The following is a 227407-nucleotide window of genomic DNA, read 5'->3' on the forward strand; positions in this document are numbered from 1 at the left end:
GGGCGTCGTGCGGCTGCCCGCAGGGTGCGAGTTCGACGCGGGGGATCGGGGCGTCGGGGGAGGGGCGGGTGAAACAGTCACCCGGTCTCACGGTGCAGGCGTTCGCGTATCCCTCGGGCGGTAGTTCACAGCCTCCGCCTTCGTTGGTCGCGACGGAGTTGGTCGCGACAGGGTTGTTCGCAACGGGGTTGCCGGCGACGTGGACGACACCGGCGGCCCAGAGGCCACCCCAGACGAGGGACGCGACCAAGCCGACGATCGCGAGCCACACCGCCGGCGGCTTGCGGCCCAGGCGGTTCTGGTGGAGGCCGCCGGTCGCCTGATGGTGGTCATCGCCCCAGCTCACGGCACCCCCTGTGACGCGCGGCTCCGGGCCGCGTTCGGGCCGGCCGAACCCAGGGTATTGCCGGGCACGCGATCCGCAAGGACACGAACTTGACCGGAGCGGCCTCCCGATCCGCACCTGCGGCGTCTACGATGCTCTCGTGCCGAATCTGCGGATCAGTGAGGCGGCTGCCCTGCTGGGGGTCAGCGACGACACCGTGCGGCGGTGGGTCGAGCAGGGGCGGTTGCCCGCCGTGCGGCTGGACAGCGGGCGCAAGGGGATCGACGGGCGGGAGCTGGCGGAGTTCGCCCAGCGGCTGACCGAGACGGCCGAGCCCGGTGCGACCGTCGCCGCGTCGGCCCGCAACCGGATGAAGGGCATCGTCACGAGGGTCGTCAAGGACGTGGTGATGGCCCAGGTCGAGATGCAGGCGGGGCCGTTCCGGATCGTGTCGCTGATGAGTCGGGAAGCCGCCGACGAACTCGGTCTGGAGGTGGGCAGCGTCGCGGTCGCCTCGATCAAGTCCACGCACGTCGTCGTCGAGATCCCGGAGGGCTGATGCTCCGCACCGCGTGCGCGCTCGCCGTCGTCGCCGCGTCCCTCGCGGGCTGCGGGGGTGCGGACTCGCCGTCGGGGGTTTCCGGTGACGTCACGGTGTTCGCGGCGGCCTCGCTCACCGAGACGTTCACCAGGCTGGGCAAGGAGTTCGAGACCGCGAACCCCGGTGTGCGGGTGAGGTTCAACTTCGCGGGCAGCTCGGCGCTGGCGCAGCAGATCAACCAGGGCGCGCCCGCGGACGTGTTCGCCTCCGCCGCGCCGGCCAACATGACACAGGTCGGCGACGCGGGCGGGATCACCGGCACACCGGTGGTGTTCGCGCGGAACAAGCTCCGGATCGCCGTGCCGGCCGGCAATCCGGGCAGGGTGTCCGGGCTCGCCGATTTCGGCGTGGCGGAGGCCAGGATCGCGTTGTGCGCGGAGCAGGTCCCGTGCGGCGCGGCGGCGAGGAAGGCGTTCGAGGCGGCCGGGGTGACGCCGCGGGCGGACACCCTTGAGCAGGACGTCAAGGCCGTGCTGACCAAGGTGCGGCTCGGTGAAGTCGACGCCGCGCTGGTGTACCAGACGGACGTGCGGGCCGCCGGGGACGAGGTGGAGGGGATCTCGTTCCCCGAGGCGGACAAGACGGTCAACGACTACCCGATCGCGCCGCTGGCGAAGGCGCCGAACGCGGTCGGAGCCCAGGCTTTCGTGGACTACGTGCGGTCCGACCGGGGCCGCGCGGCGCTCGCCGAAGCCGGATTCGACAGCCCGTGACGCCGCGTCGAGCCCGAGGACTGCCGCCCTCGACGCCGCGGCGGATTCGGGGACGGCTGCCGGTCGTTCTCGTGCTGCCCGCCGTGCTGGGGTTGGTGTTCCTGCTGGTCCCGTTGGCGGGGCTGCTGATCCGCGCGCCGTGGGCCACGGTGCCCGGCAAGCTGTTCAGCGCCGAGGTGGGGGAGGCGCTGCGGCTGTCGCTGGTGTGCGCGAGTCTGGCCACGGTCGTGTGCCTGGTGCTCGGGGTGCCGCTGGCGTGGCTGCTGGCCCGCAGCGACCTGCCGGGACGGGGCTTCCTGCGGGCGCTGGTGACGGTGCCGCTGGTGCTGCCTCCGGTCGTGGGCGGCGTGGCGTTGCTCTTGGTGTTGGGCAGACGGGGGTTGGTCGGGCAGTATCTCGACGCGTGGTTCGGGGTGGCGTTGCCGTTCAGCACGGCCGGGGTGGTCGTGGCGGAGGCGTTCGTGGCGATGCCGTTCCTGGTGATCTCGGTGGAAGGCGCGTTGCGGGCCGCCGATCCCCGGTACGAGGAGGCCGCCGCGACGCTCGGCGCGTCGCGCTGGCTGGCGTTCCGCCGGGTCACGCTGCCGTCCGTGCTGCCGGGAGTGGTGGCGGGCGCGGTGCTGTGCTGGGCGCGTGCGCTGGGCGAGTTCGGCGCGACCATCACGTTCGCGGGCAACTTCCCCGGCGAGACGACGACCATGCCGCTCGCCGTCTACCTGGCGCTGGAGACCGAGCCGGACGCGGCGATCGTGCTGAGCATCGTGCTGCTGCTGGTGTCGGTCGGCGTGCTGGCCGGGTTGCGCGACCGGTGGATCGGCGGGCCGGCGTGACGGTGCGCGCCGACCTCCGCGTCACCCGCGACCGGTTCTCGCTCGAACTCGACCTGGCCGTCGCGCCCGGCGAGGTGGTCGCCCTGCTCGGACCGAACGGCGCGGGCAAGACCACGGCGCTCCGGGCGCTCGCCGGACTGCTGCCGCTCACCGCCGGGCACATCCGGCTCGACGGCGAGCCGTGGGACGAGCCGCCGAACGTCTTCGTGCCCGCCGAACACCGTCCGATCGGCGTGGTGTTCCAGGACTACCTGCTGTTCGGGCACCTGTCCGCGCTGGAGAACGTCGCCTTCGGCCCGCGCGCCCGGGGCGTCCACCGCGCCGCCGCCCGCGCGCTGGCCCGGGACTGGCTGGACCGCGTCGGCCTGGCCGAGCACGCCCAGGCCAAGCCGCGTGCGCTGTCCGGAGGCCAGGCGCAACGCGTGGCGCTCGCCCGCGCGCTGGCCACCGGTCCGCGCCTGCTGCTCCTGGACGAGCCGCTGGCCGCGCTGGACGCGAGCACCCGGCTGACCGTGCGCGCCGAACTGGGCCGCCACCTCGCCGAGTTCCCCGGCCACACGCTGCTGGTGACCCACGATCCGTTGGACGCCATGGTGCTGGCCGACCGGCTCGTCATCGTGGAGGACGGCCGCGCGGTGCAGGAAGGACCGCCCGCCGAAGTCGCCCGCCGCCCGCGCACGGACTACGTGGCCAACCTGGTCGGCCTCAACCTGTACCGGGGCACCGCCGACGGCACCGCCGTCACGCTGGCCGACGGCGGCGTGCTCACCGTCGCGGAGCCCGCCGCCGGCGCGGTGCACGTGGCGTTCCCGCCGAGCGCCGTCAGCCTCCACCCCGAGCCGCCCGCCGGCAGCCCCCGCAACACCTGGCAGGTCACCGTGACGGACATCGAGCAGCACGCCCACACCACCCGGCTCCGGCTCGGCGGCACACCGACCGTGCTGGCCGACATCACCACGGCGACGCTGGCGGACCTGCGGGTGCGGCCCGGCGACACGCTGTGGGCGGCGCTCAAGGCCACCGAGATCAGGACGTACCCGGCATGAGCACGGCACTGATAGTGGCGCACGAGGTCTTCGGCCCGAACGAGCACATCCACCGGATGGCCGAGGCCGTGCGCCGTCCGGAGTGGACGGTCTCCACGCCGAACTTCCTGCCGCACGACGAGATCTACCCGCTGGAGCAGGAAGCCCTGGCCTACCGGCGGTTCACCGAGGAACTCGGCGTGGTCGCGCTGGCCGAGGCGCTGGCCGGGCACGCCGCGAGCCTCCGCGCGGACCACCAGCGCGTGCTGTGCCTCGGGTTCAGCGTGGGCGCGACCGCGGCGTGGCTGGCCGGCGAGGCGTTCGACGCGATCGTCTGCGTGTACGGCTCCCGCATCCGCGACTACGCGAGCCACAAGCCGAAGTGCCCGTGCCTGGCCGTCTTCGCCGAACACGAGCCCGACTTCACCCCTCGGGAGCTGGTCCGGCGACTTGCCGGCCCGACCGTGGCGGTCGAGCTGTACGACGCCGAGCACGGCTTCTGCGACGAGGACAGCCCACGTCACCACGCGGCGCACAGCGCGGCCGTGGTGCGCAGCGCCCGGCGGTTCTTCCACTCCGATTGACGGGTGATCACGCATAGTGCCGCCTGATAGACTCTCCGCTCGTGTGGGTCATTTTCGATTTCTCCGACGGCGTGGTCCGGCGCGTCGTGGCGGAGTGTCGGCCGGCGGCTGATCACTAGCCCCTGTTCCGCGCGCCCCGAGGAGAACCGCGGTGTCGATCCTGCTATACAACACGCTCACCAAACGCACTGAACCGTTCCAGCCGATGACGTCCGGAACAGTCCGGATGTTCGTCTGCGGCCCCACCGTCTACGACCTCAGCCACCTCGGTCATGCGAAGACCTACACCCAATTCGACTTCATCGCGCGATTCCTCCGGAAAAGCGGCTACCGGGTCACGTACGCGCAGAACATCACCGACGTGGACGACAAGATCATCCGCCGGGCCGAGGAGCTGGGCGTCGCGCCGCGCGAGCTGTCCGCGCGGTACGAGGCCCGGTACCTGGAGGACATGGCCGCGCTGCGCAACACGTCGGTCGACACCTACGAGCGCGCGCACGACCACATAGACGACATCGTGGCCCAGGTGCGGGCGCTCATCGACCGGGGCCACGCCTACCGGCTGGACGACGGCTGGTATTTCGACCTCGCCACCTTCCCGGCCTACGGGAAGCTGTCCGGCCGCACCCACGTGGAAGCCGAGGACTCGATCGCGCGGATCGACGAGAACGCGCAGAAGCGCAACGCCGGTGATTTCGCGCTGTGGAAGGCGCGCAAACCGGGCGAACCGTACTGGGACACGCCGCTCGGCCCCGGCCGGCCCGGCTGGCACATCGAGGACACGGCCATCACGGAGGCCATTTTCGGCCCGCAGTACGACCTGCACGGCGGCGCGGTCGACCTGATCTTCCCGCACCACGAGGCGGAGATCGCGCAGCAGGAGGCGGCGTCCGGCAAGGTGCCGCTGGTGCGGCACTGGCTGCACACCGGGCTGCTCCGGGTGGACGGCGCGAAAATGGCCAAGAGCACCGGCAACTTCCTCACCATCCGGCAGGCGCTGGACCTGGCCGACTTCCGGACGCTGCGCTACGCGTTCCTCAGCCAGCACTACCGCTCCTCCATGGAGTTCAACGACACCACGCTGGGCAACGCCCGCGCCGCCCGGCGGCGGGTGGAGAACTTCGCCCGGCTGGTCGACCCGACGCACACCGAGAGCCCCGCCGCCCGCGCTCTCGCCGAGCGGACGCGCGGGCTGTTCTTCGAGCGCCTGTCGAACGACCTCGACACGCCGGGGGCCCTCGCCGCGCTGTTCGAGCACATCCGCGAGCAGAACCGCGGCGGCGAGCCGCCCGGCCCGTCCGCGCTGGCCCTGCTGCGCGAGGTGGACGAGCTGTTCGACGCGTTCGACCTGGAGCGGCCCGCCGGCGACGACGCCTACATCGAGGCGGAGCTGGCCCGGCGGCGGGAGCTGCGGGCGGCGCGGCGGTTCGCGGAGGCGGACAAGATCCGGGACGGCCTGCGGGCGCGGGGCATCCTCATCGAGGACACCCCGGACACCACCCGCTGGTGGCCCGAGAAGCTGTGACGGATTCACCGCCGACACCATGGTGAATTCGCGGGTTCCGGGTGTTTTCACCGGGTCGGGTGAAGAGGTGATGGATTCCGCCGGAGAATCGTCTCAAGATCATTGTGCTAGCGTCGCGAGGTACGGACAAAACGGCCGCCGACTATTCGGAAAGGCATGAGGTGTGAAGCGTCTCCTCCCCCTGCTCGGTGCCACCATGGCCATCGTGGCCACCGCCGGCACCGCGAGTGCCCACAGCCCTGACAGCCCGGTCGGTACCGACGGGCACGGTCATGGCAGCGGCGGCGTCGTGGTGACCGTCGGGCGGTTCGCCCCGCCCGACACCGCCACCAACGCGTTCACCTATGACACGGCGCTCATCGCGCCGGGCTCGAAGGTCATGGTGGTGGGCACGCCGAAGCGGCATTCGACCAAGGTGCAGCTAAGCGTGTACGGGCTGGTGCCCAACCGCACGTACGGCTCGCACGCCCACCAGAAGCCCTGTGGTCAGTTGCCGGCCGACTCCGGCGCGCACCACCAGCACGTGGTCGACCCGAACCAACCGTCGGTCGACCCGAAGTACGCCAACCCGACCAACGAGATCTGGCTCGACTTCACCACCGACGACCGCGGCCGGGCCACGGTGACCACCGTCGTGCCGTGGCGGTTCGAGGACCGGCGCGCGGGCTCGGTCGTGATCCACGCCCAGAAGACCGAGACGGAGCCCGGCAAGGCGGGCACCGCCGGCCCGCGGCTCGGCTGCGCGACGGTGAAGTTCTAGGGCTCTCCGACTCCCCGCGGTGGGCGGGACACCCAGACCCCGTCCACCGCGCAGGATCGGATCCCGGCCGCCGACGCACGTAAGCTGGGGCAATGCGCACACGGCCGACGCTGAGCTGGACCGCCACCGGTGCGCCGCTCCCGAGCACGTCGAGCCTGGACGAGGTCGTGCGGGTGGTCGCCGAACGGGACGTCGTGGTGCTCAGCGGCGCGGGGCTGTCCACGGAGTCGGGCATCCCGGACTACCGGGGCGAGGCGGGCAGCCTGCGCCGGCACACGCCGATGACGTACGACGAGTTCGTGGGCAGCCCGGCGGGCCGCCGGCGGTACTGGGCGCGCAGCCACCTGGGGTGGCGCACCATCGCCCGCGCCGACCCGAACGCGGGCCACCGCGCCGTGGCCGCGTTGCGCGCCCAGGGCTTCGTCGCCGGAGTGATCACCCAGAACGTGGACGGCCTGCACCACGCGGCGGGCACGGCGGACGCCGTCGAGCTGCACGGCAACCTGGACCGGGTGTTGTGCCTGGGCTGCCGCAAGCTGAGCCCGCGCGAGGACCTGGACCGCAGGCTGCGCGCGGCGAACCCGGATTTCGCGGCCACCGCCACCCGCGTCAACCCGGACGGCGACGCCGATCTCGCGGACGAGGACGTGCGCGGCTTCCGGGTCGTGGCCTGCCCGGAGTGCGGCGGCGTGCTCAAGCCGGACGTGGTGTTCTTCGGCGAGAACGTGCCCCGCCCCCGGGTGGAGGAGTGCTACCGCCTGGTCGACCGGTCCCGGGCGATGCTGGTCCTGGGCTCCTCGCTGACCGTCATGTCGGGCCTGCGGTTCGTCCGGCACGCGGCGAAGTCGGGCAAGCCGGTGGTCATCGTGAACCAGGGTGAGACCAGGGGCGACGCCCACGCGACCGCTCGCGTCCACCTGCCGCTGGGTCGGGCGCTCACCGACGTGTGCAGGATCTTGAGGCAACCTGTCGAGCCGTGACGAGCTGTTCCGGCTACTGTCCACAGTGGACTGATCTGGTGGGAAGGCAGTGTTCGCGGCGGGGTTCGTTCACCCTGATGTCGCAGCATGTGGTTGCGTTGTAACGGGTATTCAAGGCGCACACCCGTAGCGGCCCCGCCACCGGGGCGGAGCCCCTCTCCCGCAAGGAGGTCGTGATGGCACATGTCCGGAACTTGATCGACATCTGCAGCGGCGACGAATTCGACCAGCCCGTCCCGTTCGGTCTGGTGTACCCGATGCGCACCGCGGACGGCGACGCGCCGCCGAGCCAGCGGGGTCGCACCTGGGAGCACCTCGCCGCGTCCGGCCGCGAACTGGTCCCGGTGCGGTAGTCAGCGTCCGCGCACCAGTGGCAGGTAGACGTCGTCGACGATCTCGACCAGCACGCCGTCGGGCACGTTCGGTCTGCCGTTGGTCAGGAACTCGTTGCGCAGCAAGGCGACCGCGACCGTGGCGACGCGGGGGTGCAGCGCCTCCGGTCGCGCTTCGCCCCGCGCCACGGCCCGTCCCAGCACGGTCAGCCACATCGCACTGCCCGCGTCGCCCACCTCGTCGCGGACCTGTGCGAGCAGTTCCGGGACGCCGATGCCGCCCATCAGCTCGCGCAGGATCGCGCCGTGCGGCGACGCCCAGTGCCGGTTGGCGCGGCGCAGCAGCTCCAAGGCGTCGCCGCGCAGTTCCCCGGTGTCGGGCAGCGCCGCCACGGTGGCCACCACGTGCTTGTACGCGGCGATGCCGAGCGCGGCCCGGTTGGGCCAGCGGCGGTAGATCGCGTTCTTGTTGGTGCCGGCCCGTTTCGCGACCCGGTCCATGGTCATTCCCGCGTACCCGGACTCGGTGAGTTCCGCGACGGCCGCGTCCAGGATCGCGCCCTCCAGTGCGGCACCGCGCCGCCGGGTCTCCGTCATCCTCACCTCCTGGTACGACGCGTACCTTAACACTTCCTTGCTGCGCCGTGATAACTTCGCCGTTAGGGTACTTCCTGTACCGTAACTGGAGGGTGGAGACATGCGTGGCAACGGCATCAGCTACGACACCGGCTACCGCAACGAGTTCGGGGTGAGCACCCACGAGCCGTGGGATCCGGAGGTCGTGGCACGGGATCTGCGGGTCATCCGCGACGACCTGCACTGCACGGCGGTCCGCGTGACCGGAGGCGATCCGGACAAGCTGGAGACGGCCGCCCGGCTCGCCGCGGACCTCGGTCTGGAGGTCTGGTTCTCGCCGTTCACGGGCGAACTGACCACCGCGGATCTGCTGGTGCTCCTCGCCGACTGCGCGGAACGGGCCGAACGGCTGCGGCTCGCCGGCGCGGACGTCGTGCTGGTCACCGGGGCCGAGCTGAGCCTGTTCACGGTCGGCTTCCTGCCGGGCTCCAACGGCCACGAGCGGACCGAAGCGCTGCTCAAGACTCCCCGCGAGCAGTTGGGACCGCTGCTGGCGCAGGTTCCCGCGAAGATCAACGACTTCCTGGCCGACGCCGTTCGGCTCGGCCACTTACCGGGGCGCCGCGGCGCAGGGCGCGCGCAGCGCGTTGATCGTCCAGTACGAGAACGGCCACCCGGTCCGGCTGGACGGCGAGTACGCGCGGGACGAGCAGGAGCAGGCCGATTGCCTGCGCGAGTTGTTGGAAATCTTCGAAACCGAGGGTGTGGACACGGCGTTCGCCTACACGTACGCCAACTTCCACCTGCGCGGTGACCTCGACGTCGCGAGCTACGGCGTCGTGAAGGTCACCGAGGACGGGACACGGGAGCGTAAGGCGGCGTTCGCGGTGCTGGCAGAGCACTACCGGTGAAGCGACTGCTCCGGGGTGTGGGCGGGACCGGTGCGGAACCGGTCCCGCCCACGGCGTCAGCGGACCGGCGTGCAGGTCGGCGCGACCGGTTCGTTCGACCCGGTGTCCACGAAGCCGTCGCTGATCCACTTGCCGTCCTGGAGCCGGTTCCACAGGTCGGTCCGGCCCCACACGCCGTCCACGGCCTCACCGCGCGCGGTGCACGAGATGGACACCACCGCGCCGTCCGCGACCGTGCCCACGGAGTCGTAGCCCAGGCCCGGTCCGGAACGCAGGTTCACGGTGCTGTTCGACCCGGCGTCGACGGTGCCGGTGGGCAGGGTCGTGCCGCCACCGCCGTAGTTGGTGACCCGACCGCCGACGTTCACGCGGGCGGAACCGCGCTGCGCGTAGCCGCGGTAGGCCTGCGCGCCCTCGTAGAAGGTCCAGCCGCCGATGGTCATGCCGTTGACGCTGATGTGGGTGTTGCCGCGCAGCAACGAGAAGTGCACGTGCGCGCCCGTGCTGGAACCGCCGCACGGCAGCTCGTTGCCGATGTGCCCGAGGTACGTGCCGGTGCCCACGGCACTGCCGTCGGCCAGCGTCGTCAGGTCGTACATGTGGTAGTACGTGGTGCTGTACCCGTTGTCGTGCACCACCTTCACCAGCGCGCTGCGGCCCACGATGCAGCTTTTGTAGACGCGGCCGGGCCCGGCGGACAGCACCCGGCCGTCGCCGCCGTTGAAGTCGATCGAGCTGAACGGCCGGCTGTTGCCGCTGTTGCCGTGCGGCCCGCCGCCCATCGACCAGGCCACGCCCTGCGGCCACGGCAGGCCGAGCCCGGTGTCGGCGAGCACCTGTGCCTGGTTGCCGTGGTGGCGGGCGAAGGTCTGCTTCTCGCCGTCGCCGAGCACGGCGGTCGGCGCCCGTGCGGCGAGTTCGGCGAACCCGGCGGTGCCGTCGAGTTCGACCCGCCAGGCGTGCCGGTCGCGGCGAGCGAGGAACAGGGCCATCAGCGGCGAGCCGTGCTCCTGGCCGTAGGCCATCGGCACGGTCGTGCTGCCGAACACCCACGACCCGGCCGTGCGGGTCGGCTCGACCAGCGGCTCACGCAGGGACTGCGTGCCCCACTGCTCTTTCAGGGCCGCGCCGTGCTGCTGGAGCACGGTCGCGCGCACGACGTCGGCGAGGTCGCGTTCGGTGGGTCCGGCGGCGGCGGTCGACGGCACGACCAGCACCGCGACACCGGCGGCGATCGCCGCGAACAGCGCGGCGAACCGCCGCGCGAACTGCGGGTGGGACATGTGCCCTCCAGGGAAATCGGCACACGGGCAGGGGAGTGGCAGCGGTTGCAGGAGGCTGCCGCGCCGATGACATACCGGCGGTCCGACGCGGTCAAGACGGCTTTCCCGCGGCGCGGCCCGACTGTGGAACCGGAGCCCAAAACTGTGGAGGACTACCCACGATCGTCGGGCAGACCGGGCGAAAACCGGCTTCTAAACTGTTTTCTTCCACAGACGGGGGGTCCGCGGTGACCGGCAGACCGACCGACGCCGGACACGAGGTCGACGTGCTGCTCCGCACGGGCCCGTTCCCGGAAGCCCTGCGGGCGGCCATCGAGCGCAGCGGCCTCACCCTGGAACGCCTGCGCGACCGGCTGGACCGCCGGGGCATCCACGTGAGCCTGTCCACGCTGAGCTACTGGCGACTGGGCCGCAGCCGCCCGGAACGCGCCGCCTCGCTGCGCGCCGTGCAGGCCATCGAAACCATCCTGGGTCTGCCCCGCCACTCGCTGGAAGCACTGCTCGGCCCACCCCGCCCACGCGGCCGGTGGGTGGCCACTCAACAGCAGAGCAGGCGGTACGGCGGGATGCTCCAGCCCGCGCAGTCGCTGGCGGAGACGGTGGAGGCGCTCGTCGGCCCGTCCGACGGCAAGCTGCGGCTGTGGTCGCAGGACGACGCGGCGACCGTGGACGCGAACGGCCTGATCCGCCAGGTCCACACCAGACAGGTGCTGCGCGCGGTGGACGGCCACCCCGACCGGCACATCGCGGTGTACTGCGGCGACCCGGGCACCGCACCGGACGCGCTCACCGCCGAAGCCGTGCGGAACTGCCGCCTGGGCCGCGTCCGCCGACACCCCCGTGCCCCGGTCATCGCGGCGGAACTGATGCTCGACCAGACCCTGCGAGCCGGTCAGACCCACCTGCTGGAGTACCGCTTCACCATCGCCGAGGGCTCGCCGGGACTCGACTACCGCCGCGCTTTCCGTTACCCGGTGGGCACCTACGTGCTCAGCGTGAGCTTCACCGAGCCGAAGCTGCCGGTGCGCTGCTTCGGCCTGTCCCAGCCCGGCGTCGACGCGGCGCTCACCCAGGACGACGAGCTGCCCCTCACCCCGGGCCGCCTGGTCCACCTGATGGCGAGGGACGTCCAACCCGGCGTGCTCGGCATCGGCTGGGAGTGGTCCTAGGACAGCTCGGCCGCCCGCCTTGCCAGGTAACGGCGTTCGGCGTCGGTCGGCGCGAGTTCGGCCGCCTCCCGGTACGCCGCCACCGCCTCGGCGGTCCGGTCCAGCCGGCGCAGCAGGTGGGCCCGGGTGGCGGGCAGCAGGTGGTGGCCGGCCAGCGCGCCCGCCAGCCGGTCGACCAAGGCCAGACCGGCGGCCGGGCCGTCCGCCATGGCGACCGCCACCGCGCGGTTCAGCTCGACCACCGGCGACGGCACCAGCTTCGCCAACCGCCCGTACAGCAACGCGATCTGCGGCCAGTCCGTCGACTCCCCGGCGGTCGCGTGGCACGCCGCGATGGCCGCCTGCACCTGGTACGGACCGGGCCGTCCCCGGCGCAGCGCGGAGTCCAGCAGCGCCACGCCCTCCGCGATCCGCTCGGCGTCCCACCGCGTCCGGTCCTGGTCGGACAGTGCCACCAGGTCGCCCGCCGCGTCGGTGCGGGCTTCCCGGCGCGAGTCGTGCAGCAGCATCAACGCCAGCAGCCCCACGGCTTCCGGCTCGTCCGGCATCAGCTCCACCAGGGTCCGGGCCAGCCGGATCGCCTCCGCGCACAGCCGCCGCCGCACCGGTTCCGCGCCCGCCGTGGCCGAGTAGCCCTCGTTGAACAGCAGGTACAGCACGCCCAGTACGGACCCGGTGCGTTCCGGCAGCAGGTGTGCGGGCGGCACCCGGTACGGGATGCGCGCGTGCTGGATCTTTCGCCTGGCCCGGACCAGGCGCTTGGCCATCGTCGGCTCCGCCACCAGGAACGCCCGCGCGATCTCGGCCGTGGTCAGGCCCGCCACGGTGCGCAGGGTCAGCGCGACCCGCGCCTCCGGGGTGAGCGCCGGGTGGCAGCACGTGAAGATCAGCCGCAGCAGGTCGTCGCCGATGCCACCGTCGTCCCGCTCCTCCTCGTCGCCGGACAACTCCGCCGCCTCCCGCAGTTTCGTCGCCTCCACCGCCGAGCGGCGCAACCGGTCCAGCGCACGCCTGCGGGCCACTGTGGTGAGCCACCCGCCGGGGCGGTGCGGGACGCCTTCGCGCGGCCAGGTCTCCAACGCCTGCGCGAAAGCGTCCATCACGCACTCCTCGGCGAGGTCCCAGTCGCCGGTCATCCGGATCAGCGTCGCCACGATCCGGGCGCGCTCCGCGCGGAAGACCTCCGCGATCCCGTCCAGGACGACCACCGCCTCACTCGTCCCAGAACGGCCGGATCTCCACCGCGCCGTACCGGGCGACCGGGTGCCGTGACGCGACCAGGATCGCCTCGTCCAGGTCGGCGCACTCGACCACGTCGTACCCGACGATGTGCTCCTTGGTCTCGGCGAACGGCCCGTCGGACAGCAGCACCTCGTCACCGCGTGTCCGGACGGTGGTGGCGTCGCGCCGGGACCGCAACTGCGACCCGTCCAGCCGCCTGCCTTCGACCTCCTCCAGCCACTGCTCGATGGTCGGTTCGCCCCCGGTGACCTCCAGGCTCGGGTCGGCGCAGATCAACAGCATGTACTTCATCGTCACTCCCGTCGTCGGTGGCATTCCACCACTACGTCGAACGCGACCGCCCGGAAAGGACACCCACCGCCGGTATTGATCCTCACGTCGCGTGAGGTTTTAGAGTCGGCGTATGACCGGGTCCGAGCACGTGAAGCAGCCACGCTGGAGCGTCGGCGCTCTGGCGAAGGTCACCGGTCTCACCGTGCGCACCCTGCACCACTACGACGAGTTGGGTCTGTTGACGCCGAGCGAGCGGACCCACTCGGGACACCGCCGCTACACCGAGCCGGACCTCCGGCGGCTCTACCAGATCCGCCTGCTGCGGCAGTTGGGCATGTCGCTGGACGAGATCGGCGAAGTGCTCGCCGACCCGTCGCACGGCCCGCTGCGCGAGGTGCTCACCGGTCACCTGGCGCGGCTGGACGAGCAGGTGTGGCGGCTGGACGCGCTGCGCCGCCAGACCAGGGGCCTGCTCGACCAGTTGGCCGGCCCGCCCCGGCAGGACTCGGGCCGCCTGCTCGGCTGCACCGGGATCTTCGACGACCACCTGACCAGGGAGCAGCGTGACTTCCTGGCCGGCCAAGCCGACGGCCTCGGCGAACCCGGATGGAAGGACCTGGAGGCGGAATGGCCGCAGGTGCTCGCCGGGATCGTCGCGCACTACCGGGCGAACACCCCGGTGGACGACCCGGACGTGCGGGAACTCGGCCGCCGCCTGGCCCGCGTCGGACGTGACTTCGCCGGCGGCGACCCCGCGATCATCCGGTCGATGAGCGCGTTCTTCCGCGAACACGGCCACGGCGTGCTCCGGGATGTGCTGCCCGATCAGCCGTTGTCCGACTTGGGCGACGACCTGTGGGACTACGTGAGCCGGGTGCACTCGGCCGCGCGATGAGCAGGTGACCGGCGGACAGGGGGTGCCCGCCGGTCACCGTTGAAATGCCGACCACGGATCGTGGTCGCAACCCCGATGTCGACGGGCAGAGGCTGCCCCGGCTTGGTCGGGTCGTTCTTTGATCGGCATCTGCGGTGAGTCGTGGGCGTGGCTTTGGGCGCGGCTTGTGAAGACCCTGGGGACGGTTGCGGGCGGCGGGTTGCGTCTGCGGCCGTCCCCGGCGGCTTCCAGGTTTTCCGGCGATGTGGTCCTGTTTCGTAGTGTTCCCGGCTGTGTCCAAGACCTGCGTGGCTTGGCCGGCGGTGGCGTTGTGGTCGCTCTTCTGCCGTCAAGCTGCGTAGAAACCGAAAGCCAGCACGGGGGACCAGCCTTCTTGGCACTCGCTGTGACGAACTGGTGTACGACCTCGGTCTGATGGATCTTCACCCCTCGGATGGACGGTGACGAGCCGTTGGTCCGATGTGGTGAACACCTGCCGAAGGGTGGACTGGTCGCATCGCAACTGATGTGACAGGAAGCCGATGACCAGCCTGCTCGACCTTTCGCTGATCGGCGGACCCGTCCCGGTGGCGGCCACGGTGGCGGGTTTCGTCGCGCTGGTGTGCCTCGGGGTCGGAGTCCGTTCCTTTCGCGTGGTCGTGATCGCCCTGTTGGCCTGTGTGGCGCTCGGGGGCGGCGTGGGGCTGGTCGTGAACCTGGTCTGGCGGCCGTTTCCGGAGCCGTTGCCGACAGTGGTGCCGGTGGGCTTGGGCGCGGTGGCGCTCGGGGTGGTGCTGGCGGGGGTCCGGTGGCGGGGTTCGCGGTGGCGGGCGCGTGTGTTGAGCGTGTTCGCCGTGGTCGCGGTGCTGGTCAGCGGGTTGTCCGGGGTGAACGGGTACTACGGCCAGTACCCGAACGTGCGGGCCGCGCTGGGGCCGTTGGTGGCGGATGTCGTGCCTCTGGACGAGGCGGCCGGGCCCGTGGCCGGCGAAGTGCCGGTGCCGGACGGCAAAGTGCTGGCCGAGGTGTGGCGACCGCCCGTCGGTCTGCCGGCGAAGGGCACTGTCTCCGAGACGCAGATCCCGTCGAGCACCGACTACCGGCCCCGCAAGGGCTGGGTGTACCTGCCGCCCGCCTACGCCGTGACGCCCCGTCCCCGCCTGCCGGTCCTGGTGCTGCTGGCCGGGCAACCGGGCACTCCTCGGGACTGGCTCGACGCCGGGCAGCTCGCGGACCGCCTGGACGAGTTCGCCGCGCGGCACCGGGGGCTCGCGCCGATCGTCGTCATGCCGGACCAACTGGGTTCGCTGATGGCCAACCCGGTGTGCCTGGACACCAAGAACGGCAAGGTCGAGACGTACCTCGCGCGGGACGTGCCCCGCTGGGTCGGGCAGCGGCTCCAGGTCGACCTGCGGCGGTCGGCGTGGACCATCGCGGGCTTCTCGCAGGGTGGCACGTGCGCCTTGCAGTTGGCTGTGCGCGCGCCCGGTGTGTACGGGGGGTTCATCGACATCTCGGGGCAGGGCGAGCCGACCCTGGGTTCCCGCGCGGACACCGTGCGGGAGTTGTTCGGCGGTGACGTCGGGGCGTTCCGCCGGGTCAACCCGCTGGACATCCTGGCGACCACCCGTTTCCCGGCCACGGCGGGCGTCGTCGTCGCGGGTCGGCAGGATTCGCACTACCGCACTGAGGACAGGAAGGTGTTCGAGGCGTGCCAACGGGCGGGGATGGACGTGCGCTGGGTCGAGTTGCCCGGTGGGCACGACTGGAACGTGTGGCGGCCGGGGCTGTACGACTCGCTGCCGTGGCTCGCCGAGCGGACCGGCTTGGTGCGGTGATCCGCCGTGCGCCCGCCACCGTCGGCGCGGTCCTGGCGTTGTGGACCCTCGGCGCGGCCACCGGGAGCCTGTGGTCCGGACCGTCCGACGAGTTGCTGGACACCGTCGGGTTCGGGGTGTCCTCACCGCTGTGGACGGCGGTCACCTCGGGGCTGTGGTGCGCCAACCTCGCCGGGTACTTGGCGACGACGGTGTTGCTGCTGCTGTTCGGGCCGGTCGCGGAACGGGAGTTCGGGGCTGTCCGCGCGTTCGCGCTCGTCGTGGTGTCGCAGGTGCTCGGGGTGTTCGCCGGCGTCGGTCTGGTGCAGGTGGGTGCGGACTGGAGTTGGCTGTCCTACTTGAACTACGACCTCGCGGTCGGCCCGTCGCCGGGGATCGTGGGGCTGGCGTTGGCGTTGAGCTTCAAGCTGTCGCCGCTGTGGCGTCGACGGGTCCGGCTGCTCGTCGTGCTCGGGCTGCTGGTGCTGGCGCTGTACTCCGGCTACCTGGAGGACGTGCTCCGGCTGTGCGGCGGGATCGTCGGGCTGGTGGTCGGTCTGGTCGCGGTGCGCGGCCGTCCCGCGCCCACGCCGCCGTCGCGCGAGGAGACCCGTGTGCTGGTGGCGCTGCTGCTCGCGGCGTCCGCATTGGGGCCTGTGGTGGTGCTGTTGTCGCCTTACGCGGACGGGCCGCTGTCGTGGTTCGCGGACGTGCTCGCGGTGCCGCAGCCCGACTCCGCGGTGGTCACCACGTACTGCACGGACCCGGACCTCGTGGACCTGTGCCGCGCGTTGGAGACGCAGGCCGTGTACGACCGGCTGCCCGCGTTGCTGATGTCCGTCATGCCCGCGCTGTTGTTGCTGGTGCTGGCCGAGGGGCTGCGACGCGGGCGACGGTTCGCGTGGTGGGCCGCGTTGGTGCTCAACGTGGCGATGACCGGACTCATCGGCTGGTACGTGTGGGACGCGGTGGTGCTCGACCCCTCCGTGACGCCGGGCGTGCTGGTCGAGTACAGCATCCCGTTCCTGCTGCCGCTGGGGATCGTGGTCGTGCTGCTGACCACCCGGAGCCATTTCCCGCTGGCCACGCCGGTGCGCCGGTTCTGGACGGTGACCGTCGGCGGGTTCGTCGGGCTGGGCGCGCTGTACGTGCTCGGGGGTTGGCTGGCGCGCGACCAGTTCGTGCCGCGACCGGGGCTGGTCGACCTGGTGACCGACCTGCCCACCCGGTTCCTGCCGCCCGGCTACCTGGGGCTGACGCCACTGCCGTTCCGGCCGGACGACCTGGTCGCGGCGGTGCTGTTCGAGTACACGGGCATGGTGTTCTGGCTGGTGGTGCTGTACGCGCTGCTCCGTGCGACGTGGAGCGCCCGGGACGTGGAGGACGCGGACGCCGCTTCGCGGGCGCGTGAGCTGATGGTCCGGCACGGCGGGACGTCGATGTCCTACATGACCACCTGGCGCGGCAACCGGTACTGGTTCACCCCCGACGGCCGGGCTGTCGTCGCCTACCGGGTGGTGGCGACGATCGCGCTGACCGTCGGCGATCCGATCGGGCCGCCGGACGCGTGCCGGGACGCCGTGCGCGGGTTCGCGGAGTTCTGCGCGCACGAAGGCTGGACGCCGTGCCTCTACAGCATCAGCGAGGGTCTGCGCGACGAGGTGGCCCCGTTGGGCTGGCACGCGGTGCAGGTCGCGGAGGACACCGTGATCCCGTTGGCGGACCTGCGGTTCACCGGTAAGAAGTGGCAGGACGTGCGCACGGCGTTGAACAAGGCGGCCAAGCAAGGGGTCACGGCCGAATGGTGGCGGTACGCGGACGCGCCGCCCGCGCTGACCGACCAGATCCGGTCCATCTCGGCGGAATGGGTGGCGGACAAGGGTCTGCCGGAGATGGGGTTCACGCTGGGCGGGTTGGCGGAGCTGTCCGGCGAGGGCGTGCGGTGCCTGATCGCGGTGGACGCCGACCGGACCGTGCACGGGGTGACAAGCTGGCTGCCGGTGTACGTGGACGGTCGGATCGTGGGGTGGACGCTGGACTTCATGCGTCGGCGGGGGAGCGCGTTCGCGGGGTCGATGGAGTTCCTGATCGCGTCGGCGGCCATGACGTTGAAGGAGGAGGGCGCGGGCTTCCTGAGCCTGTCCGGCGCGCCGCTGGCCAGACTCGACCGCGGCGGGCGGCCGTGCGGGTTGCAGCGGGTCCTGGACTTCATGGGGCAGGCGCTGGAGCCCGTGTACGGCTTCCGCTCGCTGTTCGCGTTCAAGGCGAAGTTCCAGCCGGTGTACCGCCCGATGTTCATGGCCTACCCCGATCCCGCCGCGTTGCCGAGGATCGCGAACGCGGTCGGGCGCGCGTACCTGCCGGGGATGAACCTGCGGCAGGGCATGCGGCTGGCCCGGATGCTCGCGGCCGGACGGTGGTCCCGCTGACTCAGGCGTTGCCGGTGGCGAGCCGCTGGAGCCAGTCCCGGAGCAGCGCTGCCTCGGTCGGCGTCAGTGGGTGGGGCTGGCGGTTCAACGCCGTGTCCAGCGCGAGCGCGCGAGCGGTCAGCGAGGCGTCCAGCCGGGGCTGTTCGTCGTTGGTGATCGCGGCCAACACCATCTCGCGGGTGCGCGCCGACAGCTCCGGGTCGCCTTGCTTCGACGGATCGCCGATGAGGCTCAGGGTCACGCCGGTGCCCGCGGCGTGCACGATGCTCGCCGCCGTCTCGACGGGCACCCGCAACCGCCCGGCCTCGGCCACCCGCTCCAGCATGCCCAGCAGGATCCGGTGGGCGTCCTCGGCCGCGGCCGGCCGCCGTCCGGGCTGCGGCACGCCGTACATCAGGACGTAGAACGCGGGGTGGGACACCCCGAACTCGACATGGCTGTCCCAGCCGCGCCGCAGGTCGTCCACCGGGTCGTCACTGGGCGGCAGGGTCCGCTTGGTGCCGAGATACCGCTCGAACCCGTGCGCGGCGACCGCGTCGAGCAGGCCCTGCTTGTCCCCGAACAGCCGGTAGAGCGCCGGCGCCTGCACCCCGGCCGCCGCAGCGACCGCGCGGGTGGAGACGGCCTCGATCCCACCGTCGGCCAGCAACTCGGCGGCGGCGGCGATGATCCGCTCCCGCGTGGTGCCGGTCTTCACCTCGGTCATGAATCAATGTTAACACGATCGTGGGTAGCATCGATATCAAACCAGTGCTAACGTGATCACATTATCACCGCTACCAACCACTGAGGAGCATTCCATGCCCACGTCGACCACCCCTCTCCCCACCCACCGCCTGGGCGCCACCGGTCCGGAGGTCTCGGCCCTCGGCCTGGGCCTCATGGGCATGTCCGACGTGTACGGCCCGGCCGACGAGGCGGAAGGCATCGCCACCGTCCACGCCGCCCTGGAGGCCGGCGTCACCTTGCTGGACACCGGCGACTTCTACGGCATGGGCCACAACGAACTGCTGCTCCGCGAAGCCCTCAAGAGCCGCACCCGCGACAACGCGGTGATCAGCGTCAAATTCGGCGCTCTACGAGACCCGGACGGAGGCTGGTCGGGCCACGACAACAGTCCGGCGGCGGTGAAGAACTTCGTCGCCTACAGCCTGCGCAGGCTGGGCACAGACCACATCGACATCTACCGCCCGGCCCGCCTGGACCCGAAGGTGCCCATCGAGGACACCGTAGGGGCCATCGCGGACCTGGTGCGGGCAGGCCACGTCCGCCACATCGGCCTGTCCGAGGTGGGCGCGGAAACCTTGCGCAGGGCGCAAGCGGTCCACCCCATCGTCGACCTCCAGATCGAGTACTCCCTGATCTCCCGAGGGATCGAGGAGGAAATCCTGCCCACCGCCCGCGAACTGGGCGTCGGCATCACGGCCTACGGCGTCCTCTCCCGAGGCCTGATCTCCGGCCACTGGCACCCGAACCGCCAACTGACAGGCCAGGACTTCCGCACCAGAAGCCCACGTTTCCAGGGCGACAACCTGCACCGGAACCTGTCCCTGGTGGAAGCCCTCCGAGCAGTGGCGGAAGCCAAGAACGCCACCGTCGCCCAAACAGCCATCGCCTGGGTCGCGGCCCAGGGAACCGACATCGTCCCCCTGATAGGCGCGCGCACCCGCACCCGCCTGACAGAAGCCCTGGGAGCCACCACCTTGGTCCTGACCCCGACCGACCTGGCCGCCATCGAGATCGCGATCCCGCCCGGCGCAGCCTCAGGCGCCCGCTACGCCACACCGCTGATGGACGACCTGGACAGCGAACGCCAGTAGCCGTGGGCCATGACCTCGGCGACCGTTGGTGGAGGTTGCAGCACGGGGACACGTCTCCCGGCGGCAGGGTCAGCATTACGGCCAACCGTTCGCCGAGACGGTCGTCTCCCGCCAGCAAGCTTCCACGCGGGCCAACAACAGTCGCGCCACTCCGGCGGGGTGACCGGCCCCTATCGACCCTGCGGCCCCACATCAGGCCGTGGGTCGCCAACCAAGTCCTTCTCGATCCCTTCGCACGCAGCCAACAACGGCGGCACGATCTCGCGGCGGATCCGGTCCAGACCGGTGCGGCTGGCGTGCGTGGAGACGTTGACCGCCGCGATCACCCGTCCCGCGCGGTCGCGGATGGGGGCGGCCACTGAGCGCAGGCCCTCCTCCAACTCCTGGTCCACGAGGGCCCAGCCCTGGATGCGAACCTCGTCCAACTCGGCGCGCAGCCGTTCCGGAGACGTGATGGTGTGCGACGTCAACGGTTCCAGCCGCACCGTGTCCAGGTATCTGTCCAACTCGGCGGCCGGCAGACCGGCGAGCAGCACGTGCCCCATCGATGTCGCATAAGCCGGGAAGCGCGTACCGACGGTGATCGACACAGCCATGATCCGCGACACCGCGAACCGGGCCACGTAAACCACATCCGAGCCGTCCAACACCGATGCGGAGGTCGACTCACGCACCTCACCGGACAGGCGTTCCAAGTGCGGCTGGGCCACGTCCGGCAAAGACATGCTGGACAGGAACGCGTATCCGAGTTCCAACACGCGAGCGGTCAGTGAGAAGTACTTGCCGTCGGTACGCACGTACCCCAGGTCGGCGAGGGTGAGCAGGAACCGGCGCGCACCCGCCCGCGTGAGGCCGGTGGACTTGGCCACGTCCGTCAGCGTCAACGCCGGCGTGGCGGCGGTGAACGCGCGGATCACCGCCAGACCGCGTTCCAGCGACTGCACGTAATGGGCGCCGCGCTCGGGTGATTCGTCCTGCTCGACCATGGTGGCGCTCACTTTATCCGGCAACCACGAGAACCCTTGAGGTGATGCACGTTCCTCCTGACTGGTCCTGACCGAATCGCTGGGCGTGTCGGTAGCAGAGGATGCAGCCGGCGGCAGATCATGCCCGCACGTTGATCACTTCGTCAGGACCGCACTAAACCTCCAACACCACAGCCAAACCCTGACCGACCCCGATGCACAACGCGGCCAGTCCCCAGCCGCCGCCGCGCCGCTGCAACTCGTGGGCCAACTGGAGGATCACCCGTCCACCGGACGCGCCGAGCGGGTGGCCCAGGGCGATCGCGCCGCCGTTGACGTTGACGATCTCCGGATCGAGTTCCGGCCACTCCGCCAGGCACGCCAGCGACTGCGCGGCGAACGCCTCGTTCAGCTCTACCGCTGCCAGGTCCGACCAGCCGATGCCGGCCCGCCGCAAGGCGGTCTCGGCGGCCTGCACCGGGCCGATGCCGAACACCTGCGGGTCGACGCCGGCCGCGCCACGTCCGGCGATCCGGGCCAGCGGCGCTGTGCCGAGCCGGTCGGCGGCTGCCCGGTCGCCGATCAGCAGGGCTGCCGCGCCGTCGTTGAGCGGCGACGCGTTGCCGGCGGTGACCGTCCCCTGTGGACGGAACGCGGGCTTCAGCGAGGCGAGCTTGTCGAGGCTGGTGTCGGCGCGGATACCCTCGTCCCGCACCAGGTCGACGCCGGGCGGCGGGACGACGTGGTTGTCGTAAAAGCCGTTGTCCCACGCCTTGGCGGCGAGCTGGTGGCTGCGCAGGGCGAACGCGTCCTGCTGTTCGCGGGTGACGCCGTGGCGTTCGGCGAGGATCTCGGTGGCTTCGCCGAGCGACACGGTCCACTCCGCCGGCATGTCCGGGTTGGTCATCCGCCAGCCCAGCGTGGTGGAGTGCAGCGTCTCGTGTCCGGCCGGGAAACCCTTGCCGGGCTTGAGCATCACCCACGGGGCTCGGCTCATCGACTCGACGCCGCCCGCGACCACCAGCGAGGCGTCGCCGACCGCGATGGTGCGGGACGCCTGCATCACCGCGTCCATCCCGGACCCGCACAGGCGGTTCACCGTGGTGCCCGGGACCGACGTCGGCCAGCCCGCGAGCAGCGCCGCCATCCTCGCGACGTTGCGGTTGTCCTCGCCCGCCTGGTTGGCGTCGCCGAGGACCACCTCGTCCACGGTCGCCGGGTCCAGGTCCGAGCGCTCCGCCAAGGTCCGCACGATGTGCGCGGCCAGGTTGTCCGGTCGCACGCCGGACAGCGCGCCGCCGTAGCGGCCGAACGGGGTGCGCACGCCGTCGAGCACGAACACGTCGGTCACTTCGAGGCCTCCTTGAGCGCCCGCAACGCGGACAGCTCCTCGGCGGTGGGCGGGGGAGTGCGGCCGAGCGTGGGCGCGATCTTGAGGTCCCAGCCGGTGGCGGCGCGGACCTGGTCGACCTCGACGCCCTCGTGCAGGTCGGTGAGCACCAGTTCGGCGGTGTCGGGGTCCGGTCGGAACACGCCGAGGTCGGTGATCACGAGAGTCGGGCCCGCTCCGCGCAGGCCCAGCCGCTCGCGGTCGCCCTTGCCCGCGCCGTGCCCGAACGAGGTGACGAAGTCGACCCGCTCGACGAAGCTGCGGCTGCTCTGCCGCACCACGACGTACACCTCGCCGCACGACGCGGCGATCTCCGGCGCACCACCCGCGCCGGGCAGCCGGACCTTCGGGTGGTGGTAGTCGCCGCCGATCACCGTCGTGTTGATGTTGCCGAACCGGTCGAGCTGGGCCGCGCCGAGGAAGCCGACGTCGATCCGGCCGGGTTGCAGCCAGTAGTTGAAGACCTCGGGGACGCTGATCACCGCGTCGGCGGTCTCGGCCAGGATGCCGTCGCCGATGGACGCGGGCAGCCGGTCCGGTTTGGACCCGAGCGTGCCCGACTCGTAGACCAGCACCAGGTCGGGCGCGTGCGTGCGGCGGGCGAGGTTGGCGGCGGTGGACGGCAGGCCGATGCCCACGAACACCCGCTGCCTGCCGGACAGCGCGCGGGCGGCGGCGATCGCCATCATCTCGTCGGAGGTGTACGTCATGCCGGCACCCCTTCCCGGACCTGGCGCAGCCAGTTCGCGAACTCCTCGCGGTCCCGGCCGATCGGATCCCACGCGGCGTAGTAGGCGTTGTCCCGTTCCGAATACCCCTGGGCGTACGACGGGTGGGCGCCGCCCGGCACCTCGGCGACCTTCGTGACCGCCCACGTCGGCAGCACGATCGCGCCCGGCACGGGCGTCAGCTCGTCCACGACCTCCTCCACGGTGACCAGGCTCCGCCGCGCCGCGAGCACCGCTTCCTTCTGCACGCCGAGGAGTCCCCACAACTGGACGTTGCCGTCCCGGTCGGCGCGCTGGGCGTGGATGACCGTCACGTCCGGATTGATCGCGGGCACGGCGGTCAGCTCCTCCCCGGTGAACGGGCAGGTGATCGTTTTGATGGTGGCCGTGACGGACGGCAGGTCGGTGCCGACGTACCCGCGCAGCACCGCGAACGGCAGCCCGGACGCGCCCGCGACGTACCGGTTGGCCATCCCGGCGTGGCTGTGCTCCTCGATCTCCAACGGCACCGGCCACGAGTTCTGCACCGCGTCCCGGAACCGGTGCAGCGACCCGACACCGGGGTTGCCACCCCAGGAGAACACCAGCTTCCGCGCACATCCCGCGCCGATGAGCTGGTCGTACACGATGTCGGGCGTCATCCGCACCAACGTCAGGTCGCGCCGGCCCTGCCGGATGATCTCGTGCCCGGCCGCCGTCGGTATGAGGTGCGTGAAGCCTTCGAGCGCCACCACGTCCCCGTCGGCGATCAACTCGCCGACCGCGTCCGCCAACGTTCCGATCTCCGCCACTGGGCACCCTCACATGTTCGTATACCGAACAGAAGTTCTACATACGAACATACGAGGGCACGCTTCGCCGGTCAAGGCGAGCCGGGTCTTCGCCGAGGGGGGCCAGGCCCTTCACGTGAAAGCTACCGACCAGTAGATTGTGGCCGTGGACAAGCCGGATGCGAGCGGCAGCATCGACGTCGCTGCCCCCGTCGAACGGGTGTACAGCTTGGTCAGCGACCTGGCGGGGATGGCGGGCGTGGCCCGGGAGTACGCGGGCGGACGCTGGCTGGGCACGGCCGACGGGCCGAGCGTGGGCGCGCGCTTCCGCGGTTCGAACCGGCGCGGCGCACGGTTCTGGACCACCATCGCCACAGTGACGGACGCCGAGCCGGGTCGGTTCGCGTTCGAGGTCAAGTCCCTGGGCTTGCCGGTGTCACGCTGGCAGTACGACATCGTGCCCAGCGCGGACGGGTGCCGCGTCACGGAGAGCACGTGGGACCGCCGACCGGCCTGGTTCCGCCCTTTGACCGTGCTGGCGACGGGCGTCCGTGATCGCGGCACCCAGAACCAGCGCAACATCGAAGCCACCCTGGCCAGGCTCAAGCGCACCGCCGAACACGCCTGACAACCACACGAGAACCGACTCCCCGCGCGCAGGCCCGACGCCGGCCATGCGGATCTGCGCCCAGACCCGACGCAGGCCAAGCGCGATCTGCGTGCAGGTCAAGCGCGATCTGCGTGCAGGCCAAGCGGGACCTGCGTGCAGGCCAAGCGGGACCTGCGTGCAGGCCCGACGCAGGCGTGCGAATGTGCGCGCAGACCCGACGCGGCCTACGTGCGCTTGAGGCGACGCCGCAGCTCCGCGACCAGCTCCTCGTCACTGAGCGCCGCCGGATCCGGCCGGGTGTGGCGGAGTTGCGCCTCCTCCGCGGTCAGCAGTTCGGCGGCCACCAGCACCTCCAGCGGGCTCACTTCGAACAGGGTCGCGATGGCCCGTGCGGTCTCGATGCTGATGGACTTACCGCGTCGCCAGTCCGTGAAGCGGCTGCGGTGGACGCCGGTCGCGCGGGCCAGGTCACCGGTGGTCAGGCCGCGGTTCTCCAGATTGGTCTCGATGTAGGTCCACAGGGGCGACGGTGCGTTCTGGTCTGCGCTCACCCGTGCCATGGTAGTTGCGCGCACGCAACGCCCGTCACGCGCGTGTCCTGAACGGCGATCCTGCGGGTGTCCGGTGCGGCGAATCGCCAGGTCTAGTGACGGTGGGTGTAGTCCGGTTGGTCCGGGTCACCGGGGTGTTCAAAACCGGGGGCCGGGCGGAGCAGGTGCGCTCGGCGGTGGTCCAGCCAGCGGCTGAATTCGCGGAGGCGCGTGCCGTGGGCCGCGCGGGACAGGCGTCCCACGTCGGCGGGGCGGTCCGCGATCTCCTCCACCACCGCGATGTGCCACTGGTCGTCAGCCATGACCGGGCCTACCTGTCGGCCCGGCCGGGCGGTCCTCAAGTGGGTCGCCAACGTGGCCGGCAGGTCGTCCAGGGTCGTCCAGCCGATGGGGGTCAGGGCCGGTGGCGGTGTGGCGGTGGGTGCGCTGCCGAGGCTGACGCGCCACCAGCGGCGGGTGGAGTGGGGCGTGGGGTCGGCTGGGGGAGCGGATGTCACGGCCTCGAACACCGCTGCCACCTCGGGGCAGGACTGCCACGCTGCCGCGTTGATCGACCCCAACTGGACGGCCGCTACGGGGTCCAGGGTGGCGGGCCGGAGCGCGGGGGCCGTCGCCTCTCGGCGGCACAGTTCCTCGGTGAACAGCACGTGGGCCGTCCACCGGATCAATTGGCGGTTCTCACCGGTACCCGGTCTGGGCAGGGCTCCCGGCCTGGTGCGGAGCAACGCCAGGCGGGCGTCCAGCAGAGCACGGGGTACCGGTGCCCCGTCGATCCAGCCGATGACGGTCGCCTCGCGTTGCGCGGTCGCGGCTTCGAGCTTGGACAGGCCGGTCATGAGCGCACCTCGACCGGGATCGCCCGGGTGTACTGCACGCGGCCGAACCACATCAGTTTGACCATCGCCCACCAGTGACCCGGCTGGGTGTCGGGTGGCACGTCCACCTCGAACGTGACCGTGGTCGTGGCACCGGCGGGCGCGGTGAAGCCCCGGGCGTATGGGCCGATGAAGTGCCAAGTGCCCCATGGGCTCACGGGCATCGCCTCGCCGTCGACGGGCGACGACGTGTCGTTCACCAGCGTCACGGTCAACGTCGTCCGGTCGCCCGGACGGACGGCGAGGCGTTCGTCCACCGCCGTTATCCGCAACCCCAGAGCACGGCCGGTGTCGGCGGTGGTGCCGTGGATCTGTTTGCCGTGGTCGACCTCCGGGCCGGGTGGCGGCGGCAAAATCCCGTCCAGGGCACTGCCGGGCACCAACACCGTGACCACGTCCTCCACCAGGTCCTCGCCGACGCCGGCTTGCACCCGGACGAAGTAGAGACCCGGCTCCGTTCCACCGGGCAACGCGATCGAGACCGGGAACGTCGTGTGCCCACCGGCCGCCAGGGTGATCGGCCGCACGACCGGTTCCACCGCCCAACCCGCGGGGGCTTCCACGCGCAGCGTCGTGGTGAACTCCGACGCCAGTTGACTGGCCACGGTGACATCGGTGGTCGACGGCGAACCGGCGGCGGTCAGCACGGTCGGGTCCGCCGTGACGCTGACCGGAAAGAAGCCCATCGGCGCGGGGCCTCGGTTGTGCAGCCAGTACCGCGAATACACCGGTTGCGCGGGCTCGGCGGTCCGACCCAGCGCGGCACCCTCGGCAGGCCGGCCCGGCGCAGTGGCACCGTCGGTGGTCCGGTCTGACGCAGGGACAGCCACCACGGTCGCGATCTGCGCACCGTCCAGCGGCACGACCAGCCTCCCGTTGACCGCCACCGACGACCGAAGCTCCTGCTCCAGCAGGTCGGCCGTGTGCCCCGACTCCCACCCGAAGAAGGACGACACCGTCGCGGTCACCGGACGGCCGGTCGTTTCCACCAGGCGCACGGTCACACCCCTCGGCCCGGACGGAGCGCCCACGGCGCTCGGGTTCCCCGCCGGCTTCACGGTCTGCACCTGCACCTGACGCTCCGGCGACACGGCGAGCAACGCGTGTCGCGCGGGCAGGTCGCCGGTATGGGCCTCCACCACCCGTCCGTGCAGCGGCGCGGAGAACCCGTGCCCCCGCGCGACCAGATCCGTCGCCCGCCCATCACCCGCCCCGCTGACCAGCGCGTAGTCGAAGTCGTGCGTCCAGTGCTGCAACTGGAACGCCGACCCGTCCGGCGCGCGGCGCACCGGCGGGTCCAGCCAGACGCCGGACGGCCAGCCCGTGCACGACCGCATCAGCGACAGGTGCAGCGCCCCGGTCGGGTCGACGGCGAAACCGGGAATGCCAAAGCTCAGCAAGCCGACGGTGTGCGCGTCGAGCAGCCGGGTCGGGCCGACGTCCACCGCCGTCACCTCGGCGTCACCGGAGCCGATTTCGGCGGCGAAGGCCGCGATTTCGGCGGCCAGGTCCTCGGCGTCCCGCGCGTCGATCACCACCACCGGCAAGGCCCGCACGTCACGCAGGTCGGCGTTGGGTTCCCACGCCTCCTCCACCGCGACCCGACCGGGCACGAACAGCCTGGCCGCACCACGGGCGTCCACCTGGCGCGCCAACTCGTCCCGCCCGCCCCGGGCCAGCACCTCCGCCGCGAACGGGTTGCGGTCCGGGCCGCCGAGCACGATCCGCACGTCCGGCAGGTTCGAGTCGACGTTCAGCTTGCCGTACCGGGCGCCCTCCGCGGTCGACGTGGTGGCCGTGACGCCCACCCGGGCCAGCGCGACGACCAGCGAGCGGGCGAGCGGCGCGGCGTCGGCCGGCGCCGGCACGACGACCTCGGCGACGGCGATCGCCGCCCGGCCCAGGTCCGCACCGGACGCCGAACGCAGCCGCAGCGCCGCCGTGGAGCTGAGTGCGAAGAACGTGTTGGCCGGGTTGTCCAGCGTCCACGGCGCGACCGCCGTGTCGGAGTCGGGCAGCGCGAACCCGCGGGCGATCACCGCCCCGCCGACCTCGCACACCGGACGCGCGCCCGGCACGTCCACCGGGAACTTGACCCGCAGCAGCTCGTCCGAGCCGGTGAAGTCGAGCACGCGGGTCCGCAGGTCGAGCCGGTCCACGCCGTGCCACAGCGTCACGTGCTGTTCGTACCGGACGTCGCCGACCCGGCCGGTGACGACGAGCCGGCGGCCGGCGGGGCTGTGCTCGACCAGGACCTCGGCCGCGCCGCCCGCCGACGACCGCACCGCGCCGGTGGGCAGCAGGTGCCACGGCCCCTCGCCGAACTCCGGGTGCTGCGGGTACTCCTCGTACAGCCGCAGCTCGTTGCCGACCTCGCCCGCCCGCACCAGCTCACGACCCGACCCGACCTCGCGGATGCTGCGCAGACCGCCACCGCGCGCGGGATCTGCCTCCACCGCGAAGTGCTCGTTGGCGATGGACACGCCGGTGCCGGCGACCCAACCCGCCAACGGCCCGTCGGTCGTCAGCCGCCACGTCCGCCATCCCGTCCCGGGGACGTCGACCGCCACGAAGGCGACCACGATCGAACGATCGCCCGACGCCTCCACGACGAATGGCACCTCAGCCCCGGTGTCGTCGGTCAACCGCAGACCGGGCGCACGGGGAACCGAAATCCGCACCGCGTCGGTGCGCGCGAACGCGAGCGTGTTCACCACGGTCACCGCGCGCCCGACGCCGGACGTGTCGACCCGGCCGAGGATCGCGGCGAGTGCGCGGTCCCGGACGTCCACCGCCAGGTCGTGCGCCTCGCGCCAGCCGGACACCAGGTCGATGTACACCTGGTCGGACTCCGAGCCGGTGATGGCGTCGTGGTGCGCGCCGTACGCGAGCTGCCGCCACACCTTGTCCAGCGCCGCCTCCGGGTACCCGCCGAGTCCCAGCAGGGACGCGAACGTCGCCAGCCGCTCGGCGTCGGTGGCCGCGACTTCGGCGGCCCGTTGCGCCTGTTTGGTGTCGATGTAGGAGACGTCCTTGCCGGTGTACACGGGGTTCATGTCGCGTGTCTGCGGGCTCGGCGCCACACCTTGGGCGTCCAACTCGCGGTGCACAGCCGAGAAGAAGTCGCGCGGCGTGCCGCAGACGAACTTCGGCCACACGTAACGCGCGTTCCACGAACGGTGGATCAGCGTGACCCACTTGTTCGGCGGTGTGTAGTCGGTGCCCACGGGCAGCAGCGTGTTCCTCGTCGCCGCGGCCGGTTTCAGGGCCTGGAACAGCTCGTAGACCTTCCGCGACGCCTCGTCCAGCGTCGCCGACGAGTCCATCCACCAGCCCGCCGAGTAGTGGTTCGGCATGTAGTGCGTGATCACGCCGCGCCCGGACGGCGACAGCCACTCGAACTCCGCCGGGAACTGCATGTCGCGCGCGTCGCCGCCCGCCTCGTCGAACCTGGTCAGCAGCGGACCCCACTGGTGGTACGGGCCGCGTGCCCACGACGAGCTGGTCAGGCCGGCCTCGGCGACCAGGCCCGGGAACTGCGGGTCGTGCCCGAAAACGTCGAGCTGCCAAGCCGTCCGCGGGTCCGCGCCCATGATGGAGCGCTGGTAGCCGACGCCGTAGACGAGGTTGCGGATGGTCGTCTCGGAGCCGGTGAGGTTGGTGTTGGGCTCGTTGTACGTGCCGCCCATCACCTCCACCCGTCCGGCGGCGATCAGGTCGCGCAGCACCTGCCGGTATTCGGGGTGCACGTCCCAGAACGGCTTGAGGTAGTCGACCTCGGCGAGCACGAAGGCGTAGTCGGGGTCGGACAGGGCCATGTCCAGGTGCGCGCGCACCAGGTTGAAGCCGTTGTGCTCCCACACCGGCCGCGTGGTCCCGTCGTTGCCCTGCAGCTCCCAGGTCTGGGTGTAGGCGGCCTGCGTGTTCCACCACACCGGGTCGTAGTGGAAGTGCGAGACCAGGAACATCCGCCAGCCCGGCTCGGCAACCGTCACCAGACCATCCACAGTGGACTCGTCAGCCGAGGCGACCACCGGGATCTCCGTGCCCTCAGGCGACGCGGTGGTGACGGGCACCTCGACCACCACCTCGCCGGCACCCCCGTCGGCGATGGCCGAGCCGGAGAGCCCCGGTCCGGCCACTGCCACCGGCAGTGCCGCGGACCCCGTGCCCCGGTCGATGGTCACGCGGACCACTTGGCGAGGCTCGTCCTCGGTGCCGACGAACAGGTCGGTCGAGACGACCGACAGGATTCGCGCAGTCATCGGACTCCCCCCTTACAGGCGCACAAAGCGGCCGAGCCCGTCCAACAGTCGATCGACTTCTAGTTCGGTGGAGTAAGGGGCCAACCCGACACGCAGACCACCCGAGTCACCGAGACCGAGCCAACGCGAGGTCTCCAAGGCGTAGAACGACCCCGCAGGCGCATTGACATCCAGCGTCTCCAGAAACCGATACGCATCCACCGGATCGCGGTCGGCGAACGTGACCAGCAGGGTAGGCGTGCGCAACTTCGCACGGGACCGCACGCTGACACCGGGCAGCCCGAGAAGCCCGGCCTCCATCCGCACCCGCAGCCGGTCCTCGTGCTCGACCACGGCCTCCAGCGAAGAGACGATCCGAGCCCGCCGGTCCGAGCCGCGAGGTGCGATGCCCGCGATGAAGTCGACCGTCGCCGTGCACCCGGCCAGCAACTCGTAGGGCAAGGTGCCCAGCTCGAACCGCTCGGGAACGGCGTCACTCGCCGGCAGCAGCTTGTCCGGGCGCAGTTCGGCCAGCACACCAGGGTGTGCGGCGAGGACACCGCAGTGCGGCCCGAAGAACTTGTACGGCGAGCACACGAAGAAGTCCGAGCCGAACGCCGCGACGTCGACCGGGTGGTGCGCGGCTAGGTGGACGCCGTCGACGAAGAACAGCGCACCGCGTTCGTGCACGAGCGCGGCGATGTCGGCCAGCGCGGGCCGGGTGCCGATGAGGTTGGACGCGCCCGTCACCGCTACCAGCCGGGTGCGGTCGGACAGCGCCGCCGCCACGTCGTCCGGCGTCAGCTCACCGGTCCCGGGATCGAACCCGACCCACCGGACCACCGCACCCACGGCGTCGGCGGCCTGGATCCAGGGTCGCACGTTGGCGTCGTGGTCGAGCCGGGTGACCACGACCTCGTCACCGGGCTGCCAGGTCTTGGCGAGCGTGCGGGCGAAGTCGTAGGTGAGCTGGGTCATGCTGCGGCCGAACACGATGCCGTCCGGGTCGGCGGCCAGCAGGTCGGCCATGGCCCGGCGGGCGTCGGCGACGATGCGGTCGGCGGCGCGCTCGGCCGCGGTGACCCGGCCCCGGTTCGCCAGTGACGAGGTGAGGGTGCGCCGGACGGCGTCGGCGACCACGGCCGGGACCTGGGAGCCGCCGGGACCGTCGAAGCGGGCGGTGGGGCCGAGGGACGGGAAGCAGGCGCGGAGGGCGTCGACGTCGTAGCTCATGGCTCCCACTGTGGCAGGCGGCCATGGTCCGGGCGATGGCCAAGACGCGCACCCGGCGTTCTGCCGGGTGGCGCGTCAAGGCGGGCGACCGGAGGGGAGGCATGGGAAGCACGGTCCCCTCGGGCGCCAGGGCGGGAGCAGGTCCCCGAATACCCGCTCCTGGGTTGTGTCACGCCGACCGGCTCGGCGTCTGCCCGATACTCTGCCACCGGCACGAGGGCGGTTCGCAGAGTCGGAGGTCCCGACCTGACCAGGACCCGTGTCGGCCGCCCAGGAGTACCCCTACCCCCTATAGGTGTAACCCAGGTCTCACGATGTTGACACCGTGATACCCCCTAGGGGTATAAATGCGGTGGCTGAAGGGAGCGGGGCATGCGGGGTTACAGCACCGACAAGGACGGCTACCTGGCGCGGCTGCGTCGCGTCGAGGGGCAGGTCCGCGGCTTGCAGCGGATGGTCGAGAACGACGAGTACTGCATCGACGTGCTCACCCAGATCGCGGCGGCCACCAAGGCGCTCCAGGCGGTCTCGCTCGGCCTGCTCGACGAGCACCTCAAGCACTGCGTGGCCGACGCGCTGGCGCAGGGCGGCGAGGGCGCCGACGAGAAAGTGCGCGAGGCGAGCGAGGCGATCGCCCGCCTGGTGCGGTCCTGACCGAACGAAGAGGAGTCAAGCGATGGCCGAGTCCACCTACACCGTCACCGGCATGACCTGCGGCCACTGCGCCGCTTCGGTGACCGGCGAGGTCACCAAGATCGCGGGCGTCACCGACGTGGCCGTCGACCTGCCGACCGGTGCGGTGACGGTCACCAGTGCCGAGCCGGTCGCCGAGGCGGACGTGCGCGCGGCGGTCGAGGAAGCGGGCTACGCGCTCGCTGGCTGAGCCAGACCCACCGGAGCCCGCCCCGCGCGGGGCGGGCTCCCCAGTCCGAGGACTACCACCATGAACACAGCAGCGAAGCTCTCCGCCTACGGTGTGGCGCTCGTCCTGGTCGCGGGAGCGGCCTGGGCGATCGGCAGCGCTGTCGGTCCCCTTTCCGCCGACTCCGCCGAGCGCGGTCGCGGCGGGACGCATGGCGCGGAGGACGCCGGCCACGGGGACGACCACAGCGGCACCGTCGCGGGGGCCGCGCAGGACCAGCCCGCCGGGTTGGCGTCGTCCAGGGGCGGCTACACCCTCACGCCCACCGACCCGACGCTGACCGCGGGAACCCCGTTCACCTTCCGCATCCTCGACCGCGAGGGCCATCCCGTCACCGCGTTCGACGTCGAGCACGACAAGCGGATGCACCTCATCGTCGTCCGCCGCGACACCGCCGACTTCCGGCACGTGCACCCCGAGATGGCCGCCGACGGCACGTGGTCCGTGCCGCTGGACGTGGCCGAAGCCGGGTCGTACCGGGTGTTCGCCGACTTCAAGCCGGCCGGTGGCGCGGCGACCACGCTCGGCGCGGACGTGTCCGTCGCGGGCCTGTTCGAACCGCGCGCGTACACCCCGTCACGGGTCGCCGAGGTGGCCGGCTACCAGGTCCGCCTCGACGGGGAACTGGTGCCGGGCAAGGCTTCCCCGGTGAAGCTGACCGTGCGCAAGGACGGCACGCCGGTCACCGACCTCCAGCCCTACCTCGCGGCCTACGGGCACCTGGTGGCGTTGCGCCAGAGCGACCTCGCCTACCTGCACGTCCACCCCGAGGGCGCGCCCGGTGACGGGAAGACCGCGCCGGGCCCGGAGATCTCGTTCGTCGCCGAGGTGCCCACCGCCGGCCGCTACCGGCTGTTCCTGGACTTCCAGCACGCGGGCGTGGTGCGCACCGCCGAGTTCACCGTGGAGGCGGGTCATGGCCACTGACCTCGAACTGTCGATCACCGGCATGACGTGCGCCTCGTGCGCGGCCCGGATCGAGCGGAAGCTGAACAAGCTCGACGGCGTGACCGCGACGGTCAACTACGCCACCGAGAAGGCCAAGGTGAGCTTCCCGGACGGACTGGACCCGCGGGCGCTGGTCGAGCAGGTGGAGGCCGCCGGGTACGCCGCGACGCTGCCGGCCGCCAAGTCCGAGCGGGTCGAAGCGCCGGCCGAGGAAGACCCGACCGCGTCGCTGCGGCAGCGGCTGATCGTGTCGGCGGTGCTCGCGGTGCCGGTGGTCGCCCTGGCGATGGTGCCCGCGCTTCAGTTCACCTACTGGCAGTGGATCTCGCTGACGCTGGCGGCTCCGGTGCTGGTGTGGGGCGCGCTGCCGTTCCACCGGGCGGCGTGGACGAACCTGAGGCACGGCGCGGCGACCATGGACACGCTGATCTCGATGGGCACGCTCGCCGCGTTCGCCTGGTCGCTGTACGCGCTGCTGTTCGGCACCGCCGGGACGCCCGGCATGACGCACCCGTTCGAGCTGACCATCGCGAAGACGGACGGCGCGGGCTCGATCTACCTGGAGGTCGCGGCCGGGGTGACGACGTTCATCCTGGCGGGCCGGTACTTCGAGGCACGCTCGAAGCGGCGGGCCGGCGCGGCGCTGCGGGCGCTGCTGGAGCTGGGCGCGAAGGACGTCGCCGTGCTGCGCGACGGCCGGGAGGTCCGGATCCCGATCGACGCGCTGTCGGTCGGCGACCGGTTCGTGGTGCGGCCGGGTGAGAAGGTCGCGAGTGACGGCGTCGTGGAAGAGGGCAGCTCGGCGGTCGACGCGAGCATGCTGACCGGTGAGTCCGTGCCGGTCGAAGTCGGCCCCGGGGACGCGGTCGTGGGCGCGACGGTCAACGCCGGCGGACGGCTGGTGGTGCGGGCCACGCGGGTCGGCGCGGACACCCAGCTCGCGCAGATGGCGAAGCTGGTGGAGGACGCGCAGAACGGCAAGGCGCAGGTGCAGCGGCTGGCCGACCGGGTGTCGGCGGTGTTCGTGCCAATCGTGATCGCGCTGGCCGTGGGCACGCTCGCGTTCTGGCTGGGCACCGGCGGCGGGGTCGCGGCGGCGTTCACGGCGGGTGTCGCGGTGCTGATCATCGCCTGCCCGTGCGCGCTGGGCCTGGCCACGCCGACCGCGTTGCTGGTCGGCACCGGGCGGGGCGCCCAGCTCGGCATCCTGATCAAGGGGCCGGAGGTGCTGGAGTCGACGCGTCGCGTGGACACGGTGGTGCTGGACAAGACCGGCACGGTCACCACGGGCCGGATGACCCTGCTCGCCGTGCACACCGCGGCCGACACCTCCGACGAGGAGGTGCTGCGGCTGGCCGGAGCGCTGGAGAACGCCTCGGAGCACCCGATCGCGCAGGCCGTAGCGACCGGCGCGGTGGACCGGGTGGGCGAGCTGCCGCCGGTGGAGGGGTTCCAGAACGTGGAGGGCCTGGGCGTGCAGGGCGTGGTCGACGGCCACGCGGTCATCGTCGGCCGGGAACGCCTGCTCGCCGAGTGGAGCGTGCACCTGGACGAGGGCTTGGCGCGGGCCAAGCGGGAGGCCGAGCGGCAGGGCCGCACCGCCGTGCTGGTCGCCTTGGACGGCGCGGCGCGGGCGGTCCTGGTGGTCGCCGACGCGGTGAAGCCGACCTCGGCCGAGGCCGTCCGGCGGCTGCGTGACCTGGGGCTGACCCCGGTGCTGCTGACCGGCGACAACGAGGCCGCCGCCGGCGCGGTCGCGGCCGAGGTGGGCATCGACGAGGTGATCGCCGAAGTCCTGCCGAAGGACAAGGTCGACGTGGTGGCCCGGTTGCAGGCCGAGGGCAGGGTCGTCGCGATGGTCGGCGACGGCGTGAACGACGCGGCGGCGCTGGCCAAGGCCGACCTCGGGCTGGCCATGGGCACCGGGACCGACGCGGCGATCGAGGCGAGCGACCTGACGCTGGTCCGGGGCGACCTGCTGGCGGCGGTGGACGCGATCCGGCTGTCGCGGCGGACGCTGGCCACCATCAAGGGCAACCTGTTCTGGGCGTTCGCCTACAACGTGGCCGCCCTGCCGCTCGCGGCGGCGGGACTGCTCAACCCGATGATCGCGGGCGCGGCGATGGCGTTCTCGTCGGTGTTCGTGGTGACCAACAGCCTGCGGCTGCGCGGGTTCCGGGGCACCACGCCCGCCACCCGGCCGGTCACCACGGCGGCCCCGCGCCCGGCACCGGCACCGGTCGCCTGATCGCGCCGATCGCCTGACCGAACCGGTCGCCTGACCGCGCCGATCGCCCGATCGAACTGGCCGCCTGACCGAACTGGCCGCCTGACCGAACCGGTCGCCCGACCGTCCACAGTGGCCCGGAGTCCGCTCCGGGCCACTGTGCTGGTCCGACCGGACCGACGCTGACGACTGCCGCAGGTTCGGCGCGGTGGTCCTCGCTCAGCTCGGCAGCAGCGCGACGATGGCCGGTCCGAAGGCGGCGCCCAGCAGGTAGCACAGCGTGAACAGCCCGATCGCCGCAGGTCGGTGGGTCGCCGGCACGGCGGTCGTCGCGCGCACCGCGAACACGCCCTGGCCCGACGACGCGGCGATCGACGCCGCGCCCTGGGCGACCAGCAACGCGGCCGGGTCGGCGGTGAGCGCCGCGACGACCGCGCCGGCGACGCCGAGGCCGACCAGCACGGCGGCGACGACCCCGTGCCGGGCCTTCGCGGTGCCCGCCACGACGAACCAGGACAGCGCCCCGCCGAGCAGCAGCGGCCAGAGCATCGCGAACCCGATCTCGGCGGACGTCCACCCGGACAGCCGCCGCGGCAGGACGTACATCAGCCCGAAGTTGACCACCGCCAGGGCGAACGCGAGCCCGGCGGCGGCCAGGAACCGGGGCGACCGCGCCACGGCCGCGGGCAGGAACCCGTCCGGCCGCACCCGCACGTGCCGGACCAGCAGCAACACCCCGACCAGGGCCGCCGGCGCGGCCACCCACGGCTGGTGCGGCACGAACACCAGCGCGGTGACCGTCCCGCCGAGGAGCACACCGCCGAGCAGGTCGACCGCGCCGGACGCGGGCCGTCGTCCCGCGTGCCGGAGCACGGCGGGCACGGCCAGCGCACCCACCGCGGGCAGAACAAGTGTCGCCCGCCACGACGCCAGGTCGGCGACCAGCGATCCGACCAGGGGCGCGGTCGAGCCGACCACCGCGAGCGACGCCGTGACCAGTCCCATCCGCCGGGCCGAGTCGGCGAGGCTCATCGCGACGGCGGTGAAGCCGGCCGCGCCCAACGCCTGGAGCACGACGCCGAGCACGACACCCGCCGGCACCGGCATCGCGGTGGTGAGCACCGCGCCGGCCGACACCAGCGCGGCGCAGCCGATCAGCGTGCGGCGCACCCCGTGGCGGCCGAGGAGCCCGGCCGTCAGGGGTGTGCCGACCGCGATGCCCCAGCCGAACGCCGTCACGACCCAGGTCACCGCCCCGGACGACACGCCGAGGTCGCGGGCCGCGTCGTCGAGGACGAGGGCGGGTCCGGCGATGCCGAACGACAGCGGACCGGCGAGCAGGGCGAGCACGGGCGCGGCGACCCGGTCACGCGTGGCGGCGGGCGGTGGGCGCATCGGTACTCCAGCTTCGGCGGACGGCGACCAGCCGACAGTATGGTCAGATTAGGTGACAGTCAATCGTGGTGACTAACTGAGGACGCGACCGAGGAAGCCCCGGATGTAGCCGGTGATCGTGTCCAGCGAGTCCTCCAGCGCGAAGTGCCCGGTGTCGAGCAGGTGGATCTCGGCGTCGGGCAGGTCGCGCCGGAACGCGAGCGCGCCGTCCGGGCCGAAGATCTCGTCGTGCCGGCCCCAGACCACCAGCAGCGGCACCTGCGAGTCGCGGAAGTACTGCTGGAACGCGGGGTAGGCGTGGAGGTTGTTCCGGTAGTCGCGGAACAGGGCGAGCTGCACCTCGGCGTTGCCGGGGCGGTCGAGCAGGTGCTGGTCGTGGGTCCACGTGGCCGGGCTGATCCGGCTGGGGTCCTTGACGCCGTGGGTGTACTGCCAGCGCGTGGCGTCCGCGGTGAGCAGTGCGCGCACGGCGGGCTCGGTGTCCGGGCCGGGGTCGGTGGCGTAGGCGAACAGCGGCTCCCAGAACGGCGTGAAGCCCTCGGTGTAGGCGTTGCCGGACTGGGTGATGATCGCCGTGACGCGGTCCGGGTGGCGGGACGCCATCTTGAGGCCGATCGGTGCGCCGTAGTCCTGGATGTAGAGCGCGTGTCGGTGGATGCCGAGCTGGTCGAGCAGGGCGAGCGTGATGTCGGTGAGCCGGTCGAAGGTGTAGTCGAACTCGTCCGCGGCCGGCGCGGCGCTGTGGCCGAAGCCGATGTGGTCGGGCGCGATGACGTGGTAGCGGTCGGCCAGTGCCGGGATCAGCTCGCGGAACATGTGCGAGCTGGTGGGGAAGCCGTGCAGCAGCACCAGGTTCGGCGCGTCGGGGTGGCCTGCCTCGCGGTAGAAGACGTGCCGGCCGTCGATCTCGGCGTGGCGGTGGTGGGTCATCGTCGCTCCTCGCTTCTAACTGCTCTGGCGGACTTGAAAGGTTAGGTCGGAAGGCAACCACGGGCGTGTTAACCTGTCAAGCAACCGAGAAGGGTTAGATGTGATGGTGGGAGCGGACGACGCCGTGGCTGCCGCGCTGCGTGCGCGGGGCTGGCCGGAGCGCCCGCTGGTGGACCAGTCGCTGGCCCTGGACCTGCTCAACACCCGCTGGGTGGCCGGTGCCACCAGGTACGACCTGCTGGACCACGACGACCTCACGGCGGCGTGGCTGGTGGACCGCGAACTCGACCGGGAACCTTTGCCGCGCAAGCAACTCCGCGAGGCGCGGGAGGCGTTGGCCGCGGTGGTCGCCGACCCCTCGGACCACGCGCCGCTCAACGCCCTGCTCGACCACGGTCGGCTGCGGCTGTCCGTCGACGGGCACGGCCCGGTCGAGCGCCAGGATGTCGCCGATCCGCTCTGGCGCGCGGCCTGGGCGTGTCTGCGGGACTACCTCCGGCTGCGGGCCGAGACACCCGACCGGCTGCGCAAGTGCGCCAACCCGGACTGCGTCCTGCACTTCCAGGACACCTCGCGCACCGGCCGCCGCCAGTGGTGCTCGATGACGGTGTGCGGCAACCGCCTCAAGGCGCGCCGCCACCACGACCGGAGCCGTTCGCGCGCCTGACAGTTGCGCGCCGGGCCGTCATCGCCGGAACGCGGCCCGATAGGCGTGGGGGCTGGTGCCGACCACGCGCTTGAAGCGGTCGCGGAAGGCGGTGGGGGAGCCGAACCCGACCTGGCTCGCGATCCGTTCGACCGGGTGCGAGGTGGCTTCCAGCAGGTGTTGCGCCCGGCGGACGCGGGCGCGCAGCAGCCACTGCCGCGGCGTGGTGCCGGTCTGCTCGCGGAACCGGCGGTTGAGCGTGCGGGTGCTCATGCCCGCCCGGGCGGCGATGTCCTCCAGCGTGAGGTCGCGCTCGGCGTTGTCGTCCAGCCAGCGCAGCACGGGTTCCAGCGCGGAGCCGCTGGGCGTGGGCGGCTGGTCGTGCACGATGAACTGGGCTTGGCCGCCTTCGCGTTCGAGCGGCATGACGGACAGCCGCGCGGCGTGGGCGGCGGCGGCCGAGCCGTGGTCGCGGCGGATCAGGTGCAGGCACAGGTCCAGCCCCGCCGCCGCGCCCGCGCTGGTGAGCAGCAGGCCGTTGTCCACGTAGAGGACGTCCGGATCGACGTCGATCTCGGGGTGCCGTGCGGCGAGCGCGGGCGCGGCGGCCCAGTGGGTGGTCGCCCGGAGCCCGTCGAGCAGCCCGGTGGCGGCGAGGACGAACGCGCCGGAGCAGATCGAGGCGATCCGCGCGCCCCGGGCGGCGGCACGTCGGAGGGCGGCGAGCACGTCCCCCGGGATGGGCGCGGTGGCGTCGGCGCAGCCCGGCAGGATGATCGTGTCGGCGTCGGCCAGCCCCTCCAGCCCGCACTCGGGGGAGAGCGTGAACGCGCCGGCGTCGACCGTGGGCGTGGTCCCGCAGACCACGACCCGGTAGGCGGGGCCGTCGGGCAGGCGGGTGCGGGTGAACACCTCGATGGGCGTGGCCAGGTCGAACGGGATGACCTGGTCCAGGGCGAGGACGGCCACGGTGTGCATGACGACACGGTAGGCGTGGAGGCCTTGGCGAGAACCCGTCGGGATGTGGCATTCCAGCCAATTCCGGCCGTTGCTCGCCTCGGCGGACCTGGTCGAGGGCCGCCCGGGGCCTCGATTCGGAGCACGGGCGCGGTGCCGATCGAGGCCCGGGCGGTCCCGGCACGACTACCTGGCCAGCAGGTCCCGCAGCGCCTTCACCACGTCGGCCGGCGCCTCCTCGGCCATGAAGTGACCGCACGTCACGGTGTTGTGCACCAGGTCGTCCGTCCACGCCCGCCACAAACCCGCGGCGTCGAAGCCGAGCGCCGAGCCCCAGTCCTGTTGCAGCACGGTCACCGGCATCCGCAGCCGGTTGCCCGCACTGCGGTCCGCCTCGTCGTGCGCCACGTCCACGGACGCCGAAGCCCGGTAGTCGGCCACGATCGAGGGGACCGCCGCGCGGGACGCGGCCAGGTAGGCGGCGCGGATGTCGGCCGGGATGGCGTCCGGGTCGCGGGTCCAGGTGTCCAGGAAGTGGCCGAAGAACGCGTCCGGCGCGGCGCCGATCAGCTTTTCCGGCAGGTCGGGGGCCTGCGCCATCAGGTACAGGTGGAAGCCCACGGCCGCCGAACGGCCGCGCATGACGTCCCACATGTCCAACGTCGGCAACACGTCCAGGGACGCCAGGTGGGTGATCTTGTCCGGGTGGTCCAAGCCGGCCCTGATCGCGACCAGCGCACCCCGGTCGTGGCCGGCCAGGGCGAAGCGGTCGAAGCCGAACGCGCGGGCGACGGCCACCGTGTCCGCCGCCATGGTGCGCTTGTCGTAGGGGCCGTCGGCGGGCTTGTCGCTGTCGCCGTAGCCGCGCAGGTCGGGGCAGATCACGGTGTGGTCGGCGGCCAGGTCGGCGGCCACGTGCCGCCACATCAGGTGCGTCTGCGGGAAGCCGTGCAGCAGCACGACCGGGCTGCCGGAGCCGCCGACGGCGACGTTCAGCCGCACCCCCTCGGCCACGGTGACGCGTTGGTAGTCGAATCCGGTGATGGTCACTGGTGCTCCTTTCGAGTGCTGTGCCGACGAGCCTGCCGACGCCCGATCAGCAACCGGTCAGCGTTCGCTGAGACCGGCGGTGACCTGGGCGTTAGGCTGAAGGAGTGACGGTGGTCTTCGGGGTGCTCGGTCCGCTGGTGGCCGAGGGCGATCGTGGGCCGATCGATCTCAAGGGGCCCCGGCACCGGGCCGTGCTGGCGCGGCTGCTGGTCGCCAAGGGGCGGGTCGTGCCGGTGTCCTGGCTGGTCGACGACCTCTGGGAGGTGCCGCCGGACGGCGCGGTCGGCGCGATCCAGAGCTTCGTGTTCACGCTGCGCCGCGCCCTGGAACCCGACCGGCCGCCCCGGACGCCGTCCAAGCTGCTGGTCACGGCCGCGCCGGGGTACGCGTTGCACGCCGGGCACGCGGTGGACGCCGTGCGGTTCGAGTCGGCCGTCGACGCTGCCCGTGACCTGCTCGCGGCGGGTGACGCCGAGGTCGCGCTGACGACCCTCGACCTCGCGCTGGGGGAGTGGCGGGGACCGGCGTACTCGGAGTTCGCCGACGAGCGCTGGGCGCGGGGCGAGGTCGCCCGACTGGACGAGCTGCGCCTGCTGGCCGTGGAACGCCGGGCGGAGGCGGTGCTGGCGCTCGACCGGCCCGCCGAGGCCGCGGCCGACCTGGAAGCCCACGTCTCGGGTCTGCCGTGGCGGGAGAACGCCTGGCGACTGCTCGCCCTCGCCCTCTACCGGTCGGGACGGCAGGCCGACGCGCTGTCGGCCCTGCGCCGCGCGCGGCGGGCGCTGGCCGACGAGCTGGGCGTCGACCCCGGTCCGGAGCTGCGCCACCTGGAGGCCGACATCCTCGACCAGGCCCCGCACCTGTCGGGCCGCGAGCCGGCGCGGACGCCCGTGCCGCAGGTCGTGGCGGACCGCCCGTTCGTCGGTCGGGCGGCGGAGGTGGCCAAGCTGGCGGACGCGGCGGCGGACGTCGTCCGGCGCGGACGGCTGGGACTGGCGCTGGTCTCCGGCGACGCCGGGGCGGGCAAGACCTCGCTGGCGGAGGTCGTGGCGCGGCGGCTGGCCGAGCAGGGCTGGACCACGCTGTGGAGCCGCAACCAGGAGCACGACGGCGTCCGGTTGCTGCCCGACGCCGTGCCGGACGATCCCGCGCCGTCCGGGCGGCGGCGGGCGGTGGCCGCCCGGCTTTCCGCCATGGCCGGTGACGGCCCGGTGCTGCTGGTGGTCGACGACCTGCACTGGGCGGGTGACGAGACGTTGACCCTGCTGGCGTCCCTCGTCGCCGACCCGATCGCCGCGCCGGTCCTGGTCGTCGGCACGTACCGGGCGACGGAGATCTCCGCCGGGCTGGGCGAGGCGCTGGCCCGCTTCGCCCGCGCCGAACCGAGCCGGGTCTACCTCGGCGGCCTGGACGGGCCGGCCGTGGCGCGGCTGGTCCGCGCGACCGCGTACCGGGACGTGGACGACACCACCGCGCGGGTGATCCACCGGCGCAGCGGCGGAAACCCGTTCTACGTGCGGGAGCTGGCGCGGCTGCTGGACGACGAAGGCGTCGGGGCGCTGTCCGGCGTCCCCGAGGGCGTCCGGGACGTCATCCGCCGCCGCGTCGCGAAGCTGCCCGAGCCGGCCCGGCTGATCCTGCGCCGGGCCGCCGTCATCGGCCGCGAAGTCGACCTCGACCTGCTGATCGCGCTGTCCGGCGACGAGGACGCGGTGCTGGACGCGGTGGAATCCGCCCAACTGATGGGCTTCGTGACCGAACGCGGCCCGGACGAGGTGCGGTTCGCGCACGACCTCGTGCGGGACACCCTGTACGCCGACATTCCCCACGCGCGCCGGTCACGGTGGCACGCCGCCGTCGCGGAAGCGCTCGAACGCGCCAGACCCGACGACGTGGACGCGCTCGCGCACCACTTCCTGCGCGCGGAAAGCCGTGCGACGGCCGCCCGTGCCGCCTACTACGCCCGTGCGGCGGCCGAACGCGCCGAACAGCGGTTCGCCCCGCACGAGGCGGCGCGGCTGTGGCGGGACGCGATCACCGCCCACGACCGTTCGGGATCGGACGACGTGCGGACCCGGCTCCGTTCCGTCATGGGCATGGTGCGTGCGCTGGCCGTCACGGGCGAACTCGCCGCCGCCCGCCGTCACCGCGCCGAAGCCCTGACCGCCGCCGAGGAGCTGGGCGACCCCGAGCTGACCGCGGCGGTGATCGGGTCGTTCGACGTGCCCGCGATCTGGACCGGCAACGACGACCAGCGGATGTCCGACCACCTGGTGGAGGTCACCGAACGCACGCTGGCCGCGCTCGGCCCCGACCACCTCGCCGCACGGAGCCGACTGCTGGGCACGCTGGCGCTGGAGATGCGCGGCACCGCGGGCGAACGGGGTCGGGCAGCGGCACGGGAGGCGGAGGCGATCGCGCGCCGGCTGGACGACCCGGCGCTGCTGGCGTTCGCCCTCAACGGCCGGTTCATGCAGTCCTTCGAACGCGCGGGCCTCGCGCCGCGGCGCGCCGCCATTGGGCGGGACCTGCTGGCCGTGGCCACCCGGCACCGGCTGGTGGTGTTCGAGGTGCTCGCCCACCTGATCCTCGTCCAGGCGCATTCCGCCCTGGCCGAGTTCGCCGTCGCCGACGAGCATGCCGCGATCGTCGACCGCGTCGCCGAACGCCACGAACTGCCGCTGGTCGGCGTGTTCACCGAGTGGTACGCCGCGCTGCGGCCGGCCGTGGCCGGCCGGGACGCCGAGGCGCGTGCCGCCTACCGCACCGCCGCCGCCCGGCTCGGCGGCGCCGGGATGCCCGGTCTGGAGGCGGGCATCCTGCCGTTCGCCCTGCTGTGCCTGGACATCCAGGCCGGCGGCGTTCCCGGCGAGGACGACTGGGGCCCGTACCGGCCCTGGGCGGACGCGCTGCGCCTGCTCGCCGCCGGGCGGCACGGCGAGGCCCGTGCCGCCGTGCGGGAATCGCCGCGAGACCTGTTGTACGAAGCCAGGACGTGCCTCACCGCGACCGTCGCCATCGGGGTGGCCGACCACGACCTGATGCGGGAGGTCTACGACGACCTGCTGCCGGCGTCCGGCGAACTGGCCGGCGCGGGCAGCGGCCTGCTCACCCTCGGACCCGTCGCGCGGTACCTCGGCGACCTCGCCGCCGCGCTGGGCCGTCCGGCTGACGCCGAACGCCACCACCGGCAGGCGCGTGCCCTCACGGCGAAATCCGCCGCGCTCCGGTAAGCCCATTCACGAAATCGCGAGGGCCGTCGAGCCCCCGCGATCCGCTATCGGAAAAGATCGTTCAGGCGGGGTTGTAGGTCAGGCAGTTCGCGGCGTGGTCGCCGGTGCCCGGTCCGACCCGCACGTCGGACGCCGTGCATTCGAGTTCGGAGTTGTACCGGCAGTCGGTGCGCGAGCACGCGCCCACCTGTGCGATTACCTTGGGCAGGCCGCCCTTGCGAGCCAAGGGGATGAAGGTGCCGCAGTCAGCGGCCCCGTTGGCGCCGCTGACGGTGATCGCGAACGCGTGGCAGCCGTCGTGGTTGTAACCACAGCCGGTCACGGTGCACTCACTGACGGCGGGCATTTCCGTGGTGGTCATAGCCGCTCTCCTCGATCGGCGGGTTCGGGCGTTTCAAAGATTGCCACCGGTATTCCATGGTCGCAACACGAGCGCATTTAGGTAAGGCTAACCACGCTCAATTGGGAAATGGGTGTCGGGCGTTATCCCGGGAGGGTTTCCGGCCGGTGCGGGCGGTCGGCGGGCGCGACACACCGCCCGGCGCTCGCCGACGAGGTGGCGGTTGGCCGGCATCGTAGGCGGGTACACACGTTCGAAGGTCGCTGGATCGGGTCTTTCGGGTACTCGACGTGCGCGGTGGGGGAGTGGAGCAGTGGTGGAGGAGCGCACCATCGCGGGCCGGTACCGGCTCACGGCCCGGATCGGCGCGGGTGGCATGGGCGTGGTCTGGCGCGCCGAGGACAACCGGCTGCGGCGGATCGTTGCCGTCAAGGAGTTGTTGACCCGCAACGGTTTCGACGCCGACTCCGCCCGGCGCGCGGTGCGCGAGGGCCGGATCGCCGCCCGGCTCCAGCACGCGAACGTCATCGCGCTCTACGACGTGGTGGAGGACGAGGGCCGGCCGTGGCTGGTGATGGAGTACCTGCCGTCGCGCAGCCTGGCGTCCATCCTCGCCGATCAGGGCACGCTGCCGGTCGACGAGGTCCGGCGGATCGGCAGACAGCTCGCGGCGGGCCTGGCGTCCGCGCACGAAGCCGGTGTCGTGCACCGGGACGTCAAGCCGGGCAACGTGCTCGTCACCGAGTTCGGCACGGTGAAGGTCACCGACTTCGGCACGTCGCGGGTGGCGGGGGAGGGCACGCTCACCGGGTCCGGACTGCTTGTCGGGACACCGGCGTACCTCGCGCCGGAGGTCGCGCGGGGCGGGGAGATGGGCTTTCCGGCCGACGTGTTCGGGGTCGGCGCGACGCTGTACACGGCGCTGGAGGGCACGCCCCCGTTCGGGCTGGACGGTAACCCGATCGTGTTGCTGCACCGGGCGGCGGAGGGCAAGTACGCGCCGCCGGAGAACGCGGGCTCGCTGGCACCCGTGCTGACCCGCCTGCTCGACCCGGACCCGGACACCCGGCCGAGCATGGCGGAAGCCGTCCGGATGCTGACCGAGGACTCCGCCGACCCGCCCACGGTGCTCGCCTCGGCCCTGCCGGTCGCCGCCGCGACCCGTATCGTCGCCCCGCCGGTCGACCCGCCGGCTCCGGCCGATCCCCGGGCCCCGGCGGATTCCTCGGCTTCCGCGGATGCCCCGGCTTCGGCGGATGCCTCGGCCCCGGCCGATGTCCCGGCCCCAGCGGATGCACCGCCGCCAGTGGATGCCTCGGCTCCGACCGATGCTCCGACCCGGGTCGACGCCCCGCCTGTCGAGGCCCCGGTCGCCCCTGCGCCTGTCCAAGGCTCCGCCGGCCCGCAAGCCCCCACGGTGCCCGCCGCGACCCCGCCGGCTCCCACGGTGCCCGCCGCCACCCCGCTGCCGCGCACCCCGCCCGCCGGCAGCCCGCCGGTCCACCTGCCGCCCGACGAGCCGACCTCGGACTCACCCGAGAAGAAGCGCCGGCCGGCGTTGATCGCGGTCGGTGTCGTGGCGTTGCTGGCCGTGGCACTGGTGCTCCTGCTCAACCGGGACAACGGCCAGTCGCCGGGCGGCCAGGCGTCCGACACCGGCACACCTTCGGACACCGCGACCGTCGAGCCGACCGGCGAGGTCACGCCGACCGAGCCGCCGCGGACCGAACCGCCGCGGACCACCACCGAGCAGCAGCCGACGACTTCCGCCGCCCAGCCCACCACGCCGTCCGCCGCGCCCCAGCCGGTGGGCCCGGGTCAAGCGCTGAGGGACTACTACGCCCTGCTGCCGGGCAACACCGAGGCCGGCTTCGCCCGGCTCACCGACCGGTTCAAGTCCGGCCGCGGCCTGACGCCGGCGGGGTACCGGCAGTTCTGGAGCAACAAGGCCGCGCAGCTTTCGGACATCCAGGAGAACGGCAACCAGGTGACCGCGACGGTGACCTACGTCCGTGCCGACGACGGCTCCACCATCGAGCAGGAGCGGAACGTCTACACGCTGGTCCAGGCCGGCGACGGCTGGGCGATCGACGCCCAGCAGAAGGTGGGCTGACCCTTGTCCGGCGAGCAGCGGGCCGACCGCGGCACGGGTCGAGGCGCCCCCGGCGTGCGGACGGCGTCCGGGTCGACCATCCTCGGCCACATGTTCGGAGACAGCGGCCTGCTCTCGCCCGGCTGGGCGGACACCGACGTGGACACCCTGCTGGACGACCGCGCGTGGCTCACCGCGATGATCAGCGTGGAGGCGGCGCTGGCCCGCGCCCAGGCGGACATCGGCATGGTCCCGCCCGAGGTGGCGGAGGCGATCGCCGCCGTCGACCCGGACCGGTTCGACTGGGCGGGGCTGGTGGCCGGGGTGCGGGCGACCGGCAACCCGACCGTAGGCTTCGTCGGCCAGTTGACGGCGCTGGTGGCGTCGGACGACCCGCGGGCCGCCGAGTACGTGCACCGGGGCAGCACCAGTCAGGACATCCTCGACACCGCCACCATGCTGATCTGCCGGACCGTGCTGGACCGGGTGCGCGACGACCTGCTGCGGGTCGCGTCCGCGCTGGCCGGCTTGGCCGAGACGCACCGCGACACGCTGATGGCCGGTCGCACGTTGACCCAGCACGCGGTGCCGATGACGTTCGGCCTCAAGGCGGCGGGCTGGCTGAACGCGGTGCTCGACTGCCTGGACCGCCTGCGCGGACACGTCCTGCCGGTGTCGCTGGGCGGGGCGGCGGGCACCTTGGCCGCGTACCAGGAGTTCACCGACGACGCCCTGGACCTCGTCGCGCCCTTCGCGGCCGGACTGGGCCTGGCCGCTCCGCCGCTGCCCTGGCACGGCTTCCGCGCGCCGATCGCCGAGACCGGCGGCCTGCTGGCCCTGGTCACCGGCACCCTCGGCAAACTGGCGTCGGACGTGGAAGTCCTGTCCCGCACGGAGATCGGCGAACTGACCGAGCCGTCCGCACCGGGCCGCGGCGGGTCCTCGGCGATGCCCCAGAAGCGCAACCCGGTCTACACAGCGGCGATCCTGACCGCGGCCCGGCAGGTCCCCGCGCTGGTCTCCGTGCTGCACCAGTCCATGGTGGTGCCCGACGAACGCTCCGCCGGCGGCTGGCACGCCGAGTGGCAACCGCTGCGCGAGTGCCTGCGGCTGGCTGCCGGCGCGGCCCGCAACGCGGCCGACCTGACCGAAGGCCTGACCGTCCGCCCGGACCGGATGCTGGCCAACCTGAACCTGACCGGCGGCGCGATCGTGTCGGAACGCCTGACCGCCGTCCTCACCCCGTTGCTGGGCAAGGCGGAGGCGAAGAAGATCCTGACCGAAGCCACCCGGACGACCGCCGACCAACCCGCCCGACTGCCCGAGGTGTTGGCCGACCTGCTGTCCGATGACGTGGAACGCTGGCGTGCCCTCTGCGACCCGGCCGGCTACCTCGGCGCGTCCCGTGCGCTGACCGACCGGGCTCTCGCCAGGTACCGCTCCGCAGGGCAGCACCGTGGTGACTGATCGCGGCGACCGGATCGTGGCCGTGCTGGAGGGCGCGTTCTCGGCACTGATGTCGGCCGACCCCGTCGCGTTCCGGCACAAGTTCCGCAAGATGGCGGCCGAGCCGTTCGCGTTCTACCGGGGCAGCGCGTGCCTGTTCTACGCGGACATGGCCGAGGAGCCCGATCGGTGGGCCGACGACCGGACCGGTCGGGTGTGGATACAGGGGGACCTGCACGCGGAGAACTTCGGCACCTACATGGACGCCAAGGGCATGTTGGTGTTCGACGTCAACGACTTCGACGAGGCCTACCTCGGGGCGTTCACCTGGGACGTGCGGCGGTTCGCGGCCAGCATGGCGTTGTTGGGCTGGCGCAAGGCGCTGCCCGACCACACCATCGCCGACCTGGTGCGCACCTACGTGGCCGCCTACGTCCGCCAGGTGCGGTCGTTCGCGGAACGGCCCGGTGACGAGTTGTTCGGGCTGAGGCTGGACAGCACGGAAGGCGTGGTGCGCCAAGTCCTCCTTCGCGCCCGGCTGGCCACGCGGGTCGGGCTGCTGGACGAGAAGACCGTGGTCGTGGACTACGAGCGCCGGTTCCGCCGGGACCGGCCGGGCACGCGGGAGTTGGGCGCGGCGGAGCGGGCGGTGGCCGAGCGGGCGTTCGAGGTCTACCTGGACACCATTCCCAGTGGGAAGCGGGCGACCAGCAGTCTGAGCTACGCGGTCAAGGATGTCGTGGGGCGCAGCGGTTTCGGTATCGGGTCGGCCGGGTTGTCCGCGTACAACGTGCTGGTGGAGGGCCGTACCCAGGCGTTGGAGAACGACGTCGTGCTGTCCATGAAGCAGGCGAACGTGGCCGCGCCCAGCCGGATCGTGCACGACGACCGCATCCGGGACTACTTCACCGACCACGGGCACCGCACGGCCGTGTCCCAGCGCGCGTTGCAGGCCCACGCCGACCCGTGGCTCGGGCACACCCGGATCGACGGCGTCGGGTACGTGGTGGCCGAACTGTCCCCGTACGAGACGGACATGGACTGGACGGACCTGACCGAACCCGCGGACATGCTGCCGGTGCTGGAGTACCTGGGCCGGGCGACGGCGAAGATGCACTGCGTGTCCGACTCGGACTCCGAGCAGACCCTGGTCGACTTCCAGAGCGAAGAGGCGATCGCCGCCGTGATCGGCCACCGGGAGGCGGAGTTCGCCGACGACATGGTGGACTTCGCCCTGCGCTACGCCGACCGCACCCGCGCCGACCACCGCCTGTTCGTCGAAGCCTTCCGCGACGGCCGGATCAGCGGAGTCGAGTCGACCGCGCAGGATGCCGGCTGATCACCCACCGGGCCGGGGCGGCTACAGCTTGGTCACCTTGCCGCCGACCTCCATGACCCCCGGCAGCACGCGCGGGCACTCGTCCAGCGCCGCGTCGTAGCCCAGTTGGCGGCCGGTGGCGAGGTCGAGCACCGCGAACTGGCCGTTGGCGATGAGGTAGATCCGGCCGGCCTGGGTTCCGCAGTAGTAGTTGTAGGCGGCGACGTTCCACACCTCGGCCCCGGTGTCCAGCTTCCTGCCGGTCATCGCCGGCCAGCCGTGCACCAGCGTGCCGGTCGGCACGTCCCCCACCAGCGGCTTGTCGAGTCGCGCCTGTTCCCAGCGGACCGCCTGGCCCGGCAGGTCGCGCAGCGCCGTCCCGGTCGGGGAACCGTGCACCACGGCCTTCCCGTCCGACGTCACCAGCACGAACCCCGCTTCGACGGACCCGGCGAGCTGCGGGTCCGCCACCCGGCCGTCGACGGCGCCGTCGGCGGGATCGACCAGGTCCATGAACTCGGGGCTGCCGTAGACGGTGGTCGACGGCGGGCCGGGCACGCCGATGTGGTTGCCCACCACGACCCGGCCTGGCTGGGGGCGCATCCGGCCGGTCGTGAGGTCCACCGCGAACGGGTCGTCGTTCGGGAAGAACGCGATCCACGCGAAGCGGCCGTCGGCGGTGAGGGCCTTGGGCGGGATCTCGCCACCGCACGCGGTGTAGGACTCGTCCGCGGTCTGCCCGGCGGGTGACTTCGTCCGGGGCTCGGTGCGCCACACCTCCCGCCCGGTCCGCGCGTCGCGGGCCACCAGAGTGCGGCTGTCGACCGTCGGCGCCGTGCCCTTGGCCGCCGTGACCGACTGCTCGAACGACACCACCAGGTCGCGTTCTCCCTTGACCACGGTGTACTTGCAGCGCAGCGACGCCTGCCGCGACGACGGCAGCGCCACCTGCCCGACCACCTCGCCCGTGGCGATGTCGATGGTGGTCAACGCGCCGTCGTACCCGGTGCCGCGGTCCGACACGACGACGACCCGGCCGTTCGACTCGACCAGGACGTCGTCCTTCCCGGCGTACAGCGCCGCACCGGACGGCACGGCCGGCCTGGTGGTCGTGACCGTGCTCGCCGTCGTCGTCGTGGCCGTGGTGGACCGGTCGGCCACGTTCGCCGGGGCCTCGTCGTCCGGCGTCACGAGGAACGCGGCCACCACCGCGACGACCACCACACCGACCGCGGCCAAGCCGATCCGGCCGTTCCTGGTGCGGTGGATGTGCTGGATCCTGTCGCCGATGTGGCCCGCGTGGACGACGTCCCGCCCGGCCTGGTTGATGGTCGCCCGACCGGTGACCGTCCCGCTGATGTGCGCGCTCTGCCGGATCACCGGCAGCGGCGCGGTCACCGCCTCCTCGAACCGCACCCGTTCGACCACCACGACCAGCGCGGCGGCGAAGTCGTTGTCCCGCAAGGCGTCCTGGAGGGCGGCTCGGAGCGGGTCGAGGTCGGCGGGGTCGGTCCGCAGCCGCTCCAACGCCTGCGCCGTCGACCCGTTCGAGGCCAGCAGGCGGTCGAGCGCCTCGGCCGCGCTGCCCGAGGGCGGCGGACCCGCCGACAGCTTGCGTGCGCACTCGACCGCCGATTCGACCGGACCGGGACCGACCGTCATCGAGCACGCCCTCCGTCGAGCGACTGTTCCGTCGCTCTATCGGCCTACCCGGTCAGGTGTTACGCCCCGTGGCCCTGTCCGGGTAGGCGACACCGCTGGTCAGCTCACGAGCTGCTCGATCTTCGAGATCTGCAATGCCGGCCACTTCCGGACCATGTCGCGCTCTTCCGTCTCGCTGACCTGGTCACTGCCGTCCCAGACGGTGGAGGCCACGACCACCGTGCCGACCCGGACCGCCATGGACGTGGCACCGGGCACTTCGAAGGACAGGCTCGCGTCGCCCAACCCGGGCGAGCCCTCCTTGAGGTTCGGGATGCCCGCATCGTTGATGCGGTCACGGGTGTCGGTCACGAGCCCGTTCCAGGCGGCTTCAGCCGCTTCCTCGTCGTCGTAGGCCAGGACGTTGGACAGCACCCGGAAGAACACGTTCTCCGACAGTTCGAGCACGACCATGCCCACCCCGTGCACGTGCTCGCAGGCCCAGCCGTCGCCTTCCGCACGCCACTTCCGGCACTGCTCGTCCAAGGCGGCGCCGGTCAGCACGGACCGCCCGTCCTTGTTGGAGGACGGCACCGACAGGGAACCGGTGAGCCCGTCGTGCGCGACGAACCCGGGCAGGTCGCGCACGGTCGGCAGCGCCGCATCGACATCCGCGGCGTCCAGGGTCGGGGCGGGCCACAGCAGCCAGGCGCCGAGACCGCCCAGTGCCAGCACCACCACCACTACACCGACCAGGGCGCGGCGGCCCATCTTCCGGAACATGGCGGTCACCGTAGGGGCGCGGTGCCGGGACCGGTCCCCGACTCCACCGGGGGTGCAGCCGGTCCACGACCTCGCCACCGCGCAGAGTGCGGCACAGTCGGCCGCGTCAGCACGGCGGCCGGTAGGCGACGCCGGGGAAGTACACCGACCAGTCGGACGCCGGGATGCGCTCGCCGCCCATCTCGCACACCCACGCGGCGGCCTGCTCGATGGTGATCCGGTCCGGCGGCGAGTCCGGCAGCCGCCACAGGGCCACCGTGTCGTCGTCGCTCGCGGTCGCCAGCGTGTGGCCGGTGACGGCGACCGACACGATCGGCTCGGTGTGCCCCTCCAGGCGGGCGGTCTGCTTGGGCGCGAAGGGGTCGGACACGTCCCACAGCCGGGCGGTCTGGTCCGACGCGGCGGTCGCGAGCAGGCGGCCGTCCGAGGTGAACGCCGCCCCGCGCACGATCCCGTCGTGTGCGGTGAGGGCGGTCGACCGGAGGGTGGCCATGTCCCACAGCCGTGCCGTGCGGTCCTCGCCGGTCGTCACCAGGAAGCGGTGGTCCGGGCTGAACGCCAGCCACACGGCGGGCGCGGTGTGGCCGGTGAGCCGGGTCGGCGGGCCCGGTCGGCGCGGGTCGCCGATGTCCCACAGCCCCAGCTTGCCGTCCCGGCTCACGGTGGCGAGCCGCCGCCCGTCCGCGCTGAACGCCACCGACACCACGATGCCCTCGTGACCGCGCAACGTCGCCAGCGCCACCGGCGCGCGTGGATCGGTGACGTCCCAGAGCCGCGCCGTCCCGTCGGAGCCCGCCGTGGCGACCATGCGGTCGTCCGGGCTGAACGCGGCCGTGTTGACGTGGTCGGTGTGCCCGGTGAGGACGGCGAGCGGCACCGGGTGCCTGCGGTCCGCGACGTCCCACAGCCGGGCGGTGTCGTCCCAGCTCGCGGTGGCGACCAGGGGACGGGTGGGGCTGAACGCGACGGTGTTGACGTTGTCGCGGTGACCGGCGAGCGTGGCCGACTCGCGGACGCGGCCGGGATCGGTGGCGTCCCACAGCTTCGCCGTGTGGTCGTGGCTCGCGGTCGCCATGGTGCGGCCGTCCGGGCTGAAGACCACCGAGTTCACGTTGTCCGTGTGGCCGCGCACGCGGTGGGCGTAGGGCAGCGGGAACGAGCCCAGCAGGCCGTCGCGGGCTTCGGCGGTGGGCGACAGCCGGTAGGCGGCCAGGGCGACCTGCACGGCGAGGGCGGGGTCGGTGCGGCGCAGCACGGCGGCTTTGCCCGCGGCGACCCGCGACAGCGCGGCGTCCCGCCGGCGGGCCGCGTCCTGCTGCGCGTTCACCGCGTAGGCGGTCACCGTCACGGCGAACACCAGCAGGACGCTGAGCAGCGCGACGAGGCGTCGCAGCCGGCGGGACCGACGGCGGTCGAGGTCGTGCTCCGCCGCCTGCGCGGCCAGACCGGCGCGCACGAACTCGCGTTCCCGGGCGGTCAGCGCGGAGTCGTGCCGAGCGGCCCAGTCGCGAGCCCTGGCCAGCCGCAGGCCGCGGTACAGGGCGCCCGAGTCGCGGTCCAGCGCGTGCCACGCCTCCGCCGCCTCGGTGAGCCGGCGGTGCAGCCGCAGCCCTTCCCGGTCGTCCGACAGCCAGTCCCGCAGCCGGGGCCAGGCCCGGATCAGCGCCTCGTGCGCGATCTCCACGGTGTTGTCGCCCAGCGACACCAGCCGGGCCGCCGCCAGCCGGTCGAGCACCTCGTCGGTGTCGGCGTCCAGCTCGGTCCGGGCGATCCGGCGCTTGGTGTCCTCGGTGCCCTCGCCGGGCGCGATGAGCCGCAGGAGGAGGTTCTTCGCCGGCTCCCGGCCGGACTCGGTGAGGCCGGTGTAGACCGCTTCCGCCGTTTGCGCGAGCGCGCCGTCGATCCCGCCGGCCGCCTGGAACCCCGCCAGGGTCAAGGTGTTGCCCCGTCGACGCAGCCAGGTCTCCAGCAGGGCGTGGGACAGCAGCGGCAGCACGCCCGCGCCGTCGGTCCGCGCGACCAGTTCGGTGACCAGCGCGCTCTCCACGATGAGGCCGGACTTGGCGGCCGGCCCGGTGATCGCCAGCCGCCGCTGCGCCGGGGTCATCGGCCCGACCGCGACCTGGCCGTCCCGCAACGCCTCGACCAGGCCCGGGTGGTCCGCGCAGTGCCCGTAGAAGTCGGCCCGCACGCCGATCAGGACCCGGCTCAAGCTGTGCTCGTCCTGCGCGACGGCGAGCAGCGCGTCGAGGAACCGGGCGCGCTCGTCGTCGGCGCAGAGCGTGAACACCTCCTCGAACTGGTCGACCACCAGCACGAACCCGTCGTCCGCCGCCGCGTGCCGGATCAGCCGGAGCAGCCCGCGGCGGTCGGCGACGAGTTCGGCGTGCAGCCGGCTCGCGCTGTCGCCCAGCAGGTGGGCCAGCCCGATCGCGCACTCCTCCAGGGGACGCGCGCCGGGCGTGATCAGCAGGGCCTGGTCGAGCCGGGGCAGCACGCCCGCCCGCAGCACGGACGACTTGCCCGACCCGGACGCGCCGAACAGCCCGACGAGCCGCTGCCGCGCCAGCCGCCGCAGCACGTCGTCGACCAACTCCTCCCGCCCGAAGAACAGCTCCGCGTCCTCCCGCTGGAACGCGGCCAGCCCGACGTACGGCGAGGCGTCCCGCTCCGCGTCCGGGACGGGCTCGGCGAGTTCGTCGGCCACCTCCTGCCAGCGTTCCCGCCACGGCTCCTCCTCGCCGTCGCAGGCCCGGACGTAGGCGAGCGTGACGGCGAGGCTCGGCAGCTTCCGGCCCGCGGCGGCCTGGGACAGCGTCGCCTCCGAGTAGTGCGCCCGCGCGCTCAGCTCGCGGTACGTCGGTCTGCCCGCCTTGTCGCGCACCAACCTCAGATCACGCGCGAACCGCAATAACGCGGTGTCCCCCTCATCGAGTGGACGTTCACCCCGTGGCATCCGCATCCCCCCATGCGTCGACGTTTGTTCAGCCTTCGTTGTTCGTCCCCCGACCGCCGACACCAAAGAACCCGCCACCGGTACGGATGGACCCGGACGCCGCCGAATCGCGGGGCGCCCGGGTTCGAAACTATCGAGGAGGACGTGATGTCGTTGTCCGTCAAGAAAGTTTCCCTGGCAGTTGGACTCAGCGCGCTCGCGCTGGGTGGCACGGTGACCTCCGCCGCCGCCCAGCCGGTGCCGACCGGGGAGTTCCAGGCCCTGGCCTGCATCCAGCCGGTGGGCCCGGCGCACGTGCACGGCCGGACCATCCGGTTGTGGCGGTGCGACGCGCCGGGAGGCGGCTACCACTGGCACGGCCAGTTGATCGGGGGCCAGCAGCACGACGCGGTGTGGCTCAGGAGCGCGGCGGGCACGGTCACGTTCACCACCTACGTGCCCGCGGGCGCGTCTTCGGTGGACACGCCGGACGTCGGCCCGCACGGTGGCCCGTGGAGCGCCTGCGGCAAGGCTTTCGACCTTCCGCAGGAAGCCTGCACCGGAGCCAACTGATCCCCTGTCGGGGGGAGGACGCCCGGCGTCCTCCCCTCCTGGAAGGGCTCTTCCCAGCGCCGTAGGCGGTGTCAGCGGCGCGCCCTTGGCGTGGCCGGTGCTCCCGAGGCCACCGGCCACGCCACCCGCCGCGCGAAGTGTGCCCACACCGTGACGACCACCAGCACCGCGACCGAGCCGCCGACGAGCATGACGGTCGACGGGGAGGTGCGGTCCACGACCACGCCGCCGGCCAGCGCCCCGATGCCGATGGTCGCCTGGAACGACGCGGTGAACAGCACCGACGCCGCCTCGGGCGCGTCCGGCGAGGACTTGGCGAACCAGGTCTGCGAGCACATCGGCACAGCTCCGTAGGCCATGCCCCAGACGATGAGCAGCACCACTGCGCCGACGACCCCTCCACCGAGGACGGGCAGCAGCAAGGTCGCGCCGGCGAGCAGGGCGGCGCTCACGCCGAACACCGCCCGGGGATGGCGCGCGACCCGGGCCCCGGCGAGGAAATTGCCGGCGACGCCCGCGGCGCCGTAGACCAGGAGCAGGATCGTGACCATGCCGGAGCCCGCGTGGGTGACCTGCTCCAGGAACGGCGTCACGTAGGTGTACGTGCCGAAGTGGGCCAGCACGACCAGGAACGTCACCAGCAGGCCCACCCGGGTGTTCGTGCTCCGCAGGATGCCGCGGAGCACGTCGAGCCCGGTGGCGCGGACAGCGGGCAGGGGCGGCAGCACCGCCAGGAGCGCGACGAGCACACCGCCGCTCGACACCGCGAGGACGACGAACGCCGCCCGCCACCCGGCGAGGTCACCGATGAACGTGCCCGCCGGAACGCCCAGCACGGAGCCCAGCGGCACGGCGGAGAAGATCACCGCCGTGGCCCGTGCCGCGGACCCTGGCGACACCAGCCGCTCGGCCAGACCCGCGCCGATCGACCAGAACCCGCCGATGGTGACACCCACCAGCACGCGGGAGACCAGCACGACCCAGAAGTCCGGCGCGATCGCCGCCAGGACGTTCGCCACCGTCAGCAGGAGCATGAACACGCACAACATCAACCGGCGGTCGACGCGCGCGGTGGCGACCGTGACCACCGGAGCGGCGAGCGCGGCGACGAATCCGGGCACGGTCATCATCAGGCCCGCCGTCCCGTCCGAGACGGCGAAGTCGGACCCGATGGACGTCAGCAGCCCGATCGGCAGGATCTCGGTGGTGACGATGGAGAAGATGCCCATCATGACGGCGGTGACGGCGGCGGACATGCCTCCACTTCATCAGCCGCGCCGGGAAAGGTCTGGCAGGTTCGAGACAGGAACGTGCGCCGCCGGACGAGCACCAGGAGCGGCAGGCACACCAGGACGGCCGCGGCCCACGGCAACGTGAGGGCGTCGACGTGGAGGAGCAGGCCGCCGGACAGCGCGCCCAGCGCGACCGCCCCGTTCCACGAGGCGATGGTCAGCGACTGGGCGGCGTCCGCGGTGGGGCCCGCGATGAGCGCGGTGGCCGACTGGAAAGCCGTCGGCGCGCCGCCGAAAGCCAGCCCCCACAAGCCGGACGCGACCAGCACCAGGACCGGATTCCCCTGACTGGCGAAGAAGAGCACGATGCCTGCCCCGGTCAAGCCCGAGCAGAGGCCGAGCACGGCACGTGGCCGCCGGTCCAGGGCGGCGCCGACCGCGAGCAGCCCCGGCACCGTGGCGGCCCCGAACACGAGCAGCGCCGTGCCGAGCAGGTCCGCCTGCCCGAACCGCGCGAGCACGGGACCGACGTAGGTGTACATCACGTTGTGGCCCAAGGAGAACGTGAGCACGATCAAGAGCATCGCCGCCATGCCGGGCAGCCCGAAGGCCGTCAGCGGACGGGTCGGCCGGGTCGGACCCGCGGTCTCACCGGGGAATCCGGGCACCACCAGGACGATCCACACCGCCAGTGGCACCGTGGTCAACGCCATGGCAGCGAACGCCCAGCGCCAGTCCGCGAACTCGCCGAGCGCCGTGCCCGCCGGGACGCCGAGGGCGAAGCCGATCGGCGTGCCGGACATCGCCACGGCGAGCGCGCGGCCGGTCATGGCCGGTGGCGCGAGGCGCATCGCGTAACCCGCGACCAGGGACCACATCACGCCGGTGAGCGCGCCCGACGCGATGCGGGCCACCAGGATCAGCGGGTACCACGAGGACACCGCGATGACCAGGTTGGCCACCAGGAACCCGGCGATCAGCGCGAGCAGCAGCGTCTTGCGCGGCACGCGGAGAGTCGCGGTGGTCAGCGGGATCGCGGTCAGGGCGGTGGTGATCGCGTACACCGTGACCAACTGCCCGGTGGTGGACGGGGACACGCCGAGGTCCGCCGACATGCCCAGCAGCAGACCCGCCGGCAGCACCTCGGTGAGGCAGCCGAGGAACACCGTGGTGGTCAGCGCGAGCAGCGCCCCCACCGGCAGCGTTGTGTTGTCGTGCACGGGAAGGACGATCCGGGTGCGGGACTCCGGACGGTACTCCCGGCTGCGGATGCCGCGGTGTTATCCGACCGGCGCACGGGCGCTGGTTCGACCGGCCCGTCGATTTCGTGGCTCCGGTGACACAGGCGCGCGATAACCCGGCGGCATCACCGGATGGCAGTGCCGCCCGGCCGGCAGCCGATCGGACGATGGCGGCGCGCGCCCCTTCGCGGAGCCCGCGACGATCCGACCCTGCCCGCAGAGAGGCTTCACCCATGCGTGTCCGGATTCGACCGGTTGCCTTGGTACCCATAGTGCTGGCCGCCACCCTGAGCGGCCACCCGGCCGCCGCGGACCCCTCCACCGTCGGCGGCGACGGGTACGTCCACGTCGCTCCCAACGGCGTCGTGCTCGGCGTCGATCCCTACTACCCGAAGGACGGCAACGGCGGGTACGACGTCGAGGACTACACGCTCGCACTCGACTACGACCCCTACTACCTCGCGCTGCACGGGAAGGCGACCGTCAAAGCCGTCACCACGCAGCAACTGAGCCGGTTCAACCTGGACTTGCGCGGCTTCACGGTGCGGTCGGTGACGGTCGACGGCAAGCCCGCCGCGTTCGCCAGGGCGGGCGAGCACGAACTCGTCATCACCCCCGCCTCGACGCTGGCCCGGGGCGCGGGCTTCACCGTGGAAGTCGCCTACGCGGGCCGCCCCCGGCCGCTCGACACGGCCCGCGGCCGGACCGGGTGGCAGGCGACGGCGGGCGGTCCGGCGGTCGCCGCCGGGATGCCGCACTCGGCGATGACCTGGTTCCCCGTCAACGGCACCGAGGCGGACAAGGCGACCCTGCACGTCGCGGCGACCGTCCCGCTCGGCTGGTCGGTCGTGGGCAACGGCATCCCCGAGTCCGACGTGCCCTGCGGCGGGCGGCACACCGTGACGTGGGCCGAGGAGACGCCCACGGCCCCGAACTCCGCGATGCTCGGCATCGGGCGCTGGCAGGTCGACACCCGGGCGTTGCCCGGCGGTGTGACAGTGGTGAACGCCTACGCGCCCGGCGCTTCCGGGAAGCGGGAACTCGGCGACCGGCTGCCCGAGGTGCTGACGTTCCTCTCCGGTGTGCTCGGCGACTACCCGCAGTCGGCGGCCGGCGGGCTGTTCCTCGACACGCGCCCGGGCTATACGCACCCCGCGCAGACCAGGCCGGTGTACGGCTCGGCCGCCGGCATCGCCGATCTGGTCTATGCCAGTGCGTTCCAGTGGTGGGGCGACAGCGTCAGCATCAAGATGTGGCGGGACGTCCTGCTGCCCGAGTCGTTCGCGCGTTACGCGGTGTGGCTGTGGGACGAGGCGAAGGGCGGCGCGAGCCTCGACGAGCGCTACCGCGCGATGGTGGCGCGGGCCGACGCCGGGTTCTGGTCGCGCAAGCTCACCGATCCGGGCCGGAACGCCGAGTTCGCCCCCACCGCGAAGGCCGTGCTCATGGTGCACGCGCTGCGCCGGACACTGGGCGACGACGTGTTCCTCCAGGTGCTGTCCGGGTTCCCGATGATCAACCCGCAGGGCAACCAGAACTGGCACGACTTCGAGCTGTACGTCGCGGCGGTGGCGCAGCTCGACCTGACCGAGTTCTACCACGCCTGGCTGGACGGCACGACCATACCGTCCGACGAGTTCCTGTACCCGGGAACCCTCAGCCCGTGACAGGGAGGAGGAGGTCCCCGCCGAGTGGTCTCCCGGCGGGGACCTCCGTCCTAAGAGGACAGATACCTCCGGTACACGGACGAGCGCCGGGCTTCGGCCCAGTAGGCGTCGACCACGGCGGCGAGCAGCTCGTCCGTCCGCTCCGCCACGAACGTCTCCCGATGCCACGCCAGGATGTGCCTGCGGCGCAACAGGTCTCCGCGCAACGCCCGCACGGCGATGCCCGCGTGCTCGTCGCACGCGGGCTGGACGAGCCCGACCGCGCCCGTCCGCACCACCAACTGCGCCACCGTCTGGGAGCTGACCAGGTGGGTGATGACGGGGACGAAGCCGTGCCGGGCACAGGTCTCGGCGAACAGCTCGTTGAACGCCGCCGACGAGGAGTCGTTCGCCACCACGACCCAGCCCTCGTCCTTGAGGTCCGCCAGGTCCACCGTCCCGCGCGCCGCCAGCGGGTGCTGTTCCGGCAGCAGCACGAAGGTCGGCTCGACCACCACCACGGCGGTGTCGACGTCGCGCGGCACCGGCAGCTCGTGCCCCGGGTAGTCCTTGACCGTGGCCAGTTCCACCCGGCGCTCGTCCACCAGCGACAGCAGCCGGTCGCTCGCGTCGTTCACCAACGACACCTCGCGGACCTCCGGCCACAGCGCCGTCACGACCGCCGACAGGTGCGGCACGACGGCGCTGCACACCGCGCCCACCCGCATCCTGGCGGGCGGGCGGCCCCGGTCGGAGCACTGGTCGATGTCCTCCAGCAGCTTGTCCAGTTGCGGCAGCACGGCGGTGGTGCGGCGCAGCAGCAGCTCGCCCATCGGGGTCGGCAGCACGGTGCCCTCGCGGCGTTCGAACAGCCGGTAGCCCAGCAGTTGCTCCAGCCGTTTGAGCTGCGCGCTGACCGCGGGCTGGGTGATGCCGAGGACGGCCGCCGCCCGCGACAGGCTCTCGGTGTCCGCGATCGCCCGCACCACCCGGAGGTGGTGCACGTCCAGTCGCATGACGCGCCCCCTGTCTGGTCAGCCGGCGGCGCGGGAGGCCGTCGGCGCGGACGCGGGGCGGTTGGTCCGGATGCCGAGGAGAACGTACAACGCGAACGCGGCCAGGATCGAGTTGACGGTGGGAATCCCGAACGGCACCGAGATGCCGACCGCCGCGCCCGCCACCCAGCACCACAGCGCGGAGGGCACCCAGTTCGGCGCGGTGGCGGGCAGTTCGCCGACCGCGCGCGAGGCGTCCAGGTCGGCCCGCCAGCGGCGGACCACGAAGTACTCCGCGATCACCACGCCCGCGACCGGCGGCGTGACGATCCCGATCCAGGTCAGGAAGGTGGTGAAGTGGTCCAGGATGCCCACGGCGGACAGCAGCGAGCCGAGCCCGCCGAGCAGGAGCGTCGCGGTGGTGCGGTCGAGGCGGCGGGAGAACAGCACCTCGACCGTGTTCACCAGGCCGAGCGTGGACGAGTACAGGTTCCAGTCGTTGATCTTCACGATCGCGGTGACCATTATCAGCGTGCCGAGGACGCCGGACGACGAGGTGATGATGCCGACCACGTCCGCGCTCCTCGCCGCGTGCGCGAGCAGCACGCCCACCAGCCCGATCAGGTACTGGCCGAGGGTGATGCCGACCAGGGTCTGCTTCACCACGTCCGCCGCGCCGCGGTTGAACCGGGTCATGTCCGGCGTCATCACCGCGCCCATGATGAACGCGCCCGCGACCAGCGTCGTGCCCTGGGCGAGCGACATCGGCGGGCCGGGCGGCGGGTCGGACACCAGCGAGGCCAGCGAGTGGTCGCCGAGCGCGCCGGCGATCGAGAACCCGGCCAGCGCGAGGAACGCGGGCACGGTCAGGTAGGCGGTCCAGGCCATGGCGTGGAAGCCGAACAGCACGATGGCGGTCACCAGCGCGCCGCCGCCCAGCGCCCAGACCCACACCGGGGGCCCGCCGACCAGCGCGTGCAGGCCCTGCGCGAACACGTCGTTCTGCACGCCGAACCAGCCCGCGAGGCTCAGCGTCATCAGCAGCCCCACCAGGGCCGAACCCCGGCGGCCGAAACCGGCCCAGCGGGCCAGCACGGACGTGGACAGCCCTTCCCTGGTCCCGGCGATGCCCATCAGGATCGTGATGCCCTCCAGCAGCACCGAGCCGACCGTGATGGCCAGCACGGCGTCCCAGAACGTCATGCCGAAGCCGAGCACCGCGCCGAGCAGGAACTGGTGGAACGACGACACCTGCCCGAATCGTTGCAGAGCCACCGAAACCCACGAGTAGCGCCGGTCCGGCGGGACGCGGCGCAGCGAGAAGTCGTCGTGCTCGGACATGGTCACTCCGCTCGCTCGGGGACCGCGTGCTCCAGCACGACGAAGCCCTGTTCGGGGTGCGGGCGCCAGGACAGCTCGCCGCCGTACAGGTGTGCCAGGAACGGCACCCGCTGGTGGTAGGCGAACACCGAGCTGCCGACGCCCGCGACCTCCACGGTGCTGACGAACATCGGCAGCTCGGCCAGGAAGTACCGGACGGCGCTGCGCAACTGGTCGCCGGTGGGGCTCTCGCCCTCGGGCAGCCGCCGGTCCAGCACCCAGCCGGTCGCGCCCAGGCACTGCCGGGCGAACTCGGGGTCGGCCGCGAACCGCTGGTGCGCCTGGGACAGCAGCCGCAGGTACGCGCGGTTGCCGTCCAGCGCGGACGAGTCGAGGATCAGCTCGTCCGGGTTCGGCGCGCGGACCTGCTCCAGCGCGCGCAGGATCTTGTTCCGCGTGTAGTTCCCCTGGCGCTGCGCCTTGCGCGCGGCGCGGCCGGGGTCGTAGCCCAGTGCTTCCAGGGTGAACGCGGACGGGCCGTCCGGCACGAAGAAGTGGAACCGGTGGAAGCCGGCCGACGCCCAGCGGGCCAGGTCGGCGATCCGCTCGATGGTGAAGTGGCTGTTGAACGGGCTGATGCCGAGGCAGACGTGCTCGGCCCGGGACAGGGGACCGGCGCACTGCTCGGTGAGGGGGAGTGGTCGTAACACCGTGACTCCATGGTCGGGACGCGCGCAGCCGAGGCAGGGGTGTGCTGACGCGTGATCGACTATGGGCACCGGGCAGGTGGAATCGGTATTGCCGCTGACGGATGCCACGGGGTTATGCGGCGTCCCGTGACCGGTCGGGAACGGCGGTGGCGGCTAATGTCCGGACATAGGTCACCCGGATGGCGGTGTCCGGTGCGGAGCGGCCGGAGGTAGACGAAGTCATGGAGCTTCAGGTTCGGCACCTGCGGGTGATCTGCGAGATCGCCGCGGCGGGCAGCCTCAACCGCGCCGCCGGCAGTCTGGGGCTCGGCCAGCCCGCGCTCAGCCACCAGTTGCGCCGGATCGAGCAGCTCGTCGGCGGCCCGCTGTTCGACCGCGACCAGAACGGCGTGCGACCGACCGCGCTGGGGACGCTGGTGTTGCGGCGTGCCAAGGCGATCGTGTCCACGTTCGACGAGCTGGAGCGCGACTTCCACCGGCAGGAGGAGCACGCGGCGGACTCGTGCCGGATCGGCTGGAACGACAGCGCGCTCGCCGCGCCCCTGCTCGACGCCCTGCGGCAGGTGCGCCCCGACGTGCCGGTGTGCACCCGCGCCGACGCCTCCCGCACCAGGCTGCTGGCGCAGGTCGCGAACCGTTGCGTGGACCTGGCCCTGGTGATGATCTGCGGCCCGCGCCGCCTCCCGCTGCCACCGACCGTGCGGGCGCTCAAGCTGGTGTGCGAGCCGTCGTTCGTCGCCGTGGCGGAGGGCCATCCGCTGGCGGGGCGGGACGAGATCGCGCTGGCGGACCTCGCCGACGAGAACTGGATCGTGTCGAGCTGCGGGGACGGCTGTCGCGTGGTGTTCCGGGAGATGTGCCTGGCGCACGGGTTCGACCCGAGGATCACGCACGACGCGGACGTCGACACGGCACGGGAGTGCCTGGTGGCCGGCGGTTACGGCGTAGGCCTGGTGCAGCCGACCCGTCCCGCGCGGCCGGGCCTGATCATCCGGCCGCTGGTGGGCGCGCCGATGTCCGTGCGGCACGTGCTGGCCTGGCGCGAGGACGGCCCGTTCGCGGACCTCGCGGCCGAGCTGGGCGCGCTCGCGGTGAATGCGTACCGGCGGTTGGCGGAGCAGAGTCCTGACTACCGGACCTGGTTGCGGCACAACGACACCTCACCGGCACGTCCGTGACAGGCGGCCGGCGCCAGGGCTCAACGCGCCGATAACGGCCCGGCATGGTGAGGCGGCACTAGCAGGCCCGGTCGCGTCCGACCGACGATGACTCCACCGCCGCCGCGATCACGCTGGAGCGCGACGTTCCGAGAGGATCGCCATGCTGCCGTTGATCACCCGTGAAGAACTGCACGCCGCCATCGGCGAGGGCTCGGTCGTCGTCGTGGACACCATGCCGGTCGCCTACTACGAGAAGGAACACCTGCCCAACGCGCGGAACATCCCCGGCTTCCCGTACGAGGAAGCCGCCGCCTTCACCGACCGGCTCGCGCCCACCGTGCTGCCGGACAAGACCGCCGCGATCGTCGTCTACTGCGCCAACACCCCCTGCCGCAACAGCGAGTTCGTCGGCCGCCGGCTCGTGGAACTCGGCTACCCGAACGTGCGCAAGTACCGCGAAGGCATCGAGGACTGGGTCGCGGGCGGGCTGCCCACCAGTTCCGCGGTGTGACGAGTCGTCCCGGCGCGCCTGTCCGGGAGCAACGAGAAAATCCCTGCACAGTAAGGAGTTCTGTCGTGTCCACACGCATACGGCTGCTGAGCGCCCTGCTCGGCACGCTGGCGCTGCTGGTCGGCTTCGCCGGCCCGGCCCAGGCGGTCCCGGCGACCATCCAGGCCGAGCACGTCGTCACCGTCACGTCCGCGAACTACGCCCAGATCATGGAGCAGTCGCGGGAGAAGCTGGTGATCCTGGACTTCGGCGCCACCTGGTGCCCGCCGTGCCAGCGGATGAAGCCGGTGATCGAGCGGCTGGCCGGCGAGTACGGCGGCCGGTTCCTGCTGGGCGAGGTCGACGTCGACCGGAGTCGCGACCTGTCCTCCCGGTACAGCATCCGGTACCTCCCGACGCTGGTCCCGGTCCGCGACACGGCGGAGCTGCCGAACTCCCGGCTCATCGGCTACCCCGGTGAGGCGAAGCTCAGGGCGTGGATCGACGCCCAGCTCGCGAAGGGCTGAGAAACCGGTGTGGGCGCGGGAACTCCGCGCCCACCCGTCAACCCCCCGCTTCGCGCCGGATCAGGTGCCGGACTTCCAGTCGTCGTGGTAGTCGCGGAACACGGTGTGCAGGTGGTGGCCGATCTTCAGATAGTCCAGGTCGTCCAGGTTGGCCAGGGACACCCGGACCGACCACTTCGGGCCGTCGAACCCGCCGCCGTTGAGCAGCACCACCGACGCCTGCTCGGCCAGCCGGAACAGCGGGTCGATCGGGGCGTAGGTCTGCTCCAGGTAACGGGCGAACTCGGCGCCGTACACGCGTTCCGCCTCGGCCAGCAGGTCCAGTTCCACGTAGTAGCAGGCGCGCATCGGGTCCTCGGCGATCTTCATGCCCGCGCCTTCGATCAGCAGCTCCAGCCGGGTGCGGACGATGCGCTGCACGCGGGCCTTGTACGCCTTGCCGTCGTCCAGCATGGCGAACAGCGAGAACAGTGTGAGCTGCACCTGCTGCGGCAGGCCGAGTCCGGCGGTGTGGTTGAGCGCCACCCGGCGCGAGTCGGCCACCAGCCGGTCGATGAAGCGGATCTTCTCCGGCTCCAGCGACAGCGTCCCGTACCGCTTGCGCAGCCGGGCCCGCTCCTCCTCGGGCAGCTCGGCGATCAGCCGGTCCACCACGTTGTCCTCGTGCAGCCCGATCAGGCCCAGCCGCCAGCCGGTCGCGCCGTAGTGCTTGGAGTACGAGTAGACGAGCAGCGTGTTGCGCGGCAGGTCGGCCGCGATGGTGCGGAACCCGTCGACGAACGTGCCGTACACGTCGTCGGTGACGATGAGCAGGTTCGGGTTGTCCCGCTCGACGATGCCCTTGAGCTGGTCGCGGACCCGGTCGGACAGCGCCAGCGACGGCGGGTTGCTCGGGTTCACCAGGCACACCAGCCGGATCGACGGGTCGGCGAGCTTCGCCACCTCCTCGGCCGGGTAGCGCCACTCGCGCACACCGGCCTCCACGAACATGTCGGCGTGCACCAGCTCCACCTCGAACCGGTACTCGTCCAGGTCGGGGATCTCGATGTACGGCGTGAAGATCGGCACCATCAGCGCGATCCGGTCGCCCTTGCGCAGCACCCCGTTGGCGATCAGCGAGTCGAAGATGTAGCACATCGCGGCGGTGCCGCCCTCGGTCGCGAACAGGTCCAGCCCGGACCCGGCGGGCCGGCCGTCGAACAGCTCCTGGTGCAGGTAGGCGCGGGCCACCTGCTCGACGTGCACCAGGATGCGGTCGGGCACCGGGTAGTTGTCGCCGGTGATGCCGTCCACCAGCTCGTGCACCCACGCGTCGGGCTCGAAGCCGAACCGCTCGACGCCCAGCCGCACCGAGCGGTCCAGCAGGTCGATGCCGGCCAGGTCGGGGTGCGCCTTCACGAAGGCCCGGAACCGGTCGGCGATCCCCTCCTTGGCGGGCATCCCGCCGAGGTCGTCGGCCGTCCACACGCGACGGCTCTCGGCGAGCGAGAACGTACCCAGCGCGTAGAACGCCTCGCGCGGCCCGGTCGCGATCCAGTTCGGGTTGCCGCGCCCCGCGTTGAGCATCAGGTCGGCCGACTTCGCCTGCTGCTCGTCGTGGTGCCGCTGCGCGAGCCGGATGAACTCGCCCTTCAGCTCGAACGGGCTCAGCCCGGCCAGCTTCTCCATGTCGGCCTTGCGGTAGGAGGACTTCGGCATGACGGCGGCCTTTCTGCCGGCTCGGTGCGTGGCTCAGTGGTGCAGCAGGACGATCACGGCGCCCCAGATGGTCAGCAGGACGTTGCCCACGGCGTACGGGACCGTGTAGCCGATCGTGGGGATCTGGCTCTTGGCCGACTCGTTGACGGCGCCGATCGCGGCGGTCGTGGTCTGCGCGCCGGCCAGCACGCCGAGCAGGATCGGCAGCCGCATCTTCAGCACCCAGTGCCCGATGGCGAACCCCACGACCAGCGGCACGACCGTGGCCACCGCGCCGAGCAGCAGCAGGCCCCACCCGGCCTGCGCCAGGCCGCTGGTGAAGCTGGGACCGGCGTTGATGCCGACGACGGCGACGAACAGGCACAGCCCCAGGGTGTCCATGAACCACTGCGCGCCGCCCGGCACGTTGCCGAACGTCGGGTACTTCGCCCGCAGCCGGCCGAACACCAGGCCCATGATCAGCGCGCCGCCCGAGGTGGACAGGCTGATCGGGACGCCTCCCGCGTGCAGCGCCGGGATGCCGAGGCAGCCGCCGAGGAAGATGCCCAGGCCCACCCAGGCCATGTCGGTGGCGAAGCTCGTCGGCACCGGCGTGCCGATCTGCCGCGCGGCGGGGTCGACCAGCCGCCGCGGTCCGGTGAGCAGCAGCGTGTCGCCCCGTTCCAGCGCCGTCGACATCCGGAACGGGAACTTCGCGCCCGAGCGGTGCAGCTCGGTGACGAACACCCCGGCCATGAACGGCTCGCGCCGCAGGTCGGCGATGGTCCGGCCGAGGTACGCCCGGTTGCCCGCGACGACGTGCAGCGTCTCCGTCCGGTAGCCGAGCAGCTCGACGTCGTCGGCTTCCGGCCCGATCTCGCGCTCCGGGTCGTAGGCGACCACGTCGCCGCGGATCGCGCTGACCGCGACCACGTCACCCTCGTGCAACACGGTCTTCTGGTCCTGGGGCAGCAACGTGCCCTTGCGGCGGACCCGGGTGATGTAGACCCGGCGTCCGAGCGACGCCTGCTGCCGCTCGAACTCGTCGATGGTCCGCCCGACCACGCCGGGGTGCGCGACGGTGTACGCCCGCAGCACCACCTCGTAGTAGCCCTGCCCCAGGTCCGGGTCGTCGGTGCCCGCGTCCAGCTCGCGGGCCAGGTCCGCGCTGTCCTTCGCGAGGTCGCGGCCCACCAGCCGGGGCAGCACGTTGGCCAGCAGGATCGCGCACAGGACCGTGCCCAGCGGGTAGGTGACGGCGTAGCCGATGGCGACCAGGTTCTGCTGCTCGGTGACCTGGTCGCCGGTCAGGCCGGGCAGGCTGCCGATCGCGTCGCCCGCCACGCCGATGACCGCCGACTGGGTGAGCGCGCCGCCCAGCAGCCCGGCGCTCAGGCCCGGCCCGTAGCCGAGGACCGCCGCGAACAGCCAGCACACCAGCAGCCCGGACACGCAGACCGCCAGCGCCAGCCCGACCTGCGGCAGGCCGTCCTTGCGCAGGCCCCGGAAGAACTGCGGCCCCACCCGGTAGCCCAGGGCGAACAGGAACATCACGAAGAACAGCGACTTGACCGTGCCGCTGACCTGCACCTCGAACAGCCGGCCGAGCGCGAGGCCCGCCAGCAGGCACCCGGTGACCGAGCCCAGCGCGATCGAGCGGCGTCGGATGCGGCCGAGCAGGAAGCCGGCGGCGACCGTGAGGAAGACCAGGAGTTCCGGGTACGGCTTGACGATCTCGTCGCGCAGGAAGTTCATCAGTCCTCCGTGGACCGTCCGGACTGGACGCACTTCGGAGGTTATGAGCCGCCCGGGCGCCGCGCTCGACGGCGACGCCCCCTGACCGGGTGATGCGGCCCGTGTCTCCTCCGGCGGTCCGGGCCCGATCGGGGCATAGTCCACGCGTGGGAGGTTCGCGGCGTGGACACACCCCGTCCGGTCGACGTGACGCCGACCCGGGGACGGCCGGTGCGAGGGCTGCCTGCGCGAAGACTGCCTGCGCGAAGACGGGAGACGCATGGACTGGGTGAGGCACCTGTTCCAGTCGACCCCGGAGATCGCGCTGTTCGTGTGCCTGGCGCTGGGCTACCTGGTCGGCAAGCTGCGGGTCGGTCCGATCCGACTGGGCGGCATCTGCGGCACGCTGATCGTGGCCCTGCTGGTCGGGCTGCTCGACGTCTCGCTCGAACCGCAGGTGCGCACGATCGCGTTCGCCCTGTTCATCTTCGCCCTCGGGTTCACCGGCGGCCCGCAGTTCTTCGCCAACCTCAACCGGTCCGGGCTCAAGCTCGGGGTGCTGTCGCTGGTCGAGGCGGTGACCGTGGTCGCGCTGGTGCTCACCCTGGGCTCGCTGCTGGCGTTGGACGTGGGCACCGCGTCGGGCATCCTGGCGGGCGCGGCGACCGAGTCCGCGGTGGTGGGCACGGCGACCGAGGCGATCGGCAAGCTCGGCCTGGACAGCGCCACCAGCGCCGCGTTCCAGGGCAACGTGGCCACCGCGTACACCGTCTGCTACCTGTTCGGCCTGATCACCATCGTGCTGTTCACCAGCGGGCTCGCGCCCGCGCTGCTCCGGATCAACCTGCGTGACTCGTCCCGCGCGCTGCTGCGCGAACTCGGCGGGGGTGACGACGACCCGGACGCGTCGCCCGCACTGCCGGGACTGGTCGGTCGCGCCTACGAGGTGGAGCGCGTGGTCGGGCGGACCGCCGGCCAGGTCGAGGCGGCGCTGCCGGGGCGGGCCACCGTCGAAGGCGTCGTGCGGGACGGCGGCTTCGTCGCGGCGAGCCCGGACCTGGTGCTGGCGGCGGGCGACGTGGTGGTGCTGGTGGGGGAGCGGAAGGCGTTGATCGACGGGGAGTCCGTGATCGGGCCGGAGACGACCCGTCCCGACGCGGCGGCGAAGACCACGCTGGAGACGCGGGAGGTCGTGGTGACCGCGCGGGAGGCGGTGGACCGGCCGTTGCGCGACCTGCGTGCCCACGGCGTGTTCCTGACGTCCCTGTCGCGCACCGATCAGCTCATGCCGACCGCCGACGGGACGCGCGTGCGGCGCGGTGACGTGGTGACCCTGGTGGGCGCGCCGAACGACGTGGAGCGGGCGACCGGCCGCATCGGTTACGCCGTGCCGCGCACCGTCGCGACGGACTTCGTGTACCTCGGGCTGGGCGTCACGCTCGGCATGCTGATCGGCAAGCTCACCGTGCACCTGGGCGCGGTGCCGCTGTCGCTGGGCACGGGCGGCGGCGCGTTGCTGTCCGGGCTGGTGTTCGGCTGGTTCCGGTCCCGGCACCGGGCGATCGGCAGCTTCCCGCCCGCCGCCGCGACGCTGACCAAGGACCTCGGCCTGGCGACGTTCATCGCCGCGACCGGCCTCGCCGCCGCGCCGCAGGCCGGGCCGCTGCTGGCCGAGTACGGCCTGCTGCTGCCGTTCGCCGGGATCGGCATGGTGCTGGTGCCGGCGCTGCTGTCGCTCTACATCGGCGGCCGGCTGCTGAAGATCGAGCCGCCCATCCTGATCGGGGCCATCGCCGGGCAGCAGTGCAGCACTCCCGCGATCTCGGCGGTGACGGGGGTGGCGGGCAACTCGGTGCCGCTGATCGGCTACACGGTGACCTACGCGATCTCCAGCATCCTGTTGCCCCTCACCGGTCCGGTCGTGGTCGGCCTCATCGGCGCCTGACCGTCCACACCGGATAGTCGTGATCCGGCTATTCGCCCTCCGCCGGCAACTGTCAACGCCTGCGCCTATCGGGTGACAAGCGGTTTCGCTCCCATTGGTCTGTACCACCTGCGGCGACATCATGGCCTCGGCCCGTGCCGGCAACCCTGCGATGGCACGGGCGAGGAGGAACGCATGCGGAAAACACCCGCACTGGCCGTGGCGCTCGCCGTCACCACCGCGACGACCGTCGCACTGGCCGGCGTCGCGACCGCCCGCACCGGCGGAATCGCGAGAACCGACGACCTGGCACTGGCCCACGCCGCGACCGGCGGGGCGGACCTGGCGCCGCTCGCGGTGGTCGACTCCGGCGACCGGTCCACCGTCCGGCTCGCCCAGCGCCACCGCGGCGTGCCGGTGTTCGGCGCGCAGGCCCTCGTCCACCTGACCGGCCCGGCGGCGCACCGCTCGGTGGCGGACACCGTCGACCGGACGGTGCGCGGCCTCACCGTCGACACGACGCCGACGGTGCCGGAGGACCTCGCCGCGCACCGGGCGAAGGCCGGCCTCGATCCCCAGTCGCGCGAACGCGTCCAGGTCGAGCGGCACGGTCTCGTGGTGCTGCCGCGGGGTTCCGGTGTGCTGTCCTGGCACCTGACCGTGCGCGGCGAGGACGTGCCGAACGGTGTGCCGTTGCGCCGCGAGGTCTACGTCGACGCGCACACCGGGGCGGTCGCGCTGGAGTACGACAACCTGCACTTCGCCGAGGGGCCGGTGGAGGGCGAGGGTGTCACCGCGAACGGGAAGACCCGGCCGCTGGCCGCGTACGAGCGCGGTGACGGCGTGTTCGAGCTGCGTGACCGGAGCCGGGCGATGTTCCCCGTCACGGGCGGCGAGATCCTGACCTACGACGCCGAGAAGCGCGACTACTACGACTTCCTCGGCGTCCTCCCGCCCGAGACGAAGCTGTTCACCTCCAAGACGAGCCGCTTCGACGGCCCGGTCGGCGAGTCCGGCGGCGTGGACGCGCACTGGGCGGCCGGCCAGGTCTACGAGTTCTACCGGCAGCGGCTGGGCCGGGACGGCATCGACGGCAAGGGCGGGCACAGCGTCTCGGTGGCGGGCGTGACCAACCGCGGGCGGCCGTTCCTCAACGCGTTCTGGGACGGCGCCAAGATGGTGTACGGCTGGGCGGACGGCGAGCGGCTGCCCCTGTCGGCCGATCTCGACGTGGTCGGGCACGAGATGACGCACGGGATCACCGAGCACACCGCCGGACTCGTCTACCTGGGCCAGTCCGGCGCGCTGAACGAGGCGCTGTCGGACTACCTGGGCAACGCCATCGACGTGACGGTCGCCGGCACCGCGATGTCGGACCCGGACGCCGGGCTGCTGGGCGAGGACCTGTGCCGCACCACCGCGCCGGAGGACTGCGCGCTGCGAAACCTGAACGACGGCCGCACGACGGTCCGCGACTACCTCGGCGTGACCAACCGCACGGACAACGGCGGCGTGCACCTGAACTCGACCATCTTCGGCGGCGCGCTGTGGGACATCCGCGAGCGGATCGATCCCGCGCTGGCGGACAAGGTCGTCTACACGGCGCTGACCGAGTACATGACCCCTCTTGACTCCTTTGTGGACGGTCGCACGGCGGTTCTCGGCGCGGCGGCGGCGCTGAAGCTCACGCAGCAGCAGCAGACGACGATCGCGAAGGCATTCGACGACCACGGGATCGTGCCCGGCTGGGAGCGGAAGCTGGGCGTGGACAGCACGACGCTGGTCCGCAACGTCACCAACACCTCGGCGCTCGTGTCCGCGGCCAACGGCCGCTACGCCGTGAACCTGTCCGACGAGCGCGGCGAGCGGTACCCGGCCGTCTACGCCGGGCGGACGAACTCGACCACCCCGCCGGTCCGCGTCTCGCCCGAGGACGGCGGCAGCACCGCGCACCCGAACACGGACGGCGTCACGGCGGTGTGGACGGACCTTTCCGCGCAGGGTGACAAGATCCTCGCCCGCACGCTGGATGGCGGTCCACTGAGGACGGTCGCGGACGGCGGGCGGTCGAGCTTCCTGTCCGTGCCGGCGGTGTCCGGCAACGCGGTGGCGTGGCAGCAGTTCGACCTGTCCGGCGGGGGTGGGACCGACGTCTGGCTCCGGGTCGGCGACGAGCCCGCCCGCAACCTCACCCCGGACCCCGGCGTGCAGGGCAACCGGCCGTTCCTGCGCGGCCACCTGCTCGCGTACACGCAGATCCGGCGCGACAACACGGGCTGGTACTACAACGCGGTGGTGGAGAACCTGCGCACCGGGACCAAGTCGGTGATCCCGGCCCCGGCCGGTCCGCTGTTCATCAAGGACGTCGTGCTGACGTCCGGCGCGGTGGCGTGGGTGCACGACACCGGGATCGACGGCAGGTCGGCGATCATGGCCGCGGACCACGACGGCGGGAACCCGCGCGCGGTGGTGCCGGAGGACAGCGCGGACGCGCCGATGTTCCCGGCGCTCGACGGCTCGGACCTGTGGCTGACCTTCAGCACCAGGGTAGGCGTCCCGAACACCAACGCCGGCCTGCCCAAGCTGGTGCAGGTCCCGGTCTGGGGCGGCACCCCGGTCCGGCTGTCCTGCAACCGGGGCGACCAGGCGGTGTTCGCCGCCGACCGGCACCGCCGGGTGGTCTGGCTGGACGGCACCGCCGGCGCGACCGACCTGGTGACCCGCGATTCGCCGGCACGCCGCTGCCGGGGCTGATCAGTGGCCGTCAGGGCTTACGAGGCCCTTACGGCTTGGGTCTCGCTCTCTCGGTCCGCTGCCCGACCCCGCCAGACTCGACCGCAGGGCGGTAACGAAAGGTAGTCACTTGAACACAAGATGGTATGCGGCGGTGGCGTCGGTCGCGCTCGTGGTCGTGCCGGCGGGCACGGCGGGCGCGGACGGCGGGACCGGTTGGCAGCGGATGAAGGCGCCCCCGTCGGGGCTGGAGTACCTGCTCGACGACGTGTCCGCGGTGTCTTCGGACGCGGTGTACGCGGTGGGCTCGTCGGAGACCGGTGGCGGGCTGATCTTGTTGAGGTGGGACGGCGCGCGGTGGTCGCTGGAGAGCGACCTGCCCGCCACGGCATCGCCCACCCTGCGTGCGGTCCACGCGCGGGGTGACCGGGTGTTGGCCGTGGGGCAGGACGTGGTCGGCGGGGTGGCCAAGCCGTTGCTGCTGGACCGTGACGGCACGTGGCGCAAGGCGATCGGCGTCGCACCGGGTGGTGAGCACGGCCGGCTCGCCGACGTCGCCGCGGTGTCCGACACCACGGCGTGGGCGGTGGGGCGCGAAGGCTCGGGCCTGGTCGAGCGCCCGGTCGCGCACCGGTGGAACGGCACGGCACTGGAGCGGTTCGCGCTGCCGGTGACCGGCGGTCACGCCAAGGCCGAAGCCGTGGCGGGCCTGTCCGGCACGGACGTGTGGGCCGTCGGCACCGAAGGCGGACTGGCCGGCGCGCGGTCGCAGGGCTTGTCGTGGCGGTGGAACGGGACTGGCTGGCGGTCCGTGCCGGTGCCGTCGGTCGGTGCTCACCAGGTCGAGCTGACCGACGTCGTCACGGCAGGGGACCAGGTGTGGGCCGTGGGACGCGCCGACGCGCAACCGCTGGTGCTGAACTGGTCCGGCCGCGCCTGGGAACGGGTGGCCGTGCCGGCTGCCTCCGCCACCAGGATCAACGCCGCCGCCGACGACGGCCGAGGCGGGCTGTGGGTCGCCGGGGAGACCAGATCCGGTCGGGACGCCGCGCCGTTCCTCGCCCGCTTCGGCGCGGGCGCGTGGACCACGGCGCCCACTTCGGACGATCTGGCCCACAGCGCTATGCGGGGCGTCACCAGGGTGCCCGGCACGACCACGATGTGGGCCGCGGGCAGGCACTTCCGGACGGGCACGTACTGCTCCGGCTGCCGCGCGACGATCGCGATCAACGGCTGACTGCTCCGGCTGCCGCGCGTTGATTGCAGTCAACGGCTGACCAGGTGGCGGACCTCCCCGAGGAGAGGTCCGCCACCCCCGCCGTCAGGCGGCAGGAAGGTCCGTCACCCCCGCGTCAGGAGCTGAGCCGCACGCAGGCGCTGTCGATCCAGCCCTTCAGGCCCTTCAGGAAGCCGCTGTCGATGGTGACGTACTGGGCCTTGCCGTCACTGCTGCCGTAGTGGACCGCCAGCGCCGTGTCCCGGTTCGGGGACACGTGGTAGTCCTTCAACTGGCCGTTGTCGAACGTCTTGTACACGTCGCCGAACGAGCAACCGACCACCGCCGGGGCCGTCGCGCCCGCCGCCCGGAGGTAGTGCGTGCCGGCGCGCTCCGCCATCGCGGTGCCCGAGGCCACGCCGTACTCCGCGTCGAACTGGTAGTGCACGCCGAGGTAGATGCGGCTGCGGGCGTTCTCGGCGCCTGCCGCGCTGAAGCTGGTGAACGAGCGGGTCACGCCGGTCGCGAACGGGTCCTCGGAGGTCGCCGTGAAGCTGATGTTGTCCGTGCCGAAGTAGGACTTCATCGCGCCGGCCCACGCGCCGCCGAACGTGGCGTGCCCGGAGGTGTAGGCCGGGAACGGCGGCGAGAACGGCGTCCCGTCGCGGAACGTGGACAGCGGGCGCCAGTTCGGGTCCGCGTCGGTCGCGGCGTTGCCGTCCGTGTCGGCCAACTGGATCGCCGACTCGGGCCGCCACAGGTCGATGTCGGTCTGGAACTTGCGGTCCCAGGCCACGATGCCCGCGTCACCCATGGCCAACCCGACCAGGGCGAACAGCCGCGCCTTCTCGGGCGTGCCCAGCCCGCGCTGCCCGGCGACGATCTGGGTGTGCGTGTAGAGCTGGCCCGGCGGCTTGTAGGTGCCGTCCAGGTCGTTGGCCCAGAAGTGCGCGATCTGGGTCTGCTCGGCGGTGCGGGTGGTGGACGTGACGCTGCCCAGCGACTTCACCTCGTTGACCTGGGCGGCGTACTCGGGGCTGGCCAGCAGCGCCGACATGGTCGGGTGGTTCGCGGGGTTCTGCGGCCGGAACTGCGCGCCCGTGGTCGCGGTGAAGGGCTTGACCTTGCCCCAGTTCGGCGTGGCCGCGTCGCCGGACCCGGTGGGCCGCCAGTGGCCGGGCGCGTTGTTGATCGGGTACGGGGTGTTGTCCGCCGAACCGTCGTTGGTCCGGTTGGCGACGATCGCCGCCGCGGCGGCCTTGCCCAGGCCGGTCCCGTCGCCGGTGTCCGGACCGGCTCCGGCGAGCGCGCCGGCGAGTTCGTCGGCGAAGTCCTGCCCGGGGAACGCGGCGATCAGCGCGTCGTGCGCGGCGTGCGCGACCGCGTGCCGCACCGAGGCGGTCGGAGCCGCCGCCTGGTACACGTAGGGCTGCCCGACGGTGGTGATCGAGTTGACCGCGTCGTAGATCGCGACGTGCATCATCGCGCCGCTTCTGGCCAGCGGACCCGGTGCTCCGCCTACGGTTCTGTAGGTCTCCAGCAGGACGTCGTTCCAGTACAGGACGGGGTCGCTCGCGGGTGCCGCGGCGGCGGGCTGGGCCAGCGCGCCGAGAGTTCCCCCCAAGGTCAGCGTCGTCACGGCCACCAGGCCGAGTCGCCGACTTGCCGTCATCCGGCTCATCTCACTCCTCGTGTCGATCCCTCCTCACCGTCCGGCCGGGCACGTGCGCACAACCCCCTGTGTCGGTGCGCCTGATCGCGGAGCGGTCGCCGGCGTCGCCGGCCGAGGAGCGGCGGGATTCCCGCCACACCGAGGATCATCGCCACGCCGTCGGCGCCCCGGGGAGGGCAAAGCGGACAGCGACCGGAACCGGCCACTCGCTGAGGACCGCTGCGGGACAACGACAAACGCCGTCCCGACGCGACGTCGAAAAGTTTCCGGGCAGCCCGAGCGCCGACGATGTCCTTTCGGGCAAAGACAAGCGCCGTCGCCCGAGGTGGCGATGCCTCTTCGGGCAACGATGATCGCCGTCCACTGCGGAGGAGGGGCTGGTTCCGCACAATGGCGTGTGCCGTTCCGGGCGAACCCCAGCGCCCGGGACGGCCCTCCGAGTCAGAGCCAGCCGAGGCGGGCCGCCGCTACACCGAGGGTGAGCCGGTTGCTGGCGCCCGCCCGCGCGGCCAGCTTCTCCATGTGCCGCCGCACGGAGCGCGAGCTGAGCCCGAGCAACCGGGCGATGGTGTCGTCCTTGCACCCTTCGGCCGCGAGCCGCAGGATCCGCCGCTGCACAGCGGAAAGCCCGCCACCCGGCGGGAGGTCGTCGTCACGCAGCGGCACCGCGCCGGCCCACAACCGCTCGAAGTAGTCCGCCAGCAGCGACACCACCGTCGACGCCCGGACGACCAGCGCACCGGCCGGTTCCAGCCGGACCACGGCCGCGTCGTCCACGACCAGCAGCTCCGCCGGCGGCGGGCCGGCGATCACCCGCACCTCGTCGCCGCCCGCCATAGCCTGTGCGACAAGGGTGTCCGCCTCGACCACTGGCGTGCCGCAGATCACCCGACGCCGCACGCCGATCAGGGCGTTGTCGTCGTTCCGGGCCGCCGGAAGCCCCACCGATAACCGCCGGTATTCGTTCCGCGCGCCCCGTGCCAGCTCGCGCTCTAACGCTGAGATCTCGGCTTCGTCGTTCACCACACGCGTGACGCCGCTGTGCGTCACCCGCGTGCAAGCTCTTCTGGCACAGGGCAAAACCAGATCAGGAGACATGTCGAACCCCCCGTGAATCATCTCCGACGCGCCACTGTCCCCGAGTGGCGCGGATGATCGCGAGACTAAGCGTCCTGACCGATATCGTCCACGTGCACACATTCGCTCATCCGTCAACAACGGATCCGCAGTGATCACCGTGCGTATCCGTCCACTGTGGACGTAGTAAGTCCATAATGGACACTGTTGGCGAGTTGCCGACGGTCAGCCCGAGGTCATCGCCAGGAGCCCGACGCCGGCCGCGATGAGCATGACGCAGACGGCCGTCACCCAGGGACAACGGCGCTGCCAGGCGGCGATGCGGCGGGTGTCGCGGGGCCCCCGCGGCTCGGTGGCGGACAGCTTGCAGGCCAGGCTGAACACGCCGAGCCCGGCCAGCCAGACCAGTCCGGTGCCGGCGAGGGCCGCGCCGAGGCCCGTCACGGTCGCCGGTCCAGCAGCGGGCGGACCAGCCGGTGGATCTCCGGCGACGGGGCGAGCCCCAGTTCGGCGCGCAGCCGGTGGCGGTACTCGGCGTACTGCCGCACGGCCTGGGCCGGGTTGCCGTCGGCGAGGTGCAGTTCGACCAGCATCCGGTGGGCGCTCTCCCGCAGCGGGTCGCTCTGCACGGCCGCCGACGCCGCCTGGTGCGCGCGGTGGCGGTCGCCGGTGGACCGGAAGCGGCAGCTCAGCGTCTCCAGGGCGCGCAGCCGGGCCTCGTGCCACCAGTCCTGCTCGGCGGTCAGCCACGGCTGGTCCCAGTCGGGCAGCAGCTCGGCCTTGAGCAGGCTGAGCGCGTGGGCGTCCGGGACGCGGTCCGGTGCGGCGACCGTCGTCGCGAGCTGACGCGCCAGGTGGAAGTCCACTTCGACGCCCGGACGCAGCCGTAACACGTCGTCCGCGGCCTGGACCAGTCCGCCGGTGGGTTTGGCCAGCCGCCACAGGGTCGACCGCAGCGAGGCCGCCGCCCGGCGCGTCGTCGCCTCCGGCCACAGCAGCGCCGCCGCCGTCGCCCTGCTCACCGCCGACTCCCGGATCGCCAGCAGCGCCAACAACCTGCGGGCGGCGGGTATCACGTGCAGCCGGCCGTCGTCCAGGCCGAACCCGTCGAGCAGGCGCAGGGTGCGGGCCGGCAGGGGGGTTTCTGTCATCGGGCGACCCATCGGTTCGTCGGTGTATCGGAACGCTCGGGTGCCCGCCGGATCGGCCGGGCACACCACCGGCCGGGGAATTCCCCTCGACTTGTCCTGCGGCGGTGACGCGGCGGTGACGCCGTCGTGCCGACCCGGTCACGCAAGCTGCCTAGCTTCGGATCACCCGCAGCGAGGAGGCCGACATGTTCCTGCACACCAGCAGGCTCCAGTTCGAGGCGAAGCCCGCCCAGCCCGACGCGCACTACGCACGCAAGCTGCAAGAGCTCATCGGCGGCGCGTTCGGCGAGATGACCGTGACCATGCAGTACCTGTTCCAGGGGTGGAACTGCCGGATGGAGGGCAAGTACAAGGACCTGATCATGGACGTGGCCACCGAGGAGATCGGCCACGTCGAGATGCTCGCGACCATGGTCGCCCGGCTGCTCGAAGGGGCGCCGGCGGACGTGACGGCCAAGGCGGTCGCCGACGACCCGGTGGTGGCCGCGGTGATCGGCGGCATGGACCCGCAGCAGGCGATCGTGAGCGGCGGCGGGCCGACGCTGTCCGACAGCAACGGGGTGCCGTGGAACGGGCGGTACATCGTCGCCAGCGGCAACCTGATGGCCGACTTCCGGGCCAACGTCGCGGCCGAGGCGCAGGGCAGGCTCCAGACCGCCCGGCTCTACAACATGACCGACGACCCGGGCGTGCGGGACATGCTCAGGTTCAACCTGGCCCGCGACACCGCCCACCAGAACATGTGGCTGGCGGCGATCGAGGAGTTGCAGGAGGACGGCCTGGAAGGGCCGATCTCACCCAGTGCGCTGTTCGACGAGGAGCACCAGGAGCACGCGGGCACGATCTGGCACAACTCCGACGGCCCGGCCGGGCAGGAGGGCCGGTGGGCGGCCGGGCCCACGCCGGACGGGATGCGCGAGTTCTCCTACGTCACCGACCCGGAACCACTGGGGGACAAGGCTTCCGCGCCCGCGCCCGACCCGCTGCTGTACGCGACCAGCCCGACCAACCTCGGGCTGATCGAGAAGGCCATCCGCAAGCTCACCTGACCCACCCACCGACGCGTGCCGCCCGGGCCGGGCGGCACGCGTCCCAGCACGGGAAGGACGGTCGGATGGCCGGTGTGCCGGTGGTGACCAGGCTGCGCTCGGCGGCCGTGGTGATGGGCCCGGCGTTCGTGGTGGCGGTCGCGTACGTCGACCCCGGCAACTTCGCGACCAACATGGCGGGCGGCGCGAGCCACGGCTATCTGCTGCTGTGGGTGATCGTCGGGGCGAGCCTGCTGGCGATGTTCATCCAGTACCAGTCGGCGAAGCTGGGCGTGGTGACCGGCCGCAACCTGCCGGAGCTGTGCCGGGAGCACTACCCGCGCCCGGTGACGGGGCTGCTGTGGGCGCAGGCCGAACTGGTCGCGATGGCGACCGACCTGGCGGAGTTCGTCGGCGCGGCGGTGGCGCTGAACCTGCTGTTCGGGGTGCCGCTGCTGCCCGCCGCGCTGATCACCGCCGCGGTGTCGGCCGGCATCCTCGCGCTCGCGCCGCTGCGCCGCCGCAGGTTCGAGTCGGTGATCATCGGTCTGCTGGCGGTCGTGCTCGGCGGCTTCCTCTACCAGGCGCTGCGGCTGGGTCCGCCGACCGGCGCGGCGGAGGGCCTGGTGCCGGGCTTCGCCGGCGCGGACAGCGTGCTGCTGGCCACCGGGATGCTCGGCGCGACGGTCATGCCGCACGTGATCTACCTGCACTCGGCGCTCACCCAGCACCACCACCGCGCGGACCCGGCGGTGCGCGGCCGGACCCTGCGCGGCTGCCGCGCGGACATCGTCGTCGCGCTGGGCGTCGCCGGGCTGGTCAACGTGAGCATGCTGGTCGTGGCCGCCGGGGCGTTCCACTCGACCGGCTCGCCGAGGGAGTCGCTGGAGGACATGCACACCGGTCTGGGCGACCTGCTCGGTCCCGGCGCCGCGCTGGCGTTCGCCCTCGCGCTGCTCGCGTCCGGCCTCGCCGCGTCCAGCGTCGGCACCTACTCGGGGCAGGTCGTGATGGAGGGGTTCCTGCGCCGCCGCATCCCGCTCGCGCTGCGCAGGCTGCTGACGATGGCTCCGGCGCTGGCCGTGCTGGCGTCCGGCGTCGACCCGACGAAGGCACTGGTGCTCAGCCAGGTCGTGCTGTCGTTCGGCATCCCGTTCGCCCTCGTGCCGCTGGTGCTGCTCGGCCGGCGGGCGGACGTCATGGGCGATTCGGTCAACCGGCGGGCCACGACGTGGTTCGGCGCGGCGGGCGCGGCGGTGATCTCGGCGCTCAACCTGTTCCTGCTCGTCCGCACGGTCACCGGCTGACGCCTCCTGCGGTGACGGCGCGCGGTGACGGTGCGCCACTCAATACCCCGGAAGAGGGAATTCGCCGCGCCTGACGGGCTGATCGGAAACCGGCGGCGGAAAGTGTGATGCAAACGAGAGGAGCAGACCATGGCGAACGCGAATGTGGGACGTGTCCAGGACGCGGGCCCGCTGCGGAAGGCGGCCACGGCGGTCGCCGCGGTATTCCTGTTGGTCGGGATACTCGGCTTCATCCCAGGGGTGACCAGCCACTACGACGGGATGACGTTCGGCGGTCACGAGTCCACCGCGATGCTGCTGGGCGTGTTCCACGTGTCGATCCTGCACAACATCGTCCACCTGCTGTTCGGCCTGGTGGGCCTGCTGATGGCCCGCACCGCCGCCGGCGCCGCCGCGTTCCTGATCGGGGGTGGCGTGATCTACCTGGCGCTGTGGCTCTACGGGCTGATCATCGATTTCGACAGCGCCGCCAATTTCGTGCCGCTGAACACCGCGGACAACTGGCTGCACCTGTTCCTGGGGCTGGCCATGATCGGTCTGGGAGTGGCTTTGCGCCGCAACCGGACGGCGTAGCGGCGTCCCCTAGCCGCGTGGCGCGTACATGATCACCGCGACGCCGATCAGGCAGATCACGGCGCCGAGGTAGTCCCAGCGGTCGGGGTGGAACTCGTCGACTGCCATGCCCCAGGCCAGGGAGCCGGCGACGAACACCCCGCCGTACGCGGCCAGGATGCGGCCGAAGTTCGCGTCGGGTTGCAGGGTGGCCACGAAGCCGTACGCGCCCAGGGACACGACGCCGGCCGCGATCCAGAGCAGGCCCCGGTGTTCCCGCACGCCCTGCCAGACCAGCCACGCGCCGCCGATCTCCGCCAAGGCCGCCAGCGCGAACAGGACCAGGGATCGGGCAACGGTCATGATCGTGACGTTAGCCTGCCGTGCGGGGCTCGGCCGTGCCTGCGTCGGTGGGTCGTGCATCGGTGGGTCGTGCGTCGGTGGGTCGTGCATCGGTGGGTCGTGCTTCGGTGGGTCGTGCTTCGGCGGGTCGTGCGTCGGTGAACGGGATCGGGCACGACGGCGCGTGGGAGCAGGCGATCAGGTCGTCGCAGCCCGCGTCGACGGCGTTGCGCAAGGTGTCCCGGACGACGTTCAGATCGGCGATCCTCGCCTCAATGTCGGCCAGTTTCCGCGCCGCTCGGGCGTGCAGCCGGGGTTGGCCGCGGTGCACCGCCAGTAACTCGGCGACCTCCTCCAGCGTGAACCCGAGCCGTTGCGCGGCTTTGATCACCCGCAGCACCGTGACCGCCTCCGGCGGGTACACCCGGTGCCCGCCCGGCGTCCGCTCCGGCTCGGCCAGCAGGCCACGGCGCTCGTAGTAGCGCAGCGTCTGCCGGTTCACCCCGGCCGCGTCCGCCAGCCGCCCGCTGCGCAGCCCGGTCACGTCGAGCGCCCCGCGGCCAACCCGTCCAGCACTTCCGCGTGCGCCTCCGGGACCGTGATCTCCAACCGCAGCCCGTCACCGTTCGCTACCAGCGCGAACGTGAAGAACGAGCAGCAGGCCGTCTCCCGCGTCACCAGGTCCGCCGCCTTGGCCGCCACGTCCGCCACGGGTTCCAGCGTCAGCCGCAACGCCGTCGGTCCCGTACGCTCCACGCCGCGCGCCGCGGCGAGCAGCTCGGCGAACTCCGCCTCTCGGAACGGGCGTTCGGCAGTCGGCAGTGTGCACGCCCGCGGCGCCCAGGCTTCGGTGCTCATGACACGACGGTAAGCCGGTACCCCGGTACCGGGTGCAAGTGTGATCTGCCCACGCCGTGTCCGCATTTTTGCGGTCTCACGACGTATGGTCTGTCGTCACCCCCTAGCACCACCAGGCAGGAGCACCCCGACCGTGGCGAAGACCGTCGACCCCGCGCGCGTCGAGCAGGAAGCACGCACCCGTTTCGCCGAGCTGGACGCCACCGCCCCGGCCGCCCGCGACGACCGGGGAGTCGACCACCCGCCACCCGCCCGCTACGTGGACATCCTGCGGCGTGCCCGGCTGATCTCGATCAGCGACGGGCTCGCCGACGCCGTGCTCGCCCGGCTGGCCGACAAGGGCGTCGAGGCCGCGGTCGACCAGGTGCGCGTCGATTCCCTGGAGGACGACCACCAGGTCATGGCCATCGCCTGCACGGCGGCGGGAGCGGCGGCGGTCGTCCCGTTGCGCCCCGGCGCCTCGGTCCTGCGGATCTACCCGGCCGGCCCGGACATCGTGCTCACGGGTCCGCCGCTGGCCACCGTCGAGCTGGCCGTGCGGGAACAGGACCGGTGGGTGAGTGCCGCCTCGATCGCCGACGCCTTGGAGCCGCACCTGCGCTGAGGTTCGTGGTCACGCAGGGTCGTGGTCACGTGCGGGGGCGCCAGCGCTTCCAGAGCGCCGTCGCCTCCGCCCGGGTCTTGCCGTCCCAGACGAGTTCGACGTCGACCGTCATCTCGGCCTCGGACGCCTCCCGCACCGACGCCCGCAGCTCCACCGGGTCGTTGAGCGGTGACGGACGCAGGTAGCGCACGTCCAGGCCGGCCGTCACGTAGCACAGCTTGGCGTCGCCCAGTGGCTTCCACCCCCTGCGGTCGGCCTCCGACATCACGGCGGCGGCACTGTGGCAGTCGAGGACCGTGCAGATGATGCCGCCGTTGAGGAAACCCAACCCGTTGTCGTGCTCCGGCCACGGCTTGAACGTCGCGGTCACCACCCCGTTGTCACCGGGGTAGCTGCGCAGTCGCAGTCCGTTGGCGTTCCCGTGGCCGCAGCCGAAGCACGGCAGCGTGGGGTAGAGGCGTTCCTGAATGCTGTCCACAGAGGTCCACAGTAGGCGGACGTTCGCCGGGACCGTCCTTCCCGGCGTCCAGCTAGCCGGCGGTGACGAGGTGTGACACTTCGCGCCGCAGCGTTTCGGGATCGTTGAAGTAGGCGGTGTGGCCCACACCGGTCCACGTGAGCAGGCGCGCGCCCTCGATTTGGCGGGTCAGGCCGACGGCCCACTCGTGTGGGGTGGCCGGGTCGTGTTCGCCGCCTACCACCAGGATGTTCGCCGCGTCGCGGACCCGTATCGGGCCCCACGGGTTGGCGGGGCGGATCGGCCAGCCCGCGCACCCCGCCTGGATGTCCCAGGCCTCGACGTGGCCCCGGGTGAGTGGCGCGATCCGACGGGCCTCTCGTTGGCGGGACGCCAGGTCGGCGAAGTCGCGCACGTCGCTGGGGAAGTCGTGGCAGGCGATCACCCGGTACGCGGCGTCGGTGGACGGGGTGGCGAACATGGCCGCGTCCGGGGTCGCGGCGGTGGCCGCGCTGAGGCCTCGGGCCAGGTGCGGCCAGTTGCCGGTGATGTACAGCAGCGAGTAGACGCCGTAGCCGATCTGTTCGGCGGTGACGCCGTCCGGCACGCCTTCGGCCGGGATGGGGTGTCGGTCGGCACGGTCCAGCAGCGCGCGGTACTCGGCGCGCACGTCCCGGTCGTGCATCGCGCAGGACGGTTCGGCGGCGCACCACCCGGCGAACCTGGTGAAGACGTCTTCCGTGCTCCTCGCCTCGTCGACGGCCATCCGCCGGGAGCCGATCGTGTGGTCCACGGCCCCGTCGAACACGGCCGCGCGCACCCGGTTCGGGAAGAGCTTGGCGTAGGTCGCGCCCAGCAGCGTGCCGTAGGACAGGCCCAGCCAGCTCACCTCGTCCGCACCCAGGGCCACGCGCACGGCGTCGAAGTCGCGGGCCGCGCTGATGGTGTCCACGTGGTCGATCAGCGGGCCCGTGGCCTGCCGGCAGCTCTCCGCCACCTCGCGGTTGTGGTCGACCAGCCGCCGGTACTCCCTGGGTGTGCGTGGGAACTGCGTGACCTTCGGGTCCACCGGTGGTTTCGGGCACGTGATGGCGGGGCGGCTTTCCCCGACCCCGCGCGGGTCGACGCCGACGATGTCGAACCTGTCGCGCAGGTCGGCCGGGAACACCTCGGCCGCGTAGTCCCGCACCAACGGCACCGCCGGTCCGCCCGGTCCGCCGGGGTTGACGAACAGCACGCCGATGCGACGGGCCGGATCGGCGGCCTTCACCCTGGTCACCGCCAGCGTGATCCGCGCGCCGCCCGGCCGGGCCCAGTCCAGCGGCACCTGGACCGACGCGCACTCGGCGCCCCGTTCGCCGCACACCCGCCAGGCTGGCCCCCGTTCCGCCTGCGCGATGTCCGGAACAGCGTCTTGTGCCGCCTGCGCGGTGTCCGGAACAGCGTCTTGTGCCGCTTGCGCGGTGTCCGGAACTGCGCCCTTTCCCGCCTGCGCAACGCCCGGAACAGCCACGAGGGCCGTTGCCACCGCCAACACCACAACTCGTCTCATACCGTCCCCTCGCTCGCCCGGTCGGGGCGATCATGGTGCGCGGAGGGATCAACCGTCGTCAGACGCCGGGATGAGGCGGCCTCATCCCGGCGGCCTACCGCGTCGAGCGGGAGTGCGTGTGCCGGTTCGGGGAATCCCGGACACATGGACGAGGAACTGCCGCCGCCCGCACCGCCCCGCAGCGCGCTGACGTTGCGGCTCTGGCTGGCCGGCTTCGGTGTCGTCTTCAACGCCGGGGCCGCGATCCTGCTGTTCCGGGCCGGGTTCACGGTGCTGGCGGTGATCCTCTGCGTGATCGCCCTCGGCCTGGTCGTCGACCTCGCGTGGGTGGCGCACCGCAAGCGGCGGGGAGATCCGGGATGAGCTTGGGATCGGGCAAAACGGGTAAAGCATTCACATGACGACAGGTCGAGTGGCGGTGTTCGCGCCGTCTCCGCAGTTGACGGTGACGGTGGAGGTGCTCGACGGCGAGCCCGACATCCACATCCACGCGGGTGGTCAAGGGGTGTGGCAGTCGCAGATGATCGAATCCCTGGGGGTGGAGGTGGTGTTGTGCGCGGCCCTCGGCGGTGAGACCGGGCAGGTGCTGCGGCACCTGATCGGGGTGGCGTTGAAGGCCCGGGACGTCTCCGCCCGCAACGGGGCCTACGTGCACGACCGGCGGGACGGTGTGCGCGATCCGGTCGTGGTGATGCCCGCCGACCCGTTGTCCCGGCACGAGTTGGACGACCTGTACGAGATGACGCTGGTCGAAGCGCTCGGCGCGGGGGTGGCCGTGCTGAGCGGGCCCGCGGAGGACGACGAGCCGGTGCCGGACTCGGTCTACGAACGGCTCGCCACGGACCTCGGCGCGAACGGTTGCGCGGTCGTCGTGGACCTGTCCGGCGGGCGGCTCGCCGCCGCGCTCGAAGGCGGCCCGATGGTGGTCAAGGTCAGCCACGAGGAACTGGTGTCGGACGGCCTGGCCAAGTCCGACTCGCTGCCCGACCTGGCGGTGGCGTGCGAGAAGTTGGCCTCCTCGGGCGCCCGCTGCGTCGTGGTGTCCCGCGCCGCCGAGGAGACCCTGGCGTTGCTCGACGGGGACTTCCACCTCGTGGAAGTGCCCCGGCTGAGCACGGTGGACACGCGTGGCGGCGGCGACTCGATGACCGCCGGGCTGGCCGCCGGGCTCGCGCAGGGGCAGTCGATCGAGGAGTCGCTGAAGCTCGGCGCGGCGGCGGGCGCGGTCAACGTCATGCGGCACGGTCTCGGTTCGGGCAGCGGCGACGTGGTGCGCGAACTGGTCGGACGGGTGCGGCTCAAGCGGTGGGAGGACGACCGGTGAGGGTGCTCATCACCAACGACGACGGTATCGACTCGCCGGGGCTGACCGCCCTGGCCCGCGGGGCGGCGGAGTACGGGTGGACGGCGGTGGTGGCCGCGCCCGCGCGGGAGTCCAGCGGCACCAGCGCCGGCCTGACCGCCGCCGGGGACGAGCGGCGGGTGGAGATCGAGCGCCGGGACCTCCCGGGGCTGTCCGACGTGCCCGGCTACGCGGTCTCCGCGCACCCGGCGCTCATCGCGCTGGTGGCGTCCCAAGGGGCGTTCGGCGAGGCCCCGGACATCGTGCTGTCCGGCGTGAACCGGGGCGCGAACGTCGGCCGCGCGGTCCTGCACTCCGGCACGGTCGGCGCGGCGCTGACCGCGTCCATCAACGGCGCGCGGTCCATGGCGGTGTCCCTCGACGTGGGCCTGGAACCGGACGTGGAGCACCACTGGTCGACCGCGGTCGAGGTGGCGGTCGGCCTGTTCGACCGGCTCGCGGCCCTGCCACCGGGCTCGACGCTCAACCTCAACGTGCCCAACCGGGCGGAGGCGGGTGCGCCGCGCCGGGCGGCGCTGGCCGAGTTCGGCGCGGTCCGCAGCCGGGTCAAGGAGACCGACGACGGCTCGATCAGCCTGGTCTCCGTGGTCGTCGGAGGGCAGTTGCCGCCGGGCAGCGACGCCGCGCTGCTCGCCGACGGGTACCCGACGCTGACCCCGTTGCGGTCGGTGACCGAGGACCCGGACTTCTGGGAGGGGTCAGGTGCGCGTGGGTTCGAGCCGGGCGCGGAGCTGTGAGGCGTCGGGCAGGCCCATGTCCTCGTACAGCACGACGGCGCGCCGCCAGTGCTCGGCGGCCCGCACCGGGTCGCCGGCCGCCTGGTGGGCGTCGCCCAGGCCGGTGAGGGCGCGGGCGCGTTCGTAGCTGTCGCCGGCGTCCTCGGCGAGCAGCAGCGCCGACCGGTGGACGTCGATCGCCTCCGCCGGCTCCATCGCGCCGCACAACGCCTCGCCCAGGTTGTTGAGGGCGAGCAGCCGCACGGTGTGGTCGCCCGCCTCCTCCGCGATGGCGATCGCCCGCCGGTGGTGCCGGATCGCCTCGGCGTGCCGGCCCCGCCCGTGGTGCACGACGCCGAGGCAGGTCAGCGCGTAGCCCTCGTTGAGGCGGTTGTCCGCCTCACGGGCGATCGTCAGCGCCTCCGCCAGCAGCGTGGTCGCCTCCCGCTGCCTGCCCAGCCGGAAGCAGGCCAGGGCGAGGTTGGTCATGCCGTGGCCGACCTCGTCCGAGGTGCCCGACTCGCGGGCCACCGCGAGGGACCGCTCGAAGTGCTCCAGCGCTTGGACGTGGTCGCCCCGGCAGCGGTGGACGTTGCCGATGTTGTTGAGCGCCATGCTCTCGTTCACCCGGTCGCCCAGGTCGCGCGCGATCGCCAGGGCCTCCTGGTGGCTCGCCAGCGCCTCGCCGTGGCGGCCCAGGCCCCACTGGACGTTGCCGATGTTGTTCAGCGTCCGGGACCGACTCGCCCGGTCGCCCACCTCGCCGGCCACGGCGAGCGCCCGGTGGTAGTGGTCCAGCGCCACGGACAGCCTGCCCTGCCGCTCGTGGATGATGCCGATGTTGTTCAGCACGCGGCCCTGCACGGCGCGGTCGCCGAGTTCGCGGGCGATGGCGAGGGCCTGGCGGTAGTGGTCGAGGGCCTCCGGGAAACGACCCTGCCGCCAGTGCGTCGCGCCGAGGTGGTTGTGCGTGTGGCCCTCGCCCGCCCGGTCGCCGAGCGCACGGGTCGCGGTCAGGGCGCGTTCGTGGAACGCCAGGGCGACCGAGCTGCGGGCGGTGTTGTGCAGGTGCCGCCACAGCAGCGTCGAGAGGTCCGCGGTGTGCCGGGGGTTGTCCGGGTCGTCGGCCACGGCCAGCAGGTTCGTCTCCTCCTCGTCCAGCCACGCGCGGGCCGCCGCGGCGGTCAACGGCTCGAACCGTCCCGCCGGCGGCACTTCGGGGCGGCGGTGCTTCTCGTACGGGTACAGCGCGTCCATCGCCGTGGCGACGCCGTGCCGGTAGTGGTCGGCGAGCCGGGTCAGGGCTTCCCGCGTGCGGGTCGGGGGATCGTCGAGCCGGGACCGTTCGACCGCGTAGGCCCGCACCAGGTCGTGGAAGCCGTGCCTGCCCGGCGTCGGGCACTCGACCAGGTGCGCGTCGGCCAGCTTGCGCAGCCCCTCCTGGGTGGTGTCGACGTCCTCGCCGGCCAGCGCCGCGGCGGCGGGCGCCCCGATGTCCGGGCCGGGCTGGCGGGCGAGCAGCCGCAGCAGGCGGCGCAGGTCGGCGGGCAGGCTCTCGTAGGACAGCGCGAGCGCCGCGCGCACCCCGCCCTCCAGCGCGAGCGCGGTCAGCGGCGGCAGGTAGTCGGCGGGCGTCCAGTCCGGGTGGTCGCGCAGGTGCCTGCCGATGACCGACAGCGCCAGCGGCAGGTGGCCGAGCAGGTCGGCGATCCGCGCCACGACCGCCGGGTCGGCGTCGACCCGGTCCGCGCCCGCCGTGCGGCGCAACAGGTCCAGCGCTTCGGCCGGCGTGAACAGCGGCAGCGGCACGGTGGTCACGCCGCCCGGCCCGGCCGGCGCGGTCCGGCTGGTGATCAGCGTCAGGCAGGTCGGCGAGCCCGGTAGCAGCGGCTCGACCTGGGCCTCGTCCCGCGCGTTGTCCAGCACGACCAGGGCCTTGGTGGCGGCCAGCTTCCGCCGGTACAGCTCGACCCGCCCGTCGAGCGTGCGCGGCACCCGGTCGCCGGGGACGCCCAGCAGCCGCAGGAACGCCTCCAGCACCGCCGCCGGGTCGGCGGGCGGCCCCTCCGGGTCGAATCCGCGCAGGTTCGCGAACAGCACGGTGCGCTCCGGGTCGCGGGCCAGGAGGCGGTGCCCGACCCGGACCGCGAGCGCGGTCTTGCCCACGCCCGCCATCCCGGTGAACACCGACACCGGGTCGCCGCCGGCGGACCCGTGCACGGCGGGCGTGGCCGCGCGGTCGGTGAACACCGCGAGGTCGTCGGGCAGCCGGCCCTGGACGCTCACGTGGCCCGCCGCCTCGCGCCCGCCCTGGATGCGGCCGAGCACCCGCTCCCACCGGGCGACCTCCTCCGGGTCGTCCACCAGCGCGCGCACGATCGCCACCAGCAGTTCGGCGTTCGGCCGGCGGCGGCCGACGCGGAAGCAGTCGCCCACGGTCGCCCGGCCGGGCCATTCGCCGCGCGGCCGTCCGGCGGCGTGCCACTGCTCGTGGACGCGCTTGGTGACGGCGGTGACCGACGGGTTGCCCGCCCACGCCTTGAGCAGCCGGAGCTGGGCGATGAACTCGTCCAGCGAGCGGGCGCGTTCGGGATCGGGAACCGGCACGCACCGAATCGTAGGGACCGGGCGCCGCCGGCGGGAGCGAGTCGCGTTCATCCGGGTTCATCCGGGTTTTCCCCGTCGGCCGCGCGCCGGCCGCACTGTGGTCGCCGCCAGGGCGCGGCGGGTCCGCACCCGGCGAGGGGTTGACGTCCGTCAAGGGCCGTCGAGGGGAGTCCTGATGCGTGCACGAAGATCGGCTCTGGTCCTGGTGGTGGCCGTGCTGGCCGCCGGGGTGGCCGCGGTGGGTGGACCGGCGCGGGTGGCGAGGGCCGCGCCGGCCGCCGCGCCCGGCCCGCTGTCGATCATCCCGACCTCGTACCCCGTCCCGGACGGGGCGTTGTTCGTCGCGCCGAACGGCAACGACACCAACGCCGGCACCGAGGCGGCCCCGCTGCGGACCGCCGCCGCGGCGGTCGCCAAGGCCGCGCCGGGCCGGATGACCACCGTCGTGTTCCGCGCGGGGGAGTACCGGGAGCGGCTGGGGGACATCTCCGCCCCGGTGACGCTCCAGCCGTACCCGGGCGAGCACGTCTGGTTCAAGGGCAGCAGCGTGATCCAGTCCTCCCAGTTGGCCGCGGACGGCAACGCGTGGCGGCTGGACGGCTGGAACCCCGGCAGCGTCTGCCGCGCCACCGCGCCGGCCTACGACGAGTGCATGAACCCGCTGCACTTCAACGACGACAACCCGGTCGGCGGCGACCCGCAGATGGTGTTCCTGGACGGCGAGCCGCTGCGCCAGGTCGCCACCCGCGAGGAGGTCCGCGCGGGCACGTTCTTCCACGACGGCCCGGTGGACAAGACCTACCTCGGCAGCGACCCGAACGGCCGCCGGGTCGAGATCACCGCGCGCAAGAGCGGCCTGCACTTCTTCGCGGGCGCGGAGGGCTCGGTCGTGCGCGGGCTCGGCTTCGCGCACTACGGGTCGAGCCAGAACCAGACCAAGGAGCCGGCGGCCGTGCTGGCGCAGGCCAAGGGCATGGTGCTGGAGAAGAACACCCTGGTGCGCAACGCCGCCGCCGGTCTGCTGGTCAACGCCGACGACGTCCGGCTGACCGGCAACCTGGTCGCCGAGAACGGCGCCAACGGCATCAACGCGCACCGGTCGGCCAACCTGACCGTCGAGCAGAACCGGGTGCTGCGCAACAACACCGAGCGGCTCGGCTACAACCTCGGCTACAACCTCGCCGGAGCCGGGATGAACGGCACCCGGCTGGTCGGCGCGACCGTGCGCGACAACGTCTTCGAAGCCAACTACGGCAACGGTTTCTGGTGCGACCTGTCGTGCCACGACCTGACCGCCGTGCGCAACCTGATCCGCGCCAACTCCCACCACGGCCTGCTCTACAAGGTCTCCGGCCCGGCCCTGCTCGCCTCGAACGTGCTGGCGGACAACGGGATGCACGGCCTGATCGTCCTGGGCTCCAACAAGGTGCGGATCTACAACAACACCGCCGTCGGCAACGGCCAGGGCATCGGCGTCCAGGAGGACCCGCGGCCGTTCTGCCCCGGCGATGACGACGACTGCCCCACCGACGCCGAGCGCGCGCAGGGCATCACCTGGGACACCACCGAGACCACGGTGGCGAACAACATCATCGCGGGCGGCACGAGCACCGCGCCGCTGTTCTCCACCACCGACCACAACGCCGCCGAGACCGGGCGGCGGCTCGGCGCGGACGGCATGATCCCGGCGAGCCTCATGCACCACAACGGCTACACGCGCACCGCCGCCGACACCCCGCCGTCGCTGGTGCAGTGGTCCCGCGTCCGGGGCGTCTCGCTGCTCTTCGGATCGCTGGCCGAGTTCCAGACCGCCACCGGCCGCGACGCCGGATCGCGCTACCAGGAAACGCCTTTCACGGTGAACGCGGCGGCCGGCGACTACCGGCTGACGCCCGGCAGCCCGGCGGAGGCCGCCGGCGCGGCCCTGCCCGCCGACGTCGCCGCCGCCCTCGGGGTGCCCGCCGGACCGGTTCGCCTCGGCGCGCTGTCCTGGCCCGCCGAGCCCGCGACCCTCGAACACGTGCGCAACGGCGGTTTCGACAGCGGCTCGATCCTGCCGTGGTGGTCGGCCGGCAACCCGGTGCTCGGGGTCGACGGCGGCGCGCTGCGCGCGACCGTGGCCGACGGCGCGGCGGAGCCCGGCGACGCGGTGGTGGTGCACCGCACCGGCACGCTGGTCAGCGGGCGCAGCTACACGCTGTCCTTCGACGCCCGCGCGTCGACCGACGTGGCCGTGCAGGCGTCGGTGCAGGAGGGCGACGCCCCCTACAGCGCCTCGCTGGACCAGGAAGTCGTGTTGGAGCAGGGTTCCCAGCGGTACTCCTTCCCGTTCACGTCCACAATGGACACATCGGTCGCCGAAGTGGTGTTCCGGCTCGGCGGCAAGGGCGCGTTCACCGCGCACTTCGACAACGTGTCACTGGTGGAGAACACCTGGGCGGTGTCCCGTGAGGCCAAGGCCACCGAGCAGGAAGCGCTCGCGGCGGCGGCGTCCACCGGCCAACTCGTCGAAGTGCTGGCCGAGCGCGGCGAGGCGCGCGAGGTCTACGCCACCCCGGACGGCAGCCTCACGTCCAAGGAGTACTTCGAGCCGGTCCGCACGACCAGGAACGGCCAGTGGACGCCGGTCGACACCACGCTGCGCAAGCAGTCCGACGGCTCCGTGACGCCCAACGCCACGCCGGTCGCGATCAAGCTGTCCGGCGGCGGCGCCGGCCCGCTGGTGACGATGGACCGCGCGGGCAAGCCGATGGCGCTGACCTGGCCCACCGCGCTGCCCTCGCCGCGACTGGAGGGCGACACCGCCGTCTACCCGGCGATCATGGGCCCGGACGTGGACCTGCGCGTGCAGGTCGAGGCGGAAGGCTTCTCGCACGTCCTGGTGGTGAAGACCGCGGCAGCCGCCGCCGACCCGCGCCTGGCGAGCCTCAAGCTCGGCCTGTCCGCGCCGGGCCTCACCGTGAGCACGGCGGAGGACGGCACCCAGCAGGCCGTGGACCAGGCGTCCGGCGCGGTCGTCTACGAGGCCCCGGTCCCGATCATGTGGGACTCCACCGCCCCCGCCCAGGCCTTGGCGGCGGCGTCCGAGGACGGCGAGGCGATGGCCGACGACGCGGTCACCGTCGCGTCGCCGGAGCAGCCGGGCGACACGTCGAAGGTCGCCGCGGTCACCACCAGCGTCAGCGGCGACGAGATGACGCTGCGCCCGAACGCAGAGATGCTGACCGCCCCGGACACCACGTTCCCGGTCTACATCGACCCGATGTGGGACACGCCCCGCGCGTCGGCGCGGCTGATGGTGTCCAGCGGCGGCTGGTCGAAGCACAACTTCAAGAAGGACGAGGGGATGGGGCGCTGCCCCCGCGACTACCCGCCGGCGGGCAAGTACTGCAACGGCTGGTACGAGAAGCGGCTGTTCTACCGGGTGCCCACGGCCCGGTTCGCGGGCAAGCAGATCCTGTCCGCCGAGTTCCACGTCCGCGAGGTGTGGTCCACGTCGTGCCGCAAGCGGGTGGTGGACATCCACCTCGCCAAGGCGTTCGGCGCGGGCTCGACGTGGAACTCGACGTCCGACAACTGGCAGCGCCGGCTGGACAGCCGCAACGTGGCCAAGGGCTTCGGCTCCGGCTGCCAGGCGGGCGACGTGCTGTTCAACGTCACCAGCGGCATCCGCCAGTCGGCCAAGGAAGGCTGGTCGAACACCACGTTCGGGCTGCGCGCCCGGGACGGCGGCGACCAGCTCGCCTGGAAGCGGTTCAGCCGCAACGCCTTCGTGCGGGTGCACTACAACACCCCGCCCGCGCAGCCCAAGGCGGGCCAGCTCTCGTCCAGCCCCGGCGGCCCGTGCCGCCCGGCGGACAACCCGGCCCGGTTCAACCGGCAGCCGACGCTGTTCGCCAAGAACCTGACCGACCCGGACAACAAGGGTGTGGAGGGCGAGAAGCTCAAGGCGCAGTTCCAGTTGGCGTGGACCGACGCGGGCGGCGTGCGCCGGACCAAGAACCTCGGCACGGTGAGCAAGATGTCGGCGTCGAAGGGCCGCAGCGCGTCGTTCAGCGTGAAGGTGCCCAACGGCGTGGTGCCGCCGGGCACCAAGGTGGCCTGGGAGGTCCGCGCCTACGACGGGCGGGCCTGGAGCCCGTGGAGCGCCGCCGGGAACGCCACGCCGTGCCACTTCGTATATGACGCGAGGGCGCTGCCCGAACCGGTGATCACGTCGAACGCCGCGGACGGCTATCCGCCGCTCGATCCCGCCAATCCCAACCAGGTCCCGACCGAAGGCGTGGGCCGGTACGGCAAGTTCGCCGTCAAGTTCGACGCGCGGGTCGCCAAGTACGCGTTCGCGATGAACACCAACCCCTCCGAGGGGTCGGCGAAGACCAAGGGCGCCGAGATCGAAACCGTCGACGCGATGCCCACGCACGCCGGGTTGAACACCCTGTTCGTCACGGCCTGGGACGCGGCCAACAACTGGTCCACCGGCACCTACGAGTTCTGGGTGGCGGACGGCCGCGCCCCCAAGGCCCACTGGACGCTGGACGAGGCGGCGGGCGCGACGAAGCTGGCCGACACCGCGCCCAAGTCCGCCGGGCAGGCCGCGTACCCGGCGACGCCGCAGGGCGGGGCGGCGCTCGGCGCGGCCGGCGCGCTCGGCACCGCGATGAACCTCAACGGCACCACGGGTTTCGCGGCGACCGCCGGTCCGGTCGTGGACACCACCAAGAACCTGGCGGTGTCGGTGTGGGTGAAGATGCCCGCGACGCTGCCGACCACGCACGTGGTGGTGGCGAGCCAGGCGGGCGCGCAGATGGCGGGCTTCTACGTGAAGTACGACCCCACGGACAAGAAGTGGAGGATGTGGCGGACCCAGGGCGACGGGGTCACCACCGGCGGCGGCACCGCGATCTCCCGTGATCCCGCGCAGCCCGGCGTGTGGACGCACCTGGTCGGCGTGCAGGACGTGGTGGCGCGCAAGCTCCGGCTCTACGTCAACGGCGTCGAGAGCGGGTCGGCGGACATCGTCGGCAACCCCTGGTCCGCGGGCGGCGCGTTCCAGCTCGGGCGCGGTATCTGGAAGGGCGCGTACGGCGACTACGTCCCCGGCCCGATCGACGACCTGCGGGTGTTCGACCGCGTGGTGACCCTGGACGAGGTGCGCGACCTGTTCACCATCAAGCCGGTGACGATGAGCAAGTGGCACCTCAACGCCGCGTCCGGCACGACCACCCCGGACACCGGTCCGGGCGCGCGGCACCCGATGACGCTCACCGGCGCAGCCAAGATCACCACGGACCCGTCCGAGGTGTTGGTGCGGTCCCCCGCCGGCACCACCGGGGGAGCGCTGGAACTGCCCGGCGGCAACAACGACTACGCCGCGGCGGCCGGCGCGGTGGTGGACACCAGGGAGAGCTTCACCGTCGCCGCCTGGGTGTCCACGGCGGGCAGCCCGACCCGGCCGATGACCGTGCTGAGCCTCGCGGGCGCGCACCACAGCGCGATCACCGTCCGGTTCGACCCCGGCAAGCAGCGGTACGCGCTGGACGTGCCGAGCAAGGACGCGGCGGGCGCGACCACGGCCACGGTGGAGCACTCCACGTTCCACCAGGGCAACTTCGGCGACTGGGACCACATCGCGGTCACCTATGACGCCTTCGAGGGCACGGTCACGTTGTGGGTCAACGGGTTCCGGGAGGCCGCGGCGGACGCGGACAACCTCTCGTTCCGCCACCAGACGCGGCCGTTCGGCCCGGTGGCGTCGCTCCAGATCGGCCGCGGCCTGACCGGCGGCGCGTACCCGGCGGGCCGCAACTGGTCCGGGCTGGTGGACGACGTGTGGGTGCTGCGCGGCGTGGCGTCCCAGCGGCTGATCGACATGCTGGCGCTGCCGACCGAGATCGGGTCGCTGCCCGGCTGACCGGACGTGGGCCGGCGGCGGTCCCCTCCGCCGCCGGCCCGCCCCCTCTCCACTTCACGACGTGCCCTCACGGGAGGTTCCCATGACTGTTCGCCGAGGTGTGCCGCGGTCCCTCGCGACCGCGCTCTCGGTCGTCCTGGCGGCGGGGTTGATATCGGCGACGCCCGGCCTGACCGGACCGGCGGCCGGCGCCCCGCGCCCGGAGGACCGCGACCCGGTCGTCGCCGGGCAGCCGATCGCCACCAGACCGAGACCCGACCTGCCACCCGCGCCCGAGCCGGTGGTGTCCTGGCCGGCCGCGGCCACCGTGGACGTGGAAGTCGGCGCTCGGGCGTCGGTCCAGGCGGCGGCGTCGCCGGTCCGGGTCGAGTCCGCCGACAGCGGCAAGGTCCGGGTGCGGGTGCACGACCGGGCCGCCGCCGTCCGCGCCGACGTGGCCGGTGTGCTGCTCACCGTCGGGCGCGCGGAGGAGTCCCCGTTGCCGGGCAAGGCGATGGTGCGGCTCGACTACTCGGGGTTCGCCGAGGCGTTCGGCGGTTCGTACGGGTCGCGGGTGCGGCTGGTGCGGATGCCCGCGTGCGCGCTCACCACGCCGGACAAGGCGGAGTGCCGCACCACGACCCCGGTGCCCTCCGCCAACGACGTCCGCGCCAAGACCGTGTCGGCCGAGATCGAGCCCGCCCAGGCCACCGTGCTGGCCGTGACGGCGGGCACCGAAGGCCCCAAGGGCGACTACAAGGCGACCGAGCTGGCCGCCTCGGCGACCTGGCAGGTGGGCACCCAGAGCGGTGACTTCACCTGGTCCTACCCGCTGCGCGTGCCCCCGGTCCCCGGCGGGCTCCAGCCCGACCTGGCGCTGGCCTACTCGTCGTCCTCGATCGACGGGCGCACGTCGGGCACCAACAACCAGGGCTCGCTGGTCGGCGACGGGTTCGACCTGTGGTCGGGATACCTCGAACGCCGGTACAAGTCCTGCAAGGACGACGGCGTGCCGAAGGACGACAAGTACGACGTGCACCCCGGAGACCAGTGCTGGGGCTACGACAACGCCGTGCTGTCGCTGGGCGGCAAGGGCGGCGAGCTGGTGCCCGCCGGCGACAACCAGTGGAAGCTGCGCAAGGACGACGGCACCCGCGTCCAGAAGCTCACCGGCTCCGCGACCGACACCGCCAACGGCGACAACGACAACGAGTACTGGCTCGTCACCACCCCGGACGGCACGCGGTACCACTTCGGCAAGAACCGGTTGCGCGGCTGGACTTCCGGCAAGCCGGAGACCAAGTCCACCTGGACCGTGCCGGTGTTCGGCGACGACAGCGGCGAGCCGTGCCACAAGAGCGCCTTCGCCGAGTCGTGGTGCCGGCAGGCGTGGCGCTGGAACCTGGACTACGTCGAAGATCCGCGCGGAAACGCCATCACCTACTACTACGAGCAGGAAGGCAACCGCTACGCGCGCAACCTGCGGGCCGAGGACGACACGCACTACGACCGCGGCGGCTACCTGAAGCGCGTGGAGTACGGGCTGCGCACCGACGCGCTGTACCCGGCGAACCCGCCGGCGCGCGTGGACTTCGAGGTCGCCGAACGGTGCCTGCGGTCGGCCGCCGACTGCGCCGAGGGCAACATCGGCACGCACCCGCAGTACTGGGAAGACGTGCCGTGGGACCTGAACTGCAAGCCCGACACCAAGTGCGAGCAGGACCACGGGGCCGCCGCGCCGTCGTTCTGGACCCGCAAGCGCATCACCAAGGTCACCACGCGGATCGTCCAGCCCGACGGGGCCGGCCACCGCGCGGTGGACTCGTGGGCGTTCGACCACGCCTGGGGCACCGCCGACGTGGACCGGCAGCTTCTGCTGAAGTCGATCGTCCACACCGGACACGCGGCGGCGACGCCGGTGACCATGCCGCCCGTGTCGTTCTCCTACACCCAGCGGCCCAACCGGGTGGACAAGCTGGGCGACGACGTGGGGCCGTTCATCAAGAACCGGGTCGGCGCGATCCACAACGAGACCGGCGGCCAGCTCGACATCAACTACTCCGGGCCCGACTGCACCACCTCGGACCTGCCCTCGCCGAACGGCAACCACCGCCGCTGCCTCCCGGTGTTCTGGGCGCGGACCAGCGGTGACACCAACCCCACGCTGGACTGGTTCCACAAGTACGTGGTGACCCGGATGGCGCAGACCGACCTGACCGGCGGATCGCCGGACATGGTCACCGACTACGACTACAGCATCGGCCGACCCTCCTGGCACTACACCGACGACGACGGCCTCACACCTGAGAAGTACAAGACGTGGTCGGAGTGGCACGGCTACGACCGGGTGCGTGTCAAGGCGGGCGTGACCGGGCCGGCGCCGTCGCAGACCGACCACTGGTTCTTCCAGGGCATGCACGGCGACCGGCTCAACGGCGACGGCGGCACGAAGTCCGTCTCGCTCGGCGACGGTGAAGGGGCGTCCTACACCGATCACGAGTCGCTGCAGGGCATGGCGCTGCGGACGGTCGTCTACGACAAGGCGGGCGGCGTGCCGGTGACCAAGACGGTGAACTCGCCGTGGCACCACCAGACCGCGAGCCGCACCCGGCCGTGGGGCACCGTCACCGCGAACCTGACCGGTGTCGCGGGCACCAGGACGCTGCGTCAACTGGACACCGGCTGGCGGGAGACGCGCAGCACCACCAAGTCCTTCAACCTGACCACAGGTGCGCCGGCGGAAGTCGACGACCAGGGCGACGTGGCCGTGGCGGGGGACGAGAAGTGCACCACGACCGCGTTCACCGGCAACGGCGAGCGGATCCTGGCGCGGCCCGCGCAGGTCCGGGTCGTGGGCAAGCGCTGCGGTGAGGCTGCCGACCTGGCCAAGGACCTGGTCTCCGACGAACGCACCTACTACGACGGCGGCGCGTTCAAGGCCGCCCCGACCGCGGGCACGATCACCCTCGTGGAGAAGGCCGAGGACGCCACCGCGACCACGGTGAAGTACCTGGCGCAGAAGCGTTCCACGTTCGACCGCTACGGCCGGGTGGAGTCGGAGACCGACGCGCACGACAACACGGCCAGGACCGCGTACGCGGACAGCCACGGGTTGACGACCAAGATCACCACGACCACACCGCCGGCGAAGGCGGGCGACGCCGCCTCGGCCCACACGACGGTCAAGGAGGCCGACCCGGCGTGGGGAGAGCCGCTGCGGGAGACCGACGCCGGCGGCAAGACGGCCACGCTCGAATACGACGCGCTGGGGCGGGTGACCAAGGTCTGGACGGGCGGCCGTGCCACCACGGGCGTGCCGGACAAGGAGTTCGAGTACCTGCTGCGGCGGGACGCGGTGGTGGCGATCACCACGAAGACGATCAACAAGGACGGTGGGCAGGACACGTCCCACTCGCTGTTCGACGGGTGGCTGCGGCAGCGGCAGATCCAGGCGCCCGGCCGGGACGGCACGACCAAGGGCCGGATCATCTCCGACACGTTCTACAACGAGTCGGGCCAGGTGGACCGGACCTACGAGCCGTACTACGCCGACGGCGAGCCGAGAACGGAGCTGTTCGGGGTCGCCAATTCCGGCCAGATCGAGACCCAGCACGTCTACGAGTACGACGGCCAGGGCCGCAAGACCGCCGACCGGCTCCTGGTGGGCAGCAGCGACGTGCAGGAGAAGTGGCGCACCACGTTCCAGCACGGCGGCAACTGGACGAAGGAGATCCCGCCGGCCGGCGGCACGGCGGTGACCACGTTCACCGACGCGCACGACCGCAAGACCGAGGTCCGCGAGCACCGCGACGGCGGGCACGTCGCCACGACGTTCCGCTACGACCACCGGGGCCGGGAAACGACCGTGACCGGTCCCGGTGGGCACGTGTGGACCACGGCCTACGACGTGCGCGGACGCAAGGTGGAGGCCTCGGACCCGGACAAGGGCGTCACCAGGTACGGCTACGACAACCTCGACCGACTTGTGTCCACTGTGGACGCGCGGGGCAAGCGGCTGACCGTCGAGTACGACGGGCTCGGTCGCAAGACGGCCCAGTACGACGCCACGGCGAGCCCGGCGGTCAAGGTGGCGGAATGGACCTATGACACGGTGCGCAAGGGGCAGCCGACCGGCTCCACCCGGTTCGTGGGCAACGCCGCGTACACCACGAAAGTCGACTTCTACGACAATCTCAACCGGCCTACCCGCAAGCGGATCATCCTGCCCGGCAACGAGGGCGCGCTGGCACCGGACGGCGGGTACGTCTTCGACACCGTCTACCACCCGGACGGCAGCGTGAAGGCCTCCAGCAGCCCGGCCGTGGGCGACCTGCCGGCGGAGAACACCTCGTTCGGCTACGACGACCTGGGCCGGCTCGTGACGATGACCTCCAACCTGTCGTCGTACCTGGTCGGCGCGGACCACACCAAGACCGGCAAGCTGATCGGCCAACGGCTGTCCATCGGCGGCGCCGGGAAGCAGGTCGACCAGACGTTCGCCTACGAGCACGGCACGCAGCGGCTGGCCAAGGCCACCACCGCGCATGCCGGCATGGCGGGCACCGACCGCAGCGTGGAGTACCGGTACTCCGACGGGGGCAACATCGAGCAGATCACCGACACGTCCCGTGACGGCGTGGACAACCAGTGCTTCCGCTACGACGACCTGCGCCGGCTGGTCGACGCGTGGTCGCAGACGGCCGCGGCCTGTGCCGCCGACCCGAACGACGCCACGATCGGCGGTCCCGCGCCGTACCGCACCCGTTACAGCTACGACGACGCCGGCAACCGCACCGGGGAAACCCGTTACGGCGCAGGGCCGGCAGGCGGCACGCAGACCGCGACGCGGGCGTACCGCTACGCCGGCAACACGGGCGTGGACGCGAAGTTCAAGGGCCACCAGCTCGCGGCCGTGACCGGCGTCGAGTCCTACGGCTACGACCAGGCGGGCAACACCGTCGAGCGCCGCACCCCGGCCGGCAACCAGACCCTGGTGTGGGACAGCGAAGGCGAGCTGGTGAAGGTCACCGACGACAAGAAGGGGGAGACGGCGTTCGTCTACTCGGCGGAGGGCGACCGGCTGCTGCGCCGTGACCCGACCGGCACCACGCTGTACCTGCCGGACCTGGAAGTCCGCCTGCCGAAGGGCGCCACCGCGCCCAAGGCGACCCGGTACTACAAGAACGCCATGCGGACCGACGCGGGGGTCACGTTCCTCGTCAACGACCACCACGGCACCGGCGAGCTGGCGATCGACGCCACCGACGGCACGGTGAGCAGGCGGCGGTACACGCCGTTCGGCCAGCTCCGGGGGAGCGGCGGGCAGTGGCCGTCCGGCAACGAGAAGGGCTTCGTCGGCGGTGTCGTCGACAGCGCCACCGGCCTCACCACGCTGGGCGCGCGCAGCTACGACCCGGACACCGGCCGGTTCGTCTCGGTCGACCCGCTGATCACCATGGGCCGGTCGCAGCAGATGAACGGCTACAACTACGCCGACAACGCGCCGCCGATCCTGTCCGACCCGGACGGCATGTACCCGAAGTACACGTTCTACCCGTTGGCGTACCGCCAGTTCTGGGTGCGCTACGGCAACTACAACCTCCTCATCCGGCAGACCCTGTACCTGGTCCACATCGCGGTGAACATCTTCACCAGCTACTGGACCTTCGCCGTCCGGACGCAGGTCGTGCGCGCCCAGCACGTCCGCATGCACGGCCCGTTCCGACCGGGGTACCAGCCGCCGGCGCAGAAGGACATCCCGGACCTGACCCCGAAACCCCAGCCGCCGCCGAAGCAGCCCGGCTGGCCGAAGAAGGGCGTCGCAGGGGCGTGCGCCGGGGGGACCTTGAGCGCCGGCGGATTCCTCGGCGCGGAGATCTGCCTGGTGAAGGACCGCAAGGGGTTCGGGATCGCGCTGTCGTCCAAGTTCGGCATCGAGCTGAACTTCGGCGCGTCCGGCGCGGTCGGTGGCACGTACTGGCACAAGAAGAAGGACATCGCCGACCTGAACACGCCGCCCGGTGAGTGGGAGAAGGCGATCAGCGTCGCCGGCACGATCGCGGGCTGGGGCGTCGGCGCCGAGTACGGCTACGACAACGACCTGGGCGACCACGGCAGCTCGCAGATATCGACCGGCGGCAAGGCGCGAGGAGGAGCGGAAATCCTGCCCCGCGGCTTCAACCCGTCGGCGTCCTACGGCAAGACCAAGGCCTGGCGGTTCCGGAACCCGGTGGACGTGTACACGGAGAAGATGATGGGCATGACCAGGCAGTTCATGTTCATGGGCCGCTGATGCGCGGGCCGGCGGACGGTCCCGGTCGGGTCGTCCGCCGGTTCGGCGGAATACTGGTGGTCATGCGCGTTCGTCCGCTCGACGTCGGCGTCGCCACGGTGGGCCGCCGTCCTGCCGGCGGTGGTGGGTGTCGCGATCTCGTTGGTCGTGCCGGGCCGGGGGGATTTCGTGACCTACCGGTACCTGGCTATGGCGTACCTCGCGGCCTACGCGTTGTGGGCCAACACCAGGGCCCGTCGGGCGCAGGCCGTCGCCGTGGAGGAGGAGCGGAGGGCCGCGGCGGCTCGTGAGCGCACGCGGATCGCGCGGGATATGCACGACATCATCACGCATTCGGTGGGGATGATGGTCGTGCAGGCGGAAGCGGGGCTGTTGGTCGTCCGGACGGACCCTGATCGGGCGGTGGCCGCGTTCGATGCCATCGCGGACACGCGTGACCCGCTGGCTGATCCGCGACCTGTCACGTCGGGGGCACGCCGTGCCCGCGCTCGCGGCGCGGCTGGAGGAGTTGACCGATCGGGAGCGGGAGACGTTGCGGCAGTTGGCCCGTGGTCTGTCCAATGTGGAGATAGCGCGCGAGCTGACGGTCAGCGAGCACACGGTGAAGACCCACGTCAGCAACCTGTTGGGCAAGCTCGGGCTGCGCGACCGGGCCCAGGCGGTCGTGTTCGCGTACGAGTCGGGACTGGTGGTCGCCGGCCGGGGTTGAGCCGATCTCGCTCTCGGGGACGAATCGCGAATCACTCCTGTCGGTGATTCGCCCGAGCGGCGCAACCGCCAGGATTGCGCCCATGAGACTCCTTGACTTCCTGACTGTGGCGGCGCTGGTCGTGTCGCCGCTGCCGGTGAGCGCCGCGTCCACCGACAACGGTTGCACCACAACCACCGCACTCGGCGTGGTCGCCGGACGTCCGGCGGGCGGCCTGTGCGTGTACCGGGGCATCCCGTACGCGGACGCGCCGACCGGTGACCGCAGATTCCGCCCACCGCAGCCGGTCGGGCCGTGGCCGGGCACGTTACCGGCGACCGACGGCACGAACCTGGCCACGACCGGCGATGCGGTGGTGGTGACGGTCGACTACCGGAGCTGCTCGGGCTCCAGGAGTCGCTGGTCGGCCGCGACCCGCTGCACGGCGCGATCCACTTCGGGCCTTCCATCGACGGTGAGCTGGTCAAGGGCCCGCTGGTCGGCCGGGTGCGGGCGGGCCACGCGCAGGGCATCGACCTGCTGATCGGCAGCAACCGTGACGAGATCAGGTTCTTCGCGCAGTTCGACCCGGACGTCCTGCGGATGACCCAGCGCGACTACGACGCGTGGTTCCCGCGGCAGCTCGCCGGGAGGCGGGCCGAGCTGGTCCGGGCCTACGAGGAGCAGCGGCCGGGGGAGAGCGAGTCCGACATCACGCCGGCGATGCTGACCGACCAGGTGATGCGCGTCCCGGCCACCAGGCTCGCCGAGGCGCAGGGTCGGTGGGCGCGGACCTACGTCTACCAGTTCGACTGGGCCCCGGAGGGCGGCCTGGGCGCGGTCCACACCGCCGAACTGCCGTTCGTGTTCGGCACGCTGAGCTTCACCGGCATCCCCGGCGGAGCCGAGGCGTTCCGCGCCGATCCGGCGCCGATCCGGCATTTGGCCAGGCTGATGGGCCGGTCCTGGACGTCCTTCGCCCGCGACGGCCACCCCGGCTGGCCCCGCTACCGGTGGGGCCGGGCCACCCGGAGCTGGGACACGCCGCCCACGCTGGCCTTCGCGCCCCGGGAGCGCGAGCGCGCCGCCTGGGCCGGGTTCGATTTCCCGGCGCTCGAACTCGGTGGGTGACCGAGTGGTCCGGTTCGGAAACGAGATATGGATTACTTCGCGTCGCGGCGGAAATCGGGCGCCGAATCGGCGAAGATGGCGGCGTGAACCAAGCTCGAAAAACCGCGGCACTCTGGTCGAGCCTCTCGACCAGGGAGTTGGCGGAGCAGGTGCAGCTAACCGTGAAGGCCCACGACGCGCGGGCCCGGGCCCTCTGGGCGGCCGTGGCGGAGGACCAGGTGCTCGCCGCGCGGGTGCGGGGCGCCCTGGCCGGCCTGAAGGCGGAGTTCCGCGGTCACCGCGACGAGGTGATGTGGCTGCTGTGGGTCAACCAGGCCCAGCAACACCTCACACCCGCCGCGGCGACCCCGGCCCGTCCGGAGGTCGAGGTGCCGTCGGTGGAAGAGGCGCCCGAGGAGATCGCCCTGACGACCGTGCCCGTGGACCGGGGGGACAGCGCCCCGAACCGACCGACTCGCGACATCCCGGCGATGATGTTCCAGGAGCCACCCTCCGCGAGCCGCTGACTACTGAGCGCTGCTGGAGGGACGGAGCCTTCGCCTGGACCCGGACATCGGGGCAGTCGTTGCTGCTTTGCTTCTGGTGGGATTGGCGGTCCAAGGCTCTTGATGTCGTGGTGGCCGCGATTTGTGGCGACCCCGGGGACGGTTGCGGGCGGCGTGTTGCGGCTGCGGCCGTCCCCGGCGGCAGTCGGGTGTTTTCGGCGATGTGGTCCTGTTTCGTAGTGTTCCCGGCTGTGGCCCAGACCTGCGTAGATGCTGGTCGCCTTGCTTCGTGGTCACCCTTCTGCCGGCAAGCTGCGTAAACCATTTTTGATTTTCCCCAGATTTTCCCCAGGTCTTCTTCGCAGTATTGGAACACCTTTCGCGGTGAAGTGGATCAGGGGAGGAAGTATGTCCGCAGGTGGTCCGTGCAGGTTTGTTCGTGGGGTGCTCGCCTTATTTGTCGCTCTGGGGTTGATGGCGGGTGCCGGTGTGTCCGCCAGTGCTTCGCCGACCGGGGAGGTCGTCGAGCCTGGCAACAGCGGCGCTGCCGACGTTGCCGCGCTGGATCCGCCTCAGTGGCGCATCCGGGAGGCGATCGCGGAGCGGGCGATCGGGCAGATCGGGCAGCGTGAGACCGGGGTGAACAACTACCCCAAGCGGTATCAGGACATCGACAAGAAGAACGTCGTGCGGCCCGCCGAGTGGTGTGGCGTGTTCGTCAACTGGGCTTGGGCGTCGGCCGGGGTTCCCCAGCGGCCTCGGATGAAGGCTCCTCGGGGTGCCCCTGCCATCGACCAGGGGCACTGGGCGACCTACTGGCAGAAGTGGGGCAAGGCCAACGGGCGGTGGAAGGCTATCGGCAAGCGTGACGTGTCGAAGGGGGATGCGGTCGTCTACGGCAACTACCCGGCTGAGATCGCGCACGTCGGCGTTGTGGTGGACGTCAAGCGCGACCCGAAGACCCTCAAGGTGACCCACGTGCGCACGGTTGAGGGCAATGTCGGCAACAAGGTCACCGATCTCAAGTGGCGGAAGATCACGGCGCTCACCGGGCGTGGGGTGAAGGCCAGCGGGTTCGTGTCGCCGTTCTGAAGGTGGTGCGGGTGATCGCCTGCGGGCGGTCACCCGCGCTTCGTCGTCGGTGGTGAGGTCCGGGTCAGCAGGCGCAGAACTCGTCGACCTCGGGGTCCTGCGGGTCGGCGAAGAAGTAGTCGTCTTCCTCTTCCCGCCCCGCTCGCGAAACCGGACGGTGGCTGTTCCGCCTCGTAGCCGAGCACGTCGGCCCAGAACGTCGAGGTGTCCATGGCGTTGTTCCCGGCCTGCTACGCGACCGACGGCTGGGAACCGGCTCTGGCGGGTCTGAAGGCCTGCTGTCCACAGGACGATGCGGGGCCACCGAGTGGTGACCCCGCATCGCCGGATTCACCCGGCGGCGTCCAGCGCACGGTTCAGCGCCGTCACGTTGACGCCCGGTTCGCCGAGGATCCCGACACCCCTGCCGTCGGTGTGCGAGGCGATCAACTCGCGGACCCGGTCTTCGCCCATCCCGCGCACCCTGGCCACGCGCGGAGCCTGCAATTCCGCGTACGCGGCGCTGATGTGCGGGTCCAGGCCGGAGGCCGACGCCGTCACCGCGTCCTCCGGCACGCGGTCCTCGGGCACGCCTTCCCGTTGCGCGATCTCCGCTCGGCGCTCGGCGACGACCGTGTCGTAGTCCGAGTTGCGCTCGCCTTTGTTCGACCCGCCCGACGCCGGCAGCGTCGCGGCGGACGGCCGGGTGTGGAACCACTGGTCGCCCGCGCGGTCGATGCCGATCCGCGTGGTGTCCACGGCTTCCGCGTTGGCGCGCAGTCCGGGTAGCCGGGACACGCCCCACACCGCCGCCGGGTAGAGGACACCCGTGATCACCGTGAGGATGAGCAGGACGCGGAGTCCGGCCATCGCCTGCTTGCCGAAGTTGTCCACCGCGGTGTCACCCGATTCCTGGGATGAGTCGTACGAGCAGGTCGATCAGCCAGATCCCGGCGAACGGCGTCACGATGCCACCGAGGCCGTAGACCAGCAGGTTGCGCCGCAGCAACGCCGAAGCGCTGGACGGCTGGTACCGGACTCCCCGCAGCGCAAGGGGGATCAGCACCACGATGATGAGCGCGTTGAAGATGACCGCGGACAGGATCGCCGACTGCGGCGAGCCCAGGCGCATGATGTTCAGCCGGTCGAGCTGCGGGTAGATCGCGGCGAACATCGCCGGCAGGATCGCGAAGTACTTCGCCAGGTCGTTGGCCACGCTGAAGGTCGTCAACGCGCCACGCGTGATCAGTAGCTGCTTCCCGATCTCCACGATCTCGATCAGCTTGGTCGGGTCGGAGTCCAGGTCCACCATGTTCCCGGCCTCCTTGGCGGCCGAGGTGCCGGTGTTCATGGCGACGCCGACGTCGGACTGGGCCAGCGCGGGCGCGTCGTTGGTGCCGTCGCCGGTCATCGCGACCAGCTTGCCGCCCTCCTGCTCGGCGCGGATCAGGGCCATCTTGTCCTCGGGCTTGGCCTCGGCGAGGAAGTCGTCCACGCCGGCCTCGTCGGCGATCGCCCTGGCGGTCAACGGGTTGTCGCCGGTCACCATCACCGTGCGGATGCCCATGGCGCGCAGTTCGGCGAACCGTTCGCGCATCCCCGGTTTCACCACGTCGGACAGCCGGATGACGCCGAGCACCACGTCGTCCTCCGCGACCACCAGCGGCGTGCCGCCCTGGGCGCTGATCTCGTCCACCACGCCCCTGGTCGACGTGTCGAGCGTGAACGCGCTCGCCGCGCCCTTGCGGATGCGCCGGCCGCCCAGGTCGATGCCGCTCATCCGGGTCTGCGCGGTGAACGGCACGAATTCGCCCGCTTTCTCGGCGTCCGTGGGCTCGGCCGCACGCCCGTACCCCGTCACGCACAGCTCGACCACGCTGCGGCCCTCGGGCGTGCCGTCGGCGAGGCTGGACAGCCGCGCGGCGTCCACCAGGGCGTCGACGGTGGTGCCGCGCACCGGGATGAACTCGGTGGCGCGCCGGTTGCCCCACGTGATGGTGCCGGTCTTGTCCAGCAGCAGCGTGTCGACGTCGCCCGCCGCCTCCACCGCCTTGCCGGACGTGGCCAGCACGTTGCGCTGCACCAGCCGGTCCATGCCGGCGATGCCGATCGCCGACAGCAGCGCGCCGATCGTGGTCGGGATCAGGCAGACCAGCAGCGCGGTCAGCACGATCACCGACTGCTCGCCGCCGGAGAAGACCGCGAACGGCTGCAACGCCAGGACGGCGAGCATGAAGATGATCGTCAACGTGGACAGCAGGATCGTCAACGCGACCTCGTTCGGCGTCTTCTGCCGCTCCGCGCCTTCCACCAACGCGATCATCCGGTCCACGAAGGACTCGCCCGGCTTCGTGGTGATCCGCACGACGATCCGGTCGGACAGCACCGTGGTGCCGCCGGTCACCGCCGACCGGTCGCCGCCGGACTCCCGGATCACCGGCGCGGACTCGCCGGTGATGGCCGACTCGTCCACCGTGGCGATGCCGTCGACCACGTCGCCGTCGCCGGGGATCACCTCACCGGCCTCGACCACCACCAGGTCGCCGATCTTCAGCTCGGCGCCGGGGACCGTGCGGCCGTCGGTGAGCCGGGCGACGGCGTCCTTCTTGGTCTTGCGCAGCGATTCGGCCTGGGCTTTGCCGCGTCCTTCCGCCACGGCCTCCGCGAGGTTGGCGAACAGCACGGTGAACCACAGCCACAGCGCGACGCCGATGGTGAACGTGTTCGGGTCGCCGATCGCGAAGACCGTGACCAGCAGCGAGCCGACCCAGACGACGAACATGACGGGGTTGCGCAACTGGTGGCGCGGGTGGAGCTTGCGCAGCGCGTCGGGGAACGACGTGAGTAGCTGTCGGGGGTTGAACACCCCGGCGGCGACCTGGTGGCCCAGGTTCTCCGCGTGCCGGTCCCGGATCTCCTCCGGGGTCCGTTGCGTCGTGGTGGTCACAGCAGAGCCTCCGCGATGGGACCGAGAGCGAGAGCGGGAACGAAGGTCAGCGCGGCGACCAGCACGATGGAGCCGGCCAGCAGCGTGGCGAACAGCGGGCCGGTGGTCGGCAGCGTCCCGGCGGTGACCGGCGCCTTCTTCTGCGCGGCAAGCGATCCGGCCAGGCACAGCACGGCGACGATCGGCACGAACCGGCCCAGCGCCATGCAGACACCCAGCGACGCCTGGAACCAGTCGCTGGTCACCGTGATCCCGGCGAACGCGCTGCCGTTGTTGTTCGACGCCGACGCGTACGCGTACAGGATCTCCGACAACCCGTGCTCACCCGGGTTGTTCAACGCGCCCTGCGTGCTCGGCAGCAACGCCGCGATCCCCGCGCCGACCAGCAGCACCGTCGGCATCGCCAGGATCGACACCGCGGCGGCGGTGACCTCGCGGCGGCCCAGTTTCTTGCCCAGGTACTCGGGCGTGCGGCCGACCATGAGTCCCGCCAGGAACATCGCGATGACCGCCATCACCAGGATGCTGTACAGACCGGTGCCGACCCCGCCCGGCGTCGTCTCGCCGAACAGCATGTTCAGCAACGTCCCACCGCCGCCCAGGCCGGTGTAGCTGTCGTGCATGGAGTTCACCGCGCCGGTCGACGTGGCGGTCGTCGTGTCCGCGAACAGCGCCGACGACGGGATGCCGAACCGGAGTTCCTTGCCCTCCAGCGGACGCAGCCCGTTCGCCTCCGCCACCCAGATCACGGTCAGCATCGCGGCCCACAGCAGCCCCATCACGCCCAGCAGCACGTAGCCCTGCCTGCGGTTGCCGACCATTGTGCCGAACGTCCGGGTCAGCGACACCGGGATGACCAGGATCAGGAAGATCTCGACCAGGTTCGACCAGCCGTTGGGGTTCTCGAACGGGTGCGCGGAGTTCGCGTTGAGCACGCCACCGCCGTTGGTGCCCAGTTCCTTGATCGCCTCCTGGCTGGCGACCGGCGCGGTGGCGACCTGCTGACCGTCGACCACCACGCCGGACTTGAGGCTCATCACGACGCCTGTGGCGACCAGCACGATGGCGAAGAGGAAGGCAACAGGCAGCAGGATGCGGAGGGTGCCGCGGGTCAGGTCGACCCAGAAGTTGCCCAACCGGTCCGTCTGACGGCGGGTGAACCCGCGCACCAACGCCATCGCCACCGCCATGCCCACGGCCCCCGACACGAAGTTCTGCACCGTCAGGCCGGCCATCTGGACCGTGTGGCCCATGACGGCCTCCGGCACGTAGGACTGCCAGTTGGTGTTCGTGACGAAGCTGATCGCGGTGTTGAACGCGACCCCCGGCGGCACCGCGCCGCGGTCGAAGTCGAACGGCAGGATCGGCTGGATCCGTTGCAGGACGTAGAGCAGCACCACGCCGACGAACGAGAACCCGATCACCGCTCGGGCGTAGGTGCCCCAGCGCTGCTCGGAGTCCGGATCGACCCGCGCGATCCGGTACACCGCGCGCTCGACCCCGGAGTGCTTCGCGCCGGTGTAGACCCGCGCCATGTAGTCGCCGAACGGCCGGTGGACCACCGCCAGCGCGAGCAGGAGGAGACCGACCTGGAGCAGGCCGGCCGCAGTGGAGGACATCAGAACTTCTCCGGCCTGAGCAGAGCGACGAACAGGTACCCGATCAACAGCAGGGCGAGCACGCCTCCGACGACGTTCGCCACCACCCCGGTGCCGCTCACAGCTTCTCCAGCCCGCGCACGCCCAGCGCCACCAGAACGAACACACCCACCAGCAGCAACGCATAGGCCAGGTCGGCCATGAGCGTGCTCCCTTCCGCCTTCGAGAGGTCCACCCGTCGGACCGCGACTCCGGAAGAGTGCATTCGGAAGTGGGTGGTCGGCGGCGGCCTGACGGCTCTTTGACAGCGGTGATCAGGTCTTTGACGCCATCTTGACGACGACGAGACGTGCGTCTCACCGCATGACCTGTCCGCGATAGCCCGAATGGCGTAGCGCTGCTACAGGTGGTGAGGTCCACGGTGGTGCGGCGCCGGGCCGGTCCTGCAGCGGCTCACGCGGTCGCCGACAACCAAACGGCCGTGTCCGAGTTGGCCCTGCTGCGCCACCAGCGCGCACCGTTCCTCAAGCTGGGACGCGATGGCCGTGGAAGAACGCGGGTTGGTCGACTGGTGTCACCCGGCTTGCAGGGCCTCGGCCACCGGCCGGCAGCGGGCGGGTCAGCGCGCCGAGCCCCTGGCGGTCGGGCAGGTCCGCGTCGAGCAGGCGTCGGGCCTGGTCGGCTTCACGGCGGTCGGCGGGGGTGGTGGCGCGGTCGGCGGCGTGGTCCGCCACCTCGGCCGGCAGGGTGTCGAACAGCCGCTCCTGCTCGGGGGTTTCGAGTTCCGGCGGTCCGTCGCTCTGCCGGTCGGACCGGCTGAACAGGTCGGCGTAGAACGCCATCCGGGCGGGCGTCCCGCCACAGCGCGTCCGCCAGGTCGGGGTGGCCGGCGGCGCGCACCCCACCGGCGAGGCTGGGCGTCCACTGGCTTTCCAGCCAGGTTGCTCGCGTTCCACGAACTGGTCCGCGAGGCCGCCGATCTGGTGGGGCCGCGGCTCCCAGTGCTTCGCAGTGGTCCCGGCTCGTCGCCGATTTTGCGCGCTCGGTTGGGGCGGATGATCCGGATACTTTGATGGCTCGTCATCACGAGGCGTTGTTCGGGGCCAAGCGTGGTGAGGTTGGCTGGGCTGTTACGGCGTTTCGGGCGTTGCGGGGGGATGTGGTGCGGGTGCTTGGTGCCTGGCATCCGGATGTGTACCGGATCGACTCGCAGCTTGAGTTCTGGTCTGGGGTGCCGGATTCTCGGTGAGGGTTTGGGTGTCTGCGATGGTGAAGACCAGTTGTGGTCGTTCCCAGGTGACCTTTGGTGGGCGTGCCGGGATGACGCCTACCTTTCGTGCGCCCATCCTGGTGTAGAAGCCTTCTGAGGGTGGGTGTGAGACTACCTTGATCGACTGGATTCCCTGTTCGCGGGCTTGGGTCAGCATGTGTTCGATCAGCTTGGCGCCTATGCCCAGGCCTTGTGCCTCGTTTGCCACGAACAGCAGGTCCAGCTCTGGTGGGTGCGTGATCAGGCTGTAGAAGCCGAGGGTAGTGGTGCTGGTATTGGCCTCGGCTCGGAAGGTTGGGTGTCGGTTCAGGTACCCGGCGGTTACCTGGTACTCGTGCAGGATCGTGGCGTACTGGCCGCGGTAGGCGGCTGAGTCCTGCATGAGGGCGGTCAGTTCCTCGGCGTGCTTGGGTTCGGCCGGCGCGATGCGAACGGTGGTCATTGGGGCAGCTTAGATAGCGTTGGTGGTCTCGCTTGGGCTTGGTCGAAGAGCGGCGCTCGCCGCTGGGCTGGCCGCCAAGGATGATCACAAAAGCAAGACTCGGGCGTCGTGTCATCCCCGCATGACCTGGTCAAAGACCACCACCCTTGTCAGGGATGCGCAAGCGAAAAGCGTGCTTGCGCATCCCTGACAAGCGCGGTTCCCTGCGGGCAGGCCATACGGGGATGACACGCAGCCCAACCGGGGGTGTGCGCGCTGCGCGCGCCACGGCGTCGAGCGGAGTCGGCCGGGGCGGAGAGTGCGGAGCGCGCCACGGCGGAGAGCGTCGTTGCTCGGGCTTGGCTCAGGCGGCGTCGGCGGCGGCTTGCAGGGTGGCGATGTCGATCTTTTTCATCGTGCGCAGGGCGTTGCCCACTGCGGCGGCCTTGGTCGGGTTCGGGTTGGCCATGAGGGTTGCCAGCGCGTTGGGCACCACCTGCCAGGACAGGCCGTAGCGGTCCTTGAGCCAGCCGCATTGGCCCTCTTGGCCGCCGTCGGCGGTGAGGGCGGTCCACAGGTCGTCTACCTCGGTCTGGGTCTCTCGATTGACGTGGATGGAGATGGCCTCGGTGAACGTGAAGTGCGGGCCGGCGTTCATGGCGGCGAAGCGTTGTCCGTCCAGATCGAAGGTCACCACGAACGCGGTGCCGTCCGGGGCTCGGGTGATGTCGGTGATCTTGGAGTTCTCGATCACGGAGGTGTAGAAGGTGGCGGCTTCCTCGGCCTGGTGGTCGAACCACAGGAAGGTGGAGACGTTCGACATGATCGGGTCCTCTCGGCTCGGTGTGCTTGCTCTCTGCCCTGTGGACGTTGCCGCTTCGCGTCGCTCGACATGTCCGGCGGGGGTCTGCCAAGATTTTTTCCGCCCGGTCGCCCGGTCGCCCGGGGTGCCGGGGTGACCTGGGACACGTCTGTCTGGCTCGGGAACTAATCCGGCCGCGCGGCGGTTGTACGGGGTGGTCGTCAATCTTGTGTCCGTGTTTCCAACGTTTCGCGGGAACGAAGTTGCGGACGGGTTTCTTTCTTTGCCTTGCAGGACAAGCTGGAGAAGTCGTCGTCTCGGAACCGACCCGGAGGTCGCGTGGTGCGGCCCCGTATCCAGCACTGCCAAGGAGAAGATCTTGACTCAGGGAACCGTGAAGTGGTTCAACGCGGAGAAGGGCTTCGGCTTCGTCTCCCGTGAGGACGGCCCGGACGTCTTCGTGCACTACTCGGAGATCGACGGCTACGGCTACCGCTACCTGGAGGAGAACCAGCGCGTCGAGTTCGAGGTGAACCAGGGCCCGAAGGGCCCGCAGGCCACCGGCGTCCGCGCTCTCTGACCTCCCCCATCCCACCTGCTCCTACCGGCGGACCCGCCGACGGAGACTCGGGAACCGAAGCCCCCTGGACCCTCGCCGGTCCAGGGGGCTTCGGTCTGTCCGGGCAGCCTCCTAGCGGGTGCCGGAAGATCCGGCGGACGAGTGACCCGCTCCGCACGGTAACCGTTCCGCTACCATTCCTCCGGCACTCTGGGAGCCATGGTGGAGTCGAGCGGATCCGAGGTCGCGCCGCGCTCGCGGTACGACGCCTTCCTGTCCTACAGCCACGCCGCCGACGGCAGGCTCGCGCCCGCGCTGCAACGCGGCCTGCACCGGCTCGCCCGGCGGTGGAACCAGGTGCGGGCGCTGCGGGTGTTCCGCGACCAGGAGAGCCTGTCGGCGAACCCGGACCTGTGGACGACGATCGGCGAGGCGTTGCGGGAATCCCGGTACTTCATCCTGCTCGCCTCGCCCGAGGCCGCGCGGTCGCCGTGGGTGGCGCGTGAGGTCGGGTACTGGCGGGCCGAGCGGGAGCGTGGCACCTTCCTCATCGGCCTCACCGGCGGCGCGATCGTCTGGGACGAGGAGGCGGGCGACTTCGACTGGGAGCGCACCACGGCGCTGCCGGAGGCGTTGCGCGGCTGGTTCACCGCGGAGCCGTTGTGGGTGGACCTGTCCTGGGCGCGTGACCCGGCCGAGTTGTCGGTGCGGCACAGCAGGTTCCGGTTCGCCGTGGCCACCCTCGGCGCGCCGGTGCACGGCAAGGCCAGGGAGGAGCTGGACAGCGAGGACGTGCGCCGGCACCGCGTGACGACCTGGGTCCGCCGCGGGGTCGCGTCGGCGCTGGCCGTGCTGCTGGTCCTGGTGCTGGGTCTGGGCACGCGGACGATCGTGCAGCAGCGGGACGCGATCGAGCAGGGGCAGCGTGCGCTCTCCCGCGCGGTGGCCGCGAAGAGCGAGCTGATGGCCGACACCGACCCGGAGCTGTCCCGGCTGCTGGCCGTGGCCGCCTGGCGGGTCAGCCCGACGGCGGAGGCCGGTGCGGCGATGCTGCTGTCCGCCACCCGTCCCGCCGTGGCGCGGATCGCGAGCGGTGGCGAGGTGGTCGACGCGGTGGCGCTCAGCCCGGACGGCAGGACGCTGGCGACCGGTGGTGACGACGTGCGGCTGTGGGACGTCGCGACCCGGCGGCAGGTCGGCCGGACGATCGACGATCACGCGGGGGCAGTGGGGGCGGTCGCGTTCAGCCCGGACGGCCGATCACTGGTCACCTCCGCCGAACGGGCCTCGGTCCGGTTGTGGGACGTGGCAACGCAGGACCCGATCGGCGAGCCCGGCCAGGAGCCCGACGACAGGCTGGTGATGGGCGTCACCTTCAGCGTGGCGTTCAGCCCCGATGGCACGACGGTCGCTCAGGGCGAGGGCGGCAACACGGTCACGCTGTGGGACGTGCGGGGCAGGGCGACCCTCGGCACGTTCCAGGCCGGTCCGGTCACCATCGGCACCCAGGCCATGGTCCCGCCGTCCATCGCCTACCACCCGAACGGGTCGGTGTTGGCCACCATCGGCCCGGACGGCGCGGTCTGGTTCTGGGACCTCGCGACGCGCACCCGACTCGGCGAGCCGCTGCCCGCCCACCCCGCCGACACCACGAGCCAGGTCGCCCCGGTGCTGGCGTTCAGCCCGGACGGCTCGGTGCTCGTCACCGCCGGCACGGACGGGGCGATCCGGTTCTGGGACACCGCCACCCGCCAACCGGTCGGCGCGCCGCTCACCGGCCACACCCGGCCCGACCGCATTACGCTGCCGCAGTCGTTGGCCCTCAGCCCCGACGGGCGGGTGCTGGCCGCGGGCAGCGAGGACGGCCGGATCCGGCTGTGGGACGTCCGCAGCCGCAACCTGCTCGGCGCGCTCCTGAGCGGCCACACCCGCCCGGTCGCCTCGGTCGTGTTCAGCTCGGACGGCCGGACCTTGGCCAGCGGCGGGCGGGACGGCACCGCACGGCTGTGGGACGTCACCGAGCGACTCCAACTCGCCCATCCGGCGGTCGAGCACACCGGTCAGCTCTACGCGCTGGCGTTCAGCCCCGACGGCAAGACCCTGGCGACCGGCGGCGACAACGGCGAGACGGCCGGCGACCACGGCAGCAAGGAGGCGTGCGGCCACAACGGGTGGGGCGTGTGCAGCGTCGACAACGGCAAGTTGGAGGTGATCGGCGGTCGTGGTTCGTTCGTGATGCAATACGACCCGCCCGGAGCCCGCCGGCCGGCGCCCACCGGGCCGCCGCGCACGGTCATGCTGTGGGACGTCGCCGAACGGCGGGCGATCGCCGACCTGCCGACCCGCACCCGCAAACCGGTCCTGTCGGTGGCGTTCAGCCCGGACGGCCGCACCCTGCTCACCGGCGGGCTGAACGGCGCCGGCGACGGGGCGACCCTGTGGGATCCGGCCGGTCGGACCCGACTCGGCGACCCGCTGCCCGACCGGCTGAGGGTGGTTCGCTCAGCGGCCTTCAGCCCGGACGGCGGCACGCTCGTGACGGCCGGTCTGGGCGGTGAGACCAAGGCGGTGGTGTCGTTCTGGGACTTCCAGGGCCGGGAGCTGCTCGGCTCGTTCGAGGTGGAGGACGTTGTGTACGCGACGGCGTTCAGCCCGGACGGGGACGTCCTCGCGACCGGGAGCGGCGACGGGACCGTGCGGCTGTGGGACGCCGGCACGCGGCAGCCGGTCGGCGAGCCGCTGACCGGCCACACCGGTCAGGTCGGCGCGCTGGCGTTCAGCCCGGACGGCCGGACGCTGGCGAGCGCGGGCGACGACGGTGTGATCCGCCTGTGGGACGTCCCGAACCGCAGTGCGGCAGGCGACCCCCTGGTCGGGCACACCGGCGCGGTGTACTCCGTGGCGTTCAGCCGGGACGGCCGCACGCTGGCCAGCGGTGGCGGGGACAGCTCGGTGCGGCTGTGGGAGCTGGAGGCCCGCAAGCAGGTCAGCGCGCCGCACGTGGGCCACCGGCAGCCGGTGCGGGCGGTGGCGTTCAGCCCGGACGGCCGGACCCTGGCCAGTGCCGGCGAGGACAACGCGGTCCGCTTCTGGGACGTCGGCTTCACCGCCGACACCGCCGCGCTGCTGTGCGGCACGGCACGCCGTTCGCTCACCCCGGAGGAATGGGCCCGCCACCTGCCGGAAGCGCAGTTCCGCCAGGTGTGCCCGTGACCTCGTGTCCGACCCGGGTGGGCCGCTGCTCGGTGGGGCAGCCGCACCAGAGTGCACGGCGGGGCTTTCCACCATCGGGCGGTCTCCGCGCCGGGTCCACGCTCAACCCGGTCGACAACCGCGCCGGCGTCGGTACAGTCGGACTGGAAGATCGGCAGCGGAGGATGCGATGAAGCGGAACATCACGTGCCCCTGCGGGGAGCAGATCGCCGGCAAGGACGAGGACGACCTCGTGGCGAAGACCCAGCAGCACCTCAAGGAGAACCACCCGGGCCACGACTACTCCCGTGACGAGATCCTGTTCATGGCCTACTGAGCCGGGCATCACGCTCCGGTCGTGGAGCCGGGCCGGACGATCATCAGCACGACGACGACCGCCCACAGCAGGTTGAACAGGCCGGTCGTCATGGCGAGCCGCGCACCGGTCCCGCCGGCGAGCACCCGGCGCTGGACCGGCAGGATGCCCAGCACCAGCAGGCCCGCCGCGAGCGCGGTCAGCACCACGGACGTCACCAGCCACGCGTCACCGAGGACCCCCATCCGCGCGCCGGTGACGATGCCGAAGACGGGCACGGCGATGCCGATGATCGCGTACGTGCGGCAGGTCCGGTGCAGGAAGGCCGCGACACCGGTCGGCGACTCCCGCGCGAAGCGGGGGAACAGCGACGCGGCCACGGCGATGGGGCCGATGGCGATGATCGCGACGAGCACGTGCAACGAGAGCCACAGCTTGGCCACCGCGTCTCCTTGGGTAGGCAGGCAACATATGTTGGCTGCCAATAGGTACCACACCTACGGTGTAGGCTGCCAACCTATGAGGACGGACGCGGTGCGCGGGCACCTGGACGCGCTGCTCCTGGCGGTGCTCGAACCGGGGCCGCTGCACGGCTACGCGGTCATCACCGCCGTCCAGCAGCGCAGCGGCGGCGTCTTGGAGCTGCGCACCGGCACGGTCTACCCGGCGCTGAGCCGGTTGGAGCGGCTGGGACTGCTGCGCAGCGGCTGGCAGCCGGTGGCCGACCGGCCCCGGCGGTGTTACGAACTCACCGACGCCGGGCGGCGCGGCCTGGCCGCCGAGCGGTCGACGTGGCAGCAGTTCACCGCCGCGATCAGCGCCGTGCTCGGTTCGGCCATGCCCGACTCGGCCGTGCTCGGTTCGGCCATGCCCGACTCGGCCGTGCCCGCGAGGAGTGCCACGTGAACACCGCGCAGCACGCCGACCCGGTGGAGGACTACCTCGCCACGCTGGCCACGTCCCTGCACGGCCCGGCCCGCGCGAAAGCCGTGATGATGCGGGAAGTCCGCGAGGGCCTCGCCGACGCCGTGGAGGCGCAGACCCGCTTCGGCGTGCCCCACGGCCAGGCGGCCCACCGCGCGGTGCGGGACTTCGGCGCCGCCGACGAGGTCGCGCCGTGGTTCCAACGGGAGCTGACCATCGCGCAGACCCGCCGCACGGCCCGCGTCGCCGCCGTCGCCGTGCCGATCCTGGTCGCGTGCCAACTCCTGGTGCACCTCGCCGCCCGTGACCCGGACTGGCGGCTGGGCGCGCTGGCCGCCCACCTCGCCGCCGTGGCGACCGCCGCCGGCCTGCTGGCCGTGACGGCGCTGACGGCCACCGGCCCGCTCACCCGCCTGCTGCCGACACCGCACCGGCTGCCGACGGCCGTCGCCTGGACCGCGACCGCCGCCGCCGCGGGCATGGCACTCGCCACCCTGGCGCTCGGCGTCACCTCGATCCTGTCGACCGACTGGCCGCTCACCTCGCTCGCCGGCGTGCTCGCCGCACTGGCGCACGGGGTGGTCGCCTCCTCGGCCCGTGCCTGCCGGCAGTGCGCACGGGCCGGCGCAGGAGCACTGCCAACCTGACGGTGGTGGGCGCTTGTTGCCTCTGCACGGTGCGGATTTCCGCCTCCCGGTCGCCCGTTGGCGGACCCGTCCGGGCCTGCCTACGCTGGTCGTATGACGGACACCGAGATCCACACCCGGATCAGCGACCTGGTCGCCGAGGAGCACGAGTTGCGGGAACGGGTGGTGGCGGGCGAGCTGGCCCCGGAGGAGGAGCAGACGCGGCTGCGTGACCTGGAAGTGGCCCTGGACCAGTGCTGGGACCTCCTGCGGCAGCGCCGCGCCCGCCAGTCCGCGGGCCAGGACCCGGACAGCGCGGACGTGCGCCCACCCGGCCAGGTCGAGAACTACCGCCAGTAGCACCGGCTTGAGCCATCCGACGCGGCAATCCTCCGCGCCGTGTCGGTGTCGCCTGTTAGCGTGCCGCGAGACCTCACGACCCGGCAGGCAGGGGCGCGGACCCGATGGACGACGACGGCGAGAAGGCCGCATTGTCGATGTTCCTGAACGCGCAGCGCGCCAGCGTGCTGGCGATCGTCGACGGCCTCGACGCCGAAGCGCTGACAACCCCCGTCCTGCCCTCGGGGTGGACCCCGCTGGGCCTCGTCGAACACCTCGGCCACGCCGAGCGGCACTGGTTCCAGGAAATCCTCACCGGCTCGGCGGAACCACTGCCGTGGCCGGACGACCACCTGCCGCTGACCACTCCGCGACCGCCGTCCGTGGTGTTCGCGTTCTACCGCGCCCAATGCGAGCGGTCCGACGCCGCGCTCGCCGCCACTCCGCTGTCGACGCCGCCCCGGGGCCGTCACCCGGACCCGCTCGGCAAGGAGACCACCGACCTGCGCCGGATCGTGCTGCACATGATCGAGGAGACCGCCCGCCACGCGGGCCACCTCGACGCCGCACGAGAGCTGCTCGACGGGAAGACCGGACTCGGTCCCCGGTAGCCCGCCGCGAACGCCGATCCGCGGCCCGGGTGCACGCCACTGTCCACAGTAGAATGTCGGTCCGCTGGCCGAGTACTCCCTGGTGGTGCTCGACGGTGGTGTTCCGGTGGCGCGGGCGGTCGGCGTGCCGTTGGTGTTTCCCGATGCCGAGCGCCGGAAACTGCCGGACCACGGGTGGGACGGGATCATCCTGTGGGCGGTCGAGGACGCTCTGGAACGGCCCAGTGGGAGGCGTGGGCGGGGGAGGCGTTCGTCGACGGGCCGAACGTCGTGGCGGGCGGGCTCGTGCCGGTGCTGGCATCGAGGGCGATGGATGTCGGCGTCTACGCGGAGCCGAACGTGTGGGTCGAGCACATCCTCGACGTGCCGCTCCGGAACGGCTTTTGATCAAATATCGCTCCAGGCGGTGTACGCCTCGCACATCCGGGTAGCCCCGAAGGGCAGTGCGCGCGCGTACTGCACGGAAGGCCCGTTTCGGCGGGCCGGGCCCGGCCGACGCGGAACCGTTGATCAACCAGCGTCCGCGTTGGCCTGGCTTGCCGTGCGCGCCCGGGTCGCCGGGTGTGCTCGGGCGACCACGAACGGCCTGCCCGGCGGAGCAGACCGTCCGTGCGACCGTTCAGCCGTCCTCGCGGTCCGGGCTCTCCAGGCGGAAGAAGTTGCTCTGCGCGCCGTCCGAGCGCTGTTCCTGGTAGATGAAGTTCAGCCGGCGCTCGTCGAAGGTCGCGAACCACTCGTCCCAGTCCACCCGTTGCAGCTCGTCGCCGCCGTAGCCGGGGAAGTCGAACCGCAGCACGCCGAGATGGCCGTCGTGCTCGGTGCCCTCGACGGTGGCCGGCCTCGCGTCGCGTTGTTCCGCCCACTGCCGGATGACGTCGTGGCTGGTGGTCACGAGGCTGCGGCCGGGTCGTTCCGGCTCGTTGTCGGGTGAGGTGACCTCCTGGGAGTAGCGCAGGCTCTTCGAGGTGTCCTTGCCGGTCCGGACACCGCCGCCGGCATCGCCCTCACTGCGTGGCCGTGGCGTGCCACCGCCGCTCATGGCTTCGGCGACCGCGTGCACGAGGTCGTCCTTGCGCATGTCGTGCGTGCCGCTGATGCCGAGTTCCACCGCCTTCCCGCGCAGTTCGGCGACGGTCATCCCGGCGAGTTCGCTCTCGTTCACGTCAGGGGTGTCGGGCGTCCGGTTGCCCTTCTCCCGTGTTCGCTGCTTGCTCATGTCGTCCTCCTCACGCAGTGGCCTACCCGTGCCCTCCGCCGGTACACCTCGGGCCGGGAACCCTGCCGGGTCGGGGGTGTCGTGGCGGGTGACCGGTCACCGGTCGTGGTCGGGCCCGCCTGCTCAGGCCCCGCGCTGCAACGCCGGCGCGGACGTGACGGCCGCGTCCAGCGTGGGGTGCACGGACAGGACGAGGTCCGCCCGGGTGACCAGGATCGGGTTGACGACGTTGCGGCGTCGGGCCACGACGGCGAGCCTCGTGTGATCGCGGCGGGCGCGGGCGCTGATGTCGATCAGCAGCGAGATGCCCGCGGCACCGAGGAACGTGACGCCGTCCAGGTCGACCGCCAGCAGGTGCGGGCGCTTGGCCAGTTGGGTCGTCAGTTCGGCGCGCAGCAGGCCGACCGTGGCCTTGTCGATCTCGCCGCTCACGGCGGTGACGACGAGGCCGTGGTGTTCCGTGCTGCGGGCGTTGAGCTGCTCCTCCGGTGCTTGGAGGGTGCTCGCCTCGCACAGCGGAACCCGAGGCGCCTGCCCGCGGTTCGCGGCGCGTAACCGGGTCCACAGGTCGTGGTGGTCGGCCGTGCGCAGGTGGACGGGGCGGGGGTCGCCGGGGCGGTGGTCGCGGATCAGCTCGGCGACGAACGCGGCCACCGCTTCGGGAGCCGGCACGGCGTCGTGGCCGAGGTAGGCCAGCACGATCAGGTCCTCGCCGCTGTGCGTCTCCACCGCCGCCGACCACCCGAGCCGCTCGTCCCACAGCAGGGCGAGGTCCCGCTCGGGGAAGGCGGGCAGCCGGCCGTCCAGCGCGAGGTAGGCGGAGGCGGGCGGCTCGGTGTCGGTGTACGAGCCGTCGCCGCTCAAGCCGAGTCCCGTCGCGACCAGCCCCACGTACCACCGCAGTTCCCGGGACAGCGCAAAGTCGAAATCCACGTCCATAGCACCCACCGCACGGTCTCGGATCCGGTCCGCGCCGGCTGCTTGACGCCTTATGGGCTTACCCGGAAGGCGATCGGCGCAAACGGTGGGTCGCGACACGTCGGCATCCGTCGCAGGGCCGGCCGCCGGTCGCCGAGGTCGACGGTTGGAGTCGGAGGTCGACGGTTGGAGGGTCGGCGGCGGTCGGCGGTCGGCGGTCGGCGGGAGGACCCGTCGGTGGTCCGGGTCAGGACGGGACCGCCGACACCTGCTTGGCGTGGTCGTAACCGATGTGCAGCCAGTCGGACGCGGCGACGGCGGTCAACGCGGTCATCACCAGCCGGGTGACCCGCGGCGCGAACACCCGGCCCGCCACGAGTGCGCCGGCGACCCACACCCCCGAGCAGAACGGGCACGTCACCAGCTCGCCCACGGCGTGCCGCCCGCCGTCGTGCCGGACCGACTCGTGGACCTCGGCCTCACCCGCCGCGCCGGCGTACCGGGTGAACGGCGCCCGCAGCACGCTGGTCACCGAACTCTTGGTCAACAGCCGACTCGCCTTGTGCGTCGCCACCGACAGCAGCACCACGTCACCCGCCGAGAACCGCTCGGGCAGCCGGACCCCGCGCCGCCTGCCGACCAGCGCCGCGACACCGACCAGCGCGGCGTACGTGCCCAGCGAGGCCAGGTACCCGGCGAGCGGGCGCTCCTCGTCACCGGCGTAGGCGTCACGGACACGGCGCAGCGACTCGGTCATCGACATGAACGCAGAGTTGCCGAGGCCCGCCGGCCGAAACCCCGGACCCCGGTGGCGCGGGTCCGCACGTCCCACGAACGGACGGGTGGCGCGATCGCCCGCGGAGGCGCGAGAATGGTCTAGACCTTCTCGCGTGAACAAGCCCGGCCGCCGCGGAAGGGGAGACCGTGATGCAGTTCCGACGCTCGGCCGCCGTCCTGGCGGCGCTGACCGGCGCCTTCGTGACGATGACCGCGGTGGTCGTCGTGCCCGCGCACGCGCACGGCTCGATGAGCAACCCGGCCAGCCGGATCTACCGCTGCTTCAGCGAGGGCCCGGAGAACCCGAAGTCCGCCGCGTGCAAGGCCGCGGTGCAGGTCGGGGAGAGCTGGCCGCTGTACGACTGGGACGAGGTCAACCAGCCCAACGCCAACGGGAGAAGCCGCGAGATCATCCCGGACGGCAAGCTGTGCAGCGCCGGCCGGGACAAGTACAAGGGCATCGACCTGCCCCGCGCGGACTGGCCCGCCACCACCCTGCCCGCCAGCGGCCAGGTCACTTTCGCGTACAAGGCGACCGCCCGGCACCCCGGCACGTTCGAGCTGTACCTGACGAAGCCGGGCTACGACCCGACCCGGCCCCTGAAGTGGTCGGATCTGGAAGACACGCCGTTCTACCAGAAGCTCAACCCGCCGGTGGCCGGCGGCGCCTACCAGTTGACGGCGAACCTGCCCGGCGGTCGCACCGGCCGTCACCTGATCTACTCGATCTGGCAGCGCCACCACCCGGACAGCGGTGAGGCGTTCTACACCTGCTCCGACGTCATCCTCGGCGGCTGACCGGCGCCGGCAGGGCCCTGGTCCCGGGGTCCTGCCGGCCGGGTCGGGTCAGATCGTGGGCGGCAGCGCCTGCGCGCCGCCGGGGCTCCACTCCAGCATGAGCAGGGTGGCGTCGTCCTGGAGCCGGCCGCGCTGGTGCTCCAGGACGGCGCGGGTGATGCGGCGCAGCGTCTCGGGCGCCGGCAGCCCGGCGGCTTCGTGGCGTTCGGTGAGTTCGACCAGGCGGTCGAGTCCGAACAGCTCGCCCTCCGGGCTGCGGGCCTCGGTGACGCCGTCGCTGTGGAACAGCACCCGGTCGCCCGGGCGGAGCTGCTCGGCAAGCTGCTCCGGCTCGGCCGGGACGAGGTGGCCCAGGCCGAGCGGCGGGCGCACCGGACCGTCGAGCAGGGTCGCCATCTTCCCGTCGCGGAGCAGCACCGGCGGCGGGTGGCCGGCGTTGAGGTAGTCCAGCTTGCCGGTGGCCAGGTCGAGCCGGGCGAGCAGGGCGGTGGCGAACCGCATCCGGTCGGGCGGGTTCTGCCCGAGGATGTCCCGGTCCGCCAGCACGGCGGCTTCGGCGAGGTCCAGGCCGTTGCGGCGGGCGTTGCGGGTCGCGGCCAGCGCCACGGCGGTGGTCAGGCCGGCGCTCATGTCGTGGCCCATGGCGTCGAAGACGGAGAGGTACGCGCGGTCGGCGTCGACCGCGTAGTCGTAGCCGTCGCCGCCGACCTGGTCGTAGGGCTCCATCACGGCCGTGACCACGAGCCGTTCGCAGGCGAACGTCTGCGGCGGCAAGAGCTGCCACAGCAGCTCCGACGCCACGGACAGCGGCTTCGTGCGGCGCACGACGTGGAACAGGTCGCTGTAGTGCTGCTTGGACTGGATCAGATGCCCGACCAGGCCGATCAGGGTCCAGCACTGCGCGCGCAGCCGCTTGTCCTCCGGGTCGGCTCCGGCGGGCAGGGTCATGTGCGCCACGCCCAGCCGTTCGGTGCCGTTGAGCACCGGGAGCCATAGCTGCGGCGGCGTGTCGACCGCCACGATCTCCACGTCCCGGTAGGCCCGGCCGGCGGCGGGGGAGGCGACCTGTAGTGACGGCCCCGCCGCGGGATCGAGCGGGTGTAGCTGCTGCTGGCCGAGGTCCACCAGGAAGAGCCGCACCGTCACGCCGACCGGCGCGGTCGCGTCGTCGATGATGTCCGCCAGGTCGTCGGCGGTGGCCAGGTGCGAGCCGTTGATGATCTTGCTGAGCACCCCGTGCCATGCCCCGTCGTCGCCTGCGTACGGACCGGCGCTCGCGTCGCCCACGGCCTCACCTCCCTGGTGAACGCGACGTGGTCCGTCCGCCGGCGAGGTCGCGCTCGTCGGTGTCGGGATTGCCTCTGGTCGCCCGCGTCAACCACGGACGTCGGACGCCACAGCGGGGGAGGTTCCGGTGCCCGACGCTGTGTCCAATGGGACCACGCATCGGGTCGGTGCGCCAGATCGCGGCCCCGCGCCGCCTGCCGGTCCGGGAAGACCGGCGTGCCGGTCGGCGCGGTGCGCTCCGATCAGGTGCCGGTCGGGTAGGTCTCCGGTTCCAGGACGTCGACCTGCCGTGTGTTCAGGGGGTGCAATGCCCGGGTCTCGTCGAACCAGAGGAACGCGTCGTAACGGTCACCGGGGATGGTCGGCACGTAGTTGCTCCACCGGTCGCGTTCCGGGTGGTAGACCACGCCGATCGCGCGGTGGCCGAGTTCGGCGGTGAGCAGGTCGGGCTGGTCGTCGAGGGGGAAGACCAGCAGGGCCCGCCGGGGCGCGGCGTCGTGCAGGACGTCTTCCAGTGAACCCGGCCGGGCCGGCGGCACGGGCATCTCGCGCATCGGCGCGCCCCAGGCGTCACCGGCGATCACGGTGCCGCGGTGGCTGCCGAACCCCACGAGCACGACCTGGTCGTCGCCGTGCCGCTCGCGGGCGAGTTGACCGATGTTGACCTCGCCGCGACCGGCCATGCCGGTGGCGCGGGCGTCGCCCACGTGCGTGTTGTGCGCCCACACCACTGCCTTCGAGCGTGGTCCGTAGTGGGACAGCAGTCGGGCGAGGGTGTCGTCCATGTGCCGGTCACGCACGTTCCACGACTCGCGCCCGCCGCCGAGCATCGCCCGGTAGTAGCGCTCGGCGCCGGCGACCACCTCGGCGTTCTGCCAGGCCCCGAACGCGCCGCCGTCACCGGCGGCCCGCTGCCGCAGCCGCACCAGCAGGTCGGCGACCTCGGTCTCGCAACCGGCGGGCACCAGCCGGGTGGCCATCGCGTAGTCCCGGGCGCTCTCGCCGTACGGCTCGAAGCACCGGTAGGCCTCCAGCGCCGCGGGCACCTCGGCCGGGTCGTGCTCCCGCAGGTGGACCAGGATCTCGCGCAGCGACTCCCACAGCGAGTACACGTCCAGGCCGTGGAAACCGGTGCGCCGGTCCTCGTCCAGTCCGGCGTTGCGGGCGCGCAGCCACCGGCAGAAGTCGGCGACCTCCTCGTTGGCCCACATCCACGTCGGCCACCGCTCGAACGCGGCCAACGCCCGACGCGGGTCGCCGGGCGCGTCCGGCGAACAGCGGACGGCGCGGTCCACCCGGTCGCAGTCGGGCCAGTCACCCTCCACGGCGACGAACGAGAAGCCCCTCTCCTCGATCAGCCGCCGCGTCAGCACCGCACGCCACCGGTAGAACTCGTGCGTGCCGTGGCTGGCCTCGCCCAGCATCACCACCCGCGCGTCGCCCACGCGGTCGACCAGCACGTCGAAACCGCCCGCGTCCTCCAGCGGCGCGGCCAGCGCCACCACCTCGTCCCGGTACCGCGTCACCACGTCCTCCCGAACCGGCGGCCGTCCACTCCCGGGGTGAGACCGAGGACACCACCCGGCGGGAACATCACGCCCGCCCGCGCCGTTGTACGAGGCGGTCGGTGCGGTTCGTGTCCCCGGGCCCCACCTCACAGCCGCCGCGGAATACCTTCGGGAGCCGCGCCGTGCCAACCGCCGAGAGGCGACCGCCGTGCCGACCCTTCGACTCGATCACCGGCCGAACAGCCCCACGAGGGTGCCGCCGGCGAGGACGCGGCCCTCGATCGCGGCGCGCACGTCGTCGGCCGTGACGCCCTCGCCGAGCCCCAGTGGCCGGTCCACGGCGTACAGGCGGAAGAAGTACCGGTGCGGTTCGTCGCCGATCGGCGGTCGCGGGCCGCCCCAGCCCAACTCGCCGTAGCCGTTGCGGCCGACCGCCGCCCCTTCCGGCACCGCGCCTTCCCCGACCGCCGTCACGTCGGCCGGGATGCCGACCACCACCCAGTGCGTGAACGTGCCGGCGGGCGCGTCCGGGTCCTCGCAGAGCAGCACCGACTCCTCGGTCCCCGGCGGCACGTCCGACCACTGCAACGGCGGCGACGTGTCACCGCCGTCCCGCGAGTACCGGTCCGGGATCATGGTGTGCCCGCTGAACGCCGCGCTGCGCAGGTCGAGGCCGCCGTCCGCCGCCACGCCGCCGCCCCCGCCCAGCGGCCCCGACGCCCGCTCGCCGACCGCGCGCGGCGGGTGCTCGCGCTGCAACTGCTCGTTCGCGGCCCGGTCGGCGTGCTGGTCCGGGACGCCGTGGTCGTCGAACTCGGCTCGCAGCCGCGTGCGCCGGATGTCGTACTTGTGGCTTCCGGGATCAGGCATGTCCGCCTCCTCCACTCGTTCGACGGCGGGTCCGCTGAACGCGCCTCCCACCTGGCTTACCCGGCCGGGCGATCGGTACACCGGGAACGCCGGGCCGGTCACGCCGAGAATCAGGTGAAAGCCACCTGGATGAGTGAATCCGGGTCGGTGGCGGTCGTCCCGGGTGTGGTCGACGGCGGAGTGGCTACCCGACGCGGGTGACTGTCGACGCTTCCCCGGAAAAGCGAACACCGGCGTATTCGCCGACCGACTTCGTGCGCGTCCTGAAGACTCGCAGCGTTGTGCGCGACTACACGGAAAAGCGGGTGGACGATGACGTGGTGGAGTCGATGCTGGACGCCCTCCTGTCCGCGCCGACCGGCGGGAACCTCCAGGCTTGGGCATTCGTGGTAGTGCGCGATCCCAGACGGGTGGCACAGCTCAGGGCCTTTTCCCCAGGGGTCATCGGCTCGCCCGCGCTGCTCTTGGTCGCCTGCTTCGACACGTTCCGGTACAAGGGCTCGATGATATCGAGCGCCGGGCGGTTGTGCGTGTCGATGGCCGTGGAGAACTTCCTGCTGGCCGCTCACGCGCACGGCCTGGGGGCATGTCCGGTGAGCAGTTTCCGGGTCGCGCCCCTGTGCCTCCTGCTGGAACTGCCGGACCACCTGGAGCCGATGCTGATCGTGCCGGTCGGCTATCCGGCCGCCGAGCCGGAGCGATCACAACGGCGTCCCAGGGAGGAGGTGGTGAGTTATGAGGTCTACGGACGACGCGATGCCTCCTCGCGTGCGTGAGGGGCTGGCGCTCTTGGCGAGCTACCTGCTGAGTTCCGCGCGTGGATTGCTGGACGAGCCTCCGGATTACGGGCACTTCCGCTGCATGGACGGGGCGCGCCGGGCCCTCGAGTTGCTGGATGCCGAATCGGGCAAGGATCCGCGTGTCATCGCCGTGCGCACGAGATTGGACGAACTTTCCTCGGCGGCGATGAATACCCAGGACATTACGGGGCCACTGGACGACCTGTGCCTGGAAATGGCCCGCGTGGTAAAGGACTCGATGACCCGCGAGACGGATGCGAAGTCCTGACTTCCCAAGCTGTCCTGTTCAGGAGGTAGCATGTCCGCCCCTCGGTCTTCCCACCTTCCCGCTGCCACCGGAGGAGGTGGCCGCCCGGCGCGAGTCGATGCACCGGCAGAGGCCGACGAGATATTCATTCTCCACCCACCCGAGGGGCACGGTAGACCATCGGTGTTGAAAAGACACCGGGTACCTTCGAATACGCGTTCCTGGCCGGTGCCCGGGGTGAACGGAATGTGGTTCGTCTCGTTCGCGGACTCCGCCGTGCCCGCTCCCGGTGGCGGAGATGCCGGGTGTGCCGCGGCCGAGCGTGCGAGACGGCGGATGGCCGAGCTGGGCGCCTATTTCGGCACCGACCACCTCACCGCCGGAACCGGAGCGCTCTGCCTGGAGAGCGGCCGGCACGCGACGCAGGCGATCTTCACCGAGACCTGGCTCCGGGATCGGCGGCACTACCTGCACCTCAGAGGCGCCAAGAAGCTGACCGGCGCGGTCACCGACGCGGCGCGGCTCGACCTGGTCACGGGCGTCTGCCTGTACAGCTCAGCGACCGTGCGGTTCACCGACGAGCGCGGCGACAGCCCGGCGCTGCTCCACCCCGGAGTGGGGCGGCTGACCGGCCCGTTGCGGAGGATCGTCGCCGATGACGAACTGTCGGTGTACGAACGCGAGGCCATCGTCCGCCAATCGCGGGTGATCGCCGATCTGCTCGCCGTGCTGCCCGCCGACCTCCCCACGACGGTCACCATCGACGTGCCGCGGGTCCAGTACTACTGCTACCTCCTCGACGCCTTCCGGCGCGGACACGTCCGCGCCGACCTCATGCTGCGGTGGTTCGACCTGGTCGACGCCCGGCACACCCAGCTCACCGGCGCGTTCCGCGCCCGACTGCGCACCACTCTGGACTCCGTCCGCCGCGCCGACGTCGCGGTCCGCACCGCGCCGGGGCTCGACCCGCTGGCGCAGCGCCTCCGTGACGCGGTGTCGGGCACCGGCAGCCGGATGCCGCCCATCAGGGACCTCGTGGCGGTACAGGCCGCCGCCGACCCGGTGTGGGAAGTGCTGCAACGCGTCCAACCCCCGCGCGATCGCGACCAGCTATGGGAGATGAGCTACACCGTGGAGGTGCTGAGGGCGATCGGCATCCACGACACCGGCGGGCGGGCACTGGCGATGATGGTCGACCGTTACGCGGAGTTCCCGATCCTCCAGCACGCGCAGCGAGTGCAACGACGCATCGACCAGTCCAGCAGCGGGTTGCCGGTACTCGGCCTCTACCCGGCGGAGCGCGTGATCAACGTCGGCCGTGACGGCGTGCCGGAATCGCTCTACTTCCAGGACGCCAGTCGGTACGTGGTAGCCGACGACCACACCACCGTCGACCTGTTCCCGCTGATCGACGGCCTCTACGAGGCCCCGGGCGAGTCGGCGGTGCGCGCGAGGTAGACGGTGCTGGTGGCCTCGCGTTGCTGCAAGGGGTTGGGGAAGCGGACGATCTCGGCGGTTGCGTGAGCGAAGTGGCGGCCGAGCGCCGCGGTGTAGTCGTCGTCCGGTGGTTCGTTGGACCACAGCGCGAACACGCCGCCGGGGTGGAGCCGTGCCGCCAGGCGGCGGAGTCCGTCGGGTCGGTAGAAGTCGGCGTTGTCCGGGTGCAGCAGGTGGCTTGGCGAGTGGTCGATGTCGACGATGACCGCGTGGAACCGGCGGTCGGGTTCCGCCGGGTCGAATCCCGTGCGGGACATCTCGAAGAAGTCGCCGTGGACGAGTTCGCAGCGGGGGTCGGCGGCCAGTTCCTCGCCGCCGGGCAACAGGCCTCGGCGGTGCCATTCGATGACTTCGGCGAGCGCGTCGACGACCAGCACCGAGCGCACGGCCGGGTGCTCCAGCACGGTGCGCGCGGTGTAGCCGAGGCCCAGGCCGCCCACCACCACGTCGAGCGGCGCGGGCAGGCCGGCCAGCGCCAGGCGGGCCAGTTCCACCTCGGAGACGGTGAACAGGCTCGACATCAGGAACTCGTCGTTGAGCTTGATCTCGTGGACCTCGCGGTCGAACGCGGGATCCCAGCGCCGGCGCAGGACGAGTTCGCCCAGGGGCGTCCGGCGCCAGTCGAGTTCCTGGAAACGTGCGCTCATCTCGGGTGCCTCCGGTCGCGTGCGGGGCGCCCGGGTCGGTCTTGCGCGGGTGGACTTCCGGTGTGGGCGGCGCCCCATGATCGCAGGGTTCGGCGACCGGCGTGCCGGCGGTGCGCCGGCACGACTACCCGGCCACTCCCCGGGCCCGCTGGGAGGCTCGGTAGGCGGGGCCGCGCAGCCGGTTGAGCCGGCCGTCCGGGTGGAACCGGTCCAGCGCGTGGGCGGTGACGTCGAAGCTCGGGTCGACGTCCGGGGCGGGTCCGGTCAAGGTGAGGGTCGCGACCGGCCGCCACGGCCCGGTCACCTCGGCCACCATGAGCCGGAACGCCAGCGGTCCGGCTGCCTCGGGCAGTTCCGCCAGGTCGACCGGCAGGTGGCGGGCCGGGTCGGCGGGCACGGCGGCCAGCATGAGGCGCCGGCCGCCGACCTGGTACGGCAGCAGCGACGTGTACGTGGTGGCGAAGTCGCGGCGGGGCGTCAGCAGGTGGCGCAGGCCGGCCCGGCTGCCGGTGGTCGCCAGTGCCAGGTCCAGCGGGACGCCCTCGCCGCCGGCGTCCTCGATGCGGACGGCCAGGCCCAACACGTCCGGCAGGCCGCGCGGGGTCGAGACGGCCTTGGACAGGCGCACGAGCGCCGGGTGCTCGCCCGGCTCGTCCAGCAGCGGCACGCCGTGGTACTGCGTCCCGGTCACCGAGAACACGGCGCGGAACACCACGCCGCGCGGGTGGAACAGGCGGGCGCCACGCATCGCCGAGCCCAGCCGGACCAGCGCGGTGACGCTCCGGGTCAGGCCGTTCCGCGGCGGTAGGGCGGTCACCGGTTGCCGCTGCGCGCGGCCGGGCGGTGGCGTCTGTGCGCTCATGGCGATCTCCCGGATCGGTAGCGCGGGAAGGGTTCCCCCACGGGCGTGATGTCACGCCCCGGAGTTCCTGGCGAGGTGTCGCGTGCGGAGTTCGTGGCGGGCTGTCACCTCCCGGAGATCGGCGGCGCTTTCGTCCGTTCGTCGGCATTCGCCTCCGGCTGCGCGGGTAACCCGGTCGCCGAGGAGGCCACATGACCGACGACCAGGCGAGTCCCGAGGCTACGCCGGAGGGCACCGGTTGGCCGGGTGTCGCGAGCAGGCTCGCGGAGTTGGCGCGTGCTCTCCAGCAGCAGGACAACCCGCAGGAGACGCTGGACGAGATGGTGCTCGCGGCCGTGGGCACCGTTCCGGGCGCGGAGCAGGCCGGGGTCACCACGATCCGCGAGCGGCGGGAGGTGGACACCGTGGCGGCGTCGGACCAACTCGTGCACAAGATCGACGCAATCCAGTACGAGACCGGGCAGGGGCCGTGCCTGGCCGCCCTCTACGACGACAAGACCGTGCTCGCGGCCGATCTCGCGACCGAGCCCCGGTGGCCGCTGTTCACCGAACGGGCCCGCGATCTCGGGGTGGGCAGCATGCTGTCGTTCCAGCTCTTCGTCGCCGGGGACGACCTGGGGGCGCTGAACCTGTACGCGCTGCGCAGCGAGGCGTTCGACGACGAGTCCATTCAAGTCGGCATGCTGTTCGCCACGCACGCCGCGGTCGCGTTGGCCGCCGCGCAGCGCCAGCAGGAACTGGTCCAGGCCCTGCACACCCGCGACCTGATCGGCCAGGCCAAAGGCATCCTGATGGAGCGCTACAAGCTCACCGGGGACCAGGCGTTCGCCCTGCTCACCCGCGTCAGCCAGCACACCAACACCAAGCTGCGCGGTCTCGCCGAGGAACTGGTCACCAGCGGCGAACTGTCCGGACTGCCGCCGAAGCGCTGACCGGAACCCGTCCGAGGAGGCGCCGCTCCACTGTCGACTGTGGACCCGGGATCGCCACCAACGGCGTTTCCGGCACCGCGCGGAGGGCATCCCAGCCCATGCGGACACCTCTCGTCGACCAGACGGCAGCCCTGCTCGCCCACGGTTACCGCTGGCTGCCCGGTCTGCGGCGGGACGCGCCGGCGGGCGTCGCGCACACCCGCGTGCTGGGGCAGCGGGCGGCGGTCCTGTGCGGGCCGGAGGCGGCGCGGTACTTCTACGACGAGGACCACGTCCAGCGCCGCACGGCCATCCCCGGCCCGGTGCTGAGCACGCTGTTCGGCCACGGAGCCGTGCACACCTTGGACTCGGTCGAGCACCGGCGCCGCAAGGCGTTGTTCCTCTCGGTGCTGACCCCGGGCGGTGTGGCGGACCTGGCCGCCCACGCGTGCGAGGCCTGGGACGACGCGGTCGCGTCCTGGCGGCCGGGCCGGGACGTGGTGCTGTTCGACGCGGCGAGCCGCGTGCTGACCAGGGCGGTGTGCCGGTGGGCCGGCGTCCCGCTGGACGACGCCGTCGCACGTGACGTCACCGCGATGGTCGACGGGTTCGCCACCCCCGGTCCGCGCCACTGGCGGGCGCGGAAGGCCCGCGACCGCCGGGAGAGGTGGCTGGCCGGGTTGATCGAGGAGGCGCGGAGCGGCGTGGAGCCGGCCTCGGCGCGGTCGGCGCTGGACGAGGTCGCCCACCACCGGGACGCCGGCGGCGGGCTGCTCGACTCGCGGGTGGCCGCGGTGGAGCTGTTGAACGTGCTGCGGCCGACCGTCGCCGTCTGCTGGTTCGTCATGTTCGCCGGGCACGCGCTGCACCGGTGGCCCGCGCACCGCGAGCGGCTGGCTTCGGGCGAGCCGGAGTTCGCCACCGCGTTCGCGCACGAACTGCGCCGGTTCTACCCGTTCGCCCCGTTCCTCGGCGGCCGGGCGGTGCGCGACCTGGAGTGGCGCGGCGAGCCGATCCCGGCCGGCTCCCTGGTGCTGCTGGACGTCTTCGGGCAGCACCACGACGCCGGCCTGTGGGGCGATCCCTACGCGTTCCGGCCACAGCGGTTCGTGGACCGCCCCGTCGGCGCCTTCGACCTCATCCCGCAGGGCGGCGGCGACCCCGCGACCAGGTCATCGCTGCCCCGGCGAACCCGCCACGATCGGACTGCTGGAGGCGCTCACCGTGCGCTTGGCGCGGACCCGCTACGACGTGCCCGCGCAGAACCTGACCATCTCCCTCCAGCGCGTGCCCGCACTGGTGAAGAGCAGGTTCGTCATCACCCCTGCGACCTGACCGCCGCGGAGGCCTCGCGTGATCGCGCGGTCAACGGCTTGCGGCGCGGTGGTGTCCGTAGGGGACGGCTTCGACCAGCGTGACCCGGACGGTGCCGCCGTCGGGGACGCGGTAGGCGCGCTGTTCGCCCCGGCGTGCGCCGGTCAGCGCGGCGCCCAGGGGCGAGGCGGGGGAGTAGACCTCGATGTCGCCGTGCTCCGCGGCGCGCGTGCCCAGCAGGAAGGTCTCTGTGTCTCCGGTGTCGTCGTAGCGGACGGTGAGCACCATGCCTGGCTCGGCGACCCCGTCGTCGGGCGGGTCCTGGCCGACGACGGCGTCGTTCAGCAGGTCCTGGATCTCGCGGATGCGTCCCTGGCGCTGCTGTCGCCGGGTCGGGTCGCGGTCGTCCTGGTCGGTGGTCTCGCCGAGGACCGGGGCGGCGCCGCTCGCGAGCAGGTCGGCGAGTTCGGCCCGCAGCCGCCGGTGGGCGTGCGGTGTCAGCCAGACGCGTCGAGTACTGGTCATGGTGGCCCTCGTGGTCTTGTCGTCGGGGTGCGGGATGCCGTCAGGGCGGCCGGAGAGGGGATGGGCCGCCCTGACGGCGGGGTGTCCGCGGTGCCGGGTGCTGATCGGCGCCGGTACCGCGGACTTGGGTGGTGGATCAGTGGTGCGAGGCGCCGGTGGCGCGTGACCGGAGGATGGCGTCGACGTCGCGGGCGTAGTCGGCGGCGATGCGCGTCAGGATGTCGCGTTGGACCCGCAGCAGCGTGTTCTCGGCGCGCAGCCAGGCCAGTTCGGCGCGTTCCGCACCGGTGAGCGGGTGGCCGTCGTCCATGCGGTCGCTCAGCGCAGCGGGTCGAACTCGCGCAACGCCGCGGGTTGCTTGCCGGTGGTGATCTGCTCGGCCAGCAACCTCCCGGTGACCGGGCCGTGCGCCAGTCCCCACATGCCGTGCCCGCCCGCGACGTACACCCCCGGCACGCGCACCGCGCCGATCAGCGGACGCCCGTCGGGCGTGACCGGGCGCGGGCCGACCCACACGTCGCGGCGCTCGTCCCAGCGCACCCCGTCGAGCAGCGGCCGGGCGGACGCGATGATCGCCGCCAGCCGTGCCGGGACGCCGGGCGCGTCCGGGTCGCGGAACTCCATCGTGCCCGCGACCCGCAGCGCACCCTGGTACGGGGTGCACGCCACCCGCACGTCGGGCAGGTAGACCGGGCCGGGGACCGGGCGGTCCACCGGCACGGTGAACGAATAGCCGCGACCGGCCCGGACCGGGACGCGCACGCCCCAGCGGGACGCGAGCCGGGACAGCCACGCCCCGGTGGCCACGACCGCGACGTCGGCCGACACGGCCTCGCCGGTGCGGGGGTGCACCGCGACCCCGTTGCCGTGGGTGCGGACGTCGACGGTCTCGAACAGGCGGATCGTGGCGCCTCGGGCGACGACCGACCGGGCCAGTGCCTGGACGAAGCCGCCGGGGTCGATGTGCCGCTGCCCGTCGATGCGCACACCCGCGGTGAGCGCGGGCGACGCCAGCGGGATGTGCTCGCGCAGCCGGTCCCCGTCGAGCGCGGTGTGGTCGACCGGCTGCCCGGCGTCGGCCATCCTGCGCAGTTCCCGCAGCAGCCCCCGCGCCTGGTGCGGCGTCTCGAAGGCGGCGGTGATCGGCGCGTCGACCGTGGGCGCGTCCACGCCGTTGGCGGTGAGCACGTCGAACGCCTCGACGCACTCGTCGTTGAGCGGCAGGTTGGCCCGCACCGCCCGCGTCCAGGACGACCAGCGGCAGTTCGCCGCGAACCGCGCGAGGAACGCCCACAGCCCGGGGTCCGCCGACAGGGGGATGTGCAGCGGCGCGGTCGGGGTCAGCAGCGACCGCAGGCCGTAGCGCAGCACCGTCGGCTCGTTGAGCGGGATGGCCAGGCCGGGCGCGATCCACCCGGCGTTGCCCCACGACGCCCCGGCCGCCACCCCCGTGCGGTCCACCACCGTCACCTCGACCCCGCGCTCCTGGAGGAACCACGCGGTCGACAGGCCCACGATGCCCGCCCCGACCACGACCGCCGACCGGGGCCCGCCGTCGATGCGACCGACGTCGCCCATGATTACCTCCACGCCGAGCCGAACTGCTGACAAGGCCAGCATCGCCCGACCGCCACACCGGACCGTTGTCCGTTGCCGACAATCTCGGGGTGCAGTCTTGTCGGAACCGGACAGCGGGCGGTGGTCAGTCGTCCTCGGCCGCGGCCAGGTCGATGATCATCGCGAGGCGCTTGCGGGCGTCGTCCAGGTCGAGCGCGGTCACCTCGGCCATCTTGCGCAGCCGGTAGCGGATGGTGTTCGGGTGCACGCCGAGCCGGTCGCCGGCCTCGGCGAGGTCTCCCTGGGCCTCCAGCCAGGCGCGCAGGGTGGTCACGTAGTGGGTGGCGTGGTCGCTGTCGTGGCGGCGCAGCTCGGCCACCGGCCCCCGCGCCGGGGTGCGGCCCGCCCGTGCGGCGGCGCGCAGCCGTTGCAGCAGGATGTCGTCCCAGGACTCGTCGTAGGCGGGTGGCGCGGTGTCCGGCGCGCGCGCCTCGTGCAGCGCCAGGCACTCGTCGGCCTCCTGCCTGCTCGCGGGCAGCTCCGCGGCGGAGGCCGTGCCGCCGATACCGGCGCTCACCGCCACCTGGGCGGGCAGCGCGGCCTTCAGCAGGGCCACCTGCTCCCGCGCCGCGCTCACCCGGTCACCGGGCAGGACCGTGTAGAGCGTGTTGCCCGACAGGGTGCTGCGCCCGGGGCGTGACCAGCCGAAACCGGTGGTGGCCCGGTCGAAGGCCAGCAGCAGCGCGGCGTGCCGCTCGGCGGCGATGTGCGCGTGGACGGCGACGACCCGCAGCGGGCCCTGCGGCAGCCCGAGCCGGCTGACCACCGTCGCCGCGTCCGCCGTGCCCTCCAGCAACCGGATCACCAGGTCCGACTCGACCTGGCGCTCCAGGTCGGCGCTCGCGCGCGAGCGCAGCATGTGCAACGCGACCGTGCGAGCGCCGTCGGCCAGTGCGGCGCACCGCACTCCGGTCAACGGGCCGCCGCAGGTCACCCACACCGAACCCAGCAGCTCCCGGCCCGCGCGCACCGCGACCACCATCCGCCCGGTGAGGCCGTGCTCCCGGTCCTCCTCGACGAATAGCGGCTCGTCGTGCGCCGCCAGGTACGCGAACACCCCGCGTTCCTCGAACAGCTCCCGCAGCCGGTCCGGCGCCTGCCTGCCGAGGATCGTCGCCAGCCGGGCCGGGTCCGCGCCCTGCTGCGAACTGGAGTACGCCAGCACCCTCGACAGCCGGTCCTCGATGGTCACCGCGCCGCCGACCGCGCCGGCCAGGCTGTCGGCCAGCGCGAACAGGTCCGTCGGACCCCGGCCCGACTCGGTCTCCCGACCTTCCAGCACCAACCCGTAGACGACCCCGGCGAGCTGGCTCCACGACACCGCGGGGTCGACCACCATCACGGCGACCCCCGCGGCCTCCCCGACCGCGGCGGCCTCCCGCTCCACGCCGGCATCGCCGTGCACCAACACCACGGCGGCCCGTGCCGCCGCCGCCCACTCCACGGCCTGGACCACGGACTCGGCGCCGACGGCCAGGAACACGTCGCCGCCCACCGCCCGGGCGTCGGTGGCCTCGCGCATCACCACGCTGCGCAACTCGGCCGACCGCGACACCGGGCAGCACGCCAACCGCACCCCGTAGCCACCCAGCACGTTCACCAGGCGGTCCAACCTGACCATGAGCAAACCCCTGTCCGAAGCCGACGACCCACCGTAACCGTCGGCGGCGGCGCGCCACGCGGGTGGCCGACCCGGACGCGGGTCTACCCGTGGATTCCCGACAGGGCGAAGAACTCCTGCCGCGACCGCCCGTCCTCGCGCAGCGCGCCCTGGAGGGCGGAGGTCACCGTGCGCGATCCGCCCGCCCGCACACCGCGCAGCGACATGCACAGGTGCTCGGCTTCGATCACGACGCCGACACCGCGGGGCGCCAGGTGGTGTTGCAGCCAGTCGGCGACCTGTTTGGTCAGTCGCTCCTGCACTTGCAGGTCCCTGGCGAACAGTTCGACCACGCGGGCCAGTTTGGACAGTCCCAGGACGCGATCTCCGGGCAGGTAGCCGACGTGGGCGACACCGTGGAACGGCAGCAGGTGGTGTTCGCACAGCGACTGCACCGGGATGCCGCGGGCGAGCACGAGTTCGTCGTAGCCCTCCTCGTTGGGGAACGTCGTCAGGTCGAACTCGCGCGGCGTGAGCAACTCGGCGTAGGCGTGCGCGACCCGCTTCGGGGTGTCGGCCAGGTGCTCGGACCCCGGATCCCGGCCCAGCGCGGTCAGCAGGTCGGCCACGGCGCGCTGTGCGGCCTCCAGGTCCACTCCGGCGCGCCCGTGGACCACCTGGAGTCGCCGGTGTTGGCCGGCGGGCGGCGGGGAGTCGGTCAAGGAGCCGGTCGAGGGGGCGGCCGGGAAGTCGGTGGCCACCTGCCGCACGGGTCCGCTCATGCCTTCCGCCCAGCACGGGCCGGCGCGTGCCGCACCGCCAGTCGGCTCAGCGCCACGGCCGCGACGAGCAGGCCGAAGTCGCGCAGCGCGATGTCGTGGAAACCGGGGACGGTCAGCAGGTTGACGATGATCCCGGCCAACCAGGCCGCGACCAGCGGACCGCCGAAGCGCGGGGCCAGGGCCACCACGACGCCCGCGACGATCTCCACCACGCCCACGGCGTACATCGCCTGCTGCGCGGTGCCCGGCACGATCCCGTCGAGCCACGGCGCGAGGTACCGCGGCCAGTCCACGAGCAGGTTGGCGAACTTGTCCAGCCCGAACAGCACGGGCGCGACGGTGAACACCGTGCGCAGGAGCAAAAACGCCTGGTGAGCCGGGTCGGAGCGGAGCACTCGGCGCGCCGGCCGGGCGTCGGACACTTCGGCAGTCATGTCGTCCTCCTTCTATCGACAACTTCGGCTAACCTTAGAAGGCGTCGAGAGATTTCGTCAACAGAAGTGGGTTTTAGAATGGGCGAGGCTGACCAGCCCCGGACGTCGCACGTCTCCGCCGTCGCGGCGCTCGACGAGCCGACCCGGCGTCGGCTGTACGACTTCGTGGTGCGCCACCCGGCGCCGGTGAGCCGGGAGGAGGCCGCCGAGGCGGTGGGTATCCCGCGCACCACGGTCGCGTTCCACCTCGACCGGCTGGTCGCCGAAGGGCTGCTGGAAGTCGTCCACGAGCGTCGCACCGGCCGCACCGGTCCCGGCGCGGGACGGCCGTCGAAGCTGTACCGGCGTTCCGCGGAGCAGATCGCGGTCTCGCTGCCCGACCGGCGCTACGAACTGGCCGGGCACCTGCTGGCCGACGCCCTGAGCGAGGCGGAGGGCACCGGCGAGCCGCCCCGCGCCGTGCTCCACCGCCGTGCCCGCGAACTGGGCAAGGACCTCGGCGAGACGGTGCGCGCCGCGCAGGACCTCGGTGAGACGGTCCGCGCCGCCCAGGGCACCGGCGAGACAGCCCGCGCCGCCCAGGACGCGGGCGAGACGGTGCGCGCCGCCCAGGACGACGGCGGTCGCCCGGCCGTGCTGAGCGCGCTGGAGACCTTCGGGTTCGAGCCCCGCGCGGCGGACACCGCGATCGTGCTCGGCAACTGCCCCTTCCACAGCCTGGCGCGGCAGCACACCGAACTCGTGTGCGGCATGAACCTGTGCCTGCTGGACGGACTCCTCGAAGGCCTCGCGGCAACCGGCCTGACCGCCCGGCTCGCCCCGGCCCCCGACCAGTGCTGCGTCCGACTCGAACCGGCGGACCCCGCGGCGGTGTGAATTCCGGCGCCACTCACCACTGGGTCACACCGGGCACGAGGCCGCCGACGGCGAGCAGCGACAAGGTCACGGCCACCGCGCAGTGCTCCAACGACGTCAGGTCGCGTTCGCCGGTTTCCGCCGCCTGCCCGGCGAACAGCCCCAGGAAGCCCCGGAGCGCCGTCATCCCGTTGACCGCCACGGCCACCACGAGAGCCGCCACCACGAACGGCACGGGGTGGTCGAGCAGCCGGTGCACGTCCGCGAAGCCCGGCAGCAGGGGGAAACCCGCCAGCGCGAGCCCGAAACCCAGGTAGGCGACGGCCAGCCGGGGTGTCCGGGCGAGGTCGCCCGCCGGGACGGTCAGGGACAGCGCACCCCGGCGCGCGGTCAGGGCGGCCACGGTCATCGCCAGCCCGGTGGCCGCGACCACCGCGGCCGGCCGCGCGCCGTCGACCAGCACCACGCCGTTCGCGCTGACCAACAGGAACGCCAAGGCACGCGTCCCGTCCACCTGCACCACCGCGAACACCGCGCCGAGCACGGCCGCCGCCGCGCCCACCACGGCGGCGAGCGGCGTGTCCGGCACGACCAGGCCCACGGGCAGCAGGAACGCCGCCACCACGCCCATCGGCGTGCGCTCCACGAACCGGGGGAACCAGCTCTGCACGGGCACGGCCGCCGCCCGGATCGCGACACCGAGCAGCACGAGCACGTCCGCCGCGGGCACCGGGAACGCCGACCCCGCGACCACCAGCAGCACGCTCGGCACGTGGTACACCGCGAACAGCCTGCCGTCCCGGACGGTCGACCACGCCACGGCCGCCGTCACCGCCCACAGCACGGCGTCGACGCGCACCACGGTGAACGCGCACGCCAGACCGACCAGCACCAGCGCACGGGCCAGGACCCGCGGCGGGTGCGTCGCGACCGGGCTCAACGCCGCGATGAGCACCCCGGCCAGGCAGAACGCCGTGCACACCAGCCCGCCGGGGACGGACACGAGGAACGCCGCCGACGCCCCGACCACCGCCTTGCGCCGCGCGGTCCGGGCGTCGACCTGCGCGCCCACCACGGCCGCCGTGACCAGCCACACCAGGACGACCGCCACCGGCCCGATCCCCACCGGCCCGATCACCGCGCTGCCGCCAGTCGTCGAACCCAGTGCTCGTCGGCCGTCGAAAGCCGGCGGACCAGCCGTACGAAGCCGCCGGCCACTCGGTCGACCACCAGCGCGTCGAGGTACCCGCGTTCGAGCGCGAACCGGTACAGCCACAGTCGGACCGGTCTGGGCACGAGGCGTTCCCGCAGCGTTCCGGTGCGTGGCGCGGCGGTGCCCAGTGCCTGTTCCAGGTGGTGGTGGTCGTGCAGCAGGCTCGGCGAGCGCAGGATCTGGGCGCTGCGCAGCGCCGCGTGCCCGAGCAGGTGCACCAGCGCGAGCACGTGCCAGCCGAGCCCGATCTCCACCAGCACCAACCCGATCTGCGTGATCGACGCGAACGCCAGGGACGTCTTGATGTCGGTCTGCGCCCGGCCCGCGAGCGTGGCGTGCAGCGCGGTGAGCCCGCCGACGACCGCGATCAGGACGGGCATCGCGGGCGCCTGCGACCACAGGGATTCGGTGCGCAGCAACAGATACGGGCCGAGGCTGACGGAGATCGCGCCGTAGCAGATCGCGCTGGACGGCGTAGGTCCCTCCATCGCGCGCGGCAGCCAGCCACCGACCGGGAACTGCGCGGCCTTGCCCATCGAACCCCACAGCAGCAGCAACCCGACCGCGAGCGGCGGGCCGTCGTGGTGCGCGACCACCGCCGCGCCGACCAGGCCGACATCGCACACCCGGTAGGTGACGAACGCCCGCAGACCGTGCGCGACCGGTCCGCGTCTCCGGTGGAAGAACGCGATGAGCAGCGCGGACGCCAGCCCGGTGAGTTCCCAGCCGACGACCACCAGGTCCAGCGTGCCCGCGAGCACCACGAGCTGAACGCCCGCGACGAACAGCGCCAGCAGCAGGTGGAACCGCCGGTAGCCGGGGTCGCGGTGCAGGTAGCGCCGGGAGAACGCGCCGATCAGCGCGCCCAGCAGGGCCGCCAGCACGCCCACCGAGGCCGATCGCCCGTCAGCCGCCAGCACCAGCGGGAACCCGTCGAACCACGTGCCGAGCACCACCTCCGCGGGCCCGGCGCACGCCACGGCGGCGAGCAGCCCGGCGGACCCGGCGGCGGACAGCACGACCACCGCCGACACGGTCCGCTCGCCCAGCGGCAGCCCCAGCCACGAGGCCGCCGCGAGCGCCAGGAAAGCGCCGAACGGCACACCGGCCGCCCCGGTCAAAGCCCCCTGCACCGGACTCAGGGCCCCGTTCACCGGACCGGCGCCGGCACGTCGGCCCCGGCCAGCACGTGCGCGCACCCGAGGTGGTCGCGGAAGCCCGCGTACACCTCGACCGACCGCGTCACCACCGGGAACGCGGTCCGCTCCGGCACGTGCGGCTGGAACGCGCCGTCCTGGAACACGTGCATCGCGTCCCGCTCCACGTCCCACGCGACGAGCCCGATCCAGCCGCCGGACACCAGCCGCTCCAGGGTCGGGTTGGCCGCCACGATCGCGGAAAGCCGTTCCGGCCCGGCCTCGACCACCACCAGCAGCCGCACCGGCTCGTGGATCTCCACCATCTGCCAGGGCAATCCGGTGCGCAGGTCGGACGCGTGCCCGTCCATCACGCCGATCAGGCCGGTGATGTTGTGCGGCAGCTTGGTGCCGCAGCCGTAGCCCGTCGGGTCGACGAAGCTGAAGTAGTACTCCAGGTTGATGCCCGCGCACACCGGCCCGACGGCCGCCAACAGTGACGCGAGCACCGAGCCGTCGGTGTCCGCGGCCGGCTCGTACGAGGCGAGGAACGCCCGCCGGTCCAAGAACAGCCCACGCGTGAGGGCCCGCCGCCCGACCACGCACACCGCGTTGGTGGCGTGCCCGTACTCGGGCCGGGGCTGGCCGAGGTCCACCGCGTGGGTCTCCGCGTGCGCCAACGCGTCCTCGTGCGCGAGGTCGGCCGGCGCGGACGCGAACCGGCGGCACCGCTCGTGCGCGGCCAGCACGCACGCCTCGGCGAGCGCGTCCTTGGCCGCGCGCAACGGCTCCGCGAGCCCGGCGGGCACCAGGTCCTCGTCGTAGTAGGTCATCGAGTCGTCGCACGTGTTGTGGTAGCCGCCGACGAACCAGGTGCCGTCCGGGATCGCGATCCCGCGCTCGGCGAGTCCACTCCGGACGGCCGGGTCGTTGGCCATGGCGGCGAACGCCCGCGCGTTCGGCCCGCCCCGGCCGCCGCCGGTGGCGCCGCAGTCGTGCGCGGACTCGTGCGGGTTGTTCAGGCTGGACGACCCGTGCCCGACGACCAGCACGACCGGCGCGAGCCCGCGGCTCAACCCGGTGGTGCGCAACACGGACGCGACGATTTCGGTCCGCTCGGCCACCGGGAACCCCAGCACCAGCCGGGTGGGCGCGGCCGGGCCTGGCCGGTGCGACCAGCGGTGCGCGGCGCGGGGGAACAGGCACCGCCCGACCAGCGACGCCAACCCGGTGACGCCGAGCACGACGCTCGCCACACCGCCCCGCGCCAGCGTGCGGCTGCCCACCGACACCGCGCGCGTCCACCGGGCGCGGAGCCGGCGCGGTCGCCGGGCGGCGTGGACGGGCTGCTCGACGACCGCGTGCCGGGGCGTGATGACGACCGGGCACAGTGGACGCGACCGGACGTCGTCCACGCCCCGGTAGTTCATGGCCACGCCGAAGAACCCGGCGTAGCCGAACGTCTCGACCGACGGGCAGCACTCCTCCAGGTGCCTGCGCACCGACTCCTCGCGTTCGTCCAGGCAGAACACCGCCTGGAACGACGGCGTGCCGGCGGGCGCGGCCACCCGCTGGTGCGCGGCGAGGCCGTCGAGCACGCCGATCCGGTGCCGGCGCTCGTAGGCGAGGTGCAGCAGCCGCCGGCGCTCCACCTCGTCACACCCGTCCACGACCGCGAGCCACGCCGCCGCCTGCGCGTGGTCGGTCAGCGGCACGGCCATCAGCCGGGCCAGCACGAACGCCTCGTAGACCAGTTCGAGCCCCGGCGGCGGCGCGGCGTCGGGCACCGGTCCGGCGGTCGCCGACACGTGCCGGGCGGCGAACACGTCCAGCGTGAGCTGCACGGCCAGGTAGTCGGCGAGCCGGGCCGGGCGCGGCTCCACGGGCGCGCGGTCGGGGCGCAGCTCGAACTGGCGCACCATGCCCGCCCAGCCGCGCAACGACAGCAGGGTCGCGGTGATCACGCCGCCCCGGTCGTCCTCGGGCACGCCGAGTTCGGCCAGCGCCCACCGGATCGTCTGTTCGGCCTCCCAGCCGTCCTGCTCGCGCAGGCATGCCGACAGGCCGCGCAGGAACGGGTCCGGCGGTCCGCCCGCCCGGCGGTAGAGGGCGCGGAAGGCGGCCAGCAGGCCCCGGTCGCGCTCGGGCATCGCCCAGGAGGCCACTCCCTGGTCGAGGAACGCCGCGGTGAGCCGGATCAGCAACGGGTGCACGAGGTGGTCCGGGTCGACACCGGTCACGGCGACGATCCGGTCGCGCGGGCGCGTGCCGGGCTTGGGTACCCCGATCAGGTTGGCCGCGTTGACCATCCGGTCGCCCGGTTGTGTGCCGGGCTTGCGTGTTCCGATCAGGTTGGCCGCGTTCGCCATCCGGTTGTGCGAGCCCGGCGGGGGAGCGGCCGGTTTCGGCGCGGCTGCCCGGAGCAGGTCCCAGCGCGGGTCGACGGCGTCCACCGCGTCGGTCTCCGCGAGCAGCCAGTGCAGCGCCGGACCGCGCGGCACCTCGATGTGGTGGCGCAGCCGGGTTTCGTGGAACCGGCGCGGTGTCGGGCCGCCCGGCACCACGGGCACGCCGTCGTCGGCGACCTCGGCCGCCACCACCGCGTCCAGGTCGTCCGGGGTGATCCGGCCCGAGCGCAGGAAGCCGTGGAACGCGGCCTCGCTCTGGTACGGCTCGGCGCCGAACACGGCCGCCGCGTGGGTCACGGCGTCGGCGAACGGCAGGTGCTCGAACGCGTGCAACGTGTTGTGGTGCACGAAAGCCTGGAGCGGACCCTGCTCCGGCAACAGCTCCGCGGCGCGGTCGACGAGGTCGGTGATGGTCATCGCGACCGCCGGCGGCGCGTGGCGTGCGGGTCGGTGGAGGCGGGCACGAGGTCGTCCAGCCCTTCGACGGTCAGCCTCGCCGAGGGCAGCTCCCGCGCCAGCTCGTCCAGCCGCGCCAGGAACGTGTGGTCCACCAGGGCCACGCCCCGCACGTCCACCACGACCTCGGTGATCCCGGGCCCGGCCCGGCTGATCAGCTTCCGCACCGGCAGCAGCGCCGGGAAGATCGCCGCGTCGCGGACCCGGATCCGCAGCACCGAGCCGGCCACCGAAGCCCGCGGCCGGGGCACGAACGCGGACAGCGGCACGCCGCGCGCGAGGTGCAGCACCAGCTTGAGCGCCAGCCCGGACGCGACGCCGACCAGCAGGTCGGTCGCGAGCGTGACGAGCAGGGTGGTCAGGAACAGCGCGAGCTGGTCCCGGCCGATCCGGCCGACGTGCCGGACCTCCGCCGGCGAGGCCAGCCGGAACCCGGTGTAGACCAGCATCGCGGCCAGCGCGGCGAGCGGGATGGTCTGCACGACCCCCGGGATGAGCGCCACGAACAGCAGCAGGATCGCGCCGTGGCACACGTTGGACCAGCGGCTGGTCGCGCCCGCGTCCAGGTTGGCCTTGCTGCGCACGATCTCGGAGATCATCGGCAGGCCGCCGATCAGCGACGAGGTCAGGTTGCCCGCGCCGATCGCGAGCAGGTCGCGGTTGACGTTCGAGATCCGCTTCGCCGGGTCCATCGAGTCGACGGCGAGCACGGTCAGGGTGGACTCGATCGTCCCGATCAGCGCGAACATCACCACGTACTGGATCGACGTGCCGCTGAACACCTGCGAGAAGTCGGGGAGGACCACCGCGTCCGGCAGCGAGCCGGGCAGCCGCACCAGGAACTCCGGTCCCAGGTGGTGGCCGGCGCCGAAGAGCGTGTAATCGTGTGGCCGGTCCAGGTGCAGCCACAGGCCGATCGGGATGGCCACCGCCAGCACCGCCAGCGGCGCGGGCACCAACCTGCTCCAGCGGGCGCGCACCAGCGGCAGGCCGAACAGCAGGAGCAGCGCGAGCGCGCCCACCAGGAGGATGGCCGGGTTGGCGTGCAGCACGCTGCGCGGGATCTCGGCGAGCAGGCCGAACGGCGTCTCCGCGGCCGGGTCCACCCCCAGCACCACGTGCGCCTGCTTGGCGATGATGATCACGCCGATGGCGGCCAGCATCCCGTGCACGACCGACGGCGACATGGCGACGCCGACGTCCGCCGCGCGGATCAGCCCCAGCACGATCTGCACCAGCGCCGCCACCACACCGGCGGCCAGCGCGCGCCGGTAACCGGCCACGAGATCGCCTTGGCCGAGGTCGTGCACGGCGCCGACTGCGATCACGATCAATCCGGCGGCCGGGCCTTTGACGGTCAACGGCGCGCCGCCGAGCAGACCGCCGAGGATGCCGCCGACAATCGCCGTGAGCACCCCCGCTATGGGCGGGAACCCGCTGGCCACCGCGATCCCCAAACTCAGCGGCAGGGCGATCAGGGCGACCAGGAAGCCGGACTTGGGATCGGATTTCGGGAACCGGCGGGCCGGTCGGTCGGGTGGTGCGCCGGTGTGCCGGATTCGATTGGAATGGCCGGTCATCGGAAATGTCCTTTTTGTGGGCGCGACAGGGTCACCGCGGTCGCTGCGCGCGACCCGGTGCGGCCGAGAGGAATCAGCGCCCGTCCGGCGGCCCGCGGGCGACCCGGTTGTCGACGCGGGTGGCCGTGGACGTCACGGGGACGCGGACGACCGTGCGGACGGAACTCCGCAGGAGCGCGACGGCGGGTGCGCTGGGCGTGGCTTCGTCCGCGAACACCAGGTCAGGGTGGGTGTGCGCGGTGGTCGACGCCTCAATCAGAAAGTGCTGCCCGGCAGCTCCGGCGGAGCCTGCCGGAGCTGCCGGCTCGACGGTCGCGACGAGGAAGGTCCCGATGAGCGCCGCGACGAGCAGAGCGAGAACGCGCACGAAAACCTCCCCGACGAAGGTGATGATTGACCATCCGCGGTCGTGAAAATGGGTCGACCGCAATCCGGGCCGGCCGCTCGATCATCGGGGACGTGCGGAAGCGCCGTCAAGGGCCTGAAGTCGCCATTTGTGGGGGAGCAGCGATGATTACTGCGGTAGGCGTAGCCCGGATAAAGTCAATTGTTATCGTTTTCGGGTCGGATTCGCCGGTAGCGGATCCGATTACCTGGCCAACGTCGGGAAGCCGCGCGACCAGCGCTCGTCGTCCACCACCCCGACCACGAACCGGGCGAGGTCGACGCGGGTGACGCTCGTGCCGCCCTTCGGGTTGACGCCGTCCTGGACGCGGTAGACGCCGGTCGGCGGCTCGTCGGCGATGCGGCCGGGCCGGACGGAAGTCCAGTCGAGCGGACTGTCCCGCATGATGTCCTCCATCAGCCGCATGTCGGAGTACAGCTCCTTCATCAGCGTGCGGGCGATGACGCGGTACCAGAGCGGGTGGTTCGGGTCGTCGTGGCGCGCACCGCTGGACGAGAGCACGACGAGCCGGTCGACACCACCGGCGACCATGGCGGCGACCAGTGTGCGGGCGGCGGTGGAGTAGAGGCCGTCGGCTCGCCGGCCCGCGGGCCCGATCGCCGAGATGACGGCGTCGTGGCCGGCCACGGTGGCGCGGACGCTGTCCGGGTCGCGCACGTCGGCCCGGACGACGTCGAGCGGCGCGGCGCGGAACTCGGCGGGGACCGCCCGGAAGGTGGCCGGGTCGCGGACGGCGGCCGTGACGGTGTGGCCGGCGCGCAGTGCTTCCTGGACGATGACCTGGCCCGTGGCGCCGTTCGCACCGAACACGAGGAGCGCGCTCACCGGGCCACCGCCGTCGACCGGGGCATGAGGGGCACCAGCGCAGCGGCGATGAGGCACGCTGCGGTGGCGACCAGGACGCCGGCGACGAGGCCGCCGATGTGCCCGGGACCGCCGAGTCCGAAGTAGACGGTCCCGGCCACCGCCACACCCAGGGCGGTGGCGAGCTGCTGCACGGCGTTGAGGCTGCCGGAGGCGCTGCCCACCTCGTGGGGGTCGGCCGCGGCGAGGATCGCCTGGATCAGCGGGCTGAACAGCAGCCCCAGCCCCGTGCCGACCACCAGCAGCGGCAGGGCGGACCAGAGCTGCGGCGCGGAGAGCACCGCGCAGGCGGTGATCCCGAGGAGGCCCACGATTTCCACCCCCAATCCCAGGTGGAGGACCGACCGACCGAGTTTGCGGGTCAGCCGTGGCGCGGCCGGCGATCCGAGCATGATCCCCGCGGCGACCGGGGCCAGCGCCACCGCCGCACCCAAAGCCGAGTGGCCGAGTCCCAGTTGCAGGTGCAGCGAGAGCACCAGCAGCAGTCCGCCCAAGCCGGTGAAGAACACCACCGCCACGACCAGCCCGCCGACGAACGCCCGCTTGCGCAACAGGCTCGCGACCAGGATCGGGGACGGGCTGACGCGCTGACGCCGGCCGAGCAGGACGAACGCCGCGACGCCCACCGCGAGGACCGCGAAGGTCCACCACGGCCAGCCGGCCTCGCGTCCCTGGATGAGCGGGTAGACCAGGCACGCCGAACCGGCGGTCACCAACGCGACGCCCACGGGGTCGATCCGGACGGCGGGGTCGCCGCGGTCGGCGGGCATCCAGCGCAGCGCGCCGAGGACGGTGAGCACCCCGAGCGGGAGGTTGACGAGGAAGATCAGCCGCCAGCCGAGCCCGCCCAGGTCGAGGCCGATCAGCCCGCCCGCCAGGATCGGCCCGCCGATCCCGGCCAGCCCCATCACCGGCCCGAACAGCGAGAACGCCCGACCGCGCTCCCGTTCGCCGAACACGGTGGTGAGCACGCCGAAGCCCTGCGGGATCATCAGCGCGCCGAGAGCGCCCTGCGCGACCCGGGCCGCGATCAGCACGGACGGGCTCGGGGCGACCGCGCAGGCGGCGGAGGCGAGCGTGAACCCGGCGGCGCCGACCACGAACAACCGCCGCCGCCCCCACCGGTCGCCGAGTCGCCCGCCGACCACCAGCAGCACGCCGAACGCGAGGGTGTAGCCGGCCGCGAGCCATTGCAGGGTCGACTCGCTCCCGCCGACTTCGGCCCGCACCGAGGGCGCCGCGACGTTCATGACGGTGGAGTCGAACAGATCCATGACCCCTCCCAGCAGGACGACGGCCAGCACGTGCCACCGCCGTCGGTGGGTCGTGGGCTCGGTGGTGGCTGTGGTCATGTCGATCTCCTCACGCTTGGCGAACGGTGTTCGTAGCGAACAACGTACGTTACGAACACCGTATGTGGCGAACGGCGTTCGTCAACGGTAGGGTTGATGGATGCCCGGAAGCCCGCGAACCCGCCCCGCCAAGCCGGCGTTGAGCCGGGAGTCGATCGTCGCCGCCGCTCTCGACCTGGTCGACGAGTTCGGGTCGGACGCCGTGACCATGCGCCGCGTCGCCAACGCGGTGGACACGGCGCCCGCGTCGCTCTACGTCTACGTCGCCGACCGACGCGAGCTGATGGCGCTCGCGCACGACCTGGCGGTGGCCGACGTCGCCCTGCCTGCCGATGCCGACGGGGACTGGCGGACCCGGCTCGAACTGCTCGTCAAGCGGGTGGTGGACGCACTGGCGGCGCACGGGGACATCGCCGCGGTCGGCTTGAGGGACCTCATGGCGGGCCCGAACTCCCTGCGGATCATCGAGGAGATCCTGCGGCTGCTCCGGGCGGGCGGCGTCGCGGACGAGGCCCGCGCCTGGGCGGTCGACCTGTTCGGGCAGTACATCGCCTCGTCGGCGCTGGAGGAGTCGTCGCACCGCGCGCGGCAGGCCGGGCAGCCCTCCGACGCGCTCGCGGCGCGGCTCGACGCCGTCTACACCACCCTGCCGGTCGAGGACTACCCGGCGATCCGCGCCTTGGCGCCGTTGCTGACCAGTGGTGACGCCACTTCGCGTGCCGCCTGGAAACTGCGGGTTCTGATCGACGGGATTCTCGCCCAGTCCTGATAGGACGGACGAGACCGGCTCAGCCCGCTGCGCTAGGCATACCCATTCACCGGGGCCGTATTCCAGTTCGCACCCGACTTGGTGAATGTCTTTTCACGTCGTTCCGCGGCCGGTCGCGAGGGTATCCGACCGGCACTTCGGACGAGTGGAGTCATCATGGAACACCACGACAACGTGCCGACACAGACTCTGTCCGCCGGCACGGAAAACCGGCACCACGCCCGCCGCGGGGCACGGAACGCCCTGGCGTGCGCGGCGGCGGTCACCTTGGCGGGCATCGGGATTGCCGTGCCCGCCAACACAAGTCTCGCGCAGCCCGCGGTCCACCAGACGACCACTCCGGTCAAGGCGGCCGACGCCGTCCAGCAGATCGTGGACCTGGTCAACGCCGAGCGGGCCAAGGCGGGTTGCGGAGCGGTGCGGGTGGACGGCAAGGCCCAGGCCGCCGCCCAGGCACACGCCGACGACATGGCCGCGCGCAACTACTACGCGCACAAAAGTCCGGAAGGCGCGGACGCGGGTGACCGCCTGAACGCCGCCGGCTACGAGTGGCGCAAGTGGCGCGAGAACATCCACAAGGGAGTCCGCAGCCCCGAGGAAGCCATGCGGGACTGGATCAACAGCAGCGCCCACCGCGCCAACATCCTCGACTGCGGTGTCGGCGACCTCGGCGTGGGTGTGAACTCCAGCGCCAACGGCCCGTGGTGGGTGCAGGTCTTCGCCGCCTGACGGGAAGATCGTCCGATCCCGGCCTCGTAGAGTCCTTTGTGGACTGGTGAACCGGTCGCGGTCGTCGGGCGTCACCGACATCCCGGACACGCTCCCTCGGCTCGCGGTACAGTCGATGTCAGGTTCTTCGAGCGGCGGCTCGCGGTCCCGTCACATCACGCGCGGAGTCGGAGGTGATCACGGTGCACCCGGTCTCATGACAGCCCCAGCCCGGGGCGTCACGGAGCCGAAAGGCGACCGTATGAGCAGGACCGACAAGACCCGGCCCCACTGGGTGCGGATGGCCGACGCGCCGATGGTGACCTGCGTGCCCGTGCACGACCACCGGACCGGGCCCTGCACCCTGCCGGACGAGATCACCGCCGACAGCGTGTCCGTGGGATACCCGAAGGCCGGCTGCCACTGGGTGGCCACCGCCTACTTCTGGTGGGGTTGCGGCGGCAGCGACGGGTGCCGCGAGTGCACCGGTTACCACTTCCGACGCGAAGAGCGCCGCCGCAGCAGGCACCGGGCACGCCGCGAGTTGCACGCCTACCACGACGAAGACTGAGCCAAGGGCCGAGTACCGAACCAGGGGCCGAAGACCGGACTGAGAGCCGAAGACCGAGCCGAGGGCAGGGCCGGAACTCCAGCCGGCCCTGCCCTCGTCGGCTCGTGTGCACCCGGGAGCCCCTGCGCGGTGGCCGGTAGGATCGGCGCTTCCGGTGAACGGGTGGTCGGGGAGTGGGGGATGGTGGCTCGGTACCTGGTGTCCCCGACCGCGCGGCGTGGGCATCGGACCATCGCCGCGGCCCTGCACGCCGCCGCCGGCTCCCGCCGCCGGGTGGTGATCGAGATCGAGCCCGGCTTCTACCAGGAGGCGCTGGTCGTCCGGGGAGAGGTCGAGCTGGTCGGACGCGGCGCTCCCGGCTCCGTGGTCATCAGCCAGAACCGGTATTCCGCCCTCGACGCCTACGGCACGGTGCGCGTCGTCGGGCTGACCCTGACCGGCCGCGAAAGTGACGTCGTGACGTGTTCCGGCGGGACGCTCACCGTCGAGAACTCGACCATCCAAGGCCACCACGGCGTCAGCGTGCACGCGCGGCCGGGTTCCTCGGTCACCTTGCGGGACAGCGCGATCGGCCACGGCCGGACGTTGTTCGCCGGCTCGACCGGGCTGGTCGAGCGCTGCCGGTTCACCGATGCCGCGGACAACGCGCTCGCCGTGATCGAGGGCGCCGACGTGCACGTCGTGGACAGCCGGTTCGCCGGCAGCCGCATCCACGGCATCCGGGTCAGCGGCTCGCGGGCCCGCGTCACCGGCTGCGAGGTGACCGGCACCGGCAATTCGGCCATCGCGGCGGACAGCGGCGCGGACCTCACCGTCCTCGGCTGCCGGATCACCGCCGTGCACAGCTCCGGCGTCTCGTTCGCGGACCAGTCCCGAGGCCTGGTCGACGACCTCCAGGTCACCGACGCGGAGCACGGCATCGTCGTGGCGAGCGGGTCGAACCCGGTGGTCCGGCGCGGCCGGTTCACCGGCTGCCGCGACACCGGCATCAACGTCCACCTCCAGGGCCTGGGCCGGTTCGAGGACTGCGAGGTCGCCCGCGCGGGCAACGTCGGGGTGTTCTCGACCACCGGCGGCGCCCCCGACGTGCGCGGCTGCCACATCTCGGACGGCAACGTCGGGATCGCGGTGGACGGCGCGCGGGGCCGCTTCAGCGGCATCGTGATCCGCGACCTGACGAGCGCGGCGATGCGGCTGCTGGACGACGCCACCGGCGAGTTCTCCGATGTCGACGTCGAGCGCTGCCCGACCGGCCTGGAGGCGTTGGGAGGCGGCGGCACGAAGGCCGAACTGGTCGACGTGCGGTTCCGGGACTTCTCCATCGCCGCCGTGACGGTCGTCAAGCAGTCGCGGATCACGCTGCGGCGGGTGGTCGCCGAACGTGGTTTCGTCGGCTGCGGCGTGGGTGAGGACGCCCGCCTGCTGATGTTCGACTGCCGCGTGACGGGTGTGGAGGTGGGCGGGGTCGTCGCGTTCGGCACGGCGGTGCTGACCGCCCGGGGCCTCACCGTCTCCGGCGGGGGCGAAATGGGCCTCTGCGGTCGGGACTCGGCTTACCTGGACGTCACGAACGGCGACTTCGCCGACGCGACCGTCGCGGGCATCGGCCTGACGGACTCGTGCAGCGGGCAGTTGGTGGGCTGCTCCGTCACCGGCACCGAGGGCCTGGGCGTCATGCACAACGGGCTGTTCCAACTGGACGTGCGCACTTCGCTCCCGATCAAGCGGGCGCCCGACACACCGGCGTCGGACGTGCCCACGACGATCAACAACTTCTACGGCCCGGTCTTCCACGGCCCCGTGAAAGACGTGCAACTCGCCTGGGACAACGACAGCGTGTCGCAACAGCAGTCCCGTTCCCACGAGGTCGGCGTCGGCGTGCCGGGCCGGCGGTCCGAGTTCCGGGAGCTGCACGCGGCGCTCCGGGACGGGATCGGCCACCCCACCTCGGCGCTCGCCCGGCTCGGTCCCGGCGTGGTGCAGGAGTTCCAGGGCGACCCGCCGGGCCGGAACTGGGTGCTGTGCGCGCTGCCGGACCGGCCGCCGGTCGCGGTGGCCGAGCCCGTCTGGGAAGCGCTGCACACCGTGGTGGCGAGTGACGACCCGCTGGACGCGCTGGGGTTCCCCGTGCCCGCCCGACCGGCCGACCGGGTGATCGACGGCCGGGACGGTCAGGTGGCGCTGGCCGGAGGCGGTTGGGGCGACGGCCGCCTGGTGAGGTCCGGCGACACGTGGTCGTGGGAACCCGTGCCGAGCCTGAGCCTGGAGATGACGCGGGCGGCGCGCATGTGGACGGCCGACCCGACGTGCCTGCGGGTCCGGGCGCTCGCCCGACTGCCCTGGGCCACGGCGCGGGGGAAGGGCGAGGTCGCGACGGCACAGGCCCGCGAGTTCGTGGCGGCACTGCCCGGCGGCGAACTCACCGAAGCGCTGACGGCCATGCTCCGACGACGCGGCATGAACCCGCCGGGCGCGGCGTGGACAGCGGGCCCGAACCGCAACACGCTCGACGCGTTCAGCTATTCGACCGCTCACCCCGGTTTCACCGGCGAAGTGATGCTGGCGCTGCCGAACGCCGTGGAACCCGCGATCGTGACCTGCGCCGAACTGAGGGTCGAAGACCCGCCGCAGGCCGTGCTGACCTGGGCCGAACTGTCCCACTTCCTGGCCGTCGCGTGGCGGACCGCGACCGAAGCCCTGCCCGTCCTGGTCAGCCCCGACCCCCGCGTCCTGCGGTGGACGGCCCCGCCCACCGTCGAACTGCGCCTGACCGCGGAACGGGCGGCCGTCCCGCTGGACGACCTGGTCGACTTCTCCTCACTGGGCGCGCGCACCGGCGGACCCCTCACCGAACTGGCGGTGACGATCACCGCGCCGCCGCGGCTGACTCCGGCGGACCGGGCGGCGCAGACCCGCCGGGCGGTGGTCCACCTGCTGCGGGCGTCCGGCTTCCTCGACGCCGCGGAAGTCCGTTTCTGATCCGTCACACGCCGTAGGCTGTCGCCGGTATCCGAGAGAGGGGAACGCATGGCGGACGACACCGACGCGGTGGCCAACTACCACGGCCCGGTCTTCCACGGCGACGTCAAGGACGCGCAGCTCGCGTGGAACAACACCACCGTGACCCAGAACCAGGCGCACACCGAGCAGGTCGCCCCCGGTTTCGAGGACGTCGCCCGGGTGGTCGCGGACGTGCTGCGCCGGCTTTCCGACCTGGGCCTGCCGGCGCAGGACGAGCGGGACGCGGCGGAGAACGCGAACGCGGTGCTGGCGGAGGTCGTGCGCCCGGAGCCGGACCGCGGTGTGGTCAGGCGGGGGCTGACGGCGATCAAGGGCACGCTGGCCCAGCTCGCGGCGGGCCTGGTCACCGGTGCGACGGACGGCTCGACCGAGCTGGCCAAGGAACTCGTCAAGTCCCTCGGCCAGATCGGTCCCGGCTGAGCCTCCTACCGCCGCCGGCGGCCGGGGTCCGCGGCTCTGTCATCCGGTGCTCGGGGTTCCGCGGTGCTGTCGACCGGTGGCCGGGTCCGCGGCTCGCCATCCGGTGGCCGGGTCCGCGGCTCGTCAACCGGTGGCCGGGTCCGCGGCTCGCCATCCGGTGGCCGGGTCCGCGGCTCGTCAACCGGTGGCCGCCTGGTCGCGCACCACGTCGGCCAGCGAGGTGGCGGGGTGGCCGGTCAGGCGCTCGACGTGGTCGGTGATCCCGGCCAGTTCGCCGTCGGCGATGGCGGTGTACGTCGAGACCCACGCGTCGAGCAGCCAGTCCGGCGCGCCGTAGGAAGCGCGTGACCGATAGGCCTCCTCGACCGTCTCGCGGTGATAGGTGATGTCCCGCCCGGTCGCCTTGGTCAGGATCTCGGCGACCTCGTCCAGGGTGAGGGCCTCGGGCCCGGTCAGGTCGTAGGCGGCGCCGGCGTGCTGCGGGGCGTTCAGCAGCACGGCGGTGGCGGCGTCGGCGATGTCGTCCAACGCCACCGCGGCGACCCTCCCGTCCCCGGCAGGGCCTCGGATGACGCCGTCGTCGCCCGCGAGGGACGGCATGAGGTCGGCGTACATGTTGTCGCGCAGGAAGGTGTGCGCCAAACCGCCGGCGCGGATGTGCTCCTCGGTGGCGTGGTGGTCGCGCGCGAGGGTGAATGTGGCGTTCGGTGCGGCGCCGTAGAACGAGATGTAGACCAAGTGGTCTACTCCAGCCTCGACCGCGGCGTCGACGAACATACGGTGCTGGTCCACCCGGTCGGCCGACTCGGAGGCCGACACCATCAGCACGCGGTCCACCCCGTCCAGCGCGGCCCGGACCGCGGCCCGGTCGGCGAAGTCGCCGGGCACCGCGGTGGCGCCGGGCAGTTGTGGCGCGCGGCCGGGATCGCGCACCAGCAGCCGTTGCGGGACACCGGCGGCGGACAGGCGTCGGGCGACGCGTCCGCCGAGCCGTCCGGTGGCTCCGGTGACCGCGATGGTGGCGTCGGATGGGATGGGCTGGTCGCTCATTCGTGACTCCCTGCGGGTGCTGCGTGCCGGCGGCCCACCGGTGAGCCAGGGGATCACCCGGTGAGCACACCGCGCAGGGTAACGGTGTCGACCGCGACCGGCAGGACTCGCCCGACCACCTCCGCCGGGTCTTTCGCCGTGGGTCGAGTGGCCGGGTGTTCCGCCGTGGTCGAGTGGTCGGGTGTTCTGCTGTGGTCGAGCGGTTGGGTGTTTCGCCGTGGTCGAGCTGCCTGGTGCGGGATCGTTGCCGCGGGGTCAGCGGGTGTTCCGCGCATGCACGGTCCGGCTCAGGTACTCCTCGAACGTGATCCGTCCGACCGCCCGTTCCGGGGTGAGGTGGTGGCCCGCGCGGTAGTCCCGGATCGCCTTGACCGGCAAGCGGACCGACCACACCGGGCGGCGGCGTCCGATCGCCCGGAGGTAGCTGCGGGCCAGTTCGGCGGCGTCCCGCACCTGCGGTCCGCCGAGATCGGGCACCCTGGCCGCGGCGGGGAGCGCGGCGATCGCGACGAGCCGTTCGGCGACCTCGGTGACGTCGATCGGCTGGAAGCTCACCTTCGCCGGCATCATCGTCACCGGCAGCCGGCGCTGGACGTCGCAGATCGCCGTGATCAGGTCGTGGAACTGCGTCGTGCGCAGGATCGTCCACGGCAGCCCGGACTCCTCGACCAGCCGCTCGCAGGCCGCTTTCGCGCGGTAGTAGCCGAGCGCGACGTTCTCGATGCCGACGATCGACACGTACACCAGGTGCGGTCGCCCGGCCGCGCTCGCCGCTTCGACCAGGTTGCGCGTCGCGGCGATGTCGCCGCGCCCGTTGGTGGTGGCCAGGTGGATGATCACCGCCGCGCCGTCGACCGCCTCGGCGAGTCCGCGTCCGGTGCGCAGATCACCGGTCGCCCACGTCCACGCGGCGGGCTCGCGTTCCCGGCGGGTCAGCACGCGCACCTCGTGGCCGGCGTCGGCGAGTCGCGGCACGAGTGCGCGGCCGAGCCGTCCGGTGCCGCCGGTGACCAGAATCGTTGTCGTCATTCCCCGCTCCGTCATGGCTTGAGTCGTCGCCGTACACCACTAGGAACCGGATACCTCCGGCGAACGTGACAACCGCGCCGCCTGGTCGCGGAGGAAACGGAGCTTGTCCGGGTGGACCACGATCCGGATGGCGGTGATCTGCGCGCCTGTGGTCTGCGTGCCTGTGGTCTGCGTGCCGGTGGTCTGCGTGCCGGTGGTCTGCGTGCCGGTGGTCTGCGGGGCGAGCACGCCGACCAGCGTCGTCCCGACCCAGCCGAGCACCGCCGGCGCTCCGTTGACCTCCTGGATCGACACCACCGCTTCCCCGATGCCCCGGCTCACCGACGAAGCCAGGTACCGCGCGACCGTCGCCCGGCCCCGCACGGGCCGCCGCGCCACGCCCGGCGTGCCGTTGCCGTCGGCGACCGAGCTGACGTCCTCGGCGAGCAGCCGCTCCAGGCCGGCGAGATCACCGTTCCGCGCGGCGACGAGGAACCGCTCGACCAGGGCGCGGTGGCCCGGCAGGTCGACCGGCGACCGCGGCGGCCCGGCCTCGGCCAACCGCTGCCGCGCGCGGCGGTGTAGCTGCCGGCAGTTCGACTCCGACAGTTCGACCAGCTCGGCCACCTCGCGATGGCTGTAACCGAACGCCTCGCGCAGCACGAACACCGCACGTTCGCCCGGGGTGAGCCGTTCGGCCAGCACGAGGAACGCGAGCGACACCGTGTCGCGCTGCTCGACGGTCTCCATCGGCCCCAGCGCGTCGTCCGGCGTCAACACCGGCTCGGGCAGCCACTGCCCGACGTACCGCTCGCGGCGACTGCGGGCGGAATCGAGCCGGTTCAGGCACAGGTTCGTCGCGACCTTGGCCAACCACGCGGACGGCGCCTCGACCGAGCCGGGCCGGGTGTTCCGCCACCGCAGGAACGTGTCCTGGACGACGTCCTCGGCGTCGGCGGCCGAACCGAGCATCCGGTACGCCAGGCCGAACAGGCGCGGCCGATGCCGCTCGAACACCTCGACCGCCTCCGCCACCACCCGGCAAGCATGACAGTCACTGGGCGTAGGCGAGGGCTCCGGGGTGCACGGTGAGGGCGTCCGCCGTGGCCGCGTCGGCGGGGAGGTAGACGACCAGGCGGTGGTCCTCGTCGCCGGGCAGCGTCAGGTGCTCGTAGGCCAGCCGCAGCAGGCCCGCCGCGGGGTGCTGCCACAGCTCGACCCCCGTCCCGGCGGGCAGGACGGCCGCGGCGGTGAAGCGGCGGCCGAACCCGGCGCCCGCGGTGATCGACAACTCCTCGGCGAGCATGGCCGCCGCGCCGTCACCCAGGTCGGCCGCGGCACGCAGGGCGGCGGCCCGTTCGTCGGCCACCTGTTCCCAGGCCGGGAACGCGGTGCGCGCCCTGGCGTCGCCGAACACGAAGCGCGCGAGGTTGGGCCGGTCGGTGTCGAACAGGCCCACCGGCTCGGCGAGCCACCGGAAGCCGGCGGTGCAGGCGAGCACGTCGCCGTGCGCGTCGGTGACGAACGCGGGCGTGGGCTCCAACCGGTCGAGCAGCGCCCGCACGGTCGGGCGCACCGGACGCGGGGCGGTCACCGCCGAGCACGTCGTGCCCGCCTTCACCAGGCGGTGCAGGTGGACCCGTTCGTGGGGCGAGAAACCCAGCGCGTCGGCCAGTGCCCCGAGCACCTGGGCCGACGGGTGGCGGTCGCGTCCGCGTTCGAGACGGGTCAGGTACTCGACGCTGACGCCCGCGAGCGCGGCCAGCTCACCCCGGCGCAGGCCGGGTGTGCGGCGGCGGGGGCCGGTCGGGAGCCCCACCTCGGCCGGGGTGATCGCCTCCCTGCGGGCACGCAGGAAGGAGCCGAGCGCGTTGTCCACCATGGTCACCGAGTCTAGGTCGTGCCGTGCGCGACCTGGCTTCGTCGGGGTTCGCCCGGGTTGGTCGTCGTGCTGTGCGCGGTAGGCCTGGTCGGGACTCTCGGGTCGGCTGTCGTGCCGCGTGTGGTCAGGTCTTGTCGGGCTCTCCGGTCGGCTGTCGTGCCGCGCTCAGCCAGGCCCTGCCGGGGCCTCCCTCCGGCCGGCCCGTCGTCCCAGGCTGGACGGCATGACCATGAGGTACCGACTCTTCGGCCAGACCGGGTTGCGCGTCTCGGAACTCCTGCTGGGCACGATGACCTTCAGCGACGCGGACGAGGCCCGGCGCATCGTGGACGCCTACGCCGACGCGGGCGGCAACGTCCTCGACACCGCGTCGGCCTACGGCGACGGGGAGGAGCTGCTCGGCTCCATCGTGGAGCGGCGCGACCGGTTCGTCATCGGCACCAAGTACACGCTGTCGCGTGCCGCCGACGACCCCAACGCCTCAGGCAACCACCGCAAGAACCTGGCGCTGTCGCTGGAGCGGAGCCTGCGCCGGCTGCGCACCGACTACATCGACGTCTACTGGGTGCACATCTGGGACCGGCACACGCCGGTCGAGGAGACCATGCGCGCGCTGGACGACGCCGTCCGCGCGGGGAAGATCCTCTACACCGGCATCTCCGACGCGCCGGCCTGGGTCGTCGCCCGCGCCAACACCCTCGCGCAGTGGCGCGACTGGACGCCGTTCGCCGGGCTCCAGGTGCCCTACAACCTGCTGAACCGGGACGTCGAGCGCGAGTTGCTGCCGATGGCCGAGGCGCTCGGGCTGAGCGTCACCGCCTGGGCGCCGCTCGCGGCAGGCAAGCTGTCCGGCGCCGTCGACGCGCCTCCCGGTTCGCCGCGTTCCCAGCGCGTCGACCCCGCGTCGCTCACGGAGCGCGAACGCGCGGCGGCCCACGCCGTCCGGGCGGTCGCCGACGAACTGGGAGTCCGCCCGGCCCAGGTGGCGCTCGCCTGGACGCGCGCCAAGTCCCGGGCGGTGCTGCCGCTGGTCGGCGTCAGCAGCGTCGCGCAGCTCACCGAGAACCTGGGCGCGCTCGACCTCACCCTGCCCGACGACGCGGTCCGGCGGCTGGAGGCGGCGGTGGACTTCCGGCTCGGGTTCCCGGGCGACTTCATCGCCGAGTGCGAGCCCTCTCCGTTCGTCTTCGGCGACACCGCCACCAGGGTCGAGCCCCGCTGAGCGTCCGGGTCACGCGGGTGTCCGCGGCCCGAGGTGCAGGCCGCCGCTGGCGTCCAGGACCTGCCCGGTGATCCACCGGGCTTCGTCCGACGCCAGGAACGCCACCACGTCGGCGACGTCCTCGGCCCGCCCGATCCGGTTCAGCGCGGTCAGCCCCGCGATGAGCGCCGACGTCTCCGGGGGGAAGAAGTGCCCGTTGGCGTCGGTCCTCGTCGCGCCCGGTGCGACGACGTTGACCGTGATGCCGCGGCTGCCCAGCGCCTGGGCGAGGGTGCGGCTCATCGTCTCCACCGCGCCCTTGGTCAGGGCGAAGGAGGTCTGCGTGGGGTTGGCCATGCGGGTCGCGACCGACGAGATGGCGATGACGCGTCCGCCGTCCGGCAGCAGCGGGAGCGCCCGTTGGATGATGAAGTACGGAGCCTTGACGTTGACCGCGACGAGGTGGTCGAACTGTTCCGGGGTGTCGGTCTCGATCGGACCGGCCGGCGCGGCGGCGGCGTTGTTTGACCAGGATGTCGAGCGGTCGTCCGGAGAGCCCGGCGCGGAGGCCGTCGAACAGCGCGTCGACACCGCTCATCGTGGCCAGATCGGCTTGGATCGGGAACGCCCGCCCGTTCCCGATCCGTGCGACCGTCCGCCGCGCCTCGTCCGCGTTGCCGCCGTAGTGGACGGCCACCTGTGCGCCGTCCGCCGCCAACCGCTCGGCGATGGCGCGGCCGATGCCTTTGGAAGCCCCCGTCACGAGCGCGGTCTTGCCCGTCAGGCGTGCCATGCGGTCCCCAGGGTGTTATCGACTACCAACTTGGTAGTGTCTACCACATGACGAGCCTGCGAGAGCGGCGGCGGAACGAGACCCGGCGTGCGGTGCAGGCGCACGCCATCCGGCTCTTCGTGGAGGTCGGCTACGACGCCACGACCGTCGAGGACGTCGCCAAGGCGGCCGGCGTCTCCGCGATGACGGTGTACCGGCACTTCGCGACCAAAGAAGACCTGGTGCTCTACGACGAGTACGACCCGCTGACCGCCGCGGCCCTGCTCGCACGGCCGGAACACGAGCCCGTCGTGCAACGGATCGGACGAGCGCTGGTCGACACGGCGGCAGCGGCGACCGGCCCGCACCACGCCGACCAGGCGCTGCTCCTGGCCCGCCTCCGCCTGATGATCTCGACGCCGGCCTTGCGCGCCCGCCACCTCGACAGCCAGTACGCCACCCAGTCGGCCATCGTCGCCGCCCTGTGCGGCCCGTCGCCCGACCCCGACGAGGAGCTACCCGTGCGCTGCGCCGCCGCCGCCTGCCTGGGCGCCGCTCACGTCGCCCTGGTCCGCTGGGCCGAGAACGACGGCCAGGACGACCTCCCGGCGCTGATCGGCACTTCGCTGACCCACGCCTTCGGCATCCCCTTCTGACACCGGGCCCCGACACGCACGATCGGCGGGTGGGGACCGCGACAACGGCCCCCACCCGCGGTGGTCACGCCCTGAGGCGGTATGCCCTCAAGACGGTCTGGTCGACCGTGTTGCCCTCGGTGTCGGAGGCGACGACCCGGAGCGAGACGTAGCCGCCGGGCTTGCCGCCCCGCGGCACGAGGTGCCTGACCGGCGCCCAGGTGGCCCCGTCGTCGAACGACGCGAACGCCTTGACCTCCCGCACGGTGGCCTTGCCGGCACCGGCCTGCCGGGACACCGTGAACCTCACCGGCAGCGGCACCCCGGCCCGTGCGCTGTTGCGGAGGTCGAGCGGGACGCTGTAGTCCACCTCCAACAGCGGTGGCCGGCCGTCCGTCGGACCCGCGCTCGTGAAGCCCCACGTCGAGTGGACGGTGGTCGACAGGTCGAGCTGCGGCGCGCCGCGGGACGCGGTGACCGACAGCTCGTAGCGGCCGGGCCCGGCCGGCACCTCCCACCGACCCTGCCACGGGTCGGCCGGGATGCCGAGCGAGACGCCGTCGCGCTTGAGTTCCATGCTGCCGAACCCCGTGCGCACCCAGGACTCGACCGCGCGGCCTGTCGCGAACGGCGACACCTTCGCCTCGATGGTGCTGCCGCTGCGGGTCACGCCGCCGCCGGCCGCCCATGGCACCAGCGCGGCCCCGCCGAGCCGTGGCGCGGTGACCGCGGCGCCCCAGTCGCGTCGGTACCGCCCGCCGGGCTCGAACGTGGCCGGCTCGACGTCCGACCACACGCCGACCAGCGGATCCCGCGCGTCCGTCCCGAACATCCGGCCGACGAAACCCTCCTGGTACCAGCCGATGCCGTTGCCCGCGCTGTAGTACTCGGTGCGGGCGGCGGGTGCGGTCAGCGCTTCGTCCATCACCACGCCGAGGTTCTTCACCGTGGCGCCGGAGCGCATCGGGTACAGGCGCTGGCGGACCAGGCCGTCCGCGCCGGACGAGCGGTAGCGGGCGTCGACCTCGGCCAGTTCGGACCGCTTCACCCGGTACGTCCGGCCGGCGGGCAGCGCGCCCTGCTCGGGGAAGAACAGGTTGTAGCTCACCGGCGAGGTGTCGATCGCGCCGACCGTGACCTCGCGGCCGATCTGCCTCACCAGGTCCGCCGCGCCGTGGTCGGAGGCGGACAGCACCGGCAGCGCGGTCTGCTCCGGGTACGGCAGCGGCAACGGCCCGAGCACCAGCGCCGCCGCGGCTCCCGCGTCCTTGAGTTGTTGCGCCAGCGCGTAGATGTCCTCGTTGCCGAGGTCGGTGACCACGAGCGCGCCCTTGACGTCACCGTCGCGCTTGGCCGTGCGGAACCTGTGCGCGCCCGGCGCGAGGAACGGGCTCGCATCGGCATAGCGCACCGGGAAACCGAACTCGCGCAACGAGACCCGTGGCTGGGCGGCCTTGAGCGTGGTCGAGTAGTTGAGCTGCGGCAGCGGATCGCCGAACGACAAGCCGTAGACCGGCGTCGAACCCTCGATCGGCCCGCTCACCCCGGAGTTCTTGCTCGGCGCGGCGGGCACGCTCAGGTCGACCTCGCGGTGCAGCGGACGCACCCTGTCGTCGTCGAGGTCGACCGTGATCGGCTTGCCGTCCTTCGCGTTCAACTCGATGCCGACGTCCTCGGACATCGTCACCCTGCCCGCCACCTCGGTGACCGAGACCGGCGTGTACCAGCCGGCGAGCGCGGAGTGCTGGTCGATGCGGCCGAGCACGGCGTAGTCGGAGACCGGCAGCCTGGTCGAGCCGACGCCCTCGGCGTTCAGCGAGAGCACGGTGGACTGGCCGGTCTTGAGGTCCACGAGCAGCAGGAACTCGGCGAGCGGCGGCTTGCCGTCCCGCCCGGTCACCTTGGCGGTGAGCACGTGCCGCTCCTCCTGCACGTACGCGCCGACCGAGGTGACCACGCTGACGCCCGCCGCGGTCGCCTTGACGTGCCCGAAGAACGTGCCGAGCCCCTTGCGCGGGTCGAGCCGCACGACGACCGGCGCGGCGCCGTGCGCGGGCACCGTGACGCTCGACGGCACGGTGAAGTCGGCCCCGAGGTCGTGCCGCACGTCCAGCGTGACGGGCTGGTCGCCGTCGTTGTGGTAGGTGATCGTCTTGTCGAACACCTCGGTGTGCGGCCACTCCACCAGCCCGAACGACAGGCTGCCGACGTCCGCGCGCACCTCCTGCCCGACCGCGCGCCGCACGTCGAGCAGCCCCGTGCCGACGTGGTCGGGCGAGTCCGCGACCGTTTTGACCGACGCCATCAGGTGCGCCTTCAGCTCCCGCGCGGTCCAGGTGGGGTTGCGCTGCGCCAGCACCGCCGCCGCACCCGCGACGTGCGGCGTGGCCATCGAGGTGCCGCTCAGCCGCGCGTGCAGCTCGCCGACCGCCTGGTCCGGCAACGTGCCCTTCGCCCGTGCCGCCACGATGTCCGTGCCGGGCGCGGCGATGTCGGGCTTGACCGCGTAGTCGCCGAACCGCGGCCCGCGCGAGGACGACTCGGCGAGCACACCCTGCTTGGTGAGGTTCGCGACGGCGAGCGCCTCGTCCGCCGCGGCGGGCGCCGAGACCTTGCGGAACGTGTAGCTGTTGCCCGCCGCCACGACGAACAGCGTGCCGGTCTCCGCCGTGAGCCGGTCCACGGTCCGGGACAGCGGGTCGGAGCCGTCGCTCTGGTCGCCGCCGAGGCTCATGTTGACGACCTTGGCCTTCACCTCGCGGGCGGCCCACTCCATCCCGGCGATGACCACGCTCTCCGGGCAGTCCTGCGTCCCGCAGACCCGCCCGACGGCGAGCCGTGCGCCCTTGGCGACCCCGGTGTACGTGCCGCCGCGTCCGGCGACGGTCGCCGCGACGTGCGTGCCGTGGCCGACGTTGTCCTGGATGCCTTCCCCGGTGAAGTCCCTGGCCGTCGCGACGACGTCCCTGAGTTCCGGGTGCTCCTGGTCGTAGCCGGTGTCCAACACGGCCACGGTGACCCCGCTGCCGTCGAACCCGGCCTGCCAAGCACCCGGCGCGTCGACCATCGGCACGCTCTGGTCGAGCGTGATCCTGGCCTTGCCGTCGAGCCAGAGCTTGCCGGCGCTGAGGGAGCCGGCCCGGCGTTCGGCCCACCGCTGTGCGGCCTCGGCCTTCGGGACGGCTCCCGCCGTGCGGAACCCGTCGGACAGCAGGGGGATCCGATCGGTCGTCGCGTCGTCGTAGCGGAAGTCGTGCATCGCCGTGACGTCGAAGAACCGCTTGTCCAGCCGGTCCTGCGCCAACTCGCCGAGAGCGTCCTCCGGCACCACGTACTGGTGCTCGTCCTCGACGTACCGGGCGAACCGCACCCCCGGCCGCCCCTCGACGCGGACGAGTTCCCCTCGCTCGTCCACGACCACCTTGTCACCGCTGATCAGCGTGATGGTCCGGGCCCGGCCCTGGACCACCGGGTCCGCCTGCGCCGCCACCGGGCTCACCAGCCCGGCGGCCAGCACGGCGACCACTGACAATCGTGCTAAGCGCACATGTCCTCCCCAGACTTGGATGTGCTTCCACGGAGAAGACTCCTCGCAGCCCTCCGCCGTTGCCTGGGCGGCCGGGTCACGTCGCGGAGAAAGTTGCCCTCCGGGGTCTGTCGAATCAGAGTGTCGTCGTTCGACGCGAAGATGACGGCTGGTCAACGTGCCCGGGAGCGACCCGGACCCCGGCCCGAGACGCCAGGAGTGGCAATGCGGTTTCTGCTGATGCACCGGCTCGACGAGCGCGCCCCGGAGGCGTGGAACCCCAGCCCGGAGTTCATCGAGACGATGGGGGCGTTCATCCAGGACTCGATCGAGAAGGGCATCCTGATCACCGCCGAGGGCGTCCACCCGTCGGCGAAGGGCGCGCGGGTGCGCAAGACCCGAGGCGCGGCGATCACCGCGACCGACGGCCCGTTCACCGAGGCGAAGGAAGTCATCGGCGGCTTCGCGCTGATCAACGCCAAGGACCGCGCCGAAGCCGTCGAGTTCGCGCGGCGCTACGCCGACCTCTTCGACGAGATCGAGGTAGAGGTCCGCCAGGTCGTGGAAGAGGAAGACCTGGCGAAGTTGAATTCAGCTTTTTAAGCAAAAAGACGGCAGAAGAGGAACCACGGACTCAACGCGCTCCATGAGCACGCCAGTCTGGGCTCAATGCCACTAAGTTAAGCTGGTCTGTGGATGTGGATCGTTGGTGGCAGGCTGTGGGTCATGCCGTATTCATCGGTACGTTTGACTCGGTATGAGTTGTGCCGGGTGCGTCGGACGACTCGTGGGTAGTCACGAAGGCGGCGGTGGTTGAGTTTTGCCAGGATCTCCGTGAACATCTCCGTGAGTCTCCTGGTCGACGCCCTGGGGGGAAAAGGTCGCTCGGCGGGTGACGTGACGGCGCACCACGCGAAGCGACCGGGTGAAGGACAGGCGGTCCGGGTCGACTGTGTGACCTGCGGCGGCGCACATCAGTTTGCGTATTGCGTAGTGGGTGAGCAGGAAGGCCCAGATTTCCTGGCGGACCATCTCCGGCGACTTGGACCGCAGTACCCTGCCCGAGCCTCGGAGGCGTGTCTTCACCTCACCGATGCCGGTTTCGAATTCCCATCGCTCGTGATATGCGGCGGCAAGTTCGACAGCGGACGCCTCGGACGGATCGAGGATCGTCGTGATCAGGCAGATCGGTTCGCCCTGTCCGTTGCCCGTCCGGTTCGTGACCTCGTACTCCACGACCCGGACCCTGGTCACCGACTCGGCGGCGACGTCCTCGCCCGCGCGAACCCTCCCGAGAAGCCGGCGACGCCGTCCCGACCGGACCTCCGGGTCGATCACGTAGGCGAGCCAGGAACCATCGGGCAGCCATTCGACGAACTCCAACCCGACCGTGGAATTGATCCTCCACAGCAGGTCGGCACCGGTCGCCCGGGCACGGTTCCACAACCTGTAGCCGTAGAAATGCCGATCCGCCAGGACGAGCATACCGTCCCCGAAATCGGACAGCAGTTCCCCGACCATGATGTTCTCGCTGTCACGGGACGATCCGATCGTCGCGGCGACAATGGCCCGGGAACCGCATTCGCCGAGGCCCACCACACGCGCCTGGGGAAACGCCCCGGCTCGTGCGCCACTGTTGTGCGTGCCGAACGCCTGCATGTTCCCGGGCGTGTCCGCGACATCGAGCACGAACCCGTCGACGGCCATCAACCGCCGTGTCCCCGACCACGCGCCCCGCGTGTCCGCCGCGGCGACCGGGACGGCCGAGCGGGAGAACAACTCCTTCAGCGGCTCTTCACCGAGGCGTTGCCGGGCCAATGTGATGGCGGCGGTGGACGGCATCGACCACCCGTCCCGCCACGCCCGCATGAACTCCAACGAACCGACCAGTTTCCGCATCACCTCCTCGTAGTCGTCATCGGAGAACAGACACATCGCCAGGCAGAAACTCACCATCATATGGGCCAATGCCACTAACTTAAGCTTTCCGCTGGTCAGGGCCAGGTTCGTCCGCCGAACAGGCCGGATGACACTACGAAAGATTGTCCACTTAGGACATAGTTGCATCGCGCAGGCGCAGATCCCCAGGTCGCCTCTCGCCCCAACGAGTCCGGGATGGCCCGGATCCGGTCGAGCTGAACGTCCTCTGGATCGATCTGAGCTGTGAAAACGTGGCTAAAGTTAGTGGCATTGTCATATGGGCAGGTAACAGTCGGGTCCGCTGCTCACGCCGCCCCGTCATGTCGAGAACCTCATCGACGCGACTTCTGGGAAACGTGTCCGCGAACAACGCCAGAGACACCAGCTCCGTGACATGACCACCATCGGAAAGGAAAACCGGAGCAGCACCCCGCCCAATTGAACCCACCGAACCATCATAGCGCATATACGTCTAACTTAGTGGCATTGAGTCTGGGCTCAAGCCGGGAACATTACGAGAATGGACCACATCATCGATAAGCCCTGAAGCTGCCAGGGACGGCTGGAACGCCACACGCGCTACGGAACGCGCACTTGCGGTGTCAGGTCGCGTTCAGGCCGAAGACGCGCGGGTCGGTCGGCTGGGCGGGTTGCTCTGCGGGCGGCGTGTTGCGCTGACAGCCGTCCCCCGGCAGGCTTTAGGGCATCGATGATATGGTCATTTTGCTTAGTGTTCCCAGCTTTATCCATGACCTGCGTGCTTGTGGAGCGCGTTGAGTCCGTGGTTCCTCTTCTGCCGTCCTTTTGCGTAAAGAAAAGCAAAGCATCAGGGCGCTTGTTGTTGTTGTTGTGGTGGTGTGGTGTCTTCCAGGCGCAGTGCGGTGAGGAAGTCGACGGCTGCTCGGTGGGCTGGTCCTTCGCCGGGGATTACTTCCAGTAGGGCGATCAGCCTTAGCAGTCGGTAGTTGTCGACTGTCTTGAAGAACCGTTGCAGATTCGGTCCCCATTGGCTGTTCAGGACGAGGAGCAGCCGGCCGCCTTCGAGGTCCATCAAGGACGGCCGGCCCTCGTGTTCGACCACGGACCAGGTCGGGAGGGTGGCGACCAGGTGTCGGAACCGGTCGACCATCTCCTCGTACTCGCGTCGTTTCCGCCAGTCCACCACGTCCTCCTCCCGGACTCGTCCGATGGTCCGAACGTAGCACTGTTCGAACCTGTGTTCGAGTCGAGGTGGAATAACGTCGGTCGGACCGGTCAGCGGCACGTCTCGCGGGGGAACCGGGCCCCGGACCAGAACCGCAGCACGTCGTGGTTGAAGTCCGATGGGCGTTCCCAGCTCGCCGAGTGCCCGACCCGGCTGTACACCACTGTGGCTGCCTTCGGCAGGTGGGCGGCGATCATCTGCAGGATCGGCGGCGGCAGGTACAGGTCCGCGTCGCCGGTCATGATCAGGGTCCGCACGGACAGGGTTTCCAGTCGGGGCCAGTCGATCGGCGAGGAGATCTTCTGGCTCGCCACCGAGTGCCCGCCCAGCGAGAGGTCGGACAGCTCCTGCCACCGCCGGGCGCCCGCCTCGTTCGCCGCGCGGTAGTACGGGCTCAGTTCCAGGAAGTCGTGGGACATGTTCTCGAAGCCCGGCGGTCGCAGCAGCTTGGTCACCCGCAGGTACTCCGGGTCGGAGATGCCCATGAAGCTGCTCAGGATGAGCAGGCTGTGCAGCCGTTCGGGGTGCAGCAGCGCGTAGTCCGTCGCGTAGTAGCCGCCCAGCGCCGCGCCGAGCAGGTGGAACCGCCGCAGCCCGAGGTGCTCGACCAGCGCGTGCAGGTCGTCCGCGCCCACGCCCGGGTTGTCGGGGTCCGGCGCTGTTGAGTTGTAGTGGCCGCGGCGGGAGTACGCGATCACCCGGTAGCCGGCGCGGGCGAACACCGGTTGCTGGTACGGCCACGACAGGGCGCTGCCGCTGCCGGGGTGGACGAGTACGACCGCGGGGCCTCGGCCGCCGGTGTCCCAGTACCAGAGGCGAGCGCCCGGCACGTCCAGGAAGCCCTCCCTGGCGGGCACCTGGGCCGGGACCGGCTCGGGCACGTACGGGTCGCACCCACGGCGGTGGGACTCCGGGTCGGCTGCCGAGCCGGGTGCGGCCAGTGCCGTCCCGGATGCGGCGAGCGCCGCCGCCGCGGCGGCCGTGGAGGCGAGCATGGTTCGTCTGGCTACCTGTCCCCGGCCCGCGCCGTCGGGATAGCTGGTCATGTGGGATTCCTCAGGTTGTGGTGCGTGCGGATACGAAACGGTGTGCCGCGCCCCGCGGGGGCCGTCGGTGAGGCCCGGGGTACGCCGGGAGCGACGCCGGCCGGGTCGGCGGCCTGGCGCGGTCGTCCTAGTCGGTGCGGTAGACCTGCTCGAAGCGGCCGTTGCCGAAGGTGCGGCCGGGGAAGTCCTGCTCGGGCCAGCCCGCGGTCCGCACGTTGTGCGCGTTCTCCACGTTGGCGAAGAACGGGATGATCCACCCGCCGCGCTCGTACTGGATCTCGTACATCTTCCGCGTCAGCTCGGCGCGCCTATTCTCGTCGATGCTCGCCTGCGCCTGCTCGTAGAGGCCGCGCAACTCACCGAGATCGGCGCCGCCCGGATGGGTCAACGTCGTGGTGTCGCTGAGGTCGGTGAGCGCCATCAGGGTGAGGAAGTCGCCCTGGGGCGGCCACTTGTCCACGGAGAACGGCCAGTGGTGGAAGTTCGGGCCGAACAGCGTGGCGGTGTCCACCTGGCGCACGGTGACCTTCATCCCGATCTCGGCGGCGTTGTTGGCCAGCACCGTGCACATCGACACCGCCTCGGTGGACACCGGGCCGGTGACCAGCTCGACCTCGACGCCGTCCCGCCCGGCCTCCTTGAGCAGCGCCCGCGCCCGGTCCAGGTCGCGCTTGCGCACCAGGGACGCCGGGTAGCCGGCGGCGAACGGCTCGGGCAGGTCGTTGGCGACCACGCCGTGGCCGGACAGGCACGCGGTCAGCGCCTGCTCGCGGTCGATGGCCAGCCGCAACGCCTGTCGCACGCGGACGTCGTCGAACGGCGGCTGCTGCATGTTCATGTAGATCCCGGTCCACGCCCCGGTCCGCGACTCCAGCAGCTTCAGCTCGCGGTGCTGCTCGATCGTCGGGATCTGCGCGTACTGGAGCAGGTTGATCGCGTCCACCTGCCCGGTCACCAGCGCGTTGATCCGCGCCGAGTCGTCGTTGATGACGTTGACGACCAGCTCGTCCAGGTACGGCTTCGCGCCGAGGCCGGCCGGCGCGGGGGTGGCGCTGGGCTGGGAGGGGCCGTCGGCGTTCCAGTAGTTGGCGAACCGCTCGCACACCCACTGCCGGTTGGGGGTGAAGCTCTTGTACTTGAACGGTCCGGTGCCCACCGGGTTCCTCGGGTCGAACCCGACCGGCACGATCTTGAACGGGCTGGCCAGCGCGGTGGGGAAGGTGGCGCTGGGCCGCAGCAGCTTCATCCGCAGCGTGCGCTGGTCGAGCTTGGTGAAGCCGTTGAGGTCCACGAACGCCTTGAACTTGCCCACGGTCACCGCGCCGGGCAGGGAGAACGTGCGCTGGAAGGTGAACAGCACGTCGTCGGCGTCCAGGGTCTTGCCGTTGTGGAACTCGATGTCCTGCTTGACCCGGATCGTCCACTCGTCGCCGGCGGCGTTGGACTCGATCGCCTCGGCCATCTGGAGGTGGTACTTCATGTCGTTGCTGAAGTCGGCGAGCTGGTCGTAGAGGACGCGGGCCATGTAGCTCACCGGGATGCTGTTGAGCAGCATGGGATCGAGGGTGTCCGAACCCTTGGCGCCGCCGGTCGCCACGGTGAGCGTGCCGCCGCGCCGGGGTGTCCCGGCGGTCGGCGCACCGCCGCCGGCGCCGCAGGCGGCCAACGCCTGCCCGGCGACGGTCAGCCCCACCGCGGCGGCGGCGGCGTTCAGGAATCCGCGTCGGCTCAACTCGTTGGCTGCTCGCGTGGTCATGTGCGGTCCTCCCGTGACGGCGGTGCGGACGGAACACCGGGTGTCGCGGCACCGAACTCGGGGGTGGCCGCGATCAGGGTCCTGGTGAAGGGATCGGCGGGGCGGTCGAGCACGTCGTCGACGGGGCCGACCTCGACGAGCCGGCCCGCGCGCATCGCGACGACCTGGTCGGCGACCGTGCGGACCAGCGCGAGGTTGTGCGTCACGAACAGCAGCGCCAGGCCCTCCTCGTCCTGGAGCCGGCGCAGCAGCCGCACGATCGAGGCCTGCACGGACACGTCCAGCGCGGAGGTGACCTCGTCGCAGATCAGCACCTCGGGCCGGCACACCAGCGCCCGTGCGATCGCGACCCGCTGCCGCTCGCCGCCGGAGAGCTGGTCGGGGTACCGCGACGCCACCGCGGGGGAGAGCGAGACCCGTTCGAGGACTTCGGACACCGCCGCCGTGGCGTTCCCGGCACGCTTCGGGAACAGCACCTTCAGCGGCTCCCGCAGGATCTCGCCGACCGAGCGCCGGGGGTTCAGCGAGTTGTAGGGGCTCTGGAAGATGTAGTGCACCGCGCGGCGCTGCTCCAGCGGCCGGTCCCGGGCGCGGGTGGCCATCTCCTCGCCCTGGAACGTGATGCCGCCGCTGTGCCGGTGGTGCAGGCCGATGATGCTGCGCGCGAGCGTGGTCTTGCCGCAGCCGGACTCGCCCACCAGCGCGAGGCATTCCCGCGCGGCCAGCGTCAGCGACACGTCGTGCAGCACCTGCCGCCGGCCGTGGAAGGCGTCGAGGCCCGACACCCGGAGCAGCACGTCGTTCTGCTCCCTGGTCCGGGGTTCGACCGCGCGCGGCGTGGCCCTGGCCGGTCCGAGCCGGGTGGCGAGCAGACAGCGCACGACGTGGCCGGGGAAGACCTCGACCGGCTCCGGCGTCGTGGTGGCGCACTCCGCTTCCGCGTCCGCGCAGCGCGGGTGGAACGCGCAGCCCGTCGGACGCTGTCCGGGCAGCGGCGTGTCACCGGGGATCGCGGCCAGCTCACGGCGCTGCGACACCAACGGCACCGCGGCCAGCAACGCACGGGTGTAGGGGTGGACCGCCGCGCCGAAGATCCGCGCGCTCGGGCCGGCCTCCACGATCCGACCGGCGTACATGACCAGGATGCGGTGCGCCAGGTTGGAGACCACCGCCATGTCGTGGGTGACGTACAGCGCGGCGACGCGGTGGGTCGCGCACAGGTCCCGCACGGTGCCCAGCACCCGCGCCTGCGTGGTCACGTCCAGCCCGGTGGTCGGCTCGTCCAACACGATCACCCGCGGCCGGAGGACGAACGCCAACGCCAACGTGACCCGCTGCTGCTGCCCGCCGGAGAGCTGGTGCGGGAACCGCGCCAGGAAGGCGTCGTCCTCGTCCCGGTCGCCGCTGCCCAGCCCGACTTCGCGCAGCGTGCTCCGAATCCGCTCGTCCCGCTGGGCGGCGGGGAGTTCCGGCCGGTGGAACTCGAACAGCTCGTCGAGCTGGCGGCGCAACCGCAGCGCGGGGTTCAACGCCATCGACGGGTCCTGTGGCACGTAGGCGACCGTGCTGCCGCGCAGTTTCGTGAGCTGGTCGTGCCGCAGCCCGACGACCTCCTGCCCGTCCACGACCACGCTGCCGCCGACGATGCTCGCGCCGCGTCGTGCGTCGCCGAGCAGCGTCACGCCGGCGGTGGTCTTGCCGGAGCCGGATTCGCCGACGAGGCCGAGCACTTCGCCGGCGTCGATGGTGAAGTCCACGTGGTCGACCACGTCGACGCCGCGTCCGTCCAGGTCGACGCGCAGGCCTTTGACGGTGACCGCTGTCATGGCCGCACCTCCTGCGGTGAGACCCGGGCGACCGTTCTGGCGAAGCCTTCGGCCATCAGGTTGGTGCCGAACGTGAACACCGCGACGCACAGCACCGGCACCACGACCCCCCACGGCTGCAACGCCAGCCCCTGGTAGTTCTCCTTGATCATCAGTCCCCAGTCCGCCGCCGGCGGCTGGAGGCCGACGCCGAGGAAGCTCATCGCCGACACGATGCCGATGGACCAGGTCAGCCGGAGCCCGAAGTCCACCATCAGCGGCGTCATCACGTTCGGCAGGATCTCCCGGCGCACGATGCGCAACCGGGGCGCGCCAAGGGTTTCCGCCGACTCCACGAACTCCCGCGCCACGACCTCCTTCGCCGCCCCGTACGCCACCCGCGCCACCTGGGGCACCCACGCGATGGCGACGATCAGCGGCATCAGCGCCAGCTCCGCGCGCGCCACCGACACCAGCAGCAGGATCAGCACCAGCGGAGGGAACGCGCGCAGCACGTCCATGGTGCGCATCAGCAACTCGTCGACCACACCGCCGCTGTACGCGGCCGTCATGCCGATCACCGCGCCGACCGCGACGCCGACCAGCGTGCCGACGAACGAGATCCACACGATGCTCTGCCCGCCCGTCAGCACCCGGGAGAGCACGTCCTCGCCCAGGTAGTCGGTGCCCAGCAAGGCATTCGCGGAAGGAGGCGAATAGGGGGCGCCGATGATGTCGCTGTGCGCGTGCGGGGCGAGGAACGGGCCGAGCACGACGACCAGCAGGACCAGCCCGGTCGACACCAGGCCCACCCGCATCCGCGGCTCGCGCAGGCAGCGCCGCAGCAGGCTCCGCTGGAACCGCGCGGCGCTCATCGGCCGGCCGTTCGCAGGCGGGGCGTGACGTACACCGTCAACACGTCCCCCAACAGGTTGAAGGCCACGTAGCAGGCGGCGAACACCAGGCAGATTAGCTGGATCACCGGGAAGTCCCGGTTGTTCACCGCGTCCACCAGCGCGCTGCCGAGGCCGGGGTAGTTGAACACCTGCTCGATGACCACGACCCCGCCCGTCAGGTAGGCCAGCGCCAGCGCGGTGCCCTGGATCGCCGGCACCAGCGCGTTGGGCAGCACGTGCCGGCGCAACACCACGCGTTCCGGCACGCCTTTGAGCCGTGCGGTCCGCACGTACTCCGACTCGTACACGTCGATCACCGAGCCGCGCACCAGCCGGGCCAGGTAGGGCAGCACGCCCAGCACCAGCGCGGCCACCGGGAGGACCAGTTGCGCCGGGTCGCCGAACGGGCTCTGCCCGGGTGCGATCAGCACGGTGCCGGGCAGCACCGGGAACACCGAGGTGGACAGCAGGATCACCAGCAGCAGGGCGATGATGAACTCGGGCAGCGCGGTGAGCCCGAGCGTCACGACGAGCACCGCGCGGTCGAACGGTCGGTCCCGGCGCCGGCCGGCGACCGCGCCGACGAACACCGACAGCGGCACCACGATGGCCGCCGAGACCAGCACCAGCACCGCGGAGTTGACCGCCCGGTCGCCGATCAGCGTGCCGACCGACTCCCGGGTGACCAGCGAGTGGCCGGGCTCGCCGGTCAGGATGCCGCCCAGCCACGTCAGGTACTGCGTCACCAGCGGCCGGTTGAGGCCGAGTTCGGCGCGCAGCGCGGCGACCCGGTCCGGCGTCGCCTCGTGCCCGAGCACCGCCCGCGCCGGGTCGCCCGGCAGCACCTGGGTGGCCGCGAAGACGAGCACGGACACCAGCAGCACCACAGCCGCGCCGAACAGCACCCGGCGCAGCAGCCAAAGCTGTCCGGTGGTCGGAAAGCGTCGTCGGTCCACCGTCATCACCCCGTCCCGGCGCTGTTGGTCCGTGAGGATGCGCTTCGTCTGTTGTAACTGTCAACACCTTGCTTTTCGGTACCGTGCCGTGGTGTGGAGATGTCGATCGAGCCGGCGACCGCGGCGGACGCCGACGACGTGCTGCGGCTGCGCCGGGACGCCGAGGAGTGGCTGGCACTGCGGAACATCGACCAGTGGCGTCCGGGTTGGCTGTCGTCCGCCGAGGTCCGGGCGCAGATCGCGGACGGCCAGTGGCACGTCGCGCGGGTCGGTGGCGCGGTGTGCGGCGCGTTCCGGCTGCTCTGGTCGGATGAACCGGTCTGGCAGGCCGACAACGCCTTCGCCGTCTACGTGCACGGCCTGGTGACCGACCGCCGGCGCGCCGGCGCGGGTCTGGGCAGCCGGCTGCTGGCGTGGGCCGCCGAGCACGGCCACCGCGCCGGCGCCACCCTCCTGCGGCTGGACTGCGTCGCGCACAACCGGCGTCTTCGGCGGTACTACGCGGGTCTGGGCTTCCGGGAGGTCGGGCGGCGGGTGTTCGACGGCGGCTGGGCCCACGTGCTGCTGGAGAAGTCAACCGATCGTCGGTGTTGACATCCACAACACAACGCTCGGATACTCGAAGCCGCTCCGGTGTGGACAGTTCGTCCCCCCGTGGATCGCTAGCCGCGAATGGAGAGCCCCGTGCAGAAGGTCTACTGCCTGTACAAGTTGAAGCCCGGAGTCTCGGCCGACGAGTACGTCGAGTGGTCGAAGACCGTGGACCAGGCGATCACCAGCCGGCAGGACTGCGTGCACCGGTTCCGGGTCTTCCGGTTGGCGGGCTCGCGTGGTGGGGCCTCGCCGTGGGACGTGGTCGAGGACATCGAGGTCGAGTCCTGGGAGGCCTGGCAGGAGTGCCTGACCACGCCCGAGATGGCCGAAGTGGTCGAGGGCTTCCGGCGGATGGCGGACCGGGACTCGGCGGTCACGGTGTTCGGCGACGAGATCCGGTAGCACCGGTGCACCCGCCGCCCCGGTGCTCGCTCGGCGTGCCCAACGACCCGGACCTGCTGGCGCCGTTCGCCCGCCGTGCCGAGGAACTGGGCTTCGACGGCCTGTGGACCCAGGACACGGTGAACGCCGCCAACTTCTCCCTGGACGGGCTGCACGTGCTGTCCTACCTCGCCGCGATCACCGAACGGGTGCGGCTGGGCGTCGGCGTGCTGTACTCCGGACGGCGCAACCCGGCGGTGCTGGCGCGCGAGCTGGCCACCATCGATCAGCTTTCCCGCGGCCGGCTCACCGTCGGGATCGGCGTCGGCAACGTCTACCACCGGGAAACCCTTGCCGCGCTGGGCATCGAGACCACCCGACCGGTGCGCCGGCTGGTCGAGGGCATCGAGGTGATGCGGGCGCTGTGGAGCGGCGAGGACCACCGCGGCGAGCTGTACTCCTTCTCCGGTGTCCGGTCGCAGCCCGAGCCCGTGCAGCGGCCCGGACCGCCGATCTGGATCGGCGCGCGGGCCGAGCCGGCGCTGCGGCGCGCGGTGCGGATCGCGGACGGCTGGACCGGCGCCGCCCCGGTCTCCACGGCGGACTTCCTGCGCCAGTTGGACATCGTGCGCGACGAACTCGCCGAGACCGGGCGCGACCCGGCCGGCTTCGCGGTGTCCAAGAGCGTGTACCTGGCGGTGGAGGACACCGAGCAGCTCGCCCGCGAGCGCCTGATCCCGGTGTTCGACCGGTCTTTCGGGGCGAACCCGGTGTACGACGCGACCGACATGGCCGATCGCGTCGCCGTGTTCGGACCGCCGGACCGTTGCGCGGAAGAGCTGCGCGTGCTGGTCGACGCGGGAGTGGACGAGCTGATCCTGTACCCGATGTACGACCGGCTGGGGCAGCTCGACGCGTTCGCGGAAGTGGTCGCGGCGCTCACCGGAGCCCGTCGCCCATGACCGCCGCGCTGCTCGGCTACGTCGACCCGCTGAGCGTCGCGGCGGGTGACGAGGTGCGGCTGATGGTCAGCGCGACGGCGGACTACGAGGTCGCGTTGCTGCGGCTGGGCCACGGCTCCGACGACGCTCGCGGTCCCGGTGTCCGCACGGAAGTCGTGCGGCGGTTGGGATCGCGCGCCGGACGGGTCCAACGGCTGCCGTCCGGTTCCTACCTCCGCGCGCCCGCGCACCCGGCGCTCGACGTCGACGCGTTCACGGTCACCGCGTGGATCATGCCGACGCTGGACGCCGGGCGGCCTCAAGCCATCCTCGCGCGCCGGGACGAGAGCGAGCGTCGCGGGTGGGCGCTCGGCCTCACCGCCGACGGCCGGCTCGCGGTCTGGCTCGGCGCGCAGGACATTCCGTTGGCTGTCACGGACTTACGGATTCCCACCGGGCGGTGGACGTTCGTGGCCGCCTCCTTCGGCCGCGCCGGTGTGCGGTTGACGCAGATACCGGTGCCGGAATGGCCGATCGGGTCCTGGCGCGCGTCGGCTGCCCACGCCGGGCCGGTGGACGTCGGCGCGGGCGGCATCGAACCGCAGGTCGCGGCCTGGTGGTCGGCCGGGATCGCCGCGGCGCACTTCAACGGCCGGATCGACCGCCCGACGATCTTCGCCGGCACGGCCGACGACACCGCCCTGAGCACGGCGGGGGCGTCGATCGGACTGCCGGTGCTGGCGCGGTGGCGTCCAAGCCTCGAACCCCACGGCGGCACGGTGCCCGACGCCGGCCCGCACGCGCTGCACGCCGAGGCCGTCAACACGCCGGCCCGCGGTGTCCCCGGCGCCAACTGGACCGGCCGGGAGATCGACTTCCGGCTCACGCCGGACGAGTACGACGCCCTGCACTTCCACGACGACGACCTCACCGACGCGGGCTGGACGCCGGAGGTCATCTTGCGCGTGCCGCCCGACCTCCGCAGCGGCGTCTACGCGTTCCGCCTGAGTGCCGGGCCGGATCAGGTGGAGATCCCGTTCTTCGTGCGTCCACCCCGGGGTACGACCACCGCGCGCGTCGCGGTCCTGATCCCGACGTTCACCTACCTCGCCTACGCCAACTCGCACTCCAGCATCGAGCGCGCCGGCCCGGACGGTTTGGACTACCCCACCACCCCGCAACACCGCTGGGCGGCGGCGCACAAGGTGTGCAGCCTCTACGACAACCACCGCGACGGCAGCGGGTGCTACTACGCCTCGCGGCTGCGTCCGCTGACCACCACCACGCCGGGTTACGTCGGGCCGTTCGGCCTGTGGAACCTCAGCGCGGACCTGTGCCTGACCGACTGGCTCGACCACGAGGGCGTCGACTACGACGTGGTGTGCGACGACGACCTGCACGCCACCGGGGTCGCCGCGCTGGCCGGCTACGACGTGGTGCTCACCGGGTCGCACCCGGAGTACTACACCGGCGCGATGCTCGACGCGCACGAGGCGTACCTCGCCGGCGGCGGCCGGGTGATGTACCTGGGCGGCAACGGCTACTACTGGGTGACCGGGGTGTCACCGGCCGCGCCGCACGTCATCGAGATCCGGCGCGGGCACACCGGGACGCGCGGCTGGGAGGTCCCGCCGGGGGAGACCCACCTGAGCACCACGGGCGAGGCCGGCGGCCTGTGGCGACACCGCGGCCGGGCGCCGCAGCGGCACGTCGGTGTCGGCTTCGCGGCGCAGGGCGGACGTGGCCGCGGGCGTCCTTACCGGCCGGCGGACCTGCACGGTCGACGCGGCGCGTTCGCACTGTCCGGAGTGGACGGTCTGATCGACGCGGAGGGGCTGGTGAGCGGAGCCGCCGCCGGCATGGAGATCGACCGGGTCGACCACGCGCTGGGCTCGCCGCCGCACACGGTGGTGCTGGCGACGGCCGAGGGGTTCAGCGACCACTTCCAGCTCGCGATCGAGGAGGTGCTGACGTCGAACTCGCGGCAGGGCGGCAGCGTCGAGCCCAGGGTGCGCGCCGACCTGGCGTTCTTCGAGTACCCGCACGGGGGCGGGGTGTTCGCCACCGGCTCGATCGCCTGGTGCACCGCACTCGGCGTCAACGGCTACGCGAATCCGGTGGCCACCGTGACCGGCAACGTGCTACGCCGCTTCCTCGACCCCACACCGCTTGATCGCCCCACCGATGCGCCACGTCCCGAGGAGCCGCGATGACCAGCGACCTGCCGGCCCCGGGAATCGACCCCCGCCGCCTCACCGACCTGCTGGCGCGGGAGCGTGCGGCGTGGAGCGAGGGCAGGCCGAAGGCCCGCGCGCTGCGAGAGCGGGCGCGGCGGTCCCAGGTCCACGGCACGCCACAGCACTGGATGAGCCAGTTCCCGCCGCCGGTGCCGCTCGTGGTGGACCGCGCGGTCGGCGCGCGGCTGTACGACACCGACGGTCACGAGTACGCCGACTTCGGTCTCGGCGCCACGGCGGCGCTGTGGGGGCACAACCACCCCGCCGTGGTCGCCGCGCTGCGCGACCAGCTCGACCGCGGTCTCACCACGCTCTGGCCGCACGAGGACCACGTGTGGGTGACCGAGGAGTTGCAGCGTCGGTTCGGCCTGCCGTTCTGGCAGTTCGCCGTGTCGGCGTCCGACGCGAACCGGTTCGCGCTGCTGCTCGCCAGGGTCGCCACCGGGCGGCAGCGCATCCTGGTGTTCCACCACGCCTACCACGGTTCGGTCGAGCAGACCGCGGCCGTCCTGACCCCCTCCGGCGTCGCCCCGCCGCCCGGTGCCGACCCCAACGGCGTGGACGTGCGGCAGACCACGAAGGTGGTGGAGTTCAACGACCTGGCCGCGCTCGAACGGGCGCTGGAGCCCCGTGACGTGGCCGCGGTGCTGGCCGAGCCGGTGATGACCAACGGTGGTGCGGTGATCAGCCCGGACCCCGGCTTCCACGCCGCCCTGCGCGACCTCACCCGCCGCACCGGCACGCTGCTGGTGATCGACGAGACCCAGACCATCCCGGCCGGTCCCGGCGGCTGCACCGCCGAACTGGGCCTGGAGCCCGACCTGATCACGATGGGCAAGTGCCTCGCCGGCGGCGTCCCGGCCGGCGTCTACGGCATGTCCGAGGCCGTCGCGGCGGCCACCGCGCGCTACACCGCGACCGGCGACGGCGGCCTGGGCAGCACGCTGGCGGGCGGCGCGCTCGCCGTCCGGGCCATGCGCGCGGTGCTCGGCGAGGTCATGACCGAGCAGACCTACGCCCACATGAACCGGCTCGCGTCCCGCTACCAGGGCGATGTCGAGTCGGTGATCGCCCATCACGACCTGCCGTGGCACGTCGGCCGGCTCGGCGGCCGGGTCTCGTACGCCTTCACGCCCACGCCGCCGCGCAACGCCGGCGAGGTGTACACCGGTGTCGGCTCCGGTGTCCGCGCGGCGTTGTGGCTGTACCTCGCCAACCGGGGCGTCGTGCTGAACGGGATGAGCGGCGCGGCGCTGTTCTCGCCGATGACCGAGGAGTCCGCGGTGGACCTGCACGGCGAGCTGTTCGGCGCGGTGATCGCCGAGCTGGTGGAGCGGTGACGGCCTTCGGCAGCGGGGAGATCGAGGCCTTCCGGGCCGACATCGCCCGCTCACGGGTGCCGGGCGCCTACTCGCCGGGCCGGTGGTCCGTCGCTCCCGGAAACCGTGATCGTGCGATGCCGGCCCGGGTGCGGCTGCGCGACACGACGATGCGCACGATCGGGTCGCTGCCGGTGACGCCGGACGCCAAGCTCGCCTTCCTGCGCCGGCTTGTTGCTTGCGGCGTGCCCGAGATCGTCCTTCCTCTATCAGACGACTCCGGCGAGGACGTGGCCGCAGTCAAGTCGGAGAACCCCGACTGCGTGGTGGTGTGCCCGTTCGTGTCCACTGTGGACAGTGTAGAGCGGGCGCTGCGCGCCGGCTACGACGGCGTGCAGGTCCCGGTGCCCGGCTTCGGCCCGGCGTCGTCGGTCTACGACCCGGACGCCCGCGGCGAGGCCTGGACCCGAGCGGAGTTCGTCGCCCGGTCCGCCGTCGTCGTGACGCACGCCCGAGCCCGCGGCCTGAGGGTCGTCGCAGCCCTGATGATGGCGTCCTACCTGACCCGCGACGTGCTCGCCGAAACGCTCGCGGCCCTGCCGGAGGCGGACGAGATCACCCTGTTCGACGGCCCCGGCGCGCTCGGCCCGGAGGCTTTCGCCGACCTCGTCCGCGCGGTCGACGGCCCGGTCGGCGTCCACCCGCACAACACCTTCGGCCTCGCGGTGGCGTGCGCGGCAAGCTCCGTCCGCGCCGGCGCGGAGGTGGTCGAGGTGTCGGTGAACGGCTACTGCGGCGGCCCGGGAAACGCCGACCTCGCCGCGACCGCAGCGGCCTTCGAGGCCCTGTACGGCGTGCGCACGGGCCTGCACCTGACCCACCTGACCGCCCTGTCGCGGTTCGCGGCCCGGCTCACCGGCCACCCGACCGCCCGCAACCAGCCCATCGTCGGCCCGGACGCGTTCTACTGGGGCGACGGCGACTGGGTGCGCCGGGAGGCCGAAGTCGATCCGCTGCTGCACAACTGCGTCGAGCCGACCCTGTTCGGCAACGAACGCCGATGAGACAGGCCTCCGCGGCCGGTCAGGCGGGCGGCGGCTCGGGGTGCGGCAGCCGGGCCACCACCTCGGCGTACTCATCGGCGATCCGGCGGACGATCTCGGCGGCGGGCAGGATCCGGTCGACCAGGCCGGCGGACTGGCCGGCCTCGACCTTCCCGTGGGCCACGTCGCCGTCGTGCGCGGCCATGCGCAGGGTGGACTTGGCGAACTCGGCGCGACGGGTCTCCAGATCGGCGCCGGAGCCTTCCAGCTCCCGCATGCGCTCGGCGAACTCGTTGGCCACCGTGCGCACGGGCCCGAGGCCGTGGCCGACCAGTCGCGTGTCGGCCACCCCTGCCCGCAGCACCGCGTCCTGGTAGGCCGGGTGCACGTTGGCCTCCTCGCTGAGCAGGAACCTGGTGCCGAACTGCGCCGCGCCCGCGCCCAGCGCCAGAGCCGCCGCCAACCCGCGACCGTCGGCGAAGCCACCGGAGGCCACGAGCGGCAGGTCGACGGCCGCCGCCACCGCGCGCAGCAGGACCAGGGTGGACACCTGGCTCGGCGGCGGATGCCCGCCCGCCTCCCCGCCGACCACCACGAGACCGTCCACACCGGACTCCGCCGCCTTCAGCGCGTGCTCCACGCCGGCCACCACGTGCAGGCACACCGTGCCGACGTCCTGGAAACGCGCGAGGTACCGACGAGGCCCGCCCTGCGAGGCGATCAGCACCGGTGGTCGCCGGGCCACCAGCAGGTCGATGACTTCGTCGACGCCCGGCCGGTACAGCGGCAGGTTCACCGCGAACGGACGGTCGGTGCCGTGCCGGACCTCGTCCAGCACCGAGACGAGGTCCGGCAGGCGCATCGGCCCCGCCGCCACCACCCCGAGGCCACCGGCCCGGGACACCGCCAACGGCAGCGCGGCGGCCGAGGAGGCCCAGGACATGCCGGCCTGCACGATCGGCAGATCGACACCCAGCAGCCGGGTCACCGGCGTGACGATCCTCATCGGGCACCCTCGGCAATCGACCGCGCCGGCGTGGCCGCCCTCATCGGACGTCTCCGGCGTCCAGCAGCCGCACCGCGTGCTCCACCAGGTGCCGCCGCTGCACCTTCGCGCTGGCCGTCATGCCGAACCGCTCGAACCCGTCGACCAGGCACACCCGCCGCGGCACCTTGAACCCGGCCAGCCGCGGCTTCACCCACTCCAGCAGCTCCTCCGGCGTGGCCGCGCAGTCCTCGTTGAGCACCACGAAGGCGAAGGGCACCTCCATCAGCCGGTCGTCCGGCACGCCGACCACCACCGCCTGGCGGATCTTGGGGTGCCGGTGCAGCACGTTCTCCACCTCGGTCGGCGCCACGTTCTCCCCGCCCACCCGGATGATCTCCTTGAGCCGGCCCAGGAACTCCAGCCGCCCGTCCTCGTCCAGCCGGCCGAGGTCACCGGTGCGCAGCCAGCCGTCGGCGGACAGCGCCGCCGCCGTGTCCTCCGGCAGGTCGAAGTACCCGGCCATCACGTTCCAGCCCCGCACCACGATCTCACCGGGAGTCCCGACAGGACAGTCGTCACCGGACGCGGGGTCGCACACGCGCACCGACACTCCCGGCTCCGGCAGCATCCGCGCCGCCGCCCGCACCGGTTCCGGCTCCCACCAGGCCGACTGCGCGACGTTCGGCGACGCCTCGGAGAGCCCGTACCCGACCACGCACTCCCGCGCGCCCAGCTCGTCGATCACGCGCCGGACGATGGTCGGCGACGCCGCCAGCCACGCGCCGCGCAGCACCAGCCGACGCCGTGGCCGGTCCGGGTGGTTGAGCAGCATCAGCGCGATGGTGTCGTTGCCCGAGAAGTGCGTGCACCGCTCCTCCTCGAACAGCCGCAGCGCCTCGCCCGCCTCGAAGCGCTCCATCGCCACCAGCGTCACGACGTGTTGCAGGCAGGAGAGGATCGACAGCGTGGTCCCCGCGACGTGGAAGAACGGCCGTGCGCTGTAGAACCGGTCGCCGGCCCGCAGCCCCATCCGCCCACCGGAGAAGAACGCGTCCGCGCACATGCTCCGGTGCGTCAGCAGCACTCCCTTGGGGTAGGACGTGGTGCCGGACGTGTACTGGATCAGCAGCACGTCCTCCGGCGTGCAGGACGCCGGCACCTCCGCGCCGCCGGCGGCCAGGAAGTCCTCCCACGAGCCCGCCCCGGCCGGCACGTCCGCGCCGAGCACCACGACCCGGCGCAGGTCGGGCAGCGCCGGATCGGGCAGCGTGCCGTCCACCGCCGGGCACGCCTGCCGCAGCAGGCCGGCGAGGTCGACGTTCAGCAGCCGGTCCGCCAGGAACAGCAGCCGCACCCGCGACTGCCGCAGCACGTAGCCGAACTCCTCGGCCCGCAGCCGCGTGTTCACCGGCACCGCCACCGCGCCGAGCGAGCCGATCGCGAGGAACAGCGCGACCCAGCCGGGCCCGTTGCCCAGGCAGATCCCGATGTGGTCGCCGCGCACGACCCCGGCCGCCGCCAGCGCGGACCGGATCCGGGGCACCTCCGCGGCCAGCTCCGCGTAGGTCGTCCGGCCCTGCGGGGTCACCACCGCCTCCAGGTCGGGCGCGATGGTCGCGGCCCGCCGCAGCACCGCGTCGGTCGTCAGGGGGCAGATACCGGCCGGCTCGACGTCCATCAGTCCTCCGCTGTCTCGGCCGAGCCGCTGAAGTGTGCCACGCCGGCGCGCCACCCGCCGTCGGCGAGGTTGCGCTCGATCGCGGCCATCTCGATCCGGATGCCCCGGTCCAGGTCGGTCTCCGCGCCGAGGTCGACCGCCTGCTTGGTCAACGCCATCGCCAGCGCGGGAGCCGCGGCGATGCCGGCGGCCACCTCCGCGCCGGTGGCGTCGAGTTCATGCGGCTCGACCAGGCGCGCCACCAGGCCCACCCGGTGCGCCTCCGCCGCCGACATCACCCGGTTGGTGAACAGCAGCTCCTTCGCCCGCGCCCGGCCGATCACCCGCGGCAGCCGCTGGGTGGCCCCGACGGTGCCCCAGTGCGGCTCGGGGAACCGGAACGTGGCCGCGGTGGAGGCGACCACGAAGTCGCAGCTCATCGCGATCTCCCCGCCGGAGCCCACCACCGGGCCCTGCACCAGCGCCACCACCGGCTTGCTGCACCGCTCGATGGCCTCGTAGGCGGCGAACGATGCCTGCCGCCGGCGGCGCACCCAGGACGCGTCCCGGCCCACCCGCTCCTTCAGGTCCGCGCCGGCGCAGAACACCGGGCCGCGTGCCCGCACCAGCACCACCCGGACGTCGTCGGCGGAGTCCAGTTCCTCGAACGCCGACCGCAGCGCCAGGCACATCGCGAGGTTCAGCGCGTTGCGGGCGTCCGGCCGGTCGAGCACGACGGTCGCGATCCCGTCGCCCTTCTCCACCAGCACCTCGGCGCCGTTGAGTGTCATCCGATGGCCCCTTCCCCGCGCAACGCCTCGATCTCGGTGTCGCCCAGCCCCAACCGCTCCCGCAGCACCGCGTCCGTGTCCGCCCCGAGTCCCGGCGGCACACCGACCTCCGCCGCGGCGAAGCATCCGTCCACATCGGACATCCGAAGTGGAGTCCGCAGCGCCGGGAACGTCCCGGCGACCGGGTGCCGGAACTGGTCGACCATGCCGCGCGCCACCGTGTTCTCGTCGGTCAGGATCTCCCGCACGCTGTTCACCTCGCCGACCGGCACCCCGGCGGCCCGCAGCGCGTCGGCCGACTCCGCCCGCGGTCGCGCCGCGAACGCCACGGCCAGCGCGGACATCACCCGGCTCCGCTGCGCCAGCCGCCCGGCGTTGCGCAGCAGCTCCGGGTCGTCGGCCAGCTCGCCCAGCCCGAGCGCGGCGCACAGCGGCAGCCAGTGCTGGTCGCTGCAACTGATGTGCAGCCACCCGCCGTCGGCGCACTCGAACGCCGCCGAGGGCACCCGGCCGGGGTGCTCGGTGCCGGTCCGGCCCGGGTCCTCGTCCAGCGCGAACAGCCGGGCGGCGGCCAGCGCGAGCAGGCTGACCTGCACGTCCATCATGGCCAGATCCACGTGGCTGCCCTGGCCGGTGCTGCCCCGGCCCACCAGCCCGGTGAGCGCGGCGATCGCGATCCACAGCCCGGAGGTCATGTCCGCCACCGGCACGCCGGCCTTGGCGGGCGGCGAGTCCGGGTGCCCGGTCAGCGACATCAGCCCGGACAGCGCCTGGAACACGGTGTCGTAGCCCCGGCGGTCCGAGTACGGACCCTCCTGCCCGAAGCCGGTGCAGGACACGTAGACCAGACCCGGGTTGACCTCGGACAGCGCGCGGTAGCCGAGCCCGAGCCGGTCCATCGCGCCGGGCAGGAAGTTCTCCACCAGCACGTCGGCCGTCGCCGCGAGGTCGCGGGCCAGCCGCCGGCCGCGCTCGGACTTCAGGTCCAGCACCACCGAGCGCTTGCCCCGGTTGAAGGCGAAGTAGTACGCGCTCTCCCCGCTGGGCAGCACGGGTTGCATGCCGCGGGACTCGTCCCCGGCGCCCGGCCGCTCCACCTTGATCACTTCCGCGCCGAGTTCGGCGAGCACCTGGGTGGCCATCGGGCCCGCGAGCACGCGGGAGAAGTCGAGGACCGTCACTCCGGACAGTGGCCGCACCGCCATCAACCCCGGAAACCGCGCATGATGGCGTTGACGTCGCGTCCCGCCCGCATGGCCTCGTCGACGGGCAGGTCCGCCACCCGGTAGAACAGGTCCTTCGTGGCCGCCATCGCCGGCGGGCTCGCCTCGGCCCACTTGGTGGCGATCTCCAGGCCGATGTCGAACACCTCGTCCGGCGCGGCCACCCGGTTCGCGAGGCCGATCCCGGCCAGCTCCTCCGCGCCGAGCAGCCTGCCGTGGCTGACCAGCTCGAAGGCCAGCTTGCGGCCGATCTGCCGCTGCAACCCGGTCATCACGATGGCCGGCACGATCGAGTGCCGCAGCTCCGGGTAGCCGAATTTGACGTCGGTGGCCACCACCATCATGTCGCAGCCGATGGCGAGTCCGGCGCCGCCGCCGAGCGCCGCCCCGCGCACCACCGACACGATCGGCTTGCGCAGCTTCTGGGGCAGCAGTTGGGTGCGCGCGGTCAGCTCGGCGCGGCGCAGCACGGCAGCCTGGTTGGCCGGCGTCAGCTCGGCGAACTCGCTCAGGTCCGCGCCGGCGCAGAAGCCCTGCCCCTCGCCGGTGAGCAGCACCGCGCGGACCGCGTCGTCGGCGTCCGCGGCCAGCATCGCGTCCAGCAGCGCCGTGGTCAGCGCGGTGTCGAGCGCGTTGCGCTTGGCCGGCCGGTTCATCCGCAGCACCCGGACCGCGCCGTGGTCCTCGGTCAGCAAAACCCCTTGGCGCACAACGGTCTCCTCAGTCACGACCGGCTCCGACATCACTGCACCGCCCCGGCGGGCGCGACCCGTCCCGGCAGCCCGAACCCGGCCCGCGCCACCATGCTGTGCAGCGGCCGGCCCAGGGCCTCCTCGCAGCGGGCGGACGCGGCCAGCACCAGGTCCAGGTCCAGCCCGGTGGACACGCCCATCGCCTCGAACAGGTTCACCAGGTCCTCGGTGCAGGTGTTCCCGGTGAGGCCGCCGCCGTAGGTGATGCCGGCCGGGTGCCCGCCGACCCCGCCGAACGCGCTGTCGAAGTACCGGCAGCCGGCGTCCAGCGCGGCGACGCAGTTGGCCAGCGCGGTGCCCCTGGTGTTGTGGAAGTGCGCCACCGCGGGCACGTCCGGGTACTCGGCGGCGAGGCGGGCGAACAGCTTGCCCACGGTGGGCGGCGTGCCCAGCCCGGTGGTGTCGCCCACGGTCACCAGGGTCACGCCGAGGTCGGCGAACCGGCCGAAGTCCTCGACCACCCGGCCCGGGTCGACCGGACCCTCGAACGGGCAGCCCAGTGCCACCGAGAGCACGCCGACCAGGGTGAACCGGCCGTCGGCCAGCCGCACCATCTCGGTCACGTTGTCCCACTGGCGGGCACGGGTGGTGCGCAGGTTGCGCTCGGTGTGCGACTCGGTCGCCGACACCAGCAGGCTCAGCTCGTCCGCGCCGCGCCCGGCGTCCAGGTCGGCCAGCGCCCGGCGCACCGCACGGGGGTTGGGGCAGGTCGCCTTGTACGCGACCCCGGGCCGGCGGGGGACGCCGGCGAGCACCTCGCTCGCGTCCCGGAACGCGGGCACCCGGTCCGGGTGGCTGTAGCTGGTGGCCTCGATCCGGCGGAAGCCCGCCGCGACGAAGGCCTCCACAGTGGACAGCTTCGTCGCGGTGGGGACGAAGTCCGGTTCGTGTTGCAGCCCGTCACGGGCGAAGCACTCACAGAGCGTCACGCGGTCGGCCACCGCTCGCACCTCCCTGACGACGACGATGGCGCAGAGCGTGGCAGAGTGGTGTTGATAATGTCAACAGTGAGGTGGGTTACCGCTCCTCGGCCCGCTCCAGGGCGCGCGCCAGCGTCGCCAGCTTCTCCAGCGCCGAGTCCAGCGCGGCCCGCTCCGGCTCGGTGAGGCAGACCAGGAACGCCCGGTCGCGCTCGTTGGCCGCGGTGATCAGCCCCCGGTACAGCGCGGCGCCCTTGCGGGTCAGGGTGAGCTGCGTGGTCCGGCCGGCGCCGAACTCGCGGAGCACCAGGCCGCGCTCGCTGAGCTTCGCCACCACCCGGCTCATCTGCGCTTTGTCCAGGGCGGCCAGCCGGGCGAGCTGGTTCAGGGTCAGCGGCGCCTCGGCGCCCAGCAGCGCGATGGTCCGCCACTCGCCGAGGCTGACGTCGAACTCGCGGCGGTAGCGCAGGGCGGCACTGCGGGACATCGCGTTGGCCACCCGGTTGAGCCGGTAGGACAGCAGGCCGTGGATCGGCAGGTGCCCCGGCGTCGAGGTCTCGGCCCGGCCCTCGGGTGCGGGCTCGGGCGAGGCGCTTCGAGAGGTGTTCATGCTGTGCACTGTAGGCGTCCGACGCCGGACAGTGCGCGGAAACCCGCCGGCTGTAGCGGTTTCCGGCTCATCTGTTGACAATCACAACAGACCGACCGACACTATGCCGCCAAGACCGCACGTCACCGCGATCGACGAAGGGCTGGTCATGCCGACGGACTCCTGGGCAACGTTGTTGGTCGACGGGCAGTGGCGTCCGGGCGCCACCGCCTTCGAGGTCGTGGACCCGGCCACGGTGGAGCCGGTCGGCCGCGCCGCGGACGGTGGCGCGGAGGACGCCCTGGCTGCGCTCGACGCGGCCTGCGCGGTAGCCGAGTCGTGGCGCTCGGTGACCGCCGAGGAGCGCGGCGGCTACCTGCGCCGGGCCGCGGCCGGCATCCGGGACCGGGTGGACTCCCTCGCCGCACTGCTGACCAGCGAGAACGGCAAGCCGCTCGGTGAATCGCGGGCCGAGCTGCTGGGCAGCGCGCGGATGCTGGAGTGGAGCGCCGAGGAGGCCCGCCGCGCCGGCGGCCGGGTGCTGCCGTCCTCGCCGAACGGGCCGGGGCTGGTGGTGAAGGCGCCGGTAGGCCCCGCGCTGGCGATCACGCCGTGGAACTTCCCGGCCAGCATGCTGATCCGCAAGATCGGCCTGGCGCTGGCCGCCGGCGCGCCGCTGATCGTCAAGCCGGCCGAGCAGACCCCGCTGATCGCCACCGAGCTGGTGCGCATCCTGCACGACACGGGGCTGCCCGCCGGGGTGCTCCAGTCGATCACGACGTCGCGGCCCGCCGAGGTGGCCGGCGCGCTGCTGGCCGACCCGCGGCTGCGCAAGGTGAGCTTCACCGGCTCCACCGAGGTCGGGCTCGGACTGCTCCGCGACACCCGCACGCACCTGCGGCGCACCTCGCTGGAGCTGGGCGGGCACTCGCCGGCGATCGTGTTCGCCGACGCCGACCTGCCGGCCGCCGCGGCCGGGGTGGTGGCGGCCAAGTTCTTCAACGCCGGCCAGAGCTGCATCGCGGTGAACCGGCTCTACGTGCACCGTTCCGTGCACGACGAACTGCTCGACCTGATCGAGGAGAAGGTGCGCGCGCTGCGCGTCGGGCACGGCGCGGCCGAGGGCACCACCACCGGCCCGCTGATCGACCAGGCCGGGCTCGACAAGGTGGAACGCCAGGTCGCCGACGCGGTGGCCGGCGGGGCGCAGGTCCGCGTCGGAGGCGGGCGGTGGTCCGGACCGGCCGAGCTGAAGGGCGCGTTCTTCGAGCCCACCGTGCTCACCGGGGTCGGCGACGACCTGCTCATCACCCGTGAGGAGACCTTCGGCCCGGTGCTGCCGGTCTACTCCTTCGACACCGACGACGAGGCCGTGACCAGGGCAAACGACACCCAGTACGGCTTGGCGGCCTACCTGTTCGGCCGCGACCTGAGCCGACTGTGGACCGCCGCCGACCGGCTCGACTTCGGGGTGATCGGGGTGAACGACCCGGCTCCGGTGCGGCCGGAGCTGCCGTTCGGCGGCATGCGGAACAGCGGGCAGGAGCGCGAGGGCGGTGCCGAGGGCATCGAGGCGTTCCTGGAGACCAAGGCGATCGCGATCAAGCTGTGAGGACCACGGACATGACCACCCCAAGAGAGCGGGCTCCGGAAGACCGGGCACCGGAAGGCCGGCCGGGCATCGCCGGCGAGCCGGCCGAGCTGGCCGAGCTGGACAAGCGCGCGATCATCCACCCACACACCACGATCGGCGCGCCGGACGAGCCGGTGATCTTCGACCGCGGCGAGGGCGCCGTGCTGTGGGACGTGACGGGCAAGTCCTACCTGGACGGCACCTGCGGCCTGTGGCAGTGCCCGGTCGGCCACGGTCGGCCGGAGCTGGCCGAGGCCGCCGACGGGCAGATCCGACGGCTGGAGTTCTACTCCTCCTTCGGCGACTACTCCAACGAGCCGTCCATCCGGCTGGCCGAGCGGCTGCTGCGGCTGGCCCCGCCCGGCCTGGAGAAGGTGTTCTTCACCAACGGCGGCTCCGAGGGCAACGAGACCGCGATCAAGCTCGCCCGGCTGGCCCACCACCACGCGGGGCACCCGGAGCGGACCGTCATCCTGGCCCGCACCGGCGGCTACCACGGCATGGCCGGCGGCTCGCTGGCCGCCACCGGCATCGACCGGCTCCGCCAGGGCTTCGGGCCGCTGCTGCCGGACGTGGAGTTCCTGGGCAAGCCGCACGCGCTGCACCACGACACCGACGCGCTGGTCGCCGAGCTGGAGCAGCGGATCGCCGAGCTGGGCGCGCACCGGATCGCGGCGTTCATCGGCGAACCGGTGCTGGGCGTCGGCGGCATGGTCCCGCCACCGCCGGACTACTGGCCGCGGGTGCAGGAGGTGCTGCGCCGCAACGACATCCTGCTGGTCCTGGACGAGATCGTGACCGCGTTCGGGCGGATCGGGCACTGGTTCGCCGCCGAGCACTACGGCATCGAGCCGGACATGGTCGTCACGGCCAAGGGTCTGACCAGCGGCTACATCCCGATGGGCGCGGTGCTGGTCGGCCGGCGGGTGCTCGACCTCGTCGACGGGGCGTGGTTCCCGCACGGCTTCACCTACAACGGGCACCCGGTCGGCGCCGCCGTGGCGCTGGCCAACCTGGACATCCTGGAACGGGAAAACCTGCCGGCGCGGGCCAAGGCGGTCGGCGCCCGGATCATGGAAGGGCTGGCTCCGCTGGCCGGGCTGGACCACGTGCGCGAAGTGCGCGGGGTCGGGCTGATGCTCGGGATCGAGCTGGACCGGGACGCCGCCGGCGTGCAGTCCGGCGCGCGGGCGGACGGGCTGATCGTCCGCGCCGCCGGCAACAACATCGTCATTTCGCCGCCGTTGGTCATCACCGACGAGCAGGCGGACACGCTCGTGCGCCTCGTGTGCAAGCACGTGGCCGCGGTCGGGAACTAACGCCCGTCGCGGGCTCCATTGTCACCGCCGACCTCGGAGGTCGCCGTGCGTCGAAAAATCACCACCGGATGTCTGGCCCTGGTCCTCGTGCTCGCGGCGGCCTGCGGCGCGAGCGGGCCGAGCGGGCCGACGCTCACCTTCGTGTCCACCGGGAGTTCCTTCCAGGACAACCAGAAGACCGCGTGGCAGCAACCGTTCACCACCGAGACCGGCACCGCGTTCCGCAACGACGGGCCGGTCGACGAAGCCAAGCTCCGCACCATGGTGGAGGCCGGGAAGGTCACCTGGGACGCCGTGGACACCAGCGCCGCCGCGGCCGAGCAGTACTGCGGGAAGTACCTGGAGAAGCTGGACTTCACGGTGGTGGACCGCAGCGCCTTCCCGCCGGAGACGGTCAGCGAGTGCGGCGTCCCGGCCTACTACTACAGCATCATCTTCATGTACGACACCAGGAAGTTCGGTGCGAACCCGCCCACGAAGATCGCCGACTTCTTCGACCCGGTGCGCTTCCCCGGCCGGCGCATCGTGCCGCCGGAGGTCGCGGCCGGCCTGCTGGAGGACGCGCTGCTCGCCGACGGCGTGCCGGTCGAGCAGCTCTACCCGCTCGACGTCGACCGCGCGCTGCGCAAGCTCGACGTGATCAAGAGCGTCACCACGTTCGCCAAGACCTACGGGCAGATCCAGCAGTCCATGGTGGACGGCCAGGTGGACCTGGCGCTGGTGTCCACGGCACGCGCGCACCAGTCGCTCAAGGCCGGCGCGCCGTTCGAACCGGTGTGGGACAAGACCATCGTGAACTGGAACGACCTGGTGGTGCCCAAGGGCTCGGCCAACCGGGACCTCGCGATGAAGTTCATCGCCTTCACCAGCAAGCCCGAGCAGTCCGCGAAGTTCTCCGAGCTGGCCTCCGTGCAGCCGGTGAACGAGGGGATCAAGCCGAACTTCGACGACGTCCAGCGCCGCATCGACGCGTTCTCGCCGGAGCACAAGCACAGCGTGGTGCTGGGCAACGCCAAGTGGTGGGCGGCGAACTTCGACGCGGTGACCCAGAAGTTCACCGCGTGGATGGCCGGGTGAGACCGATGACCACGACATCCGTCGACACCACGACGCCCACCGCGCCCGACGAACCCCCGGCGGTGGCCGAGCCGCGGCGCGGGCGGCGCGGCGTGGTCGGGTGGGTCCTGCTGCCCGCGGTCGCGGTGCTGCTGGTGTTCTTCTTCTACCCGCTGGCCACCATCGTCTGGAGCAGCTTCGCCGAGCCGACCTTCGGCCTGGCCAACTACACCGCGCTGTTCACCGACGGCGTCTCGGTCACCGTGCTGCTGCGGACCTTGCGGACCGCGCTGATCGTGGGCCTGGTGGCGCTGGTGGTCGCCTACCCGTATGCGTACGCGATGACCCGCGTGTCCCGGCGCACGCGTGCGGTGCTCACCGTGCTGGTGCTGCTGCCGTTCTGGACCTCGGTGATGGCCCGCAACTTCGCCTGGTACCTGCTGGAGCAGCGCGACGGGCTGATCGACCGGTTCTTCTCGCTGTTCGGGATCGACGGCGTGGTGCTGCTCGGCAGCGTCACCGGGGTCACCGTGGCGATGGTGCAGGTGATGCTGCCGTTCATGGTGCTGCCGCTGTACAGCAACCTCAGCTCCATCGACCTGCGGCTGATGGACGCGGCGACCAGCCTCGGGGCGAACCGCCTGAAGTCCTTCGCGCGGGTGTACCTGCCGCTGTCGCTGCCGGGCGTGGTGTCGGGCTTCTCCCTGGTGTTCATCGTGACGCTGGGCTTCTTCGTGACCCCGGCGCTGCTCGGCACACCGCAGCAGTCGCTGGTCTCGCAGGTGATCGAGACCAGGGTCGGCGACCTGCTGGACTTCCCCGGCGCGGGCGCGATGGGCTCGGTGCTGCTGGTGGTCACGCTCGTGGTGCTGTTCGCGGTGAGCCGGATCGCCAAGCCGACCGCGGCCCTGAACCAGGCGGTGGACCGTGCCTAGCGCGCGGGTCAAGGAGCCCCGCTCGATCGGCTGGGGCCTGCGGCTGTGGGTGACCGCGGTGGCGGTGCTGCTGCTCGCGCCGACCCTGGTGGTCATCCCGATGAGCTTCGGCGCCGGCCAGACCTTCGCGTTCCCGCCGAAGGAGTGGTCGCTGCGCTGGTACGAGGAGTTCTTCTCGTCACCGCAGTGGATGTCGTCGGTGGTCACCTCGGCGCAGGCGGCGCTGCTGACCGGGGTGCTGGCCACGGTGATCGGGGTGGCCGCCGCGATCGGGCTGGACCGGGGCCGGTTCCCCGGCCGGGAGCTGCTGCGCTCGGCGATGATGGCGCCGATGATCGTGCCCGGCATCGTGGTCGCGGTGGCCATCTACGGCACCTTCCTGCGCTGGCACCTCAACGGCACGCTGCTGGGCTTCGTGCTGGCGCACACCGTGCTGGCGGTGCCGTTCGTGGTCACGTCGGTGGCCACCAGCCTGGCCGGCTACGACCGCACGGTGGAGGTCGCCGCCGCCAGCCTCGGCGCGTCCGGCTGGACGGTCCTGCGCCGGATCACGCTGCCGCTGCTGATGCCCGGCATCGCCTCCGGGTTCGTGTTCGCGTTCGTCACCTCGCTGGACGAGGTCGTCATCGCGCTGTTCCTGCAGACCCCGGAGATCCGCACGCTGCCCGTGCAGATGTACGACTCGATCACGCTGGAGATCGACCCGACCATCGCCGCGGCGTCCAGCCTGATCGTCGTGGTCACCACCGTGGCCCTGCTGCTGCCGCAACTCGTCCGCCGACGCCGGAGTGAACCATGAGGCCATCGACCACCTCGACCAGTCACGGGATCCGGATCTCCGGGGTGTCCAAGGTGTTCCCCGGCCTGCCCCGGCCGGCGGTCGACGACGTCACGCTGGACATCGCGCCGGGGGAGTTCATGACCTTCCTCGGCCCGTCCGGCTCGGGCAAGACCACCACCCTGTCCATGATCGCCGGCTTCACCCCGCTCAGCGCCGGCTCGATCTCCGTCGACGGCCAGGACATCAGCCGGCTCAAGCCGCACAAGCGGGACCTCGGCGTGGTGTTCCAGCAGTACGCGTTGTTCCCGCACCTGACGGTGGCCCGGAACGTGGCGTTCCCGCTCCAGCAGCGCGGCATGTCCAAAACGGACATCGGGACCAGGGTGGCCGCGGCGCTGGAGCTGGTGGGGCTGGCCGACTGCGCCGACCGGCTGCCGCGCCAGCTATCGGGCGGGCAGCAGCAGCGCGTCGCGCTGGCCCGTGCCGTGGTGTACGAGCCGCGCGCCCTGCTGATGGACGAGCCGCTGGGCGCGCTGGACAAGAAGCTGCGCGACCAGCTACGGCGCGAGATCGCCCGGATGCACCGCGAGCTGGGCATGACGTTCCTGTTCGTCACGCACGACCAGGAGGAGGCGCTGACGCTGTCCGACCGGATCGCGGTGTTCAACCACGGCAAGGTCGAGCAGGTCGGCACCCCGAGCGAACTGTACGAGCGGCCGAGCACGCTGTTCGTGGCCCAGTTCCTCGGTGAGTCCAACGTGTTCACCGACGACGGCGACGAGGTGGTCGTGGTCCGGCCCGAGCGGCTGGAGCTGCACGCCGAGCCCGGCGCGGTGCCCGACGGGTGCCGCCGCCGCAAGGCCGTGATCACCGACATCGCCTACGTCGGCAACCACCACCGGATCGGGCTGCGGTTCGCCGACGGCGCCGAGGGCTCGGCGATGCGCCTGGCGGGCGCCGCGATCCCGGCCGCGCCGGGGGAGTCGGTGGTGGCGAGCTGGGATCCGCGACACCAGGCCGCCGTGCCGCGGCCGACCACCCTGGGAGTGTGAGACGTGCGCCGAACCGCGATCGGGGTGGCCTTCGCCGCCCTGCTGTTGACCTCGTGCGGCACCGGCGGCGGTGACGCCAAGTCGCTGACCTTCGTGTCCTACGGCAAGGGCGCCTACCAGGACGGGCAGCAGAAGGCCTTCCTGGAGCCGTACCAGAAGCAGTCCGGCGTGAAGGTGACCCTGGACGGGCCGTCGGACAACGCCAAGCTGCGCGCGATGGTGGAGGCCGGCCGGGTCACCTGGGACATCATGGACACCGACGCCTTCATGGCGCGCGAGCACTGCGGCACGCTGCTGGAGAAGATCGACGTCGGCGATCTGAAGGACAGCTTCCCGCCCGGCACGCTGTCGGACTGCGGGGTGCCGGCGGCGTTGTTCGGGCTGATGCTGATGTACAACGAGAAGACCTACGGCGACAAACCGCCGACGTCGCTGGCGGACTTCTTCGACCCGGTGAAGTTCCCCGGCAAGCGGGTGATGTACGCCAAGGACCCGGCCATCGGCCAGTTGGAAGCCTCGCTGCTCGCGGACGGTGTGCCGCCGGACCGGCTGTACCCGCTGGACGTCGACCGCGCGCTGAAGGTGCACGACCGGATCCGGAATGACCTCACGCTGGCACAGACCTACGGGCAGCAGCAACAGGCCATGGTGGACAACCAGGCCGACTTGGCGCTGGTGGTCAGCGCGCGGGCGTACTCGACCCTGAAGGCCGGTGGCACGCAGTGGAAGCGGGTGCCCACCAAGGTGCCGGTCACCTGGGACGTGCTCGTGGTGCCCAAGGGGGCCAAGAACAAGGACCTGGCGCAGGAGCTGATCCGGTTCGCCTCCCGCCCGGAGCCGGGCGCGCGGTTCGCCGAGCTGTCCGGGGCGGGCGCGGCCAACACGGCGGCCAAGCCCGAGCTGAACGACGTGCAGCGGCAGATCGACGTGCTGAGCGAGGACCGCGCCGCGGACAAGGTGTTCATCGACGCCGACTGGTGGACCGCCAACTACAGCAAGGTCGTTCAGGCCTGGACGGCGTGGCAGACCAGTTGAGCAGGAGGAGGACTTGATGCGTGCCGCGGTGTTGCAGCGCAGCGGGCTGGACGGGATCGCGATCCGGGACGACGTGTCCACAGTGGACATATCGGACGTGTTGGTGCGGGTTCGGGTGCGGGCCGCCGGGGTGTGCCACTCCGACCTGTCGGCGGCCACCGGCCGGCTCGGCCTGGCGACCCCGGTGGTGCTCGGCCACGAGGCGGCCGGCGAGGTGCTGGAGACCGGGTCCGACGTGGCCGGCTTCGAGGTGGGGGACCGGGTGATGGTGTCCTGGGTGCCGCAGTGCGGTGAGTGCGCGGCCTGCCGGCGCGGGCAGCCGGAGCTGTGCGGCTACAGCGCGCGGCCGGACTACCGGCGGCCCCGGTTCGTGGTGGGCGGCGAGCCGGTGGCGGCGCAGGCCGGGTGCGGCGCGTTCGCCGAGGAGATCGTGGTGACCCGGCACAACCTGGTGCCGCTGCCCGACGGGGTGCCGTTCGAGATCGGCGCGCTGGTGAGCTGCGGGGTGACCACCGGGGTGGGCGCGGTCCGCAACACCGCGGCGCTGGTCGCGGGGTCCAGCGCGGTGGTGATCGGCTGCGGCGGCGTCGGGATGGCCATCGTGCAGGCCGCCCGCGCCGCCGGGGCTTCGGCCGTGCTGGCGGTGGATCCCGTCGCGGCGAAACGGGAACTCGCGCTGGAACTGGGCGCCACCGACGTCGCGGAGCCTGCCGGGCTGGCCGCGGCGGTGGCGGCGGTGACCGGCGGGGAGGGCTTCGACGTGGCGTTCGAGGCGGTAGGCGTGCCGGAGACCATCCGGTCCGCCTACGACGCCACCCGGAGGGGCGGCACCACCGTGGTGGTCGGCGTCGGGGCGGTCGACGCGGTGGTGCCGTTCACGGCTCGCGAGCTGTACGCCAGCGGCCGGCGGTTGGTCGGCTCGGTGTTCGGCTCCAGCGACGTGCGCCGCGACTACCCGCGGGTGATCGACTCGTGGCGGGCCGGCGAGTTGAGGCTGGAGAAGCTGATCAGCGGCCGGATCGGGCTGGCCGACGTGCCGGCGGCGCTGGAGGAACTGCGGGCCGGCTCCGCACTGCGTTCGGTGGTGGTGTTCTGATGTCGACGACCGACGAGCGTTACCGGCGCATCACGGCCGGCGTGCCCCGGCTCGACGACGACCGGTTGCGCGAGGTCCTGCGGGTCCACTTCGGAGTGTCTGTGGTGGACAGTCGGCCTCTCGCGGGTGAGACCGACCAGAACGTGTGGGTGGCCGACGCGTCGGGCGCGGAGTACGTGTTCAAGGTGTGCTCGGCCGGCGACCTGGGCGCGGTGCGGTTCCAGAACGCCTTGCTGCGGCACCTGGCGGAGCACGACGCGGACCTGCCGGTGCCGCGAGTGGTCGCCGCACTCGATCCGGCGGAGGCCGACGTCATCCCCGTGCCCGGTGAGCCGGACCTCGTGGCGCGGCTGCTCACCTGGCTGCCGGGCACGCCGCTGGCCGAGGTGGACGCGCGCTCGGTCGAACTGCTCGCCGACGTCGGCGCGATCGCCGGCCGGCTGGCCGCCGCAACGGTCGCCTGGCGGCACTCCGCGCCGCCCGCGCCGCACTACTGGGAGTTCCCGCACGCCGCCACGGTGCTCGCCGAAGCGCTGCCGGCCGTCGCCGACCCGGAGCTGCGCGCGGCGATCACCCGCGTCCAGGCCGAGTTCCTGCCGCTGCTGGACAGGCTGCCCGAGCTGCCGCAGGGCGTGGTCCACCACGACCTCAACGCGTTCAACCTGCTCGTCGGCCCCGGCCCGCGGCGGCGGGTGATCGGCGTGATCGACTTCGGCGACGCCCAGCGCACGGCACGCGTGGCCGACCTGGCGATCCTCTGCGCCAGCGCCATGCGCGGCCGGCCCAAGCCGCTGCGGGTGGCCGCCACCGTCGTCGCCGCCTACCACCGGGCGTGCCCGCTCACCGAGTCCGAAGTGGACCTCCTGTACCCGCTGCTGGCGATCCGCGCGGCCACCGTCGCGGCCACCGCGGCCCGGTTGTCCGCGGCCCGCGAGCACGGCGACCCCCGCCACCGCTCCCCGGCCGCGGCGGAGCTGGTGCGGGTGCTGGCCGAAACCCCGGCCGAGTTCGGCATCGCCACCCTCCGGCACGCCTGCGAGCTACCCGCCCTCGCCCCGCACACCGCGGTCGGCGACCGGCGCGCCACGGTCAGGCACGCGGCAGTCGGCGACCGGCGCGCCACGGTCAGGCACGGAGCAGTCGGCGACCGGCGCGCCACGCGTCAGGCCGGGCACACCGCGGTCGGCGACTGGCTTGCCACCCACCCGGTCGGACCCTTGGTGGACCGGGACCTGGAGCTGGTCGACCTCACGGTGGGCAGCGCGGTCTTCGACGACGTCGACCCCCGTGACCCGGTCGCGCTACTGACTGCCTCCGCGTCCGCGATCGACGCCCTCCGCCCGGCGGTCGCCGTCGGCCGGTACGGCGAGCCGCGGTTCACGTCCGGCGGCGACGCCGTCTCCAGCGGACTGGACCTGTTCGCCGAAGCCGGAGTTCCGGTGTCCGCGCCACTGGCGGGCACGGCCGAGCCCTGCCCACCGGGCGTCAACCTCATGCTCAGGCACGAACCCGCCGACGATGTCCGCTTCTGGACCATCTACACCGGACTGTCCACATCGGTCTCTCCAGGTGACCAAGTGTCTGCAGGACAAAAAATCGGCGTGGTCGGCCCGGATTCGCGACTGCTGGTGCGGGTCTCCGCCGTGCCGGTGGCAAGCTGGCGCGGCGTGCCCGCCGAGGTGGCGCACGCGGACGCGCCGGTGTGGCAGGCGCTGCTGCCGGACCCCACTCCGCTGCTCGGCGCGCGGCACTCGGTGACCGCCTGGCGGTCGTCCACCGAGCGCACGCTGGCGGCGAGGCGGAAACACCTGCCGCACACCCACCCGACCTACTTCAGCGCGCCGATCACCATGGTGCGCGCCAGGGACTGCCGGTTCTACGACGAGCACGGCCGCGGCTACCTCGACGCGCTGAACAACGTGACGCTGCTCGGCCACGGCCACCCCCGACTGGTCGAGGCGGCCTCGCGGCAGTTGCGGCGCCTCAACACCAACAGCAGGTTCGTCTACGAGGTGCTCACCGAGTACGCCGAGGCGCTGACCGCCACCCTGCCGGACGGCTTGGACGTGGTGTACTTCCTCAACTCCGGCAGCGAAGCCAACGACCTGGCGCTGCGCATGTCGCGCTACCTCACCGGCCGCGACGACGTGGTGATCATCGACGATGCCTACCACGGCTACACCGCGACCGTGGCCGACGTGAGCCCGTCCCGGTACAAGCACTACGGCAAGCCGGACACCACGCACCCGACGCCGGTGCCGGACCGCTACCGCGGCGAGTACGGCTACGACGACCCGGAGGCCGGCGCGAAGTACGCCCGCCACGTCACCGACACCTTCGACCGGCTCGCCGACGCCGGCCGCGCCCCGGCGGCGTTCCTGTACGAGGGTCTGCTGGCCGGCGGCGGGCAGATCGTGCTGCCGCCCGGCTACCTCGCGCCGATCCACGCCGAGGCCCGCCGGCACGGCGCGTTCACCATCGCCGACGAGGTGCAGGTCGGGTTCGGCCGGCTCGGCGAGGCGTTCTGGGGATTCCAGACCCAGGGCGTCGTGCCCGACTTCGTGACCATGGGCAAGGCGATGGGCAACGGGTTCCCGGTGTCGGCGCTCGTCACCACCAGGGAGATCTCCGCGGCGTACGACCGCACCGGCCGGTTCTTCTCCACCTACGGCGGCAACCCGGTCGCCTGCGCGGTCGGCCTGGAACTGCTCCGCGTGCTGGACGAGGAACGCCTGCAGGCCAACGCGTTGACCGTGGGGCAGTACCTGCGCGACCGGCTCGGCGAGCTGGCCGAGCGGCACGAGCTGATCGGCGACGTGCGCGGCCAGGGCTTCTACAGCGGGGTCGAGTTCGTCCTCGACCGCGCCACCAAGGAGCCCGCGGCGGCCGAGACACTGATCATCTGCGAGCGGCTGAAGGAGCACGGTGTGCTGGTGTACCCGACGGGGCCCGCGTGGAACATCCTCAAGCTCAAGCCACCGCTGACGTTCACCAGGGCGCACGCGGACGAGATGGCCTCGGCGCTGGACCGGGTCCTGGAAGCGGGGTGGTGACCGTGACGGCGGACCTGGTGCTGCGGGGCGGCCGGGTGGTGACCGCCGACGAGCGGTTCAGCATCGCCTCGGCGCTGGCGGTCGCGGGCGACCGGATCATCGCCGTGGGCGATGACGACGCGGTGTCCGCGCTGGTCGGGCCGGAGACCCGGGTGATCGACCTGGATGGCCGCGCGGTGCTGCCCGGCGTCAACGACGCGCACCTGCACCTGGCCATGTTCGGGCAGTCCCGGCGCAACGCCGACCTGACCGGCGTCGACTCGGTGGCCGCGCTGCACGGGGCGCTGCGCGCCGACGCGGACCGGCGTCCGGACGGGGACTGGCTGATCGGGGAGGGCTGGCGGGAGGCGAGCATCGCCGAGTTCCGCCCGGGTGGTCCCGGCCCGCACCGCACGGCGCTCGACGAGGTCACCGGGGGCCGCCCGACCGTGCTGCACCACGCGTCCCGGCACTCCGTGCTGGTGAACACCGCCGCGTTGCGCGTGGCCGGCATCGACCGGGACACCCCGGACCCGGTCGGCGGCATCATCGTGCGCGACGCCGACGGCGAGCCGACCGGCATGCTGCTGGAGTCGGCGGGCATCCTGGTCACCCGGCACGCGCCCGTGCCGTCCAGGCAGGACCGGCTCGACGCGATCGTGGACGGCATGAGGGTGCTCAACACGCTGGGCATCACCAGCGTGACCGACCCGATCGTGTGGCCGGAACTGCTCCGCGACTACGCCGTGCTGCACCAGCAGGGCCGGCTCACGGTGCGCGTCAACGCCCTGCTGCACTGGGACTGGCCGTCGCCGTCGACGTCGCTGGAGCGGTTGACCACGGTGCTCGACCACGCCGGCGTGGCGACCGGGCTCGGTGACGACTGGCTGCGGGTCGGCGGGGTGAAGCTGTTCGCCGACGGGGTGCCCAGCCACGGCACGGCGTGGCTGCACCAGCCCTACCCGAACGGCGGCTACGGCCACCTCGTCACCCCCGGCGCGGACGACGAGGAGCGTTACGGCGAACTGCTCGACCTCATCGAGGTCGCCCACCGGCACCGGCTCCAGGTGCAGGTGCACGTGACCGGCGACCGCGCCGCCGACGCGGCCGTCGACGGGATCATCCGCGCCCAGCAGGGCGATCCGTGGCCGGAAGCACGGCACGCGCTGATCCACGGCACGCTGCTGCACGAGGACACCCCGCGCCGCCTCGCGGAGCACCGCATCGGCGTGATCACCAGCTCGCTGATGAAGTCCTACAGCGGCGCGACGATCACCGCCGCGGTCGGCGCGGACCGGTGGTCCCGCGCGTTCCCCGCCGGCGCGCTGCTGGCCGCCGGGGTGCCGGTCGCGGACAGCTCGGACGCGCCGGTCTGCTTCCCGGACTGGCGGCGCGGCCTGGCGACCTTCGTCGGCGCGGCGCCGCACCCGCTCGCGGAGGTGCCCGCCGACCTGCGCCTCACCCGCGAACAGGCGATCCGCCTGTGGACCAGCGCCCCCGCGTACTTCGAACACGCCGAGCACCGCAAGGGCTCGCTGGCCCCGGGCCGCCTGGCCGACCTGGTGGTCCTGGACCGCGATCCGACCACCGCGCCGGACGAGGAGCTGGCCGACCTCGCCCCTCAGTTGACCGTCGTGGGAGGCCGCACGGTGTTCGAAGCGGGCTGAGGTCAGCGGTCGCGTTCTTCGCGAGGCGTGACGAGGCCTGATTCGTAGGCGGCGACGACGGCCTGGGCGCGGCTGGTGAGGTGGAGCTTGGCCATCAGCCGCTTGACGTGGGTCTTGACCGTGGCCTCGCTGAGCACCAGGCGTCGGGCGATCTCCTGGTTGGTCAGGCCGTAGGCGACGAAGCGCAGGATCTCGGTCTCGCGGGTGGTGAGGTCGGACAGCGGGAAGCGGGTGGTGGAGGCGGCGCGGTGCTGGTCGGCGTAGGTCTCGACCAGGCGTCGGGTGATGGTGGGCGCGAGGAGGATGTCGCCGGCGGCGATGGCGCGCACCGCGGAGAGGATGCGGTCCGGCGGGGTGTCCTTGAGCAGGAAGCCCGACGCGCCTTCGCCGAGCGCGGTGTAGACGTATTCGGGCAGGTCGAACGTCGTCAGCACGATCACGTGCGGCATCGGGTCGGCCGGGCCGGAGAGGATGTCGCGGGTGGCGGCGATGCCGTCGCGGACGGGCATCCGGATGTCCATCAGGACCACGTCGGGCCGGGTCTCGGCGGTCAGCGCCACGGCCTGCTCGCCGTCGGCCGCCTCGCCGACTACTTCGAACCCCGGCGCGGCCGTGAACAGGGCGACGAGGCCGGCGCGGATCAACGGCTGGTCGTCGGCGATCAGCACGCGTGTGGTCACCGGTCACGTCCCGTCGGCAGTCGGAGCACGACGCTGAACCCGCCGTCCACGGGCCCGGCGGCCACCGTACCGCCGTACAGCTCGGCGCGTTCCCGCATGTTCCGGACGCCCTGCGGCGTGTGGCCGGGTGGCGGCGGAGGCGGCTGGGCGCCGGTGTTGACGATCTCCAGCGTCAGCAGGTGGCCGGTGTAGTCGAGCGTCACGCGGGCGGTGGCCGGTCCGGCGTGCTTGAGGATGTTGGTCAGCGACTCCTGGACGATGCGGTACGCGCACAGGTCCTGCCCCGGCGGCAACGGCCGCGCGTCGCCGCGCACCACGACGTCCACCGGGACGCCCGCCCGCCGCATGCGCTCCGTCAGGGTGTCCAGGTCGGCCAGGCCGGGTTGCGGACCGAGTTCGCCGTGGTCGTCGATGCGCAGCACGTGGAGCAGCCGCCGCATCTCCGTCAACGCCTCCCGGCTGGTGTCGCCGACCGTCGCGATGGCCTGCCGCGCGGTCGCCAGGTCGGTGTCCAGCACGTATTGCGCCACACCCGCCTGCAACGACACCACCGACATGTGGTGGGCCACCACGTCGTGCAACTCGCGCGCGATGCGGATCCGCTCGTCCGACGCCGCCCGCGCGGCACGCTCGGCCAAGCGTTCCACCCGGTCGCCCCAACGCCGCGTGCTCTCCCCGAGCCCCCACGTGCCGAGCACGATCACCGTCGCCTGCAACGCCTCGGACCACGCCATGGCCGGTGCGAACTTCACGTACATCGCGCCCAGCACCAGCGTGGTCGCCGCGAACATCAGCGCCGCCACCCGCCGGGGCCGCAGGGTCGCCACCGTGAACATCGCCACGACCAGACCCACGCCCGTGTTGACGAACACGTTGTCACCGATCAACGCGTACGCGGCCACCGCGCCGAGGATCACGCACATCGTGATCACGGGCGCGTGCTGCCGCAGCGCGAGGGGCGCGGCCGTGAGCGCGACGAGGACCAGGAGCAGCGGGTCGGTTCCGCCGTAGGCCACCGCGGTGGCCATCGTGAGCACGGTGATCACGACGGCGAGCAACACGTCCACCAGGATCGGTTGGAATCGCACCGGCACACGTTAGCCGCATCGGGAGCGCGCCGTCGCCCGTCTGAGGGAGGAGTCGCCCTACCCTCCTGGGGGTACGCCGACTTGCCGTCCCAGGGCGACGCGCCCGCCCGCCGCGGCTCGTAGTTTTGCCGCCATGAAACGAATTCCCGTGATCGTGACGGCCCTCTGCGTGGCCGTGGGCCTCTCGACCGGCGTGGCGACCGCCGCTCCGGGATCGTCGCCGGCCCGCACCTTGCAGCGCGACGCCGACGCCATGCTCGCCCAGGGCGTGCCGGGTGTGCTGGTGGAGCTGGACACGCGGCGGGGCGACGTGAAGGTGCGCAGCGGGTACGGCGACGTGGCCGCCAAGACGCCCGTGCCGTGGAACGCGCGGTTCCGGATCGGCAGCTTCACCAAGACCTTCGTGGCCACGACCGTGTTGCAGCTCGTGGGTGAGGGTCGACTGTCCCTTGAGGACAGCGTGGAGCGGTGGCTGCCGGGTGTGGTGGCGGGCAACGGCAACGACGGGCGCCTGATCACCGTGCGCCAACTCCTGCAGCACACCAGCGGACTCCACGACTACGCGGTGGAGCTGCCGAACCTGTTCAAGGAGAAGGACTTCCTGCGCACCCGGTTCGACACCTACCCGCCGGAGGAGCTGGTGCGGCGGGGCCTGAGCAAGCCGCCGAACTTCCCGCCGGGCACGGACTTCAGCTACTCCAACACCAACTACGTGCTCGCCGGGATGCTGATCGAGCGCGTGACCGGCCGGTCGTGGCAGGACGAGGTGACCGCGCGGATCATCCGCCCGCTGGGCCTGCGCCACACGTCCACGCCGAACACGTCGCCCTTCATCCCGAAACCGCACGCCAAGGGTTACGACCGGTTCGCGGAGAAGGGCTTGGAAGCGGACCCGGCCGACCCGCGGTTCGGACCGCCGGTGGACGTGACGATGCTGAACCCGTCGTGGGGCGGCTCGGCGGGTGCGATGATCAGCACCACGGAGGACGGCAACAAGTTCCTCCAGGCGCTGCTGGGCGGGAAGGTGCTGCCGCCGGCGGAGCTGGCGGAGATGAAGCGGACCGTGCCCACCCCGGACGACTGGTCGGGGCCGGGCGTCCGGTACGGCCTGGGCATCCTCTGGTCGCCCAACTCGTGCGGCGGGTCGTGGTCGCACGGCGGCACGATCCACGGCTTCCTGACCCGCAACGGCGTGACCGACGACGGCAAGCGCAGCGTGATGGTGTCGCTGAACACCCGCACCCCCGTGCCGGCCGACGGCACCCCGCCGCCGCAGAAGGACTTCACGGTCGACCTCCTGGACCACGCCCTCTGCGGCAGGAGCTGATCACGCACGCGACGAGGGCGGCGGGTCGATGCCGCCGCCCTCGTCGTGTGTCGCGGGTGGCTGTCTGTCGCTCTCGTCGGGTGGCGGGTCGATGTCGCCGCTTTCGTCGTGCGCGGTCAGCGCCGTCGGGGTTGGCCCAGTGCGGCGGGCGGCGTGTTGCCCGCCGTGGCTCCTTGCGAGTACTGCGGCGTCACGATGAACACGAACTCGTAGACCCGGTCGGCGGCGAGGCGCTCCACGACGTAGGACTCGCCGATGCGGATGCCGTGGCGCATGAGCAGCTCCTGGTGCACCGGGAACGCGGTGCCGTCGCCGTTGACCGGGTTGCCGACCACCTCCAGCGCCCAGCTATCGCCGCCGACGATCGCGGGCCGGAAGCGGGACAGCCAGCGCGCCTCGCGCAGGTAGATGCCGGGCAGGCCGCGGGCGCCCTCCCAGCGGGCGATGTCGGCCGGGTCGCGGCGGGCCAGGAGGTGGCTCCAACCGGTGTGGAACAGCACGGCGTCACCGGGTTCGAGGTGCCGGATGCCGCCGAACTCCATCGCGTCCTTGATGTCCTCGACGGTGATGCGGTAGTTCTCGCGCAGCAGCGGACGGCCGTTGCTCGCGGGCTCCGCCAGGTCCTCCACGCGGTCGCGGGCGAGTTTCACGCCCAGCACGTCCAGCAGCACGCCGCGGGTGACCACCGGACCCATGTTCTCCGCGCCGAGCCGGACCGTGCCGTGGCCGCGGGCGATGTCCGGGCCGCGCAGGCCGTTGTAGAAGAACTCGGCCGCGCCGACGTGGTTGAGGTTGTCGAGCTGGCTGCCGATCTGGAAGGTCGTGGCCAGCGGCTTCGGGTGCCTGGGCGAGAACTCCGCCTCGAACCGCTCCTCGTGCGCGCTGAGCCGGTTGGCGCCCAGCGGTTCCAGCCCCACCAGGACGCCGCCCTCCTCCCGGAACCCGGGCGGCGGCGGATAACCCCAGATGGTGAGCCGCTGCTGGTAGGTGCGGCGGGGATCGGTGACGAAGGCGGGGAAGCCGTTCCACATCAGCTCGCCGAGGTTGTAGGTGGTGACCTCGCGGCGGGCCCGCAGCAGCCCCAGCGCCGCGGCGGTCTTGGCCGGGGTGACCTCGTTGAGCGCGCCACGCTGGTCGTCCGGCCCGTACCGGCTGGGCGCCCAGTCGGACAGGTTCGCGGGGTCGGCGTAGTCGAACGGCGTGTCGTCCAACCCGTGGGCGTCAGGCTGGGCGGCTGCGGGCTGGGCGGCGGTGGCTCCCACCAGGCCGGCAACGCCGGCGGCTCCCGCGATCCGGAGCACGTCACGGCGGCCCACCTGGTGCCGGGCGAGGTAGTTGCGCAGCAGGTCGGGGTTCACGCGGCGACTCCTTCAGCACGAGGGCTACCGATGACCTGTACCGGTTGCGCGGCGACGAGCGCAACAGCAATCACCTCGATCTGCACCAAAAGACCTGCGAACGTCCGCAAGATTCCGCCACTGATCGTCCCGCCGGCGAGATCCGTCGGTCGTCGTCCCGCCGGCGAGAACCCGTTGGTGATTGTCCCGCCGGCCACTCCCGAGGCGGACCGCGGCTTCCTAACGTCTGGGTTGCCAGTCCCCACCCTCGTCCAGCGAAGGCAATCCCACCCATGACCGTGGTCGCACCAATCCTGATCGGCGTCCTGTACGTCCTCGTCAACTCGCTCATCCGGGAACCGCACCGACGCCACTTCAACGCCGTCCTGGTCGGCGGCGCCGGAGCCGCCTACCTCAGCGGCGGCGGCTTCGGCCTGTGGGAGTTCGCCTTCACCATCGTCGCGACCTACTGCGCCTACCGCGGCCTGGAGTCGTGGGCGTTCATCGGTGTCGCCTGGCTCCTGCACACCGCCTGGGACGTGGCCCACCACCTGAAGGGCAATCCCATCATCCCCTTCGCCGACCACTCGTCCCTGGGCTGCGCCATCTGCGACCCCGTGATCGCCGTGTGGTGCCTGGCCGGCGGCCCCTCGGTCACCGGACTGCTCCGCGCCCGCTTCACCCGCCGAGCCGGCCACACCACCGGGAACGCGCACGATCCGGCCTGAGCGCCGTCGGCCGCGAAACGCGTGCGGCGCAAGCTGATCGGCCGGTGTGCACCGGAAGCGCCCTGCGCTACCCTGCCCCGACGACTTTGGGGGTTGTGGGCGATGTTCTATTTCGGTGGCCTCTTCGGCGTGCTCACGCTGGGCCTGTGGCTGTTCTGCCTGATCGACGTCATCACCACCGACGACGGCGACGCCCGGCACCTGCCCAAGGTGGGCTGGCTGCTGATCGTGCTGTTCTTCCCGCTGGTCGGCTCGATCGCCTGGCTGCTCGCGGGCAGGCCGGTGCGACCGGTCGGCGGGCAGCGGGCCTACGAGCGCGACATGCCGGCCTTCCCCGAGTACGACCGCCCCGGGCGGATGGCCGCCACCGACCTGGAGTCCGACGCGGAGTTCCTGCGCCGCTGCCGTGAACGCGCCGAGGAGCAGCGTCGCAAAGCCCGCGGTGCGGAGGGAGAGGCCCGGTAGGTCGCTTCGTCCACAGTGGACTTGCCACGTGGGCGGCCGGCACCGGGCACGAGTTGGCAAAGTTCTTTGCGAAGTGCGCAAAACGTGGGTCAGAGTGGCCGGATGAGCGACGAGTTCGATTCCGTGCTGGCCGAGGTCGGTCCACGGCTGCGCGAGCTGCGCCGCCGCAGCGGCGCCACCCTGACCGCCCTGTCGGAGAGCACCGGCATCCCGGTCAGCACCCTGTCCCGGCTGGAGTCCGGGCAGCGCAAGCCGGGCCTGCAACTGCTGCTGCCGCTGGCCCGGGTCTACCAGGTGCCGCTGGACGAACTGGTCGGCGCCCCGCCCAGCGGCGACCCGCGGGTCTACCCCAGGCCGTTCACCCGCAACGGCATGACGGTCATCCCGCTGACCCGCAAACCCGGTGGGCTCCAGGCGTTCAAGCAGGTCCTCCCGGCGGGCCCGAACGACCTCGAACCCGATCCCCGCTCCCACGAGGGGTACCACTGGCTGTACGTCCTGAGCGGACGGCTCCGCCTGGTGCTCGGCGACCAGGACCTCGTCCTCGCCGCCGGCGAGGTCGCCGAGTTCGACACCCACCTCCCGCACTGGTTCGGCAACGCCGACGAGCGGCCGGTGGAGTTCCTGAGCATCCTCGGCCCCCAAGGCGAGCGCTTCCACATCAGAGCCCGCTACCGGCCCACCTGAGCCGCCGCCCTCGGGCGGTGAAGGCGTTCCGGTGAGCGGAGGTCGACCCGGTCCACGCCGGCCCCTGATCGCGCAACGGGGCGACGACACCGGGCACCCGCCCGCGCACTCACGGCCGCGAGTCCCCGCCGCCGAACGCCGCCAGCGCGTCCGAACCGCCCAGCACCTCGGCGGCGGCCAGTGGGCTCCAGTAGTCGCGGTAGGACGCGATCTCGCCGTCCCGTGCGGTGAGGACCGCGGCGTACCGCATCCGGTACGGCCGGTCGGTGGCCACGACACGGCCCGCCGCCTCGAACTCGGCCACGACGACATCGGGATCGGTCGTCCGGTGGACGGTCCGCGCGGTGATCTCCCGCACGTCCAGCAGGTCGGGATAGCCGCGCAGGTACTCCTCGATGGCCGCGCGGCCGGTCAGCCGGGCCGGGTAGCCGGCCGGGGCGAACGGGAACTCGAAGATCCCGTCGGCCGCCCACAGGCCGGCGTAACCGGTCATGTCCTTGGCCAACAGCAGGCTCAGCGACTGGTGGAACAGGTCTTCGGCGGTACGCGGTGCTTCGGCCACGGCACGACTCCTCAGAAAGTGGACGATACGGTCCCGTCCCGTCCGCCACGTTAGACGGAACGGGACCGTCCCGTCCACCCGTATAGTGGCCGCATGGCCGAACGCACCCGACGCGCCCCGACCGGAGCCGCCGTCCTGCGACCGCGGATCACCTCGTCCATCACCGAGGCCGTGCTGGACGAGTTGGTCGAGAAGGGCTACGGGCGGCTGTCGATGGAGGCCGTGGCCAAACGCGCCGGTGTCGGGAAGAGCGCCCTCTACCGCCGCTGGCCGGCCAAGCAGGACATGGTCATCGCGGTGCTCTCCGAGTTCAGCGTGCCGTGGGCCGAAGTGCCCGACACCGGATCACTGCGCGGGGACCTGCTCGCGACCGTGCGCGCGGTCCGGGACTGGCTGGCCCACCCCCGGTTCGCCACGATCCTGCCCGACCTGACCGCCGAGGCCGCCCGCAACCCGGCGCTGGCCGCCGCGATCCAGGCCACCATCGGCGAACCCAGGCGGGCCCTCGGCGCGGCCACCCTGCGCCGCGCGGTCGACCGCGGCGAACTGCCCACCGACCTGGACGTCGACCTCGCCCTGGACCTCCTCGCCGCGCCCGTCTACTGGCGGCTCAACGTCCGCCGCGCACCCGTCGAACCCGACTACCTGGACGAACTGGTCGACCACGTCCTCCGCGCGCTCGACGCCCGACCCGCCCGCGAACCGCGCTGACCGGCGGCGGGTGCATCATCCGGTTCGCCGCCGCCGGCGGTCCGGTGTTCGACGCGCCGTCGCCGGAGCCGATGATGTGGTGCCGGTGTCCGACCACGAGGGGCAGGTCCAGCATGGTGTTGATCAGCGAGAACGCGGCCAGGCTCGCGGTGCTCATCGACGCGGACAACGCCCGGCCCGCGATCACCGAGGCGCTGTTGGCCGAGGTCGCCAAGTACGGCACCGCGCACGTCAAACGCGCCTACGGCGACTGGACCGGCACGAGCCTGAAGGGCTGGAAGGACAAGCTGCTCGCCCAGTCGATCCAGCCGATCCAGCAGTTCGCGTACGTCACCGGCAAGAACGCCACCGACGCGGCGATGGTCATCGACGCGATGGACCTGCTGTACACGGGCCGGTTCGACGGGTTCTGCATCGTCTCCAGCGACAGCGACTTCACCCGCCTGGCGTCGCGCCTGCGCGAGTCCGGCCTGACCGTGTACGGGTTCGGCGAACGCAAGACGCCGAAACCGTTCGTCGCGGCCTGCGACAAGTTCATCTACATCGAAAACCTCGCCTCTCCGGAGAGCGACGTCGCGACGGCCGACGCGGTACCTCCGTCGCCCGCGCGCACCTCCGCGCAGCTCAAAGCCGACACAGCGCTGGTGAACCAACTGCGCAACGCCGTCGAGGCCGCCTCCGACGACGACGGGTGGGCCGCGCTGGCGTCGGTCGGGCACATCATCACCAAGCAACGGCCCGACTTCGACTCCCGCAGCTACGGCTACGCCAAGCTCAGCGACCTGATGGCCGCGACCACCCTGTTCGAGCTGGAGCGCCGCAGCCCCGGCGAGGGCAAGCCGGGCGTCATCTACGCCCGGGACAAGCAGCCGCGTCCGGACAAGAAACCCAAGCCCACCTGACCGGACGACCCGGGTTTCGACGGTCCGGCCAAGGCAATCCGGGAACGACCGTCCTGCTCGTGCGGATCGAGGGGTGTGGAGGACGTCGTGTTCCTGGACGAAGACGTGCGGATACCGCTGGACGTCGCCCGGCTGGACGCCCGGCTCTCGATGCCGACCCGGAACAGCGGTGTGGTGGTGTTCGCGCACGGCAGCGGCAGCGGGCGGCACAGTCCGCGCAACCGGCACGTGGCCGAGCTGCTCCAGCGGGAGCACCTGGGCACCGTCCTGCTCGACCTGCTCACCCCGGACGAGGAGCGGCGCGACGCGGAGACCCGCGAGCTGCGCTTCGACATCCCGGTGCTGGCCGGGCGACTCGCCGCCGTCGTGGACTGGCTGGCGGACCAGGTGGCGACCGGCAACCACCCGATCGGCCTGTTCGGCGCGAGCACCGGGGCTGCCGCCGCGCTCGTCGCCGCCGCGGAACGGCCGGCCGCGGTGCGTGCGGTGGTCTCCCGGGGCGGGCGGCCCGACCTGGCCGGGGACGCGCTCACCCGCGTCCTGGCGCCGACGCTGCTGATCGTCGGCGAGCGGGACGAAGAGGTCGTGGAACTCAACCGGCAGGCCGCGCGGCGGTTGGGCGCCGGCGGGGAGCTGGAGGTCGTGCCCGGCGCGGGGCACCTGTTCGAGGAACCCGGCGCGCTCGACCACGTCGCCCGGTCCGCCGCGCGGTGGTTCCACCGGAACGTCGGCAGCGCACCGGTCTCCTGACCGCCCTGTGGGCCGTGCCACACTGGCGACATGGGTAAGGCGCAGACGATCGACGAGTACCTTGAGGGCTTCACCGGGCAGGGCCGCGAGCTGCTGGAGCAGTTGCGCGCGCTGGCCCGCGAGGCGGTGCCCGATGCGACCGAGGCGATCAAATGGGGCGATCCCACGTGGGTGCACCCGTCCGGGACGATCCTGTTCATGGTCGGCGGCTTCTCCAAGCACGCGACCATCGCGTTCACCCCGAGCACCCGCCAGGCGTTCGACGAGGAACTCACCGACTTCACCACCGGCAAGGGCTCGGTCAAGCTCCCGTACGGCCGGCCGGTGCCGGCGGAACTGCTGCGCCGGATGATCGAGTTCCGGGTCCGCGAGCACGAGGACGACGGCGTGCTGTGGATGTGAGCCGAGGTCGACCGGAACCGCGGTGTTCGCCAAGGTCGTGTCCGGGCTGGAGGTGACCGGCATGCGGAACTTCGCCGCGTGGGTGCACGGCGACGCGACCGCCGCCAGGTTCGGCGCGACCCCGGTCGGGCTGCCGACCGGCGCCGGCTACGCCGTGGGCAACCGACTCGTGGACGCCTACCTGTCCGCGACGGGACGCACCGCGGCGGAGGCGCTGCCGGCCGACAGCCGGGAAGTCGTCGACACGGCCCTCGACCGCATCCGCTAGTTCCGCGTGACCACGGCGAACCACCGGCACGCGTTCGGCTCAGCGGGTCGGCGGCGGCGTGCCGGGTGGGCTGGTCGCGGCTTCGGCGTAGCGGCGGGCCAGGCGCGCGAAAGCGTCCTTGAGCTCGGGCGGCCCGACGACCTCGATGTCGGCGTCGAACTGCCCGATGGCGGCGGCCAGGCCGGGCCACGACCACGAGCCCAGGACGAGCCGGCAGCGGTCCGGGCCGAGTTCTTCGACGACGCCGTCGCGGGTGTGGTCGGCCACGACGGCGGCGGGCAGGTCGAGGATCACCTCGCCGCGGCAGGGCCAGTCACCCGAGCCGGCGGAACCCCGGAACCGCCCGGCCACGAACGCGGCCACGTCACCTCCGGGCAGCTCACGCGGGGTGAAACGGGGCCCCGTGGGAATGCGCGGGCTGATCCGGTCCGCGCGGAAGATGCGCCAGTCCGCGCGGTCGAGGTCCCAGGCGACGAGGTACCAGCGCCCACCCCGGGTGACGAGGTGGTGGGGCTGCACCCGGCGCGGCGGGGTCGGCACTCCGTCGCGGTCCGCTCCGGGCGGGTAGTCGAACCGCAGCACTTCGCGCGCGTGGACGGCGGCGCTGAGCGTCATGAGCACGGCACTGTCGACCTGCGGGGCCGGCCGGGTCGAGGGCCACCCGACAGCAGTGACCCGGAGGCTGTCGACACGGCGGCGCAACCGCGCGGGCATGACCTGCCGAACGGTGTTCAGCGCACGCACCGCGGCCTCCTCGATCCCCGCGCCGGTGGTGGTGGCGATCTGGAGCGCGACGGCGAGGGCGACGGCCTGCTCGTCGTCGAACAGCAATGGCGGCAGCTCCATGCCGGCGTCGAGCCGGTACCCGCCGTCAGGCCCCTTGACGGCGGCTATGGGGTAGCCGAGTTCGCGCAGGCGGTCGACATCACGACGCACCGTGCGCGGACTGACATCCAGCCGCTCGGCCAGCAGCGCACCCGGCCAGTCCCGGCGCGCCTGGAGCAGCGAGAGCAGGGAGAGCAGTCGCGCTGAGGTCTTCGGCACGACTCCATGGTGCCCGAAGAAGCGGACACACCCTGGCCTCTTCCCCGGCGATCGTCTCCGGCGCGGACGTCTTGAATCTCTCAATCCCCGAACCCCGGAGCGGCAGCCACCCGCCCGGTATCCGGAAACGACCCGTGCCCGAAGAGGACACGAGCCGCAACGGCCCGCCCCAAAGACGTGCGCAGCACCGAGAACGCAGCCTCAACCGCACCCGGCCGGCGCAAACCGGCCAGCCCACGTCGCAACAGAAGGCGACCACGAAACCGGGCACGCAACGAAGCACCGTCGTAGTGCCGCAACACCGAGGGATCACCAGTGCGCAGGTAATCCCCGGCAACCGCGGCAGCAAGCTGCGACATGCGCAGACACGGGTCCAGCCCACCAGCGGTCAACGGAGACACCGCCCCCGCCGCATCCCCCACGAGCAACCCCTCGGCACAGACGATCCGACGCAGCACACCGCCGACCGGAATCGGCCCACCGCGGCGCCGCACCGGCCCGGCGGCCGGCGGCACCTCCGGGAACCCGCCGCGGAACGTCCGCAGCAACCGCGGCAGCGGCGCGGCAAGCCGGTCGGGCTCCCCGGCCAACCCGACATGCGCCTCCCTGCCGTCGTCGACGAGCCAAGCGAGGTAACCGGGCGCGAGCCGCGGATCGAGCACGCAGTGAAACGTCGGCACCGCCCCACCCGCTCCCACCGGGAACACCTCCTCGACACCGACGATCAGCCGCCGGTTGACATCGAGCCCGAGCCGACGGGCCACCGTAGACCGGGCTCCATCGGCACCGATGGTGAAGCGGGCCGTGATCCCCGAGAACGGGTACGTGACACCGAGGCGCACCCGCGCACCGGCCGACTCGGCTTCGGCCAGCGCCGCCGCATAGATGCCGGCCATGTCGGCAACCCGGAACTCGTCACGCGAGCTGATCAACTCGACCGGTGCGCGCAACGACGGCGGGTAGAGCAGGACACGACGCACCGCGGGCCCGAGACAGCGGTCCGGTAACGCGAAGTCCGAGAACGTCCGCCGCACGAAGATGCCGGTGGTCCGGATGCCGATGTCGAGGCTGCTGCGCCGTTCGCACACCAGCACGTCGAAGCCCTGCGACGCGAGCAGGCGCGCCGTGTGCAGACCGGCGAGCCCGGCGCCGACAACGAGCACATCCACGGTTTCCATGTCGGCCGAACGTATCGCCACCGGACCGGCCGGCCCGCCGTCACCACAACACCTCCACCGGACCTCCACACCGCCCGCACGGAAGGGTCACGTGTCCAAGCGCGAGCGGGCCGGATCACGGTGCCGCGGGAGGGCGGTCAACGGCCGCGGCCGGTCGCGGCCTGGAGGCGGTCGATTAGCTGGGAGGCCTCGACCTTGGTCAGCCCGTCGGGCACCGACTCGCCCGCTTCCTGCGCCAGCGTGCGCAGGTACGACTCCTGGGGCCCGGTCATCGGCTCGTCGCCGGTCGTCCAGTCCTCCGGGTCCTTCTCCGGTGTGCGGTTCACGGACGTCTCCCTTCACTCGAACGCTCGTTCGAGGTACCCGCGACCGGACACGGCCAATCGTGCCGAAGGCGAGTCAGGCGGGGCGGAGGCGGGCCGGCAGGGCCTGGTGCCCGTTGGAGATGAACGAGCGGACCGGGCGCAGCTCGCCCGGGGGCACGGCGAGGGCGAGGTCGGGGAAGCGGTCGAACAGGGCGGGCAGGGCGATCTCGGCTTGCAGGTGGGCCAGTGGCGCGCCCAGGCAGTAGTGGACGCCGTAGCCGAAGGCGATGTGGGTCTTGTCGGGACGGGTGATGTCGAACGCGTCGGCGGTGGGGCCGTGCAGTCCCGGGTCGCGGCCGGCTGCGGCGTAGGCGGGCAGGATCGCGTCACCGCGGCGGATGACGACGCCGTCCAGCTCGATGTCGTCCACGGCGTAGCGCAGCGGCACGTTCGTCACCGGGGCCTGCCACCGCAGGGTCTCCTCGGTCACGTCGCGCCAGCGGAACTCCCCGGACCGCACCCGCGCGAGCTGGTCGGGGTGGGCGAGCAGGGCGGCGATGGCGTGGTCGAGCAGGTTCACGGTGGTCTCGTGGCCTGCCGCGACGAACAGCAGCAGGGTGCCGACGAGTTCGGACTCGGTAAGCCGGTCGTTGTCCTCGGCGCGGGCCGCGATCAGGTCGCTGGTGAGGTCGTCGCCCGGCTCGCGGCGGCGGATCGCCACCAGGTCGTTCAAGATTTCGTACATGCGGTGCTCGTTCGCCTTCGCTTCGGCGGGTGTGGCGGTGGTGTCGAAGAGGACGTCCACCGACTGCCGGAGTCCGGGGCGGACGTCGTCGGGCACGCCGAACAGTCGGCAGACGACCTCGATCGGCAACGGGTAGGCGTATCCCGTGCGCAGGTCTGCCACGTCCGGCCCGGCGGCTAGTTTGTCCAACAGGTCGTCCGCGATACGGCTGATCGCGGGCCGCAGCGATTCCGTGCGGCGGGGTGTGAAGCCCTTGGACACCAGGGACCGCAATCTGCGGTGGTTGTCGCCCTGCGCGGTGAACATTGTCCGGGGCGAGATCCACATGTGCAGTTGCCAATCCTCGGTGACCCGGCCCTCCCGCCACGCGGGCCAGTGCTGGCGCGGGTCCTTGGACACCCAAGGGTCGCTGAACAGCTTCTTGATCTGGTCGATCCCGCTGACCAACCAGGCGATCACGCCGCCCGGCAGCTCGACGAGCGTCGGCGATCCACGTTCCCGGAGGCGGGCGCCTTCGCCGTGGATGTCCTGGCCGGTCGGGTCCAAGGGGAACGGTTGCATGAATTCATGGTGATTACCGGGGTGCTGCCGGGTACACCGCTGAGAGGCTTATCGCCCCGAACGAAGTACCGGCGCATTCTGGGGAGTGCGCTCACCGCGGCGGGCCGTCGTGCGGTGCAGGATGAAGTACTCGGCCACGAGGACGTTGCCGAGGATGGACGCCCACGCGGCGGCGGTGTAGATCTCGTCGAACGCCAGCGAGGGGACCGACTGCTTCAGCAGCAGGCCGAGGATCAGGTAGACCCGCAACGTCACCCCGGCGAACGTCAGGGCGTAGTTGCGGATCATCCAGATCCGGTGCAGCCCCACCTCGCCGCGGCGGATGCTCCGGTAGCCCTTGACCAAGGTGTACAGCCACGCCGCCGCGAGCAGGTAGAACCCGACCCGGACCGCGAAACCGCTGAGCGAGAACGTGGCGGCGAACAAGGACGCGACCGTGGCGATCAGGACGCTGACCATGTACACCCGGCCCGCGATCCGGTGCAGCCGCGGCCTGCGGACGCGCAACCGGTTAACGAACTGGAACGGGCCGATGATCATCGCGAGGCCACCGGGCACGGCGTGCACCGCGAGGGTCAGGTAGTGCACCGCCACGTCCGGGTCGATCGGCACGCTGCTGTCGGCCGGGTTCCCGGTCAGGTACGGCGGCACCGCGTAGGCGGCGATACCGACCGCCGACACCGCGAGGAGCACCCACAGCACCCACCACCGGCGGCGGGTAGTTCCAGACACAGATCCGGCGGACATAGGAAGACTCCAATGCGCTTGGTGGTGGGCCGCTTCACGCGGAGTTCGAAGTCCGCGTCGGCGTGAACGCCCCGGCGTAGTCGCGCGCGAAGTCGGACAGGTCCCGGGCGGGGTGCCCGGTGAGGTCGGCGACGGCGGTGTGGACATCGGCCGCCTCGCCCCGGGCGTAGTGCGCGTAGTCCTCGACCAGGCCGTCGGCCTGCCATTCCGGCAGCACCCCGCGCAGCGACGCGGCGAACGCCGAGGCCGACACGTCGGCGAACGTGATCGGCCGGCCGGTCGCGTCGGACAGCTCGCGGGCGATCTCGTGGTGGGTCACCGCGCGCGGCCCGGTCAGGGTGTAGGCACGGCCGGTGTGCCCGGCCTCCGTGAGCACGACCGCCGCCGCGTCGGCTATGTCGCGGGTGTCGACGGCACTCACGGCGGCGTCGCCGATCGGCGCGCCGAACCACCCCTGCGCGGCGATGGTGCCGGCGAAGCCCAGCAGTCCCTGGAAGAACAGGTTGGGGCGCAGCACGGTGCACTCCAGGCCGAGGGTGCGCACGTGCGCCTCCACGGCGGCGTGCCAGCGCAGGAACCGCACCGGGGAGTCGGCCGTCGCCGCGTACTGGGACAGCAGCACCAGCCGGGGCACCCCGGCGCGCCGGGCGAGGTCGGCGAACCGGCTCTGGATGTCCGCGGCGTTCGGGGTGGAGGGGCTGTTCAGGAACGCCACGTCCACCCCGTCCAGCGCGGCGGTGACGGCGGACGGGTCGCGCAGGTCCGCGACGACCGGCTCGACCCCGGCCGGGAAGGCCGTTGCCCGGTCGTGGGCGCGGGTCATCGCGCGCACCCGCGTCCCCCGCGCCCGCAACGCCGGGACCAGCAGCGAGCCGATCCCTCCGGTCGCGCCGGTCACCAACACGGTCGATTCCTGCATGGTCTTCTCCTTGTGGGCGGCCGGTCCGCTCACGGCTGTTCCCCGTCGGCGGGGGAGGACCGGCGGTGGGTCGTGGGGACCACGGACAGGGCGGCGGCGAGCAGCGCGAGCACGGCGGCGCCGAGGAAAGCGGTCGGGTAGGCGATGCCGTCCCCGGAGCCGGAGCCGGTGGCCACGGCGATCAGGGCGGCGAGTCCGAGCGCCCCGCCAAGCTGACGGGTGGCGTTGATCAGGCCGCTGAGCAGGCCGGCTTCCCCCGGGGTGGCTCCGGAGACCGCGACCGTGGTGGCGTGGACGAAACCGAGCCCGAGGCCGGAGCCGATCAGCAGGAACGGGCCGAGCAGCGCCGTGGCGTACCCGCCGTCGGAGCTGCCCAGCGCCAGCCACAGCAGCCCGGCGGACAGCGCGGCCATCGCGCTCGTCATCGCCACCCGGGCACCCAGCAGCCGGGCCGACCACGGAGCGGCGAAACCGCCCACGGTGATCATCACGGCGATCGGTAGCTGGCTCAGCCCCGTGGTCAACGGCGACATCCCGAGGACGCGCTGCTGGTACTGGGGCAGGAAGTAGAACAGTCCCACCGACACCGCACCCAGCAGCAGCATCACGGTGTTCGCCGTGACCACCGGACCCCGGCGGAAGACGCCGAGCGGCACGAGCGGTTGGGGCGAGCGCCGCTCCGCGACGACGAACGCACCCAGCGCGGCGACGCCGACCGCCAGGCTCGCCACGGTGCCCGGCGAACCCCACCCGACCTCGGGAGCGGAGATCAGCCCGAGGGCCAGCGCCGACGTGCCGAGGGTGATCGTCGCCGCCCCGGGCAGGTCGAACCGTCCCGGTCGCGCGGGGGACGGCGGAATCGCCGACCACACCGCGGCGGCCACGAGGACCCCGATCGGCACCGGCAGCCAGAACACCGCCGGCCAGCCCAGGGCCTGGGTCACCAGGCCGCCGGCGCCGACTCCGAGCAGGCTGCCGGCCCCGGCGACGCCGCCCCAGATCCCCAGCGCACGACGTCGCTCGTCGGCCGCGGGGTAGAGACCGAGCAGGAGCGACAGGGCGGCCGGAACCAGCACCGCGGCCCCTGCTCCCTGCACGGTCCGCGCGGCGATCAGCACCTCCGCGGTGGTGGCGAGGGCGCACACCACGGACGCGGCCACGTAGGTCGCGAGACCGGACAGGAACACCTTCCGACCGCCGAGCACATCGGCGAGCCGGCCACCGAGCAGCAGCAGTCCCGCGAAGGCGATCAGGTAGCTGTCGACGACCCAGGACAGTTCGGGCGTGGTCAGCGGCAGAGCGGCGCGCATGACGGGCGCGGCGAGATTCACCATGGCGGAGTCGAGGATCACCACGCCCGCAGCCGCGGCGAGCCCGGCCACCGCGAGGCCACGCGAGACGACCCGGGGAGCGGGTGCCCGCTGGGCGGAGGGGTCTTTGACGCCCACGACGTGATCTCCTTCTTCTTGTTAGAAGCTCTAACGCAAGCAAGTATGCATAGCGGGTACGAAGGGAGCAAGCAGAACTTCGGGCAGTCTTACGGTCGAGCCGGCATGTTAGGGTTGCGAGCCCTGGAGGAGGTCCGCGATGTCAACAGGAGCCACCCGCAGCCCGATGCGGGAGCGGTTCCGCGAGCAGGTCCGCGAAGACGTGAAGGCGGCGGCGTTGGACCAGCTCGCCGCGGGTGGGGCCCAGGCGATCTCCATCAACGCCATCGCCAAGCAGCTCGGGGTGTCCGGACCGGCGCTGTACCGGTACTTCGCCAACCGGGACGACCTGCTGACCGCACTGGTCGTCGACGCCTACGGCGACCTGCGCGACGCCTTGGCGGGCGCCCTGGACGCCGGCGGGTCCGCCATCGGCCCGGAAGACCGGGTCCGCCGGGTGGCCTGGGCGTACCGGGCCTGGGCGCTGGCCCAGCCGCACCGGTACGAGCTGCTGTTCAAGCCCCCGCTGCCGGGCTACGAAGCGCACGCCGAGCCGCTCGCCGCCGCCGCCCGGTCGCTCATGGCGATCCTGCTGGGCGCCCTGCACGACCTCGACCTCGCGGACCCGTCCGCGACCGACGACCGGCCGGCGACCTACCGGCACGAGGACGTGCTCGCCGCACGCGGCGCGGGCGCCGCGGAGTTCCTGCTCGGCGTCTCCGTGTGGACGCGTCTGCACGGCATCGTCAGCCTCGAACTGGGTGGGGGCTTCGCGGCGATGCACCTCGACGCCGACGCGCTGTTCGGGCACGAGGTGGAAGTCCTCGTCCAGCGGATCGAGCCGCGGTGATCTCCGGGAGGGACCGGTTCTCCCGCTCCCACCCTCCGCGTCGGCTCCCGCCGTTGCCCTCGGTCGGACCGGCGGACACGATCGGGTGGTAAGGGCGGGTCTCCCCTGGGGCTGCCGACTTCCCGGGGGACGGGTGTCGTTTGGCCGTCCGGATGCGTGGCACCCGTGGTGGACCCCGGTCGGCCGGGGAGACACGTACCTGACCGCGGGTGAAGCCGCCCCGCGAGGTCGCACCAGGCGTCGGAGCCCGGTGGTCCGACGGTGCGGAGGAGGCGGGCAATGACCGACAGTGGTTGGGCTTTCGACGGCGAGCCGGTCGCGTTGTCATCCGACACGGTGACGCTGGTGCACGGGACCTCGTTCTGCGTGTGCGGCAGCAACGGCGAGATCGACGGCGCCGCCGCCCAGGGCGTGTTCTTCCAGGACACCAGGATCGTGTCCGGTTGGTCCGTGCGGGTGGACGGCACGGCCGTGGAGCACATCACGACGGTGACACCGGATCCGTTCCGGATGACGTTCGTCGGTCGTGGCCGGTCGCGCCGGCGCGACGCCGAGAGCACCCTCCTCGTGCGCCGCGAGCGGTACGTCGGCGAGGGGATGCGCGAGGACGTCCTGCTGCGCAACTTCGGCCGGGAAACCGCCGAGCACCTGGTGACGGTGCACGTGGAGGCGGACTTCGCGGACCTCTTCGAGGTCAAGGAAGGCCGGGTCCGCGCGCTGGGGGAGCACCGCTCGGAGGTCGCCGAGGACGAACTGGCCCTGGGCCGGTGGCTGGACGGCCGCAGCCGCGGTGTGCGCGTGCGGGCGGACGGAGCCGAGTACTCGCCGTCCACCCTCACCTTCCACGTGGTGATCCCGCCGAAGGGGCAGTGGTCGACGTGCGTGACGGTGCAACCGGTGGTGGACGGCGAGGCGGCGGAGTCGATCTTCCCGCTCGGGCGGCCCATCTACGAGTCGGTCCCGTTCCAGCGCGCCCGGCACTGGCGCAGGGCCGCGCCCGTGCTGAGGTACGCGGGCAAGCCGGCGCTGGCCGCGGTGTTGCAGCGCAGCCGGCAGGACCTGGGCGCGCTGAGGATCTTCGACCCGCAGCGGCCCGAGGACATCGCGGTCGCCGCGGGCGCTCCCTGGTTCATGACGCTGTTCGGCCGGGACTCGATCCTCGCGTCGCTGATGTCCCTGCCCATCGACCCCACCCTGGCCCTCGGGACGGTGCGGATCCTCGCCCACCACCAGGGCACGAAGGTCGAGCCGAACAGCGAGGAGGAACCCGGCCGCATCCTGCACGAGATGCGGTTCGGCGCCGACGTCTCGCTGGCATTGGGCGGCAGCAACGTCTACTACGGCACCGCGGACGCCACCCCGCTGTTCGTGGTGCTGCTGGGCGAGCTGTCGCGGTGGGGCATCGACCGGGACCAGGTCGCGACGATGATCCCGCACGCCGACCGCGCGCTGGAGTGGATCGAGCGGTACGGCGACCGGGACGGCGACGGGTTCGTGGAGTACCAGCGGGCGACCGGGCGCGGACTCGTCAACCAGGGGTGGAAGGACTCCTGGGACGGGATCAACTTCGCCGACGGCCGGATCGCGCGGGGGCCCATCGCGTTGTGCGAGGTCCAGGGCTACGTCTACGCCGCCTACCTGGCACGGGCGTGCCTGTGCGACGACTTCGACGACCCGGCCGGCGCACGGCGCTGGCGGGACCGCGCGGCGCGGCTCAGGGAGCTGTTCAACCAGCGGTTCTGGCTGCCCGACCTCGGCCGCTACGCGGTCGCGCTGGACGGTGACAAGCAACCGGTGGACGCCCTCACCTCGAACGTCGGCCACTGCCTGTGGAGCGGGATCGTGGACGAGGACAACGCCGCGCGGGTCGCCGAGTCCCTGCTCGCGCCCGAGATGTTCACCGGCTGGGGCGTGCGGACCCTCGCCTCCGACATGGGTGCGTACAACCCGATGAGCTACCACAACGGATCGGTGTGGCCGCACGACAACGCCCTCGTCGCGGACGGGCTCATGCGGTACGGCTTCGTGGAGGGCGCGCAGCGGGTGGCCACCGCGATCTTCGACGCCGCCGAGGCGTTCGGCGGGGGACTGCCCGAACTGCTGTGCGGGTTCGACCGCGCCGACTACCGGGAGCCGATCCCGTACCCGACTTCGTGCTCGCCCCAGGCCTGGGCATCGGCCTCACCCGTGCACCTGCTGAGGGTGCTGCTGCGGGTGCAGCCGTACGCGCCGGGCCGTCGCGTGTGGCTGGCGCCCGTGTTGCCGGAGTCGTTCGGACCGATCGCGCTCGACGGCGTGCCGATGGTCGGCGCACGGGTCTCCATGGAGATCGACGGCGACGACGTCCGGGTGAGCGGACTGCCCGAGGACGTGGAGTTGATCCTCGGACCCGCCGGCTGCTGCCCCGACCCGGAAGGCGGGTGAGTCGGATGGGACGACCGCTGCGCGTAGCGATGATCGCCCCGCCGTGGCTCGAACTGCCGCCTTCCGCGTACGGCGGCATCGAGTCGATGTGCGCCGACCTGGTGGACCGGTTGGTCGCGCGCGGCAACGACGTGGTCCTCGTCGGGGTCGGCCGCAACGGCACGACCGCCGACTTCGTCACGACGTCGGACCACCCCCAGGCGGACCGGATGGGGCAGGCCCTGCCGGAGTTGGTGCACGCCACCGCGCTGCCCGGGATTCTGGCCGAGTTGGACGTCGACGTGGTGCACGACCACAGCATGGCCGGCCCCCTGCTGGCCGGCGGCCGTCCGGTGCCCACCGTGGTCACCGCGCACGGGCCGGTGGCCGGTGAGATGGGCCGCTACTACCGCGGCCTGTCCGGCAGCGTGCGACTCGTGGCCGTCTCGGACGCGCAGCGCCGGATCGCCGCGGACATCGACTGGGCCGGCACCGTGCACAACGCCGTCTCCGTCGCCTGCTTCCCGTTCCGGCGTGACAAGGAGGACTTCGTCCTGTTCCTCGGGCGGGCCACCCCGGAGAAGGGCATCCCCCAGGCGATCGCCGCCGCCGCCGACGCGGGCGTCCGACTCCGCATCGCGGCCAAGTGCCGCGAGCCGGAGGAACAGGACTACTTCCACCGCGAGATCGCGCCACGGCTCGGCCCCGGCGTCGAATGGCTCGGCGAGGTGGATCGCGACGGCAAGCTCGAACTGCTGACCGCCGCCCGCTGCCTGCTGTTCCCGATCCGCTGGGACGAGCCGTTCGGGATGGTGATGGTCGAGGCGATGGCCTGCGGCACCCCGGTGGTCGCCTGCCGGCGCGGCTCCGTCCCGGAGGTGGTCGTGCACGGCGAGACCGGCTTCATCTGCGACGACCACGCGTCCTTGGTCGCGGCGCTGCGCCGAGTCGACGAGCTGTCGGCCGACCGGTGCCGCGCCGAGACGGCCCGCCGGTTCGACGTCGAGCTGATGACCGCCCGGTACGAGGACGTCTACCGGGCCGCCGTCACCAAGCCGCGGTGGGCGACGTCCTACCGCCGTGCCGGCGCGGCGAAGCCGACCCCGGTCATCGGCCGTCACGTGCTGCCCGGCGACCTGTCGGCGGAGGGCGACGCGGTCTAGCTGCGCGGGCGCGTCGAACCGGGCCGGATGTGTTCTTGTCGTCCTACGTGGGAGGGTCGGCTCGCCTGAACACGCACACCCGCCGGCGCACCCGGCGGCGTCCCCGAATGGAGATCACCATGGACGACACCGACCAGCGAGGCCCCGGGCGCGGGAAGATCCAGCGGATGGACAACGTCGCGATCGTCGTGGACGACCTCGCGGCTGCGAAGGCGTTCTTCGCCGAACTCGGACTGGAGCTGGAGGGCGAGGCGACCGTCCAGGGCAGCGAGGTGGATCGTCTCGTCGGGCTAGTGGGAGTCCGTTCGGACATCGCGATGATGCGCACCCCGGACGGCCACGGACGGCTTGAGCTGACCAAGTACCACACGCCGTCGAGCCCGGCCGGCGACCCGCGCGCTCCGGCGAACACGCTGGGCGCGCATCGCGTCATGTTCGCCGTCGACGACATCGACGACATCCTCGACCGGTTGAGGCCACACGGAGCCGAACTCCTCGGCGAACTGGTGCAGTACGAGAACAGCTACCGGCTCTGCTACCTCCGCGGCCCCGCGGGCATCCTCGTGGCACTCGCCGAGCCGACCACGTGATGATCACCATGGGCTGGGCCCCCCGGCGGTCAGTCCAAACAGAACTCGTTGCCCTCGGGGTCGGTCATCACGATGAAGCCGGCGCTCAGCGGGGGAGTGGGCTCGTGCCGCTGCACCCGCTTCGCCCCCAGCGCGACGAGCCGGTCACACTCGGCCTCCAGCGCCGCCATCCGCTCCTCGCCCTGCAACCCGGGAGCCGCCCGGACGTCGAGGTGGACGCGGTTCTTGGCAATCTTCTCTTCCGGCACCTGCTGGAAGAACAGCCGCGGGCCGTGCCCGTCCGGGTCCTCGATGGCCGACCTCGTGTTGCGCTGGTCCTCCGGCACGCCGATCCGCGCGAGGAAGTCGTCCCACGCGGCCAGCGGGTCGGCGCCCTCGGGCAGCTCGACTCCGGGCGGTCCGGGGTGGACGTAGCCCAGCGCGTCGCGCCAGAAGGAGGACAGCGCCCGCGGGTCGTGGGCGTCGAAGGTGATCTGGATGTGGCGGCTCATGGGGTTCTCCGTTCCTAGCGGAGGTCTGGCACCTCCACGGGGTCACTCTGACACCTTTCGCGGACAGCTTCAGTCCGCGATCGCCGGCCGTTCCCGGACGACAAAGGAGATGATCGTCACCGCGGCGTTCGACGCCGGCCGGCCGCACCGATGCGGCCGGGATGCCGAAAACCCGACGTAGGCTCCGCGCCGGGGCCGCACTCCGCCCGCGATCACCACCGGGAGAAACGGATGTCGGAGCCGACGCTACCTGCGGACACGTCCACCCGCCCGCCGATGGCCGTGACGTCGAGCGGCCCTCGGCGGTCGGTGGCGCGCCGGGTGGCGAGCGTACTCGCCGGTGTGCTGGGCACGGTGTTCTTCACCGCGGGCTATGTCGCCGCGATCACCGGGTTCCTCGCGCTGCTCCTGGCGGTCCTCGGGTTGGGTCTCACGATGATGGCCTCCGGGGAAGGGGAAGACCCGGGATCGGTCGGGGACCTGTGGTCGACGTTCGGACCGAGGGCGCTGTGGGCGATCGGGATCGGGCTCGTCGTGCTCCAAGCCGGTCTCCTCCTGGTGCGCGGCCGGCGTCGACTCGTGCTGTTCCTGCGGCGGTTCGGGCACAGCGAGGCCACTCACGCGGCGACGGTCGCGACCCGGCACATCGGGCGGTCGTGGCGGTTGATCACGTTGGACGACGCCCGCATCACCCCGGTCGGCGTGGGCGCCGCCTCCCGCTCTTTCCTGCGCACCGCCAAGGTCTTCCAAGCGATCGGCACGGTGGTCGTCCCGATCGGCAGGTTGCTGGGCAAACTCGTGTTCTACACCGCGATCGCCTCCGCCTGGGGTCTGGCGCTCACCGCCGCGGCCACCGCGCTCTACACCGATGGAGACTTCGGGGTGCGGTTCGAGACCACCTTCTCGCTGCTCGACATCACCGAACCCGTCGGCGGCCCGCCGGGCGAGTGGTTCCGGCGGTGCGCGTACGTCCTGCTCGGCTGCGGCGCGCTGTTCCTCGGCTGGTCGGCCCTGACGCTGGGCTTCGCGCTGGTGGTGTCCCCCTACCTGGTGGTCCTCGGGCAAGTGGTCGATGCCGTCCTCATGGCGGAGAGCGTGAAGAGGTTCCGGATCGACGGCCTCGCCGACATCGTGCAGGCCCGGTTGGTGGCGCGCATGCTCAGCAGGCGGGTGATCGCACCGAGGCTCGCCGTGATGACCGTCGACTCGCGGGTGTGGCAGCTCGCGGTCGGCGGACTGGCCGCCGTGTCCGCCGTCCCGCTCGTGGACGTCTCCCACCCCACCGAGAACATCCTGTGGGAGGTCGAGCAGATGACCCGCCGCTTCGGCCGCCGCTGCGTCTTCATCGCCGACCGCGACCGGGTCGGCGAGCTGACCGGTCCCGCCGAGCCGGGCTCCGTGGCCGCCCGGCAACAGGAACTGCTCCGTGGTCACCGGGTGCTGACCTACACCAACGACGAATCGGGCATCAAGGCGTTCGCCCGTGCGCTGCGGGCCACCCTCGAAGCCGCCGCGCGGCAACCCCGACCTCGTACCCGGCCACCCGACCCGATCACCTGGGAGATGATGGGCCAGGCTCGCCGGGAGCACATCCGGAAGATGAGAGCCCTGCACCGGGCACGGCGCTAGCGGGGACGCCGAGCTTCGGAGCGCGGGACCACCAAGCCCGATTCGTAGGCGAGGACGACGAGCTGCGCGCGGTCGCGGGCGTGGAGTTTGGTCATCGCCCGGTTGACGTGGGTCTTCGCGGTCAGCGGGCTGATCACCATGCGGTCGGCGATCTGGTCGTTGGACAGGCCCCGCGCGACCAGGGCGACGGCCTCGCGTTCGCGGTTGGTCAGTTCCTCCAGCCCCGTGGCGGCGTCGGTGTCGAGCGGCTGCGCGACGTACCGGTCGATCAGCTTGCGGGTGATCGACGGCGCGAGCAGGGCGTCGCCGCGCGCCGCGACGCGGACGGCGTGCAGGAAGTCCTCCGGCTGGATGTCCTTGACCAGGAATCCGGCCGCGCCGGCGCGCAGGGCGTGGAAGACGTGTTCGTCCAGGCCGTAATTGGTCAGGATGACGACGTGCACCGCGTCGAGGCTCGGGTCCGCGGCGATGCGCCGGGTCGCCTCGATGCCGTCCACGACGGGCATCCGGATGTCGATGAGCGCGATGTCGGGCAAGTGTTCTCGGGCGAGCGCCACGCCCTGCTCGCCGTCGGCGGCCTCGGCCACCACCTCGATGTCGTCCTCGATGTCGAGGAGCGCGCGGAACCCGCTGCGGATGAGCGGCTGGTCGTCGACCAGCAGGACACGGATCACGGCGTCCGGTCCACCGGGAGTTCGGCGTGGACGGTGAAGCCGCCCTCGCTGCGCGGCGCCGCCCGCAGCCGACCGCCGAGGGCGGTGACGCGTTCCCGCATCCCGAGCAGCCCGACGCCGGGCGCGGTGTCCGATGTGGCCTTCCCGTCGTCGTCGACCCGGATGACCAGGACGTCGGGACGGTAGTCGATCCGGACCGACGCGGTGGCCGCGGCAGCGTGGCGGGCGATGTTGGTCAGCGACTCCTGGACGATCCGGTAGGCGGTCCGGTCCACCGCGGCCGGCACGTCGTTCCGGTGGCCCTCGATCGTCAGCTTCGCGTCCAGACCGGTCGTCCGGGCCCGCCGCACCAGTTCCGGGACGTGGTCGAGCCCGTGCGCCGGGTTCTGGTCGTCGTCGCGCAGCGCTGCCAAGGTGGCGCGCAGTTCCCGGGCCGCCTCGCGACCGGCCTCCCGGATCGCCAGCAGCGCCTCCGGCACCTCGTCACCCCGCTTGCGGGCGAGGTGCACGGCGACTTCGGCCTGCAGCTTGATGACGGAGATCTGGTGGGTGAGCGAATCGTGCAGCTCCCGCGCGATGTGCAGCCGCTCCTCGTCGGCACGGCGTCGCGCGGTCTCCTCGCGGGTGCGCTCGGCCTCGTCCGCCCGGCGCTCGGCCTGCCGCAGCGCTTCCCCCGCCGCGCCGGCGGCGATCAGCCAGGCGATCTGGAGGACGTCCCTGGACTGCGTGAACGCCTCGCCCACCGGCCAGTGCTGGGGAGAGGCGAGGAGCGCGAGCGGCAGGGTGGCGAGCATGAGCACCGAACCCGCCACCGCGACGACGCGGTGTCCGGCCCGCACCGCGGCGTACACCGCGAACAGGTACGCGACGACCGGCACGTCGAACCCGACGGCCTGGTACCCCAGCGCGCTCAACCCCGTCACGGCCAGCACGGCGACCGGAGCCCGGCGTCGCGCCGCCAGCGCCAGACCGCCCGCGATCAACAACGCGTGGCCCAGCGGGTCGAGACCCGTCGCGAGGTGGTGCCCGGACAGCCCGGCTACCAGCAGGGACGCCGCCACGCCGACGGCGATCGCCCAGTCCCGGACGGCGATCCACCCCCTGGTCATGCGTGCACCCTAGCCGGACGTCCGCGTGGGCGACTCCTACGTGGAGAGGATCAATCGCCTACCGCGCACGCGGTACATCCGCGGCTCCTACGGCATCGGCGGTAGCGCGGATTGTCCGCGTCCGCACAACGACCGGAGGCGGGGCCGGCGGACATGATCGGCGAAGTCCGGTCGTCTGGAGAAGGAGCACCTCATGTCCGTAAGTCACCTGCTTGCCGATGCCGATGTCTACGCCATGGGTTCGGGGCGGCTCGTCGCCATCGTCGCCGCGCTGACGGGCCTGATCGGCGTGGCCGTCGGCGGGTTGGCCCTGGCCCGCTCCGCAGGCCGCCCCAGCACCGGCACCGGCACCGGCACCGGCACCGGCACCGGCTCCGGGCGACGCGGGTCCATCATCGCCGTGGTCGCCGGACTGATCGGGATCGCGCTCGGCGGGCTGGTCGTGGTCACCGCCGACGGTGGTCTCGGCACCGGCAACGGCCTGGGCGGCGGCGTCGTGGCCATGGCGGTCGGGCTGGTCGGCGCGATCCTCGGTGGGCTGGCCCTGACCCGCTCCCGCCGCACCGCCGAGCGGTCGGGAACCGGGCAGTGACACGAAGCCTCAGGGACCGGGCAGTGACACGAACCCTTCGGCCACCAGCCAGTCACGGGCGACCACGGCCGGGTCGCGACCGTCGACGTCCACCTCGGCGTTGAGCCCGCGGATCGTGTCGTTGTCCAACTTCGCGGCGATGGGCGCCATCACCTCCGCGACCTGTGGATGGGCCTTGGCGAACTCCTCGCGGAGCACGATGGTGGCGTTGTACTGGGGGAAGAACTTCCGGTCGTCCTCCAGCACCACGAGGTTCAGCCCGAGGATCCGGCCGTCGGTGGTGAACACCTCGCCGAAGTTGCAGGTGCCCTGCGAGGTCGCGGTGTAGATCGTGCCGATGCCGAACGTCTTGACCTCCACCGAGCCCGGGTCGAACCCGTAGGCCCGCGCCACGCCCGGGAACCCGTCGTTGCGGCTGGCGAACTCGGTCTCCAGGCAGAACACGGCCTGGTCGGGCTCGCGTCGGATCAACTCGGCCATGTCCGACGTGGTCCGCAGGCCGTGCGTCCGGGCGAACGACTCGGTGACGGCGAACGCGTAGGTGTTGTTCACCGCCGCGTACTCCAGCCAGCGGAGACCGTTGCGGGCGAGGTCGGCGTCCCGCACGGCTTCGTACTGCGCCCGCTCGCCCGCGATCGGGTCGGTGTTGCCCAGGTAGCTGATCCACCCCGTGCCGGTGTAGTCCCACGACAGGTCGATGTCGCCGGTGATCAGCGCCTGGCGGGAACTGTTGGAGCCCTGGATGTTGGTCATGTCCCGCACCTCGGCGCCGGCCGCGGTCAGCGCGACCTCGGCGAGGTAGCCCAGGATCTGGCTCTCGGTGAAGTCCTTGGACCCCACCGCGATGCCGACCCCGGTCAGCTCCGGCACCGGCCGGATCGAGCCGGGCCCCACCTCGAACGGCAGCGCGAACGAGGACTCCAGGCCGCACCCGGACGCCAGCAGGCCGGCGGTGGCCGCCAGCGCCGCCAGCCGCCTCAGCCGGGTCGTCCGTCCCCCGCTCATCGCAGTCCCTTCGGTCCGAGGTAGGTCTCCACGACGGCGCCGAGCCAGTCCACCAACAGGGCGAGTCCGACGGCGAGCACGGCCCCGGTGATCAACACCGGCACCCGGGCGAGCTTGTAGCCGGTGTCGATCAGCAGGCCCAGCCCGCCGCCGTTGACGAACACCGCGAGGGTCGCCACCCCGACCGCGTGCACCAACGCGGTCCGCAGCCCGGCCAGGATCAGCGGCACCGCCAGGGGCAGCTCGATCCGGCGCAGCACGGCCCCCGCGGACATGCCGATCCCGCGCCCGGCGTCGACCAGCGCCGGATCGACCCCCTGCAGACCGACCATGGTGTTGCGCAGCACCGGCAGCAGGGTGTAGAAGGCGATCGGCAGCACCGCCGCCCACAACCCCTCCAACCCCGACACCAGGAAGAACAGCACCAGGATGCCGATCGCCGGTGACGCCTGGCCGATCGTGGCGATGCCGAGGAACACCGGCGCCGCCCGCCGCGCCCACCGACGGGTCAGCACGACGCCCAGCGGGACGGCCACCACCAGCACCAGCGCGGTCACCACGAAGCTGATCACCAGGTGGTCCCAGGTGGCCGACACGAGGTTCGCCGCGGTGAGGCTCTGCCGCTCGATCGAGTCGAGGTCCTGGGCGAACGCCCAGGCCAGCACACCGCCGACGAGCACCACCACGGCGATCGGCTGGACCAGCAACCGCAGCCGGTCGGCCCGTTGCCGCTGCGCCGCCGCGGCCGTCACGAGTCCGCCTCCGCGTGGTGTTCGCGCAGTTCCCGCACCGTGCCGATCACGGCGTCCATCTCCACCAGGCCGACGTACTCCCCGCGCGCGCCGGTGACCACCGCCGCGCCGCCTTCGGTGAGGATCGCCTCCAGGGCGTCCTGCAACGTCGACTGGAGCGTCACCGAGTCGCCCACCGGCCGCGGCTGCCCCGGGTCGCGGACGTGCGCCCAGCTCACCGGCCGGTTGCGGGCGTCCAGCAGCAGCGCGTACTCGCGTCCCGACTCGACCAGCCTGCGGCCGATGTCGGCGGGCTTGTCGGTCGTCCGCGCGGTCACCGCCC

The 227407-nt window shown here is 72.2% G+C and carries 208 protein-coding genes and 3 pseudogenes (2 of these 211 only partly in view); 103 read left to right on the forward strand and 108 right to left on the reverse strand.

Annotated features, from left to right (window positions below):
* Nucleotides 1-346 carry the 5' portion of a septum formation family protein gene (locus tag ACQPZF_RS15155; RefSeq protein WP_433272060.1) on the reverse strand. 272 nt of this gene lie to the left of the window's left edge, so the window shows 346 of its 618 coding nt (coding positions 1-346); its start codon is at nt 344-346; its stop codon lies beyond the left edge, outside the window.
* A gap of 139 nt (nt 347-485) precedes the next feature.
* Between ACQPZF_RS15155 and ACQPZF_RS15160 the strand changes: the two genes are divergently transcribed.
* From ACQPZF_RS15160 to ACQPZF_RS15200, 9 genes are all read left to right on the forward strand, one after another.
* A complete protein-coding gene (locus tag ACQPZF_RS15160) occupies nt 486-884 on the forward strand; it encodes a TOBE domain-containing protein (protein WP_433272061.1) in 399 nt (132 codons plus the stop codon).
* Complete coding sequence (gene modA, locus ACQPZF_RS15165; protein ID WP_433272063.1) at nt 884-1639, forward strand: molybdate ABC transporter substrate-binding protein; 756 nt, start codon at nt 884-886, stop codon at nt 1637-1639. Before ACQPZF_RS15160 ends, modA begins: the two co-directional genes overlap by 1 nt.
* Nucleotides 1640-1695: 56 nt before the next feature.
* The gene (modB, locus tag ACQPZF_RS15170) at nt 1696-2469 is read left to right on the forward strand and encodes a molybdate ABC transporter permease subunit (RefSeq protein ID WP_433274567.1); all 774 of its coding nucleotides are present in this window, start codon (nt 1696-1698) and stop codon (nt 2467-2469) included.
* The gene (locus ACQPZF_RS15175) at nt 2448-3515 is read left to right on the forward strand and encodes an ABC transporter ATP-binding protein (RefSeq protein ID WP_433272064.1); all 1068 of its coding nucleotides are present in this window, start codon (nt 2448-2450) and stop codon (nt 3513-3515) included. Before modB ends, ACQPZF_RS15175 begins: the two co-directional genes overlap by 22 nt.
* On the forward strand, nt 3512-4078 hold the full coding sequence (locus tag ACQPZF_RS15180; RefSeq protein WP_433272065.1) for a dienelactone hydrolase family protein: 567 nt from the start codon (nt 3512-3514) through the stop codon (nt 4076-4078). Before ACQPZF_RS15175 ends, ACQPZF_RS15180 begins: the two co-directional genes overlap by 4 nt.
* Nucleotides 4079-4229: 151 nt before the next feature.
* Nucleotides 4230-5603 carry a cysteine--tRNA ligase gene (gene cysS / locus ACQPZF_RS15185; protein WP_433272066.1) on the forward strand — a complete coding sequence of 458 codons (1374 nt, stop codon included), beginning with the start codon at nt 4230-4232 and terminating at the stop codon, nt 5601-5603.
* 163 nt (nt 5604-5766) lie between these two features.
* A complete protein-coding gene (locus tag ACQPZF_RS15190) occupies nt 5767-6363 on the forward strand; it encodes a superoxide dismutase (RefSeq protein ID WP_433272067.1) in 597 nt (198 codons plus the stop codon).
* Nucleotides 6364-6455: 92 nt separating this feature from the next.
* Entirely contained in the window at nt 6456-7343 is an 888-nt protein-coding gene (locus ACQPZF_RS15195) for an NAD-dependent protein deacetylase (RefSeq protein WP_433272068.1), read from the forward strand.
* Between the two features lie 176 nt (nt 7344-7519).
* Entirely contained in the window at nt 7520-7696 is a 177-nt protein-coding gene (locus ACQPZF_RS15200; RefSeq protein WP_433272069.1) for a hypothetical protein, read from the forward strand.
* Here the strand turns inward: ACQPZF_RS15200 and ACQPZF_RS15205 are convergent, their stop codons facing one another.
* Nucleotides 7697-8278 carry a TetR/AcrR family transcriptional regulator gene (locus ACQPZF_RS15205; RefSeq protein WP_433272070.1) on the reverse strand — a complete coding sequence of 194 codons (582 nt, stop codon included), beginning with the start codon at nt 8276-8278 and terminating at the stop codon, nt 7697-7699. It abuts the gene before it with no gap.
* 94 nt (nt 8279-8372) lie between these two features.
* Between ACQPZF_RS15205 and ACQPZF_RS15210 the strand changes: the two genes are divergently transcribed.
* Complete coding sequence (locus tag ACQPZF_RS15210) at nt 8373-9065, forward strand: hypothetical protein (protein WP_433272071.1); 693 nt, start codon at nt 8373-8375, stop codon at nt 9063-9065.
* The gene (locus ACQPZF_RS15215) at nt 9016-9162 is read left to right on the forward strand and encodes a hypothetical protein (RefSeq protein WP_433272072.1); all 147 of its coding nucleotides are present in this window, start codon (nt 9016-9018) and stop codon (nt 9160-9162) included. Before ACQPZF_RS15210 ends, ACQPZF_RS15215 begins: the two co-directional genes overlap by 50 nt.
* Before the next feature lie 56 nt (nt 9163-9218).
* On the opposite strand, the gene ACQPZF_RS15220 is transcribed toward ACQPZF_RS15215, so the two are convergent.
* Nucleotides 9219-10445, reverse strand: a complete 1227-nt coding sequence (locus ACQPZF_RS15220; protein WP_433272073.1) for a peptidoglycan DD-metalloendopeptidase family protein — start codon at nt 10443-10445, stop codon at nt 9219-9221.
* A 227-nt stretch (nt 10446-10672) separates the two neighbouring features.
* On the opposite strand from ACQPZF_RS15220, the gene ACQPZF_RS15225 reads away from it, so the two are divergent.
* On the forward strand, nt 10673-11614 hold the full coding sequence (locus ACQPZF_RS15225) for a hypothetical protein (RefSeq protein WP_433272074.1): 942 nt from the start codon (nt 10673-10675) through the stop codon (nt 11612-11614).
* On the opposite strand, the gene ACQPZF_RS15230 is transcribed toward ACQPZF_RS15225, so the two are convergent.
* Nucleotides 11611-12822 carry an RNA polymerase sigma factor gene (locus tag ACQPZF_RS15230; protein ID WP_433272075.1) on the reverse strand — a complete coding sequence of 404 codons (1212 nt, stop codon included), beginning with the start codon at nt 12820-12822 and terminating at the stop codon, nt 11611-11613. The genes ACQPZF_RS15225 and ACQPZF_RS15230 overlap by 4 nt on opposite strands.
* Before the next feature lie 4 nt (nt 12823-12826).
* The gene (locus ACQPZF_RS15235) at nt 12827-13147 is read right to left on the reverse strand and encodes a YciI family protein (protein WP_433272076.1); all 321 of its coding nucleotides are present in this window, start codon (nt 13145-13147) and stop codon (nt 12827-12829) included.
* 112 nt (nt 13148-13259) lie between these two features.
* Here ACQPZF_RS15235 and ACQPZF_RS15240 point away from each other — a divergent pair, with 112 nt between their 5' ends.
* The 3 genes from ACQPZF_RS15240 to ACQPZF_RS15250 all read left to right on the forward strand — a co-directional run bounded on the left by ACQPZF_RS15240 (nt 13260) and on the right by ACQPZF_RS15250 (nt 18249).
* Nucleotides 13260-14024, forward strand: a complete 765-nt coding sequence (locus tag ACQPZF_RS15240) for a MerR family transcriptional regulator (protein ID WP_433272077.1) — start codon at nt 13260-13262, stop codon at nt 14022-14024.
* A 521-nt stretch (nt 14025-14545) separates the two neighbouring features.
* Complete coding sequence (locus tag ACQPZF_RS15245) at nt 14546-15841, forward strand: alpha/beta hydrolase (RefSeq protein WP_433272078.1); 1296 nt, start codon at nt 14546-14548, stop codon at nt 15839-15841.
* Nucleotides 15808-18249, forward strand: coding sequence for a bifunctional lysylphosphatidylglycerol flippase/synthetase MprF (locus tag ACQPZF_RS15250; protein ID WP_433272079.1), 2442 nt, complete (start codon nt 15808-15810; stop codon nt 18247-18249). The genes ACQPZF_RS15245 and ACQPZF_RS15250 overlap by 34 nt, the downstream gene beginning before the upstream one ends.
* Before the next feature lies 1 nt (nt 18250).
* Here the strand turns inward: ACQPZF_RS15250 and ACQPZF_RS15255 are convergent, their stop codons facing one another.
* Nucleotides 18251-18955 (reverse strand): TetR/AcrR family transcriptional regulator, encoded by a 705-nt coding sequence (locus ACQPZF_RS15255; protein WP_433272080.1) that lies wholly within the window; start codon nt 18953-18955, stop codon nt 18251-18253.
* Between the two features lie 94 nt (nt 18956-19049).
* Between ACQPZF_RS15255 and ACQPZF_RS15260 the strand changes: the two genes are divergently transcribed.
* Nucleotides 19050-20069, forward strand: a complete 1020-nt coding sequence (locus tag ACQPZF_RS15260) for an aldo/keto reductase (protein WP_433272081.1) — start codon at nt 19050-19052, stop codon at nt 20067-20069.
* 170 nt (nt 20070-20239) lie between these two features.
* Here the strand turns inward: ACQPZF_RS15260 and ACQPZF_RS15265 are convergent, their stop codons facing one another.
* The 4 genes from ACQPZF_RS15265 to ACQPZF_RS15280 all read right to left on the reverse strand — a co-directional run bounded on the left by ACQPZF_RS15265 (nt 20240) and on the right by ACQPZF_RS15280 (nt 23943).
* Nucleotides 20240-21055, reverse strand: a complete 816-nt coding sequence (locus ACQPZF_RS15265; RefSeq protein WP_433274569.1) for an IclR family transcriptional regulator — start codon at nt 21053-21055, stop codon at nt 20240-20242.
* A gap of 154 nt (nt 21056-21209) precedes the next feature.
* Nucleotides 21210-22385, reverse strand: coding sequence for a thiolase family protein (locus ACQPZF_RS15270; protein WP_433272082.1), 1176 nt, complete (start codon nt 22383-22385; stop codon nt 21210-21212).
* Nucleotides 22382-23134 carry a CoA-transferase subunit beta gene (locus ACQPZF_RS15275; protein WP_433272083.1) on the reverse strand — a complete coding sequence of 251 codons (753 nt, stop codon included), beginning with the start codon at nt 23132-23134 and terminating at the stop codon, nt 22382-22384. The genes ACQPZF_RS15270 and ACQPZF_RS15275 overlap by 4 nt, the downstream gene beginning before the upstream one ends.
* Nucleotides 23131-23943, reverse strand: a complete 813-nt coding sequence (locus ACQPZF_RS15280; protein ID WP_433272084.1) for a CoA transferase subunit A — start codon at nt 23941-23943, stop codon at nt 23131-23133. Before ACQPZF_RS15280 ends, ACQPZF_RS15275 begins: the two co-directional genes overlap by 4 nt.
* A gap of 145 nt (nt 23944-24088) precedes the next feature.
* Between ACQPZF_RS15280 and ACQPZF_RS15285 the strand changes: the two genes are divergently transcribed.
* The gene (locus ACQPZF_RS15285; protein ID WP_433272085.1) at nt 24089-24550 is read left to right on the forward strand and encodes an SRPBCC family protein; all 462 of its coding nucleotides are present in this window, start codon (nt 24089-24091) and stop codon (nt 24548-24550) included.
* A 206-nt stretch (nt 24551-24756) separates the two neighbouring features.
* On the opposite strand, the gene ACQPZF_RS15290 is transcribed toward ACQPZF_RS15285, so the two are convergent.
* The 4 genes from ACQPZF_RS15290 to ACQPZF_RS15305 all read right to left on the reverse strand — a co-directional run bounded on the left by ACQPZF_RS15290 (nt 24757) and on the right by ACQPZF_RS15305 (nt 31435).
* A complete protein-coding gene (locus tag ACQPZF_RS15290; RefSeq protein ID WP_433272086.1) occupies nt 24757-25092 on the reverse strand; it encodes a helix-turn-helix domain-containing protein in 336 nt (111 codons plus the stop codon).
* An 83-nt stretch (nt 25093-25175) separates the two neighbouring features.
* Nucleotides 25176-25919 carry a DUF7158 domain-containing protein gene (locus ACQPZF_RS15295; RefSeq protein WP_433272087.1) on the reverse strand — a complete coding sequence of 248 codons (744 nt, stop codon included), beginning with the start codon at nt 25917-25919 and terminating at the stop codon, nt 25176-25178.
* A complete protein-coding gene (locus tag ACQPZF_RS15300; RefSeq protein WP_433272088.1) occupies nt 25916-30223 on the reverse strand; it encodes a glycoside hydrolase family 38 C-terminal domain-containing protein in 4308 nt (1435 codons plus the stop codon). Before ACQPZF_RS15300 ends, ACQPZF_RS15295 begins: the two co-directional genes overlap by 4 nt.
* Nucleotides 30224-30235: 12 nt before the next feature.
* Nucleotides 30236-31435: a cysteine desulfurase-like protein gene (locus tag ACQPZF_RS15305; RefSeq protein ID WP_433272089.1), complete on the reverse strand. Its 1200-nt coding sequence runs from the start codon at nt 31433-31435 to the stop codon at nt 30236-30238.
* 372 nt (nt 31436-31807) lie between these two features.
* Between ACQPZF_RS15305 and ACQPZF_RS15310 the strand changes: the two genes are divergently transcribed.
* From ACQPZF_RS15310 to ACQPZF_RS15325, 4 genes are read left to right on the forward strand one after another with little or no spacing between them, the layout of a single operon-like run.
* The gene (locus tag ACQPZF_RS15310) at nt 31808-32089 is read left to right on the forward strand and encodes a metal-sensitive transcriptional regulator (RefSeq protein WP_433272090.1); all 282 of its coding nucleotides are present in this window, start codon (nt 31808-31810) and stop codon (nt 32087-32089) included.
* A 22-nt stretch (nt 32090-32111) separates the two neighbouring features.
* Nucleotides 32112-32318, forward strand: a complete 207-nt coding sequence (locus tag ACQPZF_RS15315; RefSeq protein WP_433272092.1) for a heavy-metal-associated domain-containing protein — start codon at nt 32112-32114, stop codon at nt 32316-32318.
* A gap of 60 nt (nt 32319-32378) precedes the next feature.
* On the forward strand, nt 32379-33284 hold the full coding sequence (locus tag ACQPZF_RS15320) for a hypothetical protein (RefSeq protein WP_433272094.1): 906 nt from the start codon (nt 32379-32381) through the stop codon (nt 33282-33284).
* Nucleotides 33274-35553, forward strand: a complete 2280-nt coding sequence (locus ACQPZF_RS15325; protein ID WP_433272095.1) for a heavy metal translocating P-type ATPase — start codon at nt 33274-33276, stop codon at nt 35551-35553. The genes ACQPZF_RS15320 and ACQPZF_RS15325 overlap by 11 nt, the downstream gene beginning before the upstream one ends.
* 198 nt (nt 35554-35751) lie before the next feature.
* Here ACQPZF_RS15325 and ACQPZF_RS15330 read toward each other — a convergent pair whose 3' ends face one another.
* Nucleotides 35752-36927, reverse strand: coding sequence for an MFS transporter (locus ACQPZF_RS15330; RefSeq protein WP_433272096.1), 1176 nt, complete (start codon nt 36925-36927; stop codon nt 35752-35754).
* A 72-nt stretch (nt 36928-36999) separates the two neighbouring features.
* On the reverse strand, nt 37000-37857 hold the full coding sequence (locus ACQPZF_RS15335) for an alpha/beta fold hydrolase (RefSeq protein ID WP_433272097.1): 858 nt from the start codon (nt 37855-37857) through the stop codon (nt 37000-37002).
* A gap of 103 nt (nt 37858-37960) precedes the next feature.
* Here ACQPZF_RS15335 and ACQPZF_RS15340 point away from each other — a divergent pair, with 103 nt between their 5' ends.
* A complete protein-coding gene (locus ACQPZF_RS15340) occupies nt 37961-38524 on the forward strand; it encodes a CGNR zinc finger domain-containing protein (protein WP_433272098.1) in 564 nt (187 codons plus the stop codon).
* 18 nt (nt 38525-38542) lie between these two features.
* Here ACQPZF_RS15340 and ACQPZF_RS15345 read toward each other — a convergent pair whose 3' ends face one another.
* Together ACQPZF_RS15345 and ACQPZF_RS15350 are read right to left on the reverse strand one after the other, a co-directional pair.
* Nucleotides 38543-39481: a GlxA family transcriptional regulator gene (locus ACQPZF_RS15345; RefSeq protein WP_433272099.1), complete on the reverse strand. Its 939-nt coding sequence runs from the start codon at nt 39479-39481 to the stop codon at nt 38543-38545.
* 165 nt (nt 39482-39646) lie between these two features.
* A complete protein-coding gene (locus ACQPZF_RS15350) occupies nt 39647-40510 on the reverse strand; it encodes an alpha/beta fold hydrolase (protein WP_433272100.1) in 864 nt (287 codons plus the stop codon).
* A gap of 104 nt (nt 40511-40614) precedes the next feature.
* Here ACQPZF_RS15350 and ACQPZF_RS15355 point away from each other — a divergent pair, with 104 nt between their 5' ends.
* Nucleotides 40615-43743 (forward strand): BTAD domain-containing putative transcriptional regulator, encoded by a 3129-nt coding sequence (locus tag ACQPZF_RS15355; protein WP_433272101.1) that lies wholly within the window; start codon nt 40615-40617, stop codon nt 43741-43743.
* Nucleotides 43744-43804: 61 nt separating this feature from the next.
* Here ACQPZF_RS15355 and ACQPZF_RS15360 read toward each other — a convergent pair whose 3' ends face one another.
* On the reverse strand, nt 43805-44104 hold the full coding sequence (locus ACQPZF_RS15360; protein ID WP_433272102.1) for a DUF1540 domain-containing protein: 300 nt from the start codon (nt 44102-44104) through the stop codon (nt 43805-43807).
* Between the two features lie 295 nt (nt 44105-44399).
* Here ACQPZF_RS15360 and ACQPZF_RS15365 point away from each other — a divergent pair, with 295 nt between their 5' ends.
* From ACQPZF_RS15365 to ACQPZF_RS15375, 3 genes are all read left to right on the forward strand, one after another.
* Nucleotides 44400-46196, forward strand: coding sequence for a protein kinase domain-containing protein (locus tag ACQPZF_RS15365; protein WP_433272103.1), 1797 nt, complete (start codon nt 44400-44402; stop codon nt 46194-46196).
* A 90-nt stretch (nt 46197-46286) separates the two neighbouring features.
* Nucleotides 46287-47642: a 3-carboxy-cis,cis-muconate cycloisomerase gene (gene pcaB / locus ACQPZF_RS15370; protein WP_433272104.1), complete on the forward strand. Its 1356-nt coding sequence runs from the start codon at nt 46287-46289 to the stop codon at nt 47640-47642.
* A gap of 49 nt (nt 47643-47691) precedes the next feature.
* Entirely contained in the window at nt 47692-48960 is a 1269-nt protein-coding gene (locus tag ACQPZF_RS15375) for a DUF2252 domain-containing protein (RefSeq protein ID WP_433274571.1), read from the forward strand.
* A 21-nt stretch (nt 48961-48981) separates the two neighbouring features.
* Here the strand turns inward: ACQPZF_RS15375 and ACQPZF_RS15380 are convergent, their stop codons facing one another.
* The 3 genes from ACQPZF_RS15380 to ACQPZF_RS15390 all read right to left on the reverse strand — a co-directional run bounded on the left by ACQPZF_RS15380 (nt 48982) and on the right by ACQPZF_RS15390 (nt 54247).
* Nucleotides 48982-50601: a hypothetical protein gene (locus ACQPZF_RS15380; RefSeq protein ID WP_433272105.1), complete on the reverse strand. Its 1620-nt coding sequence runs from the start codon at nt 50599-50601 to the stop codon at nt 48982-48984.
* A 99-nt stretch (nt 50602-50700) separates the two neighbouring features.
* Nucleotides 50701-51363 carry a hypothetical protein gene (locus ACQPZF_RS15385; RefSeq protein WP_433272107.1) on the reverse strand — a complete coding sequence of 221 codons (663 nt, stop codon included), beginning with the start codon at nt 51361-51363 and terminating at the stop codon, nt 50701-50703.
* A gap of 106 nt (nt 51364-51469) precedes the next feature.
* On the reverse strand, nt 51470-54247 hold the full coding sequence (locus ACQPZF_RS15390) for a hypothetical protein (RefSeq protein ID WP_433272108.1): 2778 nt from the start codon (nt 54245-54247) through the stop codon (nt 51470-51472).
* 219 nt (nt 54248-54466) lie between these two features.
* Between ACQPZF_RS15390 and ACQPZF_RS15395 the strand changes: the two genes are divergently transcribed.
* Nucleotides 54467-54871: a hypothetical protein gene (locus ACQPZF_RS15395; protein ID WP_433272109.1), complete on the forward strand. Its 405-nt coding sequence runs from the start codon at nt 54467-54469 to the stop codon at nt 54869-54871.
* Nucleotides 54872-54942: 71 nt separating this feature from the next.
* Here ACQPZF_RS15395 and ACQPZF_RS15400 read toward each other — a convergent pair whose 3' ends face one another.
* Together ACQPZF_RS15400 and ACQPZF_RS15405 are read right to left on the reverse strand one after the other, a co-directional pair.
* Entirely contained in the window at nt 54943-56127 is a 1185-nt protein-coding gene (locus ACQPZF_RS15400) for an MFS transporter (protein ID WP_433272110.1), read from the reverse strand.
* On the reverse strand, nt 56100-57323 hold the full coding sequence (locus ACQPZF_RS15405; protein ID WP_433272111.1) for an MFS transporter: 1224 nt from the start codon (nt 57321-57323) through the stop codon (nt 56100-56102). The genes ACQPZF_RS15400 and ACQPZF_RS15405 overlap by 28 nt, the downstream gene beginning before the upstream one ends.
* Before the next feature lie 293 nt (nt 57324-57616).
* Here ACQPZF_RS15405 and ACQPZF_RS15410 point away from each other — a divergent pair, with 293 nt between their 5' ends.
* A complete protein-coding gene (locus tag ACQPZF_RS15410) occupies nt 57617-59011 on the forward strand; it encodes a M1 family metallopeptidase (protein ID WP_433272112.1) in 1395 nt (464 codons plus the stop codon).
* Nucleotides 59012-59061: 50 nt separating this feature from the next.
* Here the strand turns inward: ACQPZF_RS15410 and ACQPZF_RS15415 are convergent, their stop codons facing one another.
* Genes ACQPZF_RS15415 through ACQPZF_RS15425 form a run of 3 tightly spaced genes read right to left on the reverse strand, consistent with a single transcriptional unit; the run spans nt 59062 to nt 62015 of the window.
* Nucleotides 59062-60006, reverse strand: a complete 945-nt coding sequence (locus ACQPZF_RS15415; protein WP_433272113.1) for a LysR family transcriptional regulator — start codon at nt 60004-60006, stop codon at nt 59062-59064.
* 18 nt (nt 60007-60024) lie between these two features.
* Nucleotides 60025-61326 carry a purine-cytosine permease family protein gene (locus ACQPZF_RS15420; protein ID WP_433272114.1) on the reverse strand — a complete coding sequence of 434 codons (1302 nt, stop codon included), beginning with the start codon at nt 61324-61326 and terminating at the stop codon, nt 60025-60027.
* Between the two features lie 2 nt (nt 61327-61328).
* Nucleotides 61329-62015, reverse strand: coding sequence for a tRNA-dependent cyclodipeptide synthase (locus ACQPZF_RS15425; RefSeq protein ID WP_433272115.1), 687 nt, complete (start codon nt 62013-62015; stop codon nt 61329-61331).
* 221 nt (nt 62016-62236) lie between these two features.
* Here ACQPZF_RS15425 and ACQPZF_RS15430 point away from each other — a divergent pair, with 221 nt between their 5' ends.
* The 3 genes from ACQPZF_RS15430 (at nt 62237) to ACQPZF_RS15440 (ending at nt 64192) form a co-directional block, all read left to right on the forward strand.
* Nucleotides 62237-63193, forward strand: a complete 957-nt coding sequence (locus ACQPZF_RS15430; protein WP_433272116.1) for a LysR family transcriptional regulator — start codon at nt 62237-62239, stop codon at nt 63191-63193.
* A gap of 142 nt (nt 63194-63335) precedes the next feature.
* Nucleotides 63336-63686, forward strand: a complete 351-nt coding sequence (locus tag ACQPZF_RS15435; protein WP_433272117.1) for a rhodanese-like domain-containing protein — start codon at nt 63336-63338, stop codon at nt 63684-63686.
* Nucleotides 63687-63751: 65 nt separating this feature from the next.
* On the forward strand, nt 63752-64192 hold the full coding sequence (locus ACQPZF_RS15440) for a thioredoxin family protein (RefSeq protein ID WP_433272118.1): 441 nt from the start codon (nt 63752-63754) through the stop codon (nt 64190-64192).
* 60 nt (nt 64193-64252) lie between these two features.
* Here ACQPZF_RS15440 and ACQPZF_RS15445 read toward each other — a convergent pair whose 3' ends face one another.
* Nucleotides 64253-65890, reverse strand: coding sequence for a bifunctional aspartate transaminase/aspartate 4-decarboxylase (locus ACQPZF_RS15445; protein ID WP_433272119.1), 1638 nt, complete (start codon nt 65888-65890; stop codon nt 64253-64255).
* 33 nt (nt 65891-65923) lie between these two features.
* The gene (gene aspT, locus ACQPZF_RS15450; protein ID WP_433272120.1) at nt 65924-67624 is read right to left on the reverse strand and encodes an aspartate-alanine antiporter; all 1701 of its coding nucleotides are present in this window, start codon (nt 67622-67624) and stop codon (nt 65924-65926) included.
* Between the two features lie 259 nt (nt 67625-67883).
* Between aspT (ACQPZF_RS15450) and aspT (ACQPZF_RS15455) the strand changes: the two genes are divergently transcribed.
* The 3 genes from aspT (ACQPZF_RS15455) to ACQPZF_RS15465 all read left to right on the forward strand — a co-directional run bounded on the left by aspT (ACQPZF_RS15455) (nt 67884) and on the right by ACQPZF_RS15465 (nt 73497).
* On the forward strand, nt 67884-69548 hold the full coding sequence (aspT, locus tag ACQPZF_RS15455) for an aspartate-alanine antiporter (RefSeq protein WP_433272121.1): 1665 nt from the start codon (nt 67884-67886) through the stop codon (nt 69546-69548).
* 174 nt (nt 69549-69722) lie between these two features.
* On the forward strand, nt 69723-72281 hold the full coding sequence (locus tag ACQPZF_RS15460; RefSeq protein ID WP_433272122.1) for a M4 family metallopeptidase: 2559 nt from the start codon (nt 69723-69725) through the stop codon (nt 72279-72281).
* A 109-nt stretch (nt 72282-72390) separates the two neighbouring features.
* Nucleotides 72391-73497, forward strand: a complete 1107-nt coding sequence (locus ACQPZF_RS15465; RefSeq protein WP_433272123.1) for a hypothetical protein — start codon at nt 72391-72393, stop codon at nt 73495-73497.
* 115 nt (nt 73498-73612) lie between these two features.
* Here the strand turns inward: ACQPZF_RS15465 and ACQPZF_RS15470 are convergent, their stop codons facing one another.
* The 4 genes from ACQPZF_RS15470 to ACQPZF_RS15485 form a co-directional block, all read right to left on the reverse strand.
* Nucleotides 73613-75148 carry a vanadium-dependent haloperoxidase gene (locus tag ACQPZF_RS15470; RefSeq protein WP_433272124.1) on the reverse strand — a complete coding sequence of 512 codons (1536 nt, stop codon included), beginning with the start codon at nt 75146-75148 and terminating at the stop codon, nt 73613-73615.
* Between the two features lie 441 nt (nt 75149-75589).
* A complete protein-coding gene (locus ACQPZF_RS15475) occupies nt 75590-76093 on the reverse strand; it encodes a response regulator transcription factor (RefSeq protein ID WP_433272126.1) in 504 nt (167 codons plus the stop codon).
* A gap of 357 nt (nt 76094-76450) precedes the next feature.
* Nucleotides 76451-76669 (reverse strand): hypothetical protein, encoded by a 219-nt coding sequence (locus ACQPZF_RS15480; RefSeq protein ID WP_433272127.1) that lies wholly within the window; start codon nt 76667-76669, stop codon nt 76451-76453.
* Nucleotides 76666-77376, reverse strand: a complete 711-nt coding sequence (locus ACQPZF_RS15485; protein WP_433272128.1) for an AfsR/SARP family transcriptional regulator — start codon at nt 77374-77376, stop codon at nt 76666-76668. Before ACQPZF_RS15485 ends, ACQPZF_RS15480 begins: the two co-directional genes overlap by 4 nt.
* Nucleotides 77377-77561: 185 nt before the next feature.
* Here ACQPZF_RS15485 and ACQPZF_RS15490 point away from each other — a divergent pair, with 185 nt between their 5' ends.
* The 3 genes from ACQPZF_RS15490 to ACQPZF_RS15500 all read left to right on the forward strand — a co-directional run bounded on the left by ACQPZF_RS15490 (nt 77562) and on the right by ACQPZF_RS15500 (nt 80284).
* A complete protein-coding gene (locus ACQPZF_RS15490) occupies nt 77562-78425 on the forward strand; it encodes a manganese catalase family protein (protein ID WP_433272129.1) in 864 nt (287 codons plus the stop codon).
* Nucleotides 78426-78490: 65 nt separating this feature from the next.
* Complete coding sequence (locus ACQPZF_RS15495) at nt 78491-79711, forward strand: Nramp family divalent metal transporter (RefSeq protein WP_433272131.1); 1221 nt, start codon at nt 78491-78493, stop codon at nt 79709-79711.
* Nucleotides 79712-79840: 129 nt separating this feature from the next.
* Nucleotides 79841-80284: a DUF4383 domain-containing protein gene (locus tag ACQPZF_RS15500; protein WP_433272132.1), complete on the forward strand. Its 444-nt coding sequence runs from the start codon at nt 79841-79843 to the stop codon at nt 80282-80284.
* 9 nt (nt 80285-80293) lie between these two features.
* Here the strand turns inward: ACQPZF_RS15500 and ACQPZF_RS15505 are convergent, their stop codons facing one another.
* Genes ACQPZF_RS15505 through ACQPZF_RS15515 form a run of 3 tightly spaced genes read right to left on the reverse strand, consistent with a single transcriptional unit; the run spans nt 80294 to nt 81463 of the window.
* Nucleotides 80294-80626: a YnfA family protein gene (locus tag ACQPZF_RS15505; protein ID WP_433272133.1), complete on the reverse strand. Its 333-nt coding sequence runs from the start codon at nt 80624-80626 to the stop codon at nt 80294-80296.
* 10 nt (nt 80627-80636) lie between these two features.
* Nucleotides 80637-81149: a MerR family transcriptional regulator gene (locus tag ACQPZF_RS15510; protein ID WP_433272134.1), complete on the reverse strand. Its 513-nt coding sequence runs from the start codon at nt 81147-81149 to the stop codon at nt 80637-80639.
* The gene (locus tag ACQPZF_RS15515; RefSeq protein WP_433272135.1) at nt 81146-81463 is read right to left on the reverse strand and encodes a hypothetical protein; all 318 of its coding nucleotides are present in this window, start codon (nt 81461-81463) and stop codon (nt 81146-81148) included. The genes ACQPZF_RS15510 and ACQPZF_RS15515 overlap by 4 nt, the downstream gene beginning before the upstream one ends.
* A gap of 133 nt (nt 81464-81596) precedes the next feature.
* On the opposite strand from ACQPZF_RS15515, the gene ACQPZF_RS15520 reads away from it, so the two are divergent.
* Nucleotides 81597-82067: a hypothetical protein gene (locus ACQPZF_RS15520; protein WP_433272136.1), complete on the forward strand. Its 471-nt coding sequence runs from the start codon at nt 81597-81599 to the stop codon at nt 82065-82067.
* A 25-nt stretch (nt 82068-82092) separates the two neighbouring features.
* Here the strand turns inward: ACQPZF_RS15520 and ACQPZF_RS15525 are convergent, their stop codons facing one another.
* Together ACQPZF_RS15525 and ACQPZF_RS15530 are read right to left on the reverse strand one after the other, a co-directional pair.
* The gene (locus ACQPZF_RS15525) at nt 82093-82545 is read right to left on the reverse strand and encodes a PaaI family thioesterase (protein WP_433272137.1); all 453 of its coding nucleotides are present in this window, start codon (nt 82543-82545) and stop codon (nt 82093-82095) included.
* Between the two features lie 52 nt (nt 82546-82597).
* Nucleotides 82598-84076 carry an alpha/beta hydrolase gene (locus tag ACQPZF_RS15530; protein WP_433272138.1) on the reverse strand — a complete coding sequence of 493 codons (1479 nt, stop codon included), beginning with the start codon at nt 84074-84076 and terminating at the stop codon, nt 82598-82600.
* A gap of 144 nt (nt 84077-84220) precedes the next feature.
* Between ACQPZF_RS15530 and ACQPZF_RS15535 the strand changes: the two genes are divergently transcribed.
* Genes ACQPZF_RS15535 through surE form a run of 3 tightly spaced genes read left to right on the forward strand, consistent with a single transcriptional unit; the run spans nt 84221 to nt 86176 of the window.
* Nucleotides 84221-84439: a DUF6343 family protein gene (locus ACQPZF_RS15535; protein ID WP_433272139.1), complete on the forward strand. Its 219-nt coding sequence runs from the start codon at nt 84221-84223 to the stop codon at nt 84437-84439.
* 34 nt (nt 84440-84473) lie between these two features.
* Nucleotides 84474-85400, forward strand: coding sequence for a 1-phosphofructokinase family hexose kinase (locus ACQPZF_RS15540; RefSeq protein WP_433272140.1), 927 nt, complete (start codon nt 84474-84476; stop codon nt 85398-85400).
* A complete protein-coding gene (gene surE, locus ACQPZF_RS15545; protein WP_433272141.1) occupies nt 85397-86176 on the forward strand; it encodes a 5'/3'-nucleotidase SurE in 780 nt (259 codons plus the stop codon). The genes ACQPZF_RS15540 and surE overlap by 4 nt, the downstream gene beginning before the upstream one ends.
* Here the strand turns inward: surE and ACQPZF_RS15550 are convergent.
* Nucleotides 86138-88762 carry a tetratricopeptide repeat protein gene (locus tag ACQPZF_RS15550; protein WP_433272142.1) on the reverse strand — a complete coding sequence of 875 codons (2625 nt, stop codon included), beginning with the start codon at nt 88760-88762 and terminating at the stop codon, nt 86138-86140. The genes surE and ACQPZF_RS15550 overlap by 39 nt on opposite strands.
* A gap of 175 nt (nt 88763-88937) precedes the next feature.
* Between ACQPZF_RS15550 and ACQPZF_RS15555 the strand changes: the two genes are divergently transcribed.
* The 8 genes and pseudogenes from ACQPZF_RS15555 to ACQPZF_RS15590 all read left to right on the forward strand — a co-directional run bounded on the left by ACQPZF_RS15555 (nt 88938) and on the right by ACQPZF_RS15590 (nt 104343).
* Complete coding sequence (locus ACQPZF_RS15555) at nt 88938-94676, forward strand: LamG-like jellyroll fold domain-containing protein (RefSeq protein WP_433272143.1); 5739 nt, start codon at nt 88938-88940, stop codon at nt 94674-94676.
* 82 nt (nt 94677-94758) lie between these two features.
* Entirely contained in the window at nt 94759-100947 is a 6189-nt protein-coding gene (locus tag ACQPZF_RS15560) for an RHS repeat-associated core domain-containing protein (protein ID WP_433272144.1), read from the forward strand.
* Nucleotides 100948-101136: 189 nt separating this feature from the next.
* A pseudogene (locus tag ACQPZF_RS15565) lies at nt 101137-101367 on the forward strand (histidine kinase); the annotation flags it as partial.
* Nucleotides 101368-101380: 13 nt separating this feature from the next.
* On the forward strand, nt 101381-101656 hold the full coding sequence (locus ACQPZF_RS15570) for a response regulator transcription factor (protein ID WP_433272145.1): 276 nt from the start codon (nt 101381-101383) through the stop codon (nt 101654-101656).
* 82 nt (nt 101657-101738) lie between these two features.
* Nucleotides 101739-101915, forward strand: a pseudogene (locus ACQPZF_RS15575) (hypothetical protein); the annotation flags it as partial.
* Between the two features lie 35 nt (nt 101916-101950).
* Nucleotides 101951-102766: a carboxylesterase family protein gene (locus ACQPZF_RS15580; protein ID WP_433272146.1), complete on the forward strand. Its 816-nt coding sequence runs from the start codon at nt 101951-101953 to the stop codon at nt 102764-102766.
* 83 nt (nt 102767-102849) lie between these two features.
* Nucleotides 102850-103272: a hypothetical protein gene (locus ACQPZF_RS15585; protein WP_433272147.1), complete on the forward strand. Its 423-nt coding sequence runs from the start codon at nt 102850-102852 to the stop codon at nt 103270-103272.
* A 249-nt stretch (nt 103273-103521) separates the two neighbouring features.
* Entirely contained in the window at nt 103522-104343 is an 822-nt protein-coding gene (locus tag ACQPZF_RS15590; RefSeq protein WP_433272148.1) for a CHAP domain-containing protein, read from the forward strand.
* A gap of 330 nt (nt 104344-104673) precedes the next feature.
* On the opposite strand, the gene ACQPZF_RS15595 is transcribed toward ACQPZF_RS15590, so the two are convergent.
* The 8 genes from ACQPZF_RS15595 to ACQPZF_RS15630 form a co-directional block, all read right to left on the reverse strand.
* The gene (locus ACQPZF_RS15595) at nt 104674-105216 is read right to left on the reverse strand and encodes a potassium-transporting ATPase subunit C (RefSeq protein WP_433272149.1); all 543 of its coding nucleotides are present in this window, start codon (nt 105214-105216) and stop codon (nt 104674-104676) included.
* A 7-nt stretch (nt 105217-105223) separates the two neighbouring features.
* Nucleotides 105224-107269 (reverse strand): potassium-transporting ATPase subunit KdpB, encoded by a 2046-nt coding sequence (gene kdpB, locus ACQPZF_RS15600; protein ID WP_433272151.1) that lies wholly within the window; start codon nt 107267-107269, stop codon nt 105224-105226.
* Complete coding sequence (gene kdpA, locus ACQPZF_RS15605; protein ID WP_433272152.1) at nt 107266-108888, reverse strand: potassium-transporting ATPase subunit KdpA; 1623 nt, start codon at nt 108886-108888, stop codon at nt 107266-107268. Before kdpA ends, kdpB begins: the two co-directional genes overlap by 4 nt.
* The gene (gene kdpF / locus ACQPZF_RS15610) at nt 108888-108989 is read right to left on the reverse strand and encodes a K(+)-transporting ATPase subunit F (RefSeq protein ID WP_433272154.1); all 102 of its coding nucleotides are present in this window, start codon (nt 108987-108989) and stop codon (nt 108888-108890) included. Before kdpF ends, kdpA begins: the two co-directional genes overlap by 1 nt.
* Nucleotides 108986-109132, reverse strand: coding sequence for a hypothetical protein (locus ACQPZF_RS15615; protein ID WP_433272155.1), 147 nt, complete (start codon nt 109130-109132; stop codon nt 108986-108988). Before ACQPZF_RS15615 ends, kdpF begins: the two co-directional genes overlap by 4 nt.
* A gap of 259 nt (nt 109133-109391) precedes the next feature.
* Complete coding sequence (locus ACQPZF_RS15620) at nt 109392-109709, reverse strand: hypothetical protein (protein ID WP_433272156.1); 318 nt, start codon at nt 109707-109709, stop codon at nt 109392-109394.
* A 288-nt stretch (nt 109710-109997) separates the two neighbouring features.
* Complete coding sequence (locus tag ACQPZF_RS15625; protein WP_433272157.1) at nt 109998-110579, reverse strand: GNAT family N-acetyltransferase; 582 nt, start codon at nt 110577-110579, stop codon at nt 109998-110000.
* Nucleotides 110580-110922: 343 nt separating this feature from the next.
* Complete coding sequence (locus tag ACQPZF_RS15630; RefSeq protein WP_433272158.1) at nt 110923-111381, reverse strand: VOC family protein; 459 nt, start codon at nt 111379-111381, stop codon at nt 110923-110925.
* Nucleotides 111382-111739: 358 nt separating this feature from the next.
* On the opposite strand from ACQPZF_RS15630, the gene ACQPZF_RS15635 reads away from it, so the two are divergent.
* From ACQPZF_RS15635 to ACQPZF_RS15645, 3 genes are all read left to right on the forward strand, one after another.
* Complete coding sequence (locus tag ACQPZF_RS15635) at nt 111740-111940, forward strand: cold-shock protein (protein ID WP_433272159.1); 201 nt, start codon at nt 111740-111742, stop codon at nt 111938-111940.
* Between the two features lie 198 nt (nt 111941-112138).
* Nucleotides 112139-115132, forward strand: a complete 2994-nt coding sequence (locus ACQPZF_RS15640) for a TIR domain-containing protein (protein ID WP_433272161.1) — start codon at nt 112139-112141, stop codon at nt 115130-115132.
* Between the two features lie 169 nt (nt 115133-115301).
* Nucleotides 115302-115448, forward strand: coding sequence for a DUF1059 domain-containing protein (locus ACQPZF_RS15645; protein WP_433272162.1), 147 nt, complete (start codon nt 115302-115304; stop codon nt 115446-115448).
* 8 nt (nt 115449-115456) lie between these two features.
* On the opposite strand, the gene ACQPZF_RS15650 is transcribed toward ACQPZF_RS15645, so the two are convergent.
* Nucleotides 115457-115870: a hypothetical protein gene (locus tag ACQPZF_RS15650; protein ID WP_433272163.1), complete on the reverse strand. Its 414-nt coding sequence runs from the start codon at nt 115868-115870 to the stop codon at nt 115457-115459.
* A gap of 76 nt (nt 115871-115946) precedes the next feature.
* Between ACQPZF_RS15650 and ACQPZF_RS15655 the strand changes: the two genes are divergently transcribed.
* The 5 genes from ACQPZF_RS15655 to ACQPZF_RS15675 all read left to right on the forward strand — a co-directional run bounded on the left by ACQPZF_RS15655 (nt 115947) and on the right by ACQPZF_RS15675 (nt 118314).
* Nucleotides 115947-116333, forward strand: coding sequence for a PadR family transcriptional regulator (locus ACQPZF_RS15655; RefSeq protein WP_433272164.1), 387 nt, complete (start codon nt 115947-115949; stop codon nt 116331-116333).
* Nucleotides 116330-116998 carry a permease prefix domain 1-containing protein gene (locus tag ACQPZF_RS15660; RefSeq protein ID WP_433272166.1) on the forward strand — a complete coding sequence of 223 codons (669 nt, stop codon included), beginning with the start codon at nt 116330-116332 and terminating at the stop codon, nt 116996-116998. Before ACQPZF_RS15655 ends, ACQPZF_RS15660 begins: the two co-directional genes overlap by 4 nt.
* A 93-nt stretch (nt 116999-117091) precedes the next feature.
* Complete coding sequence (locus ACQPZF_RS15665; RefSeq protein WP_433272169.1) at nt 117092-117337, forward strand: DUF2630 family protein; 246 nt, start codon at nt 117092-117094, stop codon at nt 117335-117337.
* Between the two features lie 104 nt (nt 117338-117441).
* Nucleotides 117442-117927, forward strand: a complete 486-nt coding sequence (locus ACQPZF_RS15670; RefSeq protein WP_433272171.1) for a DinB family protein — start codon at nt 117442-117444, stop codon at nt 117925-117927.
* A gap of 192 nt (nt 117928-118119) precedes the next feature.
* Entirely contained in the window at nt 118120-118314 is a 195-nt protein-coding gene (locus tag ACQPZF_RS15675) for a hypothetical protein (RefSeq protein ID WP_433272173.1), read from the forward strand.
* Nucleotides 118315-118546: 232 nt separating this feature from the next.
* Here ACQPZF_RS15675 and ACQPZF_RS15680 read toward each other — a convergent pair whose 3' ends face one another.
* The 3 genes from ACQPZF_RS15680 to ACQPZF_RS15690 all read right to left on the reverse strand — a co-directional run bounded on the left by ACQPZF_RS15680 (nt 118547) and on the right by ACQPZF_RS15690 (nt 120824).
* On the reverse strand, nt 118547-119143 hold the full coding sequence (locus ACQPZF_RS15680; RefSeq protein ID WP_433272175.1) for a Rho termination factor N-terminal domain-containing protein: 597 nt from the start codon (nt 119141-119143) through the stop codon (nt 118547-118549).
* Nucleotides 119144-119266: 123 nt separating this feature from the next.
* A complete protein-coding gene (locus tag ACQPZF_RS15685) occupies nt 119267-120076 on the reverse strand; it encodes a DUF6292 family protein (protein ID WP_433272176.1) in 810 nt (269 codons plus the stop codon).
* 232 nt (nt 120077-120308) lie between these two features.
* A complete protein-coding gene (locus tag ACQPZF_RS15690) occupies nt 120309-120824 on the reverse strand; it encodes a DUF1360 domain-containing protein (RefSeq protein WP_433272178.1) in 516 nt (171 codons plus the stop codon).
* 164 nt (nt 120825-120988) lie between these two features.
* Here ACQPZF_RS15690 and ACQPZF_RS15695 point away from each other — a divergent pair, with 164 nt between their 5' ends.
* On the forward strand, nt 120989-121636 hold the full coding sequence (locus ACQPZF_RS15695; RefSeq protein WP_433272179.1) for a lytic polysaccharide monooxygenase auxiliary activity family 9 protein: 648 nt from the start codon (nt 120989-120991) through the stop codon (nt 121634-121636).
* Nucleotides 121637-121684: 48 nt separating this feature from the next.
* Here ACQPZF_RS15695 and ACQPZF_RS15700 read toward each other — a convergent pair whose 3' ends face one another.
* The 3 genes from ACQPZF_RS15700 to ACQPZF_RS15710 form a co-directional block, all read right to left on the reverse strand.
* Nucleotides 121685-122923 carry a PP2C family protein-serine/threonine phosphatase gene (locus tag ACQPZF_RS15700; RefSeq protein ID WP_433272181.1) on the reverse strand — a complete coding sequence of 413 codons (1239 nt, stop codon included), beginning with the start codon at nt 122921-122923 and terminating at the stop codon, nt 121685-121687.
* Between the two features lie 242 nt (nt 122924-123165).
* The gene (locus tag ACQPZF_RS15705) at nt 123166-124449 is read right to left on the reverse strand and encodes an erythromycin esterase family protein (RefSeq protein WP_433272183.1); all 1284 of its coding nucleotides are present in this window, start codon (nt 124447-124449) and stop codon (nt 123166-123168) included.
* A 210-nt stretch (nt 124450-124659) separates the two neighbouring features.
* Complete coding sequence (locus ACQPZF_RS15710) at nt 124660-125139, reverse strand: YbhB/YbcL family Raf kinase inhibitor-like protein (protein ID WP_433274573.1); 480 nt, start codon at nt 125137-125139, stop codon at nt 124660-124662.
* A gap of 416 nt (nt 125140-125555) precedes the next feature.
* Here ACQPZF_RS15710 and ACQPZF_RS15715 point away from each other — a divergent pair, with 416 nt between their 5' ends.
* From ACQPZF_RS15715 to ACQPZF_RS15725, 3 genes are all read left to right on the forward strand, one after another.
* A complete protein-coding gene (locus ACQPZF_RS15715; protein ID WP_433274575.1) occupies nt 125556-126077 on the forward strand; it encodes a nitroreductase family protein in 522 nt (173 codons plus the stop codon).
* Complete coding sequence (locus tag ACQPZF_RS15720; protein ID WP_433272185.1) at nt 126070-126369, forward strand: DUF6092 family protein; 300 nt, start codon at nt 126070-126072, stop codon at nt 126367-126369. Before ACQPZF_RS15715 ends, ACQPZF_RS15720 begins: the two co-directional genes overlap by 8 nt.
* Before the next feature lie 216 nt (nt 126370-126585).
* Complete coding sequence (locus tag ACQPZF_RS15725; protein ID WP_433272187.1) at nt 126586-127806, forward strand: hypothetical protein; 1221 nt, start codon at nt 126586-126588, stop codon at nt 127804-127806.
* Here ACQPZF_RS15725 and ACQPZF_RS15730 read toward each other — a convergent pair.
* Together ACQPZF_RS15730 and ACQPZF_RS15735 are read right to left on the reverse strand one after the other, a co-directional pair.
* Nucleotides 127767-128492: a spermidine synthase gene (locus ACQPZF_RS15730; RefSeq protein ID WP_433272189.1), complete on the reverse strand. Its 726-nt coding sequence runs from the start codon at nt 128490-128492 to the stop codon at nt 127767-127769. The genes ACQPZF_RS15725 and ACQPZF_RS15730 overlap by 40 nt on opposite strands.
* Before the next feature lie 124 nt (nt 128493-128616).
* Nucleotides 128617-129354: a hypothetical protein gene (locus tag ACQPZF_RS15735; RefSeq protein ID WP_433272191.1), complete on the reverse strand. Its 738-nt coding sequence runs from the start codon at nt 129352-129354 to the stop codon at nt 128617-128619.
* A 191-nt stretch (nt 129355-129545) separates the two neighbouring features.
* Here ACQPZF_RS15735 and ACQPZF_RS15740 point away from each other — a divergent pair, with 191 nt between their 5' ends.
* Nucleotides 129546-130286 carry a GAF and ANTAR domain-containing protein gene (locus ACQPZF_RS15740; protein WP_433272194.1) on the forward strand — a complete coding sequence of 247 codons (741 nt, stop codon included), beginning with the start codon at nt 129546-129548 and terminating at the stop codon, nt 130284-130286.
* Nucleotides 130287-130384: 98 nt separating this feature from the next.
* A complete protein-coding gene (locus tag ACQPZF_RS15745; RefSeq protein ID WP_433272196.1) occupies nt 130385-131683 on the forward strand; it encodes a cytochrome P450 in 1299 nt (432 codons plus the stop codon).
* Here the strand turns inward: ACQPZF_RS15745 and ACQPZF_RS15750 are convergent.
* From ACQPZF_RS15750 to ACQPZF_RS15775, 6 genes are all read right to left on the reverse strand, one after another.
* On the reverse strand, nt 131631-132104 hold the full coding sequence (locus tag ACQPZF_RS15750) for a GreA/GreB family elongation factor (protein ID WP_433272198.1): 474 nt from the start codon (nt 132102-132104) through the stop codon (nt 131631-131633). The two genes, ACQPZF_RS15745 and ACQPZF_RS15750, sit on opposite strands and share 53 nt — an antisense overlap.
* Before the next feature lie 136 nt (nt 132105-132240).
* Nucleotides 132241-132414: a hypothetical protein gene (locus tag ACQPZF_RS15755; RefSeq protein WP_433272200.1), complete on the reverse strand. Its 174-nt coding sequence runs from the start codon at nt 132412-132414 to the stop codon at nt 132241-132243.
* Nucleotides 132415-132422: 8 nt separating this feature from the next.
* A complete protein-coding gene (locus tag ACQPZF_RS15760; protein ID WP_433272202.1) occupies nt 132423-133682 on the reverse strand; it encodes an NAD(P)/FAD-dependent oxidoreductase in 1260 nt (419 codons plus the stop codon).
* A gap of 124 nt (nt 133683-133806) precedes the next feature.
* On the reverse strand, nt 133807-135342 hold the full coding sequence (locus ACQPZF_RS15765) for a PucR family transcriptional regulator (RefSeq protein ID WP_433272205.1): 1536 nt from the start codon (nt 135340-135342) through the stop codon (nt 133807-133809).
* 83 nt (nt 135343-135425) lie between these two features.
* The gene (gene folE, locus ACQPZF_RS15770; RefSeq protein WP_433272207.1) at nt 135426-136103 is read right to left on the reverse strand and encodes a GTP cyclohydrolase I FolE; all 678 of its coding nucleotides are present in this window, start codon (nt 136101-136103) and stop codon (nt 135426-135428) included.
* Complete coding sequence (locus ACQPZF_RS15775) at nt 136100-136537, reverse strand: hypothetical protein (protein ID WP_433272209.1); 438 nt, start codon at nt 136535-136537, stop codon at nt 136100-136102. Before ACQPZF_RS15775 ends, folE begins: the two co-directional genes overlap by 4 nt.
* 78 nt (nt 136538-136615) lie before the next feature.
* Here ACQPZF_RS15775 and ACQPZF_RS15780 point away from each other — a divergent pair, with 78 nt between their 5' ends.
* Entirely contained in the window at nt 136616-137413 is a 798-nt protein-coding gene (locus tag ACQPZF_RS15780; RefSeq protein WP_433272211.1) for a helix-turn-helix transcriptional regulator, read from the forward strand.
* Nucleotides 137414-137426: 13 nt separating this feature from the next.
* Here the strand turns inward: ACQPZF_RS15780 and ACQPZF_RS15785 are convergent, their stop codons facing one another.
* The 7 genes from ACQPZF_RS15785 to ACQPZF_RS15815 form a co-directional block, all read right to left on the reverse strand.
* Complete coding sequence (locus ACQPZF_RS15785; protein WP_433272213.1) at nt 137427-138503, reverse strand: hypothetical protein; 1077 nt, start codon at nt 138501-138503, stop codon at nt 137427-137429.
* Nucleotides 138504-138526: 23 nt separating this feature from the next.
* Nucleotides 138527-139738 (reverse strand): proton-conducting transporter transmembrane domain-containing protein, encoded by a 1212-nt coding sequence (locus ACQPZF_RS15790; protein WP_433272214.1) that lies wholly within the window; start codon nt 139736-139738, stop codon nt 138527-138529.
* Nucleotides 139739-139755: 17 nt separating this feature from the next.
* Entirely contained in the window at nt 139756-142566 is a 2811-nt protein-coding gene (locus ACQPZF_RS15795) for a YbcC family protein (protein WP_433272216.1), read from the reverse strand.
* Nucleotides 142563-144185 carry a SulP family inorganic anion transporter gene (locus ACQPZF_RS15800; protein ID WP_433272218.1) on the reverse strand — a complete coding sequence of 541 codons (1623 nt, stop codon included), beginning with the start codon at nt 144183-144185 and terminating at the stop codon, nt 142563-142565. Before ACQPZF_RS15800 ends, ACQPZF_RS15795 begins: the two co-directional genes overlap by 4 nt.
* A 73-nt stretch (nt 144186-144258) precedes the next feature.
* Complete coding sequence (locus tag ACQPZF_RS15805; RefSeq protein WP_433272220.1) at nt 144259-144552, reverse strand: hypothetical protein; 294 nt, start codon at nt 144550-144552, stop codon at nt 144259-144261.
* Nucleotides 144553-144774: 222 nt separating this feature from the next.
* On the reverse strand, nt 144775-145416 hold the full coding sequence (locus ACQPZF_RS15810; protein WP_433272223.1) for an NAD(P)-dependent oxidoreductase: 642 nt from the start codon (nt 145414-145416) through the stop codon (nt 144775-144777).
* Nucleotides 145413-146807 (reverse strand): MFS transporter, encoded by a 1395-nt coding sequence (locus ACQPZF_RS15815; RefSeq protein WP_433272225.1) that lies wholly within the window; start codon nt 146805-146807, stop codon nt 145413-145415. The genes ACQPZF_RS15810 and ACQPZF_RS15815 overlap by 4 nt, the downstream gene beginning before the upstream one ends.
* Nucleotides 146808-146907: 100 nt before the next feature.
* Here ACQPZF_RS15815 and ACQPZF_RS15820 point away from each other — a divergent pair, with 100 nt between their 5' ends.
* The 5 genes from ACQPZF_RS15820 (at nt 146908) to ACQPZF_RS15840 (ending at nt 152296) form a co-directional block, all read left to right on the forward strand.
* On the forward strand, nt 146908-147576 hold the full coding sequence (locus ACQPZF_RS15820) for a TetR/AcrR family transcriptional regulator (protein ID WP_433272227.1): 669 nt from the start codon (nt 146908-146910) through the stop codon (nt 147574-147576).
* 156 nt (nt 147577-147732) lie between these two features.
* Nucleotides 147733-148305 (forward strand): CAP domain-containing protein, encoded by a 573-nt coding sequence (locus ACQPZF_RS15825; RefSeq protein WP_433272230.1) that lies wholly within the window; start codon nt 147733-147735, stop codon nt 148303-148305.
* 241 nt (nt 148306-148546) lie between these two features.
* Entirely contained in the window at nt 148547-148855 is a 309-nt protein-coding gene (locus tag ACQPZF_RS15830) for a hypothetical protein (protein WP_433272232.1), read from the forward strand.
* 180 nt (nt 148856-149035) lie between these two features.
* Nucleotides 149036-151834 (forward strand): right-handed parallel beta-helix repeat-containing protein, encoded by a 2799-nt coding sequence (locus ACQPZF_RS15835; RefSeq protein ID WP_433272234.1) that lies wholly within the window; start codon nt 149036-149038, stop codon nt 151832-151834.
* 48 nt (nt 151835-151882) lie between these two features.
* Nucleotides 151883-152296, forward strand: coding sequence for a hypothetical protein (locus ACQPZF_RS15840; protein WP_433272236.1), 414 nt, complete (start codon nt 151883-151885; stop codon nt 152294-152296).
* Nucleotides 152297-152473: 177 nt separating this feature from the next.
* Here the strand turns inward: ACQPZF_RS15840 and ACQPZF_RS15845 are convergent, their stop codons facing one another.
* The 4 genes from ACQPZF_RS15845 to ACQPZF_RS15860 form a co-directional block, all read right to left on the reverse strand.
* Nucleotides 152474-153346, reverse strand: coding sequence for an SDR family oxidoreductase (locus tag ACQPZF_RS15845; protein ID WP_433272238.1), 873 nt, complete (start codon nt 153344-153346; stop codon nt 152474-152476).
* Between the two features lie 255 nt (nt 153347-153601).
* Nucleotides 153602-154375, reverse strand: a complete 774-nt coding sequence (locus tag ACQPZF_RS15850) for an SDR family oxidoreductase (protein ID WP_433272240.1) — start codon at nt 154373-154375, stop codon at nt 153602-153604.
* A 39-nt stretch (nt 154376-154414) separates the two neighbouring features.
* Nucleotides 154415-155392: an RNA polymerase sigma factor SigJ gene (sigJ, locus tag ACQPZF_RS15855; RefSeq protein WP_433272242.1), complete on the reverse strand. Its 978-nt coding sequence runs from the start codon at nt 155390-155392 to the stop codon at nt 154415-154417.
* A gap of 16 nt (nt 155393-155408) precedes the next feature.
* Entirely contained in the window at nt 155409-156236 is an 828-nt protein-coding gene (locus ACQPZF_RS15860) for a helix-turn-helix domain-containing protein (protein WP_433272244.1), read from the reverse strand.
* Nucleotides 156237-156459: 223 nt separating this feature from the next.
* On the opposite strand from ACQPZF_RS15860, the gene ACQPZF_RS15865 reads away from it, so the two are divergent.
* On the forward strand, nt 156460-157458 hold the full coding sequence (locus ACQPZF_RS15865) for an aldo/keto reductase (protein ID WP_433272246.1): 999 nt from the start codon (nt 156460-156462) through the stop codon (nt 157456-157458).
* A gap of 9 nt (nt 157459-157467) precedes the next feature.
* Here ACQPZF_RS15865 and ACQPZF_RS15870 read toward each other — a convergent pair whose 3' ends face one another.
* Nucleotides 157468-158028 carry an SDR family oxidoreductase gene (locus ACQPZF_RS15870; protein ID WP_433272248.1) on the reverse strand — a complete coding sequence of 187 codons (561 nt, stop codon included), beginning with the start codon at nt 158026-158028 and terminating at the stop codon, nt 157468-157470.
* Nucleotides 158021-158230: pseudogene (locus ACQPZF_RS15875) on the reverse strand (SDR family NAD(P)-dependent oxidoreductase); the annotation flags it as partial. The gene ACQPZF_RS15870 and the pseudogene ACQPZF_RS15875, both read right to left, overlap by 8 nt.
* Before the next feature lie 47 nt (nt 158231-158277).
* Here ACQPZF_RS15875 and ACQPZF_RS15880 point away from each other — a divergent pair.
* Nucleotides 158278-158865, forward strand: coding sequence for a TetR/AcrR family transcriptional regulator (locus ACQPZF_RS15880; RefSeq protein WP_433272250.1), 588 nt, complete (start codon nt 158278-158280; stop codon nt 158863-158865).
* A 64-nt stretch (nt 158866-158929) separates the two neighbouring features.
* Here the strand turns inward: ACQPZF_RS15880 and ACQPZF_RS15885 are convergent, their stop codons facing one another.
* Complete coding sequence (locus ACQPZF_RS15885; protein WP_433272252.1) at nt 158930-162391, reverse strand: S8 family peptidase; 3462 nt, start codon at nt 162389-162391, stop codon at nt 158930-158932.
* A 204-nt stretch (nt 162392-162595) separates the two neighbouring features.
* On the opposite strand from ACQPZF_RS15885, the gene ACQPZF_RS15890 reads away from it, so the two are divergent.
* Nucleotides 162596-162973: a YciI family protein gene (locus tag ACQPZF_RS15890; RefSeq protein WP_433272253.1), complete on the forward strand. Its 378-nt coding sequence runs from the start codon at nt 162596-162598 to the stop codon at nt 162971-162973.
* A gap of 192 nt (nt 162974-163165) precedes the next feature.
* Here ACQPZF_RS15890 and ACQPZF_RS15895 read toward each other — a convergent pair whose 3' ends face one another.
* The 8 genes from ACQPZF_RS15895 to ACQPZF_RS15930 form a co-directional block, all read right to left on the reverse strand.
* Nucleotides 163166-164437, reverse strand: a complete 1272-nt coding sequence (locus tag ACQPZF_RS15895; protein ID WP_433272255.1) for an IS4 family transposase — start codon at nt 164435-164437, stop codon at nt 163166-163168.
* Nucleotides 164421-164756, reverse strand: coding sequence for a transposase domain-containing protein (locus tag ACQPZF_RS15900; RefSeq protein ID WP_433272257.1), 336 nt, complete (start codon nt 164754-164756; stop codon nt 164421-164423). Before ACQPZF_RS15900 ends, ACQPZF_RS15895 begins: the two co-directional genes overlap by 17 nt.
* Nucleotides 164757-165116: 360 nt before the next feature.
* Nucleotides 165117-165452 (reverse strand): hypothetical protein, encoded by a 336-nt coding sequence (locus ACQPZF_RS15905; protein WP_433272259.1) that lies wholly within the window; start codon nt 165450-165452, stop codon nt 165117-165119.
* Between the two features lie 92 nt (nt 165453-165544).
* Nucleotides 165545-166540, reverse strand: a complete 996-nt coding sequence (locus tag ACQPZF_RS15910; RefSeq protein WP_433272261.1) for an alpha/beta fold hydrolase — start codon at nt 166538-166540, stop codon at nt 165545-165547.
* Nucleotides 166541-166667: 127 nt separating this feature from the next.
* Nucleotides 166668-168296: an ABC transporter substrate-binding protein gene (locus tag ACQPZF_RS15915; RefSeq protein WP_433272263.1), complete on the reverse strand. Its 1629-nt coding sequence runs from the start codon at nt 168294-168296 to the stop codon at nt 166668-166670.
* Nucleotides 168293-170122: an ABC transporter ATP-binding protein gene (locus ACQPZF_RS15920; protein ID WP_433272266.1), complete on the reverse strand. Its 1830-nt coding sequence runs from the start codon at nt 170120-170122 to the stop codon at nt 168293-168295. The genes ACQPZF_RS15915 and ACQPZF_RS15920 overlap by 4 nt, the downstream gene beginning before the upstream one ends.
* On the reverse strand, nt 170119-170976 hold the full coding sequence (locus tag ACQPZF_RS15925) for an ABC transporter permease (protein ID WP_433272268.1): 858 nt from the start codon (nt 170974-170976) through the stop codon (nt 170119-170121). The genes ACQPZF_RS15920 and ACQPZF_RS15925 overlap by 4 nt, the downstream gene beginning before the upstream one ends.
* Complete coding sequence (locus ACQPZF_RS15930) at nt 170973-171953, reverse strand: ABC transporter permease (RefSeq protein ID WP_433272270.1); 981 nt, start codon at nt 171951-171953, stop codon at nt 170973-170975. The genes ACQPZF_RS15925 and ACQPZF_RS15930 overlap by 4 nt, the downstream gene beginning before the upstream one ends.
* 99 nt (nt 171954-172052) lie before the next feature.
* Here ACQPZF_RS15930 and ACQPZF_RS15935 point away from each other — a divergent pair, with 99 nt between their 5' ends.
* The 6 genes from ACQPZF_RS15935 to ACQPZF_RS15960 all read left to right on the forward strand — a co-directional run bounded on the left by ACQPZF_RS15935 (nt 172053) and on the right by ACQPZF_RS15960 (nt 178489).
* Nucleotides 172053-172547, forward strand: a complete 495-nt coding sequence (locus ACQPZF_RS15935) for a GNAT family N-acetyltransferase (protein ID WP_433272272.1) — start codon at nt 172053-172055, stop codon at nt 172545-172547.
* A gap of 90 nt (nt 172548-172637) precedes the next feature.
* Nucleotides 172638-172949 (forward strand): hypothetical protein, encoded by a 312-nt coding sequence (locus ACQPZF_RS15940; protein ID WP_433272274.1) that lies wholly within the window; start codon nt 172638-172640, stop codon nt 172947-172949.
* Nucleotides 172950-172954: 5 nt separating this feature from the next.
* On the forward strand, nt 172955-173890 hold the full coding sequence (locus ACQPZF_RS15945) for an LLM class flavin-dependent oxidoreductase (RefSeq protein ID WP_433272276.1): 936 nt from the start codon (nt 172955-172957) through the stop codon (nt 173888-173890).
* On the forward strand, nt 173887-176082 hold the full coding sequence (locus ACQPZF_RS15950) for a N,N-dimethylformamidase beta subunit family domain-containing protein (RefSeq protein WP_433272278.1): 2196 nt from the start codon (nt 173887-173889) through the stop codon (nt 176080-176082). Before ACQPZF_RS15945 ends, ACQPZF_RS15950 begins: the two co-directional genes overlap by 4 nt.
* Nucleotides 176079-177446, forward strand: a complete 1368-nt coding sequence (locus ACQPZF_RS15955) for a transaminase (protein ID WP_433272280.1) — start codon at nt 176079-176081, stop codon at nt 177444-177446. Before ACQPZF_RS15950 ends, ACQPZF_RS15955 begins: the two co-directional genes overlap by 4 nt.
* Nucleotides 177443-178489 (forward strand): hypothetical protein, encoded by a 1047-nt coding sequence (locus tag ACQPZF_RS15960; protein ID WP_433272282.1) that lies wholly within the window; start codon nt 177443-177445, stop codon nt 178487-178489. The genes ACQPZF_RS15955 and ACQPZF_RS15960 overlap by 4 nt, the downstream gene beginning before the upstream one ends.
* Nucleotides 178490-178508: 19 nt before the next feature.
* Here the strand turns inward: ACQPZF_RS15960 and ACQPZF_RS15965 are convergent, their stop codons facing one another.
* The 7 genes from ACQPZF_RS15965 to ACQPZF_RS15995 form a co-directional block, all read right to left on the reverse strand.
* Nucleotides 178509-179474, reverse strand: coding sequence for an NAD(P)H-dependent flavin oxidoreductase (locus ACQPZF_RS15965; protein ID WP_433272284.1), 966 nt, complete (start codon nt 179472-179474; stop codon nt 178509-178511).
* Between the two features lie 40 nt (nt 179475-179514).
* Nucleotides 179515-181134, reverse strand: coding sequence for an AMP-binding protein (locus tag ACQPZF_RS15970; RefSeq protein ID WP_433272287.1), 1620 nt, complete (start codon nt 181132-181134; stop codon nt 179515-179517).
* Nucleotides 181134-181904 carry an enoyl-CoA hydratase/isomerase family protein gene (locus ACQPZF_RS15975; RefSeq protein WP_433272289.1) on the reverse strand — a complete coding sequence of 257 codons (771 nt, stop codon included), beginning with the start codon at nt 181902-181904 and terminating at the stop codon, nt 181134-181136. The genes ACQPZF_RS15970 and ACQPZF_RS15975 overlap by 1 nt, the downstream gene beginning before the upstream one ends.
* Nucleotides 181901-183109 (reverse strand): CaiB/BaiF CoA transferase family protein, encoded by a 1209-nt coding sequence (locus ACQPZF_RS15980; protein ID WP_433272291.1) that lies wholly within the window; start codon nt 183107-183109, stop codon nt 181901-181903. Before ACQPZF_RS15980 ends, ACQPZF_RS15975 begins: the two co-directional genes overlap by 4 nt.
* On the reverse strand, nt 183109-183855 hold the full coding sequence (locus ACQPZF_RS15985; RefSeq protein ID WP_433272293.1) for an enoyl-CoA hydratase/isomerase family protein: 747 nt from the start codon (nt 183853-183855) through the stop codon (nt 183109-183111). The genes ACQPZF_RS15980 and ACQPZF_RS15985 overlap by 1 nt, the downstream gene beginning before the upstream one ends.
* 14 nt (nt 183856-183869) lie before the next feature.
* Nucleotides 183870-184820 (reverse strand): hydroxymethylglutaryl-CoA lyase, encoded by a 951-nt coding sequence (locus ACQPZF_RS15990; protein ID WP_433272295.1) that lies wholly within the window; start codon nt 184818-184820, stop codon nt 183870-183872.
* Nucleotides 184821-184896: 76 nt separating this feature from the next.
* Nucleotides 184897-185409 carry a MarR family winged helix-turn-helix transcriptional regulator gene (locus tag ACQPZF_RS15995; RefSeq protein WP_433272297.1) on the reverse strand — a complete coding sequence of 171 codons (513 nt, stop codon included), beginning with the start codon at nt 185407-185409 and terminating at the stop codon, nt 184897-184899.
* Nucleotides 185410-185512: 103 nt separating this feature from the next.
* Here ACQPZF_RS15995 and ACQPZF_RS16000 point away from each other — a divergent pair, with 103 nt between their 5' ends.
* Genes ACQPZF_RS16000 through ACQPZF_RS16045 form a run of 10 tightly spaced genes read left to right on the forward strand, consistent with a single transcriptional unit; the run spans nt 185513 to nt 198994 of the window.
* On the forward strand, nt 185513-187000 hold the full coding sequence (locus tag ACQPZF_RS16000; RefSeq protein WP_433272299.1) for an NAD-dependent succinate-semialdehyde dehydrogenase: 1488 nt from the start codon (nt 185513-185515) through the stop codon (nt 186998-187000).
* A gap of 11 nt (nt 187001-187011) precedes the next feature.
* Nucleotides 187012-188340, forward strand: coding sequence for an aspartate aminotransferase family protein (locus ACQPZF_RS16005; protein ID WP_433272301.1), 1329 nt, complete (start codon nt 187012-187014; stop codon nt 188338-188340).
* Between the two features lie 45 nt (nt 188341-188385).
* A complete protein-coding gene (locus ACQPZF_RS16010; RefSeq protein ID WP_433272303.1) occupies nt 188386-189417 on the forward strand; it encodes an ABC transporter substrate-binding protein in 1032 nt (343 codons plus the stop codon).
* A 5-nt stretch (nt 189418-189422) separates the two neighbouring features.
* Nucleotides 189423-190331 (forward strand): ABC transporter permease, encoded by a 909-nt coding sequence (locus tag ACQPZF_RS16015; RefSeq protein ID WP_433272306.1) that lies wholly within the window; start codon nt 189423-189425, stop codon nt 190329-190331.
* Nucleotides 190324-191130 carry an ABC transporter permease gene (locus ACQPZF_RS16020; protein WP_433272308.1) on the forward strand — a complete coding sequence of 269 codons (807 nt, stop codon included), beginning with the start codon at nt 190324-190326 and terminating at the stop codon, nt 191128-191130. The genes ACQPZF_RS16015 and ACQPZF_RS16020 overlap by 8 nt, the downstream gene beginning before the upstream one ends.
* Nucleotides 191127-192164 carry an ABC transporter ATP-binding protein gene (locus ACQPZF_RS16025; RefSeq protein ID WP_433272310.1) on the forward strand — a complete coding sequence of 346 codons (1038 nt, stop codon included), beginning with the start codon at nt 191127-191129 and terminating at the stop codon, nt 192162-192164. The genes ACQPZF_RS16020 and ACQPZF_RS16025 overlap by 4 nt, the downstream gene beginning before the upstream one ends.
* Nucleotides 192165-192167: 3 nt before the next feature.
* Nucleotides 192168-193199, forward strand: a complete 1032-nt coding sequence (locus ACQPZF_RS16030; protein WP_433272312.1) for an extracellular solute-binding protein — start codon at nt 192168-192170, stop codon at nt 193197-193199.
* Between the two features lie 16 nt (nt 193200-193215).
* A complete protein-coding gene (locus ACQPZF_RS16035; RefSeq protein WP_433272314.1) occupies nt 193216-194295 on the forward strand; it encodes a zinc-binding dehydrogenase in 1080 nt (359 codons plus the stop codon).
* Entirely contained in the window at nt 194295-197348 is a 3054-nt protein-coding gene (locus tag ACQPZF_RS16040) for an aminotransferase class III-fold pyridoxal phosphate-dependent enzyme (protein WP_433272316.1), read from the forward strand. The genes ACQPZF_RS16035 and ACQPZF_RS16040 overlap by 1 nt, the downstream gene beginning before the upstream one ends.
* A 2-nt stretch (nt 197349-197350) precedes the next feature.
* Nucleotides 197351-198994, forward strand: a complete 1644-nt coding sequence (locus ACQPZF_RS16045) for an amidohydrolase (RefSeq protein WP_433272318.1) — start codon at nt 197351-197353, stop codon at nt 198992-198994.
* A 2-nt stretch (nt 198995-198996) separates the two neighbouring features.
* Here ACQPZF_RS16045 and ACQPZF_RS16050 read toward each other — a convergent pair whose 3' ends face one another.
* A complete protein-coding gene (locus tag ACQPZF_RS16050; protein ID WP_433272320.1) occupies nt 198997-199674 on the reverse strand; it encodes a response regulator in 678 nt (225 codons plus the stop codon).
* Nucleotides 199671-200762: a sensor histidine kinase gene (locus ACQPZF_RS16055; RefSeq protein ID WP_433272322.1), complete on the reverse strand. Its 1092-nt coding sequence runs from the start codon at nt 200760-200762 to the stop codon at nt 199671-199673. The genes ACQPZF_RS16050 and ACQPZF_RS16055 overlap by 4 nt, the downstream gene beginning before the upstream one ends.
* A 133-nt stretch (nt 200763-200895) precedes the next feature.
* Between ACQPZF_RS16055 and ACQPZF_RS16060 the strand changes: the two genes are divergently transcribed.
* A complete protein-coding gene (locus ACQPZF_RS16060; RefSeq protein ID WP_433272324.1) occupies nt 200896-202089 on the forward strand; it encodes a serine hydrolase domain-containing protein in 1194 nt (397 codons plus the stop codon).
* Nucleotides 202090-202205: 116 nt separating this feature from the next.
* Here the strand turns inward: ACQPZF_RS16060 and ACQPZF_RS16065 are convergent, their stop codons facing one another.
* A complete protein-coding gene (locus ACQPZF_RS16065; RefSeq protein WP_433272326.1) occupies nt 202206-203447 on the reverse strand; it encodes a cyclase family protein in 1242 nt (413 codons plus the stop codon).
* Between the two features lie 272 nt (nt 203448-203719).
* Between ACQPZF_RS16065 and ACQPZF_RS16070 the strand changes: the two genes are divergently transcribed.
* The 3 genes from ACQPZF_RS16070 to ACQPZF_RS16080 all read left to right on the forward strand — a co-directional run bounded on the left by ACQPZF_RS16070 (nt 203720) and on the right by ACQPZF_RS16080 (nt 205306).
* Nucleotides 203720-204154 (forward strand): DUF6010 family protein, encoded by a 435-nt coding sequence (locus tag ACQPZF_RS16070; RefSeq protein WP_433272328.1) that lies wholly within the window; start codon nt 203720-203722, stop codon nt 204152-204154.
* Between the two features lie 102 nt (nt 204155-204256).
* Complete coding sequence (locus tag ACQPZF_RS16075; protein ID WP_433272330.1) at nt 204257-204619, forward strand: PLD nuclease N-terminal domain-containing protein; 363 nt, start codon at nt 204257-204259, stop codon at nt 204617-204619.
* A 102-nt stretch (nt 204620-204721) separates the two neighbouring features.
* Nucleotides 204722-205306 carry a helix-turn-helix domain-containing protein gene (locus tag ACQPZF_RS16080; protein WP_433272332.1) on the forward strand — a complete coding sequence of 195 codons (585 nt, stop codon included), beginning with the start codon at nt 204722-204724 and terminating at the stop codon, nt 205304-205306.
* A gap of 109 nt (nt 205307-205415) precedes the next feature.
* On the opposite strand, the gene ACQPZF_RS16085 is transcribed toward ACQPZF_RS16080, so the two are convergent.
* A complete protein-coding gene (locus ACQPZF_RS16085) occupies nt 205416-205868 on the reverse strand; it encodes a nuclear transport factor 2 family protein (RefSeq protein WP_433272334.1) in 453 nt (150 codons plus the stop codon).
* A gap of 93 nt (nt 205869-205961) precedes the next feature.
* Between ACQPZF_RS16085 and ACQPZF_RS16090 the strand changes: the two genes are divergently transcribed.
* The 5 genes from ACQPZF_RS16090 (at nt 205962) to ACQPZF_RS16110 (ending at nt 208901) form a co-directional block, all read left to right on the forward strand.
* Nucleotides 205962-206579, forward strand: a complete 618-nt coding sequence (locus tag ACQPZF_RS16090; RefSeq protein WP_433272336.1) for a TetR/AcrR family transcriptional regulator — start codon at nt 205962-205964, stop codon at nt 206577-206579.
* Between the two features lie 113 nt (nt 206580-206692).
* The gene (locus ACQPZF_RS16095) at nt 206693-207481 is read left to right on the forward strand and encodes an NYN domain-containing protein (RefSeq protein WP_433272338.1); all 789 of its coding nucleotides are present in this window, start codon (nt 206693-206695) and stop codon (nt 207479-207481) included.
* Nucleotides 207482-207556: 75 nt separating this feature from the next.
* Nucleotides 207557-208231, forward strand: a complete 675-nt coding sequence (locus tag ACQPZF_RS16100) for a dienelactone hydrolase family protein (protein WP_433272340.1) — start codon at nt 207557-207559, stop codon at nt 208229-208231.
* A gap of 30 nt (nt 208232-208261) precedes the next feature.
* Nucleotides 208262-208633, forward strand: coding sequence for an iron chaperone (locus tag ACQPZF_RS16105; RefSeq protein ID WP_433272342.1), 372 nt, complete (start codon nt 208262-208264; stop codon nt 208631-208633).
* Between the two features lie 22 nt (nt 208634-208655).
* Complete coding sequence (locus ACQPZF_RS16110; RefSeq protein ID WP_433272344.1) at nt 208656-208901, forward strand: DUF2268 domain-containing putative Zn-dependent protease; 246 nt, start codon at nt 208656-208658, stop codon at nt 208899-208901.
* A gap of 39 nt (nt 208902-208940) precedes the next feature.
* Here ACQPZF_RS16110 and ACQPZF_RS16115 read toward each other — a convergent pair whose 3' ends face one another.
* From ACQPZF_RS16115 to ACQPZF_RS16145, 7 genes are all read right to left on the reverse strand, one after another.
* Nucleotides 208941-209945, reverse strand: coding sequence for a helix-turn-helix transcriptional regulator (locus ACQPZF_RS16115; protein ID WP_433272346.1), 1005 nt, complete (start codon nt 209943-209945; stop codon nt 208941-208943).
* 80 nt (nt 209946-210025) lie between these two features.
* Entirely contained in the window at nt 210026-211123 is a 1098-nt protein-coding gene (locus tag ACQPZF_RS16120; RefSeq protein ID WP_433272348.1) for an FAD-dependent oxidoreductase, read from the reverse strand.
* A gap of 137 nt (nt 211124-211260) precedes the next feature.
* Nucleotides 211261-211449 (reverse strand): DUF3072 domain-containing protein, encoded by a 189-nt coding sequence (locus ACQPZF_RS16125; protein ID WP_433272350.1) that lies wholly within the window; start codon nt 211447-211449, stop codon nt 211261-211263.
* Between the two features lie 73 nt (nt 211450-211522).
* Nucleotides 211523-212734 carry a cytochrome P450 family protein gene (locus ACQPZF_RS16130; protein ID WP_433272352.1) on the reverse strand — a complete coding sequence of 404 codons (1212 nt, stop codon included), beginning with the start codon at nt 212732-212734 and terminating at the stop codon, nt 211523-211525.
* A gap of 48 nt (nt 212735-212782) precedes the next feature.
* Nucleotides 212783-213436: a DUF2306 domain-containing protein gene (locus tag ACQPZF_RS16135; RefSeq protein WP_433272354.1), complete on the reverse strand. Its 654-nt coding sequence runs from the start codon at nt 213434-213436 to the stop codon at nt 212783-212785.
* 79 nt (nt 213437-213515) lie between these two features.
* Complete coding sequence (locus ACQPZF_RS16140) at nt 213516-214433, reverse strand: SDR family oxidoreductase (RefSeq protein ID WP_433272356.1); 918 nt, start codon at nt 214431-214433, stop codon at nt 213516-213518.
* Nucleotides 214430-215848, reverse strand: a complete 1419-nt coding sequence (locus ACQPZF_RS16145) for an MFS transporter (RefSeq protein WP_433272358.1) — start codon at nt 215846-215848, stop codon at nt 214430-214432. The genes ACQPZF_RS16140 and ACQPZF_RS16145 overlap by 4 nt, the downstream gene beginning before the upstream one ends.
* A 139-nt stretch (nt 215849-215987) precedes the next feature.
* On the opposite strand from ACQPZF_RS16145, the gene ACQPZF_RS16150 reads away from it, so the two are divergent.
* The 4 genes from ACQPZF_RS16150 (at nt 215988) to ACQPZF_RS16165 (ending at nt 220833) form a co-directional block, all read left to right on the forward strand.
* Nucleotides 215988-216677, forward strand: a complete 690-nt coding sequence (locus ACQPZF_RS16150; RefSeq protein ID WP_433272360.1) for a TetR/AcrR family transcriptional regulator — start codon at nt 215988-215990, stop codon at nt 216675-216677.
* 279 nt (nt 216678-216956) lie between these two features.
* Complete coding sequence (locus tag ACQPZF_RS16155) at nt 216957-219101, forward strand: amylo-alpha-1,6-glucosidase (protein WP_433272362.1); 2145 nt, start codon at nt 216957-216959, stop codon at nt 219099-219101.
* A 5-nt stretch (nt 219102-219106) separates the two neighbouring features.
* Complete coding sequence (locus ACQPZF_RS16160; RefSeq protein WP_433272364.1) at nt 219107-220243, forward strand: glycosyltransferase family 4 protein; 1137 nt, start codon at nt 219107-219109, stop codon at nt 220241-220243.
* Between the two features lie 119 nt (nt 220244-220362).
* On the forward strand, nt 220363-220833 hold the full coding sequence (locus ACQPZF_RS16165) for a VOC family protein (protein ID WP_433272366.1): 471 nt from the start codon (nt 220363-220365) through the stop codon (nt 220831-220833).
* Nucleotides 220834-220862: 29 nt separating this feature from the next.
* On the opposite strand, the gene ACQPZF_RS16170 is transcribed toward ACQPZF_RS16165, so the two are convergent.
* The gene (locus ACQPZF_RS16170; RefSeq protein ID WP_433272368.1) at nt 220863-221324 is read right to left on the reverse strand and encodes a VOC family protein; all 462 of its coding nucleotides are present in this window, start codon (nt 221322-221324) and stop codon (nt 220863-220865) included.
* 231 nt (nt 221325-221555) lie between these two features.
* Here ACQPZF_RS16170 and ACQPZF_RS16175 point away from each other — a divergent pair, with 231 nt between their 5' ends.
* Complete coding sequence (locus tag ACQPZF_RS16175) at nt 221556-222953, forward strand: hypothetical protein (RefSeq protein ID WP_433272370.1); 1398 nt, start codon at nt 221556-221558, stop codon at nt 222951-222953.
* Here the strand turns inward: ACQPZF_RS16175 and ACQPZF_RS16180 are convergent.
* Both ACQPZF_RS16180 and ACQPZF_RS16185 read right to left on the reverse strand, forming a co-directional pair.
* Nucleotides 222950-223627, reverse strand: coding sequence for a response regulator (locus ACQPZF_RS16180; RefSeq protein WP_433272372.1), 678 nt, complete (start codon nt 223625-223627; stop codon nt 222950-222952). The genes ACQPZF_RS16175 and ACQPZF_RS16180 overlap by 4 nt on opposite strands.
* Entirely contained in the window at nt 223624-224736 is a 1113-nt protein-coding gene (locus ACQPZF_RS16185) for a histidine kinase (RefSeq protein ID WP_433272374.1), read from the reverse strand. Before ACQPZF_RS16185 ends, ACQPZF_RS16180 begins: the two co-directional genes overlap by 4 nt.
* A gap of 193 nt (nt 224737-224929) precedes the next feature.
* Here ACQPZF_RS16185 and ACQPZF_RS16190 point away from each other — a divergent pair, with 193 nt between their 5' ends.
* A complete protein-coding gene (locus tag ACQPZF_RS16190) occupies nt 224930-225328 on the forward strand; it encodes a DUF6223 family protein (RefSeq protein WP_433272376.1) in 399 nt (132 codons plus the stop codon).
* Nucleotides 225329-225337: 9 nt separating this feature from the next.
* On the opposite strand, the gene ACQPZF_RS16195 is transcribed toward ACQPZF_RS16190, so the two are convergent.
* The 3 genes in view from ACQPZF_RS16195 to ACQPZF_RS16205 are tightly spaced (each overlapping or abutting the next) and all read right to left on the reverse strand, a layout consistent with a single transcriptional unit that may run on beyond the window.
* Nucleotides 225338-226333: a glycine betaine ABC transporter substrate-binding protein gene (locus ACQPZF_RS16195; RefSeq protein WP_433272378.1), complete on the reverse strand. Its 996-nt coding sequence runs from the start codon at nt 226331-226333 to the stop codon at nt 225338-225340.
* Entirely contained in the window at nt 226330-227085 is a 756-nt protein-coding gene (locus tag ACQPZF_RS16200) for an ABC transporter permease (protein ID WP_433272379.1), read from the reverse strand. The genes ACQPZF_RS16195 and ACQPZF_RS16200 overlap by 4 nt, the downstream gene beginning before the upstream one ends.
* On the reverse strand, nt 227082-227407 hold the final stretch of the coding sequence (locus ACQPZF_RS16205) for an ABC transporter ATP-binding protein (protein WP_433272381.1). 787 nt of this gene lie beyond the right edge of the window; only the last 326 of its 1113 coding nucleotides appear in the window; its start codon lies beyond the right edge, outside the window — the gene reads right to left on this strand; its stop codon occupies nt 227082-227084. Before ACQPZF_RS16205 ends, ACQPZF_RS16200 begins: the two co-directional genes overlap by 4 nt.

The sequence above is a fragment of the Actinosynnema sp. CS-041913 genome (genome assembly GCF_050942485.1).
In the GTDB taxonomy this organism is placed as follows: domain Bacteria; phylum Actinomycetota; class Actinomycetes; order Mycobacteriales; family Pseudonocardiaceae; genus Actinosynnema.

Coding starts and splice junctions, on each gene's coding strand:
- ACQPZF_RS15765 (WP_433272205.1), bottom strand. CDS start 135,342: ATGGTCAGGTTGGACCGCCTGGTGAACGTGCTGGGTGGCTACGGGGTG.
- ACQPZF_RS15895 (WP_433272255.1), bottom strand. CDS start 164,437: ATGCAACTATGTCCTAAGTGGACAATCTTTCGTAGTGTCATCCGGCCT.
- ACQPZF_RS15245 (WP_433272078.1), top strand. CDS start 14,546: ATGACCAGCCTGCTCGACCTTTCGCTGATCGGCGGACCCGTCCCGGTG.
- ACQPZF_RS16165 (WP_433272366.1), top strand. CDS start 220,363: ATGGACGACACCGACCAGCGAGGCCCCGGGCGCGGGAAGATCCAGCGG.
- ACQPZF_RS15835 (WP_433272234.1), top strand. CDS start 149,036: ATGGTGGCTCGGTACCTGGTGTCCCCGACCGCGCGGCGTGGGCATCGG.
- ACQPZF_RS15935 (WP_433272272.1), top strand. CDS start 172,053: ATGTCGATCGAGCCGGCGACCGCGGCGGACGCCGACGACGTGCTGCGG.
- ACQPZF_RS15890 (WP_433272253.1), top strand. CDS start 162,596: ATGCGGTTTCTGCTGATGCACCGGCTCGACGAGCGCGCCCCGGAGGCG.
- ACQPZF_RS15325 (WP_433272095.1), top strand. CDS start 33,274: ATGGCCACTGACCTCGAACTGTCGATCACCGGCATGACGTGCGCCTCG.
- ACQPZF_RS15430 (WP_433272116.1), top strand. CDS start 62,237: ATGGAGCTTCAGGTTCGGCACCTGCGGGTGATCTGCGAGATCGCCGCG.
- ACQPZF_RS15460 (WP_433272122.1), top strand. CDS start 69,723: ATGCGGAAAACACCCGCACTGGCCGTGGCGCTCGCCGTCACCACCGCG.
- pcaB (WP_433272104.1), top strand. CDS start 46,287: ATGTTCGGAGACAGCGGCCTGCTCTCGCCCGGCTGGGCGGACACCGAC.
- ACQPZF_RS15640 (WP_433272161.1), top strand. CDS start 112,139: ATGGTGGAGTCGAGCGGATCCGAGGTCGCGCCGCGCTCGCGGTACGAC.
- ACQPZF_RS15540 (WP_433272140.1), top strand. CDS start 84,474: ATGACGACAGGTCGAGTGGCGGTGTTCGCGCCGTCTCCGCAGTTGACG.
- ACQPZF_RS15330 (WP_433272096.1), bottom strand. CDS start 36,927: ATGCGCCCACCGCCCGCCGCCACGCGTGACCGGGTCGCCGCGCCCGTG.
- ACQPZF_RS15400 (WP_433272110.1), bottom strand. CDS start 56,127: ATGTCCGCCGCCGTCACCGCCGTCATGATGGGCATCTTCTCCATCGTC.
- ACQPZF_RS15645 (WP_433272162.1), top strand. CDS start 115,302: ATGAAGCGGAACATCACGTGCCCCTGCGGGGAGCAGATCGCCGGCAAG.
- ACQPZF_RS15690 (WP_433272178.1), bottom strand. CDS start 120,824: ATGTCGATGACCGAGTCGCTGCGCCGTGTCCGTGACGCCTACGCCGGT.
- ACQPZF_RS15275 (WP_433272083.1), bottom strand. CDS start 23,134: ATGACGTACACCTCCGACGAGATGATGGCGATCGCCGCCGCCCGCGCG.
- ACQPZF_RS15800 (WP_433272218.1), bottom strand. CDS start 144,185: ATGACCGGCCATTCCAATCGAATCCGGCACACCGGCGCACCACCCGAC.
- ACQPZF_RS15420 (WP_433272114.1), bottom strand. CDS start 61,326: ATGTCCGAGCACGACGACTTCTCGCTGCGCCGCGTCCCGCCGGACCGG.
- aspT (WP_433272120.1), bottom strand. CDS start 67,624: ATGAACTTCCTGCGCGACGAGATCGTCAAGCCGTACCCGGAACTCCTG.
- ACQPZF_RS15495 (WP_433272131.1), top strand. CDS start 78,491: ATGGCCGGTGTGCCGGTGGTGACCAGGCTGCGCTCGGCGGCCGTGGTG.
- ACQPZF_RS15415 (WP_433272113.1), bottom strand. CDS start 60,006: ATGCGACTGGACGTGCACCACCTCCGGGTGGTGCGGGCGATCGCGGAC.
- ACQPZF_RS15180 (WP_433272065.1), top strand. CDS start 3,512: ATGAGCACGGCACTGATAGTGGCGCACGAGGTCTTCGGCCCGAACGAG.
- ACQPZF_RS16195 (WP_433272378.1), bottom strand. CDS start 226,333: ATGAGCGGGGGACGGACGACCCGGCTGAGGCGGCTGGCGGCGCTGGCG.
- ACQPZF_RS15265 (WP_433274569.1), bottom strand. CDS start 21,055: ATGGTCGAGCAGGACGAATCACCCGAGCGCGGCGCCCATTACGTGCAG.
- ACQPZF_RS15470 (WP_433272124.1), bottom strand. CDS start 75,148: ATGACGGCAAGTCGGCGACTCGGCCTGGTGGCCGTGACGACGCTGACC.
- ACQPZF_RS16155 (WP_433272362.1), top strand. CDS start 216,957: ATGACCGACAGTGGTTGGGCTTTCGACGGCGAGCCGGTCGCGTTGTCA.
- ACQPZF_RS15970 (WP_433272287.1), bottom strand. CDS start 181,134: ATGGACGTCGAGCCGGCCGGTATCTGCCCCCTGACGACCGACGCGGTG.
- ACQPZF_RS15320 (WP_433272094.1), top strand. CDS start 32,379: ATGAACACAGCAGCGAAGCTCTCCGCCTACGGTGTGGCGCTCGTCCTG.
- ACQPZF_RS16075 (WP_433272330.1), top strand. CDS start 204,257: ATGTTCTATTTCGGTGGCCTCTTCGGCGTGCTCACGCTGGGCCTGTGG.
- ACQPZF_RS16000 (WP_433272299.1), top strand. CDS start 185,513: ATGCCGCCAAGACCGCACGTCACCGCGATCGACGAAGGGCTGGTCATG.
- ACQPZF_RS16015 (WP_433272306.1), top strand. CDS start 189,423: ATGACCACGACATCCGTCGACACCACGACGCCCACCGCGCCCGACGAA.
- ACQPZF_RS15825 (WP_433272230.1), top strand. CDS start 147,733: ATGGAACACCACGACAACGTGCCGACACAGACTCTGTCCGCCGGCACG.
- ACQPZF_RS15445 (WP_433272119.1), bottom strand. CDS start 65,890: ATGCCGAAGTCCTCCTACCGCAAGGCCGACATGGAGAAGCTGGCCGGG.
- ACQPZF_RS15340 (WP_433272098.1), top strand. CDS start 37,961: ATGGTGGGAGCGGACGACGCCGTGGCTGCCGCGCTGCGTGCGCGGGGC.
- ACQPZF_RS15730 (WP_433272189.1), bottom strand. CDS start 128,492: ATGAGCGCACGTTTCCAGGAACTCGACTGGCGCCGGACGCCCCTGGGC.
- ACQPZF_RS16035 (WP_433272314.1), top strand. CDS start 193,216: ATGCGTGCCGCGGTGTTGCAGCGCAGCGGGCTGGACGGGATCGCGATC.
- folE (WP_433272207.1), bottom strand. CDS start 136,103: ATGAGCGGACCCGTGCGGCAGGTGGCCACCGACTTCCCGGCCGCCCCC.
- ACQPZF_RS15840 (WP_433272236.1), top strand. CDS start 151,883: ATGGCGGACGACACCGACGCGGTGGCCAACTACCACGGCCCGGTCTTC.
- ACQPZF_RS15775 (WP_433272209.1), bottom strand. CDS start 136,537: ATGACTGCCGAAGTGTCCGACGCCCGGCCGGCGCGCCGAGTGCTCCGC.
- ACQPZF_RS15655 (WP_433272164.1), top strand. CDS start 115,947: ATGAGGACGGACGCGGTGCGCGGGCACCTGGACGCGCTGCTCCTGGCG.
- ACQPZF_RS15965 (WP_433272284.1), bottom strand. CDS start 179,474: ATGAGGATCGTCACGCCGGTGACCCGGCTGCTGGGTGTCGATCTGCCG.
- ACQPZF_RS15845 (WP_433272238.1), bottom strand. CDS start 153,346: ATGAGCGACCAGCCCATCCCATCCGACGCCACCATCGCGGTCACCGGA.
- ACQPZF_RS15295 (WP_433272087.1), bottom strand. CDS start 25,919: ATGACCGGCCTGTCCAAGCTCGAAGCCGCGACCGCGCAACGCGAGGCG.
- ACQPZF_RS15315 (WP_433272092.1), top strand. CDS start 32,112: ATGGCCGAGTCCACCTACACCGTCACCGGCATGACCTGCGGCCACTGC.
- aspT (WP_433272121.1), top strand. CDS start 67,884: ATGGACTGGGTGAGGCACCTGTTCCAGTCGACCCCGGAGATCGCGCTG.
- ACQPZF_RS15615 (WP_433272155.1), bottom strand. CDS start 109,132: ATGCACTCTTCCGGAGTCGCGGTCCGACGGGTGGACCTCTCGAAGGCG.
- ACQPZF_RS15860 (WP_433272244.1), bottom strand. CDS start 156,236: ATGGTGGACAACGCGCTCGGCTCCTTCCTGCGTGCCCGCAGGGAGGCG.
- ACQPZF_RS15755 (WP_433272200.1), bottom strand. CDS start 132,414: ATGGACGACGGCCACCCGCTCACCGGTGCGGAACGCGCCGAACTGGCC.
- ACQPZF_RS15670 (WP_433272171.1), top strand. CDS start 117,442: ATGGACGACGACGGCGAGAAGGCCGCATTGTCGATGTTCCTGAACGCG.
- ACQPZF_RS16170 (WP_433272368.1), bottom strand. CDS start 221,324: ATGAGCCGCCACATCCAGATCACCTTCGACGCCCACGACCCGCGGGCG.
- ACQPZF_RS15535 (WP_433272139.1), top strand. CDS start 84,221: ATGGACGAGGAACTGCCGCCGCCCGCACCGCCCCGCAGCGCGCTGACG.
- ACQPZF_RS15490 (WP_433272129.1), top strand. CDS start 77,562: ATGTTCCTGCACACCAGCAGGCTCCAGTTCGAGGCGAAGCCCGCCCAG.
- ACQPZF_RS16095 (WP_433272338.1), top strand. CDS start 206,693: ATGGTGTTGATCAGCGAGAACGCGGCCAGGCTCGCGGTGCTCATCGAC.
- ACQPZF_RS15900 (WP_433272257.1), bottom strand. CDS start 164,756: ATGCGCTATGATGGTTCGGTGGGTTCAATTGGGCGGGGTGCTGCTCCG.
- ACQPZF_RS15195 (WP_433272068.1), top strand. CDS start 6,456: ATGCGCACACGGCCGACGCTGAGCTGGACCGCCACCGGTGCGCCGCTC.
- ACQPZF_RS15625 (WP_433272157.1), bottom strand. CDS start 110,579: ATGACCACCGTTCGCATCGCGCCGGCCGAACCCAAGCACGCCGAGGAA.
- ACQPZF_RS15680 (WP_433272175.1), bottom strand. CDS start 119,143: ATGAGCAAGCAGCGAACACGGGAGAAGGGCAACCGGACGCCCGACACC.
- ACQPZF_RS15435 (WP_433272117.1), top strand. CDS start 63,336: ATGCTGCCGTTGATCACCCGTGAAGAACTGCACGCCGCCATCGGCGAG.
- ACQPZF_RS15780 (WP_433272211.1), top strand. CDS start 136,616: ATGGGCGAGGCTGACCAGCCCCGGACGTCGCACGTCTCCGCCGTCGCG.
- ACQPZF_RS15920 (WP_433272266.1), bottom strand. CDS start 170,122: ATGACAGCGGTCACCGTCAAAGGCCTGCGCGTCGACCTGGACGGACGC.
- ACQPZF_RS15865 (WP_433272246.1), top strand. CDS start 156,460: ATGACCATGAGGTACCGACTCTTCGGCCAGACCGGGTTGCGCGTCTCG.
- ACQPZF_RS16150 (WP_433272360.1), top strand. CDS start 215,988: ATGTCAACAGGAGCCACCCGCAGCCCGATGCGGGAGCGGTTCCGCGAG.
- ACQPZF_RS15910 (WP_433272261.1), bottom strand. CDS start 166,540: ATGACCAGCTATCCCGACGGCGCGGGCCGGGGACAGGTAGCCAGACGA.
- ACQPZF_RS15200 (WP_433272069.1), top strand. CDS start 7,520: ATGGCACATGTCCGGAACTTGATCGACATCTGCAGCGGCGACGAATTC.
- ACQPZF_RS15630 (WP_433272158.1), bottom strand. CDS start 111,381: ATGTCGAACGTCTCCACCTTCCTGTGGTTCGACCACCAGGCCGAGGAA.
- ACQPZF_RS15850 (WP_433272240.1), bottom strand. CDS start 154,375: ATGACGACAACGATTCTGGTCACCGGCGGCACCGGACGGCTCGGCCGC.
- ACQPZF_RS16190 (WP_433272376.1), top strand. CDS start 224,930: ATGTCCGTAAGTCACCTGCTTGCCGATGCCGATGTCTACGCCATGGGT.
- ACQPZF_RS15590 (WP_433272148.1), top strand. CDS start 103,522: ATGCTGGTCGCCTTGCTTCGTGGTCACCCTTCTGCCGGCAAGCTGCGT.
- ACQPZF_RS15975 (WP_433272289.1), bottom strand. CDS start 181,904: ATGACACTCAACGGCGCCGAGGTGCTGGTGGAGAAGGGCGACGGGATC.
- ACQPZF_RS15880 (WP_433272250.1), top strand. CDS start 158,278: ATGACGAGCCTGCGAGAGCGGCGGCGGAACGAGACCCGGCGTGCGGTG.
- ACQPZF_RS16070 (WP_433272328.1), top strand. CDS start 203,720: ATGACCGTGGTCGCACCAATCCTGATCGGCGTCCTGTACGTCCTCGTC.
- ACQPZF_RS15500 (WP_433272132.1), top strand. CDS start 79,841: ATGGCGAACGCGAATGTGGGACGTGTCCAGGACGCGGGCCCGCTGCGG.
- ACQPZF_RS15750 (WP_433272198.1), bottom strand. CDS start 132,104: ATGACCAGTACTCGACGCGTCTGGCTGACACCGCACGCCCACCGGCGG.
- modA (WP_433272063.1), top strand. CDS start 884: ATGCTCCGCACCGCGTGCGCGCTCGCCGTCGTCGCCGCGTCCCTCGCG.
- ACQPZF_RS15345 (WP_433272099.1), bottom strand. CDS start 39,481: ATGCACACCGTGGCCGTCCTCGCCCTGGACCAGGTCATCCCGTTCGAC.
- ACQPZF_RS15485 (WP_433272128.1), bottom strand. CDS start 77,376: ATGACAGAAACCCCCCTGCCGGCCCGCACCCTGCGCCTGCTCGACGGG.
- ACQPZF_RS16130 (WP_433272352.1), bottom strand. CDS start 212,734: ATGCAACCGTTCCCCTTGGACCCGACCGGCCAGGACATCCACGGCGAA.
- ACQPZF_RS15915 (WP_433272263.1), bottom strand. CDS start 168,296: ATGACCACGCGAGCAGCCAACGAGTTGAGCCGACGCGGATTCCTGAAC.
- ACQPZF_RS15360 (WP_433272102.1), bottom strand. CDS start 44,104: ATGACCACCACGGAAATGCCCGCCGTCAGTGAGTGCACCGTGACCGGC.
- ACQPZF_RS15980 (WP_433272291.1), bottom strand. CDS start 183,109: ATGGCGGTGCGGCCACTGTCCGGAGTGACGGTCCTCGACTTCTCCCGC.
- ACQPZF_RS15665 (WP_433272169.1), top strand. CDS start 117,092: ATGACGGACACCGAGATCCACACCCGGATCAGCGACCTGGTCGCCGAG.
- ACQPZF_RS15395 (WP_433272109.1), top strand. CDS start 54,467: ATGTCGTTGTCCGTCAAGAAAGTTTCCCTGGCAGTTGGACTCAGCGCG.
- ACQPZF_RS16080 (WP_433272332.1), top strand. CDS start 204,722: ATGAGCGACGAGTTCGATTCCGTGCTGGCCGAGGTCGGTCCACGGCTG.
- ACQPZF_RS15955 (WP_433272280.1), top strand. CDS start 176,079: ATGACCAGCGACCTGCCGGCCCCGGGAATCGACCCCCGCCGCCTCACC.
- ACQPZF_RS15335 (WP_433272097.1), bottom strand. CDS start 37,857: ATGACCCACCACCGCCACGCCGAGATCGACGGCCGGCACGTCTTCTAC.
- ACQPZF_RS15795 (WP_433272216.1), bottom strand. CDS start 142,566: ATGACCATCACCGACCTCGTCGACCGCGCCGCGGAGCTGTTGCCGGAG.
- ACQPZF_RS15560 (WP_433272144.1), top strand. CDS start 94,759: ATGACTGTTCGCCGAGGTGTGCCGCGGTCCCTCGCGACCGCGCTCTCG.
- ACQPZF_RS15380 (WP_433272105.1), bottom strand. CDS start 50,601: ATGACGGTCGGTCCCGGTCCGGTCGAATCGGCGGTCGAGTGCGCACGC.
- ACQPZF_RS15995 (WP_433272297.1), bottom strand. CDS start 185,409: ATGAACACCTCTCGAAGCGCCTCGCCCGAGCCCGCACCCGAGGGCCGG.
- ACQPZF_RS16120 (WP_433272348.1), bottom strand. CDS start 211,123: ATGGAAACCGTGGATGTGCTCGTTGTCGGCGCCGGGCTCGCCGGTCTG.
- ACQPZF_RS16175 (WP_433272370.1), top strand. CDS start 221,556: ATGTCGGAGCCGACGCTACCTGCGGACACGTCCACCCGCCCGCCGATG.
- ACQPZF_RS15375 (WP_433274571.1), top strand. CDS start 47,692: ATGTCGGCCGACCCCGTCGCGTTCCGGCACAAGTTCCGCAAGATGGCG.
- ACQPZF_RS16005 (WP_433272301.1), top strand. CDS start 187,012: ATGACCACCCCAAGAGAGCGGGCTCCGGAAGACCGGGCACCGGAAGGC.
- ACQPZF_RS15210 (WP_433272071.1), top strand. CDS start 8,373: ATGCGTGGCAACGGCATCAGCTACGACACCGGCTACCGCAACGAGTTC.
- ACQPZF_RS16105 (WP_433272342.1), top strand. CDS start 208,262: ATGGGTAAGGCGCAGACGATCGACGAGTACCTTGAGGGCTTCACCGGG.
- ACQPZF_RS16025 (WP_433272310.1), top strand. CDS start 191,127: ATGAGGCCATCGACCACCTCGACCAGTCACGGGATCCGGATCTCCGGG.
- ACQPZF_RS15310 (WP_433272090.1), top strand. CDS start 31,808: ATGCGGGGTTACAGCACCGACAAGGACGGCTACCTGGCGCGGCTGCGT.
- ACQPZF_RS15305 (WP_433272089.1), bottom strand. CDS start 31,435: ATGAGCTACGACGTCGACGCCCTCCGCGCCTGCTTCCCGTCCCTCGGC.
- ACQPZF_RS15745 (WP_433272196.1), top strand. CDS start 130,385: ATGCGGACACCTCTCGTCGACCAGACGGCAGCCCTGCTCGCCCACGGT.
- ACQPZF_RS15555 (WP_433272143.1), top strand. CDS start 88,938: ATGCGTGCACGAAGATCGGCTCTGGTCCTGGTGGTGGCCGTGCTGGCC.
- ACQPZF_RS15695 (WP_433272179.1), top strand. CDS start 120,989: ATGCAGTTCCGACGCTCGGCCGCCGTCCTGGCGGCGCTGACCGGCGCC.
- ACQPZF_RS15925 (WP_433272268.1), bottom strand. CDS start 170,976: ATGAGCGCCGCGCGGTTCCAGCGGAGCCTGCTGCGGCGCTGCCTGCGC.
- ACQPZF_RS15740 (WP_433272194.1), top strand. CDS start 129,546: ATGACCGACGACCAGGCGAGTCCCGAGGCTACGCCGGAGGGCACCGGT.
- ACQPZF_RS15260 (WP_433272081.1), top strand. CDS start 19,050: ATGCCCACGTCGACCACCCCTCTCCCCACCCACCGCCTGGGCGCCACC.
- ACQPZF_RS16040 (WP_433272316.1), top strand. CDS start 194,295: ATGTCGACGACCGACGAGCGTTACCGGCGCATCACGGCCGGCGTGCCC.
- ACQPZF_RS15505 (WP_433272133.1), bottom strand. CDS start 80,626: ATGACCGTTGCCCGATCCCTGGTCCTGTTCGCGCTGGCGGCCTTGGCG.
- ACQPZF_RS16060 (WP_433272324.1), top strand. CDS start 200,896: ATGAAACGAATTCCCGTGATCGTGACGGCCCTCTGCGTGGCCGTGGGC.
- ACQPZF_RS15620 (WP_433272156.1), bottom strand. CDS start 109,709: ATGGCGTTCTACGCCGACCTGTTCAGCCGGTCCGACCGGCAGAGCGAC.
- ACQPZF_RS15820 (WP_433272227.1), top strand. CDS start 146,908: ATGCCCGGAAGCCCGCGAACCCGCCCCGCCAAGCCGGCGTTGAGCCGG.
- ACQPZF_RS15220 (WP_433272073.1), bottom strand. CDS start 10,445: ATGTCCCACCCGCAGTTCGCGCGGCGGTTCGCCGCGCTGTTCGCGGCG.
- ACQPZF_RS16185 (WP_433272374.1), bottom strand. CDS start 224,736: ATGACCAGGGGGTGGATCGCCGTCCGGGACTGGGCGATCGCCGTCGGC.
- ACQPZF_RS15515 (WP_433272135.1), bottom strand. CDS start 81,463: ATGAGCACCGAAGCCTGGGCGCCGCGGGCGTGCACACTGCCGACTGCC.
- ACQPZF_RS15830 (WP_433272232.1), top strand. CDS start 148,547: ATGAGCAGGACCGACAAGACCCGGCCCCACTGGGTGCGGATGGCCGAC.
- ACQPZF_RS16090 (WP_433272336.1), top strand. CDS start 205,962: ATGGCCGAACGCACCCGACGCGCCCCGACCGGAGCCGCCGTCCTGCGA.
- ACQPZF_RS15760 (WP_433272202.1), bottom strand. CDS start 133,682: ATGGGCGACGTCGGTCGCATCGACGGCGGGCCCCGGTCGGCGGTCGTG.
- ACQPZF_RS15530 (WP_433272138.1), bottom strand. CDS start 84,076: ATGAGACGAGTTGTGGTGTTGGCGGTGGCAACGGCCCTCGTGGCTGTT.
- ACQPZF_RS15815 (WP_433272225.1), bottom strand. CDS start 146,807: ATGACCACAGCCACCACCGAGCCCACGACCCACCGACGGCGGTGGCAC.
- ACQPZF_RS15735 (WP_433272191.1), bottom strand. CDS start 129,354: ATGAGCGCACAGACGCCACCGCCCGGCCGCGCGCAGCGGCAACCGGTG.
- ACQPZF_RS15290 (WP_433272086.1), bottom strand. CDS start 25,092: ATGGCACGGGTGAGCGCAGACCAGAACGCACCGTCGCCCCTGTGGACC.
- ACQPZF_RS15240 (WP_433272077.1), top strand. CDS start 13,260: ATGACCGGGTCCGAGCACGTGAAGCAGCCACGCTGGAGCGTCGGCGCT.
- ACQPZF_RS15385 (WP_433272107.1), bottom strand. CDS start 51,363: ATGTTCCGGAAGATGGGCCGCCGCGCCCTGGTCGGTGTAGTGGTGGTG.
- ACQPZF_RS15300 (WP_433272088.1), bottom strand. CDS start 30,223: ATGACTGCGCGAATCCTGTCGGTCGTCTCGACCGACCTGTTCGTCGGC.
- ACQPZF_RS15950 (WP_433272278.1), top strand. CDS start 173,887: ATGACCGCCGCGCTGCTCGGCTACGTCGACCCGCTGAGCGTCGCGGCG.
- kdpA (WP_433272152.1), bottom strand. CDS start 108,888: ATGTCCTCCACTGCGGCCGGCCTGCTCCAGGTCGGTCTCCTCCTGCTC.
- ACQPZF_RS16160 (WP_433272364.1), top strand. CDS start 219,107: ATGGGACGACCGCTGCGCGTAGCGATGATCGCCCCGCCGTGGCTCGAA.
- ACQPZF_RS15255 (WP_433272080.1), bottom strand. CDS start 18,955: ATGACCGAGGTGAAGACCGGCACCACGCGGGAGCGGATCATCGCCGCC.
- ACQPZF_RS15235 (WP_433272076.1), bottom strand. CDS start 13,147: ATGAAGTACATGCTGTTGATCTGCGCCGACCCGAGCCTGGAGGTCACC.